The organism is Halocalculus aciditolerans, from assembly GCF_014647475.1.
Lineage (GTDB): Archaea > Halobacteriota > Halobacteria > Halobacteriales > Halobacteriaceae > Halocalculus > Halocalculus aciditolerans.
Genome location: NZ_BMPG01000003.1, coordinates 57,672 through 286,171 on the forward strand (window position 1 = coordinate 57,672; position 228,500 = coordinate 286,171).

A 228,500-nucleotide genomic window follows, 5' to 3' on the forward strand; every position below is an offset into this window, starting at 1 on the left:
ACTCCACAGGCCGCCCGAGCGCATCCCCGCACGCTAACCCAAGTAGCACTCCTCGTGCGCGTGCCAGTTCCATGCCAAACCATGGGCAAAGATCCGGAAAAGTATATCTCCGAAATCAAGACCGGGGATCCGATACTGTGCCGCCACCGAACCGGCACACACTACGGGTTTTATCCATAACCGTTCCGAACAAAGTCGCCAGCGCGAACCGAAGATGGGACACGGTATAACCCGCTGGTGACGAGCACCCAATCAGTACAACCCGCACAGGCGATTTTCCAAGCGGAGCCGCACGTATCTACCAAGAAACACAGTCACGCGCCATCGAACAGCCGTTCCCCTGTCTCAGCTGGAAGCTCCGCCACGACCACCTCGTGATAGACTCGGTCCACGTCGTAGTGCGCTCGCCGCAGCGAAATGTCTCCAGACGCCAGGTCAAGGATTGCGTACGCCGCACGCGGATCACCATCTCTAGGCTGCCCGACGCTCCCTGGATTCACTACCACGGTTCCATCAATCTCTGAGACGTCTTGGATGTGCGTGTGCCCAAGGAGGACGCCATCGTAGGTCTCGCTCGCCTCAGCTAGCTCGCTCACATCGTCGGGAAACACGTACGCGTCCGTTCGCGTCGGATGTGAGTGCACCGCCAGATAGTTATTGTCAACGGTCGCACGCTCCGGTAAGTCACGCAACCACGCGCGTTGTTCGCTCGACAGCGCGTCTTGAGCGTACTCCAATCCGGCGTGCGCCATCTGATTACCTGCCATCCGCAGTGGCGTCTCGACGAGCCGGTCATGGTTTCCCTGCACGACCACGTCAGCGTGCTTGCGGACCAACTCAACACACGCACTCGGCATCGGATTATACCCAACGATGTCCCCCAAGCACACCACCTGTTCGACCGGCGGGAGGTCCGCGAGCACCGCTTCAAGGGCTGGCTGGTTCGCGTGGATGTCTGCCAGCAGTGCGACCCGCATTAGGCTCACACGAGGAAGGTGCGATACTTAGCCACTATGGGTGGGATTCGCATCCGGCACGCCCAAAATGGTTAATTGGTTGACTGAATAGGGGTGGATGATGGCCGAAGAGATTCTTTATCCGGCGGGTGAGGAGCAGACGGAGTGTGCGATCTGCGGCGGCCCGCTGTACATCCCGCTGAGCTCGCCGTACGCGAACCTCGTGTGTGACGAGTGTGATCGTCGAGCCGTCACGGAAGATGGCGAGGAGCCGACGCACGGGAAGGCGTACAGAGAGAAGATGGCGGAGAAGTACGGCCCAGAGAGTGCGCAGGCGCGCTCGGGATCGGGCGACAACCCCGTGTTCATCGACGGGCAGAAATGCTGGCGGCGGTACCGGCACGGCGGCTACGTTACCCGCCTCGACCAGTTCGATTGCGACGACATCTGGGAATTCCGCGAGACACACAATCAGTAAGCGGGTCCTCGGGAGCACTTCCCCGTCCGGACCGGGTGAGTCGGCAATCGTGGTGGACTACTAATTCAATAAAGCGATCTAAATAAGCCAATAGATGAGTGGCAGCCTGAGCAGCTCAGGTCCAGCAGCGATAGGGCCGCCTCATACTGAAGGTAACTCGGTCAGCTTAGTAATTAGCTCATCCATCGACACTAACGTCTCCTCTCCCAAGTCTACTGTATAGAAATTGATGTCCGCATAGTCCTGCTCCCAGGGCTGGTGATTCCGCTTGAATTGCGCTATATCTTTCAAATGAAGGATGCAAGTCAGGTTATCGACCACAACGTTGACCGTCTTGATCTCATCCGCCCTCTCGTACTTCCGAACAGTATCTTGTAATTTCGAGACGACACCCTTCCCATCCCCCTCATCGAAGAACATCTCTATCTCAAATACCCTTGGTCCGTCTCGCACGTCAGGCCGGATCGAATTCTCGTCTGCCGATAACGAGGGTTCCGTCTCAATCGTTTTTTCTATTGTTCGGTAGTCTTCGATCTCAGAAATATCATCATATCTGGCGAACTCTTCGCCAGCGTCCAAAAGGTTCTCTGCGAGCCATTTCACAACGAGTACTTTCAACACGTAATGGTCGTCAGATGCCCCTTTATCACGATTAGTCGCGGAAGCAACCTTTCCATCTGCTGCCTGTAAGATCTGTTTTCGTCGCTCTTTTGCAATACCATCTGCGTCCCAATCGAAAACCTGACTGAACGTCCTCCATCTCGTCGGGTCGTCTCGGTCCAAACCCGTCCAGAATGCGCGCGCTATCTCGATCCAGTTCGCATCCTGTACGATCTCAACCTGCGTCGGGGGATGAAACGACAGCGAGACTTTCTCTAGCTCTGGAAGCTCGCGGCGGTTAAATATGATCGCACCGAACCGCTGACCGCTAAATAACTGGTCAAGCTTGTTGTTCCAGATACTTTGCCACTCTGCCTGGTACTCTTCCGCCAATGCATCCCACTCCCCATCTGACAACTGAACCGTGAAGATCTGGCTATCAGCCGATAGCCATCGTTCTTCATTTGCTAACTGATCAGCAGTATCAAACTTTTTAAGCTCCGGCTCCCCGCCTTCGATCTCTCGATACCGGCGCTTCACCAACGTTTCAACGACCCCGACCGAATCGTCTCCGCCCACGTTCACGACTAACGGATTTCTTGACTTGATATCGGTCCCCCCAGCGCCGAGTAGGAGTTCCAAGGGATCTGGCCAGTCGCCTTCACTCCATCCAGTTCTAGAGCCACCCTCCGTGGGACCAGTGCCCCTCTGAATAATCTGGTTCGTTTCACTCACTTCAGGTGCTTCTTCTACGGTTTCAGTTGAGCCTGCCGTTGACTCCGTATTCTCGGCTGTAATTCCAGGTACCGTTTCAACGAAGCTACTAAACGGTCGGATACTGTCCCGAGTCCCGAGTGTTACCTGTGGAATCTGCACCGTTTCCAAACGCTCGATTCCAGCTAACTGTTCATCAGCAAACTCAACTGATTTCAACCGATCCGTACTAGCAGTGGAAAACTGAGGCACACCTAATAGACCTGACTTTGAGTCTGTGAGAATAGTCGCTGTCACCTCATCAGGTGTTATTCTCTGCTTGTGGCGTGTCTCTACCTGCGGTATTTGAACCGAGTTTTCTCCAGACGGCAACTGCCCAAGAGGCTCCGTTGCATCCAGCCTTACTGGCAATTTTACTGTGATCTGCGGAATGTCAAGCCGCTCTTCACTCATCCCCTGACTGAGTTCCCTATCTTCGTCAGGACTGTCTGTTGAAGCGAAGGTATCGTCTGCCTCTGCTGTGTCCTCCGCTCCTGAATCACTCTGTTTGCTATGTCGCCGATGTTCTCTTTCTTCTCGCTCCTTTGAGCCCTCCCTTTCGTCCCCCGTCTGGTTCTGTTCGGTATCCTCGTCGCTCATAACTTCTCGACCTCTAAGGATCCCTGGTCGATGTGTAATTCATATTCAAGCCCATTCAGTAGAAAGAGGCCTGGAGAGAGTTCATCTAAAACTCGCAGCAGTGAGAGACTGCACTCCCGACTCATAGATGACCGGTTCCCACTAGTATTGTATCCACGATACTCGTACTGGTCGAGTGTAATACCAGAAACCCGGTATTCAGCCTTCGTCGTATCTCCTCTATTACTGGAGTACTTATCGTCGCTTCCGACAAGAGTGAGGCTATCCTCTTCACTAGACAATTGAAAAGTAAGCCTCTCTGGCGTGTCCCATCCGATATTACTCAACTTAGTATGGGCCTCTTCTAAGAACTCTTCCTTGAAGTTCGGGACATCAGGGAAAACTAATCGGAGCGACTCTCGCACATCGCCGTCAAAGGCCTCCCAGACCAGTTCATAGAAGTCTACCAACCGTTCTCCTAGTGACTGACCACGATAATCGTATACTGTGTACTGCTCCTGGCGCTCCTCAACGTGCTCACCGCTCTCATCGATAGCCGGAACGAAAATAGGCTCCAAGCCGAATGTCTCGTCCAGCCACTCCCATTGCTTTCGATCTTTCAACTTCGGATATGCAACCGAGAGATATCGGTTCGTGGTTTTTGGAAGCGTCCACACAAATAGCGCCCGTTCATTATAATTCGGTAACGGGTCTTGTAATCGGTACAGAAAATCGGATAGCATCTGAGTAAACTTACCCTGATCAGATAGCAGGTCGTAAAAATCATACTCCGCATCTACGTCCTGGCTATACACCAGGTCATTCTCTTCGGCCTGCTGAAGTATGGCCTCGGCCGTCCTCGCTGATTCAGCTACAAAGTTAGTGAAGGGAGTGTCTTCGACAACCACCTTCGTCGACGGAGAAATGCCCTGCCGCTGTTTCTCAATCATGTCCGTCATATCAGAGAATTGGAGACCGAGCACCTCTTTATACAGCTTCGCCAAGCTCCGTTCTCGGTACTCTCCGTTCTCATCAACCCCCCCAAGCAATACTTGACTGTAATCCCACTGTTCCTGTAGCTCATTGAAAGGTATCCCGTCACATTTTCTTATAAGCTCCTGTCGAAACTCGTGAAGCGCGATAGCCGTTTCAGCAACAGTCCGTATGCTATTGTCGAAGTAAGAGCGCCATCGGTTTTCGTCGGTGTAGTCAGAGGGAGCAGCGTTTAAGCTTTGGACCATGCCAGAGACATTAATTCCTATACATTTACCAGTTGGGGAGGGTTTGACTTCCAAAATACGAGCCCGCCGTTTAGATACAGTGGCCAGATATACTCCTTGATACGACCCCACAGGATCTTCAGGTAGAGCCGCACAGACAGGGTCGAGGCCGGACACGCTAGCGTAGAAGAAGTGGCTCGAACCGCCCTCTATCGGTTCTGTAGGTATCATCGCGGAGGCCGGCACGATCCAAAATGCAGATCCTAGGATCCGTGCTTCACCGGTGCTGAAGTCTGCGATGAAACCTCCATAATCGCGTGGCCGTGAGTGATATCCACCACTCAGAAACGCTTGTAAAACTCTCTATAGGGACTATAAACACTCCTGAACCACTAGTTTGGCAAGGGTTTATCCGTGACTATAGAACAAAACGTGTGCCGTTCGAACATGACGGGAACACAGAACACCACCGAAACAACGGACGAGTCGGACGACAGCGTCACCCTCGTTGTTAACCTAGAGACGCTCCTCTCCGCGATGCGACGAAACGCCCGCGACAAAGACACGCGCCAAAACTATCGGCTCCGCTTCTCCCGGCCACTGGAGGGGCGTGTCACGGCCAGTCTTCACGTCCACCAGCAAGACACATACTGGCCGAACCCTGCCACTGATCCATTCACCCTGGTACCCGAACAGCTCATCGAAGACGATCCATCCGTGCTGACCGAATATCCGGAACCTAGGCAAGTCAGGAAAGCCGCAAAGGAGGTCGATGGCGTGGAGGCACTCGACGACGTGAGCGACGAAACACTCAACGAGTGTTGGGACGTCCACATTGAAGTCTGGGAGGGCGCCGTCCGAAAGGCGCTCAAACCAGAAGTGGACATCCACGAGCGCAGCCACGGACCAAACGTCAAGCCGCGCATACTCCCTGTCGAATACACCTCCGAATAAGCTCACCAGGGAGCCCCTCGGAAGAGACCGGCAGCGAACCAGGCAACGCGCACTCCATACGGCGCTCAAGCACGACGCCCCGAGAACCAGGCGGGGCGGGCGTCACTCGTCGGGTTTCGTCCCGGTGCGGAGCTTCTCCCGATACTCCGCCCACGCGCGATACATCGCCACCGTTTCGGCCTCCGTCATCGTGCTGTGCTCATTCGGGTCATAGAAGGGGAGGTCCTCTTTTTCAGGCATCGCCATCACCTGCCCGAGCGGATATAGTTGCTTGTAGTAGTGTTCGAGCACCCAGTCTTCACCGTGCTCCGCGACGGCCTGCTCGATGTACGGGGCTGCCTCTGGGTACTTGTCAGCGAGTGTCTCGGTCATTGGGGATCGTGTACTGCAGGCTGTTTCTGACCTCGGATGCTAGACGTCTCAGACGTCCGTGTATTCGGCGAGCGAGTGGTTCGCGCTGGGACGGGTCCACTTCCCGATCTGGATGAGCTCGAACGTGTCGAGCGGAACGTCGAGCGCGGCGGCGATCTGCGCCCGGACGGGGGCTGGGAGGCTGTCGATCCGGATCGCGGTGAGCGCGTGCTGGGTGAGGCCGTAACTAGTTGCAAGGCTCGTCGGGGCGACGATGATGACGTTCGCCCCCTCGACGGCGTCGAGTGCGAGCTGGGCATCTCGGTACTGGAGCACCGTCGCATCCAGGTCCTCGACGGGGAAGAGACAGCCAGCAGCGCCGTACGCGATACTCGCCCCCGCCGACTCGAAATGCCCTTTGAGCATAACTAAGCAAAAATATATTCGCTACAGGCATTAGTTTTGTGGTGGGTGAGCGCCCCCAGCCACGCCCACCGCCCCCAATTTGACTATCCCGACTCCCCACCAGTGGATATGCCCCGCGACCTCTACGACTGCACCGCGGCCGAGCTCGCAACCCACTCAGTCGAACACCTCGACCACAACACGCCACCGCGCGACGCCGCCGCGTGGCTCCACGAGACTGGCTACGACGCCGCCCCCGTCTACGCCGACAACGAGCCAGTCGGATTCATCCACAAAGACGACGTCACGACCGACGACGACGGCGACACGCTCGACGACCACCTCACTCCACTAACCATCCACTACATGATCAGCGGCGACACCCAGTTCACGGACGTTCTCTCCGCACTCGTCGAGCAACCAGTCTACTTCCTCGGCGGCCACAACCACGTTACCGGCATCCTCACCCGCGCCGATCTCAACACCGCCCCCGCACGCATCTACCTCTTCGACCGCATCACCTACCTCGAAGAACATCTCCGCGAGCTCATCCTCGACACGAAACCAGCCTGGAAGGACACGCCCGTCACCGCAGCCGAACTCGACGACATCGAAACCCGGTACGAAGACGCCCAAGCCGCCAACGTCGCCTTAGACGAACTCCACTACGCCCAATTCTCCACCCTCGAAACCATCGTCACCAGCGTCGACGCCTGCTGGCAAACCTGCGGGTTCTCCACGAAAGGCAGTGCAGACTCTCGGCTCCACGCGGTCACTGACCTCCGCAACGACGTCGCCCACGCCAACCTCCTTGTTGAGAACACCACCAGCAACGACTTCCTCAGCAGCGGCCGCACCACAGAGAATCTGTACGATACGCTCGAAACCATTCACAACGTCCTCTCGAACCTCCAAGACGCAGGGTACGAGCCAGGGGCGACGACCGCACGAGACGCGGCCACTCTAGCAGACCCGAGCACGTCCCTGGACTGACTACCGATCACGCGATACTCTGTCCACCAGCAAGTCTCACCCGGAGGCCTACGTGATCCCGTGCTCGTCTCGATAGCGCTGATAGTACGCTTTCTCCACCGTTCGGAGATCGAACCCGCCTGGATTCCGATCACGTAACTCCGACAGTAGCTTTGGATAATCCGTCACCCGCAGCTGTCGATCTTCACCGAAGAACAAATCAACCATATATCGATCCCCGACAGCGTACCGCTCCGGATCGTAGAACGCCAATACCACTGTCGCGGTCGCACACCCAATCCCTGGTATCGAGGCCAGCGTCTTGAGTTGCACCGCTGGATCGTCAACCAGCAAGGCAGCCTCACTCACCCGTCGGACAAACGCATCAGGAACCCGATTCACTCGTTCAATATTCCCGCTTCGACGCCCCGCTTGATTATCCAATTTCCACGTGACCACATCACGGAGCTGTTCTTGCGTAATGTACCCCTGCGATTGCAGCGCTTCATGGAGCGCCTGCTCGATCTCGTGGAGTTCCTCGTCGTAGCTCTCCTCATACAACGTCGCCCATCGCGTAATACCACTCCTATCCATGGATATCTGATCTCAAGAACACGATTAAAACCCATCTGTGGATTAATAACCCCTATGAGGAAAAGGAGAGGCGAAGTAACGTCGGTGTTGGGAGCCACCGCGTATTTGTCTGAAAGTGGTCTGCCAATCTCCTAGGGGGAATCACTGTTAGTCGCTCTCGATCAACGCTCAACTGCGGTTCACCATTGTCACCCGGACTACTGAAAAGAAACACGTGCCCCTCATCGGCTAAGTCAAAGTAGTCTTCAGGATTTAGCGATGCATCACCGGATTTCACCTGAACGAACCCGGTTTCCCGAGTACCGTTCGTCACTCGCCGAAGTTCACACTCGTATTTCGCCTGTGAGTCACCCGTAGAGTATTTTGTAATCCGCCATCCGTTTGACTGCAGGTAGTCTAAAACGAGTTCCTCGGTGTCATCCGCGTCCAAAATACTGAACAGTTTACCAGGCCCCATCGAATCCAATTTCTTCTCAAGACGCTCAAAATCCAGCGTACGCTCGTTATCGAAGTCGTCAACTGAATGGAGTTCTCGAATAACCCGCTTCGCGTCGCTATCAACTCCTTTCTTCATCCTGTTCAAGGTTCCGAACCGACCGGTGAACTTTCGCTTAACATACCCTGGTACAAATTCTACCGGGATATCGGTCCAGTCCACATGCCGGATATTATGAATCTGCGTTCCGTTCTCGTTAGTCAGATCTTCCCGGAGAGATTCGGATACATCGTGGCTAGTTGTACACTCCGAGGTCACTTTACACAGTGCGAATTCACTCCCCTCGTTGACCCAGACGTAGTCCTGCGGTGCATCACCGGAACCGTCACTCATTTCTTTAACGATGTATCGGAGCTCGTGACGTAGATCACCACTATTGGTCGTCCGGTCATGGTTAGGGTCTTTCCCGAGCTCTTTGTGGGCCTGTTCTATCTCGGCAGGAGAGGCGCACGAACGCTGTGGATCCCATCCAGCCCCAATAACCCCAGCGTCACGACAAGCCTCAAAGAAGCCTGTTTCACCGGCAGGTTGGAGCTTGAGTGCGTAGACAGTAAAACCAAGATCAGGTGACATAACACAACAACAGACAGTCAGAGAATAAACCTTTCCCCGAAGATTCCCCTATTCGTTAGATTGGGCGCCTCTATCGACTGAGTGTGTCGTCCACCTCCTGTAGCGCATCAATTGCCTGCTGCAGATGCACGCGCAGTCCCTCATCGGCACGATCCCGGCTAACGGGCTGACCCGCATCTTCCACATCCTCATCCGCGGATTGAGGTTCAGGAGCCGGCTCTGGCGCACCCCACGTTTCTGTCCGACCCATTGGCTCAGAGTCCTGGTCTGTCACTGCATCAAGCCGCTGCTGTTCGTCGCTCTCTCCCGTTGCGGTGTCAGCCCCAGTCGCGCTGTGGTCCGAACGCTCACTGTCGGTCGGTCGCCCGCCACGACTGAACGCGGACAGCGGGAAGTCGTACGCGCAGGCGCGTTTCTGTTTGTTGAACGTGGTGCGCCGCGAGATGCCGAGCACGTCGATGATGTCGCTGCGGTCACACCCGCGGTCGAGCGCTTGTCGGACTTGCTCGTCCTCCATCCGTTGCAGCAGCAGTTGCGGGTCGTCCGGGATGTGGCCACGCGCCGAGTTCTCGACCTGCTCGACGAGCCCCCACTCGCCGGTTTCGACGTCCTTGTCCACGATCTGCCGGTCGCGGGCGTCGACGAGATTATCGAGCCCCATCAGTACCCACAACCGCTCGCGGACCGCTGACACCGAATGATCGCTCGGCAACCCGCCGGCGATGTCACCCGTCCGGGCCGGTCCTTCGTCCGCTAAGTACCGCAGGATCTCGATGTCCTGCGGGAGCAGCACGCTCTGATCCGCTTCCGTGATCTCGACAGGCGAGTCGTCCGGTGTGGACTGCTGGTGGAACCAGCTGTGACACGACCGGCACAACAGCGTCAGGTTCTCCAGGTCGTGCTCACCCATGCCGTCCGGGTCGCGCTCGATGTGGTGGACGTGCAGCGTCGCTAGCCCACCTTCGCCCAGGCCGCGCCGGCCGCACGCCTGACAGCGGTGCCGGTACTCCGTCAGTACCTCCTCTCGCGTCTCCGGATCAACCGTCTCATGACACTCGCGCGGACTGGTCACCCCGGACTCGTCGCTACCTGCAGTTTCACCGCTCGATTCCTCCGCATTCGGTCGTAATTCAGCGTCTGCCATATCGTATCTCAGTTCGCGCGTTCGTTCAGCAGCGATTGTACGTCACCCGCTCCCGCAACCGTTTGGGTTATCGCTTCAATCCGCACTGGGAGACTACCGACACCGACCGCGTTCAGCGCAAGCGAGCGCCCGTAACGTCACCGTCCAGCAACTCGCGTGCCGCTCACGCATGCCGTGTCGGGGTCAGTGATTTCAGTTTGAAATCGGATTTCGAGCAGTACCGTTCTGCGAGTAACCCTAACTCCCGCGTTCGCAGGACATCCGCGATATTGTGAATGACGAGGTCAGTGAACCGGCCGTCCTCGTACGCCGTCACGGCTTCCCCGCTCTCCGCGAACGGGTCAAGGTCACCGTACTGTCCGTCACACAACGTCTCGTACACGCCGGCCAGGTCTGACCGTGACTCCCCCTCCTCGTCGGTCGTGTTGAACCGGTTCGTCACGACCGGGAAGAGGTCGGCATACGGCATCTCCCGGAACGGCCACTCTACATCACGCTGCGAGAGGCGTGTCCGCAAGAACGGCAAGTCGAATCCAGACCGCCACAGCTCACCGTTGAACGCGACCAACAGGACGTCGCTGCCGACCAATCGCTCTGCAGCGAACGCGCCAACCGCCTCCAGCAACACGCGTTCCGATTCGTGTGTCGATACCTCGACGTGCGACTCGACGCGGTCACGAACCGAGGCCTCCACGTCAGGCGCGGCCCGTCCGTCAGTCTGTACGAACACGCGCACACCCAGCGGCACGGCAAACCCGACGACGGTCACCTCATCCCGAACTTCGAACCCCGTCGTCTCGATGTCGAACGCAACCAACTCTAACGGCATCACCGCTCACCCCCGCCAGCCTCACGGGTGGCCGCGATACGCGCACGTTCGGGCACGCGATCCTCACTGACCGGTCGCAGGCGGACCTCTCCAAACCCATATCGGGAGTGCGTTCCAACGCGTAACACGCCGCTCTTCGCCGTCTCGACTGGATTCGGTCCGCCGTACCCGACGACCTGCCCGTGATCAATCGTCTCCAGCTCGTACACGTCACCGTCCTCGACGAGCCGTTCGTCGCGGCGACGCAGCCCGCCTGGTCGGGGCGTCCACCACCACGGCACCGACTGGTCATCCGCACCTGGATACTCACTCGCCGTCACGTACGGCGACACCAACTCCAGCTCGAACGACCGCTCAGCGTCCTTCAACGTGGAGTAATCGAGCGTATCCAGATCAACCGTCTGCGTGTCCTTCAGGCTCGTCTCCCCGAGCCCGTAATTCCGTGCGCCACCGACCCGCAGCCCGTCCAATACGTCCTCGTCAAGCGGGACACTATCGGCACTACCGCCGGCGTCGTGCAGGTAGAACTGGACGAACCACGTCATCGTCCGCTTCGAATTCCGCGACGCCTGCGGCAACCCGAACCGGACAGTTGGTGAGAACGCAATGCGCCCACCGTGCACGCGCAGATCGTGCGTGTTCTGCGCGTCTCGCGGCCGCGACGCCGACAACCACCGCTGCGCCGCATCGCGGAACAGGAACAAGTCCTCGTAGGACTCGACCGGCCGCAACCCAGCGCCGAAATATGGCGCCCCACCAGACTGCGAGTGTTCATCAGGGTAGCCGCCGTGCTCACCCGGGACGAACACGCCGTGACTCACCGCCACCGACGACCGCGTCGCCGCATCCACACGCCGCGCCAACGCCCGGTACAGCGCGTGGCCCGACACGTGATAGGGTCGTCCGTGGTAGTCCGACTCCAACTCCAGCAGTACCTGCTGGATCATCGTCATCGCTCATCACCCCTGAGTCGAGAGCTGCGCTGCAACACACGCCACCACCCGATGCTCTCCTCGATGAACTGCAACGCCGTCGACCAGGACCGAATCCGCCGCAACTGCGCGTCGATCACGCGCCCCATGCGCTCCTCAACAGCTAGCGGCTGCTCTGGCAGCCGCGTCCACACGTCAGCCCACGACTGTGCCGGCGCAGCGCCAAGCCGCGCCCCCGGCCGCTCACCCGGCTCACCAGTAATGCGCAACGCGAACGACGGTAGCACCACCACCGTTCGATGCGGCACTACCTGAGGATCGCCCTCTCCCTCGGCCTGGTCCACAACGAGGTACAGCTCGTCGAACCCGTACCCCGACCGGTAATTATCCACCAGGGCAGCGGTCAACAGCGTGTGGAACTTCAGCGACGTGTACGGGTAGTACACGGACTCGTTGAAGATCGACACCACCGCGGAATCGAGCCACGCCGCGTGCATCTCGACCGGGTCCTCGACCTGAACGAGGTCCGCCAACGCACTTCCGATCCCGTCGTCAATCCGGCCAACCTTCGTCGCCGTCTCACCCGTCACGAGCGATAGACGGAACGGCGAACTGTGATTCTTCACCGACTGTTCTGGCTCACCACGCGGCCGACTCAACAACGCCGCATCACCATCAGCACCCAGTGGGACTGGCTCGTTCACCGGCACGCCAGCAAACTCGGCGACCGCGTTCTCGTGCGACCGCCCCCGCGACTTGTGCACGTCGTGACGGTACACCGACACTATCGACACATCCTCACCGCGCTTCGACCGACCCGACTCACCAGCAGGCGAGGATGACGCATCACCCCCGTCAGTCAACCGCTCGACCGTGGGACGGACCTCCGTCGACGGCGACTGCGGCTGATCGTACCACTTGTCTGACGACCCGGGCTCAGTCACGCAGACTCACCTCCCGAGTCACCGTCCGGCATCGGTACCTCTCCGTCACGCGCCGCCGTCCGTGCCTGCAACGCCCGCACGAACTCCGGCCGGCACTCCGACCGCCACACCTCGTCCTTCTCCGCCATCGCCGACGTCGCATCCTGCGCACGATTGAACACACGCCGCACCTCCCGTTCCGAGTAGAGCGGATTCAGCACCCACACATCCGCGATCCCAGCGCCAAAGTTGCGTGCCCCACCGAGCTGGAACTCGAACTCGTCACTGTGCGCGTCGAGGAACGACACCGCCTCCAACAGTAGCCCGACGAACTCCGGCTTCACCTCCCGGAGCGTCAGCTTCCACGTCCCCTCCACATTCCCGAGGACGTCGCGGTCTGCCTGCCGGAGCGGCTGGCCACCATCGGCTTCGTTGCGCGACCGGACCTGGTTCGAGATCTGACGGAAATGCGCTTCCGCCTCCCCATCCAGGACGTCCACCTGCCGTCGAATCGGCGAGAATGATACCGGGCGACGCAGCAACTTCCCGGGCTGCGAGCCGAACCCACCGAACAAATCGTAGATGACACACCCGTCATCGTGTTCGTTGAGGCACGCGCCCTTCTCGTGGTAGCCCGAGTCGAGATCGCGCTCGTACACGTTCGCGCGCATGTAATCCGCGTTCGGTTCTCCCGGGTGGCACGCAGTCGCCCCAGCGATTTGGACGACTTGTTCGCACCCGTGCCGCAACCACCCGCTCAGGGTGAATGGGCTAATCTGCCCCTCGATCTGGTTCATCGGGTCGTCTGCCTCGTACCGATCCGCCGAGGCATGATGCCGATCCGTGACGATCCCGTCCCCTGGAGACAGCAAGTCGATTTCCAAGCCGACGTACACGTCCGGCAGCAACATCTCCTCCACCGACCACGGCAGCTCCACCTCGACATCGAGCTGCGAATCCATGAGCACCGACTCGTCCGCCGTCATCGCTGCACATCACCCCAATACAATCCGCGAACCACATCGTCCGCTGACCGATCCGCACGACGCTGCGCCCCACCCAGAGACACCTTCATCGACGACTCAGTCGTCTTCGAATCCTCGTCGGCAGCCGCATCACTCACGTGTGTACTCCCGCCGTCGGGAACCAACCGGATCGATTTCGTTGCCTCCGCACTTACCGCCACCACCGCGGGGTCCAGCAACACCGGCCACGACGACTGCGTCGCCCCGTCAGAACACCACCCGACACGCCCCTCAACGACCAGCTCCCGTACACCCAACGTGTACTCCTCCGGAAGGTCGTGCCCTTCCTCGCCACACACTACGTTACCGACCTGAAACATCACCTCTCCAGCCGGTCGAAACACGTACACAACAACCGCATCACCCTCACGAAGAGGGGAGCCGCACACTTGACACGTCGCGGCCCCTACCCCGAGCGAAATATAATTTATTTGATGTATGTCTTCAATTAGTGGCCTGTCGCTACCTTCTTGCGGTTTCGGATTTGAGTTCTTCATGGGTTCTCGGACGGTATTCGGAACCCAGCCTGGGTGCTGCAACACCCGGGCACTTCCGTCGATCAGTGCCAATGACTGAGTTCGTATCCACTAGTCACGCGTCTATTGGCATAAACCTTTGGACGCTCGACTAATGGAGGGCCATCCAGCAGTCATATGTGAAATGGCACTCACGTCATTACTATGGGCGACCGGGATCGGGACGAAGAAAGTGGGAAATTTACTGAGGAATACCCTGCCCAAGAGTTTCTGGAAGCCTTAGTCAATCTCGGTCCCAGTGGAACGACGGACATTGCCGATTATGTCGGCTGTGACCGTCGAACCGCTTACTTGAAATTGAAAACACTCGAAGAAGAAGGAGAAGTTAGAAGCAGGAAAGTAGGGAATTCGCTCCTTTGGGAGCGCGATGAATAGTTACCTGCCCATTCTGCGGAATTACTCTATTTCGATTGCTTTACTGGCTGCATCGAGCGGATCGGTGTAGAATACGAGCTGGAGCTGATCCAGCAGCTCATCCGGAATCTTTGCCAGATCTTCTTTGTTCTTCGCCGGGAGTAACACTGTCTTTGCCCCCGAATCTGCAGCCAACTGCAGCTTATCGATCAAGGAACTCACCGCAACTAATTCACCCATGAGACTCATCGCGCCAAGGACAACGGCTTGTGATCGAACTGGTCTATCGAGTATCCCTGAGACTATGCCGACAAGAAGTCCAACGCTCGTTTCGCCGCCTTCGTTCGCGTCGGATGGATTGAGCACTTGGACGTTGATGTTGTACTCATCCAGCGTTTCATCACGGCGGAGCTCGCGCATATTCGCCTGGAGGTAGTCGCACGCAGTCTCGAACGACTCTTTCATCTTCTTCCCTGGCGTCCCCGAGATGTTCGTCTTCCCAGAACCGGGGAGTGTCTGAGTTTCGATGCGGAACGGTGCGTGACGTCCTTCACTTTCGCCGATAGTGTAGACAGTACCTGCTTGTTGCGTCCCGGGGGGAATGAGAGCCTCATCGGCCTCCTCGGGAACCGGAACGTAGAGTTCCTCTTTCGTATCCAAATCCAAATACGAGAACTCGACGGCCCGATACTCCATACCACCCATCCGTTTCAACTGTTCTTTGACGCGACGACGTCCCTCCATTGCGAATTCGAGGTATTCGCGGAGCTCTTCTTTCGTGTATTCACCGTGGGGATGGAGTAATTTGAGCAGACCAGATACTGTCTTCCGGACGGCCCTTTCGTCACGTTGGTTCAGGTGGTCTCCAAACGCGAACTCCTCGTTGATCGCATCGCCGTAGGATTCTTTCCGGAGATCGCGGACGAACTCGGCGAAGTAATCCACGATAAATCCGAACTGATCGCCGAAGAACTCGGAGCGCATCTTCGGGACTTCCCAGCCCGGAAGATAGTAGTGGAAGCGGTCGATGAGGGCGAGGTCCTGCATATCATCCGGGAACGGCTCGAAGAGGTGTGAGCTCTTGAGGACGCCTTCGACGTCCAAGTCAATGTTTCCAACGTAGACCATCGAGGCTTGGGCCGTGAGTTCCTCAGTTCCGCGTGAGAAGCTCCCAGACTCCATGTAGTCTTTCAGCATCTGGACTGCTTCCGAGTCGCTGAACTGGAGTCCACCAACCTCGTCGAACGCAACGACGTCCCAGCGGCCGACGAGTCCGATGCGTCCCGTGTTGAGGTTCAGAAAGAGCTTCGCAACGGTGGTTTTTCCACCCGATATAAGGATCGAGTGGGGGCTGATTTCACGGTAGAGATAGCTCTTCCCCGTTCCTCGGGGTCCTAACTCGACGTAGTTGTAGTTGGACTCAACGAGAGGGAGACACCGAGTCAGGAAGAGGAGTTTCTCCCGGTCGCTGAACGCGGATGGGTCGTACCCGACACTCTGGAGGAGAAGGTCCATCCACTCGTCGCGCGTGAATTCTCGACGACGATCCTTCAACTGGTCGAGGTCGAGGTTGGACACCTGGATCGGTTTGAACGACTCGATGCCGAACAGGCTCTTCGGGCTGTTCGCGTTGTCAGGAAGGTACTCCAGATCGATGATGGCCCAGACACCGCCGCCCAGAAGCTTCGGGTGTTTGCTAACGAGATGTTCGTGGATCTCGACATCGTTGAGTCCGAGGTTGACGAAGGATCCGATGTAGGCGTCCTGCTGCTCGTCGAGTCTGACGGTTACTTTGTCGATGACGCGGTATCGCCCCCGCTCGCGCACTTCGCTTTTGACGTACTCGGCTTCGTCGGGGCGAACGTAGTGCTTCGACAGAATCTGTTTGACTTTTTCGAGCCCCTCCTCCAGTGATTCCTCATCGTCGGTGGCGCAGTATTGTCCGATGAGATATTCCAGAACATAGGTGGGGACGTTTACTCCCGACTTGATATCTTGAACGAGATCCTTCCGGACGACGCGTCCGGGAAAGACGTCGAGAGCTTTCTGATCGACGTCCTCAGTAGTCATTATCTACGAGAAACAGAGCCGGGGGCATATTGGTGTCGGTCAATCGCTTTTTGGGGGTGTCTTTATCACCGACAATCGTAAATTTGGGTCCAATGACTGACTCCGATTTTACAGAAGAAGACGCGAAAGAGGCGTTCGGGGAAATCTCGGACAATTTTAATATATTGATGGGAGCGAAGACTGGGAAACTCGAACCACCAGTCAGCATTGAAACTTCGTTCAGCGGCTCTCTTGCAGAAGCGACAGGTTCAGCACGGCACGTTTGTGATTTTATTGAGGAGGCGGGGCACGGTTACGAAGCTGATGAGGAACACCTGGGTGAAGCTGAGCCTCTTCCCTCAAATGATGAACGGCATCGGTTCAAAATCACGGTCACATCGAAGCAAGAATCGTAGCTAACAGCCACTCACCTCATGTGGGATATTGACGCTGTTGGATTCGTCTGTGAGACTTAGACGTCGAATCCCATATCGTCGTCTCCGAAGAGCAAATCGAGTTCTACTGTTTTCCGCGTGATCGTTTCTCGGGTGTCGGTGTCGATGACTTCGAACTGAACGGAGTTCTCGCCGGAGATTGCTCCCTGTTTGAGCCGGACACGTTCACTATTGGTTCCCGGCGAGACCTCCATCGTCACGGAGTCTGCAACCGGTTCATCGTCGATGTTCGCGCGGATTTCCAGTATCGGCGCTGGGTCGAACGCCACCTGTCCGCTCTTGGCTTCGATCTCGACAGAGATTATCGAGTTCGTGATCGGGTCTGGGATCGAGACGTCGTAACTGATCGACGCGCTTTCTTCTATCTCGCCAGTGGTCACCGTGAGACACGGGACGAGGAGTTCTTGGAGTGAAATCCCGCCGTGGAAGTACTGCATATTCCCTCCCTGGGCCTTGAAGCAGGCGACACTGCGTGGGAAGAGCAACTTGAGTTCTGGGGCGTTGATACCGAGATCGGCCAGCGCATCGGAATCAAGTTCGATGAATTCGTCCGTATCGACGAGTGGAGCATCACTGGCGGCGGCTGCGAACCGACGTTTGACGACCGAAGCGAGGTCGGGAGATTCGACTTTGAGGTCGTCGGACAACCGATCCGTGTAGAGGAACCCGTGGTCGCTCGTGATGACGAACCGAGTGTACCCGGCCTGCTTCAGCCGCTGGACTGTCCGTTCGACGTCGTCGACGTGGGAAGCAACCTGGCTGAAGGCCGCGTCGTCGTCGAGGTTCTCGCCAAGTTTGTCTATCGTTCCGGAGTAGACGACTCGCGGGACGGGGTCGTTCTCAGTTAAGTCCTCTAACGAGATGCTGCTCACCTCGTCCATATCCACCACTTCGAAGCCAGCGGCGCTGAGTCGTTCGACGCGGTCTGCTTTCCCGGCCATCTCTTCACCGTCGCTGGTCACGACGAGGTCATCATCTTCGAGTGAGAGGCCGAGTTCCCCGGGGAGGTGTGCGGCCATCCCGACCTCGGTGATCGAGGGCAGTGCCGCGCTGACTGCGCTCAGATCTTGCTCGAAGTCAGTCCGTCGTCCGAGGTTCTGTTTGATCGTCTCGGCGAGTTCGTAGCGAAGCCCGTCACAGATGATGATCGCGGTTCCGTCCTCAAGATCCGCGAACTCATCGTAGAACGAGGTCTGGGGTGTCCCGAGCGTCGGATCATCACTCAGGATGTCCGCAAGCGGCCGGTTCACCCCCTGGAGGAAGGACATGTAGTGTTGGGTGACCCGCTGTTTCACCGTGGTTTCGTTCGGATAGGGGAACGTGGCTTTCTGCGTGGCGTTGATGTACTGCCGATACGCCGCATCGACTTGCCACCACCCGTTGTCACTCGTGTACTTCTGGGCGAGTTCCGAGGAGGAGAGCGTCTTGGCTTCGTCGGCGTCGATGGTTCCGATTCGCTGGAGGGTTTCGACCGCCAAGACTGGGACCGACCAATCGACGAGGTCCTCGTTGCTCCAGAAGCTGTCCTGACGCTCAGTGACTGTCTGCTGGAGGTCTGCCGCGATGTCGGGGAGATCGGCGTAGGTCTCGTCGGCGAGTCGTTGCATCACGAGCCGAATGAGGCCCATGTCGATGCCCTTGAACGCCGTCGCGTCCCAGTGAATCCGGTCGGAGTCGATGACCGCCTTCGCAAGGTCGTAGTCCTCCGCGATCCGCTGTGCGTAGCGCGTGAACTCGGCAGGAGCGTACTGCTGCCACTCGTCGCAGAACGCCGCAGCAGCACGAGTGTCGTCAGCCGCGAGTTCGTCGTACCGGGACGTCGGTGCTCGGCTGGCAACCTCGCCGAAGAGGAGCTGAGTTGCCAGCTCCTTCGGATCGAGTCCCGCGGTGACACCGTATTCCTCTCGGAGTTGGGCGTCCCAGGCGTCGGCCATCGCGTTGTCCTCGATTGTCTCACGGTACTCTTCCGGGTTCGAGAGGTAGGTTCGAACCCACTCGTCGGTCGCCGGGCCAGCGGTGTCGAAGAGAACGCAGAAGAATGCCAGGCGCTGCACCTCGCGGTTCTGTCCCCAGTCCTCGTACGCGTCGGGGATCTCCTCGTCGTGCTCGACGAGGAACTGCGTCACGGGCGTGTCGTCGATGTCCTGACCGACACGGTACTGTCGTCCCAGTGCGTGGATATCGCGGAACCACTCGGCGTCGTTACGGGACTCGGGGATGTAGAACAGCCAGTTCTTCTCGTAGTTCGGATCCTCCTCGTGGAGACGGCGCTTCAGTTCGAAGTAGCTGCCGTCGTAGCGTGCGAGCGTGACGTCGTCGAGCGCGGCTTCGACCTCGTCGAGGACGCCCTTGTACTTCTCCTGGGCGTCGTACCACACCCAGACCGGGTGTCGGTCGAACTTCTGCCGGAGTTCAGTGATAATGCTGTCCGCGAGATCTCCCATGTTGAATTACCTCGAATAGCTCGATTTTAGCTTTGGAAGTCCGGTTTCGAGAACTTCGTACTGGTCCCATTCTTTGACATTTTCCCAGATTCCCTTCTCAACATCGACAGTGACGCCATCGTCGATCATCTCGTCGATGGTCTCACGGAACTCCCTGACGTCTTCAAGGTCGTTCTGGACCTCCTCTTTCCTTTTGAGAAGCTCCTTCTTTGGGTTCTCACCTTTCGTCTGAGCATTCAAGGTTTCAAGTTCGTTTTCGAGTTCGTTAATACGTGGGTCTAGATACTGTCCGCGAAGTTTGGGGAGCGTGTTGGAGTCGATCTCGTGGTAATACACAAAACAACTGAAAGCTCCATCAGGGCTCGCTAATTGCCAATAGATCGGAATTCGTTGACCTCGACGTCGATACTCCTTACAGTGATGATATCGGAAGAATCGATTTCGGAGCCACTCTTCCACATCACGCCCTAAGAGTTGTTTAATCTCAGATTCTATTTCCTCTGCGTTTTCTTTTGTCGAGGTTTCTTTGATACACTCTCTCATCGCATCCATCACACTACCATCATATGAACTACCAAAGGGAATTATTCCGTCCGTAGCCGGATTGAGACCACCGAGGCTCCAACGTCCCATAGCACACCCAAGATAATAGGAAAGAAGGCGACTGGCGGAAGACTCTTTTTCATCATCAGTATAAAGGTCAAAATCTCTCCGGATCATCGCAACCGAATAGGGAGATATTTCGAGAGTCTCGGATATCTCGCGTAAGCTTTGTTCTTTGTGGTTGTCTATTTCATCTACAATTGATTTGTACTCTTCTTCGGACAGTTCTTCTGTTTGGATCTCTGCCCGAAACTCATTCTTTTCTAGATCAAGTTCTCCTGCATTTGCTATGTGGTTGTAATTTGCGATGTTTAGAGGCACATCATTATAGATCAGATCGATAGTAGAGTCTGAAATATCATATTCCTCAAAAACACGATAGTCGATCAATCCGTGTGTCACCTCTATATCGGCAGATAGCATTTCAGTATCAAATCTATAAGAACCTCGCATGAAAGTTCTCATAAATTGATCTGGGTCAAACTCTTCATTAATCTCATCTAACCTCTGGAGCTCTTCCTGCTTGTTCGCACCTTCCTGAGCAAGTTTTGAAATATCGTCCGTAGACGGAGCAAATTTGACTGGTATTTGTTCTGTGTCAGTGACCCCGAAATTCAGGCTTGGGTTTAATGCCTTCATTATATACCTTACTAGGGATGAATTGAGATACCCTAAAAGATAGTGAGTATCAACGGATTCGTCTGGATATATCCCCGGACTCTTGCTAGCTATACAATCTGCGGGGAGCAATTTTACATTATAATTATCTCCCCATCGGCGGAAGATCAGCCCTGGTTTAAAGAAGTAATCTTCACTTGGTACAATACTACTTTCTGCCTCCTTGATTTCGCTTCCGTCGTCCCCCCAAAGCACCTTCTTTCTTACTGGCTCATGGTACAGAAGATCCGTTGGACTCAGGAGATACGATTTCCAATTGTTATAATCAGATGGACTGATCTCCCAGTACTTTCGGACAAAGCGTTCATCATCACCGGTGTCTAGTCCCCTCAGAACTTCAGCCTTTGAAGAGATACTTGAATAATCTGAGTATATGGAAAGAACTTCGTTACCCAACCAGTAAGTGAATGGGTGTCCATTTAGTTCTTCAAATGAATCTTGTTCTATCAAAAACACATCTGATCGTGATGCACCCTTACGATTCGCTTCCGTAATTGCCTGTAAGCCTTCGATCTTGTCCTCCAGATTCACAAGTCGGTTGAACCTTGACGAAACGCGGTTCTTTCCGGAATATTTTCTCATCGAGAAACAGACATTCATATACCCTTGATCACGGTTTTCAAGATGAGCAACATCTACGAAGTTCATTTTCTTCAAGAGCTCGGGCCGCATCTTCCTATAGCTATATTGATACATAAATGTCTCCATCGTAATCATTGACACATATCCATTTTCAACAACAAATTCACTGTTTCTTTCAATAAATGCAGTGTATAAATCACGGCTCCCGATATAGTTATCTTTCACAAATTGCTTGAGAACCTCGCCCATTTTCCCACTACTCAGATAGGGGGGATTTGATACAACAACCTCATATTCATGAACCAATAAGTCAAGTATTTCTACACTTTTTCCGACTTCCTCTGCGAACATTTCCTCAATTGGATCATTTCTGTCAAGGGCTTCAGACGCGAGTTCACCAACCTCCTCCAATAATCGATCCTTGACTTGTTCCCACGATTCTTCTTCACCTTCCCCAGATACGAAGGAGCTCTGTGTTGCAAACGATCCCTCTTGGGTGAACTTCACTTGACCCGACGCCTGAATGGCATCCTTGTGTTTTTCAAGAATTTCGTCAATCCGTTCTTCTACCCTCACGAGACTACCGAATTCCCGAATATTGTCGAAGCTCCGCCAGATCTGCTCTAAGATTTCTTCCTCTAGCTCCGAACGTGCTCTTTCTAAGACCTCCTGCTTACGGTCGCCGTTGATTAGCACCGCATCTGCGGAGACAATGTTCAACCGAGGAATCGTCACATCAGGAGATTCCTCCTTGGCTTTTAGATATAAGGACAACGCCGCGATCTGTGCTGCACCAGAATCGATATCGATCCCGTAGAGGTTGTGTCGAAGAATCTCGCGTGGGATGTATTCCTCAGGAACTTCACCCTCTTCTAAATACATCTGATAGAGCACATCGAACGCATAGAAGAGCATGTGACCGCTGCCACAAGCAGGGTCAAGCACCGTTATGTCCTCAACTGCCTTTGTCTCTCGATCAATCAGGGAATCTTCCAACGGGGCGAGGTAGAAGCAATTCTCTTCATCGTCGATATTCGTTCGTTCACCCTGCATTTCGAGCCACGTTCGCCCGAGTGAGTTATCGACCATCCACTCGACGATGTACCGGGGAGTAAACAGCTGGGTCTTCGTAGCGATGTCTGTCCCAGCGATTTTGTAGTTCTCTTCATCGACGCGGTCGTCGATCTCTTCACGTTCTTCCTCACCGAAGTACTGGTACACCCAGCCCAGTGCTTCGTCTCTCTCCCAAACTTCGTCGTCAATTGCGTCCAGTTCGTCGAGAACCTCTTCTCGAACTTGGGCGTCAAGGTCGATGGCGCTGTGTTCGGATTCCTCGAAGATCATCCGGATCTCCGCACCGATCTCCTGGTACGCCAGGTCGAGTGCAGCACCGAAGCCGTCGTCAGGAGCGTTGGTTAGCTCGCCGGCGATTTCGGCCACGGTGTGGTGCATATACGACCGGTTGCCGTACTCCGGGCGCTCGGTGATGGTTTCCTCAACGAGTCCGCGAACCTCGATGGTCTTCAGCGCGACAAACCGGTTGAGGTATGTCTTCGTTGCTTCGCGGACGTAGTTGGTGATCGACCGCTCCAGATCACCTTCCGTGGATTCGAGTTCCCGTTCGATAGCGGCATCCAGCGTCCGTCGAGTGTGACGGTCTTCTGCGGAGAGGTGAGACAGGTCTTCGAGCGGGAGTCGCTTGTTCTCGTATATGCCGTACCTTTCGAGCTGGCGTCTAAGTTCGTCTTCGAGCGTATGACGAGTTCTAAGGATGGTGCTTCGGATGGTCGAGCGCTGATCCGACGAGAGACCGGGTTGACCGTGTGTCGTGGACATGGATATCAGAGGGTCGCGTACTGCCACGAAACGGGCGGGGCGGCAGTACGCTGTGTCGGGATTCCCGCCCTCGATGACATACAACCAGCAAGCATTCGGCGTGTCTTATAATTGTGGGAGAGTGTGCTGTCCCGGTGTCTGCCAATTCTCTTGGCGAGAAATCCTGAAAAACCGGAGTCAGAGTCGGTGGATTACCGGAACCGAATCTCTACGTCACCGTCTTGATCGAGGAGCGACTCAATCTCTCCCCGTAGTTCGCTGATTGGTGCGTCGATGTCTTCGGGGTCAGTCACGACGACGCTTCCGAAGATGTCGTCGATGTCGACGCTCTCGCGGACCGTTCCATCGTCGTCGTCATCGTCCAGGTCGTCGATTTTGGTTTTCGCCCCGCTCTCGTACGCGTCGACGGTCTGGATGTGTTCGATGAGGCGAGTGAGCGAGGGGTCCGGATTGATGTGGTCCTTGTTCGAGATGTCCAGATCGACCGAGCCGTCGCCTTGCCGTTCCGTCAGGTCCGACAGCGCCGAGTCGAGATCGCTCTCGTCGATGTCGGAGCCGGCGTATGCTTTCACCGAGTCGATGGAGTTTGTGTACGTGTCGTGCCGTTTCTCGTACAGCGCTTCGTAGGTCGCGGTGAAGGCTTCTGCTGCGGCTCGATAGTCCGTCTTGACGTTGTTCCACTGGCTGATGACCCCCTCGGTGTCCAGCGTGTTCTTGACGCGGTCGGCGGCGTCACGCGCGTCGTCGCTGACGTCCACGAGTGCAGCGTGATCATCCGCCTCGTCGACGAGCGATTCCCACTCGGTCGTGATGAATCGCTGTATCGTCTCGTACTCTTTCAGTCGGTTTTCGTCGCCGTTCTCACCGCAGAACTCGGCGACGTCTTTTGCGGTTTTGGTGAGGCTTTCAAGTTCGTTCTCGAACTCGACGAACTGCTTGATGCGCTTGGCCGACGTGGGCTGCTGGAGTAGGTTCTTCAGTCTGGTTTGGAACTGCTCGACGTCGTCCGTGAGCGGGAAGTCTACCCGCCGGAGCTGCGAGAGGAGTGTGCTGGTGGTCGAGACCCACTCGTTGGCCTCCTCTCGGATGCCTTCATCGACGGCTTGGTCCGTGGATTTGACCTTGCGGTCGAACAGGCGGTCGAGGAGCTGCTTGGCGTTCGTTCGCGTGTCGATGTCGACGGTCTCGCGCTCGTCGAAGGAAGTGGACTTGAACTTCGTGACCTGGGTGAACAGCTCCTGTGCGCCGTCTTCCGTGTACGTCCCGTAGGTTCGTTCCTTGTACGTCGGGATGATCGAGCCGTTGCGGAAGAGCACAGCCGCGGCGAGCCTGACGACTTCGCGGCTCCACCCGTACGGCGGTTCGGCGAAGTGGTCGATCAGGTCGCTTCCGGTACGGGATTCGCCTGCCTTCTCACGGCGTTGGATCTCGTCTTCGACTTCTGAGGAGATGCGGGCTTCGGCGATGAGTTCGCCGTCCTGCACAACACCCAGATCGGAGAAGACTGACGGGTTCGACGATCCGCTGAGGTCGCCGAATATCTGCTCGATGTGTCGGTCTTTGACCGTCGCGGAGCCGTGTTTGAAGCTGGTGAAGACCTTCGGGATAGCGTTGTCCGTCTTTCGGGCGACGAGTGAAGTGAGGGAGGTGCTCGTTGTGTCGAACTCCTCTGTGTCGCCGTTGTAAATGAGAACCCCACGCTGGAAGCTGCGTTTGAACTCGCGTTCGACCTCGTTGCGGAGGCGCTGGAGGTCTTCCTGCTTCTGGCCGAGGGCTTCTTGTTCCTCCTGGCTGAGTTCGTTGCCACGCTTTTCTTTAACGACGGTGTTGATCTGGAAGATCGACTTAAGCTTCTCGTAGATGTCGTGCTGTTTCTCGTTGTCGGCGATCCAATACAGCGTGCCGTCCTCGCTGAAGCTCTGCGTTTTCAGACCGTCCGGGTCGAGGTCCTCGTACCGCTGGTAGATCGGCGAGTACGTTTTGAGGTCGATGTAGCCCTTCGACGTGATTTCTTCGCCGTCGATGCTCAGGTTTACCTGGAACGTCTTCCCCTGGTAGTTGACGCGGGACGTTTCGTCGAGGATGTCGTTCAGGAAGCGTTTGGACGAGCGCCGGATGTCGCCCGGGCCGACTTCGATCCCTTTGATTTCGTTTTCGAGTTCCCGCTCAGTCTCACGGAGGAACCGGTAGCCTTCTTCGCTCCGACCGACGTACCCGGCGTCGACGAGTGCATCCAGCGTCTCTTCGACGTCACCTTCCAGTTGCTGCGTGGGGCCGAGCTCCGTCTGGAGTGACGTCGCAATGTTGTCGGCCGTGTTCGGAATCCACGGAAGCTGCTGAAGGAGATAGAGCGACTTGAGGACACGTCGTGCGATTTCCGGATCGGCATCTTTCGGTCGCGCCTCGCGGATCGATTTGACGTCACTGCTGGGGATGTCGTTGCTGATCTCGTCGAAGATCATGTCCAGCGTGACGAGTGCCCCGAGTTCGTCGTTGTAGAGGTGGTCCTCGTCCTTGAGGACGCTCTGGGTGACATCGATCAGTGTGCGTTCACTCCCTGCCAGCTGGTCGTCCGAGCCTTTCCCGAGAGCCTTGAACATCTCCGGAAGGATATCGAGTTGGTAGGGAAGGAACGGGTAGCAGTCGATGAAGTTCTCCTCGGTAATCGGCTTCAGGCTCTGACTGGAGTCGAGTTTGTATCTCGCGGACAGGATACCCTCGTGCTGGTCGTACAGATTGCCGAGAATGCCTCTGAATTCGCCTTTTTTGCTGAGGACGCGGTCGCGGACGACCTTGTCGAGGTTCTCGGAGGTGAGATCGAATCGGTGCGGGAACCGGTCGATGACTTTCGACTCCTCGGCTTCTTTCTCCAAGACACCGGGGATGAGTTGCTGGAGTTGTTCCTGTGAGGTGACTCCGAGGAAGACCTTGCCTTTGCCTTTCTGCCCGAATTCCTCGACGATGCTCTGGAGTTCCAAGAGCAGTTGCCCGTCGTCGCCGATGAACTGCGAGATCTCGTCGATGAACACGAAGTACCGACAGTTGTCGCCGGTCTCGGCTTCCCGCTGTTCGACGTAGTCCACGATGTCTTCGGCGAGCGTGGACGCGTTGATCAGAACGTTGTCCTGAACGTCGTCGATTGCGCGGGCCGCATCGTCTTCATCGTCGAACTCATCGGTGGCCTCGACTAATGCGGTCTCCATGTCCGACCGGACGAACATGGCGTCCTTGCGGGCTTCCGTCCAGTCTTTCCCGGTGTTCGCTTCGATAGCGTCGACGAATTCGTCGTACACGCCGCGTGATTCGAGTTCCTGCTCCATTTGCGCGACCCAGGGCATCGAGGCGTAGCCACGGGAGATGTTGAACTCGCGGTGGATGATCTCCGTGATGGATTCGCTCCCGGATGCGTCGGCTTTCGCGCCGATCTGGAACATCAGCACCTCGGAATCGAACTTCTGGGTGACAGACGAGACCGCTCCGTCGAGCATCTCGTTGCCCTCGATTCGATCCCGGAACATCTCGGCAGCGTGTGTATCCTCGAACTCACGGTTTTCGAGGATGTGCCCGAGGATTTTCATGTAGTGGCTCTTCCCCGAGCCGAAGAATCCGGAGACCCACATCCCGACGTCTTCGGTCTGTGCGTGTTCCGTATCGATGATGGCCTCTAACGCGTCCGAGAAGTGCCGTTCGAGCTGTGGCGTGAGGATGTACTCTTCGAGCTCCTTCTTGACGACGCTTGGATCGTCGTTATCGACTTTGACGACCCGGTCAATCTTCCGATTGATCGGCCGGTAGAAGATCTCGTGAATCTGGTGTGATGTGGTAGTGTCACTCATGTCCGATCACCCTTGCGCGGTAATATGTTCCTTCAGATTCATCGAGGAATCTTAAGCTCTTGTCATCGACTTTCGCCGGGTAGCAGAACACGATGGGCGTGTCGTCCGGTGTATTCGTCTCTAATTGACCCATGAGTGTGGAGGCACTGGCGAACGGGTACAGAATACCCATCCGGTAGATAATCACCGTGTCAGCGTCTTCTGCAGCCGTTGCGATGGCGGACGCTAACTGCCCCATCTCGCCATCATCAAGAAGCGACGATTTCAGTCCGTCGAGTAAACGGTCTCGATCCCGACGTTCGAGATGGATCACGTTCTCCAAGATACCGCGGTCTTCGAGGATGCTGAAGACCAGTTCGCGCATATCGATTCCTGCGACGGTTTGGTCGTGGTAATCCAGTTTCTCGATGAGGTTTCGAACCTCTTCGTCGACTTCGATTTCGTCACCGGGGTCGTAGGTGAAGACGATGAAGGGGACCCCAGCGCGCTTTCCGACTTCGTCTCGATCATCTCTGACGAGTCGTTCTACTTCTTCGAGCCGTGCCTGAAAGTCAGAAAGCATCTATTAGGTCCTCGATGCTGTCATGCTTTGTAATTAGTCGTTCTGTCGAGCCGCGCTTTTCGTAGCTCACATACTGCGGTGAGATGTCTCGAACCCGGCGCTGGACTTCCGATTCGTTCATCAGGAATAACTTCCAGTCGTCGTGTTCGATGACGTCTGATGCGGACTTCGCTCCCTTCTGAAAGAGCCGGTAGACGACGTACGCGACAGTCTCGTCGGGGACATAGGTGACGGCGAATTCCTTGCGTTGGGTGCCTTCTAGAAGCCCGTAGTTCCGGAGTGCGGTGAGGTACTTCGTGGCGGCTTCGTTGATCGTCGATTCGGACCGGTCACGCAGGTCGGCGTAGTCCTCTTGAATCGATTCGATGAACGTGACGATGTCCGTAGCTTGAACGGAGAGGGTTCCCCGTTCGAATTCAGGGTACAGGAAATCGAGGGTGACGAGGTGGATGAATGGATCTTGCGCGAATTCGTAGTAGAGACACCAGTCGGTTACGTCGCTCTGGACATCAGCCGACATGATCTTCATCAGCGGTGTCTCTGTGTACTCCTCTTTATCAGGGATGTGGCGACGTGTAACCTCGCGGAGAATGTTTGTTCGATACTCGTCCGTATTCTTGTTCAGGATGTTCTCTTCGACGACCCGTCGCTCCAGTTCTTCGTACGACTCGCAATCGACATACGTGCGAAGGATGCGTTTCGTCTCGTCAATGTACGTACTGTGATGGGCGATTTTCGGATCGAGACTCGCCGCCACGTCTGTTTCTTCGTCATCCTTGGGCTCGATATGCTCGTTACTCATATGGATGTCTCACGCGCTTTCCGATTTAAGTTCTGACTTCAGGGGGTAGTACGGTACGCAGAGGCGGTCGGTGTTCTGACCGTACCCCTGCAAGAGGGTGGCCAGCAGCCGCCATTTCTCGGGTTCAATCTTGGACTGGGTGTACCCATCTTCCCCGACACAGAATGAATCACCGCTTCCTGGGTCGTTAAGGGTAGTAGATGCTGCTGTGATGTTTGATCCAGTTTGCTCGATGATTCGGTCTGTCCACCCTTCACTCAGTGATTGAACTGAGATGCTCTCAAGGGCTTCCAGGGGCTGGTCATCCGAAGCATCGATTTCTTCAATGGCTGCAGAGATGCGTGATTCCACTCGCGGGCCGAACGAGAACAGAGAGATAGTATCTGCAGGGAGGTGGTCTGATTCTGCTTTGCGACCGACTTTCGATGCGAGGGTGATTCGAGATTGGAGTTGCGTTTTTGGTGTTACTTCGTCGAGTCGTGCCCGGCCCGTCTCAGACAGGACCCGTGAGTCCCACCAGCCCTGGTTGTTCGACTCACCCACACGCTCTATCAACAGACGTGAGGCGATCAAGTCAAGAAAGAACTCGTCATCAATACCCGCCTCGTGGAGGGCCTCTTTAGTCGAGACAAACGCATCGGCGAAATCAGTTGAAGTCATATTTACATCCACAAGAGGTGGTGGCTTAGAACCAACGCCTCCCGTTTTCTGTAGGGGAAACTGTGCATCCAGCACATCGCGGGTTTAATATCGCCCGACAGAGGTTGGATAGTGTATACGATGGGTTCCGGGAATGAGCTGACTGAACTCTACGATTCTCTCTCTGTTCTGTATGGATCGCTGCCTTCTGGAGTTGATTCGGAGTGGAGGGTTGCGTTGCGGTCTGTGTTGTACGGGGGCGACCTGCTTGCAAGTGAGGCGTCGTGTTACGGGGCGCAGCAGAAAGAGCGGAATTTGGGGAAACGGAAGGACTACGCGCGGCATCATGGGAATGGGGATCGGGTAACAGAGTTTTCGGCGATCACGGTGGCAGAGCCGCGAGAGGAGGATCACCGGTATGTCCCGGCGGGTGCGAAGTTACCAGTTGCGCCGGAGTCAAGAGAAGTACTTCCGGTAAACGTCTCGTCGGCAGAGGTTGATTGGGCGATTTCGCTGCTGTCGGAGTTCCCACCTGAGCCTGCGGCTGATCGGCCTGGTGACGGGGTTGACGTGTTGCTTGATCAAGGGCGTGTTCGCAGGGCGAGGGACCGGGCGGGACTGGGGAGAAGTGGTGAATCGACGACTGTGTTGTTCGTGAGTGATACGCATCTCGGGTACGAGAACCGTGCGGAGACTGGGAGTGGGAAGACCGTGTCGTGGATTGACGAGATTGATAGTCGGGATACGATTCGACGGATTCGGACGATTGCGATGGAGCGTGACGTTGATGCGGTGATTCACACCGGGGATGTGCTGGATCACGAGGTGGATGCGGTGACACTCGACGCTGCTGAGTCGAGTTTGCGTGACTTGGCTCTTAGTGATATCCCAGTGTACTGTATTCTCGGTACACACGATCACAACGCGGCGATTCCGTACTATTCGAACTCCATTGATGGGATTGCTTGGCTGAAAGACCAGGTTCGGAACGGGCATCTAATCGAGTTATCGGCCAGGCCGACGTCGGTTGCTGGCGGTCCGCTTGACGCATACGGGGTCTCAGCGGAGAATGTTGGAATCGACGATGTCGGGAAGTACGAGTCGCTTGGGTGGCGTCCGTCGGAGATCGCGTTCGGCGCGGCGTCGCCGGGGCCGAATGTGCTGTGTCTCCACGATGGGGTGACGCCGTACCGGGCTCGTTCGACTGCGGATGTCGATCTCGATGAGTTGCTCGCGCAGTCACGCGTCTCGTTCGACTGTGTGCTAGTGGGTGATGAGCATCGACCCAAGTACGATGACTTCGAGACCGGGTATACGTTCGAGACGGAGGATGGAACGCCAGTATTGTACACGGGACCGGCCGCACGCGTCGGGCCGGCGTACCGTGATCACGACGCGTTCGTGACGGAACTCTCGATTTCTGATGCAGGAGTAACGACGACGCGGCACTCGGTATGACTGGGCGGTCGTAGATACCCCAGTGCTGATAACCATCACTACCGTCTGATCCGATAATGCAGCGCTTCTCTGAGGGGGATCGCGTCCGGATCGATATTCCAGATGAGACGGATCCCGATCATCAGGAGTATCACGGCGAGCACGGGCAGGTTGTTGCAGTGCTGCGTGATGATGCGAATTCGGTCACCGATGATGAGCGAGACGCGAAGTTCTACCGGATCGCGTTTGATTCAGGTGAAACAGCTGATTTCCGGTGGCGTGATTTGCGTCCACCACTTGACGATCCACTCTAAAGGAGGTTTTCGGTGAAGAGGGGCGTCTTCAGGCTAGAGTAGCGCCTTTGCGGAGGGATTTTGTTTTGCTGGCTCTGTTGAAATCCTCAGAGAGTCACACGTTCGCCCGGTAGTTTGACCAGATGCAGGCCCTCCCGAAGTCGCGGTTACTCCGGTTCGTTGAGCAGGCGTTCCACTTGGCCCGGCGAGCTGTCGCCCGCTACTCCTCGAAGTTCTCAAAACGACGCTATACACTCCACCAGCACATCGTCCTGCTGTGTCTCAAGGTTCGGAAGAATACGACGTACCGAACGCTTCTCGACGAACTCATCGAAATGCCCCGGATTCGGAGCGCCATCGACCTTGAGGAACTCCCGTCGCCCTCCACGCTGTGTAAAGCGTTCAATCGACTCAATATGGCTGTCTGGCGGGTTCTTCTCAATCTCTCGGCCACACTTCTCCCAACCAACGGTGTCGTCGGTATCGACGCTTCCGGCTTCGACCGGAATCACGCCTCGAAGCACTACACGAAACGAACGAAGTTGACGATTCAGCAGTTGAAAGTCACACTCCTCGTAGACACGAGGTCAAACGCGATTCTCGACGTACACGTGACGACGACCAGAAAGCACGACTCAAAGATCGCGCCATCGCTCATCAAGCGGAATGCCCGAAAAGTCGTTATTCTCCTTGGGGACAAAGGATACGATGACCAGAAGGTTCGCGCGTTAGCTCGTGGTAATGGTGTTCGACCGCTCATCAAGCACCGCGAGTTTTCGTCGCTCCACAAGGCGTGGAACGCTCGGCTGGATGCTGATCTCTACGGTCAACGGAGTCAGAATGAGACGGTGAACTCTCGGATTAAACGGAAATATGGCGCATTTGTCCGCTCACGACACTGGTGGAAGCAGTTCCGTGAACTCGTTATCAGCTGCCTCGCTCACAACATCGACAAAGCACTCTGAAAGAGAGATGTGGGGGGCTGCGAGTGACCGGGGTTGATGCAGACTTCGCGGAGCCGTGCAAAATGCAGCGCGTATTAGGTCGTGCTTTTTACGTGAATAACGAATGTATCGGCATCCCCGTTCTCGTGGGTGTGATTGGTAGTGTTCCACGCATTCGCGCTGAATTGGTATTTCCCCACAGAGGTGTTTCCGGTCGTGTGTACCGGTAAGCGAATCGTCACCGTAGGCTGAACCGGGTTCCACACCCAATATGGCGGATACGTAGCAACAGCGGAGGTTGCGGCAGGTGTGAAAGTTGCATTCTCATACTCAAACACGATACCGTCGTGATTGCTTGAGTTGAGATGTAATTCTCCAATATTTCGAGCGTGAACGACGAGGACAGTAGACCCGCCGGATTCAACAGTTACATTTGAGATGTTGACTTCAGCCGGTGGGACAGACTCGTTGTTTTGGGTTATCGCTGAGGTGGAGGTAGTCGTCACAGGTGTATCCGTCGGCGTCTGTGTCGTCGTCATTTGAGTCGTTCCAGCCCCATTCTGTGTTCCCGTGCAGCCAGCCAAGGAAACACTACTCAAGATTAGCAACGACAGGAGGGCGATTCGGGGACGCATATGTTTGGTTTAGCACACTCACTGGTAAGTTCTTTCTGTGAGTCAAGCACCGATTGTACGTATTGAAATTGTCACCCCAACCCGTCTCGATGATATATCTACTCGACTGCTTCTCCAGCTCAAAACCATCAAAGGATTAGGATTTCAACAAAGCCCAAAGAACCTAAGCCCGCTCTCGGTGGCGGCATTTATGATCGGATATTCGTCGATGTGGAGGTGGCCGAAAAGCTCTCGAATCGTTGCCTTTGCTCCTAGTTGAGTCTCCCAGTTACTATCGTACTGGTCGGCATCGCGGACCGATTTAATTAGACTAGCGAGGTCCGCGATAGAGTCGTCCCATTTTGAGAGGATTTGTTCCGCACTCCCCCGCTGGCTGGCCGCATTCATCCGGTCCCACATCGATTTGAAGCCGTCTCTTGTGGGATTTTCGATGAACTCGTCTGCTCTTTCGACGATGTCCTGTGTTCGCTCGTACTGACTGAAGTCGAACTCGGCACCGGTCTGCTGGGTTTTTGCTACCTCCTGCCACTGTTCGAGAACAGTTCGTTGGTGAGTAGTGAGGTCCGGTGTTTGACTCGTCGAATCCATCAGATACCTTCACGTTGCGTGTATGGTTATTGAACATACCGCCTCAATCAAGATATTAGTAGTCGTACACAGCAACCGACCGTGCTCCTGGGCGTCGTTGATAAGCTCGCGTACGAGGTATCTGTGAGATTGACCTGCTGTCAAGCTCTCGGATCGGTGTTGTCCCCCTACTTCGAGGCGGACATCCGAATGTCGGAATTATAGACGTCTGCAATCGCCTCAATGTAGATGCCGTCGAGGATAGCGATCAGTTCCGGATTCTCGATGATCAGATCGCAGACGCCTCGTTCGAGTGCGGCGACGTACGCGGCGAAGAAATCGTCGTGTTCGTCGGGGACGATGTCGTACTCCGCTGAGAGCAGATTTCGTTTGTTGCCGGTGCGACTGGCTGTCCCCGGGAGCGCAGCGTCGATAGCCTCGGCGCGTTCATCGAAGCGCTCGCAGACGGCGTCGATGAACGACTGATCGTTCGCGCCCATGTTCCGGAAGTACAGTGTGAGTGTCCGGTCTCGGATGGCGTTCTCGCGGTCGTTTTCGAGGCGGTGGTGGAAGCCGATTCTGGCGTCGTTGTGGTCGTCGGGGCGGTCGTGGAGCACGTCGGTGAGGTCGTCGGTGTGCCGCCACCACCCGTGTTTGAAGAGCATCCCCCAATCTGAGCTTGTTGCCCGGAACCACCAGTCGCCGACAGCGTCGTCCCGACACCCGAAGCGGACGTGGTGCTCGCTCTCCGATTTAATCGATCCGTGGCCAGCGGCTGTGAGACGGTTCGCAAGCCGTGTTGGCCAGTTGTGCGTGAACGATTCCCACTGCTCTTCGAACGTGGCAGTGACGTCAGTGATGGCGTCGTAGTGGTCGAGATACAGTGCGACCTTCTCGTCAACGGTATCGGTGGGTTCTGACATGCCGGTAATCGAGCGGATATCGTCCGCGAATTCGTAGAGCTGTACCACTGTTCGCTGTGGATACCGGGGGGCGTTCTCGACGATGAAGTCAGTCAGGACAGCATCGAGAAATCCGGTCCACGTCCAGTTGCTGAACTCTGGATCATTCGCATCGGGTCGGTCTGCTTGATGGAGGTACAGGTAGTACGCACCGGATTCGTAGTCGGTCTTGGGAGCTCCGTCGATGTGGGTGACGTCTCGTCGATAGAACTTGGTCTGGGTATCCTCAGCAGAGAACTTGAGTTCGACGAGAAGGAACCACTCGTTCGGAACCTGAACGCTCAGATCGACGAACCCCGACGATTCGGTGTTGCCGTCGACCTGTTCAGTGAGTCGTACTTGGTCGTCAACGACGACGTCAGAGAGATCGTAGGTATCCTCCTCGAATCCACAGGTGTCGGGCAGCCCGTCGAGGAATGCGCGAAGGAATTCCGCATCCATCCCGTGTGGTTGGTCCGGGTCGAGGAAGTACGCGAACAGCCGATTGATGTAGACTTCGGCCTTTCGTTGTGATCCGAGCGAGTATTCGATCACGTCCATCAGTGATCGGGGCGTGTCGGGGACCGCTGTGAGTTGTTCCCACCGGCGTGTAAGCGTCTGCAACTCCTGCCGGAAGTCGTCTGTCGGAGTCATCCGATCATCTCTGGACAACTCAGCGCGAGGGTATAGACGCTTTGCCGACGAACGCATGCAAGAACGAATTCAGCCCTTTGAGGGCTGTCAAGCCACCGCTACTTGGGATGGACTGACGACAGAGACAGAAGAGGCTGTTTTAGCAGATCAGGAGGAATAACCAGAATGGTAGATAGCAAATACTGCACTCGTCGTTTTCAACGACTAGTTCTTCATTTTCTCGTACGTCCTTTGGCAGGCTGTCGCTGATGATGAACCTGTATGGTGCGTTGTAGTCGAAGTCTCGGAGGTCTTCGCTATCTGATTTGGTATGTTGGCCGGAGTCGGCGTCGAATTCTTCAGCGATTGGTTCGGCGTTACCCGTGTGTGGGTGGTAGGAGAGGATGAAGGGGAGGACGTGCCCGTCGCGCTGGAGGATGTAATCAACGAGGCCGGATTCGGTTTCCGTGTATTCGACATCGTATGCTCCAATAGTGAAGGCGAGGCGTTTGGCGTGGTCAAAGGCGACGGTGCGGGCGAGTTTGTATTCGAATTCGTGGTTGAGGGTGTCTTGTTGGTCGTGAACTTCGAAGCCGTGGTGTTCCTGCCGTTGGGAGAGAAGGACGAGATGGCGTGGATTGCGGAGATATAGGCGGGTGCGGCGGTGACGTCGCAGAGAGTAGTCCTGGGATTCGGTCACGGCGATGCCTTCGTCGAGAACATCGAGGTAGCTATCGACGGTTCGTCTATCGACACCAATCTGGTCACTGAGGGCTGTGTACTGGAGTTCTTCACCGGCGTTCGTGGCGGCAATGGAACTGAGTCGGTGGAGATTTTCGGGTTGTTGAATGGATCGGTACTTAGCGAGTTCCTTGTAGAGGAAGAGGAGGAAGTGTGATTTGGAGAGTTCGTTCCGGATCGCTGGGTCGTCCGTTTGATGGAGGGTCCCGCCAGTGCGCAGGTATGCGCGCGCGGCGTCGTGAAGGTTATCTCGGTCGTCTGCGTTGAAAATGTCGAAGCAGAGCTCAGAGAGCGTCTCAATTGCCGTGTCGAGCGTGGTCTCGGGGTCCTTTCCGGACAGCCCAGTTCGAATCGTCTTGATTGGTGATGGCCCGTCTAAGTCGGGTGATTGGTACTGTTCGAGTCGGGTTCGGAATTCCTCGTCGAGATCGCCGCCGAGACCGGCGCCGATTTGAACGGTGTCAATGAATTTCATTGGGAGGATCGGCCATAGCTCGAATTCCTCGACGCTGTCAGCGGATTCGGTCGTGGAGAGATCCACTTGAGAGCCGACGATCCCGGTTAGGAATACGTAGGTGTTCTCGTCAACGATGTCGAGTAACTCCCCTTTCTCCTCGTCGTCGAGGGCGAGGGCTTGGACATCGTCGAGGAGGATGAACGTTCGTTCTTGGCGGGGTGCGACGTGCGTCTGGAAGTAGTCGATGACCTGTTTGAGACGGTTGATGTCGTCGCCTGCGCGTTCAAGCTGGTAGAGAGAGTCTTCTAGAGGAATGTAGAGGATTTGCCGCGGCTCGATTGCGGAGACGAGTTCAAGTTCTGTGTTTTGATGCGGGAAGTCGGTCGTGTTGAGGAGGGCTGCGACAAGTTGGTGAAGTAGTGTGGTTTTCCCGATTCCGGTCTGGCCGTGAATTGCGTAGACGAGGCTCTTGGTGTCGTCCGTGTAGTGGGTGTTCGTCGTTTTGAGAACGCGGTGGAAATCAGATCGAGGGGTGAGGTCTGTGACTTGCGATAGTTCTGGAGATTCCCCGTTACTCCACCACTCGTTGTGGTATTCGGCGTCGTCGATGAACTCTTCTGCGCTCCCTGTCCCAAGCATAGCGCTGATTATCGTGGCCTAGCACATATATTCATGCATCTTGATGTCCCTATTTGTCTTCTGCTGTTGTTGAACTGTCTGTGAACCCTTGTGTGGCGGATTTCCGCTTGTTGAACCCGCTCGTGCCGGTCTCAAAGATAACTCTCTTACAGGACCAACGCGTGTTCTCTGAGTGTATTAGCGCTAAAATCTAGTTACCGTGTTTTGGATTCGCCTAGTGGAAACCTATTTATTCTAGGCGGGAGTTGGTTGGCGTAGATGGCAGTGAAGGCCGATATCCAGGATGGGGAAGAGATCGACATCGCGCTGCTCGTCACGGGGATTGACGAGTGGAACCACGATGCCATCGCTCGGAAAATCCAACTGGAAGACGTCAACGGTGCAGGGGTAGACCTGACCGTATTCCACAACAATGACGTGGCGGACTTCGAGTGGCGGACCGGGGAGTGGTATCTCCTGGAGGACGTCGTCGGGAACGAATACCGGGGTGAGATGCAACTTAACCCAGGGTACGACCTCACCGTCACGCGATTAAATGACCCGCCGGCCGCTGCTGAGAACAACACGTCCGCAAGTAATGAGGCCTCAGGAGCACCGGCAGAGCGGGCGGCAAGGCAGGAGGCGAATAGTGCGTCCACACCGGCTTCAACCGCGCCCGACGGTGAACGGTTCGTTCGCGGACGCGAGGTCGATAGTAGTCCGCGCCCAACAGCCGATGGCGGTGGGGAACTCCTGCATCAACAGCCGCTCTCGGACGGGAACTACTTGCTACAGTTCGAACTCGGGGAACTGCCGGAGCTAACGGTCCACGAGTACGAACTCCAAGCGACCGAGAGTAGCGGGATCGATCCCGATGACTTCACAAACGGGATTCAGGGATTCACGGCGAAAGCAGCGAACTACTACCAATCACGGATCAGGAGCCCCGTGACGACGGCCGATGCGTCCCGGCGGCGGATCTACGCGACTGAGAAACTCCACGATACACTCTCAATTCACGGGTACACTGTCCAGCCGGTATACCAGGGTGACACGACGCTGGAAGCGCGCTCGTACACGGACGACGGCCCGCTACAAGAGTTCGTCAAGCAGGACGTGAAACGCGCCGTCACTGGCCGTTTCGAGGTATCGGGTATCGATTCAATCATCGAGCCCACGCCGCAGCGCACTGCGAACAGCGGGTTGTTCGAGGCATATCGGAAGTACAAGTGCCGAATTCGCGTCGACGCTGACGGAACCGTAATTTGCGGCGTGAACGTCTCATACCACCTAGAATCGACGTTCTCCGCCGCGGACTGGGTGCGACGTGGTCACGACATCGCCGAGGTGTCTGTTGAGCACGACACCGATCTGTACGATAGCCCCCGGACAGCGACCGTCAAGGAAGTCGTCGACATGGACTACGACGATGTACTCGATGGCCCGGGCGTCCCGATGTCGGAGTACCACAAGAAGCACGTCGAGCAGGACGTCATCGACTCGATGCGGGCTGGCGACCCGATTATCGCCGATTTGCAGTACGGGAGCGGCGCGGATTCGATCTTCCCGCAGCTTCTGGAATACTGTAAGGTCATCCCAACGTTCGACCAACTGGGTCGCGTCGACGAGACGTTCCTGAACGTCATCCACAACGAGAGCCGGATGAAACCCGAAGAACGGTTCAACGTCGTCACGTCGTTCGTCGACCTGCTCGGCCCGACTCCCTACTTCGACTTCGATCCTGTCCCGCAGCCCACGAACGCCGGGTACCGAGAACACCAGATCCGGAACCGACCGAACCTGCGGTTCGGTGACGGACAGACAGGATTCTACGGGGCTGGTGGCCTGGAACGGAAGGGCTACGGCGTGTACAAGGCACCAGAGTCGTTCGACATCATCGCGTTGTCCCCTGAAGATGAAGCGGGTGACGCGCGGCCGTACGTCCTCTCACTGCTCAATAAGCTCGCGGAGTACGGTGCGAGTCCGACAGCGTTCGACCGCGACACCTACGAACTCGGCTCGGAGTTCCACTACTCCTCGCACGCGCAGAAAGCGAGTGACTACGATGCCGCGCTGATCGTTGTGCCGGATGCAGATGAGGCTGCGGCAGCGGACTACGACGACCCGTATCCTGAGTTCAAGCGGCGGCTCGGGCAACTCGGCGTGCCGAGTCAGATGATCTCTGTCGACAATCTCGGCAACGACAACTACCGTGGGAACATCTGCTCGTCCCTCATCGGGAAAGCAGGGGGTGTACCGTGGCGTATCGACGACGTTCCCGGGGGCGTTGACGCGTTCGTCGGTCTCGACGTAACGTACGACCACGCGACCAAGCAGCACCTTGGTGCGGCCGCGAACGTCATTATGGCTGACGGAACCATCCTCGCGTCCGAGGCCGTCACGAAGCAGTCTGGCGAGACGTTCGACGAGGACGACGTAGCGAACGTCATCAAGCACGTCCTGGAGATCTTCGCCGAAGAGGAAGGCCGACCGCCGCGACACGTGGTCATCCATCGGGACGGGAAGTTCTACCTCGACGTCGAGAGCCTCATCACCCGTCTCGACAAAGCCCGCGATCTCATCCAGCGGTTCGACCTCGTCGAGATCCGGAAATCCGGGAACCCCCGGATCGCCGAGTACGACGAATCGAACTCGCGGTTTGATATCGCGGACAAAGGCGTCGCCTTCCACGTCCACAATGGCGACCACTCTTACCTGACCACGACCGGCGGGAAGGAAGGCAGTCCAGGCACGCCGCGGCCACTGCAAATCGTGAAACGTCACGGATCGACCGACCTCGACACGCTCGCGGAGCAGGCCTACTGGCTGTCGGAAGCGCACGTCGGGTCGCTGAGCCGCTCCACCCGGCTACCCATCACCACGTACTACGCCGACAAGTGCGCTGACTTCGCCATGAAAGGCTACCTCACCAAGGGAAGCGTCATTCGCGGTGTTCCGTATATCTGACCATACGCCAGTACAGGCTGACATATCCACTTTCAACACACCGGTGACTTCCACATGACCAAAACAGAATTCGAAGCAACGGTCGAGTTCGACGACGGCAGCACCGCCGATCTGGAAATGGCTGCCGACAAATCGTGGAGTAGCTTCCTGAATTACTTCGGTGACGCCCAACACGTCTACTGCGTTACGTACAGTCAGTCCCCCGCGTTCATCTACAAGATGTTTCAGAACCGGGACCTCGCAGTTGACTCACTGGAGGTTATCGTTGGAGACAACCAGCACGACGACTACCGGCGGTCGCTGAAGAACACGAACAACGCGAAGAAAATCGCCGCACAGTTGGAGTCACTCCGTCGAGACGGTGATCTCCGCATCCAGACCATTGATTCTGCGCGTGTCCTTCTCCACACGAAGCTCTACATCGTCGAGAATCAGGACGGGTCTCGTACACTCATCTGTGGGTCGGCGAACCTCTCCAAGCAGGCCTGGCAAGGAAGCAAACAAACCAACGTCAACATGGCGTGGCGTACTGACGGGGATACGCCCGTCGACGAGTGGTTCGAGCAGCTCTACGCGTTCCACAAGGACTACGCGACGCCGTTCATGGAAGACCTCACGGAGGAGATCGAAGACGCCGAAACGGCAGACGAAGAGGCGAAGATTTACGACATCTGGCTGGGCGGGGACGAGTTCAGTGACGACCCAGTCGCCGAGCTGAACGCCCGTCTTGACGAAGCGGTTGACGACGACCAAGTCAACACGTACAACGTCGTCACAGACGCCGAAGAAGCAGAGAAGGCTGTGGTTGCCGCCGAAGATACGGATACTGACCCAACAGAGATCAGTCCGGACAAGCGTGTGCGCCTCTCTCCGCAGGGGCTTGAAGACGCTATCTCGAATCTGGACGACACGCTGTCCGCTAATAACATCCGTATCAACGACGGTGAAATCGTAGCGACGCCAGCCGGTATCGCACGGTACAAAGAAACCTTCACCGGATACCCGGACCTGAACGTCGACAGGGAGGAGAAGACGGTCGGGTTGCGGGTTGACGACTCGGTCCTCGAATTAACGGCTCCTCTTCCGGATGACCCGCAGGAAGTCGCTGACGCGCTCGACCTGATCGAAAACTACGTTGAAACAGTCGGTGAGTTCGGCGAAACACGGACCAAGAAGGAGACACGGGCACACTTCTACGAGGGGATTATCTACTTCTGCTGGGCTCCGTTCGCTAACTACTGCGCCCATCACTACGCCGAATACGAATCCGCGGAGCTCGACAAGGACCTACCGTTCCTATTCCTTCACGGCGACAACGACAGCGGGAAAGGCATGTTCCTGCGGTTCGGAGCGCGACTCATCTCGAACGGGTACGTGCAGGAGGTCACAACCGGGGACGACTTCGTCAAAAACAATATCGAGCGTGCTCGTGCGTCCGACACAGTTTTCCCGTACATCGTTGACGACGTGGCGAAGTCGAAAATCGACCGGGACATCATCAAGTCGTATTGGGAAGGGAAGTGGGACGGTTCCATCCAAATGCCGACGTTCATCTTTTCCTCGAACGACTCAACCAAGCCCAAATCCGAACTCCGGACTCGCATGAAGACGTTGGATTTCAACGTGAACTTCTCCGAACTGGAGAAGGACGAACGCGAAGCCGCCGCGCAGATCGCAGGGCAGGCGGACGGCTGTAATCTGTTCGCGTGGTTCGCTCACCTATTCTTGCAGCGGGATATCTCGCTCCCGGACCAGTCGGACCGGCTCGCGGATGCACGGGACGTGTTCGCAGAGTTGTACGCGTACGCCGAGAAGGAACCACCAGAGTACGTGCCGCTGGAGAAACCCGCCGAGCAGGAACACGACCCAGGGCGTCGGAAATGGATCAGCGCGCTATCCGACGGGTTGTGTGAACTCGATTTCAAAGACGATGGACGCATCATCGCTGATTTCTCAGCGAATCTGGATCAACAGCAGTGCTGGGAGTTCCAGAAAGCCACGCCACCCCACATCCGGGCGAGTATTTACGGGCCGGCAGTCCAGTTTGAAAGCGCAAACAGGTTCCAGAATTGGATTGATGAACCCAGTATCATCGAAAACGCACGACGCGACACCGAAACAAGAGCTGACAACGACGGTGTTCTGTCCCGGGTCACACGATTCGTCCGAGGGTAACAACCATGTCTAATCACATATCTCCCCGGCAGTTCGATGGAACGTTAGTAACGGTACCATTCGGAAGCGAAAACGTCGAACGAACAGCGCAGAACGAATACCGGACGCTCCTCGACGAGCACGATTCTGAGGAGATACTCGTGATCACGGGTGCGCCGACGAGTACTGAAGCGTTCCGGGAGTCCTTAGACGCAGAACTACCCGGCGCGGCGACGCCGTGGGTGACGTCGCTCGTCGTGCACGCGACGGACGTACTCGACCAGACGGACGACCGTACCGTTCTCTCCGACGCCCTACGACGCGAACTCCTCCATCGGTTCCTCGACGGGTACGACTGGAACTCGGAGTATCTGGAGCGCGCGTCCGCACAGCCATCGTTCGTCGAGGACGCGGCGACCGTGATCGATACGCTCTCGTGGCAATCTTCCCACCCCGACGAGACGCCGGAGCTCCGCGATCTCCGACGCGCGTGTGATGCGTTCCACGACTGGCTCGCCGACCACGACCACATGGAGCGCGGCCAACTCATCTCGGAGGCGCACGAGGTCCTCGCGTCGGACGCACGCGGCGACGTCGTGGACGCGGAGGCGGTGCTGGCGGTTGAGTTCGAGGAGTTCTTCCCGGGTGACCGCGCGTACCTCGACGCGCTGGCGGCGGACCGCGAGCTGGTCTGCATCGCGGAGGAGAACGCGAGCGTGCGGCGGACGTGGATGGACCCCGGCCCCGTCACGGAGTACGTCTCATTCACCGAGACGCGACGCGGACACGCGGCGCCACCACCAGCGCGACCGGCCGCGACGGCGACGTACTTTGCGGAGGGAACGGCACCGGACGAGCCGGACGCGGGCTCCGTCTCCGTGCTCGCTACGGACTCACGCGACGACCAGCTCGATGCGGTCGCTAACGAGATCGAGGCGCTCGTCTCGCGGCCGGACTGGACGTACGAGGACGTCGCGGTCGCCACCAAGCAGAGCGGGAGTGCGGTGACGGACGCTATCGACGCGCTCGAACGCGCCGGGCTCCCGACGGAGTCGGCGACTGTCACGGGGTTCGGCGACGATCCCGCGATCCGCGAGCTGCTCGCCGTCGTTCGACACCTCGCCGCCAACGAGGACGAGGAGCCGGTAGAGCACGGGCCGGAACTCGACGCGGATCGCGTGGAGCGCGTCGCGGCGTTCGACCGGCTCGACGACGGGGTTCGGTGGTGGGCGACCGACGCGGGGCTGAAGGAGCGGATCGCGGAGCGCGCGTCCCCGCTCGATGCGCGTGCGCAGCTCGGGAACGTCCGTCGCGCGTTCCGGATGGCGGCGTTCCTCGAAGACACGGGCTTCCTGGAGGCGACGTGGGCGTCGTACGAGGAGATGCTGGAACGCGCGCACGAGTACGCGCCGCAGCACAACCAGACGAGCGCGACGGACCTGAGTGGTGGCGTCCGCGTCGATCACGTGCAGGCGCTGAAGAACGAGTCATATCGTGCGGTGTTTCTCGTGAATCTCACGGACGCCGAGTATCCCGGTGACCCGTCGTTCACGCGGCTCTTCCCGACTGAGCGCGTCGCGGCGATGCCGGACTACCCGGGCGTGACGGACCTTGACGCGGACGCAGTCGAAGCGACGTTCCCGACGGAGTCAACGGCGTCGAGTCGGCCGTTCGCGCGCTATCATGCCGAGCACGCGCGCAGGCGGCTCGCTGTCGGTGCGGGCGTCGCAACGGAGCGGCTGTACTGTTGTCTCTACGAGTACGAGGACACGGCGCTCGAAGAGCGCGCGCAGGCCTCTCGCTTCCTGACGGCGGCGTACGACGCGCTCCCGTGGCTGCACGAGGCTGCCGACACTGGAATCACGAGCGAGCAGGCCGCCGAAGAGTATCTCCTCTCGCGGGTGGACGACGCGCTCGCGGAGGTCCGGCGCGCGAACAGTCAGGACGTGACGGTGTCGCTCGACGACATCGAGGCGGAACTTGGGGAGATTCAGGAGCTACTCGACGAGAGCGGGGCGCGCGGTGAGGAGGTACGGAAGGCGTTGCGTGCGCGCGTCGAGTTCGCCAACGGGGAGGTGCGGCGATGAGTGAACGCGCGCTTTCCCCATCGCGGTTGGCGACGTACGCGGCGTGCCCGCGGCAGTACGACTACGGCTACGTCCAAGATGTGACCACGCCCGACCGCACGGAACTCTACCTCAACCAGGGGACGATTTACCACGAGACCATCGAGGACGTCTGTGACGCGACCGAACGCGACGACGACCCGGAGACAATTCACAACCGAGCGATGCGGGTGTTCGACACGAAGTGGGACGAACACAGCAGTCCGGACGACTACGAGTCGAACGCGCACCGGGAGTACCAGCGTGCAGAGAACCGCGCCGCTATCGACGCGTTCTTCGACCCCGATGGCGGTGACGGCATCGAGCACGCGCGCCGGTCGGTCGCCACCGAGGTCTGGGTGGAATGCGAGATCGACGGGCGCGCCCTCCACGGCAAAGCAGACAACGTGATCCGGACGGACAAGGGACTCCACGTCTTCGACTACAAGCGGAACACGCGCGGGGTGATATCCGGCCGAACGGCCGAGCGACTCTCCGACCATCTCGACGGTGAGGCCCACGAGCCCAAGCGCGCACGGAACGCGTTCCAGACGGCGACGTACGTCGAGGGCGTGAAGAACGAACCGTTCTACGAGGACGGGATGACGGTCCAGTTCAGCTTCTACGGCCTCCTCAACAGCACGTCGTTCGAGAGCACGCCCGACGGCTACGAGGTGTCCGCTCGCGGCTATCCCCGTGAGACGACAGACATCTACGCGGAGCACTACGACACGATTCGGGCGCTCATCCGGGAGGCACACGACGGGATCACGAGCGAGGCGTTCGCACCGGAGCCGTTCGACGTCATCGGCGAAGAGGCGTGCCCGGACTGCGACTACCGAGAGATGTGTCCCGACCGCCTCTCCACGGAGGTCCAGCAATGAACGACGGTGACGTCGAGTACCCATCGTGGTACCCGACGCCGGAGGAGGACGTCTCGCCGGAGCCCCAACAGGAGACGATCATCGATTCGGACGCATATCCGATGCGCGTGCTCGCCGGCGCGGGCACCGGGAAGACGTTCACGATGGTTCGGAAGGTCGAGCACCTCATCGACGAGGAGGGCGTCTCGCCCGACCGCATCCTCGCGTTGACGTTCACGAACAACGCGGCGGACTCGATGCGCGAGAAGCTCAACGCGAAACTCGGCACCGCCGGCTACGACATCGACGCCTACACCTACCACTCGATCTGCAACGAGATCCTCACCGACTACGCCTACGAAGCCGGGCTCGACCCGGACTTCGAAGTCGCCACCGACGCAGAAAAGTACGCCATCGTGCTGGACGTCCTCGACGAGATCGAGTACCGCTCGGTCAAACCCAACGTGTACGGCTCTGACGGGTACGCGTCGGGCGCGGCGTCGAAGCTCCTCAACTTCATCGGATCGATGAAGCGGAGCGGCATCACGCCCGACAAGATTGACGCGTTCCTCGGTCCCGCCGAGCGCGTCTACGACCTCGCGGAGCTCCCGGAGCGCATCGGAGCCATCGCCAGCGACCACCTCGGCGGCCAGTCCGTCTCCACGGTCGGAGCTTCGCTCCCGGACGTACGCGCCGACCTCGTCGCGGAACGCGACGCGCTCGGCACAGAGGGGATCGAAGCGACCGCACGCGATTTCTTGGACCGGCTCGTGGAGCTCTGCGACGCGCTCGAAGCCGCGTTCGACGCGCACGAGGCCGGTGAGCGGGAACTCCCGGAGAACGCACACAAGCTCCCGAAGTACCTGTTCGGTGGATACGCGAGCGGCGCACCGACGGGTATCCCGGACGACCTCGACCTCGAACTCACGGACCATCTCGACTCGTTCCTCTCGGACTGCCTCACGGCCCGTGACTTGACGGCGGGGTACGCCGCGTACGAGCGTGAACTCGACGAGCGAAATCTCATCGACTTCGACGGCCTCGTCGTCGAGACGGCCGCGCTGATGGAGTCGCCGGTCGGCGACGAGATCGCCGAGCGCTGGGACTACGTCTTCTGCGACGAGTTCCAGGACACCGACCGCCTCCAGTTCGACCTCGTCACGTCGCTCGTCACCGACGACAACCTGTTCGTCGTCGGCGACGACGACCAGGCGATCTACGAGTGGCGCGGCGCGCACGTCGCCAACATCACCGACGAACTCGACCGCGCGTTCACCGCGCTCGACGACGAACCCTTAGAGGAGAACTTCCGCTCCCGACAGCCGATCCTCGACCTGGCGAACGAAGCGATCCAGAAGCTCGATCACCGGGAACGCCACAAGACACTGACACGAGTCGACGAACCCGACTACGACGGGGATACCGTCGCCACCGTCGAACTCCCTGCCGAGGACGACGATGCAGACGGGGCGGCCCAGTTCCGCACGGTCGTGCAGAACCTCCTGAGCGGCGAAGCGGAGAACCTCGATGCGGCGTACGATCCGGGCGACATCGCGCTCCTCGTCCGGAAGAACAAGCACGCCACGCCCATCATCGAGGAGTTCGAGGACGCGGGCATCCCGTACCAAGTAGCGGGTGATCTGGCCTCTGAATCGGTCGGCGTCGGCACCGTCACCGCCTACCTGAAAGCGCTCGCACGACCCGAGGACGAGGTGAGCTGGAACCGGGTCCTCCTGATGCGCTATCGGCTCTGTGACGCGGACCTCCGCACGCTCAATGCCGGTGACGAGCCGCTCGTCGACACACTGCGCGAAACACCGCTTAAGGACTTCGAGGAGCCTGACCGCGTCGCAGAGGCCCGCGAGCACGTCACGGAACTTCTCGATATCCGGGATTCGGCGTCTCTCAGTCACCTGTACCGCGAGCTCACGGACATCACGAACATCGAGTGGTATCTCAGTGAGCAGGAACGCCGCGACCTCGCCCAGTTAGAGAACGTCATTGAACAGTACGGGGACAGTGCGGTCCAACCGCCGCTCACCCCGGAGTTCATCGACTCGCTCGACCACTACGATTCCCTCTTCGACGAGAGCGGTTCGACACCGACGAGTCAGCCGGATGTCGCCGACGATGCGGTCAACGTGATGACTATCCACAAGAGCAAGGGCCTAGACTTCCCGGTCGTCCTCGTCCCGCAAGTCACGGCCGACGAGTGGGCGCCAAGCTCACGAGCGTACGACGCGCTCGAAACCGGGCTCTCGGACGGCCCGGAGACGGCGTTCGCTGAGGACTTCGTCGAGCGTGACGCCCGTGAGACGCGACGCGTATTCCACGTCGGAATCACGCGCGCCGAAGACGTCCTCGTCTTGCAGGGCGGCAGTGAGGACGACGACGATGCCGCGGACGTACACCCGGTTACGGAGGCCGTCGACGAGATCATCCCGTCCAGTATTCCGTGGCAGCCTGAGCGCGGGCAACTACCGCTCTGGACTGACGTCCAAGAGTGTCTCCCCGATGCTGCGGGAGACTGGACTGACACGCTGGCGAGCGAGACTGTCGGGCAGGTTGGTGGGACCGTCAATCACGACGGAGAGGAACTAACAGTCGAGACGGGGCGCGACCGCGTGCTAGCTCTCGCAACAGCCACCCTCAACGGGGATCTCTCCCCGAGAGCAGAGCGGGAGACACTCCACGTTGCGTCGCTGACCGGCCCATCGACGCCAGCACCATCGATCTCGCACAGCTACACGTCGCTGGCAGCCTACGAGGAGTGCCCGCGGAGTCACTACCTGGACTACGTGGTCAACGCGTTCCCCGACTATCAGGAGCCTGCGGCCAAGAGCGATGCCGGGAGCGGTGTCTCACAACGTGACATCGGGTTGCTGTTTCACGACACCGCAGAGCAAGCCGCGAACCAAGACGTGAAACAGCGTGAGGAGTGGTACGAGATCTGCGACCGTCTCGCCAGTCAGCGCCGCGTCGAGGACGCGCTCCCGGCCGCAAAACAGTGTATCGACCGGTACTTCGAGTTAGACCTTCCCAGTTACGAGATCGTTGACGCGGAGCGGGAGTTCGAACTCGATATCGACGGCCACGATCTCGTCGGGTACATCGACGCCGTCTACCGGACGCCGGACGATGAGCTCGTCGTCATCGACTACAAGGCCACCGAACGGCACCGCGATTTGGACGACGACAAGCAGCTCCCGATCTATCTGTTGGCGTGCCGTGACCTGTACGACGAGCCAGTGACGCGTGCTGGGTACGCGTACGTCGGCGAAATCGGGCCGAAGATCGAATCCCGAACGTTCAGCGATGATGACCTGGCGGCAGTCAGGGACGACGTGACGGCGTCGATGACCCGCATTGCCGAGTTCACGTTCGGTCGGTACACTGCTGGTGAGCACTGCCAGTGGTGCCAACACAACCAACTGACTTGTGCGCCGGGGTCGTTCACTGTCGGTCCTGGATTTGAGGAGTGACCAGTGCTGTTTCGTCTGAATCTGTCGCCGGGCGTGGTTCGGCAGGCTGTTCGCAGTCCGAGGAACGGGCGGTTGGGGCTGGGTGACCGAACGCTTAAGTCATTATCGTAGTAATCATTATCTAGAGTATGACCTTCTACGACCGGGAGGCGGAACTCGATACACTCACCGACGCGAGGGAGTCCCCTGGTTCGGACTTCATCGTCGTGTACGGGCGACGTCGCGTCGGGAAGACGGAGCTCCTCAAAGAGTTCTGTGCTGACCGTCCCCACATTTACTTCCTCGCCGCGCAGGAGGCCGAGCATAGACAGCGAGAGAAGTTCCTCGACCAGATCGCAGGCCACTTCGACGAGCGCGTCCCGCGAATCGACGGGTGGGACGAGGCGTTCGAGTATCTCGGGGAGCAACTCCAGCAGGAGGATCTCGTCATCGTCATCGATGAGTTCCCGTATCTCGTTGCAGAGAACGATTCACTCCCGTCGTACGTGCAAGGGTTCGTCGACCAGGAGCTCGACGGGACGGATTCGATGCTCGTCCTCTGTGGGTCGAGCGTGAGTACGATGGAGTCAGAGATCCTGGGCCACGAGAGTCCACTGTACGGGCGACGAACGGCGCAGCTCGACGTGACGCCGTTTTCGTTTCGACAAGCCCGAGAGGTCATCTCGTACGACATCCAGGATGCGATTCGCTCGTATGCCGTCACGGGTGGTACCCCGATGTACCTCACGCTGTTCGACTACACGCAGTCGCTCGCGGCGAACATTCGGTCGCACGTGCTGTCACCGTCTGCGGTGCTGTACAACGAGCCGGAGTTCCTTCTGCGGACCGAGCTTCGGAACCCGGCGCGGTACATGAGCATTCTCGAAGCGGTCGCGCTCGGTCATACGACACCGAACGAGATCTCCGGCGCAACGGGGATTGACGCGGGACCTCTCTCGAAGTATCTCCAGACACTGCGCCGACTCAGGCTCATCGAGCGAGACGTCCCAGTCACGGCTTCGGGGAAGAAATCGAAGCGGTCGCGGTACCGGGTGGCCGACGAATTCCTTCGGTTCTGGTTTCGGTATGTCGAGCCGAATCGATCCAGTATCGAGGAGGCACCGGAGATCGTATACGACGGGACAATCCAGCCGGACCTCCCAACGCACGTCGCAACCACGTTCGAAGACGTGTGTCAAGAAGCCGTCTGGGAAGGGATTCGACGCGGCACGTTCGACACGTACTCGGAGGTTGGTCGCTGGTGGTACGGGGAGGAAGAGATCGACATCGTCGGGCTGGCACCGAACGAGGACCGAGTGCTCCTCGCCGAATGTAAGTGGACGACAGATCCAGTTGGGGAAGACCTCGTCGAGAGCCTCCGAGCGAAGGCCGAGCACGTCCGGTGGGGACCGGCTGACCGAGACGAACGGTTCGCCCTGTTCTCCAAAAGCGGGTTCGTCGACGGGCTCGAAGAACACCTCGACGACTCCTGGTCACTGCTCAGCGTAACGGATATCGACGATCTCCTCACGCCAGCGTGAGTGCGCCTGTCTCTAGGTCCTGGAGATCGTGTCGTTGAGTGTGTTGTGTGAGTGTCGTCTTCCATAGTCCGTACATCCTCGGCGATGTAGTGGGATTACGAAGGTTTCATCGAGGATGGCGGGGATTCCGGGTGGTGCGCGCGGTGTGGTGAGTGATTCACCGTCTTTTCGCGGGTGAAGAGGTACGTATATTGTCATGATATGCGATATGGTCGTACTGTCAGTCGGCTGCCCGTGCTGTCAGTCCGGATTTTGGCTTCTAACGGCCTGCCTCGGTAGAAATCAGGGTTTCCGAGGGCGAGGTTTTAAATACAACTGGCGGTTGTGCCGGTGTGCAATGCAACGCGTCATCAACAGGAAACTGTACGATACCGACGAAGCCGAACAGATCGCACAACACGCTCCCAACACGGACCGAGGGGACTACCACTACCTCATCGAAACGCTGTACAAAACCTCGGATGAGGAGCCAGAGTACTTCCTCCACTGCGAGGGCGGTGCAGCAACCGAATACTCGGACCCGTACGAAGGCGGCCGGACCAGCGGAGAAGAACTCAACCTGGTCGATCCAGAGACCGCGCTAGACTGGTGCGAGGAACGCGCCATCGACGGCGAGATCATCGTCGAGGAATTCGGCGAGTTGATCGAAACGTAGTGCGAGCGGCTGCCTCGGAACCCACTCTCTGAGTGGTCGGCGTACTGCGGATCGTTCCCGCAGCGAGGTATATGGGAGACCCAGTAGAAAGCCCTCACCTTCACCGTCGAAGGCCGGGTTGCAATGTTCGTCGATATCCATCGACCTCTATCCCGTCCCTAGTAACGAGCGGCGGGATAGAACACTCTCCAGTCACTCCAGTGGGAGGAGACGCACGTCGGAACGAACAGATAGACGCCGTGATCCAGCAACTCACGAGAGACGGTCATAACATTCCGTCACCATTCTCGAAACGAGAACTGTACCGCACTGCCGCCGACGTCGGAATTGCAGTGTGGAAGCCAGACGTCAAGGCGCGATTCACTGACCGAGTGCTTGATCAACTCCACTACGAATGGGACCCAGTCTCCCAATCATTCATTCCTGCAGTCACGGAGGAGCTCGTCGACGACATTCAACTAGCAGCTAGTACCATCACCCCGTCATTCGATACGGAATTGTCGGAGTCACTTCGCACACGAGTTGAGGCGTGGTGCGATCTCCACGGTTTCGATACGTTCGAAACCGGGACGGTGCAGAGAACTGTCGCGCGGCACGCCGTCCTGAGTGTTCTACTGAAAGCGGCATTGTACGAATGGTATCAGCACCGGGGTGATGTTCCGCCTCTTTCAGAGACGATACAACAGGCGTTTCGAAACGCGAGTGAGCGAACAGATAACCCGGCGTTCGATACGTTCGTTCTCGACGACATCGCCGAGTTAGCTGATGAGACCGTACTTGCCTCCGTAGTTACTCACAGGGATCGCTTGCTCTACTCCAACCAACCAGCTGCAGACATCGGCCGGATCTACGCGGCAGTGACACCGAGCGAATACCGACAGTCGCTGGGGCAGTTCAGGACACCCCCCGAAATCGCGGAAGCCATGCAGTCTTGGGCCGCCCGCGGTGACTGTCACCTCCTCGATCCGGGGATGGGGGCAGGAATACTGTCGAGTTCGTACCATCCACGCTGGGTTCTGAACACTGAACCAGCGCACGTCAACGGAATCGACCGCAGCCCTCTCTCACTCGTTATGGGTGCGACTGCGTTAACCCTCTCCGGACAGGCGAATAAACCACAGACAAGCGATTTCCTCGATGTTCGGCCGGACGACCTACAACGAGACGTCGAGGGTGTCGTCTGCAATCCGCCGTACACAAGCGGTGACGCGCTACCAAAGCAGTACAAAGACCGGATTAACGCGAACATAGAGGAATCAACGGGGATCGAGATCAGTGCTCGGTCACCGCTCTACACGTACTTCCTGTACCACGCTCGCTCGTTCTTGTCCTCGGGTGACCGTGCGGCGTTCCTTACACCGGACAGCTTCCTCACGAGGGCGTATGGCACATCACTCAAACAGTTCTTGCTTGATGAGTTCTCGATCAAGGCACTCGTCCAATTCAACCCCGACGGTGACTCGGTTTTTGAGGACGCGCAGGTCACTGCCCTCCTTAGCTTCTTAGAAACGAGCGCCACCGGCGAGGAGTCCCTCACGCGGTTCATTCGTGTCGACGAGTCTGTTGATGCGAGTACCCTTCGTGACGCGGTCCGGAACGGTGACCAAGGTGAGACTGAGTGGGGAACGATCAATCACGTGCCGCAAGCGGATCTCGCGGACAGAGAAAACTGGGCGGCGTTATTCGCGCCGTGCGACGTCGATACAAGCGCACTCACGTCCTTGAACGAGCTCGCCACAATCCATCGCGGGAAATCCACCGGTGATGTGAATTTCTTCTGCCTCACCAGAAACGACGTTGATGAGTACGGAATTTCAGAAGAACACTTGTCACGACTCATTCGTCAACCAGCGGTCGTCACTGGCTACGACTTCACCGCCGAAGACTGGGAGAACTTACGAGGTGCTGGCGAGGAGGTGTGGCTGCTCGACCCAGACGAGCTGCCAAAAATCAAGAACTGTCAATACGACTTCGAGCATCAGGTACTGTTCGACCCGGACTCGCTCCCGAGGAACAGCGACGATGAAGTACTGAATATCGTGTCGTACCTACGGGAGAGTGTACACAAGTCCCTCAGGGCAAACGTAATCGACAAGCGTCAATACTGGTATCGGCCACGTAGACAACCCTCGCCACAAGTCTTAGTGCAAGACGCAGGGCGGGACGGATTCAGGTTCGTCCTCAACGAGACCTCGGCGCGGAACATCAATAACTTCCGTGGGTTCTTTGACGTACATCTCGACGAAACGGAACTGAAGGCATTACTCGCGTACCTGAATAGTCCCGTCGCAGCACGAGTGATTCAAACCCAAACGCAAACGCAGCAAGGCGGCTACGAAAAACTCAGCATTAGCGCCCTGCATGGCCTCCCGGTAATCGATCCGACCTCGCTGGCGAACCCAATCGTAACGACGCTGGCTGACTTATTCGATGAGCTGCGCGAGACTGCGAGAAATGACGGTGATTGTGAAGCGGTGTTGCATCGTCTCGATAGCGTGCTTCAACAGGTGATTTGAACTCACCCGGATATGGCTTGTCGACAAGAACTATGTTCGTTGTCGGGAAAGTAATTCTTAGAAATTAGTTTCATGCCAAACCACGTGGCGACCTACCCAACTGATGAGCAGTTGAAGCGCTGGCGGAGTGAGGCTGACGAGATGGACATGTCCTTCTCCGAATGGGTACAGGGGATGGTCGAGGCGGGGATGAAGAACTTCACCCCGACGGTTGAACGCGACGAAGACGCTCACGAACTCCGAGAACAACGAAACGACCTTCGCCAGGAACTGGAAGCCACGCGGACGCGCGTCCGGGAGCTGGAAACTGCGCTCTACCAAGGAGAACGCGAAGCGATAGCCGAGTACGTCGAAAACAACCCCGGTGTCGAGTATAGCGAGATCGTCCAGCACCTCATGAATTCGACGCCCGAACGGGTGAGTCGTCAGTTGGATGTTCTTGAGGGTGAACGGGTACAGCGCGATGGAGACACGTTCTATCCAACTGAGGGCGACGAATAGTGGTTTCGACGAAAATCGAGGAGCGGTTAGGGGTGTACAAGTCGCTGTCCGAGGTGCCGGCAGAGTATCGTCTGGAGTCGTTTGCCGCCGGTATCGATGGCCAGGACGTCTGGTCGGAGTGGAACGAGATTCACTCTGATTCGAAGTGGAAGCGTGCGGAGGCCCGTCGCGTCAAAGACCGTTGGGACGACCATCTCGATGGCACAGGCAGGCATTACGCAGCAGCGACACCGGAGGATGTCGAGTCGTTCATCGATGGGCTCCTCGACGAGGTTCAACTTGAGCGGGCGTACAAGCCGTACTGGCTGTTCCTCAAGCGGTTCTATCACTGGCTCGTGTGGCATACTGAATACCCACATCGATACAACCCGGTCCTCATGGCTTCAGCCAACTACCCGGCATGCAGGGAGGTCTGGGATCACGTCATGTCGTTCGACAGGAGGTCGTTCAAATGACAAACGAGAAACGCAGAGAGATCGCTGAGGCGTTCGAGAAAGACTTAGATCCGCTCTCGAAGTTCGAGCGGACCTTCGTCGAACACGAACTCGAACCGTTCGATGCGGCACTCGACGATCTCATCGATTACGAAACGACCCCCCAGGGTACCATCAACAACTACACGACGCCCATCAGACAGTGGAAGACCTTTATGGAACGCCAGGATCGCCACCCTGCGTGCCCATCAGAACGCCATGTCGTCGAGTTCATCACGTACCTTCGAAACGAACGCGAAAATTCGGACGCGACGATCAAACCGAAGATCCGGCATTTGAATAGCGTCTTCGAATACTGGCAGTCCGACGCGGCGTTCCCCCACGACGACGCATTCAATCCGTTTGCCAAGGAGTTACAGAAGGGATACCTGTCGCCGGAGGACGCGGACGAACCGCCGCGAGTCACGGTTCCGGAACTCCGCGACGTGCTGCAAGACGTGAATCACTGGCGAGATCGGAGCGTCATCGTGACGCAACTGAAGCTTGGTCTCCGAGCAAGCGAGCTATGTAACATCAAGCTGTCCGAGATCAATATCCGGCATCAAGAACTGCAGGATCACTACGACGAGATGGGGACGCACAGGCGAGTCCGCGACCGACCAAACTCGGTCTACATTCCACCAGATCGGGAGATGAACAAGTCGAGTGTCCCTCGGGTACTCCCGTTAGACGACGAGTTGCGACTTCTCCTCATCGAGTACCTTCTCGTGAGACCTGACAACGGGAAACCCTGGATGTTCCTTTCCCCGACTCGCCACAACCAGATGAACAACTCGATGGTGAACGAGATCTGGAAAGACCACTTCCATCCGGAATTCCAATTTGACGAGGACGATCCGTACCGAAGTATCACCTCGCACTTCGGCCGTCACCGGTTCTCAACGCTCTTTCGAAACGAACGGCACTGGCAGGAAGAAAAAGTCCAGTACATGACAGGACACAAAGGTAGCTACGACAGCGACGAGCATGACTCACTCGCCACATACGTCCACACGTACTACGAAGACATCAAAGACCGATACCTTGACGAGATCTACAAATTCGGGCTCGGTGTCTAACTATCAGCAGGTCCGAGGTAGCCCCACGCCTGCAGGCGGTCGCCGTCCCCGTTGATCCACCGTTCGCCGATGTCGTCCCGGTAGTACATGTTCGGCATCACGATCTGATCGATGCGGTCGTAGGCCTGTTCGCGCGCTGCCTGCATCGTGTCGCCTTTGCCGGTGACGACGATGGGCATCCCGTTGTCACCCGCGACACGCCACTGGTCGTCGATCTTCTTCGCGTCCTCCAGGTGGATGCCTTCACGGCTCTCGGTCTCGAAGACGACGGCCGCGTTCCGCGAGTTCTCATCGTACGTTTTGTCGTCATCGAACGGGAACGGCGGCAGGACGACCCGCACGCCGATCTGATACCCGTTGTGGACCTTGAGCTCCGGGTCGTTCCCGTGCGCGAGGTCGTAGAAGAACTCCCCCGTGCCGGACTCAAAGGACTCCTCTTGGAGCGCGATGGTGGGGTAGCCGAAGCGCGGCGTGAACTCCAACGGATAGATCCCGGATTCGTTGACGATGCAGTTGAGGTCGATACTCCCGACGTACCCCTCATTGGCGAGCCAGCCCTCTATCTTGCCGAACGTCTCCTCGAAGAGCTTGTTCTGAGCTGCCCAGAACATCGACGTCCCCATCTCACCAGTGGATGGCCCGATGTTCCCTGGGAATAATTTCTTATGCTCAAAATTGAAATTGACCTGATCAATAAACTCCTCACCGTTGAAGAACCCGCAGATGGCCACCTCGACGCCCTCGACCTTCCGCTGGAGCTGGAAGCCCTTCATCCGGTGGCCCCACGCCTTCTTGTACGCCTTCAGGACGTCGATGATGTCGCTGCCGTCGTCTTCGTTGCCGACGTAGAGCAGGCGTTTGACGTTCTGGACTTCCCCGAGGGGCTTGATGACGTAGGGCGCGGGGTTCTCCTGGACGTGCTTGATGCCCTCGTCGAAGTCGTGGAAGATGTGATGTTCAACCGTATTCACACCGTGCTCTTCGAGCACCTCCATCGCGTACCCGCGATCCTCTTCCAGGTGATCGGTATTCGGTGTTCCACCGACGACAGCGTGGCCTTGCTCACGAAGTTCCTGAGCGAGCTTGCCTGTCCCGATATCCGGACCCACCCAGATATCGTCGAAGATGATGACGTCAGCCCACTCCACCTCAGCGCGCCAGTCATCCGTTTTCGGCACGAAGCCGTCCCCAATCTCCTTGTCGTGTTCGGCTTCGATGTAGTATTTCACGCTGTGGCCTTCCTTGTGGACTTGCCACGCAGTGTCGGTAATCAGTGCAGCGTCGGCGGAGACGAACAGGAAATTCTTGGATTCCATTGTTAGGGTTTAAGCCGCGGTAATATCGGTTTGTGCGTCAACACTCGCGGTCGGATTATATAATAGATCCCCGAAATGGTGCTCGAAGTTGAAGTTGACCTGGTCGATGAACTCCTCGCCGTTGAAGAAGCCGCAGACGGCGACTTCGACGCCCTCGACCTTCCGCTGGAGCTGGAAGCCCTTCATCCGGTGACCCCACGCTTTCTTGTACGCCTTCAGGACGTCGACGACGTCGCTGCCGTCGTCCTCGTTTCCGACGTAGAGGAGGCGCTTGACGTTCTGCACCTCGCCGAGCGGCTTGATGACGTAGGGAGCGGGGTGTTCTTGAACGTGCTGGATGCCCGCGTCGAAGTCGTGGAAGATGTGGTGCTCGACGGTGTTCACGCCGTGCTCTTCGAGAATCTCCATGGCGTACCCGCGGTCCTCTTCGAGGTGGTCGGTGTTCGGCGTGCCGCCGACGACGGCCTTCCCCTGCTCGCGGAGTTCCCGCGCGAGCTTCCCGGTGCCGATGTCGGAGCCGACCCAGATGTCGTCGAAGATGATGACGTCAGCCCACTCGACTTCCGCCCGCCAGTCGTCGGTCTTCGGCACGAAGCCGTCACCGATCTCCTTGTCGCTCTCCCCCTCGATGTAGTATTTGACGTCGTGGCCTTCCCGGTGGACTTGCCACGCGAGGTCGGTGATGAGCGCCGCGTCGGCGGAGATGAACAGGAAATGCTCGGAGTCCATACCGGGACGTCACAGACAGGAGAGAAAAATCGTTCGGCGACCGGCCGAAACGTCAGCGCTCTCTGAGCGTCCACTCGCCGTCGCGGCGTTCGAGGACGGCGTCAAAAAGCTGGGTGAGGGTGCCGACGGTCTGTTTGTCGTGGGCGTCGGGGTCGAGGTGGTAGTGGGCGACCGCGCCCTCGCGGGAGAGTTTCACCGTCATGACGTGGAGGAACTGGAAGGCGCGCTCCAAGGGGACGTGGGCGAGGAGTTCGGTGAGGGAGTCGACGCAGACGAGGAGTTCGCGGTCCTCGCCGTCGAGGCGGTTGTCGAGGAAGGTGGTGAGCGCGATACCGACCTGCGTGAGGTCGGCGGGGTCCTCGACGGCGCGGACGTCGACGGTCGAGCCGGTGCGGACGCTCGGCCCGTCGTCGGTGCCCGCGCGCGCCGCGGCGGATCGGGAGATTTCGCCGACGGCGACGGCGAAGACGCTCTTCGGCTGGTGTTCGTGCTCCGCTCGCCACCGGACGAGGTGCTCGTCGACGCGGCCGTCCCAGGAGACGACGACGACGTCCTCGTCACCGGGTTCGGACGCGGTCAGGAGGGCGTTGCAGGCCGTCTCGTCGTCGTCGAGGAGGAGGACGTTGGAAGCGGTGCTCGGAACGGGGACATCGTCGCGCGAATCATCGTGGTGCTGTTCGACTCCCAGCGTGAAACCCTCAGTTGCGACGTTCTTCTCACCTATCGCATATGAACGTTGTGGAGAGTTCCAGCGGGCCCCGTAGCGGGCGCGCGACCGCCGCGCGCCGAACGGCGGTCCCGGGCTAGAACTCGTAGTCGTCGTCGAGCGGGCGGTCGGCGGTCTCCTGCATCTCCTCGCCGTAGAAGTCGCCTTCGGCCTCCGCGCCGGCGTCCGTCTCGTAGGCGTTCAGGCCGAGCGAGAGGATCTCCTCTGCGGCCTCGTTCCGGTTCACGAACTCGCCCTGGTCGACGATACGCTCCAGTTCGACTTCGAGGTCGTCGGGGATGGTGACTTCGACTTTCGGCATTCGCCCGCACGTTCGGGCGCGCCGCGTAAGAAGGGTTCGGCCTGCAGAGCAGGGGGTGGGGGCCGGGCGGCCGCGAAAGGGGGAGGACGCGGCCACCCGTACCCGACGGGAGGCGTGCCAGCGTCAAGAACCGCCGGGTCGAATCGGCCCTCGATACGTGCGTCAGTCGTCGAGCCGCCGGACCATGTGGACGTGCGGGATGCCGGCTTCGTCGAACGGCTCGCCCTCGACGGCGTAGCCGCGGCGCGCGTAGAACCCCCGGGCGTGCGTCTGCGCGTGCAGTTCGAGGACGTCGTAGCCGCCGTCGCGTGCGGCCGCTTCGACGGCGTCCATGAGCGCGTCACCCCACCCCTCGCCGCGGCGCGCCTCGCGGACGGCGACCCGCTCCACCTTCCCGACGCGCTCGCCGTCCGCGGACTCGGACTCCCGGAGGCGGGCGACGCCGATCGCCTCCGAGCGGCCGTTCCCGCCGTCATCGCTCTCGTCGATGCCGCGCTCGCCGCCGTCGCGCTCGCCGGTGCCGTTCTCGTCGTCGTAGGCGACGAAGTGGCGGGCGTCGGCGTCGTGTTCGTCGAACTCGAGCGCTTCGGGGACGTCCTGTTCCTCGACGAAGACGGCGACGCGGACGGCACGGGCGTCCGCGAACCGCTCGTCGTCCTCGTCGACGCGGACCACGGTCATACCTGGAACGGGGGCGCGGGCGTGGAAAAACCGTGCGATGCGGTCGGAGGGTTATTCGACGTCGATGCTGTGGCCGCTCCCGGTGCCGGCTTTGGGGAGGGTCACGGTGAGCACGCCGTTCTGGTAGGTGGCGTTCGCCTCGGTCTCGTCGACGGGGCCGGGGAGGCGGACGTCGCGGACGAGGGAGCGGCGGCTTCGCTCCTTCCGGTGGTAGGTGACGTCCTCGTCCTCGTCGCGTTCGGTCTCCTCGCTGTGCGTCGCGGAGAGGCGGAGAACGCCGTCGTCGACGCTGACGCCGATGTCGTCCTTGTCGAAGCCGGGGAGGTCGGCGGTGACCTCGTAGGCGTCGTCGGTCTCGGAGACGTCGACGCTGACGCCGCCGAGTTCGCCGAGCGAGGAGAGGTCGCGGTCGAACTGGCTGCCGAGTCGGTCGAGCGTGCGCTGCAGGTCGTCGAAGAACGGGTCTCGTGCCATCACTGGCTGAGTAGGGGCGGAACCCTCAAAGGCCTTATCGCCGAACGGAGAAAAACACCGGACTGCGGCGGGTTCAGGGCGTCGGAGAACCGGGAAGAGCGGTCGGCAGTGAAGGCCGGGGGTGGTCGGTGGGGGCCGAGTGAGAGTCGCCGGAGGTAGCCGGAGAGATGAATCTGCGAGGTGGGCGCGTCGCTCCGATGAGGAACGGTCGGCGCAACAGTATTTTGTATCAGCCACAATAATGTGCAGTATGGAACGCGAGTCGGCGGACGAAGGCGAGGCGGGGGACGCCCGCGTGGGTGTCGGCCTCCTCGACGAGGATATGGGGCCGAGTTCGGCGTTCGCCCACCTCTACCGCGGGGAGATACACCGGATGAAGCTCTGGCGAGAGCGCCTCGACCGCACGACGAACTGGGCGGTCGTCGTGATGGCCGCGCTCCTCACGTGGGCGTTCTCCAGCCGCACGAACCCGCACTACATCATCCTCGTCGGCGTCGCCGCCGTCACCGTCTTCCTCGTCATCGAGGCGCGGCGGTTCCGCGGCTACGACATCTGGCGGTCGCGCGTCCGCACGCTCCAGGCGAACGTCTGGGCGGTCGGTCTCGACCCGGAGCGGGACGTCGACGACCCGGACTGGCGCGAACGCCTCGGCCGCGACTACGCGCAGCCGACCGTGAAAATCACCGCCGAAGAAGCCATCGCACACCGGCTGCGCCGCGTCTACCTCCCGCTCTTCGCCGTGCTCGGCACTTCCTGGTTCATCCACGTCACCGCGTTCGAGATGTCGTCGTGGCCGGCGAGCGCGGCCATCGGCCCCGTCCCGGGGACGCTCGTGAGCGCGGTCGTCGTCGGGTACTACGCGCTCCTCAGCGCGGTCGCGCTCCGGCCGCGGACGTGGCACGCGCGCGACGAGCTCCGAGAAGAGGACCTGCGGAAAGACCGAGAGTGAAGGGGGTTAGGCGTGTGCTTCGATCTGCGAGACGTAGGCGGTGAGGTCCGTGGTGGTGATGATGCCGATGACGTGGTTCTCGTCGTCGACGACGGGGAGGTGGTGGATGCCGACGTCGAGCATCGTCTCGGCGGCCTCGGTGATGGAGTCCCCGGCTTTCGCGGTGCGGACGCCCGTAGTCATGTATTCGGAGACCGGCGTCTGGTCTTTCGGCTGGCGTTCGGCGACGATGCGCACGAAGTCGGTCGTAGTGAGAATCCCTTCGAGTCGGCCGTCGCCGTCGACGACGACGACAGACCCGATTCCGTTGTCGAGCATCGTACGCGCCGCGTCCTCGACGAGGGTGTCGGGCTCGACGGTCGTAACCTCCGAGGACATGAGCCGCGCGACGAAGATGTCTTCCATACGTCTCCTCCCTTGTTTCGGCCCGCTGTTAAGGGTTTGTACCGGGGCGGAACGTGCAGCGTCGGGATAGTCGGCTCCGAGTGGTTCTTCGGAGCCGATGGCTTCATCACCACGGAGCGAGTATTGTAGTCTGTGAGCTATACTACCCGCATCACGGTGGGCGGCGCGTTCGACGACGTCGTCGAGACGACCACCGACGCGCTCGCCGACGAGGGCTTCGGCGTCCTCTGTGACATCGACGTCACGGAGAAGTTCGCGGCGAAGCTAGACGTCGATTTCCGCGACTACCGCATCCTCGGCGCGTGCAACCCCCCGCTCGCGAAAGAGGGTATCGACGCCGAACCCGCGCTCGGCGCGCTCCTCCCGTGTAACGTCGCCGTCTACGCGGACGGCGACGACGTCGTCGTGGCCGCCGTCGACCCGGAGAAGCTCGTGAGCGTCACCGAGAACCCCGACCTCGACGGCGTCTCCGAGGACGTCGCCGAACGCTTCGACCGCGTCCTCGCGACGGTCGAGGAGGCCTACTGACCCCCGATGCCCTGGGGCGTCAACACGGAGTTCACGGAGAACGAGACCGAGGACGTCGAGGTCGACGAGGACGGCGAGCCCGTCAACCGGGGCGAGGACGGCGAAGAGACCACCGACGACTTCGACATCGACGACGCGATCTCGAACCTCGACTGAACGCCGGTGCCACGACCACACCGCGGCGACGTGACGTCTCGGACGCGTCCACTGCGGGGTCGTCGGGTTGAACGGGAGGTCCGAGTTATCGGACGGCGGTGAGCGCGAACGTCTCGACGCGTTCGTCCGCCCGCTCGACGGTGAATCCGGCGGCGGTGAGGAGGGAGTCGGCGTCGGTCGCGTCGTAGCGTTCGTCGACGGGCGGGCCGTCCACGCCGTCGCCGGCGGCGGACCAGTCGACGACGGCGAGGCGCGCGCCGTCGCGGAGGACGCGTGCGAGTTCGGCGAGGCTGTCCTCGCTCGCGAACTCGTGGAAGGTCATCGTGGAGACCGCGCCGTCGAGGCTGGCGTCGTCGAGCGGGAGGTCGGCGACGTCGGCGGTGACGAGGTCGACGTTGTCGGGGATGCCGTTCGGCTCACGCGTCGCGTCGCGCCGCGTTCGCTCGTTCCGCTCCGACCCTCCCGACGGAGCGTGCTTCTCCCGGTACGCGTCGTGCATCACGTCCTGGACGTCGACGGCGTGGACGTGCGCGACGTGCGGGGCGACGTCGTCAGTATAAAAACCGGTGCCGGAGCCCAGGTCGGCGACGTCCCAGTCGGCTTCGGGAGCGAGCGCGCCGAGGAGCTCTTCGCGGGAACAGTAGCGGTAGCGCTCGCCGGCGTCTTCGAGCTTCGCGGCCTTCTCGGGGTCGAACGTGTGGAAACCCATAGGTGGTCTTCGAGGGGGAGGGCTATAGTGTTAGACGAGGAGTTGGACGTCGGCTTCGGCGAGGTCGGTGATGGCGGACGCCGCGCCGACGCCGGTGGTGACGCCGTCGTAGAAGTCGGCCTTGTCGTAGTCGAGGAGGTCGACGGTCATCTGGCAGGCCTGGAGGTCGACGCCCATCTCCAGGGAGGTCTCGACGAGCTCCTCGACGGATGCGGTGTCGTTCTCCGCGATGCGGTTCTCCATCATGCGCGTGGTCACGCGGTCCATCCCGGGGAGCGCGCCGAGGAGGTTCGGCACGGGCAGGTTCGGGTTGCCGACCGAGGAGAGCTGCAGGTGTTTCGAGCGCTCCTCGTGGAGGAGTTCGAGCCCCCAGAAGGTGTGGAAGACCGTCACTTCCCAGCCGAACGCGGCCGCGGTGCTCGCGAGGATGAGCGGCGGGTACGCCATGTCGAGCGTGCCCTTCGTCGCGATGATGCTCATCTTCTTCGTCCCGTCCTCGACCTCGTCGAGGCGGGCTTCCAGCGCCTCGATACGCGCCGCGAGCGCCTCGCGGGACGGGCGGTCGTCGTCGGGTTCTGTGTCTGAGTCGGCGCTCATCACTCGGTCTTGCGGACGTAGTGGGTGTAGATGGTACGAGTCGGTTCGTCAGACGACGAGGTGTCGCCGCCCGTCTCGTCTTCGTCTTGCGCTTCGAGTTCGACGCCGGGGGTGTTGTCGGCCCAGCCGGCGACGTCGTTCACGCTGCCGGGGTCGGTGGCGACGACTTCGAGGACGTCGCCGTCGTCGAGGTCGTCGACGGCCCGCTTGGCTTCGACGACCGGCATCGGACAGTTGAGGCCCTTCGCGTCGAGCGTCTCGGTGGGAGTGTCTTCGAACGTCATATTGTATTGTATTGTATTGGACGCACTAAGCAATAATACGAAGCGGGTGAAAAGCGCATCGGTCGCCACCAGACGGTTAATCCGATGTAACGGATTCGTCAGCCTCCATCCGGTTTCAGAGAGGTCTCCCCTCGCGATTCGGTATTGTGTCACTCGTGTATTTCTACCCGAACTCTTTTGGTCGACGGTCGGCTACGTGGGAGTAATGACGCAGGATACGGACAGCGGCGTTCCGACCGTCACCGCGGACGCGCTCCGAGCGCGCATCGAGCGCGGCGAGGACGTCTTCGTCGTGGACGCGCGGAACGTCGACGACTACGAGGAGTGGCGCATCGACGGCCCGACCGTCGACTCGGTGAACATCCCCTACTTCACCTTCCTCGACGACGACCTCCCCCGGGGCGTCGACGCGCTCCCCGACGACCGGCGGCTCACCGTCGTCTGCGCGAAGGGCGGCGCGAGCGAACTGGTCGTCGAGAAGCTCGCGGCCGCCGGCTACGACGCCGAACACCTCGACGGCGGCATGACGGAGTGGGCGCGCGTCTACGAGGCCAACGACGTCGACACCGGCGGGGACGTCCTCGTCCGCCAGTACCACCGGCCCTCCTCGGGCTGTCTCGCCTACCTCGTCGCGAGCGACGGCGAGGCCGCCGTCGTCGACCCGCTCCGCGCGTTCACCGAGCGCTACGTCGCCGACGCCCGCGACCTCGGCGTCTCCATCGAATACGCCGTCGACACGCACATCCACGCCGACCACGTCTCCGGCGTCCGCGACCTCGCCGCCCGAACGGGAGCGACCGTCGTCCTCCCGGAGCGCGCCGACGCGCGTGGTGTCGACTACGACGACGCCTACGAGACCGTCGCCGACGGCGACTCCCTCGCCGTCGGGACCGCCGCGCTCGACGTGCTCGCCGCGCCCGGCCACACCTCCGGGATGACCGCCTACCGCGTCGACGGCGTGCTCTTCACCGGCGACAGCCTCTTCCTCGACTCCGTCGCCCGCCCGGACTTAGAGGACGACGACCCCGACGCCGTCGCGGCCGCCGCGCGGACGCTCCACGGAACGCTCCGGTCCTTCCTCGACCGCGCCGACGACACGCTCGTCGCGCCCGCGCACGTCGGCGGCGACACCGAACCCGCCGCTGACGGGACGTACACGCGGCGGCTCGGCGACCTCGCGGCGAGCCTCGACGCGCTCTCCATGAGCGAGGACGCGTTCGTCGACTTCGTCCTCGCGGACGTCACGCCGCGCCCGGCGAACTACGCCGCCATCATCGACATCAACCTCGGGGCGCGCGACGCGTCCGCCGAGGACGCGTTCGAACTGGAACTCGGGCCGAACAACTGCGCCGTCAGCACCGAATGACGACACTCCCACTCGTCCTCACGCTCGACCAGCCGTTCCCGCGCGGCGTCCTCCCCTACCTCCTCGGCGGCGTCCTCATCGGGCTCGGCGTCTCCGTCATCTATCTCGCCACCGGCATCATCGCGGGCGCGAGCACCTTCCTCGAAACGACGCTCTCCTACGCCTCCGGCGTCTCGCGGCTGAACCAGCCGAAGTACCTCGCCTCTCGCGACTGGCGCGTGCTCTTCACGCTCGGCATGGTCGGCGGCGCGGCCGCCTACACGCTCGCGTTCGCCGACCCCTGGACCACGCAGGTCCAGCCGTGGCGGCTCCTCGGCGGCGGCGTCCTCGTCGGCGTCGGGACCCGCCTCGGGAAGGGCTGTACGAGCGGCCACGGCGTCTGCGGCATCGGCTCGCTCTCCGAGACCAGCATCGTCAACGTGGCGACGTTCATGGCGTTCGCCGTCGGCACCGCGCTCCTCGTCGCCGCCGTCGGGGTGACTCCGTAATGACCCGAGAACCACCCGCGAGCGACCCCGGGAAAGACGGGCAGGGCGCGCTCTTCAACCTCGTCGTCCTCCTCGGCGGCGGCACCTTCGGCGTCGGCCTCGCCGTCTCCGGGATGGCGAAACCCGAAGTAGTATTGGACTTCCTCCAGCTCGACGACCTCGGCCTGCTCTTCGTGATGGGGGGCGCGGCGGGCGTGACGATGCTCGTCTTCGCCGTCGCCACTCGCTATCTCGGGAGCGCGCCGCTCACCGGGCGGCGATACACGAAGCGAGTGAAGTCGATGGACCGGAACGTCCTCGTCGGCGGCGCGATATTCGGCGTCGGCTGGGGCGTCTCGGGCATCTGCCCCGGCGCGGCGTACGCCAGCGTCGGCCTCGGGAACTGGCCCATCCTCTGGGCCATCCTGGGGATGTTCGTCGGCGCGTACGCCCAGGCCTACTGGCGCTCCCGCGGGTCAGCCTCGGCGAGCGCGAGCGACTGACGGACTGACGACTCGGCCCACGAGAGCCGAGCACCCGGTGAGCGCGCCGTCTCCGTCTCGCTCCCGTGCTCACTCCTGTTCCGCGTGGAACTGTTCGACGAGGAGTTCGGTCGCGCGGTCCTTCGACCCGTCGGGGACGAAGACGAAGGGAATGGGGGTGTCGAAGGCGCGTTCGCCGTAGAGCCCCCAGTCGCCGACGGAGCGCGTCGTGCCGCCGTAGGCGATGGGGATGTCTTTCAGTTCGGCGGGTTCGTACTCGGGGACGTAGGACCGTTCGATCCAGACGTCGTAGCGGGGGAGGTCGAGGCGGTCGGCGAGAGCGTCGCGGAGCCGAGAGCGATTATCGAGGAGCCAGTCGCCGAAGGCGTCGAGGTCGGCGTCGACGCGGTCGGCGTACGCGATGCGGTGTTTCCAGCAGGTCTTCGGGAAGCGCCGCGCGCGGAAGCGGTCGTAGAGCGCCGCGAGCGTCGAGTCGGAGTTGTCGCGCGCGGTCGTGCGGAACGCCTCCATGAGCGTGTTGTCGTCGATTTCGTCGTCGAGGACGGCGTCGACGGTGACGGGTGACGCGTCGGCGACGCCGTCGAGTTCGACCAGCATCTCCCGCAGGAGGACGTTCGCGTACACCGACTTGTGGTGTTGGGTCACCCACATGTAGAGCGCGATGCGGCCCTCCAGGTAGTTCCCGATGGTGCTGAGCGCTTTGTCCGAGAGCGCGAGGCCCTCTTCGGGGTGGGCGGTGTAGGCGTCGATCATCCGGTCGGTGTCGAAGCTGAGGACGTCCGCGCCCGTCATCCGGTTGTCCCGCGTGATGTAGTCGAGGCGGTCGACGTCGATGGGCGAGTGGAGGAGCTGTGCGCCGAGGCCGAACTGCCAGGGGCCGCCGCGCTCGTAGACGAGGCTGTACCCGAGGACGTACGCGCAGACCTCGAACGGGTCCGCGCCCAAGTCCGCGATGGTGTCCGCGTACTCCCGGAGGACGACGAGGCAGCCGAGGAGTTCGTGGGGGCTGGCGTCCCGAATCGGGCCGTCGCCGAGCCCCGCGTCCGCGAACGCCGCGAGCAGGCCGCGGTCGTCGAGGCGCGCGCGGAGGTCGTCGGTGTCGAGGAAGCGCTCGGCGAGGTGCGAGAACGGCGGGTGGCCGACGTCGTGCAGGAGGCACGCGCACTCCAGCGTCCGCTGTATCTCGTCGAGCGTCTCTGTATCCGTGTTCCGCGTGAAATAGGACTGCGTGCGGAGGTTCTCGAAGACGGTGCGGCCGAGGTGGTAGACGCCGAGCGAGTGCTCGAAGCGCGTGTGGTTCGCGCCCGGGTAGACGAGGTAGGTGGCGGAGAGCTGGCGGACGTACCGCAGGCGCTGGAACGGCCGCGTGTCGACGACGCGCTCCACGAGCGCCTCGTCGAGTTCGATGTAGCCGTGAACGGGGTCTTTGAGCTGCTTCGTCGCCACGCTACGTCGACGTCGCGTTCTCGATTGCGGCCCGCGTGTCCTCCTCCTGAAGCGGGTTGTAGAGGTCGCCGTCGACGACCAGCATCGGCGTGCCGGAGATGTCGTTGTTCTGCGCGAACGTCGTCGTCTCGCGGACGGCCTCGCTGTACTTCGTTCCCTCGAGGTCGGCGCGGACGGTGGAGCGAACGTCGGCGGAGACGCCCGCGGACTCCATCATGGAGACGAGGCGGTCGGTCGTCGCCCACGTCTCGTCCTCCGGCGGCTGGTTCGCGAAGACGTACGTGTGGAACCGCCAGTAGGACTCGGGGGCGGCGTCCCAGAGCGAGAGGCCGGCGCGCGCCGCCCGGGAGGCGTCCTCGCCGAGGAACGGCTCGCCGCTCGGCGTGTACGCGAGCGCCCGGTACGTCAACTGCACGGCGGCCGTTTCGACGTAGTCCGTGACGAACTCCGGGAACCAGCCGGTGTCGAACTGCGCGCAGTACGGGCACTTCCAGTTTCCGACGTAGGTGACGTGCGCGTCGGCGTCCGCCGACCCCATCGTCGCGTACGTCGTCGACGTGTCCGCGGGGAGCGGCGCGTTCGCCACGGCGTCGCTCTCCGACCCGCCACCGCCGCCACCGCCGCCGCCGCTACAGCCGGCGAGCGCACCCGCGAGTGCCGTTCCGGACGCCGCGAGGACCGCACGCCGAGAAGGGTTCGTCATATCCTCTCTGTAGTCGCCGGGGGGATATGCGGCTTTTGTTCACTCGCCGAACCGGCGTGAATCGGGGGCAGCGTTAAGCCCGTCCGTGTCCGAAGTCGAGTAGCATGCACTGGGAGCAGGCCCTCCTGTTCTACCCGCTGCTCTTCGCCGCTCTCGTGTCCGTCGCGACGGCCGTCGGGTTCGTCGTGCGGACGCCCAATCAGCGGCTCCGCACCGACGCCCGGTGGTTCGTCGTGCTCGCGGTCTCCGTCGGCCTCTGGGCGGCCGGGACGGCGTTCGCCGTCACGGCGACGACGGGCGAGGGGACGTTCGGCGGGGCGGCCATCGCCTGGCTCGGCGTGAGTGCGACCGCCATCGCGTGGCCGCTCTTCGTCGCCGCGTACACGAACCGCCGGCGGTGGCTGCGCGCGAGCCGCGTCCTCGGCGTCGCCGTCATTCCGGCCGTCTCCTACTTCGCGGCGCTCACGAACCCCGTGCACGGGCTGTTCGTCATCGGCCTCGACACGGCGACCGGGAGCGACCTCGGGACCGTCGTCGCCGAACCCGGCCCCGTGCTCGTGGTCTTCGTCGCGTACACGCTCGCGGTCGACATCGTGACTCTCGGCTGGCTCGCGTCCAGTGCCCGCGACGCCACGGGGACCGACCGCCGCCAGTACCGCCTCGTCTTCGTCGCCGGCGCGGTCCCGTTCGCCGCGAGCGTCACCCACCTCGTCCTCGCCCCGCAGTCCGTCGACTTCACGCCCGTCACGTTCGGCGTGACCGTCCCGCTCCTCGGCCTCACGCTCCTCGAACTCCACGACCGCGGCCTCGTCCGGCGGGCGCACGGCGAACTCCTCGAATCCCTCCCGGACGGCGTCGTCGTCGTGGACGACGCCGGCCGCGTCGCCGACGTGAACACCGCGGCCGAACGGCTCTTCGGCGACATCGTCGGCAGCCGGTTCGCGGACGCCGCCGCCGACTACCCGACGCTCCGCGGCCTCGAACCCGCGGACGGCGCGGTCGAGCTGACCGCGGCGCTCGACGGCGAGCACGTCGTCTTCGACGCCCGCGTCGCCGCCATCGAAGACGACGACATCAGGCCGACCGGCCACCTCTACCTCCTGCGCGACGTCACCGAGCGCCGCCGGACCGAAGTCCGCTATCAGACGCTCCTCGAGGACTCCGCCGCGCTCGTCTCCGTCGTGTCCGCGGACGGCGAAATAACGTACGCCAGCCCCGCCCACGAATCCGTCCTCGGACACGCCCCCGGGGACCTCGTCGGCGAGAGCGTCTTCGCCTTCGTCCACCCGGAGGACCGCGAGCACGCCGTCGAGCGCTTCGAACGCCTGCTCGACGACGACGAACCCGACCAGACCCGTATCGAATACCGATTCAGAACGGGCGACGGCGCGTGGCGACGCCTCGAATCCTCGGGCGAGGACTTCCGCTCCCAGCCGTTCCTCGGCGGCGTCGTCATCACGAGCCAGGACGTCACGGAGCGCGTGCGGGACGCCCACCGCCTCGACCTCTTGAACCGCGTGCTCCGCCACGACGTCCGGAACGCGATGAACGTCATCGAGGGGAACGCCACCCTCATCGCGGAGCGCGCGGAGAGCGAAACGGTCGCCGAGCGTGCGGACACCATCAAGCGGCGCGCGCGCTCGCTCGCGGAGATGAGCGACGAAGCGCGGACGCTGGACCACGCGATCACCGCCATCGACGAGACGACCTGCGTCGACGTGAGCGCGATACTCGCGTCCTGCGTCACCGCCGTCCGAGAGCGCTACCCGGACGCGACGTGGACGGTCGACATCGAGGGCGACCGCTGGGCGTACACCGACCCGCTCATCGGCGACGCCATCGAAATCGTCGTCGAGCGCGCCGCCGACGACGCGGACCCCGACCCCGCCGTCACCGTGAAGTGCGAGCGCGTCACCGTCGACGACGAGCCGTTCGTCGAGATCCGCGTCGTCGACGACGGCCGCCCCATCGGCGACCAGGACCGCCGCGTCCTCGAACACGGCGAGGAGACCACGCTCGAACACGGCACCGGCATCCGAACGTGGTTCGTGAACTGGGTCGTGACCGCGAGCGGCGGGAGCGTCACCGTCGACGAACGGGACGACGGTCGGAACGCCGTCACGCTCCGCCTCCCCGGAACCGACGACGGCGACGCGGTACCAGACGCCGACGCGCTGGACGCCGACGCTCGTGGCACGTAATCGAGCGCCGGACGCCCACGAGATGCGAACGGGGTTCGACCATCCCGGGGAACTGTGGAAAACATTTAATCGGGGGCCGGAGAAAGCGCGAGTATGACCGATTCGTTCGACGTCGACCTGGACGAGATGGATATCGCCATCCTCCGGCGCGTCGAGGCGGACTACGACGTGAACCTGAGCGACCTCGCCGACGACCTCGGCATGTCGAAATCCGCGATACACTACCGCCTCCAGAAGCTCAAGGACGCCGACGTCGTCGAATCCGTCTCCGCCGACGTGAACCCGCTCGCGCTCGGCCTCGACCACCTCCTCATCACCGAGATCTCCGTCGTCCACGAGACGGGCTACGCCGAGGATATCGGTGCCGACCTCGCCGACGTCCCCGGCGTCGAACAGGTCTACTACACCATGGGCGACGTCGACTTCGTCGTCCTCTCCCGCGTCCAGAACCGCGACCAGCTCAACGAGCTCGTCGACGCCTTCGTCGCCATCGACGGCGTCAACGAGACCTCCAGCCGCTTCGTGATGGGTGAACTCTCCACCGGCGGTCGCCCGACCAGCGGCCTCTCCACCGAAATGGAGGAGAACGTCCTCAACGGCTGACCACCACACGAATCAGCCGCACGACGACTGAGATCAGCCGCACGACGACTGAGCCGTCTATCGGACCGACTCGGGCCGAAGGCTGAGCCGTCCACACGCGTCTCTCCGTACACCACCGTGTCCGGAGTTCGACGCGCCACGCGACCCCACGCGGCGCTCCGCGCCGTCCGCTGTCCCCGCTGTCCCACCCGTGACCGCCCACAGGCGCGGCGAACGCCATCCGAGGACCAGTACCACAGCTATCTACCGACCAGCACGACGGCGCACACCGCCGCGTCCGGAGTAAAGTGCCGAAATCGGACTGCTTCCGGCTCGCCCCGAGCGTCTCGCTCCGTCACGTCGCTATAGTCTCGGCGGACGATCCACACCACCGCGTCCGGAGAAACGCCGGAGGCGAACTGAAGAAGCCGACGAGACGAGCAACCCCCGTCGACGGCTCCGCGGAGTCGACGGCCGCTCAGTCGAACGACGAAATCGTCGCGTCCTCGTGGTCGCCCTCTCCGCTCCCGTCCTCTTCGAGACGAGCGTCCGGGTCGTCGCCGCTGCGCTCGTCGGCGTCGCCGGCGTCCGCCGCATCCACCGCGTCTGCCGCGTCCACCACGTCCGGAACGTCCGCAGCGGCGTCGTCGGAGCCGGCCCCGTTCCCGGAGTCCGCCACCGCTTCGGACGGCGTTTCAGCGTCGTTCGCCCGCGTCGCCGTCGCGTCAGGCGACTCCCCGGCCGGTGCACGAGGCGACGTCTCCGTCCGTTCGTCAGCCGGAGTGGCTGCCGCATCGGACGGCGTCTCCGTCCGTTCGTCGGCCGCAGCGGTCGGCTCCGATTCGTCGGCCGCGGTGGCGACGTCCGCGTGCGTGGCGTTCTCCGAACCGTCGGGCGTGTCGCTGATGACGGCTTCTTCGAGGGCGCGCTCGACGACGGACTCGTGGACGCCGACGAGTTCGACGGTCTCGGAGAGCGCGCTCAACACCTGCTCCACGGGCATGTCGAGTTCGTACTCGCGGTAGGTGCCGCCGCGCCGCCCCTCGTTCCGCTCGGTGACGGAGATGATGCCGAGCATCGCGAGTTCGCTCAGGTGGTCGCGCATCCGCCGCGGGACGAGCGGGTCGCGGTTCGCGAGCTCCGCAAAGCGCGTGTAGCGCGGGCGGACGTCCCGCGACCGGATGGGCGTCTCCCCCTCCAGCGCGTTCGTGACGAGCGCGTAGAGCACGAGGTGGCCGTGCTCGGTGAGGCCCCGAATGCCCTCCTCGATGCGGCCGCGTTCGAGCGCGGTGCGCCCCCGGTCGACGTGTTCTTCGGTGACGGTGGCGGTTTCGTCGTCGCGCGCCACGTCGCCGGCCTTCATCAGGAGGTCGATGGACTGCCGGGCGTCGCCGGCGTCCTTCGCGCCGTACGCCGCGCAGAGCGGGATGACGCCGGGTTCGAGGACGTCGTCGTGGAACGCCACCGCCGCGCGCTGTTCGAGGATGGCCTTCAGGTCGGTCGCGTCGTACGCCGGGAAGTGAATCTCGTTCTCGCAGAGCGACGACTTCACTTTCGGCGAGAGGTCGTCGCGGAAGGAGAAGTCGTTCGAGATGCCGATGAGGCCGACCTGGGTCGACTCGAGCTTGCTGTTCGCGCGGGCGCGCGGGAGCTGGTAGAGGATGGAGTCGTCGCCGATGTTGTCGATCTCGTCGAGGACGATTAATACTGTGCCGCCGTGGGAGTCGAGGTCCTCCCAGAGCATCTCGTAGACCGTCGCGAGCGGGTAGCCCGTCGTCGAAATCTGGTTGTGTTCCGCGCGGAGTTCGTTCACGAGGTGGGTCGCGACCTGGTAGGAAGAGGAGAGCCCGTCGCAGTTGAGGAAGATGATGTCGAGGTCGACGTCGTCGTACTGCGCCGCGTCCTCCCGGAGGTGGTCGAGGAGGTACCGCGTCGCCGCCGTCTTCCCCACGCCGGTCTTCCCGTAGAGGAAGATGTTGTTCGGTTGCTCGGAGTTGATGACGGGCTGCAGCGCGCTCGTGTACGTCGAGAGTTCCTCGTCCCGGCCCACGAGCTCGCTCGGCTGGTAGTCCTCCCTGAGCGCGTCCCGGTCCCGATAGATATCGGTATCCCGCTCGAAGAGTCCCATGCCACCCTCACTCGCGGCGACCCTCATAAAACCACCGCGTCCGGAGCGTCCGCAGTGTCCGGAGCGTCCGCTGTTCCAAAGATATATACGGGAGGTGCCGATGACCCTCCCCCCACTTTGTCCGGAGTAACGAGGCTCCGAAGGAGGGGGTGGGAGGAAGAAGCTAACGAGCGGTTACTAGAAGCGACAGAGCTAAGTCAAAACCACCACAACCAAAACCGCACTAGAAGACTAAGGCTAAGAAGAGGAAACCTGTCTAGGCCTAGAGTAGCCGTATTTTCGTCTCTCAGTCAGCGAGTCAGTCAGAGTCAGTCAGTCGGTCATTCGCCAGTCGTTCCTCTTCGCTTCCTCCTCGGTCTCGTCACGTTGTCTCGGCACTCGTCTCACCGCTCAACCTTCCCTCGCTGTTTGTCGACCGCCTCGGCCCTCTGGTCTGACTGTGTCGGTCGTCTAGCCCGTCTGAGAGGCGCGCAGTAGCCGTTCGGTCGCGGACCCTTCTTCTCTTCCTCCTGTTCTCGTCGGTTCTCTCGCCGATCCGACGTCGACGTCCCCTCACCGCCCGCCGTTATCGGCAATAAATCCCGCATTTCTCTCCCCCCTCCCTCCTTCGCGCCCGTTTACTGCGGACACGGTGGTGTGAGTGTACACCTCCGTGTCCGCTGTTCCGGGAAATCCGAAGAACTGCGGACGCGGTGGTGTGTCCAAACGGTCCGCTCTCCATTTCTATCGACCGCGAAACGCGGCGATTTCGGACTAGAAGCCACCTAAACGCCTTCCTCGCGCCCACATCTCGGCCACGTCCCACCGGACACCACCGTGTCCGCAGTAACCGACACCGGTCTGTCCGCTGTTCCGCGGTTCCCGTCGCCTCCGTCGCCCCTCGGTTTCTCTTCGGACGCCTCTTCCTCCGCGGGGACCGCGATTGCTTTACGGCCGTATGCGCGTAACGAAGCGAAGGTTTTTGCGCCCCCCTCTCGAACGACGTGGTATGTCCGTGGAGACGACTCGGGACGTGGCGTGTGACTGTAAGGCCGGGCGGGTGGCGGCGGCGTACGGCCTCGACGACCTCGACGACGAACTCGAACGCCGGTGGCTCGGCGAGGGCCGGGAGCGCGAGAGCCTCCGGTCGCTCGCCGACTACGCGAACCGCCGCGTCCTGCGTTCCGCGATGCGGGACGCCGGGATGGAGGTCATCGACGGCGAAGTCGAGAACACCTACCGCCTCCTCACGGACAGCGACACGAGCGCCGGCGACCGCACGCAGGTCGAACGCCGCCTCGAACGCGCCGGCGTCGACGTCGACGCCGTCGAATCCGACTTCGTCTCCCACCAGACCGTCCACACCCACCTCCGCGAGTGCCGCGACGTTTCCCGCGAGGAAGCCGACCGCGACCGCGTCGAATCCGCTCGCCGCACTATCTTCTCCCTCCAGAGTCGCACGGAGGCCGTCGTCGAGGACTCCCTCTCCCGGCTCGCCGGCGACGAACTCGCGCTCGACGACGTCGACGCGTTCGTCGACATCCAAGTCGTCTGCGAGGCCTGCGGCCGCCAGCAGGAGGTCGGCGCGCTCATCGACCGCGGCGGCTGCACCTGCCAGCTCGACTGACGGAGTCGACTCCGCCCGCGAACCGGGCTTTCGCGTCACGTCGTTCCGGCTCAGGTTCGCGTCACGTCGTTCCGGCTCACACCGTTTCGATACCCACCGCGTGGAAACGGTTATGGGCTCGGGGTGTCTGAGTCACGAGTAGATGGCGACCTCTGAGCTCTCGTCCCCCTTGCGCGTCGCGGCCTCGAACGTCGGCGGTATCGACCAGACGGACGTCGAATTCCGTCCCGGAATCACCGTCCTCGTCGGCCGGAACGCCACGAACCGGACGTCGTTCCTGCAGGCGATTATGGCCGGACTCGGCAGCCGGAACGTCTCTCTCAAAGGCGACGCCGACGAAGGCCGCGTCGAGCTCACCGTCGACGGAGAGACCTACACGCGGACGCTCACGCGGACCGCGAACGGCGTCCAGTTCGGCGGCGACCCCTACCTCGACGACCCCGAAGTCGCAGACCTCTTCTCCTTCCTCTTAGAGGATAACGAGGCGCGGCAGGCTATCGCGCGCGGCGACGACCTCCGCGACCTCATCATGCGACCCGTCGACACCGCCGAAATCAAGGCGAACATCAACCTCCTCGAACGCGAGCGAGAATCCGTCGACGAGCAGTTAGCGGATATCGAGTCGGCGAAGAGCCGGCTCCCCGACCTGGAGCGCCGCCGCGCGGACCTCGAAGACGAAATCTCCGAAGTACGCGAGGACCTCGAAGCGGCACAGGAAGCGCTCGAAGCAGCCGACGCGTCCGTCGAGGAGACCCGAGAGGAAGAGGACGAACTCGACGAGGCGCTCGACGCGCTCAGCGAGACGCGCGCGGAACTCGACGAAGTCCGCGACCGCATCGAGACGCAGCGCGAGAGCCTCGCGTCCGTCCGGGAGGAACGCGCGGAACTCGACGCGCCCGAGGAGGGCGACGCGCTCGACGACATCGAGTCCGTCGAGGCCGAAATCGACGACCTCCGCGAGCGAAAGCGGACGCTCGACAGCGCCGTGAACCGCCTGCAGACGCTCGTGCAGGTCACCCAGCAGCTCGTCTCCGGCGAGGAGACCGCCCTCTTGGACATCCTCCAGTCGGCCGGCGACGCCGGCGGGCACGTCGCCGGAAGCGTCGACGCGGACGGCGACAGCGAGAACGGTGACGGCGGCGTCGAGGACGTCACGGCCGGTCTCCTCCCGGACGAGGAGGTAGAGGCGGTGACGTGCTGGACGTGCGGGAGCGAGGTCGAGCGCGGCGAGCTCGAGGAGTCGCTCGACCGACTCCGGACGGTGCTCCAGGAGACGCGAACGGAGCGCGCCGACCTCGACGAGGAGCTCTCCGAGCGTCAGGACGAACTCTCCGACCTCCGCGACGAGCGCCGGGAGCGCGAACGCCAGCGCGAACGCCGCCGCCGGCTCGCCGAGGAGGTCGAGGACCGCGAAGCCGCGATTGCCGACCTCCAGGAGCGCCGCGGAGAGCTCGAATCGGAGATCGAACGCCTCGAATCCGAGGTGGACGCGCTCGAATCCGACGTCTACAGCGACCTCCTCGACCGCCACCGCGAGGCGAACGAACTGGAGTTCGAACTCGGCCGCCTCCGCGACGACCTCGACGACGTCGAAGCGGAGATCTCGGAGGTCGAGGAACGCGCGGACCGCGAGGACGACCTCCGAGAGCGCCGCGAGGAGATCACCGACGAGCTGACCGAACTCCGCACGCGCATCGACCACCTCGAAGAGACCGCCGTGGACGCGTTCAACGAGCACATGGCGGAACTCCTCGGCGTGCTCGGCTACGACAACCTCGAGCGCGTCTGGATCGAACGCACCGGCGCGACGAACACGGAGTTCGCGCTCCACGTCGTCCGCAGCACGGACGACGGCGTCGCCTACGAGGACACCGTCGACCACCTCTCCGAATCCGAGCGGAACGTCGTCGGCCTCGTCTTCGCGCTCGCCGGCTACCTCGTCCACGACGTCCACGAGACCGTCCCCGTGATGCTCCTCGACAGCCTCGAAGCCATCGACTCCGACCGCATCGCCGCCGTCGTCGAATACTTCGAGGCCTACGCCCCCTCCCTCGTCGTCGCCCTCCTCCCCGAAGACGCCCGGGCGGTCGACGACGACTACGAACGCATCACCGACATCTAACCCGCCGCGGCCGCTCCGCCTCCGCTTCTCCCCGTCGCTTTCCCCGTCGCCTCACCCCCGCCTCTGTTCGCTCATTCCGAACGATTATGGTGGTGGATGTCGTGCGTCGACGTATGACCGGAGACGGCGACGTGAAGGCCACCGACACGCTCTTCAGAATCCTCGACCGCCTCCGCGAGGCGGACGGCGCGGGCGTGACGGCGCTCGCCGACGACCTCGGCCTCGCGAAGAGCACGGTGCACTCCCATCTCTCGACGCTCAAGGCCCACCGGTACGTCGTTCAGGAGGACGGCGTCTACTACGTCGGGAACCGCTTCCTCGAACTGAGCGAGTACGCGCGCACGCGCCGGAAGGAGTACCAGCTCGCCGCGGAGCAGGTCTCGCAGCTCTGCGCGGAGACCGGCGAGCGCGCGCAGTTCATCACCGAGGAACACGGGAAGGGCATCTACCTCTACTGCGAGGGCGGCGAGCGCGCGGTCCACACGGAGTCCGGGGTCGGCCGCGAGGTCTTTCTCCACTCGACGGCGGCGGGGAAGGCGATTCTCGCGGCGCTCCCCGAGGCGCGCGTCGACGAAATCATCGACCGCTGGGGGCTCCCCGCGAGAACGGACGAGACGGTCGGCGACGCGGACGCGCTCCGCGCCGAGCTCGACGAGATCGCGGAGCGCGGCTACGCCTTCAACCGCGGGGAGAACATCCAGTCGCTCAACGCCGTCGGCGTCGCTATCACGCGTCCCGACGGCTCGGTGAGCGGCTCGTTCAGCGTCTCCGCGCCCGCGCACCGCCTCGACGGCGACCGACTGGAGTCCGAGGTTCCGAAACTCCTCCTCGGCATCGCCAACGAACTCGAACTCAAAATCGCCTACAGCTAACCCCGAACACCACCCACTGCTCCCCGCCGTTCGTTCGCCAGCACCGAACACGTCCACCGGGAATTATCGCGGTCGAGACCGAAAACGCCATCGAGGGGGTTTCTACGGGGAATCCTCGACGCCGCCGCGGCGTCTGCGTTCGGCGTGAGGGAACGGCTCGTGGTCGCTCCGCGACCCGATACTTTATACTGGAGACTGTCGAGTGATGGCGTGTATGCCCACGCACTGGCGGGACACCGTCGCCCTCGACGAGCAACAGCGCCTGGTCCGCGAGAGCATCCGCGACATCACGGCGGACTTCGACGACGACTACTGGCGCGAACGCGACCGGAAGGCGGAGTATCCGACCGAACTCGTCGACACGCTCGGCGAGCACGGCTGGCTCGGCATCCTCATCCCCGAGGAGTACGGCGGCGTGGGCATGGGGACGAAGGAGGTCGCCGTGATGATGGAGGAACTCGGCGCGAGCGGCGGCGGATTTAGCGGCCCGCAGTCCATCCACGGCGGCATCTACAACTCCGTCCCGCTCATCCGCTACGCGAGCGAGGAGCTGAAAGCGGAAGTCCTCCCGGGGATGGCGAGCGGCGATATCGCCCTCCAGTCGCTCTGTCTCACCGAGCCGAACGCCGGGTCGGACTCGACGTCCATCGAGACGCGCGCCGAGAAGGAGGGCGACGAGTACGTCATCACCGGGCAGAAGATCTGGATCTCGCGCGTCGACCACTCCGACTACGCGCTCGTGATGGCGCGCACCACGCCGAAAGAGGACGTAGAGAAGCGCACGCAGGGCATCTCGATGTTCCTCGTCGACCTCGACGACGCCTACGACCAGGACGCCCTCGACATTGAGCGGATTCCGAAGACGGCGAGCCGGCCCGTCCACTCCTTCGAGATGTGGTTCTCCGGCCTCCGCGTCCCCGAGCGCAACCTCGTCGGCGTCGAGGGCGAGGGGTTCTACCAGCTCTTAGACGGCCTCAACGAGGAGCGCCTCGCCATCGCGGCGGAAGCGCTCGGCCTCGGGTTCGCCGCCCTCGAATCCGCGGTGGATTACGCGAACGAACGCGTCGTCTTCGACCGCCCCATCGGGAAGAACCAGAGCATCCAACACCCCATCGCGGAGGCGTACGCCCGCCTCCGCGCGGCGAAGCAGGTGACGTACAGCGCGGCGGACGTCCTCGAAGACGTCGACCGCACCGAGGCCGGCGCGCGCGCGAACACCGCGAAATACCTCGCCGCCGACGCCGCCTTCGACGCCGCCGACATCGCCGTGCAGGCCCACGGCGGATTCGGCGTCGCCCGCGAGTACGACGTCGAGCGCTACTTCCGCGAAGCCCGCCTCACCCGCCTCGTCCCCATCACCCAGGAACTCGTCCTCAACTACCTCGGCAACAACGTCCTCGGCCTCCCCAAATCGTACTGATGCTGACTCGCCTGACGGACCGAGTCAGAGTGATACCGACACCCACGAACGACCACGAACCCACTCGACGCACGCTCACACGACTCCATGACTGACACCAACGACGCAGATTCGAACCGACGACTCGCCGCCGGCTGGCAGGGCCGCTACTACGAGGACTTCCAGGTCGGCGACATCTACAAACACCCGTTCGGGCGGACCGTCACGGAGACGGACAACGTCTGGATGACGAACCTCACGATGAACCTCAACCCGATGCACTTCAACGAGGCCTACGCGGCCGAGACGGAGTTCGGCGAGCGCCTCGTCGACGGGACGTTCGTCATCGCGCTCGCCGTCGGGATGAGCGTCATCGACGTCTCCGTGAACGCGACGGCCAACCTCGGTTACGACGACATCCGCCACCACGCGCCCGTCTTCCACGGCGACACCATCTTCGCCGAATCCGAAGTCATCGAGAAACGCGAGAGCAGCAGCCGCGACCACGTCGGCATCGTCACCACGGAGCTCCGCGCGTACAACCAGGAGGGCGAACTCGTGCTCTCCCTCGAACGCACGCCGATGGTCCTGAAACGCGAGTACGCGCAGCCGACCGCCGCGCAGCCGCCGGGGTGGCCCGAAGGCATCGGCACCCAGCCCGACGACCTATGACGGGCGTCCCCGACTCGCGGCTCGTCGGCGACCTCCCCGTTACGTCCCCCGCGGACGCCGCGGCCGCGCACGTCGGCGACGACGACACCCTCGTCGTCAGCGGCTTCGGGAGCGTCGGCGACCCGAAGGCCGTCCCCGGCGCGCTCGCCGACGCCGCCGAAGCCGGCCGCGACCTCTCGCTCACCGTCGTCTCCGGCGGGAGCACCGGCGCGCCCATCGACACCCGGCTCTTCGAGGCCGACGCCGTCGCCCGCCGCTACCCCTTCCAGGGGCGACAGGAATCGCGGCGCGCCATCAACGACCGCGACGTCGCCTTCCACGACACACACATCGCCCGGCTCGGCGACCAGGTCGAACTCGGCGCGCTCGCCGACGCCGACACCGCCGTCGTCGAAGCCGTCGCCGTCGGCGAGGACTGGCTCGTCCCCTCGACGTCCATCGGGCAGACCCCGGCGTACGTCGCCGCCGCCGACCGGCTCGTCGTCGAAGTGAATCACGCCCAGCCACTCGACCTCGCCGACCTCCACGACGTCTACCGGCCCGGCCTCCCGCCGGACCGGGACCCGATTCCGCTCGACAGCGTGGACGGCCGCATCGGCGACGCCCGCCTCGACTTCGACCCCGAGAAGCTCGTCGCCGTCGTCGAAACCGACGACGCCGACACGCCCTACAGCTTCCGGGAACCCACCGACGTCGACGAACGCATCGCCGACCACTTCGCGGACTTCCTCGAAGCCGAACTCCGCCGGAACCCCGCCATGTGCGAGACGATCCGCCTCCAGTTCGGCGTCGGCAGCATGGGGAACGCGCTCATGGGCGCGCTCGCCGCGTTCGACGACGGCGGCCGCGACGTCGAATACTTCGGCGAAGTCGTTCAAGACGGGATGCTCGACCTCCTCGCCGACGGCACCTTCCAGAGCGCCTCCGCGACGTCGCTCGCGCTCTCCGAGGACGGCCAGGAACGCCTCTTCGACGACATCCAGGCGTACACGGAGAACCTCGTCCTCCGCCCCGCCGACGTCTCGAACCGCGCCGAGCTCGTCGACCGCTTCGGCGTCGTCGCCGTCAACAGCGCCGTCGAAGTCGACATCTATGGGAACGCGAACTCCACTCACGTCGACGGGCGACGCCTCCTCTCCGGCATCGGCGGGAGCGGCGACTTCAACCGGAACGGCCTGCTCTCCATCACCGCGCTCCCCTCGACCGCCGCCGGCGGCGACGTCTCCCGCATCGTCCCCGCCGTCACCCACGTCGACCACCCCGAACACGACGTCTCCGTCGTTATCACCGAACACGGCGTCGCCGACCTCCGCGGCCTGAGCCCGGTCGAACGCGCCGAAACCCTCGTCGCGGACTGCGCCCACCCCGACTACCGCGAGCGCCTCCACGCCTACCTCGACCACGCCACCGACGAGCGCGGCCACATCCCCCACGACCCCGACGCCGCCTACGACTGGCTCGACTAGTCGGCCGCGACGCGAACGTTTTTCATCGCGGCCGCCCACGCGTGTGGTATGCCTTCGCAGTCACCAGCCCGTGCGGAGACGCCGGCGGCGACGCTCGCGGCGTTCGTCGCTGACACCGACTTCGACGACATCCCGCCCGACGCGCGCGAGACGGCCGCTCGCGCCATTACGGACACCGTCGGCGTGACGCTCGCCGGCCTCGGACACGAGAGCGCCAGCATCGCCGGCGGCGTCACCGGCTTCGACACCGACGGCTTCCCGGCCGGCGGCGAGACGGGCGGGTCGCGCGCCGAACTCGCCCTCCTCTACGGCACCGCCGCGCACGCCCTCGACTACGACGACCTCTCCTGGGCGATGGACGGCCACCCGAGCGTCGTCCTGCTCCCACCCATCCTCGCTCTTGCGGATTCTACGGACCCGTCGGGCGCGGACGTCGTGACGGCGTACGCGGTCGGGTTCGAGGTGGCGTGCGCGCTCGCGGAGCCAATCAGCCCGGAGCATTACGAGGCGGGGTGGCACGCGACGTCGACGTTCGGCGCGCTCGGCGCGACCGCCGCCGCCGCGTCCCTCCTCGACCTCGACGAGGGAACTGTCGAGACGGCGTTGAACGTCGCCGCGTCGACGGCGTCGGGCGTGAAGGAGAACTTCGGGAGCATGACGAAGCCGCTGCACGCCGGCCTCGCCGCGCGCTCCGGCGTCACCGCGGTCCTCCTCGCCCGCGAAGGCTTCACCGCGGGCGCGAACGCCATCGACGGCGAGAAGGGCTTCTGGTCGCTCTACGGCGCGGGCACCGGCGACGACGCCGCACTCGCCGCCCCGCCGACCACCGAGGGCTGGACGCTCTCCGAGCGCGGCATCCACATCAAGAAGTATCCCGCCTGCTACTTCACGCACTCCGCCATCGCCGCCGCCCGCGACCTCGCCGCGGATCACGGTGTCGACCCAGACGAGGTCGAGTCCGTCCGCGTCACCGCGGCGGGCGGGGCGGGCGACGCGCTCGCCTATCCCGACCCCGACACCGCGCTCGAGTCGAAGTTCTCCATGCAGCACGCCGTCGCCGTCGCGCTCACCGCCGACCGCGTCTCCCTCGACTGGTTCGCCCCCGACGCCGTCGACGACCCGTCGCTCGTCGCGCTCCGCGACCGCGTCACTTTCGCCGTCGACGACTCCCTCCACTACGACTCGCACGCGTCGACCGTCCGCATCGAAGCCGACGGAGACACCTACGAGACAGTCCGAGAACACCCGCCGTGGACGCACGACCACCCGCCGTCCGCCGACGAACTCGAGGCGAAATTCCTCGAAGCCGCGTCGCGCACCGTCCCCGAGGACACCGCCCGCGAGACGTTCGCCGCGCTCCGGACGCTCGCCGACCCCGACACCGACGTCGCCGCGCTCCTCGCCCCGCTCCGTCCCTGACGCTGTCCCCCGCGGTTTCCCTCCGCCTCACTGGTCGCTGACGTACGTCTCGCCGCGGCGCTCGTACTCCATGCGCGACGCCACGGCGTCCGCGACGCTCGCGCCGAACTCGCGTTCCACGAGGTAGAGCGCGAGGTCGATGCCCGACGTCACGCCGCCCGCGGTCACCACGTCGCCGTCGTCGACGACGCGCGCGTCGACCACGGTCGCCCCTGACGCGCGGAGGTCGTCGAGCGCGCCGCGATGCGTCGTCGCGGGCCGCCCGTCCGTCACGCCCGCCCGCGCGAGCAACATCCCGCCGGTGCAGACGCCCGCGACGGTCACGCCCGCGTCGTGGAGGTCACGGACGCGCGCCGGGAGGACGCCGCGTTCGGCCTCCGCCCACGCGCCAGTCTCCCCGCGTGCGTTCCACTGCCCGCCCGGCACGACCAGGAGGTCCGGGTCGCGGTCGTCGAGGCGGCCCTGCGCCTCGAACGTGAGGCCGTGACTCGCCGTCACCGTCGGCGCGTCGTCGAGCGTGCAGAGCGTCACCGCGAGGTCGACGCCTTCGTCGGCGGCGTTCGCGAACACCTCGTACGGCCCGACCGCGTCCAGTTCGTCGACGCCGTTGAACGCCACGATAGCGATATCCATACGACTACTGGGTCGGGCGGCGAAAAAACGGTTACGCGCGAATCGGAGCCGCTACTTCTTGTCCGGCGTGCCGGCGGCCGGCGGGGAGTCGCCGCCGACGCCGAGCGCGCCCATCGCGACCGCGACCGGGTTCGGGCGGCCGACGACGGACTGCAGGACGTACATCGCGACCGCGATAGCGACCGCGATTGCCTGCACGGTCCGCGACGGGTGCACCATCGCGAGGATTCCCGTCACGAAGAACGCGACGCGGGACGCCGCCGTGATGGCGCGCCCGAAGACGAACCGGTAGTTGATGCCGTGGATAATCGCGATTGCGCCGAACATCGCGAGCACCCCGGACGTCAGCGAGGGCGCGTCGAACGCCGCCGAGACGAGCTCGGGGTGGTAGACGAACGCGAACGGCAGGACGAAGAGCGGCGCGGAGATCTTAATCGCCTCCCAGCAGCTCTTCCAGAAGTTCGCGCCCGCGATACCGCACGCCACTGCGACACACGTCGCGATTGGCGGCGTGAGACCGGCGAGAATCGCGGCGTAGAACACGAAGAAGTGCCCGGCGAACTCGGGGAGGAAGAACTGGCTGATGAGCGTCGGCGCGACGAGGAGCGCGACGATGGTGTAGGAGGCCGTCGTCGGCATCCCCAGCCCGAGGATGATGCAGATAATCATCGAGAGGATGGCGGCGACGAGCAGGACGCCGCCGGAGAGGTCGAGGAGCGTGAGGGAGATCGCCGTCGGCACGCCGGTCGCCGTGAGGATGTCGACGACGCCGTTGATGGCGGCGAGAATAATCGTCACCGGCGCGAGGACGACGACGCCCTCGCGCGCGCCGTCCAGCGTCTCCCAGAGCGTACGCTTGAGCGCGTCGAACGGCTCCTCGTCGACGTCCGTCAACGCGGCCTTCACGACCGGGAAGGAGACGCCCGTGAGGAACATCGCGACTACCGTCCAGAGCGCCGCCGTCCCGACCGTCACCTGCTCGACGCCGAGCTTGTAGATGAGGACGGCGAGCGGGATGCCGTACTTCAGGCTCTCCATGGCGAACTCGCTGCGCGGCATCTTCTCCTGGAGGAGGCCGTCCGCGTTCGAGTTGTCGAGCTGCGGCGCGGCGACGTAGTGGACGGCGACGAAGATGGTGAGCGAGAGGATGGCGGCCGGCATGAGACCGGCGATGATGACGTCGACGTACGTCACGCCCGTGATGAGCGACGCCATGATGAACGCGCCCGCGCCCATGACGGGCGGGAGCACCTGCCCGGCGGTGGACGCGACCGCCTCGATCGCGCCCGCGGTCTCCGGCTTCACGCCGTTCCGCTTCATCAGCGGAATCGTGAACGACCCCGTCATCCCGGCGTTCGCCGTCTGACTCCCGTTCACGGAGCCGATGACCGCAGAGGAGAGCACGGCCGTCTGCGCGATACCGGAGTCGATGTACTTCGCGGAGCGGAACGCGACCCGCATGATGAGGTCGAACGCCCCGTATCCCTTCAGGAAGCCCGCGTAGAGCAAGAAGAGCGCGATCCACGCGGCGACGAGCTGCGTCAGGAACCCGAAGAAGCCGTCGACGCTGATGACGACCGTGCGGAGGATGCGCTCGATGCCGAGTCCGCCGTGCTGGAGCGGCCCGGGCGCGTACATCCCGAAGTAGCCGTAGAGGAAACCGGCGGCGACGACGGCGAGGAACGTCCCGCCGAACGACCGCCACGTCAAGTAGATGATGACGAAGGTGAACACCGCCGCGCCGACGTACTCGTGCGGGAGCGCGCGGCCGGAGCGCTCCACGTAGAGCGCCTGGAAGTTGACGAGCATGTAGATGGCCGTGACCGCGACGTCAATCGCCGAGAACGACAGCAACGCCGCGTCGATGCGGTTCCCCGGCCCGTACGCGCGCCGCACGTCCTCGACGAGGTTCTCCCGCCCGCCGCCCGCGAGGTCCATGATCTCCGTCAGAATGTACAGTTCGAGGATGCTGCCGAGGAAGAGCACGCCGTACTTCGCGCGCGGCCACGGGAGGGCGTACGCGTACCAGATCGCGGTCCCCCAGAACACGACCGAGAGCCCGATGAGGACGTTCCGGAGGGAGACCAGCTCCGCGTCCCACGGGTCTTCCCGCTCGATCTCGGTTCCGGTGGTCGCGCTCTCCGCGGCATCCGCCGCGTCCGCGTTCGATTCACTCACCCGACACCACATCCGTTACGCCGCGCACCGGCGGCGCGCTCAATGTATTGTATCTGTTCATAGTCGTGCTGCGTTCGAAAGAGTAGTTACGAGAAGCCGGTTCATGGAGGCGGGGTCGGCGACGCTACTCGTTCGTCGACCCGGCCGTCCACTCGTCGTTCCAGACGTCGTTCTCCTTGAAGAAGTTCGCCACGCCCGGGTGGATTTCGAGGTCGGGGATGACGGCGGTCGTCATCGACTCCGGGTCCGAGTGGTCGAGCGTCGTCGGGTCGGCCTGCTGAATCGTCTCCCAGTGCTCGCTCGCGAGCCGCGCGACCTCGTGCGTCGCTTCCGCGGGAACGTCCGGACCGAACGCCCACTGCCCGGAGAGCACCCAGGACGTCGTCGTGTCCGTGATGCTCGTCACGTTCTGCTCCCAGCCGTAGGGTTCGAGCGTCTTCTTAATCGCGCCGGGGACGTTGTCGATTGCCTGCTCGAAGTTGTCGTCGACCTCGATGATGTTCAGCCCGCCGCCGCTACGGACGTCGACCTCCTGCACCCAGCTGGAGAGCGCGACGCCGTTCGCCCCGTAGACACAGAGCGCGTCGACGCGGCCTTCCTCGACCGCGCCAGAGATGTCGCTCGTTCCGACGTTGAGGATGTCGTTCTGCTCCCAGAGGCCGGCCTCCTTGATGACCTCCTCGGTGAGGAGGCGCGTCCCGAACCCGGGCTGAATCGGATAGATGGTGTAGCCGCCCTCTTGGAGGTCGGCGGTCGACTCGATTCCGGATTCCTCCGTCGCCACCCAGTAAATCTCGAGGTTCGTGAAGACGTACCCCTGCATCGGGAGGCTGTCCACGGGCTCTTCGGCGAACGGCCCCTCGTCGTTCATCGCCTTCGAGAGGGAGTTGTTGTCGACGCCGATCGAGGAGACGTTCCCGCTGTCGAACTCGTAGAGGTTCGCCGTCCACCCGTCCGTCACCTGCACGCTGATGTCGAGGATGTCGCTGTGCTGCTGTGCCGCGCGGGCGAGCGCCTGCCCGGCCTGCTGCGTCGAACTCCCCGACGACGTCCCGGCGATGACGATCTGGTAGTTACCGCCACCGCCACCGCCGCCGCCACCGTCACCGCCGCCGTCTCCGCCGCCATCGCCACCGCCTCCCCCGCTGCCGCCACCGGAACAGCCGGCCATCCCGATGACGCCCATCGTCGCGGCTCCTTTCAGCACATCGCGCCTGTCTATGTCATCACTAACCATGCAACTACACGATTGATAATGGCCCATATTAAGTTTAGCGCTGCACGCAACTGGCTTTCGTGCCGGCCCCCTGAATCTACTAGTCCGACCCCGGTCGGCGGTCAGCGGTCGCTACTTCGCGACGATGACCGGGACGTCGCTGTCGAGAACGACGCCCTGCGTGACGCTCCCGAACACCGCCTTCCCGACCGGGCTGCGCTTCCGGCCGGCGACCAGCACCGCGTCCGCCTCGGCGTCCGCCGCCGCACTGAGTATCTCCTCGACCGGCTCGCCCGTCAGCTCCGCGACGTCGGTCGGCACGTCGAGCGCGCGGAGCTCGTCCGCGACGTCGTACACCGCGTCCGGGACGCCTTGGAGTTCGCCGATCTCCTCGTTCACGGCTTCGATGATGGACCGGCCGGCTTCGTCCGCCGGGACGTCGATCTCCTCGTGCACGTAGAGCACCGTGACTTCGAGCTCGTCCCGTCCCGGCAGCCCGCGGAGGGCGTCGATTTGGTTCGCGGCGCGCTCCTCGTTCCCGTCGACCGCTGCGAGTACGTGATACACACCCACGGGTTCCGAACCGTCCATCATTAATGTTCGCTCACTCGTCCGGCGGCGACCACGCCCCGCCGACGCGGTCTGCGCCCATGAGCTCGTCACCGTCGTGCTCGGTGAAGACGACTTTCAGGTTCGGGCGCGGGAGCTCCCACTCCCCGTGCAGCCAGTCGATGACGGCGAGCGCGAACGCTCGCCGCCGCTCTGCGGACCGCCCGCGTCGCACGTCCGCGTTCAACACCGCAATTGGACCGTCGACGGCGCGGCCGAGCGCCATCGCCGCCGGCGGGTGTTCGCGCACGGCGACCGCGACGTGGCCGGCCGTCGTCGCCATCTCTTCTGTGTACTGGGCGGTGACCGCGTCGGTAAAGGCCCGGCGCGCCGCGTCGTCCGGCGTCGCCGTCGTGTCGAGTGCGAGGTACGGCATCGACTCCTCGTAGGAACTCCCCCGAGTAAAGCGGCGTCGGCTCCCCGGTCACTCCGCCGACGCGGCGGACTCCGGGGTCGACTCCGCGAGGATGACGCGGACGACGAACCCAGCGCCGACGAGAGCGAGACCGGCGAGCAACAGCCAGCTCCACCGGTAGCCGACGGTGTCCGCGAGGTGGCCGAAGACCGGCGGCGCGACCAGCGCCCCGGACGTGAGCGCGAGCTGGCCGCCGCCGGTCGCGCCACCCATCTCCTCCGCGGAGACGACCGTCGCCATACAGGAGTAGTAGACGCCGGTGAACCCGAGGACGAAGAAGCCGAGCACGACGAAGGTCGCCGCCGCCGCGAGCCGCCCCTCGACGAACGCGGCGACGACGAACAGCGCCGCGCTCGCGACGGCCTGCACGAGCAGTATCGCGCCGATGCGCCGCCGCGGGTCGCCCGGGAGCGCGTCGCTCAGCCAGCCGGTGACGACGCGGCCGACGCTCCCCGACACCTGGAGGGCGGCGAGGACGACGCCGCCGAACGCCACCGACGCGCCGACCGACTCCTCGACGTAGAGAATCGTGTAGCCGGTCGTGGTGAACAGCCCCGCGCCGAGACACACGCCGGCCGCGGCGAGCGAGCGGTACGGTCGGTTCGCGAGCAGCCGTCGGAAGTCCGGATACGACGCCTCCCCCGTCTGCTCGCCGCGGGGGTACGCCACCCAGAACGCCAGCGCGACGGCGACGCCGACGGCGGTGGCGACGTAGAACCCGGCCTGCCAGTAGAGCACGCTCGCCAACCCCGTCACGAGCAGCGCGCTCGCGCCGCTCCCCGCCGTCACCCCGACCTGCTTCACGCCGATTGCGAGGTTCTGCCGGCCCGGCGGCGTCCGGTCGAAAATCGCCTTGTTCGTCCCCGGCATCGCCGTCCCGTACACGGACCCGAGGAGGAAGACGCTCACGAGCAACACGAGGTAGGAGTCCGCGCGCGCGACGAGCGCCGTCCCCACCGTCAGCCCGAGCAGCCCGGCCGTGAGCGTCCGATGCTCGCCGAACCGGTCCGTCAGCGCCCCGAGCGGCAACAAGAACACCGCGTACCCGAGCGTCAGCGCCGTCACCACCAGCCCGACCGCCGCACCACCCAACCCGAACTCGTCCCGGAAGAAGGGCGTCGCCGCGAACACCGCGTAGTAACACACGCTCGCCGCCACCTGCCACCCGAGTATCAGCGTGACGACGCGGTAAACACTCATCCTCGACCCAACCCTCCACCTCCCCGGTCTAAAACCGTCGGGTACCGGACAAACCTCCACCCGAAATCCACTCAGTCGCCGACGACTCACCGACCACCCACCGACGACTTACTGACCCACTCGAACCCGCAGCGACGAGCACCAACCTCTCTGAGCGAGACATACTACTCAAGCCCGACCAGTCAGACCCCCATCTATTCGACGCCAGCCCGACGATCGATTCTCCTCGGGTCCGCTACCTCGCGTAAATCCCTTTTCTGCTACGTGAGAATTCGCTTCCAGCTAAAAGCCGGACTCGCTTCCCGATACGTCTTTTAGCTCGGTGAGACGGATTCTGAGGGGGAGTTAGGCTTCTGGGCCGTACTTTTAACTCTTAGCTAACACTAACGCCTACCTTCTTCTCTCAGTATGTCTTCGAGCGCGTCAGTGGTGTTGACGTTGGTGAGGGCGGCGTGGAGGTCGACGGTGGGCGGTGTGTCGTCGGGGCCGAGCGTGTGCGTGCGGAGGTGGTCGAGGAGGGCGCGGGGGCCGGCGGTTTCGGAGAGGTCGTCGAGGGCGTCGCGGAGGGCGGTGCGGCGGTAGGCGGCGCAGAGGGGCTGGGGAACGCCGTCGGCGATGGGGACGACGGCGTCGGTGCCGGTCGGGGCGCGGCGGCGTTCAGTGTCGAGCCAGCGGAGCGCGGCGGCGTCGAGGCGGGGCATATCGCAGGCGACGACGAGGAGCCAGCCGCCGTCGAGGGCGCGGGCGGCGCTGGCGAGGCCGGCGAGCGGCCCGCGGAAGTCGGGGGCGTCGGGGAGGAAGTCGGGGTCGTCGAGGGCGTCGCGGTAGGCGTCGGGCGGGTGGTCGCCGGCGGCGACGACGGGCGGACGGCCGGTGGCGTCGGCGAGCGCGTCGGCGGCACGGCGGATGAGGGGGGTGCCGTCGAGGCGGGCGAGGGCCTTGTCGCCGTCGGCGAACCGGGTGCTGTTCCCGCCGGCGAGGAGGACGCCCCGCGTGGTCGAATCGGTCACAGCGGGGAGTAGTCGCTCCGCGGAGATAAGCCTCCGTCGTCGTATTGGCGAGCTGACGGCAATTCGGATGTGGCGGCGAGTTCGACCGGGTTCGGCCGTTCGAGACGAGTTACTTATTTTGGGATGGGGTCCGAAGGAGGAACACAAATGATTCGTGATGTCTGAAAGTATACTAACTGCATCGACGGTGGTACGGGTCGCCGGGCGGGGCGCGGAGGAGGTCGCCGCGGCCGCGCGCGAGCGGACTGACGTCCCCGTCGTCGACGTCGGGTCGACGGGCGTGCCGGGCGTGGAGCCGCTCGTCGTCGCGACGGACGACGGGCGGAGCGCGTTCTACGCGAACGCGACGCCGGACGACGCGGAGTCCGTCGCGTCCGTCATCGGCGAACCGACGCGTGCGCTCCCGGACGCCGACGCGACGGTGACGCACGACGAGACGGGCGCGCTCCCGGTTCCCGACCTCGACGGCTTCTCGGGGTCGCGCTCGGTGCTCGCGCGCTGCGGGTGGCTGCGCCCGGCGAGCGCCGACGACTACGCCGAGTCCGTCGGATTCACGGACGCGGCGGCGGACGAAGTGGTGGACGCGGCGGGCGGCGTGCTCGGCCGCGGCTGGGGCGACTGGAACGCCGACGAGCCGGCGGGCGCGCTCTGGGAGGGCGTCCGCGACCGCGACGGGAGCCCGGCGGTCGTCGTGAACGCGCACGGGAACCCCGGGGACGCACTGCTCGCGGAGAGCGACCCCTTCGCCGTGCTCGAAGGCGCGGCGCACGTCGCGCGCGTCGTCGACGCCGTCCAGGTCTTCGTCTACGTCAGCGAGACGGACGAGCGCGCACGCGACACCCTCGAAGCCGCGGCGGCCGCGTATCCGGACTTCCCGACGGACGTCGCCGTCGTCGAAGGCCCGAGCGCGTACCGCGCGGCCGAACCGACGATGGCCATCGAGGCCGTGGAAGGCAATCACCGGCTCGAAGCGCGCCTGCGGCCGCCGGGCCCCGAAGTCGAGGGCGTCTTCGGCGAACCCACCGTGGTCCACACGGCGCGGACGTTCGCGCACGTCGCGGGCGCGGTGCGCGGCGACGACACGAGCACGCGCGTGCTCTCCGTCACCGGTGACACGCAGGACGTGACGGTGGAACTCGGCGAGACGGACACGGTCCGCTCGGCGGTCGAGGCGTCCGGGGCCACCGACTACACGGGCGTGCTCGTCGGCGGGCGGTTCGGCGGGCTGACGCGGAAACTCGACGTCGCGCCGACGCCGATCGCGCTCGACGAACGCGACCTCGGCACGGACGGCGTGCTCGAGGTCCTCGGCTCCGACGCGTGTCCGGTCGCGTTCGTCGGTCGCCGCAGCCAGTTCGCGGCCGATTCGAACTGCGGGCGGTGTGTCCCCTGCCGCGAGGGCTCCACGCAGCTGAGCGAGCTCCTCCGCGACATCTACGACGGGGAGTTCAACGAGGCGAAGATCACGGAGCTCCTGCGCGTGATGGAGTCGACGAGCATCTGCGCGTTCGGCCGGAACGCCCCGCGTCCGGTCCGAACGGGCCTGCGGGAGTTCCGCGACCACTTCGAAGCGCACGCGAACGGCGAGTGTCCGTCCGGGCAGTGTCTCGTGGACGCTGACGCCGAGGCGGAGACGGAAGCGGAGGCGGCTACGCTATGAGTTCACAGGAACACCCACACGCGGAGTTCGACGTACCACCACTGACGGAGACCATCGCGCCGGGAACGGCGACGGACCCGGACGTGAAGAGCGCGGAGACCACGACCCTCACGGTCGACGGCCACGAGGTGACGGTCCCCGAGGGATCGACCGTCCTCGACGCCGTCGAGGAAGTCGAGACCGACGAGTACGTCCCGGCGCTCTGTAACTACGACCGCGAGGACATCGGCCCGCGGAGCGAGTGCCGGACGTGTATGGTCGAGACGAACGAGGGCATCGTTCCCTCCTGTAGCACGCCGGCCGAGGAGGGCCTCGAGGTCTCCACGGACGCCGAGGCCGCCTCCGAGGCGCGCGACGTCAACCTCGACCTCGTCCTCTCCGACCACAACCTCCGCTGTACGACCTGCGGGAAGAACGGTCGCTGCGACCTTCAGGACGCCTCCATCGAGAACGACGTGGAGGAGCCGCGATACGGCGTCTTCGACGACCGCGACGCCTACGAGCCCATCGACGACTCCAGCGACTTCATCCAGATCGACCGGAACAAATGCATCCTCTGTAACCGCTGCGTGGAAGCCTGTAACGACGTGCAGGTCGAAGGCGTCCTCCGGATGGAGGGCCACGGGCAGGACACGCGCATCGGCTTCCAGAACGGGGCCGAGACGATGGAGGGCTCGACCTGCGTCTCCTGCGGGCACTGCGTCACCGTCTGCCCGACCGGGAGTCTCGTCGAGAAGGGACTGGAGGACGCGGCGACGCTCCCCATCCCCGGATTCAATCAGAAGAACAGCGTCGGGAAAGTCATCGAGTCCAGCGACGTCGAGAAGGGTCCGATGACGCCGATGAAGGCGGACCAGGTGACCGAGACGTCGCGGGAGACCGGCGGCGACGCGGAAGAACGCCAGTGGCCATGACGAACTTAGACGAACGCACAACCGACGACGACGAGAAGAACGGTGTCGCGAGCTTCATGCAGGGCGCGAAGGAGCAAGCCCTGAAGAACGTCGAGCACGTCGCCGAGGGGACGGCGGCGGGCACGATGCCGGAGGGGAAGCTCTTCGACATCGCGACGCAGATCAGTGATAAGCGCCTCGCCGACCTGACGGTCGAAGACACGACCTGCGGGTACTGCGCGGTCGGCTGTCGCTTCGACGTCTACACGGACGGCGACGAAGTGCTGGCGACGCGCCCGACGGAGCCGGAGAAATCCCCGGTGAACGGCATCTCGACCTGCGTGAAAGGGAAGTTCTCCTACGACTTCGTGGACTCCGAGGGCCGCCTCACCTCCCCGCTCGTCCGCGACGAGAACGGCGAGTTCCGCGAGGCCTCCTGGGAGGAAGCCTACGGCCGCGTGGTCGAGGGCTTCCAGGAGATTCAGGAGAAGTACGGCGGGTCGGCGATGAGCATGATCGCGTCCTCGAAGGCGACGAACGAGGAGAACTACCTGATGGGGAAGTTCGCCCGGCAGGTGCTGGGCACGAACAGCGTCGACAACTGCAACCGGCTCTGTCACTCGTCGACGGTCGCCGGCCTCGCGCGCACGTACGGGTACGGCGCGGCGTCGGTGTCGACGGAGGACTTCGAGCAGGCGGACGCCATCTTCCTCACCGGATCGAACACCACCGAGGCGCACCCCGTGCTCGGGACGCGCATCAAACAGCACGCGAAGGAGGGGAACGAGCTCGTCGTCTTCGACCCGCGGAAGGTCCAGATCGCGGAGTACGCGACGCAGTACACGAAGGTCCGGCCGGGCTTCGACCAGGTCTGGATCAACGGGCTGACGCGGTACATCATCGAGAACGACCTCTACGACGAGGAGTTCGTGGAGGAGCGGACGACGGGCTTCGAGCAGGTGAAGGAGTCCGTCGAGGAGTTCACGCCGGAGTACGTCGAGGAAGTGACGGACGTCTCCGAGGAGGACATCGCCTCTGCGGCGGAGACCATCGCGAACAACGACCGCGTGCTCTTCGGGTGGACGCTCGGCCTGACCGAGCACTCCCACGGCACGGAGAACATCATGGCGATGGCGAACCTCGCCGCCATCACCGGGAACCTCGGGAAGCCCGGGACAGGAGTATCCCCATTCAGGGGGCAGAACAACGTGCAGGGCGGCGGCGGCGACATGGGGCCGCTCCCCGACAACTTCCCCGGCTACCAGTCCATCACGGACGACGACAATCGAGAAAAATTCGAGGAGGCCTGGGACTGCGAGATCGACCCCGAGCCCGGCTTCTACACGACGGAGATGTTCCTCGCCGCCGACGACGGCGACCTCCGCGGGATGTACTGCATCGGCGAGAACCCGTCGCTCTCAGAGCCGGGCTCGAACCACGCGTCGGAGATGCTGGAGGAGATGGAGTTCCTCGTCGTGCAGGACCTCTTCCTGAACGACACGGCGCAGTTCGCCGACGTCGTCCTCCCCGCCGTCTCCTTCCTGGAGAAGACGGGGACGTTCACGAACACGGACCGCCGCGTCCAGATGGTGAAGCAGGTCATCGAGCCGAAGGGCGACGCGAAGGCCGACTGGGAGATCCTGCAGGACCTCGCGAACCGCATGGGCCGCGAGTGGGACTACTCGGAGACCTCGGAGATCATGGAGGAGATGCGGCAGCTCACGCCGATCTACGGCGGCATCACGCAGGAGCGCGTGGAGGAGGAAGGCGGCCTGCAGTGGCCGTGCTACGACCTCGACCACCCCGGCACCGAACGCCTCTACGAAGAGGAGTTCAACACCGACGACGGCAAGGCCCACCTCCAGCCGGTCGGCTACGGCGAACCCGGCGAACTCCCCGACGAGGAGTACCCGTTCTCTCTCACTACTGGCCGCGTCCTCTACCAGTACCACACGGGGACGATGACGCACCCCGAGGAGGGAATCATGGACTACAACGACCGCGACTTCGTGGAGATTAACCCGGAGGACGCGGCGAACTACGGCATCGAGGACGGCGACCTCGTGACGCTGGAGTCGCGGCGCGGCGAGATTACGGTGCCCGCACAGGTCACCGCGCGCATCGGGAAGGGCGTGGTGTTCGCGCCGATTCACTTCGCGGAGACGTGCGTGAATCAGCTCACGGACTCGACGCGCCTCGACCCGGACGCGCGGACGCCGGAGTTCAAGTTCTCCGCCGTGCGCGTGTCGCCCTACGAGGGCGACGCGGAACAGGTCTCGTACGACAACGTCGAGCCGATCTCGGGGGACGACTGAGATGGCGAAACCGACCACGAAGATTCCGGACAGCGCCCGGAACGTCGACACGGAGCGCCCGCAGGAAGGCGAGGAAGCCCTGCGCGCGGTCCTCGAAACGTACGGCGGCGACTACGCGGACGCCGCCGAATACACCGACGAGCTGGAGGACATCCTCGAAACCGCGGTTCTCGTGCTCGCGAGCGCGGACGACGACGAGGTCGACTACGTCACGGACTCCGTCGTGACACTCGTTCAGTCGGCGGACGCCATCTCCAACGAGGGCACGGTCGCGCTCGCGGAGGGCGTCGGCGAGAACAGCGACGAGCTCGCGGACGCGCTCGACTCCGTCATCGGACTCCAGAAGAGCGGCGACCTCGACGCGCTCATCGAGAAAGCCCCGCTCCTCGCGGAACTCGACATCGACGAGACCACCATCGACACGCTCAATCGCGTGCTCGACGCCGTCGACGAGGCCGAGAAGGAGTCCGAGCCGACGGGGCTCTTCGGCGCGATGCGCGCGCTCTCCTCCGCGGAGGGCCGCGCCGGCCTCGGCTACGCCATCTCCGTGCTGAAAGGCATCGGCTCGCGCCTCCCGAGGTAACGCTCTCCGATCACTCTCGGCCTCTACTCCGCGACAGTGACACAGCACCAGCAGTTCTCGCCGACGACGGTCCCGCGTTCGATTCGAACAGCCACGCCGCCGCGCGCACCCGAGGTGGCCGCGTGACGGACGAACAGTCCACGGTCTGCCCGATGTGCGCCGTCGGGTGTCAGCTGACCGTCTCCGGCGGTTCGCCAGACGCCGGGCGGGCGTCGGGGCGGGCGGGGCCGGCGAACCCGCAAGGAACGCTGTGTCGGCGGGGGATTCGCGCGCCGCGCGTGCTCGGCGACGACGACCGGCTGGACGCGCCGCTCGTCCGGGAGGACGGCGAGCTCGTGGAGGCGGACTGGGAGACGGCGCTCGACCGCGCCACGGACGGGCTGGGCGGCGTCGTCGCGGAGGCGGGGGCGGACGCGCTCGCCTTCCTGGGTGCGCCGCACTGCACGAACGAGGAGAACTATCGGCTGCAGAAGCTCGCGCGCGTGCTCGGGACGAACAACGTGGACAATCGGGCGCGGGCGTGCCACGACGCGGCGGCGGGCGCGCTCGAAGCCCGGTTCGGGTATCCGGCGACGTCGTTCGCGGCGGAGGACGTCCTCGAGACGGACCTCTTGCTCGCGGTCGGCGCGAACCCGGCGGTCCAACAGCCGGTGTTCTTCGACTCGTTCGTCCGGCCGGCGGTGAACGAACGGGACGCGACGCTCGTGCAGGTGGACCCGCAGGCGAACGAGACGACGCGGCTCGCCGACCACCACGTCGCGCCGCGGCCGGGCGCGGACGCGCTCCTCCTGCAGGCGGTCTGCGCGCGCCTCGCGGAGCGCGGCGACGTCGACGAGTCGTTCGTGGCGGCGCGGACGACGGGCGACGAGGTATACAGAGAGGCGCTCGCGGACGTCGACGCGGCGGAGGCGGCGGCGGAGACGGGCGTGCCGCCGGAGGCGGTGGACGCGCTCGCGGACGCCGTCGCGGACGCGGAGCGCGTCGCGGTGCTCGCGGCGACCGGCGTAGAGAACGACGACGGGGCGACGCCGAACGCCCTCCTCGACCTCTTGACGCTCACGGGGAACGTCGGCGAGCCCGGGACGGGCTTTGCGATTCTCCGCGGGCTCGCGAACGAGCAGGGCGCGAGCGACGTCGGCTGCCGGCCGACCGGCCTCCCCGGGCACGCCGCTCTCGACGACGCGGCCGCTCGCGAGCGTCTCGCGGACGCGTGGGGCGTCGCGCCGCCGGAGACGCCGGGGTTGACCGAGCGGGAGGCGCTCGAAGGGTTCGGCGAGCGCGTCCGGGGCGCGCTCGTGGTCGGGGAGAACCCGGCGGTGTCGAAGTACGACGAGGAGTGGGTGGCGGACCGGCTGGACGCGCTCGACTCGCTCGTGGTGCTCGACGTCTTCGAGAGCGAGACGACCGCGCACGCGGACGTCGTCCTCCCGGCGGCCGTCGGCCTGGAGAAGGGCGGAACCGTCACGTCGCTCGACCGGCGCGTACAGACGCTCACGCCGGTCGCGGAGCCGCCGGGTGACGCCCGCTCGGACCACGCGATTCTCGGCGCGCTCGCCCGCCGGCTCGCGCCCGACCCCGATTGCTTCGCGGGCGACGTGGCGGAGACGGCGACGGAGCTCGCGGCCGTCAGCCCGCTTCACGGCGACCTCGACGACGGCGAGCGCTGGCCGCCGACCGGGAGCGGCTCGGGGACGGACACCCTCTACGCGGAGTCGTTCGCGACGCCGGACGGAAAGGCGGCGTTCTCGACGCCGGACGTCTCCGTGTCGGCGCTCCCCGAGGGCGCGTTCGCGCTCGTCGTGGGGAGCCGCGCGGGCGGGTTCGGCGCGGCCGGCGAGGGCGACGACCGCCTCCGCCTCAACCCCACGGACGCCGCGGAACTCGGCGTCGCGGACGGGGAGGCGGTCACGGTGACGCCCGCAGACGGCGGGGACGCGGCCGTCGAGGTCGTCGCGGACGTCACCGACGCGATGCGCGCCGGGACGGTCGCGTTACACGCGGACGTCGCGGACCCGCTCGTTCGCGCCGGCGCGACCGCCGTCCGCATCACGCCGTAGCCGCCGCTGCGAGGAGTAGAGGGAAGCAATGGGGGGAGTGGGAGGCTAACCAGGCCCGTTCCGGAACCACGAGCGGCTCCGACCCGACTCACCGAGTGAGTCTTCGGACACCGAGTTATATCTGGTGGCCGACCGGGCGGGGCGAGCCGGTGAGTTATGGGGTTCGGCGGCGAACGCGTTCGGTGTGACTCGAAGCGTCCTGATTCCGTTCGAGGCGGGCGTCGACGCCGTCGCGTTCGCGCGGCGGGCGAGCGACCGCGGATACGACGGCGTCTGGGCGGGCGAACTCTGGGGGCGCGACGCCTTCGTGACGCTCGCCGACATCGCGCGCGAGGTCGACATCGGCGTGGGGACCGCCATCGCGAACGTCTACTCGCGGACGCCGGCGGCGCTCGCGCAGGCCGCCGCGTCCGTCGCCGAACGCACCGACGAGCGCGTCGTCCTCGGTCTCGGTACGTCGACCCGGAAGGCCATCGAGGACCTCCACGGGGTGGCGTTCGCGAACCCGCCGCGACGCCTCCACGAGACCGCGGCGCTCGCCGGGCGCTTCCTCCGCTCGGACGACCGCGTCTCCTACGACGGCGAGGTCTTCTCAGTCTCCGACTTCCCCGGGCTCAGCACGACAGTACCGGTGTACACGGCGGCGCTGGGGCCGGCGACGCGGCGCGCGACCGGCCGGGTCGCCGACGGCTGGCTCCCGCACAACATTCCGTTCGCCGCGCTCGGGGAGGCGTTCGAGACGATTGCGAAAACCGCTCGGGAGCGCGGCCGCGACCCCGACGACATCGCGGTCGCGCCGTACGTGCCGGCCGCGGTGAGCGACGACCCCACGGAGGCGCGGGACGCGGTCCGCGGCCACCTCGCCTACTACGTCGGGAGCGGCGAGGGCTACGAGCGCGCGGTCGCGAGCGAGTTCCCGGACGCCGCGGCGGCGGTCGCGGCCGCGTGGCGCGATGGGGAGCGCGAAGCGGCGAAAGCCGCGGTGACGGACGACATGGTGGACGCGCTCGGCGTCGCCGGCACGCCCGCGGACGCCCGCGAGCGCTTCCGCGAGGTCGCCGCGACCCCGGTCGTCGACGAACCCATCGTCGTCGTGCCGTCGAACGCGCCCGACCTCGCCGAGGCGACGGTCGACGCGCTCGCACCGAAGCGGTGAGCGCCCGAACGTGAGCGCGCCCGAACGAGCGTGGGTGCGGACGAGTGTGGGTTTGGCCGGGCCCGAGTCAGTCGGCGTTTCCGTGCTCGGCGGTCGGTGCGTTCGCGCCGAACGCGTACTGGAGGGCGAAGCCGCCGAGGAGCGCGGCGACGGTGAGGGCGGCGGCGACGGGGTGGTCGACGGAGAGGCCGACGGCGAGGAGGACGAGGAAGCAGAAGGCGAGCGCGGCGGTGAGCAGGCCGCCGGGCGCGCGGAAGGAGGGCGTGACGTCCGTGCGATAGCGGCGCAGGCCGACGAAGGAGGCGACGTTGATGGTGTAGGGGAGGACGGTGCCGACGAGCGCGGCGAGGACGAGACCGCCGACGACGGCTTTGCCGACGACCACCGCGCCGGCGGCGACGGCGACGACGGTGAGCGCGACGTAGGGAGCGTTCGTGCGGTCGCTGGTCGCGGCGAACGCGCGCGGGAAGGTGTCGCGGTCGGCGAGCGCGGCGAGGACGCGCGCCGAGGACGTCATGCCGACGAGCATCGTGGTGAAGATGGCGACGAGCGCGGCGACGGGGAGCGCGTAGTTCGCGAGGGCGGGGAGGCCGGCGTCGACGACGACGGCGGAGAGCGGCGCGACCATCACGAGGTTCCCCGATTCGAACGCGCTCGGCGGGACGGTGACGTGGAGGGCGACGACGACGAGCGTGTAGAGCGCGGTGGTGAGGAGGAGGCTGCCGACGATGGCGCGCGGAATCGTCCACTCGGGGTTCTTCACTTCGCCGGCGGCGGCGGGGACGACGGTCCACGCGCCGTAGCCCGTGATGGCGACGCCGACGGCGGCGAGGAACTGCGTGCTCGTTCCGGTGACGAAGGGCTGTGCGTTCGCGGGGTCGCCGTTCGCGAGGCCGACCGCGGCGACGACGGCGAGGACGGCGAGGACGAACGCCGTGAGCACGAGGTTCGCGCGCTTCGTCACGTCGATACCTGAGAGGGTGACGGCGAGGCTGGCGACGACGGCGAGCAGGCCGAACGCGACGGTGTGGCTGCGGACGCCGGCGAGCGGCGGAATCGCGCCGAGGTAGTTCGCGACGTACCACGCGGAGACGGCGACACCGAAGACCCAGCCGAGCGCGTAGGAGGTGCCTTCGAGGTAGGCGAAGAAGCGTCGGACGACGGGGTTCGGCCCGAGCGTCTCCGCGGGGAAGACCGCGGGGCCGCCGGATTCGGGGAAGGCCGTCGCGAGCTCCGTGTAGCAGAGCGCGACCGCGACCATGCCGACGCCGGCGGCGAGCCACGCGAGTATCGCCGTCGGACCGACCCACTGGCCGGTGAACGCCGGGAAGAAGAACACCGCAGACCCGATCATCCCGCCGACGCTGAGCACGAGGAGGTCCCGCAGGCCGACCGTTCGCGGGAGCCCGTCAGAGTCCTGCATCACGTCTCCCTCCGCCGGTGACGCCGTTAAGACTTACTACCGAGGAGATGCGTTCCACGATTGGAACGCGATTCCGGAGAACCCTGCTCCCACACGGAACGTTACCCCGCCCCCCGGCGACGTCCCGGTATGGTGAACGAAGCCCGCCTGATCCGCGACCTGAAACACGAATACTGCTACGCCATCGACGGCGGCCGCTACGCCGTCTGGTCCGAACTCTTCACGGAGGACGGCCGGTTCGTCCGCGCGAACGGCGACGTCTACGAAGGCCACGACGAACTCTACGGGTTCGCCGCCGACGGCTTCGACGACCTCTTCGCGCGCTCCGCCCACGTCGTCACCAACCCCGTCATCGACGTCGCCAACGGCGAAGCCACCGGCCAGTGGTACCTCCTCCTCTGGGGCGAGACCCCGGACGGCGACGTCACCGTCACGCAGGCGAAGTACGAAGACCGCTTCGAGCGCGTCGACGGCGAGTGGCGCATCGCCGAAGTGAACGTCCGGGGCGGCATCGAACTCAGCGTCTGAGCCGCCGCTACACCTTAATCCGTCCGCGTCCTCTCTCCCGGCGTGCCGTCCCTCGTCGTCCACCTCGCCGCCGGCTGCCTCCTCGCCGTCCTCCTCCTCGACGACGACTTCACGCCGCGCGCCGCCGCCGTCGTCCTCGCCGCCACCGCGCTCCCCGACCTCGACAGCGTCGTCGGCCTCGCCCTCCCGAACGCTCACCGCGCCGCCCTCCACACCGCCCTCCTTCCAGTTCTCCTCGGGTTCCTCCTCGCCTACGACCTCCGCATCCGCGACCGCTCCGTCCTCCGCGCGCGCTTCGGCCCGACCGCCGGCCGCGTCGCCGCCGTCGCCCTCCTCGCGCTCGCCGCCGCCGGCATCGGCCTCGACCTCGTCACGAACGGCGTCAACCTCCTCTACCCGCTCTACGACCGCTTCTACACGCTCGACGGCCACCTCCTCCTCTCGAACACCCGCGGCGTCGTCCAGACGTTCGTCCAGCCGCCGCCCGCCGACGCTGCCGTCAGCACGACGGCGAACACGCACTACAGCACCGCCGTCGACCCCACGTATCCCGGCGTCGAACCCGACGAGCCCGTCGAGCGCGTCGCGCCCGTCGTCGCGAGCGGCTGGCAGCTCTGGCTCGTCGTCCTCGGATACGCCGCGTTCGCCCGCGCGCTCCTCGCCGCCCGCGCGTCCCGAAGCGCCTAAGCCCGCGGCCGCGCACCTCCCGCGTATGCCCGATCGCTTCGGCGCGCTCGCGCTCGCCCTCGGCGTCGTCGGCGTCGCGCTCTACGCCGCCGCCGGCTCCGCCGGCTGCCCGGACTGCGGGTCGGCCGCGACCTTCCTCGGCGGGAGCGGCGCGGTCGTCGGCCCCGTTCTCCTCCTCGTCGGCGCGGCCGCACTCCGCGACGCGACGTGACACCGACGGGCTCCGTATCGACGGCGATAATCGGCGCTTACCTTTTAATGTTCCAGACGGAAACGTGCCGGTGTAATCGAGGCCACCGATGTTTCCCGATCCGTCGCCAACGCCGTCCGTGCTCGTCGTCGAGGACAACGCGCTCCTCGCCGAGAACTACGAGCGCTGGCTCGCCCCGACCTGCGCCGTGACGACCGTCTCCACCGGCGAGCGAGCGCTCGACGTCGTGAGCGACCGCACCGACGTCGTCTTCCTCGACCGACGCCTCCCCGGCCAGTCCGGCGACGCCGTCCTCGAACGCATCCGCGAGCGCGACATCGACGTCCGCGTCGTCATGGTCACCGGCGTCGAACCGGACTTCGACATCCTCGACATGGGGTTCGACGACTACCTCGTCAAGCCCGTCGACCGCGACGACTTCGTCGGGACCGTCGAACGCATGACCGCCCGCGCCGAGTTCGACGACGCCACCCGCGAATACTACGCGCTCTCCGCGCGGAAAGCCGCGCTCGAAGCCGTCAAACCCGACCACGAACTCGCCGCGAACAGCGAGTACACCCGAATCCGGGAACAGCTCACCGAGCTCCGAACGGACATCGACGCCGCCGTCGACGCCTTCGAACCCCACGACTTCGACGCGGCCTTCCACGCCATCCGAACCCCCGGCGACGACTAACCAGTCGCCCTCCCCGCTTTTCCTCCCGCAACCGTCTCCGGTAGAACCCGGCGTTGGCTCCGCTCTACCCCGCCGAAACGCTACTCGCGGCTGTCGTCGCTCGTCTCTCGACGACGTCTGCCGCTGCCGCTCGAAAGCCGTGTTGAGCGAACGGCTCAGTCGCCTTCGACGTCGATAATCGACTCTGCGACCGACTCGACGCGCTCGCGATGCGCCGCCGACGGCCCCGATTCTCGCGCGGCGTCCACCTGACCGTTCACGACCGCGTTCTGCTCCGGCCCCCACTGCTCGGGCGGCGTCGACCGGCTACGGGCCACCCACCGCTTCGCGCCTTCGATACGCTGCTCGCGGTTCAGCGCCGCTGTATCGCCCGGTCCTCACGCGTCTCGGAGTCGCTCATACTGTCCTCTCACCCCACGCGTCTCGCTCCATCGGCGCTGGGGAACCTCCCACCACACCCACAGTCAGTCTAAGACATCCAAACCAAGTAAACTCTCACAGACGGATTCGACGTCGACGAGACCGTCCACGGCATCGTCCGCCGCGACGACGACCTCTCCAGCCGGGTGCGCCCCGACGCTCGCTTTCGCCCTACTCTTGCTTCTCGACGCCGTCCTCGCCGTCGTTGCTCTCGCTGTCGCTACTCTCGTCGTCGTCGCCGTTCTCAGCGTTCTCACCCTCACCGTCGCTCTCACCGTTGCCGTCGACATCGCCGACGTCGGGAGCGGGCGGGCCGGCGAGGGCGACGTCGCCGTCGCGCGCGGAGACGGTGCGCTGAGGGAACGGGATGGTGATGCCGGCGTCGTCGAACTCGGCCTTTATCGATTCGATGACGGCGGTCTTCGCGTTCCAGAGCCGGCGCGCCGAGGGGTTCTCGATGTAGAAGCGACAGCGGAGGACGACGCTCGACCCGCCGAACTCGGAGAGGACGACGTGCGGCGTCGGGCGCTCCATCACGGGGTCGAGGCCCTGCATCGCCTCCTCGGCGAGGTCGGCGGCCTCCCGGACGTCCGCGTCGTAGTCCACGCCGACGTCGAGGTTCACGCGCAGCCGGCCGTTCCGCGAGCGATTGATGACCTTCGTGCTCGTCACGATGTCGTTCGGGATGAGCACGACCTCGTCGTCGAACGTTTTTAGCTCTGTTTGGACGACGGAGACGTCCTGGACGATGCCCTCGTCTTCTTCGACGACGATCCAGTCGCCGGGTTCGAACGGTCGGGAGAAGAGGAGGACGAACCCGGCGAGCACGGACCCGAGCGTCTGCCGCGCGGCGAACCCGAGGACGACGGAGACGACGGACGCGCCGAGGACGAAGCTATCCGGCGGCACTTTCCACGCGGCGAGCACGAGGAAGAACACGAGGATGACGACCGCGAACTGGACGACGTGCTGTGCGACCTCCTCGTGGTGTTTCGACACCGCGCCCGGCCGCTCGGCGAGCAGGTGGACGAAGCGATTCAAGAGGCGGATGGCGACGACGCCGGCGACGGCGAACGCGACGGAGAGGACGATGGCGATGACGTCCGCTTGACTGATTCTGACGGTCTCTCGGATGAAGGCGAGCGTTCCGGCCGCGCCCCAGAGGTTCGCGACGGCGACGGCGGCGGCGACGACGGCGGCCGCGGCCACCACCGCCTGCAGGCTCTCGACCGCGAGCGCGCTGAACCGCCGTTTCAGCCGCGAGCCGCCCCAGCGGACCAGGAACGAGAACACGGCGAACGCGACGACGATCGCCGCGGTCCCGACGACGTGCTCGCCGCTGACGCTCCCGTCGCCCGGCACCGATATCGCTACGACCGTTCCGGAAAGCACTACGCGTGGCGTGGAGCGCACGCAGGATAAGTGTAGGTGGGCCGGCCGCGCCCCCGAGTACTACCCGTGCGGGAGCCGCGGAGCCGGGAGGTCTGCCGCGCGTGACCGAGGAGTAACCCGTATCCTCTCACGCGTCGTAGTCGGTGTATGGAGCCCGCGCGGAAGCGAGTCTACGTGCTCGCCGTTGCCATCGTCTGCTTCCTCCTCGCGTTCGGCGCGCTCGCGTACGTCGTGCTGTCCTCGCTCTAGTCGTCGAAGACGTGGATGGCGTCGGCGCGCGCCTCGATTTCGTCTCGTGTCAGGTGGGCGTCGTTGACTGCGGCGAGCTCACGCTCGCGGACACGGTCGAGGCGGCCGGGGTCGAGGGCCGTACCGAACCGTGAGGATTCCGGCCGTCGCGCCCGCGGGACCGCCACCGATCACGACGACGTCTCGGTCAGCGTCGGCTGCGCCGGTCGCCATCAGAACTCGCCGTTCACGATGTCGGCCATACGCTGTCGGTCGAAGAGCCGCTGTCCCTCGGGGACGTCGCCGACGGAGCCCGGCCACTCACCGAACTCGTCGGGATAGAGCTGTTTCGCGGTCGCCTCCGCGGAGAACAGGTCGATGACGGGGCCCATCCGCTTCCCGCCCGTCCGCACGAAGTTCCCCTCTTGGACGGCGGTGAGCGCGCCGAGCGTCTCGTGGTTCTGCGCGGTTTCGATGACGTCCCGGAACTCCCCGTGGGTGAGGTAGGAGAGGTCGCCGATGCAGCCGATGTAGTCCGGGTCGATATCGAGGAGTTCCTCGTAGCCGATGGGTTCGTTCGGGACGTACTCGCCGGCGGGGAAGGCGTCCTCGACGCCGAGCAGGCGGAGGCTCCGCGTGTCGTTCCGGGACGCGTAGATGTTCGCGCCGTAGAACTTCCCGGACTCGGGGGAGAACCGGAAGTTGAACGCCGCAACGGTCGGCGCGTCGTCGGGGACGCGCGACTCGATGTCCGCGTAGACCTCGTCCTTGAAGGACACCCAGGCCTCGTACTGACGCTGCCGCTGGAAGATCTGTGCGGCCTTCTCGAACGCCTCGTAGAGCGTGTAGTAGGGGTCGTGGCCGCCGTAGGGGAAGCGGATGAACGACCCGAGGATGGGGCCGATATTCGACTCGATCTCTTCGAGGTCGGCTTCCTCCCAGCCGGAGTAGCGTTTGAGCAGCCGGGGGTCCATCAGGTGGACGTCGGCGTCGACCTCGTAGAGGATTTCCTTGTCGTAGCTCCCGCTCTCGCCGTCGGTGCCGAAGGTGAGGACGCTGTCGGCGTCGAACTCGACGCCGGGGAGGGCGTCGTAGTAGTCGAGGGAGATGCGGTTGAACGACGCGACGGCCTTCGGGGGGATGCCGAGGGCCATCGCGATGTCCATCCACACGCCGGGGATGGTGGCGTAGGTCTCGGGGACCACGTCGAACGTCCCGGTGCCGGCGGGTTCGACCGTCACCTCGTAGGTCGTGTCTTCCGCCGTGGTCGCGGCGGTCGTCGTGGTGGTCTCCGCCGCGGTGGTGGTCGTCGCCTCGCTCGCGCCGCCGCTGCAGCCAGCGAGGAGGCCGCCGCCCAGGAGCGCGCCGCCGCCCTTGATGGCGTCTCTCCGCGTTGGTGCGTCGTGGCAGTCGACATCTCGTGCCATACGTTTTAGGTCGGCCTAAAACACATAGTTCTTTCTCTCCGGACAGCCGCCGTCACCGCCTGAGTCAGACGAGGTCGCGCTCGCGGACGTACTCGCACAGCCGCTCGTCGTCGACCGCATCGAGAAGCGCGTCGTCGTCGAGGTGCGCCGCCAGCCGGCGCTGTCCGGCCGCCGCCCGTCGCGTAATCTCCGCGTCGTCGAGGCGGGCCGCCGCGACGAACGCCAACTCCCGCTCCTTCACGCGTTCGAGACGCGCCGCGTCGATATCGTGGTCGTCCGGCAGGCGGTGGTACTCGAACCACTCCTCCCACGACCGCTCCTCCTCCCAGTCGGCGGCGTCCCCCGGGACGCGGCGCAGCCAGTCCATGTGCGGGAGCGCCGCCTCCCAGTAGCCGAACTCGCGGCGCGCCTCGTGGACGATTTCGCGGCCGACGCGCATCCCGTCCGCCGCCGCGAGCAACACCTGGTCGCCGCGGTCTGCGAGGCCCCCCGCGAAGAACAACCCGTCTATCGGCGTGCGGCCGTCGGCGTCCGCGTACGACCCGTCGACCCGCTCGTGCGTCCCCGTCTCTCGAACGTGCGTCGTGAACAACTCGTCTTCGTCGGCGATACCGCGGAGGTAGTCGCCGTCGAGCGTCGTCGCCGCGACGACGCGGTCCGCGACGACCACCCGCCCGCTCTCCGCCTCGACCCGGAAGCCATCGGCGTGCTCGCGGACCTCGCTGACGGTCTCCGCGACGACGTCGCCGCCCGCAGCGCGGACGTGGTCTACGAAGAGCGCGCGCAGCGTCTCCACGTCGACACCGCCCGGGAACCCCGGGTAGGTCTCGACGAACGCACAGCGGTCGAGGGAGGCGTCGCCGCGGTCGAAAACGACGGTGTCGAGGCCGTCTCGCGCGGTACAGATACTCGCTGCCGTTCCCGCGGGGCCGCCGCCGACGACGACCACGTCGTATCGTCGTGTCGCTGAACCACCCACGTCTTTAGGCTCGCCTAAAAGAACATAAACGTTGTCGTCAGCCCGCGAGAACTCGCCGCCGACCGTGCGCGCTCTCCACGTCCGGTGTCTCTACGCGTCCTGTGCGTTGACCGTGAGGACGGGCATCGGGGCGTCGCGGACGACGCGCTCGGCGACGCTCCCGACGAGTCGGCGGCGCACGCCCTCGCGGCCGTGCGTCCCCATCACGGCGAGGTCGGCGTCGATTTCCGCCGCGTACGCGAGAATCTCCTCGTCCGCCGACCCCTCGCCTAGCTCGGTGACGAGGTCGACGTCGCGGTCGGCGGCGAGGGATTCGACGTCGGCGAGGGCGGTCTTCCCGGCGTCGATGCCGACGTCGCGGAGGGCGTCCGTGACTTCGTTCTTCGAGACGGCGAGCCAGCTCGTCGACGTCTCCACGACGTAGAGGGCGTAGACGATGGCGTCGTGGGTCTCGGCGAGTCCGAGGGCTTCTCGCGCCGCGGCGAGCGCGTGTTCGCTGCCGTCGGTCGCGACGAGGATGCGGTCGTACATTCAGAGCACCCCGAAACCGAACTGGCTGTACGGCCAGACGAAGTGGAGCGCCACGCCGACGACGAGCGCGGGAATCGTCGTGTAGATGGTGGCGACGATGGCGGCCTTCAGGTCGATGGCCAGCAGGGGGAAGAGGGCGTCGCCGTCCTGACTGATGGCGTTCGCGGTGAGCGCGGAGAACGGCAGGCCGCCCTCGGCGTAGAGCTGTGCGAACACGATCTGTGGCGCGCAGCCGGGGATGAGGCCGAGGAGCGCGCCGCCGACGGGGGCGAGGACGCCCGCGGCCGCGGCGAGCGCGGCGATGTCGATGCCGAAGAGGACGACGCTGTACTCGTAGACGAGGTAGGCGACGATGACCCACACCGTCACCATGCTCGTCTCCATCGCGGCGTGCTGGAAGGTCTCGTAGGCGCTCGCGAAGTCGTCGCGAACGCGGCCCGCCGCGCCCTCGCCGATGAACTTCCGGCCGACGAAGTGGAGGTAGAAGGACGCGGTCGTGCCGACGAGGCCGGCGACGGTGAACAGCCCGAAGAAGGTCGCGTCGAACGCGAGCGGGACGTCGGGCGCGCCGCGCGCGAGGTAGAGCACGCCGGCGACGAGGCCGGCGACGGCGACGGCCCACCAGAGCACGTGGACGCCGTGACTGAACACCGTCGCGACGCGCGCCAGCGCGGTTTCCTCGCTCTGGCTCTCCGCGTGGCTGTGGGCGTCGTCCATCTCGTAGTGCGGGACGCTCGGCCCGCCGCTGGCGACGTTCGCCGTCGCGAACCCGCCGTCGGTGACGGGGCGGCCGAGTCGGCTCACGGCGCGGTCGACGCGCCCGACGCCGAGCCCCCACGCGTCGATGGCGTAGCCGAAGCCGACGGCGGCGACGAACGCGAGCCCGTAGGCGTAGACGGCGGCTTCGGGGGCGAGCGCGAGAATGACGAACGCGGAGTCGCCGGCGGTCGCGGCGAGCGCGGCGATGACCGTTCCGAAACTCACCGACCCCCGGATGTAGAGCGGCATCGCGATAATCGCGCCGCCGCATCCGGGCGTCAGGCCGAGGAGCGCGCCGGCGAGCGGCTGCATGCGCTCGTTCCGTTCGAGGTAGGAGACGATACGGCCGCCCGTCCGATACTGGATGTAGCTGAAGACGAGGACGGTGACGGCGACGAACGCGCTCACCTGCACGAAGCCGTCGCGAACGGAGAACACGAAAATATCGAGCGCGTCGGCGAGCGACAGCCCGCCGAACTGGAGCGGGGCGGTCACGTCGACCACCTCGCCAACTGCGGACGGCGGCCCGAGCCACCGTCGAAGCGTGCGTAGTAACTCATCACGACACACGCTTACGACCCTAACTACAAAATACTACCTACCGAACTCCAAAATTAGCCCCTTCTAATCCTTCTCGGGTGCGGGTGTTTCACCGCGAACGCCGTCGCTCTCCGATGCGAGCGACAGAGCGAAAGACGACTCAGGCTTCTGTTCGAACAGTCGGGTCAGTCGCCGGTGACGATGCGTGCGACCTCGTCACGGTCGAAGAGCCGCTCGCTCTCGGGAATCTCCGGGTAGGGGCCGCCGTCGTAGCCCGGCCACGCGCCGAAGACGTCGGGATAGAGCTGTTTCGCCGTCATCTCCAGCTGGAAGAGATTCATCAACGGCCCCTGCAGGGGGTTACCGCCCGCGTAGAATCGGTCATTCTCGACGGCCGCGAGCTTCGCGCCGACGGAGTGGCTCGCGACCTGCTCGCGGATCGCGGACACGTCGTAGTAGGAGTAGCCGTAGCGGTGGAGGATGACGTCGGGGTCGACGTCGAGCAGCGTCTCGAAGTCGTAGGACGTCTGGTAGGAGACGTCGCTCTCGGCGAACGCGTCGGACGCGCCGAGCGGCCGCGTGTGCGCGGTCGCGAACCCCGACTCGTTGACTTTCGCCGGATAGAACGTCTCCCCCATGTAGAGCACGGACGCGACGGTGGGGCGCTCCGACTCCGGAGGGAGGTTCGCCTGTATCGTCGAGACGACGTCGTCGTGAATCGCCGCGAGCGCCTCGTACCGCTCCGCTTCCCGGAACACCTCTGCGAGCTTCTCCGAGAGTTCCCAGAGCGTGTAATACTCGTACCCCTCGTCGTAGGGCTCCGGCGGTTCGGTGTTCCGTCGGCTGTAGTTGTTCGCGAAGAACGGTGCGACGTTCTCCGACACCTCCTCGATGTCCGCGACCTCCCAGCCGTCGAAGGACACGAGGAGCGCCGGGTCGACGACGTGGAGGTCCGAGTTCAACTCGTAGAACAACTCCTTGTCGACGGTGATACCGCCGCCCGATCCCGAGTTGAGCTGTTCGATGTCGCTGTAGTCGAAGTCGACGCCGTCGAGGCGCGCGTAGAACGCGTCGAGCGCGCCCGCGACCTCAGTGCTGAACCCGAGGGAGTTCACCGCGTCGCCGTAGCCGTACGCGACCGCCATATCCGCGTAGAGGAGGTTGTACACCATCACGCGCTCCGGCGGCTCCTCGAACTCGACCGTCCCAACTGGCGACAGCGATACTGCGTACGACGCCGCCGCCTCGCCCTCCGTCGTCGTCTCGTCCGCCGCCGTCGATTCGGTCGTTCCGCTCGCCTCGTCCGGATCGGACGTGCTCGAACAGCCGGCGATGAGCCCACCCCCCACGAGCGCGCCCGCGTACGTCAGGTACTCTCTACGCGTCGGTGCGTCGCGTCCCGTCGTCTCGTCGTTCGTCATCGTCAGAGATCTCCGTTGATGATGTCCGCCACCCGCTGGTGGTCGAAGAGCTGTTCGGACTCCGCGAAGTCGGGGTACGGACCGCCGTCGTAGTCCGGCCACGCACCGAACTGCTCGGGATAGAGCTCCTTCGCGACCATCTCGAGCTGGAAGAAGTTCATAATCGGGCCGCCGTACCGGGCACTGAGCGGATACACCCGGTTGTTCTTCACCGCGGAAATCCCGCTGGCGACCGGGTCGTCGCGGAGGTTCTGCTTCTGCGCTCGCCAATCGTCCGCCCGAGCGAACGCGTTCTCGACGAGGACGACCTCCGGGTCGGCTTCGGCGAGCGCCTCCAAGCCGATTGTCTCCGCCTCCGGGATGTCCGCGAACACGTCGTCGACGCCGAACGGACGCGTGTGCGAACGGATGAACCCGGGACCGTCCATGTGGAAGACCCAGATCGAGTCCAGGTCCGGAGACATCATCACACGGGCTGTTCGCGGACGCTCGTCTTCGGCCGGGAGACCGGACGCGACCGTCGAATCGAGCGCGGCCTTGGCGTTCGAGAGCGCGTCGTACCGCGCCCGCTCCTGAAACACCTCCGCGACCTTCTCGAATATCTCCCAGAGCGTGTAGTACTGGTACTGGTCCGCCCAGTCCGCCGGCGGTTCGCTGTGGTTCCGACTCAGCGCGTTTCCGAACCACGGCGCGACCGCCGTTCGGACTTCCTCGACGTCCGCGGTATCCCACGTGTCCATCGTCGAGACGTACGCCGGGTCGGTCAGATGGAGGTCGCTATCGAGTTCGTAGAGGACTTCCTTATCGGGGTTCCAGGAGTCGTAGAGGTCCGACCAGTCGACCGAGACGCCGTCGAGTCGTTCGAGGAGTTTGTCGTAGTTACCCTCGAAGTTGGCGGGACTGTACATCGCGTTGAGTGCGTCGCCGTGACCGAGCGCGACGACCATATCGGTGTGATGGACGAGGATCGTGAACACGCTCTCCGGCGGCTGGTCGAACTCGACGGTGCCTGCCGGCGACATCGTCACCGAGTAGGACCCCCTCGAACCGCTCGTCCCAGCTCTGGTCGTAGACTTCGTCGCCGCTCGCGTCGTGTTCGATCCCTCGCCGGAACAGCCCGCGAGCAAGCCGCCACCCGCGACCGCGCCGCCGTACTTCAGGTAGTCGCGCCGCGTCGGTGCGTCTGTCGTCCGCTCGTCGTTGTCACTCACGTTCAGATGTCTCCGTTGATGATGTCCGCGACGCGCTGTCGGTCGAAGAGCCGCTCGCTCTCGGGGAACTCCGGATAGGTGTCGCCGTCGTAGCCCGGCCACGCGCCGAAGACGTCGGGGTAGAGCTGTTTCGCCGTCATCTCCAGCTGGAAGAGGTGCATAATCGGGCCCTGGCGGGGGTTCCCGGACGCGTAGAGGCGGTCGTTCTGCACGGCGCTCAGCTGCGACCCCACGCTGTCGTCTCGGATAGCGTGCTTCGTCTCGGGAACGTCGTAGTACGACGAGATGCCGTGGTTCATGAGGATGACGTCCGGGTCGCGGTCGAGCATCGCCTCGTAATCGACGAGCTTCCCGCCGTACTCGCCCCGCTGGACGTCCGCGAAGACGTCCGCCGCGCCCATCGGGCGCGTGTGCGCGTAGAAGTACCCCTTGTGATTGAACGTCTGCACGTAGAACGAATCCTTCTTGAGTCGCGGGTACACCATCGCGGCGGTCGGCCGCTCCGCTTTCGACGGGAGGTTCGATTCGATGTGGTCCAGCAGGTCCGTTCGAAGCGCGTTCAGCTCGTCGAACCGCGCCTGCTCCTGGAAGACCTCGGCGTACTTCTCCGTCATCTCCCAGAGCGTGTAGTACTGGTAGGAGTCGCTGTAGGCCTCCGGCGGGTCGCGGTGCTTCCGGCTGTACATGTTCCCGAAGAAGGGACCGACGTTCTCCGCGACCTCGTCGATGTCGGGCTGGCTCCACCCGTCGAGCGTGTCGAGGTACGCGGGGTCGACGAAGTGGACGTCGCTGTCGAGCTCGTAGAGCGTCTCCTTCTTGTAGCTCCCCGCCCGCTTCAGGTCGTCCAGCCAGTCCGTCGAGACGCCCAGCGCTTGGTAGTAGTACTTCAGCGAGGGCGTGGACGTCGAGGGACGCGACGTCGATTTCGCCGCGTCGCCGTGTCCGAGCGCGGCCGTGATGTCGAGGTAGTTCGTCGAGCCGGCCAGCACGTTCTGGGGCACCGCCTCGAACTCGACCGCTCCCGCCGGAGACATCGCCACCGAGTACGAGTCGCCCGCCGTCGTGCTCGTTTCGCTCGACTGCGTCGCCGTCGACGTCGCCGTCGTCTCGTCCGTCCCGCCGCCGCCCGAACAGCCGGAGAGCAGGCCGCCGGCGGCGAGCGCGCCCGCGTACGTCAGGTAGTCACGTCGGCTCGGTGCGTCACGTCTCGTCGTCTCGTCGTTCGTCATCGTCAGAAGTCTCCGTTGATGATGTCCGCGACTCGCTGGTGGTCGAACAGCTGTTCGTCTTCGGCGAACTCCGGATAGGAGTCGCCGTTCTCGTAGGTGGGCCACGCGCCGAACTGCTCGGGATAGAGCTGCTTGGCCGTCATCTCGAGCTGGAAGAGGTTCATTAACGGTCCCTGCCAGCGCGTCCCCTGCACGTACACCCGGTCGTTCTGCACGGCGGCCAACTCGCTTCCCACGGGGTCGTCTCGCAGATTCTGCTCCATCTGTTCGAAATCGACCTCTTCCGTGACCGTCCAGAGTGCGAGAATCGCGTCCGGGTCGGCGTCCAGCAGCGCCTCCATGTCGATTCGCTTGAACGGACCCTCTAACCCCGCATCGCCGAATACGTCGATCGCGCCGAGCGGCCGGGTGTGGGAGTTCCAGTAGCCGGGAGCGTTCAGTCGGAGTCGGTAGATGTCGGCCAGGTCCTCCCTGAGGGAGAGGTACGCGACGGTCGGCCGTTCCGACTCCGGTGGCAGCCCCTCTTCGACGGTCCCGAGCAGGTCGTCGTGGACGGACGCGAGCGCTTCGTACCGTTCTCGCTCCCCGTACAGCGTCGCGACGCGTTCGAACAACTCCCACAGCGAGTAGTACTCGTACCCGTCGGCCCACTCCTCCGGCGGCGTGGCGTGGTAGTTGCTGTAGTAGTTGCCGAGCCACGGCCCGACGTTGTTCGACACTTCGTCGATGTCGCTTCGGTTCCAATTGTCCTCCGTGGTTACCCACGCGGGGTCGACGAGGTGGAGATCGCTGTCGAGTTCGTACAGCTGCTCCTTCGCGAAGCCGTACTCCCCCGCCTTGTCCGCCCACTCGATCTCGAAGTCGTCGAACCCGGCGGTGAAGTACTCGAGACCCGCGACGGTCCCGTCCCACCAGAGGTAGTTGATGGTCTCACCCTGACCGAGCGCACTGGCCATGTCCGGGAACCACGGGAAGTGGGTGAACACGTTCGTCGGGGGCTCTTCCAGCGAGACCGTGCCGACGGGCGATAGCTCGACCGTGTAATTCGATGCCGTCGTCGAGGTCGTCTCGCTCTCTTGCCCGGTCGCCTGGGCCGTCTCCGCCGTCTGCGTCGAGTCACCGGTCGATCGGCTGGAACATCCTGCGAACAGTCCCCCACCGATGACCGCGCCGCCGTACTTCACGTACTCTCGCCGAGTGGTGTCGTCGCTCATCGTTCGAAGTCTCCGGTGACGATGTCCGCCACCCGCTGTCGGTCGAAGAGCTGTTCGCCGTCGATCACGCTCCCGAACTCGCCGGGGTAGAGCTGCTGGGCGGCGCGTTCAGTGAGGAAGAGGTTCTGGAGCGGGCCCTGGAAGAGGTAGCCGCCGCGGTAGACGCGGCCGTTCTGGACGGCGGTGAGCTCGCCGCCGACGGGGTGGTCGCGCATGTACGCGAGGACGGTGTCGCGGAACTCGGTGACGCTGTCGCGTTCGTGCCCGCGAATCAGGATGACTTCGGGGTCGATCTCGAGGAGGGTCTCGTAGTCGAGTTCGCCGCGGTTCGTCGTGCTGAGGTTCTCGATGTCGGTGTCGGCGAGCGCGTCGCGCGCCCCGAGGTCACGCCACTGCTTCTTGCTCGTCCCGGCGTCGTCGAGCCGGTACGGCGAGAAGGTCTCGGGTTCGTCCGTCCCCTCGAAGGTGAGGAAGACGCGTGGCCGCTCGCTCTCGGGCGGGAGGCGCTCTCGAAGCCCGGACACGAACTCGTCGTGGTAGGCTTTGAAGGCCTCGTAGCGCTCGCGCTCCTGGAAGACGTCGGCGACTCTCTCGAAGGCCTCGTAGAGCGTGTAGTAGCGGTAGTCGTGCCACTCGTCGGAGCGCCGGAAGATGAGGTTGCCGACGAAGGGTGCGACGTTCTCCCGGATCTCCGTGACGTCCGCGTCGTCCCAGTCGAACCAGTTCACGAGCATGTTCGGGTCGTAGAGGTGGACGTCGTTGTCGAGTTCGTAGAACTCCTCTTTCGTTCGGACTTCCGGGTGGGATTCGATCCGTTCGCGGTCGACGCTCACGCCGGGGAGTTCGTCGTAGACGCCCGTGTAGTAGCGGCTCGCGCCGCCGACGCCCGTGAGGCCGTCGGCCTGTCCGAGCGCGACCGCCATGTCGGCGTAGCCGCCGTCGTAGGCGACCCAGCGCTCGGGGACGGCGTCGAACGTCACCTCGCCTACCGGGGCCATCTCGACCGTGTACGAGGGGTTCGCCGCCCGCGTCGTCTCATCCGCCGATCGCTCTGTCGTCGTCGGCGTCTCTGACGACGAAGCGCCCGAACAGCCGGCGAGCAGGCCGCCGGCGGCGAGCGCGCCACCGTATCTCACGTACTCTCTGCGCGTCGGTACGCTATCTCTTCCGCGCTGTTTCGTGTCGTCCTCCGACATACGTTTTAGGCTCGCCTAAAATACTATCAGTGCTTCGGTTTTTAGGCGGGCCAAAAAGACGCGAGTGGGGCGGTCGACCGGTCACCCCGTCAGCCGGTTAGAGCGCGCCCATGTTCTGCTTCCGCCGCATGAGGTAGAGGAAGTAGGGGCCGCCGACGAGCCCGGTGACGATGCCCACCGGGAGCTGGACGGGGCTGAGCGCGAGGCGCGCGCCGACGTCGGCGGCGACCATGAGCGCCGGGCCGGCGAACACGCAGCCGACGACGAGCTTCTTGTAGTCGCTCCCGACGATGTTTCGGACCAGGTGGGGGACGATGAGGCCGACGAAGCCGACGATGCCGGCCGCCGCGATGCTCGCCGCCGCCGCGAGCACGGCGACGCCGGAGAGCGCGAACCGAATCTTCTCCACGTCCATCCCGAGCGATTTCGCCGTTTCCTCGCCGAGCAGGAGGACGTTCAACTGGCGGGCGCTCACGAGCGCGAGCCCGATGGCCAGCACGCTCCACGGGAGGATCATCCGCACCTGCTCCCAGTCAGTGCCCGTCAGCGACCCCGTCGTCCACGAAATCGCGGACTGGACCACGCCGATATCGTCCGCGAAGAAGAACAACCCCGTCTGGAGCGAACTGAAGACCGTCCCGACGATGACGCCGGCGAGCACGAGCCGCACGGGGCTCGTGCCGTTCTTCCACGCGATGGCGTAGACGATGAGGAACGCGACGATTCCACCGACCGCCGCGATGACGGGCAGCAGGGACGAGATGCCGAGCACGAGCGTCCCGAAGACGAACGGCACGACGATGGTGATCCCGGAGAGGACGACGAGGGTCAGGAGAATCATCAGGCCCGCGCCCGAGGAGACGCCGAGGATGAACGGGCTCGCGAGCTCGTTCCGCGTGACGCCCTGGAAGATCGCGCCCGAGACGGCGAGGTTCATCCCGACGAAGACCGCGACGAACACCCGCGGCAGCCGGATGTTCCAGACGATGAGGCTCTCCTGTGCCATCTCCGGCGTCGGCGCGCCGAGCAAGAACGCCTCCCACGCCTTCGCGCTCAATACGACGTTCGGGTCGAAGACCGCGCCCCACGCCCGGAAGAACGTCATCGTGTACGCGCCGAAACTCACCTGCACGAGGCCGCCGGCGACGACGACGAGCACGCTCGCGAGACAGAGCGCGAAGAGCGACCCGTCGAACCAGCCGAGCCAGCGCTCCCGCAGGGACCCCGAACCGGCGTCCGAACTCTGCGTCTCCGCCGGCGGTGTCTCACTCATCAGTCGGCCCCCTCGGCGCGCGCCGCCTCGCTCTCACACTTGATGGAGACAAATTCGTCGCCGGAAGCTGTAGCGCTCATGCCTCGAACTCCCCGTTGATGATGTCCGCGACGCGCTGGCGGTCGAAGAACTGCTCGCTCTCGGGAAGCTCCGGATACGGTCCCTCGGCGTACTCCGGCCACTCGCCGAACGTGTCGGGGTAGAGCTGCTTCGCCGTCATCTCCAGCTGGAAGAGGTTGAGAACGGGGCCCTGGTAGCGGCCGCCCTGCGGGTAGATGCGGCCGTTCTCGACGGCGGGAATCGTCGAGCCGACGGGGTCGTCTTCGAGCGACGACCGAATCTCCGATATGTCGGTGCTCGGGTGGAGACCGCCGAAGACGAGGATGACGTCCGGGTTCGCCTCCGCGAGCGCCTCCATGTCGACTCGCGCGCCGGACTCCACGTCGTCGCCGAACGCGTCCACCGGCTGGAACGGCCGCACGTGCGCGGTCAGGTAGCCGGGCGTGTCCACGTTGTAGACGTAGGGCGCGCTCGGGTCGCTGAACCCGCCCATGACGATGCCCGGGCGAGCGTCCGACGCGGGGAGGTCGGCCTCGACGGTCGCCATGACGTCGTCGTGAATCTCGGCCAGCGCCTCGTACTTCGCCTCCTCTCTGAACACCTGGGAGACCTTCTCGAACTGCTCCCAGAGCGTGTAGTACTCGTAGCGGTCCGCGTACGCCTCGGGCGGCGATTTGTGCGCGTTACTGAACGTGTTCCCGAACCACGGCGCGACGTTCTCCCGTATCTCCTCGATGTCGCCCATCCCCCACTCGTCGAGCGCGAGGACGCTCGCCGGGTCCGCGAGGTGGACGTCGCTGTCGAGTTCGTAGAGCTTCTCCTTCGAGACGTTCCACGAGGAGTACCGCCCGGTCCAGTCGAGCTCGACGCCGGGGAGCCGCGGCGTGAACTGGTTCCAGAGCGCGTCGTAGTAGTCCGGGGCGTGCAGCGCGTTCACGTCGCTCCCGCGGCCGAGCGCGAACGCCATCCCCGCGAGGTGCGTGAGCCGCGTGAAAATCGTCTCCGGAACGCCCTCGAACTCGACCTCGCCCATCGGTGCCATCGTCACCGTGTACGAACTCTCGGCGGGCGTCGGCGTCGACTCACTCGCGGTCGTCGTGGTCGTCGTCGATTCAGCCGTCGGGTCCGCGCTCTGACCGCCCGAACAGCCCGCGAGGAGCGCGCCGCCGAGGATGCTTCCGCCGTACTTGACGTAGTCTCTACGCGTCGTCATGTCGCGACCGGCGTCGTCTACCATGGGTTTAGGCTCGCCTAATCGAACAAAACCCTTCCGGATTTTAGGCCACCCTAAACGGGGCCGTTCGGCGCGCCGCAGCGCGGACACACCGGCGGCCCGCGCTCCGGGAGCGCCAGCCCGCAGTGCTGACACGCGTGCTCGTCGTCCGGCGCGGTCATCGCTTCCACGGCCGCCGCCGTCGTCTCCCGAACCCCCGCCACCGTCCCGACGCCCCCCGCTTCGCCTGCGCCGCCAGCGTCCGCATTCAGCGCGAACGCCGCGCGCTCGGCGAGGAATTCTCCGTCGGCGTCTCCGAGCGCCTTCAACCGCTCGCGCGGCACGGACTCGCCCGCGTCACGCGCGAGCACCCCGAGCGCCTCGGCCGCCCGCCCCCGGACGTGCGCGCGCTCGTCGTCCAACCGCTCGACGAGGGCTCCCCGCGCGTCCGCGAGCGCGTCGGGCGACGCGCAGCCGACGACGACGAACGCCGAACAGAGGTGGTAGCGGACGCGGTCCGCGCCGTCGTCGAGGTGCGCCGCGAGCGACGACACCCGGTGGCGGAGTCGCTCCGGGTCTCCGAGCGCCACGTGCTCCAGCGCCTTCGCCAACTGCTCGCGGACCTCGCGCTCGTCGAACTCGAGGCCGACGCGGAAATCCGCCAGCACGCCCGGCGATACCGCCTCCGGCGCGGCGAGCGCGACGTACCCCAGCGCCTCCGCCGCGCGAGCGCGCACGTAGTAGAACTCGCCCTCGTCCGCGAGTCGCGCCGCCAGCGCCGGCACCGCGTCCTCGACCGCCTCCGGGTCGGCCTCGGCGACGGCGACGAGCGTCTTCGCCGTCGTCAACCGCACGGACCGCTCGTCGTCCGTCAGGAACGCCGTCAGCGCGTCGACGAGCGGCGCGACCGCGCCCGCGTCGTCCTCGGCGGCCCGCGAGAGCGCCTGCACGGCGTCCCGCCGCGCCTCGACGTCCGCAGACTCGTACGCCGACAGCCCCGCGACCGCCTCGGCCGTCGCCCCCTCCGCCACCCGGTCGAGCACGCGCGAGATCGACGGCGCATCGGACATCGTTTCGACCCGAGGTTTCCCCTCCGACGCCAATACCTTCACGGTCCCGGCACCCCGGCCACCACGCCCCCGTCCCCTCGGCGCGTCTCGTCTCGCTCCGTTCCGCTTCGCCTCGCCTCGTTCTCGCCTTGTCGCCCCGCGTCGCCCTGCTGCGCATCGTTCGCCCTCTCCGCCTCGATACGCTCTGGGTATTCGTTCGATACTCCTATGTGGCGGCTCGAGGAACCCCCGTCATGGGTTCTCTCCCGCGACGCGCACGTCTCGTGGACCGCCCGGCGCATCGACTTCGACGCCGACTCGAACTCGGAATCCGAACCGCGCCGACGCGATCTGATTCCCGATGACTTCGACCGACGCGCTCGACGCGACCGAACGCTCCGCTGCATCGACCGCTGACTCGTCCGACGGCCCCGCGAAGCGCGCCGTCGTCCTCGCCTCCGGCGGGATGGACTCCGCGACGGCCGCCGCCGTCGCCCGAGAACGAGGGTACGAGCTCTACCTGCTCCACACGAGCTACGGCCAGCGCACCGAGGACAAGGAGTACGAGTGTGCGAAGGCACAGGCCGACTACTTCGACGCCGCGGACTTCCTCCACCTCACCACCGACCACCTCTCGAAGATCGGTGGCTCCTCGCTCACCGACGACGAGATGGCCGTCGAGGACGCCGACCTCGACGCCGACGACGTTCCGACCTCGTACGTGCCGTTCCGGAACGCGAACCTCCTCGCGATGGCGACCTCCTACGCCGAAGCCAACGACTGCGACGCCGTCTTCACGGGCGCGCACTCCGAGGACTTCTCCGGCTATCCCGACTGCCGCCCCGAATTCTTCGACGCCTTCCAGACCGTCGTCGACGTCGGCACCAAGGACGACACCGACATCAGCATCGAAGCCCCCTTCGTCGACTGGTCCAAGACCGACATCGCCCAGAAAGGCACCGAACTCAACGTTCCCTACGAGCACACCTGGTCGTGCTACCGCGATGAAGAGCCTGCGTGTGGGACGTGTGACGCCTGTGCCTTCCGCCTCCAAGCCTTCCAGAACATCGGCGTCCGCGACCCAATCGACTACGCCGAGCGCCCCAACTACACCGAAGAGTAAGCGGGGTTACAAGGAGACTAACGGGAAGGACGACGGTTCGACCCGTCGAGTTTCGGTTTTTAAGTGATGGTCTGTCTGTGAGCGAGTGAGGAAACTATCTGCGAGTAATGGCAAGCCAATATTTGGTATCGATACCCGTCTCACCCAATGGTGACATAATCCCCGTAGAATACTCTCTCACGATGAAATCTAATGCTGATATACTGCTCACGGACGCCAGAGGGGAGATACCGAAACAGGCGTTCACCGGTGAGCAGAGTGGGTTATTCGGGAAGAAGTATCTCGCTGGGCCGCCGGTGTCCGATCGGCTCAAAGAAGGCGAACAGATCCACTCCCTCCCTCGTCAACCGTTCCAGCGGAGTGATGATCGAATCCCGTGACGCAGGCGAATCTCGGTCAGTAACATCGGGGAGCGAGTATCGGTCAATCGCCGTCGTTACCGACCAGCGCGTGTCCTTCGTTATCGGTGAAGCGCCGGAGGATACGTTCATCGAAGTCCCCGCAACCGAAGTGACGGGCGCGGAGCATCGTGGCAGCCTCTTCTCGACGACGATACTCACCGAGACGGATCGGAACAATACACCTTCAGTGTCAAGGAGCGCGGGTCATCCGACCCCCAAGACGCGGTGTCCTATATACGGCACGAGCACGTTCCGGTGACCCCGACCGAAGAACCAGAGACTGAAGCCGAACAGCTCGAACCCGGTGATGGACAGTTACCGGAAGCGGAGATGTGCAAGCACTACGAGCCACGGGAACTCGAAGTCACGGCCGATAGTGGTGGGACGACGACCGTCCAGATCGTTGGGATGGTCGGCGGGAAGGAGGCACGCGACGAGCTACCGACGTACGGCCGGCACTCCGCTCAGTTCGGGATCTGGCTCGCGAAAGACCACATCGAGGTCGAACGATCGAACGAAGCAATCCTCGTGGCAACGAATTCATCCACCTCCTCTTCGTTGCGAACCCCCAGGACATCGTGCTCTCGGCGAACCGCGAGAAGATCCGGAACAAGTCGAGTCCGATCTACCAAGCGATCGAAAAGCAACTGAGCTACTCCCTCTCGAAGATCACGAGCGACCCGTGGTTCAAAGAGTACTCGATCAACGCCGCGTCGCCGAGTTGAACCCGAAGGCGAAATCGCAACAGAACTTCATCGAGGACCGCGTCGAGCAGATTACCGCTCGCGACCACCTCGAACCGTCTAATAAGGCCGAAGTCGTACTGGCCCTCGATCAGTCGAATCGTCTCGGCGCGAAGCCCACGATTACCGTTAAGGATTTCGACCCAGGAGGAGACGCGAATCCCGTCATCGAGCGGAGCGGGAACCGCTACGGCGGCTCCGTACATCGGCAGCTGACAGACCACTTCACGGAGGACAGGCCACTCGAGAGCATCTCGAAGATCATCTGCTGGTCGATCGGCGACCGAGACAAATTACGGCAGCTCGAACGCCGAGGCTACCACAACGAACGGGTCTCATTCGACCTAGAAAACAACCGGATCGAGTGCGGAGCCGGTAGTACACGAGTGATACACGTCATTCAGGTCGCGCCGCCAGTCCAACAACTCGGCCAGGAAGCAGGTCAAGTGACGCTCGACTAGGGGGTCAGACGGGGAAAGCTGACAAACCAGCAGTTCGCCGATCGTAACGAAGAGGCGGTCGATCTCTTTTCGAGAGGATGACCTCGTCGTTTGCGGTGGAGGGGAATCTCACTCGACGGTCTACTTGTGCTGGAGGAGGACGGTGATCTTGTGTGGGTTGGGATTCTCTTCGCGGCGAATTCGTCTTGGGGACTCCGAAAGAGTACCATGAACAGAACAGTCCCGGAGTCGTGTCGTTCAAACTCCGAACACCCGTCTCATCGGTCCATTCGACGAATTCTGTATGTGTCTCGTTGTAGAGTTGTTCTATTTGCTCAAGAGCGTGTGCGGTGTCATGGCTAACGGTCGCGTTCGCTTGCAATCCACTGAGTGCGGTCCGTTCAATCCGGCAGAATAACCCTGAGAACGGGCTCATCAAGCAGACCGTTCGGTTCTCGGTCGTCGACGACGTTCCGAAAGACGGCCTCCATCGCGTCACTGATAGAGGATTACGAGTCGAGTGGCGCGTCATATAGACCCTACAAAGGACGGCTCGTTAGAGGTGTGATAGTCTTCGATGGTCGTGTTTAGTTTAGCGAGTTCCACCAGACGGCGAAGGCCTGCAACCACGTTTCTGCGGTCTCTGGATCGACGTGGCCGAAACTATCGATGAACGAGGAAGTACGCCGTTTTATTTCTCTAAGGACACGTTTGACGGCGTTCCGATTTCCATGGCGAATAGTTTGACATCGGAGGCCTGCTCGATGCAGTGCAGCCGCTCGATGCTTGGCGTGATCGACGAGGAACGCGGCGTCTGTGACGTCACGTTTCTCACGAAGCTCTCGCAGAAACTGCTGTGTCAGTACCGTTGAAGTCGTCGTAAACACCCTCATGTGGCGGATTTTTCTCGTCCCGGGAGCGGCGGCGGTGTACAACCAGATTCTCTGACCAATAATTCGGCTCACCGTCTCGTTAAGCGCGATGTGATCCGGACTCACGTCGCTAGCTGGCTGTGATTGGATTTCTGTACCTAGTCGTGAATCGCTTTTCGCGACCGTTCGATGTCGAACTTTTCGAGTTTTGATTATATGCTTGAAGGTGATGGTTTCGACAGGTGAAGTCGAATATCGAGCTCCATCAGCTCGCTCGGTGTCCGCTCTCGCTCCAGGCGGTGTTCAGATAAGGATGAAGAGTGAGACGGAGCGATCTTCTAGTGGTTCATGCCAGAAATCGCCCGCCTCATCGGTGGTAGCGACTGCTTCGAGTTAGATTTTCTGGAGCGAGCGGCGGCACCCGAGTCCGCGATGAAGCTCGGTATCCGACTGCATCTGGCCGGACTGTCACTTTCGGATACTGTTTCAATTCTCGATAGATCGGGTATCGAACGCCGTCGAACCACCGTTCACAACTGGGTGCAGAAGGCAGGTCTACAGCCGCTCAATGGTGCGAGTCCGGATCACGTCGCGGTTGACGAGACCGTGATCCAACTCGATGACGAACGATTCTGGCTGTACACCGCTGTCGATCCCGCCACGAATCGCTTGCTGCACGTCAAGCTCGCTCCGACGAGAAATCAAGCAATTACCGAGATGTTCCTCGCGGAACTCCGCGACAAACATCTCGTCGATGACGCAGTCTCCCTCGTCGATTCTCCACTGTGGATGCAAGCAGCACTCCATCGCCGCGGTTTCGATTACCGATACGAAACACACGGTAATCGAAACGGCATCGAACGTATCTTCCGAGAACTAAAACGTCGAACTAACTAGTTCTCAAACTATTTCAGCCACGCCGAAGCAGAGACCGTCGAAAATTGGCTTCAAGCGTTCGCCTTCGCATGGAACCAGTTTATCTGAACACTAGGAGACGAGCGGAGACAATCTTCAGGGCGTTCGCCATCCGCCTCCACGCGGCCAGTCGTCTCATCTAACAGAGAATAAATACTTTCGGATATTTCGTGAAACGCTCGCATCAAGCGATCTTTCAGAGGATAACTCGGGTATCTGATAGTATTGGCGACCCATCGGCGACGAAGCCCTCAAGGGTCGCGTTTGACGAGAACGCTATCGGGTTCAACGGCGGTTAGTCTTGATAATACGGCGCAATAGCCATCGACACAAAACTAATTCTCGAAGTTGAGTTGCTCGGGCGCTATACACAGATCCAGCGGCTGTGCTCCCGCGTGGACTCCGCGAGAAACACGAGCTCTCCGACACGATGTTTCTCGTCGATCAGTTCGTCTACCCGGCTGGAATCACTCGACCAGGGTTGAACACCTGTGTGGGATATACCGACTGGGACCTCATCGAAAAGCGGTCTCTCTTCAAAATACTCATCGACTGTTCCCATAATTCGTGGGTGGGATGTCGGTCGAGTGCACGCGAATTTCTTGAACGGTGCGTGCATTACTACAACCGACAGGGACTGCATCAATTGCTCGATGAGAACACGCCGATCGAGGAGGTACTAAACCAGACAATGCCGGTACGGTCGCAGAATTAGAGGCGTACATGTTGATAAGGTAACCACATACAACACGACCTCACACAGACATTTACAAGGGTACGCTTGTAAAATAAATCCTCTTTATCTAGACCATGATGAGATGGTACTTTACAATTATATTCCTGTAATCCCACTGTAGCTGGGTAGACCGACGCCGCTCCTACAGTGCATTGCAAACTTGCTGTCATCTATCACTCACTACGAGTGTCCGAGCTCTTCTGCCCGCGGTCACGGCCGATAAACGCGGCCGCGGAAGATGGCGAGTACGTCGTCACCACCTTTGACCTGTACTTCGTATGTCCCGGTTCTTGTGGTGTCATGCTCCTCCGTTGCGGTTGCGGTGATAGTCGTACCGACGTCAACGGTATCTAGGTAGGAGATGTTCGTCTCTAGCGCGACCGCAGTCTCCCCGCTGGCGTTCGACGCCGCGGCGAACGCAGCATCCGCAAGCGAGTAAATCACTCCGCCGTGGGGCGTTCCGTGGAAGTTACAGTGAGACTGCTCGAGGGTGAGTTCCACACGCGCAGCCCTTGGTTTCAACTCAACGACCTCGATACCGATACGATCGCAGTATGGATCGCTCTCGATTCGCTCCTTGGTGTCCGCGTCAACGTTGTTTGCAGTCATCAGTGGAACCGCTCGAACGGCTGCTGGCAGTCGGTGCAGAAATGCATCGATCGGCAGAGAGACGGTCCCTTTGGGTGTTCGCGCTTTGTGTCCGTCGACCCACAGTACGGACACTGTACGGCCGCATCGTCAGCAGTCGTGGTGGTGCTGGGATCCGTAGTCATACGCTCAACCCAAATTCACGGAGGTCGTCTCGGCCGGCCTCTGTCACCATATCGACCGTCCACTTCGGACTGAACTGGAGGCGTACGTCCGCCTCTTGCACCGCGTGTGCTGTCTCAGCTGCGCACTTCACGTCGTTCAGGATCATATCGCGCGCCGGACATCCCGTGTACGTTAACGTCATCTCAACAGTGCAGTGGTCATCATCGACGGACACGTCGTAGATGAGGCCGAGGTCAACGATGCTGACTGGCATCTCGGGATCTTGGACCTCTCGGAGCGCCTCCCACACTTCGGCTTCGGTGCCCGTTGCGTCCACGCCCGTCTTCGGATACTCGTCTGGTACGGTCCCTTCCTCGTAATTCGTGTACCCACAGGCCTTCCCGCCGTCCAGAGGCGCGTTCGTCGTCACTTTGACACCTCCGACCGCAGTCTGGCTGGCGTGTCCGGGTCAAGTTCGCGGTACGTCGCGGTGAAATCCTCGTAAAGGTCGAACCATGCGTCCGTGTGGCTTCCGTCGCGGCCGTGTGCGTCGAGGTCAGCAAGCGTGTCGGCGTTCGGCACATGCATGGCGGGCGACGGAGTGTTTGGAACGATGAGATCAAGCGACGTGAGGAACGTGCTCACGGTGTCGATCCACTCAGTCCGCATCTCCTCGACTGTGGCTGTTCGGAACCCAGCTTCAACGATCGCGTCTTCGTATTCGCCAGGCGCGAATAGCGTGATTGCGGGACCGAATAGGTCGTCCAGCGCCCCCTGTACCCGCTCCTTCGAGTCGGGGTTGGCAGTGAGTCGCTTAAGCCAGTTCTGCGCGTGTTCGCGGTGATACGATTCCTCATCAAGTGCTTTCCCAACGCGGTCGGCAAGCGGCGCGTAACTGGTGTCGACTAACGCTTCGAGCCGGACGCGCTCGGCGACATCGTAGAGATAGCTGCGGACGACCGTGTCAGCCCAGTCGCCTTCGTCAAACGGCCGTTCAACGAGCACGCTGTGCGTCCACTCTTCAGGTGGGCGTTCCCACACACACTCAGCCTCCGTGTACCCGAGCTCCTGTAGGAGGTCATACCAGAGGCGTGCGTGGCCGAACTCGTCCTGTGCAATGTTCGCGAGCGAAAGGTCGGATTCGAGCGTCGGCGCGAATATCTGCCACTCCGTTAGGCGTTCTGCGTGCACGAACTCGTCGTCTGCGAGACGGAATAAAAGGTGTTCAAGCGCGACCTGACCTTCCGGTGTAAGGTCGTCCCTGTCGAGACTCCCAGCGGTGGAACTCATGCTTCACCCTCCTCGCTGAGCGCTTTGCGACGCTTCCGTGCGGCCTCACGCTGCTCTGCCTCGCTGTCCTCAACTTCCTCCGCAAACGACGCGTCAATGTCGTTGTACGTCATCGCCCACCGGTAGGACTTGTCAGTTCGACCACCAAACGCTGCATCCTGAGCTCCAACCTCACTAATTTCGTCCAGAGGGACGACCCAGAGGCTGTTTGTCTGCATGCGACGGGCATGTTGGACTTCGGCGAACTGTTTCGCCATCTCGCTGTCCGGCGCATGGACGTTTCCGACGTGCTCGTACGTGTCCCCGGCGGACTCTTGCCGGAACACTTCCCAGATCATGATCGCGCAACCCCCTGCTGTGCGCCGCCACGTGATTCCCAAGTGTCGAGCGTGTCCCGCACCCACCTGACTGCGTTTTGACGGTGGCGGCGGGATCCGATCTGCTCTTTGGAACCCTCGTACTCGTTCTTTGAAATCTCCCAGAACTCGTCCCAGTCCAGGTCGTCCTCGCGGACGGCCATCGTGCCGTCGTCGCGCTCGTAGATTCGCGGCGTCTCTGGGATTTTGAGACCGTATTTCTCAGCCTTTGGGATGTACATGTTGAGGAACGAGTTCCGGAGCTCGTCGTTCGTCGCAGTCTTCAGGCCAACGCTCTGTGCGAAGTCATCGTGAACGGATTCATCGTTTGTTGGGCCGAAGAACTGGAGGATGCGCGGCCACCACGTCTCGAACGTCTCTTGGACGCGTTCTTGCGTGGCTTTCGAGCCTTGCATGAGCTCGCGCAGGATCGATTCACCGTGTTTCACGTGGAAACCTTCCTCGAAGCAGACTTTATCCATAGCGTGGGCGTACGGCGTCCAGCTTGTGGATTTGAGGGTCGCCTGCCGCCGCATTGCGCCGCCGTCGACAAAGAAGTCGATCATGGGCGCCTCATACCAGGAGTCCACTGGGTAGTGGAAGCAGTTGAGGAACTTCCCTTCGCCCTCCTTGAGTTCGTTGAGCATCTGCTCGCGAGTCTTGACGCCCAGCGTCTCTGCGGCGCGGTAGAGAAGTTGAGCATGCCCGATTTCGTCTTGAACTTTAGCGGTATTCGCGAGTTTTCGGTCAATGGAGGGAGCGTGCCGCGTGAACTCCTTGTCGAGGTAGCCACCCATGACTTCGCTGTTCGCGTGAAACTGGATCATTCGGGTGGCGGCTTTTCGGTACTCTTCAGGAAGGTCGTCAGCGGGACCGAACTCCCGCGGACCGGCGTTCGATTTCACCTCAGTGATGTTCATCGTTAACTCAGTGTATCGACCCTACCCAAATACCGATTGGCCGCCATATATCTTGGTTTTAAATACTCTTAGAGCGTACCACTTCCAATGATCGACGAATGCCTCGTCGTCGAATTCGACGTGGAGGGCGACGACTGCCCACTCGCCAACGCGACTGCCGCTGCCACCGCAACAGCTATCGCCCAACCCCCACAGCTCCGCGAAGACGGCAACGTCCTACTCCAGTTCAGCACGACTGCAGGTGACAGTCTTGCCGACGTGCTTGACGCCGATGACCGTATTCGCTACCTCCACCGATCCACTGCGGACGCCCGCGACAATTTCCGCTGCCTCTCCAAACACCCCTGTATCGTCCACGAACTCATCAGCGCTGGCCTCCTAGTCGATACGATTCGCTACCAGAACGGAGCCGCTCGTCTCACTGGGGCCGTCGTCGGTCACTCAGTCCTCCAGGGCGTTATGGAAACTGCGAGCGAGACCGTTGGCGTCCAACTCCAGCGGGTTTACCCACTCCACGAGGAAGACGACGAACCCGTCGCTCGCCGCTGGGATCTCACGCCCGCGCAGATCGAGAGTATCGAGTGCGCACTTGAACTCGGCTACTTCACTATCCCTCGCGAGGCAGATGCAAGCGATGTGGCCAAAGCGCTCAACATCAGCAAGTCTGCGTTTCTCGAACGTCTCCGCCGCGCCCAAGCTTCCCTTTTCCGAGACCTGTTCGAATAGCTTCACTACCGGAATATTTTAATAATATAATTGCTATCGTGGTGTTGCATGGTCTGGAACAGTGTCGAGACCGCAGACAGAGAATCGATTCGCGACCTACAGGATAAACGCCTCCGCGAAACCGTCGCACACGCCTACGAGAATGTCGACTTCTACCGGCGCATACTCGATGACGCCAACATCACCCCCGACGACATTGACGGCGTCGATGACATTACCACCCTCCCAATGACCACGAAGGAGGACTTCCGCGACGAGTACCCGGACGGCCTCTTTGCCGTCAATAACGCTGACGTCAGACGAATCCACGCGTCATCCGGAACGACCGGGAAACCCAAAATAGTCGGCTACACCCAGAGCGATCTCGACGTCTGGAGTGAAGTCGTCGCACGGTCGCTCAATGCGGCAGGTGTCGCCCCCGGCGATACGGTTCAGAACGCGTACGGCTACGGTCTGTTCACGGGCGGCCTTGGCGTCCACAATGGCGTCGAGGAACTCGGTGCGTCCGTCATCCCTATCGGCGGCGGACAGACCCAGCGACAAATAGAACTCCTTCAAGATCTAGAGAGTGATGCCCTAACGTGCACGCCGTCCTACGCACTCTACCTTGCCGAGACGGCCGAGGAACGCGGCATCGACATCCGTGACCTTCCCCTGTCGACCGTCATTTTCGGTGCTGAACCCTGTACTGATCCGATGCGCGAGGAGATCGAGGAACGACTTGACATCACGGGTGTCGATATCTATGGTCTGTCCGAGGTCATCGGCCCCGGCGTCTCAAACGAGTGCCACGAAGCCCAGGACGGCCTTCATATCTGGGAGGATCACTTCTATCCTGAAGTCGTCGACCCCAAGACTGGCGATCCGCTTCCTGAAGGAGAGGAAGGCGAGCTCGTCTTGACTTCCCTCACAAAAGAAGCGCTCCCAGTTCTCCGCTACCGAACCGGCGATTTGACGACGCTCACCTACGAGGAGTGCGAGTGCGGACGGACGATGGTGCGGATGGACAACGTTACTGGCCGCGCGGATGATCTGCTAATCGTTCGTGGTGTCAACCTCTATCCGAGCGAGATTGAAGATGTCGTCCTGGAGTTCGACGAGGTTGCACCGTTCTATCGAATCGACCTCTACCGGGAGAATAACCTTGACCGGCTTGAACTTCAGGTTGAACGCGAGCGCGACGTATCGGTTGACGACGACGACCTGCGCGCCCGTATCGAACGCCGTCTCTCGAACGTTTTATCGTTCACGCCGGATCATATTGAAATAACGGCCCCTGGCGGCATTGAGCGCACAGAGACGGGGAAGGTAAAGCGCGTCTACGATCACCGCGACTAGCCGTCAGGTCGGGAGGCCGTTTTCTTCGAAGAATGACTCGATAAACGACCGGCAGGTGTCCGGTGCGTCGCGGAACACTGTGTGGCCGGCACCGTCAACGGCGTGGCGAACTGCTCCGCCTCCCGACCAGTCTCGTGCAGCGTCTGTGTACGGTGCGACATCGGGGTCGGGACGAAGTAGGAGGGTCGGACACGGCGGGGAGGACGCGGTGTCCGCAATCGGTCGGAACCCGCGGCGAGTTACGCCAATGACTGACGGTCGCACCTGTTTGCGTGCGGTAGCGAGCGCGTCCGCAAACACCTCTCCTCGCTTCTCGAATGCGAGCCGGAGTTCCTCGTGAGTCGCGGTTCCCCACGCTTTGAGTTCCTGCCGTTTCTCTTGGAGATGGTCGTCACCGAGAACCGTGAACAACTGCGCAGGGTGTTCTTCAAGAACGAGTGCGCGTGGGCTGACGTTCGAACGGCACGCTACTCGGAGCGCGGAATCCGCACCGAGCGAGTGGCCGTAGAAGACGGGATGTTCGACGCCCAGGTACCCACAGAGTGCGGCGAGATCGTCCGCCATCGTCTCCGCGTCGTAGCCGCCCCCTGTGGCTTCGCTGAGGCCGTGACCGCGCGCATCGTAAAGGACGACGTTGTAAGCGTCGTCAAACGGGGCCGCGAGCGGTGCAAGACACTGCCAGTTGTCCGTGAACCCGTGCGCGACGATGAGCGTCGGCCGGTCGGTTTGCTTCCCGATCACGTAGTGATGTCGACAGTTGTTGAGAGTCACGTGCCTAGAGGCCCAGCCGTCGGGGATCTGCATGTATCCACCTTTCAAACCTATGAATATAGTCGCTTCGCCGGTCACGACGGTAACTTATTTACCGCGGGTGGGAAATATACGGGTATGGCATACAGCTACGAGCCACACCACTTCGAGGACTTCGAGGTCGGAAAGGAGTTCATTAGTGTCGGTCGGACCGTCACCGAGTCGGACTTCGTGATGCATTCGGCGCTGAGTGGGGATTGGACAGAACTCCACACAAATAAGGAGTACGCGGAGGATCAACAGTTCGGGGAACGAATCGCACACGGCCCAATGACGTTCGTGCAGGCGACTGGATTCGTCTATCGAACGGGTATCGTCGAGCGAACTGCGGTCGCGTTCCTCGGCATGAACTACATGGATCTCCCGAACCCCGTCACCATTGGCGACACTCTCCAACTGGAAATCGAGGTCGTGGATCGCAAGGATCTGGAGAGTCGAGAGGACGCGGGTATTGTCGTCCTTGACACAGTCATGGAGAACCAGGAGGGGACGGTCGTCTTCGAAGGCGACATGAAGTTCCTCATAAAGAAGCAAAACTGACACCACCACTCTCGTTCTGTCAATCATGGAAACGGATCTAGTGGTAGTGTTTAGTTAGGTAGATTTAGTGGAGAAGACGGCGAGGGAGGGGGCCCAGAGCCCCTCTCGGTCTCTCACCCAATTGGACTGGCCAGTCGGCTTTTGCCTAACTAAACACTATCAGTTTAGTAAGGAAAACGGTTAAGGTATTCTCTGCTCAGCACTCAAACGCAATGGAGTATTCGGGCCCAACAGACCTGTATATCGACGGAGAATGGACCCCAGCAAAGAGCGGAGACACAATCGAGACTGAGGATCCCGCAACGGAAATAGCGTACGCGACCGTTCAGAAGGCCGGTGTGGACGACGTTGACAACGCAGTCGCGGCGGCTAATGACGCTGCCGTGCGCGACAGCGAATGGCGAACTATGGACCCCGAGGAGCGGCGCGCGAAGCTCCACGCGATGGCAGACGCGATTGAGGAGTGGAAGGATGAAATCGTGCTGGTGGAGTCTCACGATAACGGAAAGACACCGTTCGAGGCGAAGCTCGAAATCGGAATGGTAGTTGATACCTTCCGGTATTACGCAGGGTGGACGGAGAAGAGCGGTGGGAGTGAAATACCTGTCTCTGATTCCCGGCTCAACTACACGAAACGCGAACCCGTCGGCGTCACCGCGCACATCGCACCCTGGAATTTCCCATTCCAGCTCGCCGGTCGTAGCGTTGCGCCCGCACTTGCGACTGGGAATTCCGTTGTTCTTAAGCCGTCCAGTATGACGCCGCTCTCAGCGCTCTACTACGCGAAGGCTGCGGAAGAAGCGGGTCTCCCGGACGGCGTGCTCAACGTTGTTCCAGGGTCGGGATCCACGGCCGGGAGTACGCTTGCGAGCCACGGGGACGTTGACCACGTCACGTTCACGGGGAGCACTGGCGTTGGAAAGACGGTTCAGCGGGACGCGGCGGACGCCGTCGCGGATGTTTCCCTTGAACTCGGTGGGAAGGGTCCTGCGGTCGTCTTTCCTGACGCGGATCTGGATGCGGCGGCCCGTGGCGTCCAGTATGGTATCTTCATGAACGCCGGGCAGATGTGTTGGGCGAACTCGCGGTTGGTCGTCCACGAGGACGTTCACGACGAACTTGTGGAGTCGCTCGTGTCCATTGCGGAGAACATCCCGCTAGGCAGCGGTATCGACGACGACGGTCAGATGGGGCCGGTGGTCAGCGAATCGCACCAGCAGGACATCCTTGCGTACATCGAGACAGGGAAAGAGGAGGGAGCGACAGTCGCTGCCGGCGGCGGCGTCCCCGACGACACTGAAACCGGACACTTCGTTGAGCCGACCGTATTCACGGACGTGACTAACGACATGACCATTGCCCGCGAGGAGATATTCGGTCCAGTCTTGTCCATCATTGAGGTAAGCAGCGAGGAGGAAGCGCTCAAGGTCGCGAACGATTCGCCGTTCGGTCTGACTGCGTGCGTGTGGACGAACGACCTCTCTCGTGCGCACACGTTCAGCGACAGGCTTGACTACGGGATGGTGCTAGTTAACGAGACACCGAACACGTGGCCCCAAACTCCATTCGGAGGAACCGGCGCGAGCGGGCACGGCCGTGCACAGGGCGAGCAGGCCATCGAGTCGTATACTGAAGTGAAGAACGTCCACATCAACCTCGAATGACGACCCAACAAACGTTCGACCGTCACTGCGATGCGCTCGCTGACTATGACGTCGACGCCACGCTCGCGGACTACGCCGAGGACTCGGTCGTTGTCACCAACATGGGGGTGTTTCGCGGCCTCGACGAGATACGAGGATTGTTCGAAAGTATGCTCTTCGAGTTCGATGCGTCGGACGCCGCGCTTGAGATCGATGAGGCGCATGTTGAGGACGACTTTGCGTATCTTGTCTGGCATGCAGAGACTAACGAGACTGTCTACGAGTTCTGCACGGACACGTTCTACGTCCCCAACGACACGATCCGCTTCCAGACGTTCGCGGGGAAACTCGCGTCAACGGCGTAACGTCGGCGGCGCAGCGGGTCTCACCTCTGTTTTCGACAACTGATCCTGTCCGTGGTCGCGTTACTCCCGTCTAACTCAGCGATCTGTGTGCCACTTTCCTCGAATATACGAACCGATGAGATATTAGGGGTCGTGTTTAGTTAAGGCTGAAAAGTGAGGCGGGACTGATTTCTGCTGTCCATGGTTGAAATCGCCCGCTTCATCGGTCGTAGCGACTGGATCGACTTGGAGTTCGTGGCGCGAGAGCGGACACCGAGCGAGCTGATGGAACTCGGTAATCGACTTCATTTGTCGGAAATTTCACTTTCGAATACCATCTCAGAATTTGAGAAGTTCGGTGTCGAATGGTCACGGAAAGCGGTTCACGACTGGGTGCAGAAAGCCGATCTACAGCCAGCCAGCGATGCGAGTCCGAATCACATCGCGTTCGACGAAACGGTGATCCGAATCAACGGACAGCAGTTCTGGCTGTAGCCGCCGTCGATCCCGAAGCGAACAAATTCCTCCATGTTCGGCTGTTTACGGCGACTACGACAGTATTGGCGCAGCAGTTTCTGCGGGAGCTTCGTGAGAAACACGACGTCTCCGACGCCGTGTTCCTCGTCGATCACGCCAAGCATCTAGCGGCTGCACTGCATCGAGCAGGACTCCGATGTCAAACTATTCGTCATGGAAATCGGAACGCTGTAGAACGTATCTATATAAAGATAAGAAGTTGGACTTCCTCGCTTGCAATAGTTCCAGTCACGTCGATCCGGCGACCGCCGAAACGTGGTTGCAAGACCTCCCGCTCGCCCAGTGCGTCAACCTCGTCCCCTGGTCACGCATCGTGTCCTCGTCGAGTTCCAGCCGTTTCGCACGGCAACCGCTGACCTGGGTGTTCGACCCGTCGACGGCGTTCGGATCGGGACGACAGCCGTCGCGACGCTCCGCGAACTGCAGTCGGAGACGTAAGCTGGGCGGTTCGTGTCGCACGGGCGGTGATGTGCAAGCTCTGTGTATCCGCCGAAATCGTTATGCGGCTATGTGCAGAACGTGCACATAGAATGAGCGCGAGCGACGACCCCCGGCGGGTACACTTCCAGTCGCCAGAGTACCTCGTCGACCGGCTGGACGCCATCGCCGACCTCTTCGACACGGACCGGACGGACCTCCTCGTCGAGGCGATTCGCGAGTACATCGAAGACACCGCCGGCAGCGAGACGTTCCAGGAGTTAGTCGCGACGAAGTACTACGACGACCAACTCGAGTTCGAGACGGTCAAGCAACTGGTCGGCGCCGAAGCCGCCCAGCGGCTCCGCCTCCTCAAAGCGGACCTCGAGGACGAGCCCCTCGATATCGCTGCCCCTGACGACGTCGATGTCTACGATGGCGACGCGACGGCGGTCGAGACCGCGGCCGACGACGAGCGATGAGCGACCGGCGACTGCGGACGGTCGTCGCCGACACGAGCGCGCTCGTCAGTCTCGCCGTGCCCCGAGCCGACGCAGGCGTCGACACCGACACTCCGGACCCGTTCCAGTATCTCCTCACCTCGTGTGAGGTGTTCGTGCCGCCGGAAGTGGTCACGGAGCTCCGTGATCTCACGCAGTATCAGGACATGCACGCCGCGGCTGCGAACAACGTCCTGGCGGCTCAGGGCCACTACAGAGTCGAAGATCCGTACGAGCGCCGTGATACGCCGGACTCGCGACCGACGTTCGGCCTCGACGACGGCGAAACCGACGGCATCGTCCTCGCCAACGCGCTCGACGTCGACGGGTTTCTCACCGACGAGTTCGGTGGGACGAACTTCCCACTGATTCACGCCGTGCTACAGGGGCCGCGGATCGTCCCGACGCCGCGTCTCATCGCGGAGTACGCCCGGAACGGGCATCTGACCCACGAGGAGGCTCGTACACTGCTCACGATGATCAGTCCGCACCGCAGCTGGGAGAACAGTCCCTACGTTACGCAATTGCTCCAGCGTCTCGGCGCGTAACCGGTCTTCGAGTGGCGACGCCGAACAACCAGTGCCGGCGACGGCTTCGGAAAGCCCTCGGCCGCTCGGCATTCCGCGACCGCGCGAGACTCTGTCTCGCTGGCCCTCGTTCGCTTCTGAAGACTCGCTTCGCTCGTCTTCCGTGTTCCCGCTCGTTTCACTCGCGGGAACGTCGCTCACGAGGACGCCGCTGTGCTCCTCGTTTCTGCGGTGCTTGCGGGGTCGGGGGACGACCGAAGCGGCCTCACCTTTCTGAGTCCGCCGGGACGGTAGCTGGATCGCCGAGTGCCCCGGCCAGCTGGACAGGTGTGTACGTACCGGCCCGCCCCGCTCGCCGCTGCCGCCCTCCGCTCGCTCACGGCTCACTTCGCTCGCCGTTCGGATCGAGCCGCTCCCTCCGGTCGCGGCTCGCTTCGCTCGCGAAGGCGCGATCGAGAGCGCGCAGAGTCCTGTCGGTCGTCGGTAGTGGGGAAACCGCGATGGTGAGCCATCGCGGCGTCGGCGCGTGAGGCGGAGTTGGAGCGGATCAGCGCACAGGCGGAACTCGGCGAGCAAGAGGGGCGTGCCGAGCGGGCGCGTGACGTCGCGGCGGCGCGGAGCGCCGAGTGGAACAGGGAGTTCGAGCGGCGGGCGGCGAGCGTAGACCAGGCGTTGAGTCCCGACCACGACCCACGCGAGGTGCTCCCCCGAGCGGAACTCGGGGCGGTGAACACGCAAGCTGGCCGGTTAGCGGACGGCCTCGATGGGTGGTCGCGGGCGGCGATCAGTCGGCGGCTCGCACAGGCGGTGCTCGACGGTGCGGACATCACGCGTGCCGTTCTCGACGTGAAAGACGAACTCGAGGTCGCGCCCGGACAGGTCATTCCCATCAGTCGGGTCGAAGACGTCGATCGTGGCGAGGTGAGCGTCGACGCCGAGGGTGTACTCCTGCGCTGATCGTCCACTCCGCGTCACGTTCGTGCATCCGGCGAGAACCCCGAGCGTCGCAGTCCTGACGAACTAGAGGGTCGTGCGTCAGTCGAGGACTATACTTAACAGTTCATACGTCAGTCGGTTAATCAGTTATCGTCCCCTGTCTCGAGTGCCGTATTCAGCCGTCGGAACGATCGGGAACGAGTCGCTATCTCGATTCGAGTTCTACGAACAGCCCATCGATTCGACGGTGACCGCTCACTCCCGTGCTTCGTTGGTGTTGAGTCGGTAGTACACCGTCGTTCCATCCTCAGTTTCGACTTCTTTTTCGGCCACAGTATCTTCGGCGACGAGTTCGTCAAGCGCTTCATCGATGTCGTCGACGACCATTCCGCTCGCGACGACGTCGCCCGCGAGGTCCACCAGTTCGTCCTGAATCTCGGTCAACGTCTCGCGAATCGTCTCGGGACGCGCGTCGTTGCCGAAGTCGACTCCGCGGATGATCTCTCCTCTCGTGTACGCGTTGTCGACGTTCTCCGAGAGGAACGCCACGATCAGTTCCTTCTCGTCCTCGTACTTCCCGACGGGCGTCGTCGCCGCCGTTTCACCAACGCTGCCAGTGCTCCCGTCGTCCCATTCGTCATCGGAGATTGGCATATCCTCCTCTACCTAGTGTCGCCGTATCAACCTTCCCTTGTCGCTACTCGGTCTCGACTGCGGAGAGGCGTCTCGAGTGAACGTCTCGAATCAATCAGCGAAATAACTATTATCGAGTGGGACACTGGTTCGGATATGTCCGGAAAATTCAGTCGCGGACTCGACGTCGTTGACGGTAGTCTCGACGTGTTCCGGGCGAATCCCCGCCTCGCAGTCCTCCCGCTGTGCAGTCTCCTGCTCGTCGGGAGCGGCTTCGCAGTCGCGGCCGGCATCGCCCTCCACTACGGCCTCGTCGCATCGTTATTCACGAACGACCTCATCAAGTACGCCGCGATCTTCATCGGGCTCGCACTCACGTCGAGTCTCGGTGCGTTCTTCAACGTCGCGGTCGCGCACTGCGCGTTCCAGTACTTCGACGGCGAGGATCCGACCGTTCGCGATGGTCTGCAGTCCGCGTGGCGCTCGCGCCGTGCCATCGCCATCTGGGCGCTCACCTCCGCCACCCTCGGGACCGTCCTCTACGTCCTCGACGAGAAGTTCGGATTCCTCGGGAGCGCCGCTCGCCTCGTCTTCGACCTCGCGTGGGGGCTCCTCACCTTCTTCGTCGTCCCCGTCATCGCCGTCGAGGACACCGCCGACCTCCGCACGATCCTCCGCGAGAGCGGGGACGCGTTCAAGCAGACATGGGGTGAGAGCGTGAGCGCCTCGCTCGGCGTTTCACTCGTCGTCCTACCGATCGCCGTCGTCGGCATCGTCCTGCTCGGGGCGGCCTACCTCGGTCTCCACGGCCCAGCCGCGTGGCTCCTCGGCGGCCTCGGTCTTCTCATCGTCGTCGCCGCGATCATCGCGGGGCAGGTCCTCGGGATGGTCGCGCGCACCGCCCTCTACGAGTACGCGACTGACGACCGCCGCGTCGGTCCGTTCGCTACTCGCGACCCCGACAGCGTCTTCCCCGACTCGTGACGTAGATGAAGGACACGGAGACAGCCTCACGGCGGCGTGTCCTCCGAACGGGCGCGCTCACCGGCGCGCTCGCGCTCTCCGGGTGTCTCGGATCGATCACCGGCACCCGAGGCACGGCAGCGCGCCAGATCCCGCTGGCGACTACGGCACCAGACGCGTGGCCACGGAACGGATACGATGTCCAGAACACCGGCCAAAACCGGACCGCTACTCCACCACGGTCCTCGCCGACGACGGCGTGGTCCGTCCCCGTCTCGGGAACGGTGTCGTCGGTCGCTGTCGGCCCGACACTGGTGTATGCGAGCTCTGACGAAGAGACGCGGGCGATCACACGCGCTGGGACCGGGGAGTGGCGCGCTGACGTCGGTGGCGCGCTCACCTACGTCGAGGGACGCCTCTACGTGAGTACCGACCGGGGAGTGATCGCACTCGACGCGACGACGGGCGAAGAGATCTGGCGCGCGACCGACGCGGAACGATCGGCGGCGCAAGTCATCGAAGCTGCGGGCACGGTCTACGTCGCCGGCCACGAGCACGTCGTCGGCCTGCATGCCGACACGGGTGCCCGCCGCTGGCAGCTCGAAACAGCCCGGCATCCGGCGCTGGTCGCTGACGATGAACGGGTCGTCATCGTCACCCGCGACCGCATTCAGAGCCTCGTCCCCGGTGCGCAGACGGACGCCCTCCTCGAGGAGCCAGCGCCGCAGACACGGCAGACGATGTCGCCGGGGTGGCATCCCGAAGTCGTCTCAGCGACTCTCGTCGGGAATACGGTGTTCGCTGCGAAGTACGGTAGCAGGACGGGTAACACGCCGGGGATGGTCCGCTGTTACGATCTCACGTTCGCTGATGAGGAGTGGCTCACGCAGTTCTCGTGGGACGGGCTCGGTGTGATCTCGGTCACTGATGACCGTGTCTATGCGACGCCCTATCGGGCGACGACTGATCCACCGGACGGGTCGCTCGTCGTGCTCGATCGGGCGAGCGGCGAGGTGCAGTGGCGCTACGACGGTGCGATGCTCGGACGCCCGGTCATCGGTGGGGACGTCGTCGTCACCGGCGGTGCCGATCCGGGCTCTCCGACCGTCTGTCTCTCCTCCGATTCGCAGGCGACGGCAGACTGTTCCGATGGACGGAACCCAGCGACCTCCGGCGTGCTTCACGCCTTCGATACGACCACCGGTGAACGGCTCTGGACGCGCTCTCCGGGTGGCTCATTCGGTGGGTATCCGGTTGCCCTCGTTGGCGACACGGTGTACTACGGAGATAGTACTGGTATACACTCGCTACAGTAGTCTCGTTCCCTACCCAAGCGACCGTTCGGCCAGCACGCCCGATACGCGTCGTCAGTGGTGCTAAAAAGCAGTCCACCCGTTCTGAATACGCCTCATTGGCGTCTACTCAAGTGCCGTAGTTGCTGGACTGTGCCACCGGCGGCCGTCTATGGGATTTGATGAGGGATCCCGCATCCGAGGTTGACGAACCCAGCTATTAGCTGAGCACTGAAAGTGAATATGATTTATCACCAAATAGATGGGGCACGGTACAAGGGGAAGGGCAGTAGTGAATTCGGGGCTGAAAGGCGGTATATATTGGAGCCACAGTACTATGCAATAGGATTGCTTGAAGTACGGTAGATGTCGGGTGAAGAATCGGAGTTGCGGTCCGACTCCGCGTTAGAAAAGCCGGAATATGACCGGCTCGGATACGGCGACTTCGCAGAGGATCTTGCTGAGACAGTGCATACGCGAATCCCCTCGAACGAGTTCATCATCGGAATATATGGCCAGTGGGGGTCTGGTAAGAGCACGATTCTCAACTTCGTGGAGTATGAGCTACGGCAAAAAGAGAATCCACCGGTCATCACAAAGTTCAATCCGTGGTGGTTCTCTGGTCAATCGGATCTCATCGAGAAGTTCTTCTCCCAGCTTAGCGCGGGCTTAGACACGGGTGGAGAATACGACGAGATCCGCGATAAGCTTTCGAAGCTCGCTGATGGACTCTCCCGAGTCCCACTTTCTACGATAACAGGGATACCGTCCGGGAAGTTCCTTGCCTGGCTTTCAGATACGCTCCAATCAGAAAATCCAGACCTAGAGGGGCTCAAAGAAGAGATATCGGAGGGCCTTAGAGAATTAGATCAACAGATCGTCGTGTTTATCGACGACATCGACCGCCTGACCGAATCTGAGATCCGGCAGATGTTTCGCCTCGTAAAGGCGGTGGCAGATTTCCCAAACATCACCTACGTACTAGCGTTTGACCAAGAAGTGGTCGTCGAGGCATTAGACGGAGAACAGGGTGTTGGAAACGGACGGGCGTATCTAAACAAGATTATCCAGTTGCAACGGCGCGTTCCCCTTCCTGCGGAAGGCTCGCTTAACCACTTCTTCACCGAGCGACTAGAGGAGATCGTTCAGGACGACGCTGTTATTTTCGACGAAACCACGTGGCAGTCAGTCTATCCGAGAGGAGTTCAGCCATTGATTCAGACGCCGAGAGACGTCATCAGGCTAATCAACGCCATAGATACCTCGTATCAAGCATTGGGGCGCGATGCGAACTTCATTGATATCGTCGGATTAGAAGCACTCCAGGTCTTCCACAATCCGACTTATGAGAAGATTCGTGACAACCCGTCTCGGTATACAGTCAGTACGCGGTCGAGCAGGTCGTCAGAGGACGAGGATTACTCCGAGCTGTGGGAGCACCTCGATGAAGAGGAACGAACGATAGAGCCGCTGCAAATCCTTCTCAGATACCTGTTCCCGGAGGTCAAGACCGGGAGGCTGGCGATAGGACTCAGCTTTTCCAGAGACACTGCCACATATCGAAAGCAAAGGCGAGTTTGCCATCCCGATGTCTTCCCCTACTATTTCAGACAAACAGTTCCCAGAGGAGAGCTACCAATCGGGGAAATCGAAGCCATACTCAAACTCACCGACGACGCAAACAAGTTTGCTACCCGACTCCGGGACCTTGCCTCCCAAGAGACGCAATCCGATCGGTCACTAGCTCATACGTTCTTGAGTCAACTTCCCAACTATATTGGGGATATCGAAGATGGCGACGAGGTAGTCAAGGGGTTGTTCTTGGCGGGAGACGAGCTTATTGAAACGGACCCCGCTCGAAATACGTTTGACGACGGTAATCGTGGGCATCTTCTTCAGGCGATATTCCAGATTCTGGATGGACGATCTAAAGACGAGAGCTTCGAGTTATTGCATAGATCGATTCAGCAGGGAGAGGCCCCCTACTTTGCCACGTATTTGATCGGAGTGCTGCTTCAGGAGCACGGAGAGTACAATAGTGACGAGATCAAGCAGGAAGACAGGACGCTAACTAGAGACCACGTAGAGGAGTTAAAAGAGGATGTGGTCGGCTTGATTGAAGAGCGGGTGTCAAACGACGCTCTTCTGGAAACGCCCAATGTGTACATGGTTCTCACTCGATGGGCGGAGTGGGCAGATTCGGACAAACCGACCCAGTGGGCCCAGGAGCTCGGTGAAAATAGAGAGGGGCTATTCACTCTGGTTCGGGCCTTTGTCAAAGAAGGACAACATAGGACACTCGGAGCACCTAAACAAACCGTAGAATACCTCGATCCGAGGGATCTTGACGTTTTTATCGACAGCGCGGAAATACAGAGACGTCTCGAAGCTTTCGACCAGGATGAGTTAGAGGAGGACGAACGAAAGCTGCGACAGCTCTTCCACGAGGGGCAAGAGCTTCTTGAGGACGGGAGAGATCCTGGTTCACTTGAAGCGTGGCTTTTCGAGAGCCGAGGAGCAGATTAGCCGGCTACCAGAAGTCGAATCCCCCCGGCCACGGGATCCGAAATTCTGCCGTGCCCTGCACCCACGATGGTCTTACTGGAGAGCTGATTCCGCCGACCTGATCGTAATACGAATTATGGTCTCCTTTCGTGATGAAGCCGCGATGTGGAGCGGGACAATATTCGAGTTGACGACAGCTCCGCGCTCTGTGTAGTCGTGATCTGCTTTACTGTACCAGTTCTCGCTCTTATTGACCCAGAACCGGGCGCGGTGAATAACGGGGGTCCGGTTCGGATTTCCAAACCGATTATAGATGAGCACGTCTCCTGGTCCGTGGAATTTGCTGTATCCAGACTGCTTGCCGATCTGGTATGTGACTATTCGGTATCATTGATCGCCTGCGACGATGAGAACCGGTGTTCTTCCATAACGAAGACGAGATCACCGCGCTCCATGTGTGGCTGCATGCTTCCAGATTCAACAGCAACTAGAGGAGGCCAGAGGCCACTAACTGCAAAAAGAACTAGGCCGACTATTGCGACGATAAGAGCGGTACTGAGTAGTTCTCTGATGAGTATGAGAGGTTCCGAATTACTTGCCCAGAGCGACGTAGCGGATTGAATGAGCCTTTCGTTGAGATTCGGGCCACGACGATCAGCCATTAGGCTATGGCATTAGCCTACTTATCGATAAACCTCTCCACTTGATTTAAATATTGTAATATTCGATTTAAAATCAACATTTGAGTGACCTATCACGGGGCCAGAATTGGGAGAGATTTGAACACGCCAGTGATGATTAGCGTAACTATGAACTGGTCAATTTGTTCCCTGTGCTCGTCACTCGTGGTTACGCCCGCGGCCGCATTGGCTTCGCCGGCAGCCCGAGTTCCTCGTTCGGCACCGAGTAGGCGTTCATCACACGACTCCTCTCGGCGCGCGCGGCATCGACGACGGCCCCCTGTGGGAATGGATGGCCGGTACAGCGACAGGCCGCGTAGACGCCCGCTGCCGCCATCGCTTCGATCGACCGCCCCACGAGGAGGTCTTCGTTTTGCGCGCTCCGGAAGAGCCGGGGCGCTTGCTCCCGATGCGTCTTCGCGAGCTCGAGCACACTTACCACTCGCTGAACCTCGCTGAGCCCATGTCCGAGGTTGCGCTCCGCTTTCGACCGGAATCTCCCACGCCGTTGTTCACGCCGAAGCCGACCGAGCTGCCGACGCTTCGACGTCGAGAGTGCGTTCCCCTTTGCGTCTGTCCGATTGTCGTCGAGAGCCCCGGTCGTGCCGCGACGCCGTCAGCGGCGCGTCCGTCCGTTCGTCTTCGTCGTCGTAGACCGGCTCGTCGCCGTGGTCGATCACGAGGCCGCACTCCTCGCAGACCGTTTCCACCGCGTGTTCGTCTCGACTCGACCACCGCACTCCGGGCATCCGGACATGGTCTCGTCGGTTTGTACGTCTTCGTCGAAACCGCTCTCGTAGATGTCTCTGGTTGCCATCGATCTCACCGAGTCATGCGACGACGGCGTCGACGGCGTCGACGGGCGTTCTCGACCTTTCCCGCACCCGACGCGCGGTCCATCTCCGGCACCGACAGTTGGAGCGTCGTCTCCGAACCGAGGTCGGTCGCGGGTGCGCCCGACCGATCGTGGCCGTGACCGTGGTCGTCGCCGTGGGCGTGACCGTGGTCGCCGTCCGGGGGGCGCGACCGATTCGTCGTTATCTCATCGAAGGACCCGCAGAGTCATTAATTCGACTGCCACGACACACCGTAGAAGCGCCGTTCATTGGCGAATATGCGCCTATATTTATAAAACGAGCGTCTGGCGCGGGCGAGCCGGTCCGTGACTCGCGTCGTGGCCGGTATCCCCGTCGGCGTGCGTCAGAGCGGGAGTCTTCGCCCCGCCGCTCGCCGGGTGTGCGGTGGGGCGGGGGCCGACGGGCTCTTTATCGAGCCACCGAAACGATCGCGTATGGAGACCGTGACCGTCGCCCGTGACGTCTCGGCGTCGCCCGAGCGAGTCCGCGACGCCATCTCCGACGTCGAGTCGTTCATGTTGGCCGCCGGGTTCGACGAGGTGGACGTCGAGGGGGACGCCCTCCGGATCGTCAACCACGTCGGCCTGTTCGAAATCGAGCTCGACCTCGTCGTCGAGGATCGCGCGGACGCCGCGCTCGCGTATCACCAGCGCGACGGCATCTTCCGCGAGATGGAGACCGTCTACACGGTCGAGGAAACGGCGGACGGCACCCACGTCGAGGCGACGACCGAGTACGCGCTCGCCGCGAAGATCGTCGGTCCGGTCTTCGACGGCACCGTGGTGAAACGCCAGCGCCGCAAGGAGCTGAACGCCCAGTTCGACTTCCTCGATGCGCTCTGACGGAGAGCCGTCCCGTCTCGGGGCGACGCGTCCCGCTCTCGACGGCGCGCTCAGTCCGCGAGCAGGTCGGCGCGCTCCGCGAACTCGGTGATCACCGCCGCTTCCGCGCGGTGGAGCGTCTCGCTGCACGTCGATTTCGCGATCCCCAGCTCGTCGGCGACGTCGGTGAGCGTCGCGTCGCGCGGCGTCTCGTAGTAGCCGACGGCGACCGCGGTCGCGAGGACGTCGCGCTGGCGCTCGGTGAGCGGGGCGTCGCGCTCGTATCGCTCGTCGCCGATGCGTTCGAGCGTGAAGTCGATGCCGAACGCGCTGAACTGATCGCGGAGCGCGCCGAGGCGCTCGCTCGGTGCACGGAGCGTCCACGTCGCCGCGCCGTCCCGTATCTCGAAGGGGAATTCGAGGGGGACGCCGGACTCCCGGAGCGGGAGCAAGAGCACCGGATCCGCGGTCTCGAACTGCAACAACACGTCCTCGTCGCCGTCGTAGAGCGTCGTCACGCCTCGGATCGTCTCGTGGGCGGTCATCGCGTCGCGGATCGCGTCCGGGTCGCCGCCTTCGTCGAGTTCGAGGAGGCCGACGCCCGTCTCCTCGTCCGCGAACGCGGTGAGCACGCGGAACGTGTCCGCGGCGAATCGACGCGAGACGTCGCCGATCCAGACGCCTTCGGGAACGGTGACGGTGAGTTCGGCGCGCGGCATACGGCCCGGTTCGTGAGCGGGCCGTAAGTGGCTAGCGCTCGCTCCCGCGCGCTGGGACGGCGCTCACGGCCCGCGAGCCGTGGTGTGGTTCTCGGCGGTCTTCGCGGCGCAGAACGCGACGGTACCCGCGACGGCACCGGCGTCGAGGTCCGCGAGCGCGCAGGCGACCGCGAACGCGACGACGCCGACGGCGACCGGGAGGCGGTTGCGAGCGACCTCGCGGACCCGAGCGGCAGTGGCGGTCATCGGTTCCCGTTCGACGCGCCGCGCCGAGAGCCGTTTTCCCGAACGGGTTCGGGACGGCGCGTAGGTGCCGGGCGCTCGAAGACGCGCGTATGCTCCCCGGGAACCCCGACGTCGACACCGACGTCCAACCGCCGATGCGGCTGCCGCTCGGCCACTTCGTCGTCGCGCTCGGCGCGCTCTGCGTCGCGGTGCTCGTCGGCCTGCTGCGCGGTGACGCGCTGTTCGCGCTCGCCGCCGGCCTCGCGCACGTCCACCTCGTGCTCGTCGGCTGGGTCTGTCTCACCATCGCCGGCGCGATGACGCAGTTCGTCCCGGTCTGGTCGGGCGTCCGCCTCCACTCGACGCGGCTCGCCGGCGTCCAGCTCGCCCTGCTCGCGGTCGGTCTCGCGGGCTTCGCGGTCGCGCTCCTCGTCGGCGCGTTCGCGCCCCTCCCGGCGTTCGCGGCGGCGATGCTCCTCGGGTTCTGGGTCTTCGTCTACAACATCGCTCGGACGCTCGCCCGCGCCCGCCCGTTCGACGTCACCGAACGCCACTTCGCGTACGCGCTCGCGTCCTTCCTCGCCGTCTCCGCGCTCGGCGTGTCGCTCGCCGTCGGCTTCACTCGTCCCGATTTCCTCCCCGTGAGCCGCGTGGCGCTCCGGGGTTCGCACGTCGCGCTCGCGCTCTTCGGCGCCGTCCTCTGCACCGTGTTCGGCGCGCTCTACCAGCTCGTCCCGATGTTCGCCCAGTCGGACCTCGACGCGCTCGACCGCCGCCTCCAGCGCCTCGAAGAGACCGTCTACCCGCTCGGCGTCGCCGTGCTCGCGACGGGGCGTCTCGTCGAGATCGCACCACTCGCCCGCCTCGGCGGCCTGCTCGTCGTCGGTGGCGTGCTCGCCGTCGCCGTCGTGCTCGCGCGTCGCCTCGCGGACGCCACCGTCTCGTGGGGGCCGATGCTCCGCCGATACGCCGTCCTCCCGGTCGCGATGGGCGCGTGGGCGGCGTGGACGCTCCCCGTCTGGCTCGCCCGCCCGCTCGCCTACGACGCCGCCGTCGGCGCGCCGGGGTCGTTCTCCCTGCTCGTCCTCGGCGTCGTCGGCTTCGTCGTCCTCGGCACGCTCTACCACGTCGTCCCGTTCATCGTCTGGGTGCACCGCTACAGCGACCGCCTCGGCTTCGAGGCCGTGCCGACCATCGACGACCTCTACGTCGCGCGCGTCGCCCACGTCGACTTCGCGCTCCTCCTCGCCGGCACGGCGCTCCTCGTCCTCGTCACGGGCGGCGTCGCGCTCCCCGCACCCCTCGCCCGAGCGGGCGACGCGCTCGTCGCGGGCGGCGTCGCACTCGCCGCCGCGAACCTCCTGCTCGTCGTCTGCCGACACGCCGTCGCGCCCGCCGTGAGCGCTCGATTCGGGTCGTTCGCGAGCGAGTGATGGCCGCACTCCATCGAAACGACCGCTCGATCTCGTCTCGTTCAGTGCTCTCGTACCTATCGTACCAGCGGCCGTCGTCGCGCGTACACGCTGTCCGCTCGCGGTGCCGACGTCGTGCTCACCGTCCGTCCGCCGCTCCCGACGCCGGCAGTGCGACTCTGTCACTGACTGGAAGGGGAGGGGAACGGGTTCTCAGCAGGTTGGAACCGGGGGAAATAATTTGTTAACTGAACAAAAACAACTCCCTATGACGGACGACTCACCGATCGATCGCGTCGCACTCGGCGGCGCAATCGCGCTCGTCTGGGCCGGCTACGTCGGCCTCGTGGGGTTGTTGGCTCGGGTCGGGTGGGGGGAACGATGGCGCTCGCTCCTCTCGGATGTCTACGTCGGATTCGACGAGACGACCAGCGGTATCGCGGTCGGGATCGGGTGGGCCGCGATCGACGGGTTCCTCGCGGGCTGGACGGTCGCGACCGCCTACGACGCCCTCACCCCTGACGGGGCGGGGAGTTGACGGCCGGAACACCACCGAGTGCCCCCGACTCGCCGGTGGGACGGCGTGGGAGACGCGGCGGGCACTTGACCCCGGGTTCGCCACCGCGGGTGCCGTCGAAACCCCGACGGATCCCCCCGCCAGTGGCCATCACGCGCATGACGAGTGAATCGTCGACGGCCCACGGGACCACACTGACGAGCGGTGCCGGAACGCGTTCGACAGCGACAGCATGACCGAATCCAAACTCGGCGTTCGGGAGGCGGTCTCGTTCGCGCTCGGGGGCATCATCGGCGGGGGTATCTTCGCCGTTCTCGGCGTCGTTGCCGCCGTCGCCGGGACGACAGCGTGGATCGCCTATCTGCTCGCCGGAATCGTCGTGATGGCGACCGGCTACTCCTACGTCGAGCTCAACGCTCTCAGCTCGCGAACCGACGGGTCGGGCGGAGCGGTCACCTTCATCGACGAATTTCTCGACCGGCCGAAGATCGCGGGAATGGTCGGCTGGACGTTGCTCGTCGGATACGTCGGCACGCTCGCGATGTACGCCTACGCGTTCGGGACCTACTTCGGCGCCGTCTTCGGGGTCTCCGAACTGCCCGTCGTCGGGCTGCCGGCGCGCCCCGTGATTTCGACGCTCGTCGTCGTCGGTTTCATCGCGCTCAACCTCGTCGGCGTCCGCGAATCCGGCCTCGTCGAAGACGCGCTGGTCGGCCTCAAGCTCCTCGTCATCGTCCTGTTCAGCGCGATCGGCATCTGGTATGGACACTCACACGACGCGCTCTCCTTCGGCATCGCACAGTCGCTCGCACACCCCGTCGGGCCGTTCCTCGCCGCGGGGGTCGCGTTCGTCTCCTTCGAGGGCTGGCAGCTCCTCTTCTACGACCAAGAGAGCATCACGAACCCTACCCGAACGCTTCGAAAGGCGGTCTCCGTGTCGATTCCGGTGTCGACGCTCGCCTACGTGTTGGTCGCGTTCGTCACGCTCAGCCTGGTCAGCCAGCGGGAAGTCGCCGCTCACCCCGACCTCGCGCTCGCCATCGCGGCCGATCAGTTCGCCGGTACGGTCGGGTACGTCGCTATCGGCGTGGCGGCCGTCGCGTCGACCGCGAGCGCGATCAACGCGACGCTGTTCAGCGCGGCCCTGTTCGCGAAGGGGTTGCGCTCCGATGCGTTGATCCCCGACCAGATCGCCTCAGCACGCGAACGGGGCGTTCCCACGAACGCCCTGCTCCTGATCGGTGGCTTCACCGTCGTGTTCACCGTCTACGGCGATCTGGAAGCGATCACGGAGTTCGCCTCGATGTCGTTCATCGTCGTGTTCGGAACGGTCAACGCAGTCGCGCTCGTGCAAGACTCCGTCCCGAACCGGTGGATCTCGCTCGTCGGATTCGTCGGAACGCTCCTGTTTCTCCCGCTCTTCGCGTGGCACCTCTACACGGTGGAGTTCCACGTGTTCGCGCTCGTCGTCGTGATCGCCGCCGCGCTGCTCCTCGTCGAGGGAGTGTACTTCGAGCGGACGGAGATCGAATCGGGGTTCAAATCGGTGGAGAAACGCCTCTGACGGCGGGCTGTGCGTCTCCGAGTAGCGTCGAAGAGAACGCGTTAACTCCGCGTCTCGGCGTGACGAATCGTCCCACCCCCCTCTCGCGAGCGGGCGCGTCGCTGCTCCAAGACACCCGAATCCCGCGTCGTCGCCTACTCTTCGGCGTCGAACAGCGCTCGCACCCGCTCGGCGTCGGCGGCGTCGTCGGCCTCCTCGACGGCGCGCTCGGGCGCTTCGAGCAAGCCCTCGACGAGGCGGTCGGCGAGGTCGTCGAGGACGCGCGCCCGCTCGGGCGTGAGGGCGTCCCGGGCCTCCAGTCGCGAGTAGGCGCGCTCGAGTTGTTCGCTCCGCACCGCCTCGGCGCGCGCTTCGAGGGCGCGGCGCGTCGCCTCGCGGGCGTCGGTCGTCCCCGCGTCACCGGCGTCGCTCGACGCCGCCTCGCTCATAGCTCCACCTCCGCCGGCGACTGATCCGGCATCGGGCCGTCGTACCCCTCGGGCTCGTACGCGCAGAGCGGATCGCTCGCGAGCGGGTCGCCCGCCGTCGCGTAAGCGCGAGAGCGACTGCCGCCGCAGACGTGGCGGAACTCGCAGGCCCCGCACTTCCCCGTGAGCGCGTCGGGGTCGCGCAGCGACTCGAAGAGATCCGAGTCCCGGTAGACGTCGACGAGCGACTCCTCGCGGACGTTCCCCGCCGATTCGGGGAGGAAGCCCGAGGGGTAGACGTCGCCGACGTGGCTGACGAACGCGAAGCCGTCGCCCGCCGTGACGCCGGTCCGCCGGCCGATACCGTCGCGGGCGGGCGACGCGATGCCGCCCTCGGCGCGTTTCTGCTGGAGGGCGACGCGCCGATAGTGCGGCGCTTCGGTCGTCTTCACGCCGAACGGCGCGTCGTCGGCTACCTCGACGAGCCACTCCATGACGCCCTCGGCGCGCTCGGGGTCGATGGGGTCGAGGACGCGCCCCCGGCCCACGGGAACGAGGAAGAAGACCGACCAGAGCACGGCGTCGAGGTCGGCGACGAGGTCGCGGATCGCCGGGAGGTCCCCGATCGTCTGCGCGCAGACGGTCGTGTTGATCTGGAGCGGGAGGCCGGCGTCGCGCGCGGCGCGCGCGGCATCCACGGTGGAGTCGAAGCTCCCCGCTTCGCCGCGAAACGCGTCGTGAGTCGCCGCGCTCGCGCCGTCGAGGCTGAGCGCCATCCGCCGGAGGCCGGCGTCCGCGAGGTCGTCGATCCGCTCGCGGGTGAGCGACCCGGTACCGCTCGGCGTCATCGTCATCTGCAGGCCGTTCTCGACGCCGTACTCGACGAGGTCGACGGTGTCGTCGCGCGCGAGCGGGTCGCCCCCGGAGAGCACGACGAGTTGGCCGTCGCCGAACGCGCGGGCGTCGTCGAGGAGCGCCTTCCCCTCGGTGGTGGTGAGCTCGTCCGGGTGACGCGCCGGTTGGGCGTCCGCCCGACAGTGCTCGCAGGCGAGCTCGCACGCCTGCGTGACTTCCCAGATGCAGACGAACGGCCGCTGGCTCGTGTCGACGTCGCTCGGTCGCATACTCGTGGGATGGGCGTCCGTCCCCGAGTAGCCCGTCCCGAACGCGTTCGGGGATACGGTTTGCCCTCCGGAGTCGGTTATCGTAGATATGGTCGACGCGACCGCAGTCGACGACGCCGTCAGCGAGACCGACGCGCCCGCGGACCGGCCGCGTGAACGCCTCGACGCCCGCGAGCTCCCGCCGCCCGAGCCGCTCACGGAGACGCTCGAACGACTCGCCGACTTCGACGACGAGCGCGTCCTCGTGCAGGTGAACGACCGCGCGCCCCAACACCTCTACCCGAAACTCGACGACCGCGGGTGGGCGTACGAGACCGTCGAGACCGACGACGCCGTCGTGACGGTCGTCTGGCGGTCCTGACGCCGATCGGTGGAGCGTCCCCACCCCGCGCCACTCGGGACCGTCCCCCGTACGCGAACACGTTCGGGGAGACGGTGAACGGGTTGGGGCGCGTTCGCCGACGTATGTCCGACGTCCAAACCGAAACGCTCGCAGATCTGAGCGGGGAACCGCACGCCACCGTCTTCGCGGACGGTCCCCGGACCGTTCGGCTCTCGCTCGCCGCCGGCGAGTCGCTCCCCGAGCACGACCACCCGGGCGTGGACGTCCTGCTCGTCGGCCTCGGCGGCCACCTCACCGTCGAACTCGACGGGGAGCCCCACGACCTCCGGGACGGCGACGTCCTCCGCGTCGCGGGCGAGCACCGGATCGAACCGCGCGCCCGCGAAGACAGCACCGCGCTCGTGGTCCTCGCGCCGCGGGAGGGCGACGATGCGTAGTTTCTTCGGTAGCGGGGGCGCGGACGAGGCCTTCGACGACCAGGGGTCGTTCGTCCCCGCGCACCTCCCCGAGCCCGGACCGTTCCTCGCCGACGCCGAGGTGCTGACGGGCGACGATCACGCCGCCGTCCACGAGACCGCGCGCGAGTGCTTCGAGGAGCGCGGCGTCTACGACGTGACGTTCGGCTACAACCTCGCGCGCCTCAACCTCGATCAGCGCCACCCGAACGCGGGGTTCCGGTACGGCGTGGACGGCGACGACCTGCGCGCGGAGTTCACGCCGACGACCGAGTTCTGCCCGCAGAGCGACACCCTCACCGTCGGCGCGTTCCGCGCGTGGAACGGCCTCGAGGAGCGCCACGACTACGAGCTCGTTCGCGTCCGCGTCGCGCCCAGCCACCAGCGCGCCGACGCCGTCAACGACCGCCTCGCCGCCCTCGAAGAGGCGTACGTCGAGACGGGCGAACTCCCCGACGCCGAGACCCCGGACCCGAACGGCGGCGCGGGCGACGACGCGCTCCCGTTCTGAGCCGCGCTGCTGAGAGCGTTATCGAGAGAGAGCCCCTTCCCGGTCGATACGGCACTGGTAGATTCAGAGACCACAGCGACCGGCGGTGCAGGAGGGTGCCGTGGTTACGTCGTCACGACTGCGACGGCGTTGAAGAGGGTGAACAGGACGACCAAGGCAAGTACGGCGCTGACGACGGTGCGTCGGGGGTGCTCTCGTCGGTACTTCCCGGCGAGGCCGTAGGGGATACCCAGTCCGAGCGTCGCCGCGAGGAACATCGCGATGTTTCGGACGAGCTCGACGGCGACACCCGGATAGCCGCCGGGCGTACCCATCGTCGCCAGAAACCCGACGAAGGCTGTAACAGCGACACTCAGCCCACCCCAGACGGCTAATAGGGCGACTTCCCACCACGCGACTGATTCCGCGAACCGGACGTACGCGACGAGTGAGATCACGAGCGGGAACACGAAGATCGTGAATAACTCGAGGTTCCAACTCCGAAGCGGGGAACCGGGAACGTTCGCGACTGAGAGAGCGAGTCCCAGGACGGCTAGTCCGACCAGTACTCCCGAAAGCGTCCGGGTATCGGCCGTTCGTGTGGAGGGTGCCATATCGGAACGTGTGCCGAGATATGATAAATGTCTTATGTCACTCGGGGTGCTGGAACGATACGTTCGCCCGTCCGAGTACGTATGCTTACTCGACGCGCACGCGGACGACGTGCCCGCCGCAGCCGCACTGCTCGACGTACTCGTAGTCGACGGCGTCGCCGAACGCCTCGTCGAGCGCGTCGTAGAGGTACGTCTCCGGGTGGCCGTGTGCGGCGTGCGTCACGAGGTTCACGTGGTAGCCCGGAGCGGTCTGCCGGACGGCGTCGCGGGCGTCGGCGAGGAGGCGCTCGCGGTCCGACTCGTACTCGGGGCGTTCGAGGTTCGCCGACCACGAGTTCCGATGCGTCTCGTCGGTGACGGCCTCGGCGTCGTGCGAGTGGCTCATGCGTGTCATGGGAGGCACGCAGGAGAGAAGAGCGGCGTCCCGAACGGGTTCGGGACGGTTAGTCGTCGTCGGATTCGGCGCTGGCGCTCTCGCCGAAGATGCGCCGCGAGATGACCGTGCCGTCGGACGAGGCGGCCGTCGGGTCGCGGCGGACGAAGCGCTTCTTCAGGACGTCGTAGGAGAAGAGCGCGGTCCCGAGGATGAGGAGGACGTCACCGGGGAGGCGCGCCCAGAAGAGCGTCTGGACGAGGTCGCGGCTGTAGAAGGCGAGCGAGCGCGCGGCGTCGTAGTTCCCCGTGAAGACGGTCTCGAGCTGGAGGAAGCCGACGGGGACGTCGCCGACGAACACCATCCACGCGAGGCCGATGTTCCACAGCCAGAACGCGCGCCGGAGGTTCGTGCCGTCCCACTTGCCGCGCTTCGTGGTGAACTGCAGGACGTAGACGGCGAGGCCGAGCGCGAGGAAGCCGAACGCGCCGAACATCGACGCGTGGGCGTGCCCGACCGTGAGGAAGGTGCCGTGCTCGTAGTAGTTGACGAGCGGGAGGTTGATGAAGAAGCCGAGGACGCCCGCGCCGACGAAGTTCCAGACGCCCGAGGCGACGATGAACATGAACGGGAGCGTGTAGGGGAAGGACTCGCCGGCGTCGCGCATCGCGCGGTACTCGCCGATGGCCTCGAAGAGGATGAACACCAGAGGAATGAACTCGAGCGTGGAGAAGACGCTCCCGATGGGCACCCAGTAGTCGGGGAGGCCGATCCACCAGTAGTGGTGGGAGACGCCGATGACGCCCGCGCCCATCACGAGGAGGGCTTCGAGCATGACGGCCTTCTCGGCGCTCCGGCGCGAGAGGAGGTTCATCGCGACGAGCGCGACGGCGACGACGGCGACGACGAAGAACTCGAAGGCGCCCTCGACCCACATGTGGACGACCCACCAGCGCCAGAACTCCGTCACGACCATCGTCGTCTGCGGCGTGTAGAACATGCTCGCCGCGAACAGCAGGCCGATGGAGCCGCCGGCGTAGATGATCATGTGCGCGAGGCCGAAGCGCGACTCCCGCTTCAGGAGGGGCTTGAAGCCGCGCGCGACGAGCGCCGTCCAGAGCGCGAACCCGACGAGGAGGCCGACCTGCCAGAGACGCCCGACCTCCAGGTACTCGAGGCCCTCGTTCCCGAGGATCCACCAGAGCGCGCCCTCGATGTAGCCCTGCGAGCCGAGCCAGATACCGAGGAGGCCGCCGACCACGACGACGAACAGCGCGCCCAGCAGGACGTGGACGTAGCGCTTCTGGTTCGCGGGTTCGCGGCCGGTGAGCAGCGGCGGGAGGAAGAGCCCGATGCCGAGCCAGAGCGTCGCGATCCAGAGGATCGCGAGGTCGATGTGCCACGCCTTCGTGATGGCGAACGGGAGCGCCGAGAGCGCGTCGACGCCGAGCGCGCTCGCGAGCCCGTAGAAGCCGCCGCGCTCGATGTAGTAGTGCGCCATCAACCCCCCGAGCAGCGTCTGCGCGAGGAAGAGGACGGCGGCGACCGGGACGAAGCGCGCGGCCGCGAACTGACTCGGCGTGAGCGTGACGTCGGCGGGGTCGGGGACGTCGACGCCCGCCGCGTCCGGTTCGGGGAGTTCGACGGAGCTGTAGAGCCAGATGCCGAGGCCGCCCCCGCCGACGAGGAGCACCATCGCGACGACGCTCCACGTCAGCGCGCTCACGGGCGCGTCGTTACCCGCGCCGGGCGCGTACGGCCAGTCGTTCGTGTAGGAGTGCGCGGTCCCGGGGCGGTCGATGGCGGAGAACATCGCCGTCCAGACCGCGAAGTCCGCGAAGCGCCGGGCGTCCTCGGGCGTCGAGACGAAGCCGGCGGGGATGCCGGCCTCGCGGTCGCCGCCGTTGTAGCGCTCGACGTACGACTCGCGGACCTCACCGTAGGCGTACGCCTCGGCGGGAGTGAGTTCGAGCGTCTCGCCGAACTCGCCCGCCGAGAGCTGGCGCTCGACGACGTCGTTCACGGCGGCCTGCTCGGCGTCGTCGAGGGCGGCGTACGACGACGCGCCGTAGCGTTCGCGCGCGACGTACTCACGCATGTTCGTCGTGAGCCTGTCGAGCGCGTCCGCCGTGTAGTCCGCGCCGAAGTACGCGCCGTTCCCGAGGACCGACCCGTGATTCATGAGGCTGTTCTGCTGGAAGACCGCCTTCCCGGCGACGATGTCTTCGTTCGTCGCGATGACGTCACCGTCCGGACCGACGACCTCCGCGGGCCGCTGTGGCGACTGTTCGTACGCGAGGTACGCCCCCGCGCCCATCACGACCAAGTTGAAGACGAACGCCACCACGAGGGCCTTCGCCAACGTCTCTCTGCGTATGCGCATCTCGTTCGGCGGTTCGTCGCCCCCGCACTACTTGGTGGCGTCGAACACGTTCGGGGGAAGCGACACCCTCGGCGGCCGCGTAGCAGGCGTCGATGCCTCCCACGGAACGCGTCCTCGACGTCCGCGAGCACGACGGCGACCCGTTCGAAACGATCACCGACGCGCTCGACGACCTCTCCGACGGCGACTCGCTCCGCCTCGTCAACACCTTCGAACCGGTGCCGCTCTACGGCGTCCTCGAGTCGCGCGGGTTCACGCACGAGACGGAGCAGGTGGACGAGGACGAGTGGCACGTGCGTATCGAGCCCGCGGAGTGAGCCGAACCCGTTCGGGAGAAGGGCTACTTCGGTGCCGGGCCGAGTACGACGCGCATGAGTGAGACGACACTCGACGTCCGGGACGTCCCGCCGTCCGATCGCCACCCGAAGATCCACGACGCCTTCGAGGAGCTGGACGCCGGCGACGTCCTGACGATCGTCAACGACCACGAGCCGAAACCGCTCTTCTACGAGTTTCAGGCCGAAGTCGAGGCCTTCGACGCCGACGGCTACGCCGTCGAGGAGCGCGGCCCGGGCGAGTTCGTCGCGCACTTCCCGAAGCAGTAGCCGCCCCGAACCCGCCCGTTCTTCTCGTCCGCGACAGCGACGCGGAGCGTCGCGTCAGCGCTCCAGGACCGCGTCGAGGACCTCGCGCTGTGCCGCCGCGAGGTGCTCGCGTTCGAACTGTTCGGCGTCCTCTCCCGCGTCGTTCTGCGAGTTAGGCCGTGTCGTGGTCGGTCGACGGCCCGTGGTTCACGCGCCGCACGCTTCCCTGGCGTCGAAAAACTCCCGAGAGCCATCTAGCCTCCTTGACCAACAATGACGGTCAACGCCGTCGAGTGTCGGTTAAGTGCGGGCTAGGGGTTGGTGAGGCGTCCGACGCGCTTGACGCGGAATCGGTCGCGCTCCACCGCGTGCTTCGACGTCGAACGCCGTCGAGAGCGACCGCGTGTTCGTGAAGCGGTGGATTAGCTCCTCACGGACGGCGTCGCGGCTGACTGTCGTCTCGTCCCAGCCGACCCGAGTATCGAAGGAGCGCTTCCGAAACCGTCCAGGGCGTCCGTCGACAGAGAAGAGCTGCGTGCGCTTTTCCCCAACTGTGGCCGGCACCGACCGGTTCGTTCCGAAGTTTGCTGAGCACGCATTCGACGAACCGATTGGTCGTGGGCATGTCCTGCTCGTTCGCGATCGAGAGTCCGAGCGTCGTCCACGGTGTCGATTCTTCGTCGCCGGATGGGGCTTCTCAGAGGCCTGGCTGCTGCTCGTAGTCGGAAGCCATGCCTTCTCACAGGGCGGTATTTGTGCGCCCCGCTACATCTGCCCGGGGCTATACGCTGTCGTAACGCAATAGACAGCTCTTGAGCTTCCGTGACATCGTCATGGGGAGCTCCGTTAGCGTCTGGGATTCTCTACTGATTAAGTAGGCGTGCTCTCGTCACGGATCCTGCCGTGGAACGGCCGGTGAATGAGTGTGCGAGCTAGTCAGTCAGTTGTCTGATCGATGACCCGCCTGATGTACACCTCACCCATCGTTCGCCGCCAACAGTAGTGCAACGCCAGTAACTGATACTGACACCCCGAGAAGAATGAGACCGAGGTATCCCACCGCTATCGACCCGATATCCTGAATAGCCGCATGGTACTGGTTGGTCGTGTGCGAGAACAGCAACAGGGTACCTACGATACTAATGAGGAGACCTATTGCGTTCGTCCACAGTCCTAACTTTGACATGTGATTATCACGCTTACTCGAAACCAGAATACTGTAGAACGACGTAATTATCTTCTGTCTCTCCAGTCTGTTGCCTGGGAGAGACACCGGCATCTTCTGAGGGTCATTATTCGGCTCTGCTGCATCACCCTCTGCTCTTCACACGTCGTTTCGGAAACGCTCAAGGATTCTGACACCGACGAGACCGTAGACGAGTCCAAAGAGACCGAGGTAAAGCCCTGCGTAGAGGGCCCAGGATTCACCCATTATATCCGATTCTATTATTCTACATCCTCCATAAAGCACGAGGAGGATCGCGAACGGCTCCACGAGGAGGGCTTTCTGCAGGGACGTAATATCTGTACGTGTGTCTGTATGAGAATAAATATTCGATGCAGGCACGGTCTAGTTAAGCCGAAACTATCTGCTTCGACCGATTGCGGTGCTCGGTGAGCATCAACGATCACTGCGGGCAGTGATTCGATAGTTCGCCGGCGGGAGAGGCCGTCGCTTGAGCGGCTCACGAACGCTTTCGGTGGAAGCACGATACCTCTAATGGGAGCGGCTCACTCGGTCGCACCCGCTTCACTAGACAGCGTCGGTAGTCTAATAACGTCCGTATCCTATCACGGTCCGTTCATTTGGAAGTCCTGTCTCACGCTTTATCCTGCCTAGGGTCGTGCGATCAACGAACTGCCTCCCCAAGTTTAACAGCAGTAACTGACACAATTGGGTCATAGGTCCTCGCCCAATGCCCACGAAACTCCGGAACGAGAACGGCCGATTGTGGCCGCCACTCCGAGTGGTGTGGAACGACGACGAACGCCGGCCTCGAGCACCCATACGCCTTATCACGGGAATCATAGTGGTGCTCACCTTCGCCAACACTGGTCGGACCATCCGCCCCTCAGTTCTCGCCGGAAACGGCCCGGTTACCGAGGTCGTGAACACCTCGATTCGTGGGGTTCCTCAAGTAGCGGGAATCGTCCTCGGTGTATCGCTTGTTGCGATGGTACTTGACCGGCGGGTACTCTCCGATTTGGGTCCCTCTTCCGACCGTGGTGTGTGGCGTCCGTTCGTAGGGGGGTTCGCACTCGGAGTGGGGATCACGGTTCTTAGCATTGCTGTCGGAGTACTTGTGGGATTTTACGAGATAGACGGCATCAAGATGGCTAGTGGGCCTGCTGTTTGGCTCCTTCTCGTATTTGGTACTGCTGTTTCGCAACTTCTCATCGTCGCCGCAGAAGAATTCTTCGTCCGAGGATACGTCATTACGAACGTCCTCGAAGGACTGGAGGGGGTTTCAGCTATCCCACGGAGTGTGGCCGCTAGCGTCGCTGTGCTGATTGCGTCGGTATTCTTTTACCTCACTCACTCCGCCCGTGGGGAAGTATTTGGCCTCATGGCCGGTGGGCTGGCTGTGCTCCTCGGCGTTGCATACGTCTTTAGTGGCGATCTCGCGATTCCGATCGGTATTCACTTCGGCGTGAACTTTGCCGGAATGATTGGCGGGTCAGCCCCGCAGCGGGCGACGCTCGTTCAACTGATGTCACGCACAACGGTCGCGGAGTCGCTCGTCCTCCCGAGTGAGGCAGTTCTCATTCGGGTTGCCGGGGCAGCTATCGGTATCGGTCTGTTCTTCTGGTGGTCCTACTCAGTGAACGGCCAGCTCCGCGTTGTTTCGGACATCGCTCGCCCGACGCTTCGCTGGAATCGTAATACTGGCCCTAAGGCTGAGTAGTCTCGTGAGGACCTTGTCTGACAGTCGGTGTCGAGACAGTTTCATTCAGAGGTAGTGCTGAAATTCCTGTTTAGTACGTAGCCCATACCTGACGCGTTGACCACCGACTGCGACGGCGTGGGATTGTTTCTCTGACGCCTCTAGGAGTTACTTACCGCCGACCTTCGTCGGCACTCGAAACGTCTCCGGCGGGTTGCGTCACCGTGACCGTTCCCATCGAGTGGATAACGGCGATAACCGGCGACAGCGGGACGACGACCGGGGTGACGATGGCGAGAGCGCCCACGCGTAGTTTCGCACCCGAGTCAGCGGTTCGTACCGCCGGGAGAGCATCTTCGACGCCTGGACGTCCCCCGCCGCCCAGCGACGGCGCTGCTGGAGGATCTCGTCCAGCGGCGGCGGAGCTTCGTCCCCGCAGACCGCGTCCGAGAGCGCGAACGTCACGTCGGTCTCCTGGAAGGCCGCCCAGACGAACGCGGTGTCCTCGACGGGCGTCTCCCGATCCCACGTCGTCTGCTCCTCGACCTCCGTTCGAACCGCGATGCCGCCACCCCACGCGAAGAGGGGGATCGAGAGTCGCGCGAACGCGCGCTGCTCGAACTGGACGCCCATTCGGTAGGTGTCCGCCAGACAGCTCAGACTCGACGACGCTGTCCTCGTCGAGGCAGCGCACGAACTCCTCCTCACAGGTCAGCGCCTGCCGCGCCCACTCCTGAGCGCGGCCCCTCCGGACGGCACGACGGGAGAACCCCTCCGGGACGACGTGAACGCTGGCCCCAGAGACGGCGATGGGCGACTCCGCGATCACGTGCACGTCGTCGAGCCCCTCCGGGAGGGAGTCGACAGTGTCCCGGACGACGTCGTCGGCGTCGACGGTCATGATACCGACCCGGATCTCGTCGAGGCCGTACTCGGTGGACGGCGTCTCGTAGCCCGCCCCCGTGACGGTCGTGGGGACGAGCCAACTGAGCGCGGTCGCCCCGAAGAGGAGCGTTACGCCTCAGAGCGCGAACCCGAGTAGCGACGCGAGCCCACCGGCGTCGACGATGGACGGTGCGAACACCGCCGCAACGCCACCGATGAGGAGTGCGACCGTGACTGCGAGTAAGGCGATTCGTTCGGTGTTCATCGCACATTTGAATCATAGGAGTTCTCCGGGCTCGCCTGTTTATTTGAAATGTGGGACGGGGAGGGAGGCCGGTGGAATGAAGACTCTTGGTATGGATCTCTTCCCAAGATGGTCACAGGGCTCTATGGCGCACTGGCAGCCTCAGCTAGTGTGTTCATCGGTATTCTCACTGCTCTTCTCACCAGCAAACTCACGAGCCTCAGCTCGGAGCGGAATCGAATTGACCGGCGTGTGCGAGCAATCGATGCCAGACTTCGAGGCCTGCGAGATAGGAAGGAGCGACTCAACGAAAAGCTCGAGAACATCGAGGAGATGTGGGAAGATCAGGAACAGCGAGAGAAAGCGGAGGAGCAGGTCGAGGATTTCATCGAGAACTATGTTGGCGACGAGTTTCAAGAAGACCCTGATGAAGTGGAACCGATGGAAGTCCACGGTGCGTTTGCAGATTTTCTGGGGGTAGATATCGCCGATCTAAATGACTTCCACACGGAACAACTACAAGAGCGATATGAAGACGTACTCAACAAACTCCAGCCTACTGGCGGGCTGTTTCAGCCGGCGCAATTACCAGACGTTCCAGTAGATGCCGAAGTGCAAGCAGCATACGATCAAATAGACCACCAGTGGCAAATTCATAATCGAGAGCAATATAATCAGAACGAGCGGCAGTGGATTCAGACGAACACGGAGATCCGAGGACTCCGGAGGGAACGTCAGAAACTCGTAGACCGATTCAATGCCATTGATACAGCTCAACTATGGGGGACGCTCAGAGCAAGCGCCGTCGCGATTATTCTCACCGTCTTTGTCCCATTACTGATGTACCTCCTTCGAGAAACGGAACTAACGTTCATCCCAGCCCCGGTGGCGGTAGAAGCAGTCCTCGTATTCGTTATCTGGGCACTGGGACTGGGATACGTCCTATACCACATCCGCGCCCAGATCTCGGATGAGGACTCAACTGAGGGACTCCCCGACGAACCTGACATTGGATAAGGACTAATATCGGAGTAGAATGGACCAATAGACTCCTCCTGAAGTAACTGGTCGGTTGAACCCGATCAGTCCTCTGTATATTCCCATTCACTGTCTCGTAATGACTTCTCGATGCCAGTACGGAGACCGTGGACAGTTGGGAACGCGCCGACGAAGAACAGCACGAGACTAACAACGGCACCGACATCGCCGAGAAGGGATCCGAACTCGACGTCCCCTGCGCGCTCACGTGGAGTTGCTACCGCGACGACGAACCCGCGTGCGGCACCTGCGACGCCTGCGCCTTCCGCCTCTAGGCCCTCCGGACCGTCGGCGTCCGCGACCCTATCGAGTACGCAGAGCGGCCCGACTACACCTAGCTCTCCTCGCGTCGCGGACTCTCGCCCCCTCGATGCCCGACACCGTCGCCGTCGGGAACGTCCGCGGGACACGCGCCCGTCGGGTCGCCGTCCGTCTCCCCGTCGACATCGTTCCCGCAGACGTAGCGTTGGTCGGCCTGCGTCTGTCGCTCGACTGGATACGCGACCGCCGCGTCGTCGAACCCCGACAGTCGGTTCCCGTAGACCGCGTTGTCCGTCCCGCCGCGCCGCTCGATAGCCGACGGCTCCGCCGACTCGTCCTGCGCGTCCCGAGACTTGTAACTCCCGACTTCGACGCCGCGCCCCTTCCCGTTCCGCAGGTCGCACCACCGGACGGTCGCGTCGAAACTCTGGAACCGGACCGACGCGGCCGGCGTATCCTCCGTGTTCTGCGACCCGCCGCCGTCCGTACAGTATTCGACGAGGACGTCGCGCGTGCCGAGTTTCGTGTTCGCTAACTCTGAATGCCCGTACCCCTCGCTGTTGTCGATGTGGTGGACGTGGACGTCACTCGTCTCGTCGTACGCGGTCCACGGGTGCCAGTCGGTCCCGAGGTTGCTCGGTGACGTTCCGATGTAGACGAACTCGCCGTTGTGGCCGTGCTCGTCGGTGAGGAGATACTTCGTTCCCGCCGGACCGATGACGCGGAACGGCCCGACTTCGACGTGTTTGCTCCGCTCCACGCTCACGAGCGACTTCTGTGTGTTCCCGATTCGGTGCGGCGACACGACGACGTCTTCCAGATACGCGTCCGTGCTGACCGGCGGCCGTAGCTGCACGAGCTGGGCGCGGCTGTACGACTCGACGTCGTCGGGCGCGTCGGGGTTCTCCAGTCCGTCGATGGTGAGTCCCGTGACGTGGACGTGGCTGTGCCTGATGATGACGACGTTGTACGCTTCGGGGTCGCTCTTCAAGACGGCGTCCGGCGGCCCCGTAATCGTTATCGGCGCGTCCGGTTCGCCGCCGCGCGGCGGCTCGATTCGCTCGGCGTACTCTCCCGGTTTCACGTACACCGTGTCACCCGGTTCGGCTTCCGTGAGCGCGCGCTGAATCGACCGATACGGGGCCGCTTCCGTCCCGTCGTTCGCCACGGACCCGTCCGGCGAGACGAACACCGTGTTCGGGTTCGCCCGCGTCGTTTCCGCCGTCCCGCCCGTCGACGCCGGCGTCGACGTCGTTCCGTCGTCCGCCGTCTGTGACGCGCCGCTACAGCCTGCGACGAACCCCACTCCCGCCGCCGCGAGCGCCAGCGCTCTCCGTCGCCGCATGCACGGCATCACTCTCCGACACACGCAAAAACGTTTGGCATGCTCTTACTAACCGCTGCGTAGGACGTCGGCGTCTTGCCTCGACCTCACTCTCACAACGTCTGGTTATCCGCGTCTAACTACGACTCAGCCGTCTGGTTCGAGCGATGTGGACGTTGAGCTATAGACGACCACCGTCTAGCAGGCAGACCGTCTACCCGTCGGCAACTCCGGCGTCGAACCTCGCTCTCCTCATACCGGTCGGCGTCGACGTCGGGGAAGCCGAATTCGCGTCCAGTCGGAGTCGTCTCGGGAGAACTCGCGAAAGGACCTCTAAGCGCACGTGTCTGCCTCAGACATCACATGTTTGGCTGACGGAACAATTAAATCGGAGGGCGATGAACTAGCGTGTAGACGCGGCGGATCGGCTGAACGGGGTGCTCCAAAGATGGAACTCAAGATTCGGATCAAGCAAGCAGTCCCTCTCGCCATCCTCTATGAGGCCGACAACCACAAGATTAAGGGGAAGACCCGACTGCAGAAGCTCTCCTTCCTCGCGCAAAAAAGAATTGAGGAAGAAGAGGGAGACATCAGCCTCTACGAGTTTATCGGGCATAATCACGGCCCCTTCTCGAAAGAAGTTCTCGAAGACCTCGAAATGTACGAACGAAGAGGACTCGTCAAAATCGAGCGGGTTCCCACGTTTAGCGGAAACCATCGAGTTGACTATTCGCTTACTTCCGATGGTGTCGATGTCTTCGAAGACCTGCTCGAAGCAAACGATACTGCCGAGAGAATCGCGGAGGTCGCTAGCGGCGTTATCCGCGAGTACAACGGGCTCTCAATCCGCGGGCTGATGGACCACGTCTACGACGCCTATCCACAATTCAAGCAGAATAGCGTTCACTACTGACTTCCTTCGTCTCTTTCCCCCCTTTCTCTCTCGCTTTCTCCCTCCAGTGAGAGAGAAGTCACTTTCCCGGTCTCCTCGCCTTCTTCACCGCCGGCGTTCACACGGGCGACTATCCAGTCCCAGACGCGTTTCAACCCAGTCTTCTCTCCGGACCATCTCGCCTCCTGCTCGAGTCGACTCCAAATCCGCTCAAGCAGTGCTTCATCGTCCTGGGGATAATCGAACCCGCTTTCGAACTCGACCCGGGAAATATCGCGATAATGATGATAGGAGTGCAAGCCGATTCCATCACGCCGCAGAATGCGACCAGATGGTGCTCGAACAACCTTCTCCGGGTCCGCTAGGAGAATGTCATAGTCTTCGGACGGCGATCCGAGCTGCTCTATCTTTCCGTGAATCTCGTCGCCATTCGTCGTAATCACCGTCGCCTCGGTATCGAGCGTCGCGTACTCGAATGCCTCCTCCCACGGTTGACGTAGTTCCCGACGCGACATCGCTAGGTTCTCTCGGTCGTCTGGCGGGAGCTTCAACCGCCCGTATATAAACCCAAGACCTCCTCCGATAACTGACTCTACGATCAGCACGCCCGCGGTGTTCAGCACCGAACGACCGTTCTCAGGGTTGACCGTCACCGGTCCGTTAGACGGAACCGGAGGCGGGTCGAAGGCTGCTGGTGCCGTCGTCAGCCACGCGAGGACGAACTCGCTCCACCCGACGATGTTCACTCGATGCAGAATTACCGTGATGCAGAGCGATGCGAACCCACCGATAATAATCACGATGAGCTTATCGGTCCGTCCCTGGTCGTCGAGGATTAGGTTTCCCTCTAGATACCCCCGCAGACAGACGTATCCCGGAACGAGGATGAAGATGAGGAGGTAGAGGTGGGAGAGACGAATCATCGAAGACATCCACTCTATCCCTATCTGTCACGGCCAATAAGGCTTCACCTACAGCGACCACGTGTGACCCCCCATACTCGACTTTCCTTCCGGGTCTCGCGATGGATTCTCACGTCGGGTGAACCTCGGTTGACCGCCCTCTCACTCCCCACTCCTGATTTCCCCGTCCGCTCTGCCGTGCGTTTATCCCGGTCCGCTTCCATCTAGCTGTATGGACTCATCGACGTCAGAGACGGGTTCGGAGAAGGTCGGGAGTCGGACGGTTTCGGTCGGCGGCGGGCAGACGGCGGAGGTCGTCGGCGACAAATCGGTCGACCCGCCCGAACTCCGCGTCTCCTCGCGCGGCGAAACCTGGGTCTACCGCATCGACGGCGGGACGGCCGTCCTCGTCGAGTCGACGTACGACGAACCCGACTGGATGCCCCAGGTCTTCAGCCGACTCGGCCTCGACGCCGAGTAGCCGCGACCCCGCGGCGTCCGCCGTTCTCATCGCGTGAAACCGCGACTGTCGTTTCAAGTTCGCGCCCCGTGTAGGGGGAGGTGGCTCGGTCGTCCATCCCGAGTCACGCTGTGACGCAGCTCCCCCCCTGCGCTTCGCACCAGCCGCCGGACGTCCGCACTCCCCCTCGGGCGTCCGGGTTCCTTTTGCGGGCCGGTCGTGTTCCCCGCCAGCAGTCGAGCGCTCGGGTTAGTCGTCTGCGCCGAGGAGTCGGCGGTCCGGCGTCGACGCGTCGAGCGCGTCCGCGATAGCGTCGAGTGCGCTGTCGGGCGTGACGACGCGGCCGCGCGAGCGGAGGCGGTCGTAGCGTTCGCGGGCGGCGTCGCCGTCGTGGTTGCGTTCGTCGAACGGGCGGTCTTCGACGACGACGAGGGCGTCGGCGCGCGCGGCGGCGTCGAGGTTCCGGCGGTTCCCGCGGCTCACTTCCACGTCGGTGACGACCGTGACGTCGGCGTCGGCGACGCACGCTCCGACGCGGTCGGCGGCCGCGGCGTCGACGGGCGCGTGCGGCGGGACGGTGACGGCGGGGACGTCGAGCGCCTTCGCCGTTCGGTGGTCGGCGTCGCCGACGGCGAGCGCGCCGATGGTGACGTCGTAGCCGGCCGTGGTGAGCGCGTAGAGCAAGCGTGCGGCGCTGCCGCCGCCGCCGACGACGTGGACGCGGCCCTCGGCGTCGCCCGCGTCGGGGAGCGCGGTGACGGCGGGCGTGCCGGTGACGGTGTCGTCGGTGACGACGGCGTTCGCGTCGAAGGATTCGGCGAGCCGCGGCGCGGTGAGCACGTCCTCGGGCGGGCCGGCGGCGAGCGCGCGGCCGTCCGAGAGGAGGAGGAGGTCGTCGCAGTAGCGCGCCGCGAGGTCGAGGTCGTGGATGGCCGCGACGGCGGTTTTCCCGTCTTCGACGAGGTCGCGGACGAGTTCGAGCGTGCGGACCTGGTGGTCGATGTCGAGGCTCCCCGTCGGTTCGTCGAGGAGGAGGACGGGGGTCTCCTGTGCGAGCGCGCGCGCGAGGAGGACGCGCTGGCGCTCCCCGCCGCTCACGGCGTCGATGGAGCGGTCGGCGAACTGCGTCACGCTCGTGCGCTCCATCGCGGCGTCGACGGCTTCGCGGTCGGCGTCGTCCGTCTCTTTGAACATCGAGTGGTAGGGCATCCGCCCCATCGCGACGACGTCGCGCACGGAGAAGTCGAAGGCGACGGTCGTGTCTTGGGGGACGACGGCGACGCGGCGGCCGACGGCGCGCGCGGACGCCGCCTGGACGTCGAGGTCGGCGACGCGGACGCGGCCGGCGGCCGGCGTGAGCGTCCCGGCGAGCGTCCGGAGGAGCGTGGTCTTCCCCGCGCCGTTCGGGCCGATGAGGCCGACGAACCGCCCGGCGTCGATGTCGACGTCGAGGCCGTCGAGGACGGTGAGGTCGCCGCGGTCGACGCGGAGGTCGTCGGCGGTGATTCGCGCGCCCGTCATAGCTGGGACACCTCGCGTCTGCGGAGGAGGTAGAGGAAGAAGGGCGCGCCGACGAAGGCGGTGACGATGCCGACGGGGAGCTGGGCGGGGCCGGAGCGCGCGACGGTGTCGGCGGCGACGAGGAAGGACGCGCCGGCGAGCGCGCTCGTGGGGAGGAGGATGCGGTGGTCGGGGCCGACGAGCAGGCGCATGACGTGCGGGACGACGAGGCCGACGAAGCCGATGACGCCGGAGACGGAGACGGCGATGGCGGTGACGAGCGCGGAGACGGCGAGGAGGATGCGTTTCGTGCGTTCGACCTCGATGCCGAGCGTCTGGGCGTCCTGCTCGCCGAGGAGGAGGACGTTGAGGTGGCGGCGGTAGCCGAGGAGGACGCCGAAGAGGAGGGGGAGGGTGAGGGCGGTGGCGGCGACGTCGCCCCAGCCGGCGTTCTGGAGGTGGCCCATGAGCCAGTACATCGCGGTTCGGAGTTCGTTCCCGCTCTCGACGAGCATGAAGGAGATGACGGCACCGAGGAAGGTCTCGACGGCGACGCCGGCGAGTAAGAGGGTGGTGACGGGGGTGTGGCCGGCGCGGCTGCCGAGCGCGTAGATGCCGAAGGCGGCGAGGAGGCCGCCGAGGAACGCCGCGCCGTGGAGGCCGAGGCCGAACGGGAGGCTGACGCCGACGGTGATGACGGTGACCGCGCCGACGGCCGCGCCGGAGGAGACGCCGATGATGGACGGGTCGGCCATCGGGTTGCGGAAGAACCCCTGCATGACGGTGCCGGCGAGCGCGAGCGCGAACCCGACGAGCGCGGCGAGGACGATTCGCGGGAGGCGGATCGTCGTGACGATGATGCGGCTCGTTTCGGGCGTCTGGAAGTGGAAGACGTGCGTCGTGCTGACGGAGAGAGCGGGGAGAGCGACGCCGGCGACGGTGTGGCCGCCGCCGTGGAGCGAGAGGGAGGTGGGGAGGACGAGGGCGTTCAAGCAGACCTGGGCGACGGTGAGCGCGGGGATGGAGACGGAGCCGATGCCGGCGCTCACGAGGACGCTCGCGACGAGGAGCGCGGCGAGGCCGGCCGACCAGCCGCCGACTTTGAGTCCCGCTCGCATCTGAAGTAAAGTCTACTTTCGATAGCTAAATATTTATTGTAATGCCGCCTTGAGTGGGGTGATGCATCAGCGACTCTCGGTCGTCGTCGTGGTTTCTCTCCTCCTTCTCGCGGGGGCCGCGCCGGCGGCAGCCGCGACCGGAACGACACACGACCAGACCACCGTCACCTGCGGCTACCCGGTCTCCGTCACGGACGCGACCGGGCAGAACGTGACGCTCGACGAGCCGCCCGAGCGCGTCGTCACGCTCAGCCCGAGCGCCGCTCAGACGATGTGGGAGATCGGCGCGGAAGGCAAAGTCGTCGGCGTCACTCAGTACGCGAGCTACCTCGACGGCGCGAGCAGTCGGGTGAACGTCTCCGGCGCGGGGGACTCCTACATCGACCAGGAGCGCGTCATCTCGCTCGAACCCGACCTCGTCCTCGCTCCCGACACCATCTCGAACGAGACGGTCGACACGCTCCGCGCGGCGAACCTCACCGTCTACCACTACCCGCCCGCGGACTCCGTCTCGACCATCGAGGAGCAGACGCTCGTCACCGGGCAGCTCGTCGGCGAATGCGACGGCGCGAACGAGACGGTCGCCGAGATGGAGTCGGAACTGGACACCGTCCGTACCGCCGTCGACGGCCAGGAACGCCCCGGCGTCCTCTACACGTTCTTCGGCTACACCGCCGGCGACGACACCTTCATCAACAAGATTATCGAGACGGCCGGCGGGACGAACGTCGCCGCCGAAGCCGGCATCAGCGGCTACGCGCAGATCAACCAGGAGACCGTCGTCGAGCAGAACCCGCAGTGGATCATGCGGAACAGCCAGGACCCGACCGTCCCGAAGAACGCCGCCTACAACAGCACCGACGCCGTGAAGAACGGGAACGTCATCGTCCTCGACTACAACTACCTGAACCAGCCCGCGCCGCGCGTCGTCCAGCCGATTACGAAACTCGCGAAGGCGATGCACCCCGACGCGTGGGAAGCCGCGAACGCGACAACGACCACGCAGGCGAGTGAATCGACGACCACGCAGGCGAACGCGACCACGACGCCCGCCACCGAAACGACCTCGGCGACGTCGCCCGGCTTCGGCGTCGCCGGCGCGCTCGTCGGTCTCCTCGCCGCGCTCGCCGTCGCGACCCGCCGCTTCCACTGACAACGAATGCTCGCCTCGTTCGACCTCTTCGGCACGCTCGTCGACGCCGCCCGCCCCGCCAACCCGGCCGCCGCCGTCGCCGACGAACTCGCCGCGCGCGGCGTCCGCGTGCCCGACGCGTGGAACGAGGCCTACCGCGAACCCCACGTCCCGCTCGAACCGGGACGGGAAATCTCACTCTTCGACCACGTCCTCGCCGCGCTCGACAGTCGCGGCGTCGCCGCGTCGCGCGACCGCGTCGCTGCGGCCGTCACCGCCGCGTTCGACGGCGACATCGACACTCGGGCGGGCGCGCTCGACGCCGTCGAAGCCGCCGCCGCCCGCGGCCCGGTCGGCGTGCTCTCGAACTGTAGCGTCCCCGGCCTCGCGACGCGCGCCCTCGACGCGTCCGCGCTCGACAGCGACCGCTTCGACGCCGTCGTCGTCAGCGTCGACTGCGGATGGCGGAAACCCGACCCGCGGGCGTTCGCGGCCGTCGCGGACGCCCTCGGCGGCTCCGTCGCCGACCTCGTGCACGTCGGCGACGACCCCGCCACCGACGGCGGCGTCACCGCCGCCGGCGGCACTTTCCTCTCCCTCGACGACACCCCGCTCCGACGCGTCCCCGAGCGAGTGGAGGCGCTGTCGTGTTGAGCTCGCTCGCCGCCGTCGCGCTCGCTTTCCTGCTCGACGCGGCGTTCTCCGAGCCGCCGGCGCGCGCCCACCCGGTCGCGTACTACGGGCGAGTCGTCACCGCGCTCGACCGCCAGTGGCGCGCCCCCCGGCTCGTCGGCGGGAGTATCGCGCTCACCCTCCCGCTCGTCGCCGCCGCGCTCGCCGCGCTCACCGTCTTCGGCGCGGCGCGCGTCCACTCCCTCCTGCCGGCGCTCCTCGCCGGCCTCTGGCTGTTCGCGACGACGAGCCGCCGGATGCTCGTCGACCTCGCCGGCGACGTCGTCACCGGCGTCGACGCCGGCGACGAGTCGGCTCGCACGACGATCCGCGGGCTCGTCGGCCGCGACACGACCGAACTCTCCGAGAGCGAACTCCGCAGCGCCGCCGTGGAGAGCGCCGCCGAGAACCTCGCCGACGGCCTCGTCGCCCCGCTCCTCGCCTTCGCTCTCGCCGCACCGCTCTCGCTCGCCGTCGGCGTCGCCGCCGCCGTCTGGGTGAAGGCCGTGAACACGCACGACTCCGTCCTCGGCTACCCGTCGAAACCCCACGGCACCGCGAGCGCGCGCCTCGACGACCTCGTCATGTGGCTGCCCGCGCGCGTCAGCGCCGGCCTCATCGCCGCCGCGGCGCTCGACCCCGGCGCGCTCACACGCGCTCTCGAGTGGGCGCGCGAGCCGCCCTCGCCGAACTCCGGCTGGCCGATGGCGACGCTCGCCGCCGCCCTCGACGTCGAACTCGCGAAACCCGGCGTCTACGCGCTCAACCCGGCCGCCGCCCTCCCGACGACGGACGACGCCGAACGGGGCGTCCGCCTCGTCGACCGGGCGTGCATCGTCGCGTTCGTCCTCGCGGGGGTGGGCGCGTGGTTCTGACCGCGCTCCGCGGCGCGCTCGGCTTCCTCACCCGCCTCCCAGTCGGTCGCACGCCGCGCGCGTGGGAGGCGTTCTGCGCCACGCCCGCCGCCTTCCCGCTCGCCGGCTACCCCGTCGGCGTCGCGCTCGCCCTGCCCGTCCTCATTGGCTCCTTCCTCGGTCTGGAGGCGGACCTCACCGCGTTCGCCTTCCTCCTCGCGGTCTACGCCGTGACGGGCGTCGCGCACGCCGACGCCGTCGCAGACCTCGGGGACGCCGCGGCCGTCCACGGCGACGTCGACCGCCGCCGCGAAGTCCTCAAAGACTCCGCCGTCGGCGTCGGTGCCGTGCTCGCCCTCGGTCTCGTCCTCCTCGGCACGTGGACGGCCGTCGCCCGCCTCGCCGCCCTCCCCGTCCGCGCCGTCGGCCTCGTCGTCGCCGCCGAAGTCGGCGCGAAACTCGCCATGGCGACCGTCGCCTGCCTCGGCGACGCCACCCACGACGGCCTCGGGGCCGCCGTCAGCGACGCCCACGACGCCCGCTCGCTCCTGCTTCCGGTTCTCGTCGCCCTCCCCGCCGCGCTCGCGACGTACCCGAACCCGGCCGCCGCCGTCGCGCTCGCCGCCGCCGGTCTCGCGGCGCTCTGCGTACTCGCGTGGGCGTCCCGGCGGCTCGGCGGCAGCAACGGCGACGTCGTCGGCGCGTCGAACGAGCTCGCGCGCCTCGCCGCGCTCCTCACGGGGGTGATTGCGTGGACGCTCTGGTGATGTGCGGCGGCCGCGGCACCCGCCTCGACACAGAGAAGGAAAAACCGCTCTACCCCGTGGCGGGCCGGCCGATGGTGGACTTCGTGCTCGACGCGCTCGACGCGAGCCGCGTCGACTCCGTCACGGCGGCCGTCACGCCCGCCACGCCCGACACGGCCGCGCACCTCGACGCACACCCCGCCGACGTCGACCTCTTGGAGACTCCCGGAGCGGGGTACGTCGCGGACCTCGGCGTCGCCCTCGACGCCGTCGACTCCCCCGTTCTCACCGTCGCTGCCGACCTCCCGCTCCTCGACGCCATCGCCGTCGACCGCGTCCTCGCCCTCTCCGTGACTGACTCCGTCCAGGTCTGCGTGCCCGCCGCGCTGAAACGCCGGCTCGGCGCGAGCGCCGACACGACTTACGAACGCGACGGCCGCGAACTCGCCCCCACGGGCGTCAACGTCGTCGCCGACGCCGACACCGAAACCATGCACCTCAGCTACGACGCACGCTACGCAGTCAACGTGAACCGCCGAACCGACGCCGCGCTCGCGGAGGCCCTGCTGTGACCGTCCTCCTCGTCGCCGGAAACACCGAGACGGCGACCATCGACGGCATCAGCGCCGCCGGCGCGACCCCCGAACTGATGGCGCAGACGCCCGCCGCCGACGCCGAACTCCTCGCCTACGGCCGCCCCGTCTTCGCCCCGCACGTCCCGGTCAGCCCCGACGGCTGCCCGACGCCCGGCCTCGTGACGCGCGCCGTCCGCGAACTCGTCGGATTCGACGCCGTCACGCTCGACGCCGGCCTCGCCGCCCGGACCGCCGCGCCCGCCGTCCGCCTCGGCGACCGACCCGGCGGCGACATTCGAACCCCCGAGCCCGTGCCGAACGCTCCCCAAATATTCGACGCCGCCGCCGAGTACGCCTGCGGCCACCCGGACACCCGCCTCGTCGTCGGCGAAACCATCCCCGGCGGCACGACGACCGCGCTCGGCGTCCTCCGCGCGCTCGGCGAGGAGTACGGCGTTTCTTCTTCGCTTCCCACCAACCCGCTCGCGCTCAAACGCGAGGTCGTCGCCGCAGGCCTCGACGCCAGCGACCTCGCCCCCGGAGACCTCGCCGGCGACCCCATCGAGGCCGTCCGCCGCATGGGCGACCCCACGCTCGCCGCCACCGCCGGCCTCGTCGACGGCGCGCTCGACGCCGGGAAGAACGTCACCGTCGCCGGCGGCACCCAGATGCTCGCCGCCGCCACCCTCGTCCGCCACCGCGGCGTCCGCGAGGAGTTCACGCTCGCCACGACCTCGTTCGTCGCCGACGACGACACCGTCGACCTCGACGCCGCCGCCGCCGACCTCGGCCTCGACCTCCGCGTCTCCGACCCCGGCTTCGAGCGGACCGACCACGTCGCCACGGAACACTACCTCGCCGGCGTCGCCAAGGAAGGCGTCGGCATGGGCGGCGCGCTCCACCTCGCCCGAGAGGCCAATATCCCGATGGCCGACGTCCGCGCCCGCCTCGTCGAACGCTACGACGACCTCGTGGGCGAGGAGCGAGGTGGTCTCGATGGAGCCTGACGCCGTCCGCCGCGTCGGCCGCGAACCCCACGGGAGCAGCGACGACCCCGACCTCGTGGACTTCAGCGCGAACACCAACCCGCGGGTTCCCGACGGCGTCCGCGAGGTCTACGCGGCCGCGCTCGACGCCGCCCGCACGTATCCGGAGGAGCCGCCGCGCGCGTACCGCGACGCCGCCGCCGACTACGTCGGGTGTGCACGGGAGAATGTCGTCTCGACGCCCGGCGGCCTCGCCGCCATCCGCCTCGCTATCGAGGTGTCCGTCACTGCGGGCGACGACGCGCTCGTGCCCGCGCCGAGCTTCGCCGAGTACGCCCGCGAAGTCCGCCTCCAAGGCGCGACGCCCGATTTCGTCCCGCACGACGAGATTCTGGGCACTGACCCGAGCGAGTACGCGCTCGCCGTCGTCTGCAACCCGAACAACCCGACCGGAGAGTGTTACGACCCCGACGCCCTCCGCGCGTTCGCCGACCGCTGTGCGCGCGCGGGAACGCCGCTCCTCGTCGACGAGGCCTTCCTCGGCTTCACTGGTTCGCCCTCGCTCGCCGGCCGGGACGGCGTCGTCGTCGCGCGCTCGCTCACCAAGCTCCTCGGGCTGCCGGGAATCCGCGCGGGGTTCGCCGTCGCCACCGGCGACGAGTACGAAAGACTCGCCGCCGCGCGCCGCACGTGGAACCTCGGCGCGCCGGCGCTCGCCGTCGGCGAACACTGCATGCGGGACGAGGGATTCGTCGCCGACACCCGCCGGCGCGTCCGCCGGGAGCGCGAGCGCCTCCGCCGCGCGCTCGACGAGCATTACGACGTATTCCCCTCGGACTCCCCGTTCCTCCTGCTCGACGTAGGAAGCCGAGACGTCGGCGAGGTCGTCGGGACGGCGCGCGAGCGTGGCGTCGCCGTACGAGACGCGACGACCTTCCGCGGCCTCGACTCCCACGTTCGCGTCGCCGTGCGCACGCGAGAGGAGAACGACCGACTCCTGGAGGCGCTCGATGTTTGACGGCGCGATCCGTGAGAGCGTCCTCCGCGTCGGCGCTCCGGGCGCGCGCTGGCTCTCCACCGGCTGGGACGGCGGCTACGCCGACGCCGACGCCGCCTACAATATCTCTGTCCCCGAGGGGTGGACGCGAACGGACCTGACGGCGTACGCCGCCGAGCGCCGCGCGGAAGCCGGGTTCGACACCACGGGGCCGACGCTCCTCACCGGCGTCGACGCGACGCACGCCCGCGGCGCGCGCGACGAGAGCGTCACTGCCTACGCCACCGCCGGCGTCTCCAACCCCGCCGCCCTCCCGATGGCGGCGGACGAGACCGAGCGAGCAGCCGGTCGAGAGCCGGAGACGGACGAACCGCGCGCGGGAACCGTGAACGTCGTCGTGGGGACGACGCGCGCGCTCGACGACGCCGGCCTCGCGACGCTCCTCTCGGTCGCCGTCGAGGCGAAGACCGCCACGCTGCTCGCCGAGACCGGTTTCCCCGGAACGACGACCGACGCGGTCATCGCCGGCACGGACCCGACCGGGGAGGCGGCGACGTTCGCGGGGAGCAGTACCGCGGTGGGGGCGGCGGCCCGCGCGTGCGTCCGCGACGCCGTCCGCGCCAGTCTCCGGTCGCGCTACGCCGACCGCGAGATTCCGAACTCCGTCGGCGACGCCGAGTACGGCGTCGTCACCGCGCGAACCACGGAGGTCTTCAGCGTATGAGGGGGGTCGTGCTCGGCGGGACGGCGTCCGGCGTCGGGAAGACCGTCGCGACGCTCGCCGTCTGCCGCGCCCTCGAACGCGCCGGCCGCACCGTCCAGCCCGCCAAAGCCGGCCCGGACTTCATCGACCCCAGCCACCACGACGCCATCACCGGTCGCTCCTCTCGAACCCTCGACCCCTGGCTCGAAGGCCACGAGGGCATGCGGCGGAACTACTTCCGCGGAAGCGGCGATCTGTGTATCGTCGAGGGAATGATGGGCCTCTACGACGGGTCGGTGGCGAGCACGGCCGACGTGGCGGCGGCGCTCGACCTGCCCGTCGTGCTCGTCGTGGACGCGAGCGCGGGGATGCAGAGCGTCGCCGCGACCGCGCTCGGCTTCCGCGAGTACGCCGCGCACGCGGGTGTCGAGGTCGACGTCGCGGGCGTGCTCGCCCAGCGCGCGCACGGCGGCCGCCACGCGGACGGCATCCGCGACGCGCTCCCCGACGGCCTCACCTACTTCGGGCGGGTTCCGCCGCGGGACGACCTCACGATCCCCGACCGCCACCTCGGCCTCGAACGCGGGAGCGAATCCCCGCTCGAGGCGGACGTCCTCGACGCCGCCGCCGAGTCGATCCGCGTCCGGCGTCTCCTCGACGTCGCGCGCGAGCCGCCCCGCCCGGACCCCGAACCCGTCGGCGAACGCCGGGAGCGCACGGTCGCCGTGGCGCGCGACGACGCGTTCTGCTTCACGTACCCCGCCGTGCTCGAACGGCTCCGCGAGCGCGCGCGCGTCGAGCCGTTCTCGCCGGTCGCCGGCGACGACCTCCCGGCCTGCGACGGCGTCTACCTCCCCGGCGGCTACCCCGAACTCCACGCTCCCGCGCTCGCGGAGTCGCCCGCGCTCGACACGCTCACCGACCGCGCCAGCGAGGGACTTCCCATCCTCGGGGAGTGCGGCGGCCTGATGGCGCTCTGCGAGTCGCTCACCACCGCGGGTGGCGACACCTACGAGATGGCGGGCGTCCTCCCCGCGAGCGTGGAGATGCGCGACACCTACCGCGCGCTCGACCACGTCGAACTCCGCGCGACGACGGACGGGACGACCGCGACTGCGGGCGACAGTCAGCGCGGCCACGAGTTCCACTACTCCTCGCTCACCCCCGCCGGCGACGCCCGATACGCCTTCGACGTCGAACGCGGCACCGGCATCGACGGCGACCACGACGGACTCACCGAGTACGAAACACTGGGGACGTACTGCCACCGCCACGCCGCCAGCGGCGCGTTCGACCGCTTCGTCGACCACCTCTAACGACACCCACCGACTATGACCGACACAACTGACACGACCGAACCGACCGACGCAGACGAACAGGCAACGAACGGACAGACGACGGACCAGCAAACGACGGATAAGCAGACGGCGGACGGGCAGACGGCGGGCGACGACCAGCGAGCGCGGACGCCGGGACGGGGTCGGAATCCGACGCCGGTGGGCGTCGAGCCGGCCGAACCCGAGGCGTTCGGGCTCGTGCAGGCGTGGTGGGGGGACGGGAAGGGGAAGACCACCGCGGCGATGGGGATGGGGTTCCGGGCGGCCGGCCACGGCTACCGCGTCCACATGCTCCAGTTCATGAAGGGCGGGGCGTCCAGCGTCGAGGACGTCCGCGGCGAGTACAACGCCATCGACGCCTTCCCCGGTTTCTCCTACGAGAACACCGGCCACTACGGCTGGCACGGCCTCCTCGACGGCTCCAGCGACGACGAGCACGCCGCGAAGGCCGAAGGCGGCCTGCGCCGGGCGCGCGAACTCCTCGACGCCGCCGGGGGCGTCGACGGCCCGCTCCCGCTCGACGGCCCCGCCGACGACGGCATGCACATGCTCATCCTCGACGAGGCGCTCTACGCCGTCGACCAGGGCCTCCTCGACGAAGCCGACGTCGTCGACCTCGTGGAGTCGAAGCCGGACGACCTCGAACTCGTCCTCACCGGGAGCCACACGAAACCCGACTACCTCTACGAGCACGCCGACCTCGTGACGAAGGTACAGAAGGAGAAACACCCCATCGACGCCGGGCAGCGCGCGCGGAAGGGAACCGAGTACTGATGGCGGAGACGCTGCTGGTCGCGGGGACGGCGAGCCACGTCGGGAAGAGCACCGTCGCCGCCGGCCTCTGCCGCCTCCTCGCACGCCGCGGCGTCGCCGTCGCGCCCTACAAAGCGCAGAACATGAGCAACAACGCGCGCGTCGTCGCGACGCCCGACGGCGACCCCGGCGAAATCGGTGTCTCCCAGCACACGCAGGCGCGCGCCGCCGACGTCACGCCGACGACCGACGTCAACCCCGTGCTCTTGAAACCCCGCGGGGCGGGCGAGAGCCAACTCATTCTTCAGGGCGACGCCGTCGGCCACTACGAGGCTGGCACCTACTACGAGGAGCACTGGGCGACCGCGCGCGACGCCGCCGTCGACTCCTACGAACGCCTCGCCCGCGAGCACGACGTCATCGTCGCCGAGGGCGCGGGCAGCATCGCCGAAATCAACCTCCACGACCGCGACCTCGCCAACCTCGAAACCGCGCGGTTCGCCGACGCCGACATTCTCCTCCTCGTCGACATCGAGCGCGGCGGCGCGTTCGCCAGCCTCTACGGCACCCTCGAACTCCTCCCCGACGACATCCGCGAGCGCGTCGTCGGTGCGGCGATCACGAAGTTCCGCGGCGACCCCGCCCTCCTCGACGCCGGCGTCAACGAGGTCGAATCCCGCACCGGCGTCCCCGTCCTCGGCGTCCTCCCCTACGAGGACCCCGGCCTCCCCGCCGAAGACTCCCTCTCCCTCCCCGACGCCGGCGAGCACGCCACCCTCGGCGACGACGACGTTCCCGCCGAACGGTCCATCACTGTCGCCGTCCCCCGCCTCCCCCACATCTCCAACTTCACCGACCTCGAACCGCTCGCTGCAGAACCCGGCGTCCGCGTCCGATACCTCCCGCTCGACGCCTCGCTCGCCGACGCCGACGCCGTCGTCCTCCCCGGAACCAAGAACACCGTCGACGACCGCATCGCCCTCCGCGACGCCGGCTTCGACGACGCCCTCCGCGGCTTCGACGGCCCCGTCGTCGGCCTCTGCGGCGGCTACCAGCTCCTCGGACAGCGCCTCACGAACGCCGACATCGAGGGCACCGGCGACTCCGACACCCTCCCCGGCCTCGGCCTCCTCCCCGTCGAAACCCGATTCCGCCCCGACAAACACCTCGAACGAACCACCGTCACCGTCGACGGCACCGGCCCCATCGCCGGCGCGACCGGCACCGCCACCGGCTACGAAATCCACATGGGCCACACCACCCCGACCGGCACCGACTCGTCTGCCGAACCGAGTCGTACCGGTACCCTCTCGGCTGGCGAGTCGAGCGACGCCGGCGACCTCGCTCACCCGCTCGGCGAGCAGAGCGCCGCCACCGACCGCGTCCTCGGAACCTACCTCCACGGCCTCTTCGAGAACGAGAACGTCCGCACCGCCTTCCGCGACGCCGTCTACGACCACGCCGACACGCGCCCGCCCGAGACGGAGGCGTCCCCCGGCGACGCCTTCGAGCGCGCCGCCGACCTCGTCGAGACGAACCTCGACCTCGACCGACTCGGCCTCCGCCACCTCCTCTGACCCCGCGCGAACGCGCCCGACGCGCTGCGCGGCATCGCTCCCGTGACCCCGACGACCTTCGACGCTCGCGCAGGTTTTTTGGAGCTACACTCGTCAACATTCAGCCATGAGCGGGTACACGCAGTGTCCGACCTGCGGGTGGACAGGGAGTGAGACCGATCTCGACGGGAGCGGGAGTTCTCGCGCGTGTCCGGCGTGCGACGGCGCGATCCGCGTGGACTAATTAGGGGAGTCGCGGCCGCACTCTCCTCGGCCCAACGACTCTTGGGGCGACCGTGAGTAGCACCGTGTATGCGCGCAGCCGTCTACCACGGACCCGGTGACGTCCGAGTCGAAGAAGTCCCCGACCCCGAGCTCGAAGCGCCCACGGACGCGATCGTCCGCATCACGCACACCGCGGTCTGCGGGAGCGACCTCTGGTTCTACCGCGGCGAGAGCGACTACCCGGCGGGCGGTCGCGTCGGCCACGAACCCATGGGAGTCGTCGAGGCGGTCGGCGACGACGTCACCTCGCTCGAACCCGGCGACCGCGTGCTCTCGCCGTTCTCCATCTCCTGTGGGGAGTGCGAGTTCTGCCGGAAGGGCCTCTACACGTCCTGCACCGCCGACGAGAGCTGGGGCGGCGAGAACACGGGCGCACAAGGGGAAAAAGTCCGCGCGCCCCACGCGGACGGCACGCTGGTCCGCGTCCCGGACCGGTACGCCGACGACGAGGACGTCCTCGAATCCCTCCTCCCGCTCACGGACGTGATGTGCACGGGCCACCACGCCGCCGTCAGCGCGGGCGTCGACGCCGGCGACACCGCCATCGTCGTCGGGGACGGCGCGGTCGGCCTCTGCGGCGTGCTCGCCGCGTCCCGCCTCGGCGCGGAGCGCGTCGTCGCCATGGGCCACCACGAGGACCGACTGGAGATCGCTCGCGAGTTCGGCGCGACCGACGTGATCGCCGCCCGCGGCGAGGACGCCGTCGAAGAAGCGATTGAACTCACGGACGGCGGCGCGAACCACGTCCTCGAATGCGTCGGCGCGGAGTCCTCCATGGAGACCGCGGCCGAGGTCGCGCGCCCCGGCGGCACCGTCGGCTACGTCGGCGTCCCGCAGGGCGTCGAGACCACGGGCTTCCTCGACACGATGTTCCGGAAGAACGTCGGCCTCGAAGGCGGCGTCGCACCAGTACGCAAGTACGTCGACGACCTGATGGCAGACGTCCTCCAGGGCACCCTCGACCCCTCCCCGGTCTTCACGAAGACCGTCGACCTCGACGGCGTCCCCGACGGCTACGCGGCCATGGACGAACGCGACGCGGTGAAAGTGATGGTGAAACTCGACGACTGAGTCACCCGTCTCGCGCCGCCACAGGCAACGAACGCCCACCCGCGGCGGCTTCGAGTGCTCGGTGGCACAACAGCCAGACGGCGGTTTCTACTCGGCGGTCCGGCGGCTGACGCGGTCGCCTGCGACGAGATACGTTCCCGCTGCCGGCTCACTCGGCCGGCTGTCGGCGTCGCTGCGCTCCTCCTCGGACTCGCTATCGCGTTCGACGTCGACGCCGGTGAAGCGCGGCGGGAGGCCGGCGGCCGTCCAGAAGCTCGCGGCGTCCTGGAGCTGGTAGTGGAGGTGTGGTTCGGTGGAGTGTCCGGAGTTCCCACAGCGCCCGACGACGTCACCCGCCTCGACGCTGTCGCCGGGTTCGACGGTCGTGCTCCCGGCTTTCAGGTGCGCGAGGAAGGAGTACTCGCCGTCCGCGTGTTCGATGGTGACGTGGTTGCCCGCGACGTTTCCCGTCCGCCACTCCAGCCAGAGACTCCCCGGCTTCGGGTAGTCCCGGAGGCGGTCGCGCACCGCGACGACCGTCCCCGCCGCGGGCGCGCGAATCTCCCGGCCGAACGCGTAGTAGTCGGCGAGGCTCGCGCCGTCGCCCGCGTGGCTCTCTCCGTCGGCGTCCGTGACGGCGAAATCGTACGCGTACCGCTGGGAGAGAATCTCCCACGAGTGCGACGTCGCCTTCGCGACGCCGCCGTTCATCACCGTCCACTCGCCGTCGAACGGGAGGGACAGCGTCGTCTTCGGCGCGCCCCGCACCGTGTTCGGCATCGCGCCGCGATACCGGGCGTACGCGACGACCTGCCCCCAGAGCTGGCGGAGTTGCGCGAGGACGCCCCAGGGCGTGACCGCCCATCGGAGCACCGCGAGCGTGTAGACCGCGCGCTCCCGATTCGAGATGTCGGCCGCGGTGTCGTCTGTCGAGACGGCCTGGAGGAGAACCGGGAGGAGGCCGGCCATGAGGTAGCAGAGGAAGGCGAGCCACCACGGCCCGCCGACGGATTGCACGAGCAGGCCGAGCGCGAAGCCGACACCCAGAATCACCCAGACGCTGACGCCGGCCAGTCGGGCGACGACGCGTCGATGCAGCGGGCGCGGCGCGTCGCTCCCCGAAGGGGTCACCATACCGTCTCCTCGCTACCGGGGATGCTAACTCTTACGCGGACCGCACGAAGCGAAAACCCGTCGGCGCGGTCAGTAGACGGCGTCGAGGATCTCCTCGTCGAGCATTTCGAACTGTTCGAGGTAGTCCACGCGCTCCTCGCGGAGGGCGTCGCGGGCGGCGGCGTAGTCCGTCGAGCGCCCGGCGAGGTCGAAGCGGGAGACGTCGAGGCCGGGGACGCGCTCGGGGATGCGGAGCCCGCTCGCCTCGTCAGTCGTCCACTCGACGGTGCCGCGCGCGATGGCTTCGAGGAGCGTCACGGTGTCGGCGACGCCGACGTTCGCGGGGTCGGCCGTGCCGACGGAGCCCGTGTTGATGACGTAGCAGTCGATGCCGAGGCCCGCGATGAGCTCGCGGAACCGGTTCCCTTCCTCGCCCTTGCTCCCGACGATGAAGGGGTTCGTGCCGACGACGCGGATGGACTCGCCCGCCCGACTGGGGTCGCCCGCGCTCGTCTCGATAGACTCACCGAGCATGAACGCCGCGGCGGCCTGCCGGTTCGAGAGCTTCGCCGCCGCCGGCATCAGCGGGTTCCGCGTGATGAAGAACAGCTGGTCGACGGTGTCGAGGTCGATGTCGTCGCCCGCGGAGTCGAGTTCGTCGCGGCTGACGATGGCGCGCGCGTTCTTCCCGTGGCGCGGCTCGTCGAAGTGCACGGTGCCGTCCGCGTCCACGGCGACGTTCTCCAGCACCGCCGAGGACGCCGTCGCCGCCCCGTAGAGCTCCGGCTGCTCGGACTCCTCGAGCCCGATGGTCTTGATGTAGAGGCCGCCGCCCTCGCTCCCCGTCACCGTCCCGTCCGGGAGGAGCGCGCAGACGTCGTCCTGCAGCATCTCCGTGGACTCGCCCTCGTCCAGCCAGAGGCCGTGACTCGTCAGCGTCGACTTCCCCGTGCCGCTCAGCCCGAGGAAGACCTGGCCCACGGCGCGCTCGCCCTCCTCGTCGTCGAGGTGCACGCGCTTCGAACCCGCGTGCAGGCCGAGGCCGCCCTGCTGTTTCGCGCGGAACATGAAGAGCCGGAGGAAGGATTTCTTCGCCTCACCCGTGTAGTCGCTGCCGAGAACCGACGTGACGCCCTCCTCGGGGAGCACGCGGATGCGCGGGCCGTCGGCGTCCGGCACCTGGACCGTCACGAAGTCCGGCTCCTCGCCCGCGTCGAGTTCCGCGGGTTCGAGGAGCTTCGCCCACGCCAGCGCGATACGGCCGTACTCGCGGGGAACGAAGAGCCGGCAGACGAACGACGTCGCCTCGTTCCGGCCGACGCGCCGGTCGAGACACACCACGTCGTTCTCCGCGTTCTCCACCCACTCCAGCCCCTCGGTGAGGACGGCGTAGTCGGTGTCGTCGAAGTCGTCCGTGACCGCGTCCCTCGTCGCAGCGGAACTGCGCGAGCGGAAGTCGCTGACGTACGAGGGCGACCCGTACTCCGTCGTCGTCTCCAGGTGCTCGGAGTACGCGCGGAGTTCGTCCAGCGTCGGATTGTACGTCACGTGTGCCGCGTCCCGCGGGTCCGGGAACGCGGCGACCGAGAGCTGCCGCCGGGCGTCTGTCGCCATTAAGTAATAGAATCCGACGAACGGCCATAAAGTCACGGTTCCCGCCCGCTGCCCCGCGAAAACTTTTTTCAGGTTCGAGTTAGTTCACCGAACGTCTCGGGCCTCCGGACTTTTACCCGTGCAGTCATAAGGAGAACGTAATGTTCTCCGCGATGCGCCGCCGCGCCGCCGCGCTCATCGTCGCGGCCACCGGCGGTCTCCTTCTCCTCTTCCCCCTCTTCGACATCTGGGACGACGTCGCGAACCCGCCGATAAAGCCGCTGTGGACGACGCTCGCCGAGAACGCCATCGGCGTGCTCCTCGCCGGCCTCCTCTTCGCCGGCGGCCTCTGGCTCTACCGCCGCGACTGGGAGGACGCCTACGTCACCGACGCCGCCCTCTGGGTCGTCGCCATCGTCGCCGCCCACGGCCTCGTCATGGTCTGGATCGTCGGCATCCAACGCTACCTCCAACACGACCTCAAACCCTACATCATCGCGCTCGACGCCGTCGTCCTCAGCGCCGACACCGCGCTCGCCATCGGCGTCTACGACGCCCGGAACCGACGGAAACGGGACGAGCTCTCCCGCGAACGCGACCGCCTCGACGCCCTCTACGAGAACTCCGTCGACCCGCTCGCCACCGTCAGATTCGCCGACGCCCCCGTCGTCGTCGCCGCGAACGACGCCTTCACCGACCGCTTCGGCGACCGCGTCGACCGCGTCCTCGACGCCGTCCCCGACAGCCAGCGCGGCGACACCCTCCGCGAGACCTTCGAAACCGCCAGCACCGTCGAGTACGAGTGGGCGGGCGTCGACGGCGACCGCGACTACCTCGTCACCGTCACCCCCATGCCCGAAGGGGACGACCCGCGAGCGCACGTCCGCGTCGCCGACATCACCGAACAACAACGCCTCGCCCGCGAAGAAGAAGCCCGGGAACGCGTCGAACACCTCCACCGCGTCGCCGTCGACCTCGCCGCCGTCGCCGACGAAGCCAGCGCGTTCGAACGCACCCTCAACGCCCTCCGCTCCACCGTCGCCTTCGACGCCGCCTGCGTCGTCGTCGACGGCGACCTCGTCGCCGGCCGCTCCACCACCGACGTCCTCGACCGCGACGCCATCGAATCCGTCCAACCCGACGCCGTCCCCGGCGACGGCGGCGCACTCACACACACCACCGCCGACGGCCGCACCGTCCTCACCGTCCCCATCGGCGACGACGCCGTCATCCAAGCCGGCGTCGACGGCGACATCACGGACTCACAGGTCACCGCCGCCGAACTCCTCGGCACCCACCTCCGCGAAGCCAGACGCCGCCTCGCCCGCGAAGACCGCCTCCGCGAACAGCGCGAACGCCTCGAACTCCTCAACCGCACCTTCCGCCACGACCTCCTCAACGACGTCAACGTCGTCGACGCCCGCGTCACTATCCTCGACGACCACGTCGACGCCGACGGCCAACCCCACCTCCACACCGTCGCCCAACGAACCGACGAGATGCACGACCGCATCCAGACCATGCGCTCGCTCATGCAGGCCGTCGAAGACGACGACCACGAACTCACCGCCGTCCCCCTCGCCCCCACGGTCAAAACCCAAGTCAGCGCCGCCCGCGACGAACACCCCGACGCCGCCTTCGAAATCGACACCCCCCTCCCCGACGTCGACGTCCGCGCCGACGACCTCCTCGGCGACGTCATCGAGAACCTCCTCTCGAACGCCGTCGAGCACAACGACACCGACCCCGCACACGTCGACGTCTCCGCCACCCACCACACCGACACCGTCGCCCTCACCGTCGCCGACAACGGTCCCGGCGTCCACCCCGACCGCCGCGACGCCGTCTTCGACCTCGGCGAACGCGGCGACCGCAGCCACGGCACCGGCGTCGGCCTCCACATCTGCCAGCGCATCGTCGACTCCTACGGCGGCCACATCGACGTCACCGACGCCGACGACCTCGGCGGCGCTGCCTTCACCATCCACCTCCCCACCGCCAGCTAAGCACTCCTCACGGCTTGCTTCGCTCTCCGCTCGCACTTCCCGCGGTTCTCACTCGCACCGTCGGCGCTCGCTCCGAACCGCGCGGGTCGCGCGAACGCCAGGGAGTGCGAGCAGCACGTCGCGGAACGCGACGGAACGAGCGAGCGCCGCAGGCGCGAGCCGGAGGAATTCGTTCCGGCCGTGCTCACGGCTCCCTGCGGTCGCCGTTCGCTCGTTCCGTGGGTCTCGCCCCTCGCTCACTCCGTTCGCTCGTCGCTCCGACCCACGTGCACGACACTCTCCAGGTACTCTTCGAGCGTCTGTCGGCCGTCGTCGATGGCGTCGGGTTCGTCGAGGGTGACGTAGCGGGCGCGCGCGCCGTCGACGATGGTGAGGCAGGCGGTGGCGACGTGTTCGGGGTCGACGTCGCGGAAGACGCCCTGTTCGATGCCGTCCTCGACGACGGTGCGGAGGAGCGCGCGGATGTACTCGTTGTTCTGTTTGAACTGCTCGCGGAGGTCGGCGTCGTAGGGGGCTTGCGCGCGGAGTTCGATGACGGCGACGACGAGGTCCCGGTACTCGGGGTCGTCGCGGAGGAACTGCCCGGCGAGGTCGTGGAGGCGCGCGGCCGGCTCGACGGTCTCTACCTCCTCGACGTGCTCGACGAAGCGGTCGAGGAGGTATTCGAGGAACGCGACCATGAGTCCCTCCTTCGTGTCGTAGTGGTAGTGAATCGCGGCCGTCGTCTTTCCGTACTCGTCGGCGATGGCCTGCATCGTCAGCGAGGCGTAGCCGTGTTCGCAGAGCGCGCGGTACGTCGCCGCCATAATCTCGCTCTCCGTCTCCGTGCGCTCTGCGGTCTCCGGGGGCTCCGGCGACTCCACCATACGCGCCACTCGGCCGGTTCGCCGGATAGGTGTTCCGACTACCCGCGTGGCAAACGTTCAAACGGCTTCTCCCCGTCCCTTCGAGTATGTCCGAGACACCGCGGCGCGACCGGCCGTACGGCGACATCGTCGTCCCCACCGACGGGAGCGACGTCTCGACGAACGCCATCAGTGAAGCCCTCACGCTCGCCGAACTCGCCGGCGGGACGATTCACGCCGTCTTCGTCCTCGACCCGAGCGTCGTCGCCGGCGGGCCGCTCGAAGACCTCACGCTCGATACGAGCCTCGACGCCGTGCTCGACGAACTCGAACACGAAGGCGAACACGCGCTCGCGGAACTCGAGCGCGCCGCCGAGACCGAGGGCGTCGACGTCACCACGACCGTCCGCGAAGGCACGCCATCCGTCCAGATCGTCGAGCACGCCGACGACGTTGACGCCGACGTGGTCGTCATGGGGACGCACGGCCGCAAAGGCGTGAGCCGCGCACTCCTCGGCAGCACCGCCGAGAAAGTCATTCGGAACGCCGACACGCCCGTGATGACGATTCGGAAACCCTGACTACTCGCTCGGGCCGTCGAGGTCCTCGGGCGCTAGCTCCCGGAACGTCTCGTTCCCGCAGTCGCACGCGCCGTCCGCCGTGAGCCGCTGGAACGCCCCGTCGCCGCGCACGCGGAGCGTGTAGACGGCTCCGCACGCCTCGCACTGCCCGAGCGTCGTCTCCGGTCCCGGCCCGCCCATGCCACCGGTACGCAACCGGGTCGATATACCGATATCGATGTGCTCGAACCCCGACAGTCGTACACAGGGATACTTTCTCCGGACACGGTGGTGTCCTGGGCCGCCGTCGCCGCGACCGACTCTTCCCGCTATCATCACCACTCGCCTTTCCGCCTTCGGCACGTTCAACCGCCTGCGCGAACCACCGAGAAGTATGCCTCGGCTGCTCTCCGGCGTCCGCGGCGACGGCCGCGGCCGCGTCCTCGCCTTCGTCGCCGCCGGCTGGTTCCTCACGCTCGGCCTCCGCTACGTCGTTCCCGCACTTCTCCCCGCCGTCAAAGACGCCTTCTCCCTCGGCAACGCCGGTGCCGGCCTCGCCGTCACCATCGTCTGGGCGTTCTACGCCGTCATGCAGTTCCCCGCCGGCGGCCTCGTCGACCGCGTCGGCGAACGCCGCCTCCTCGCCGTCAGCCTCGTCGCCGCCGCCGGCAGCCTCGCCGTCCTCGCCGCCGCCCCCTCCTTCTTCACTTTCCTCGTCGGCTGCGCCGTCTTCGGCCTCGCCACCGGCATCTACGGGCCGCCCCGCGGCACCGTCCTCTCCCGCACCTTCCCCGGCAACGACGGCACCGCCTTCGGCATCACGCTCGCCACCGGCAGCGTCGGCTCCGCCATCCTCCCCCTCCTCACCGGCGTCTTCGTCGGCTCCCTCGGCTGGCGAACCACCCTCCTCACCGCCATCCCGCTCTTCTGCCTCGTCGCCGTCGGCACCTGGCGCGTCGTCCCCGCCCGCGCGTCCACTCCCGACGCCGACACCGACCGCTCCTACGCCGCCGTCGCCCGCGACGCCGCCGCCGCCGTCCGCACCCGCCGCGTCGCCGCCCCCGTCGCCGCCGTCACCTTCCTCCTCTTCGGCCTCCAGGGCTTCACCGCCTTCGTCCCCACCTACCTCGTCGACGTCCGCGGCTACCCTTCCAGCACCGCCGCCGCCGTCTTCGCGCTCTTCTTCGTCGTCGGCGCAATCAGCCAGTTCGCCGCCGGCGCGCTCGCCGACCGCTTCGGGAAACGCGCCGTCCTCATCGCCGTCACCACCGCCGCCGTCGTCCCCCTCGCCGCCCTCCCCTACACGCACGGCCTCCTCCCCGTCGCCGCCGCCGTCGGCCTCGCCGGCGTCCGCCTCGCCATGGCCCCGCTCTCCAACGCCTACATCATCGACAGCCTCCCCGAGAACGTCCAAGGCCTGACCTGGGGCGGCCTCCGCACCGGCTTCTTCGTCCTCTCCGCCACCGGCTCCCTCTTCGTCGGCGCGCTCGGCGACCGCGGCCTCTTCGACGCCTCCTTCCTCGTCCTCGCCGCCCTCACCGCCGTCGGCGCGCTCTGCTACCTCGCGCTCCCCGACCGCTGACACCCACCGCCCTCGAAAACGCCGCCGCTCTCCACCTGGTCGCTCTCGCAGAACGACCCGCATCCGTGACTGCCCGGTCTGTCGAACTAGGCCACGTCGGTACCTCGCTAGCCGGTGTCGCGATCGGGGCAGACCGCAGTTCGGGCGTGTCGGGAGAGGGACCCCAGTCCGCTCAGTTCGACTCCCCGAACGCCGCGTCCAGCGCCTCGTCCCAGCTCCCGAAGAACTCGACGACCTGACTGATGCCGTGCTCGCCGTAGCGCGCGAACTGCTGGCGCGACGGCAGCGTCCCGAGCTCCTCGCCGACCGACGCGATGTCGTCCGCGAAGAGCTCTCCTCGGTCGATGCCGGCCTCGTCGAGCGCGTCTTCGAGCGACCCGAAGACGACCTCGTAGCTGAGCAGGGATTCGCTCCCGCCGACGACGACGTCGTCGCGCGACGGCACGGCCGCCTTCTCCTCTTTCAACGCGCGAAGCTCGTCAATCATCCGCTCGCGCTTCGCCGCGTCCTCCCCGTCGTCGGCCTCCGCGTCCGCGGTCTCGGATTCAGACGCCGCGTCCGTCTCCTCGGCCGTCGCCGCGGTCGTCCCGCCGTCCGACACGGGGTCGGGCTCGTCGGCGACGTCGATGGGCACCGAGTCTTCCGCGGGCGCGTCCGTCGACGGTCGCGCACCCGACGGCTCCGGATGCACCGGCTCCTCCTCGACCGAAATCTCCGCTGACTCGGGCTCCGCGGTTTCGATTTCGACCTCGGTCGTCGGCTCTGCTGCGGACGCCGACGTCGGCTCTGCGTCCGTCGCCGGCTCCGCGGTCGGTTCGGGCTCGGCCGTCGACTCCTCTTCCGCGGACGGTTCGTCGGCGCTGGTGCGCGCGGTGTGCCACTCGTTGAGGCGGTCCCGTGCGGCGTCCCACTCGCCGAAGAACCGCTCGTACATGTTCGCGCTGTACTGGCCGTGCCGGCTCATCTCCAGCTTCGACGGGAGGTGGCCGAGCGCGTCCGTCACGCGCTGGAGCTCGCCGAGCAGGCGAGCCTCCTTGTCGACGTCCGCGGCGGCGAGCGCGTCGTCCCACGACCCGAACGTCGCGATGTAGTCCTGTGCGCTGTACGCGCCCTGATCGCGGAGGTCGTGCGCGCGGAGGAGTTCCCCGCGCCCGTCCTGGAGGTCGCGGAGCTCGTCCAGCATCGCCGCTTCCTCCTCGCTCCACGGGCTCTCCTCCACCGCGTCCGGCTCGGAACTGGACTCTGCCTCGCCTCCGCGCTCGGCGTCGACGGCCGGTTCGGATTCGACTGTCGACGCGGATTCGGCGTCGACTGCCGGCTCCTCGGCCTCGGTTGGCCGCTCGGCGTCCGCGGGTTCGTCGGGCATCGCCTCGGGGAGCGCGTCGACGTCGGGGAGGGCGGCGAGGCGCTGGGTGATTTCCTCGCCGCGCGGGAGCGCGCCGTCGTCGCCGAACGCCGTACAGGGGAGGCAGACGGACTCGTGGCCGTCGGGCGTCTCGATGTCGAAGGCGGCCGGGCGGTCGTCGCAGCGCACGCAGCCCTCGTCGGTCGGCTCGGCGGCCTGCGGGAGCATGTTCACGTACTCCGCGTAGTGGTCGCGCGCTCCCTGGAGGGCGTCGAGGGCGGCGTCGAGGTCGCCGTCGTCCATCGCGACCTCGTAGCGGTCGTGGGCTTCGCGGGCGTCTTCGAGCGTGCCGAGCAGGCCTTCGAAGTCGTCGACGCCGACGAGCTGCGCCTGCTGCTCGCGGAGGGTTTCGCGCTCGCTGGCGACCGTCTTCGTGAACGCGTCCGCGGGGTCGAGTTTGTCCATCGCGTCTTCGAGCGCCGCTTCGGCTTCGTCGTGGAACGCGGGGATGGACTCGTACTCGCCGGCGCGGACCGCCTCGTGCACCTTATCGAGGGCCGCGTCAGTCTCTTCGAGGTGTTCGGCGGCGGCCTTCGCGCGGGAGAGACGGTGTGCGTCCGCTTCGAGGTCGGCGGAGAGCTCCTCGGCGCGTTCGCGGACGGCGGAGCCGTTCGGTGCGAGTTCGAGGACCTGCGTGACGGCGTAGGAGGCGTCGGTCAGGTCGACCTCCGCGCGCTCGAGGTCGCGTTCCTCGCGGCGTTCGCGGCTGGCTTCGCGCTGCTCGAACGCCTCGTCGAGGTAGTGTTCCGCGATCTGCTCGCCGACGTACGCGCGGACCGCGGGGACGGTGTTCCGCTGGTCGGTCTCGAACGTGATGGAGGCGTGTTCGCCGCGCACGGTGACCTCGGCGGTCTTCGACACCATCTTCCGCCGCGTCTCGGCGTCGACGGCGGTGAGTTCGCTGTACGGAATGGTGATGACGGCGTCGCCGTCGGGGCCGCCGGCGACGCAGAGAACGCGGTCGTCGGTCGCGACGACGAACGTCGCGTAGTTGCCGGTGGTGTGTTCGACGCGTTCGCCGGCGCGCTCGATGGCGGGCGCGCTGGACGCTTCGAGGACGTAGTGCGGGAGCTCGTCCTCGTCGAGGTACTCGTGGAGCGGCCGGTCGCAGAGGCCGGCGTCGGCTCGCACGCCGCCCGGGCCGGTGCGATTCAGCAGGGACGGGCTGTAGTCCCCGCGAGACCGCATGTAGGTTGATAGTAAGTTCATGGGTGGGGTCCCTCGTCTCACTTCCCTGTTTGGCTTCTCCCATTAAATATTTTACCGCCAAGAAATTTGAAAATAAATGCGCTTCGCGGGGGCGGCCATGCGGTCTTCGATTCGACCTCCGACTGCGAGAACCCGCGCAGAGGACGCGAACGCCGTCAGTTGGCGACGTGCGAGCCGCCGTCGACTCTCGTCACTTCGATATCGTGCTCCGTCACGAGCGGGTCGTCCGCGTCCGCTGTCTCCCTCGACTCGAACGTCGACGCCTCGGTGCGCTCCGTCGAGTCGACGCATTCGAAGACCGCGCCGTTCTCACCGACGACGACGTCGGGGTAGCCGAGTTCGACGTCGCCGAGCGCGTCCGGGCTCCCGAGCTCCGTGCGCGCCCACCGGTCGTCGCTGCCGGCGCGCCGCGAGTAGAGCGCGCCCGACTCGTCGAGCGCGACGACGCGCCCCTGGAAGACTTCGACCGAGACGAGCGGGGACCGCGAGACGTCGAGGTGCTCCCACTCCTCGCCTCGCAGCCGATAGAGCCGGCGGTCGGTCGCCGCCGCGTACACGACGCCCGACGGGTCCGCGTGCACGTCGTGATAGGTCACGTTCGGATTCACGGGGCCGAGGAGGTCCCAGCCGTGCTCCGTCCGCCGAGCGGTGTACCCGCTCGCGTCGATGGCGTAGCCGTGCCCGTCAGAGGTCATGGCGAGCGTCGTCACCGGGTCGCCGTCCGTCGGCCGCTCCGGCACGCCCCAGCTGACGGCGTAGCCGTCCACGTCGAACGGACGGACGTAGCCGGAGTCGTCGGCGATGAGCACCGATTCGTTCCCCGCGGGGCCGGCGACGTCGAGGGCGTCCCAGCGCGACGGCGCGCGCCCGGGAGTCGTGTACCCGTGTAGCTGGCCGTCGGCCGTGTCGTAGCACGCGAGCGCGCCGGAATCGCCGGCGAGCCAGAGTCGATTGCCGTCGGCGGTGACGGCGAGGAGGTCGAGGTCGTGGACGTACTCGCTCGGTCCGCCCTCGATGACGACCTCCCAGCCGCGGCCGCGGTCGGCGAGGAGCGTTCCGCGCTCGCCGAGCGCGTACGTGCCGTTCGCAGCCTGGGCAACGACGTGCAAGTCCGCGTCGACCGGGGTCTCGACGGGCGTCCACTCGTCCGTCCGCTCGTCCGCGTCGTATCGAGCCACCATTTGATACGTGATTCAACCCCACGTAATTAAAAGGTTCAGGCTCATCGCACACCGAACGACGAGCGCGCTCACCGCTCCTGCTCTCGTCCGCACCGACCCACGTGTCTCAATATTCGAGACTGTCTCTGCAGTTAAGAGGTCAGTGATAGTTCACACGGTAATGGGGTTGTTTTTATCACTATCCGGGTCGAACTCGTGCGATACTGATTTGACCGTGAATTACTAAGAGGTGGACAGATGCACGACCTGACCGGATTCCAACGCGACCTGCTCTACGTCATCGGCGGCCTCGACGACCCCCACGGCCTCGCTCTCAAGGACGAACTGGAAGACTACTACGAGTCCGAAGTCCACCACGGCCGCCTCTACCCCAACCTCGACACCCTCGTCGACAAAGGGCTGGTAGAAAAAGGCAAAGTCGACGACCGAACGAACTCCTACTCGCTCACGCGCCGCGGCCGCCGCGAAATCGAAGCCCGCCGCGAGTGGGAGGACGAATACGTCGACGCGTAACTCGCGACGCCGCTCAGCGCACCCACAACCTCCGCCCGCGTTTCTCGCTCACGCCCGACCCGCCGAGCGTGACGAACACGCCGCACGTCTCCTAGCTGATGACCACCCATATCTCATAACTCGCTAAACCGTCTAACTCCACTTAGGCGGCTTAGACATATCGGCCGTCGTTTCGTGCTGAATCCGTGTCCTGATACGCGTCGAACGCGGAACTCACCGTATGTCTCAGCGGTTCCGGTTCCCGCACGCGGTCGCCGCGGACCGGACGGCGACGGTGACGCGCGTCGCCGGGAGCCACGAGTTCGAGGGGCGCGACCAGCACCGCCGCTACCAGGTCGCCCTCGACGCCCCCGGCGTCTTGACCGTCGCGCACACCACTCCCGGCGTCCGCGTCGACCGGCTCGACGACGCACGCCTCGCGCTCATCGTCCCCGACGGCGTCGGCTTCGCGACCGTCCGCTTCTGCGTCGACGACACCTACTCCCGCCTCGTCCTCCCCGACCCGACGGTCGGCGCGGCGTGCACCGACGCTGCCGGCGGCGACGAAACCGCCGCGAACGTCGTCATCGACGCCGTCCACGCCGCCAGCGCGCTCCCGTCGGTCGTCGGCCCCTTCCTCGGCGTCGACGACACCCTCTCACTCCTCGACACGCTCACGAGCGCGAACGAGACCGCCTCCGACGACGTCCACGCCCACCGCTTCGACCTCGTCCGCGCCGCCATCCTCGCCCCGAACGGGCTCGCCCTCCCCGACGCCGCCGCCGTCGAACGCCTCGTCGCCGGCCTCGACGACATCGACGCCATCGGCGACCTCACCCTCCTCGACGCGCTCGGCGACTTCGTCGCCGGCCACCCCACCCCCGAACGCGCGCTCGACACCGTCACCGACCTCGGCTTCGACCGCGACGCGCTCGAAACCCGCGACGACGCCTGGTTCCACGCCGTCATCCTCGCCAACGCCGTCCGCGTCGGCGGTGAGGCGTCACACGCCGAACAACGTCAGGTCGCGGGACCTGACGGCGGCCTCGACGCCGCCCGCGACCGCGCCGTCGACCGCGCCAGCGACGCCCCCGACTACGAACGCGTGAAAGACGCCGCCGCGAACGCCGACTACTGGGACCGCGGCGCGGCCTGGCGGCGCGTCCTCCCCGCCGCCGTCGCCCGCTCCCGCCACGAGTTCGGCTACGTCCTCGCCAACGCCCTCTACTGGACGGGCGAAGTCGCCCGCACCGACGCCCGCGTCGAAGAACTCCTCCACGAAGCCGCCGCCGTCGTCGCCGCCGACATCGGCCTCGACTGGATCGAGGGCCACGCCCGCTACGAACGCGAACGCGTCGCCGGCCACCGCCACCGCAGCGCCCGCAACCACGACCGCGCCATCGCCCACTTCCGCGCCGCCGAAGCCCTCACGGAGCGATACGACTTCCTCGACGCCTGGGACCCCATCTACAGCCGCGTCGTCGTCCGATCCAACGCGCACTCCCGCGCCGGCGACCACGCCGCCGCCGTCGACACCCTCGACGCCGGCCTCGACGACATCGACGCCCTCGACCCGCCCGCACACCGCCGCGAGACCATCACGAACCACCTCCGGGGCCAACGCCGCGAACGCCTCGCCATCCTCGCCCGCGACGACGACCCCGACGAGCGCCGCGCCCACCTCGACGCCGCCCGCGACCACTACGCCGCCATCGAGTTCGACCGCTCCGTCGACCGCATCGACCGCAAACTCGCCGCCCTCGACGACGAAGCCGACGACGCAGACGCCGCCGACGAACGCCGCGACTCCCGCGCCCGCCCCCAGCCCGTCGCCCCGCCCCGCGAGGACTACGGTCCCGCCCTCTCCGACATCCCCGACCTCCACGACTCCCTCACCGCCACCGACCCCACCGCCGTCGGCAGCGCCGACCCCGGCGTCATCGACGACCCTTCCCCCCACGGCTCCCCGCGCTCACCCACCGACGACGACTGGTACTGACCGTCTGTCGAACCGGGCGATACGTAACGACTCGTCCGCGCTCCGCTGCACGCCCTGCGTCGACCTGCACGCCGTGAAACCACTGCTCGCCGTGCAAGCGACGAAACGTCGTGCAGCGTTTTCTGGCCACTCCTATGGGTCTGAACGCCTAACGAGTAGATATGGCCGTGAACTCGACTCCGCCGTCCGACACGGGACGCCCCGCCGACACCGGCATCGACACCGTCGTCGTCGCCGTCGCGGAGGACACGCCCGAGCGCGTCGTCGAGAGCGCGCTCACCGTCGCCGCCGACCACGACGCCGACCTCCACGCGCTCTCCGTCGTCCGCATGACCGCCGGCGTCGACCACTGGGACATGGTCGTCGAACGCCGCGAGGACGACGCCGAAACCGCCCTCGACACCGCCGCCGACGCCGCCGCCACTTCCGCTCACGTCGACCTCACCAAGCACCTCCGCTACGGCGACCCGGCCGACGAAATCGCTGCGTACGCCGACGCCGTCGACGCCGACCTCGTCGTCCTCGGCGACCCCGACCGCTCCGGCCTCCGCCGCCTCCTCACTCCCGCCACCGTCACCGCCCGCGTCCGCCGCCGCACCACCACCCCCGTCCTCGCCGTCGCCGACGACACCGCGACCCCCATCGACGGCTCCCTCCACCTCGGCGGCGACACCCCGGCCTAATCGCAGCGACCCGTTCGTACGGCGCACTATTTCTACTGTCCAGCGCCGCCCATCCTCGCGACCGCGCCGACGGCCTCCCCCAGCTCACGACATCTCGCCGCGAATTGGCGAGAATACACCATGAATATAGACATTAAAACTACCAGGAAGAGAATATTTTATCGAGTTCGCTGCGTGATTCGATAGTGAGTACTCGTAGAACGCCGTAAAGCGACTGAAAGAGTACTAGCAAGGCGTTCTATGGGTTGTGGTCTGCTCTTTACTCTACTTCGAGCTAGCGGTGACTTCCACTGGTGAGAATCCGGGCTTAAACCCCAGATAATCCGTCTCAAGCCCTATTCACTCGAGTACGCGAATACTCATTGGCAAAACTACTGGTAACGGTTCTTTCTGTCAAACTACCTCTAATCCATCACAATCTGGCTGTCTATGGATACAGTATCTGTGTACGGGGGATACAGTACCTTTATGCGGTGTCGTGCGGGACGTGTACACGGTTCACGATGCGTACGGTCAATCCGACGACGAACGAGGAGTTACGGACGTACGACCTCGATAGCGCCGCCGCCGTCGAGGGGACGTTGGACAGGGCGGCCGATGGGTTCGTGGCGTGGCGTGAGACGCCGATTACCGACCGGCAGGAGCGCGTGGCCGCAATCGCCGACGTGCTCCGGGAGAACCTCGAGGAGTACGCCGCGTTGATGACGCGGGAGATGGGGAAACCGCTCGACCAGAGCCGCGGCGAGCTCGAGAAATGCGCGTGGGTCTGTGAGTTCTACGCCGAGCACGCCGCCGAGTTCCTCCAGGACGACCACGTCGGCGTCCACCCCGAGGCGACGACGAAAGTCGCCTACGAACCGCTCGGCCCGCTGGTCGCCGTGATGCCGTGGAACTACCCGTTCTGGCAGGTGCTCCGCGTCGCCGCGCCGACGCTCGCCGCGGGCAACGTCATGCTCCTCAAGCACGCGCCGAACGTCACCGGCTGCGCGAAGACCATCGAGGCAGTTCTCGACGACGCCGGCTTCCCCGACGGCGTCTTCCAGACGCTCGTCGTCGAACCCGAGACGATTCACGACGTCATCGCGGACGACCGCGTCGCCGCCGTCACGCTCACCGGGAGCACGCGCGCCGGGAGCGCCGTCGCCGAGACCGCCGGGAAACACCTCAAACCGTCCGTCCTCGAACTCGGTGGGAGCGACCCCTTCGTCGTGCTCGACGACGCCCCCATCGACCGCGCCGTCGACGTCGGCGTGGACGCCCGCACCAAGAACAACGGGCAGGCCTGCATCGCCGCGAAACGCTTCATCGTCGTCGACGACGTCTACGACGAGTTCCGCGACGCGTTCGTCGACGCGATGGCCGACCTCACCGTCGGCGACCCGACCGACCCTGCGACCGACGTCGGGCCGATGGCTCGCGACGACCTCCTCGACGAACTCGACCAGCAAGTCAAGGAAACCGTCGACGCCGGCGCTGACGTTGTCCTCGGCGGCGAGCCGCTCGACCGCGACGGGAACTTCTACCCGCCGACCGTCCTCGAAAACGTCCCCGGCGACGCACCCGCGGCCTGCGACGAACTCTTCGGTCCCGTCGCGAGCCTGTTCCGCGTCCCGGACGAAGCCGCCGCCGTCGCCCTCGCGAACGACACCGAGTACGGCCTCGGCGCGAGCGTCTGGACGAGCGACGACGCCCGCGCCGAACGCGTCGCCGGCGAACTCGAAGCCGGTGCCGTGTTCGCGAACGACCTCGTGCAGTCCCACCCCCGCCTCCCGTTCGGCGGCGTCAAGCGCTCCGGCTACGGCCGCGAACTCGGCGAACAGGGTATCAAGGCCTTCACGAACGAGAAAACCGTCTGGCTCTCCCCGCCCGACGGCCTCGACTAACCGTCTACAGTTTCTGTCTCACGCACTCCTTCTCCCGACCGCTCACGGTCGTTTGGAGCGGTGGGCCGTCGAATTCGTGGGTTCGTCCGAACGTTTAACCCGTTTCGTACACAGTTCCTGTGTATGGACGACGACGGCTACCCTGGCCCGACCGACGACCCCGACCGCGCCCGCGGCATCCTCACGCCGAGCGACCGCGAGTTCCTCCTCGGCACCAAGACCGACTACACCGACCACTCGAAAAAGCAGAAACGCAACCGCATCCGCCGCCGCGTCCGCAACGCCATCCTCGACTTCACGATTCTCTTCGACCACCTCGAAGCCCGCGACCGCGAAACCGTCTTCGACCCCGACGACGACGCCCGCGACGCCTACACGCAGGGCATCACCGACATGCTCGGCTTCCTCCACCTCGGCACGATGGGGTATTACACCCCGTTCAAGGACATGCTCTCCGAGGGCGTCAACAAGGCCGAACAGCGCCTCGCCGGCTCCGACTACCGCATGGTGAACGTCGAGTTCAACGTCGACCCCGTCGGCCGCATCGACGTCGACGAAGTCATCGACACCCTCGAAAACGGCGAGTTCGAGCAGCTCACCGACGAGGAACTCCGCGCGTTCGTCCGCCTCTTCGCGGACTCCGACGAGTTCTCGCTCGACGCGGCCCGCGAGGAGATGCACGCCCAGATGGAAGCGTTCGCCGAACGCGTCGAAGCAGCCGACCGCGCCCGCGACGACGCCGTCGACGCCCTCGAAAAATAACGGCAATAGCGACACTAGCGATTTTTACATGAAGTCACTGATGCCGAAGAAGTACTCCATGACGAGGATGACGGAGAGCACGCCCGCCATCAGGAGCGTCGCAATCGCCGCGAGCGTCGCCGGTGCGGTGTTGTAGAAGAGGCTGAAGAGGACGAGCGGCATCGTCTTCGTCTGGGCACCGGAGAGGAAGAGGGAGACGATGTACTGGTTGAAGGAGAGGATGAACGCGAAGACGAACCCGCTCATGATGCCGGGCTGGATGAGCGGGAGCGTGATGCGGAGGTAGGATTCGAGCTCCGTCGCGCCGAGGTTCTGCGCGGCCTCTTCGAGGGAGAGGTCGTAGTTCTGGAGGCTCGCCCCGATCGTCCGGATGGGGTACGGGAGCGTGAACATGATGTGGCCGACGAGGAGCGTCCAGAACGAGAGCTGGATCGGCACGCCGAGCGCGACGCTGACGCGGTTGAAGAAGAGGAGGAGCGCGAGACCGATGACGATCCACGGGTAGATGAGCGGGGAGATGAGAATCGTCTCCAGCGTCGTCTGGAAGCGGAAGTCGTAGCGCGTGATAGCGAACGCCGCGAGCCCGCCGATGACGGTCGAGCAGATACCGGTCGCGACGGCGAGCTTCACGCTCGTCGCGAGCGCGCTCCCGATGTTGAGGTAGCCGAGCTGCTGCGGGAGGTCCGTGTACCAGTGCGTCGTGAACGCCTGCGGCGGCCAGGTCGCGTACGCGGACTGCTGGAAGCTGATGACGACGACGATGGCGAGCGGCGCGAGCAAGAACACCACCGTCGCGTAGACGAGCAGATTGTAGCCGACCGAGGACGCCCGCGACAGCCACTGGTCCAGCGCGAACCCGTGGTCGTCCGCATCACTCACCCCCATCTCAGACACCCCCGACGCCGGACATGCGTTTCAGCGCGCGCTGGTAGCCGACGATGACCAGGAGCGCGATGGCGACGAGAACGATGGAGAGCGCGCTCGCGAACGGCCAGTTACTCGTGCTCGTGAACGTGTTCGTGATGACGACGGGGAGCACTTTCACGCCGCCGCCGAGCATCGCGGGCGTCACGTAGGACGCCAGCGAGACGACGAACGTGATGAGGACGCCCGCGCTGATGCCGGGGAGCGCGAGCGGGAAGAGCACGCGCGTGAAGACCGTGAGGCGGTTCGCGCCGAGGTTCTGCGCGGCTTCTTCGAGGCTGTAGGGGATGGTGTGCATGACGTTGATGATGGGGAACACCATGAACGGGAGCATGACGTGGACGAGGCCGACGATGATGCCGATCTCGTTGAAGAGGAGTTTCGGCGGGCTCTGCTGGGAGACGAGGCCGAGCCACTGGAGCGTCGTGACGACGACGCCGGAGCCGTTGAGCAGGACGAACCAGCCAAAGGACCGGACGACGAGGTCGATGGTGAGCGGCGCGAGCGTCGCGATGACGATGAGCTTCCCCGTCAATCCGCCCTTCCGCACGGCGGCGTACGCGAGCGGGAAGCCGAGCACGAAGTCGATGACGGTCACGATGGCCGCGATCTTCAGCGTGCGGAAGAGAATCGTCTGGTAGAGCGGCGTCAAGAACGCCTTCGTGTAGTGGACGAGCGTCACGCCGGGCTGGACGCTCCCCTGCACGAACGGGTTGAGGCTGTAACTCAACAGGATGAACGTGGGGAAGACGATGAGCCCGAGGACGACGAGGAACGCCGGGCCGATGAGCAGGAGCTTCCCGACCCAACTGTCCCCGTACTTCCGGACGACCGACGAGACGCGTTCGTTCACGGCGTCGAACGACCGACTGGAGTAGGATGACGATGCCATGGGTCAGGCCTGTGCGAGGTGGGTGTCTTCGACGCTCCACGCGAGCGTAATCTCGTCGTCCGTATCGTAGAGCGTGGCGCTGTGGCGGTTCGCGTCGTCGACGGTGAGTTCGTGGTCCCCGACCGTGACGAAGTACCGTACTTTCGACCCGAGGAAGAGCCGCCGGTCCACGGTTCCCGCGACCGTGTTCACCGACCCGTCCTGGTAGCCGGGTTCCCGCACGGAAATCTTCTCCGGGCGGACGAACACCGCGCTGCCGTCCGTCGACGTCGCGTTCACCGCGACCGGCTCCCCGGCGACGTCGAGCGTCACCGAATCCTCGTCCGCGGAGAGCTCGCCGTCGAGGAAGTTCGTGTCGCCGATGAAGTCCGCGACGAACTCCGTCGCCGGCTCCTCGTAGATCTCCATCGGCGTCCCGATCTGCTCGATGTGCCCGTCGTTCATCACGGCGATTCGGTCCGCCATCGTGAGCGCTTCCTCCTGGTTGTGCGTGACGTAGAGCGTCGTGATTCCGAGGTCGGACTGGAGCTCCGTGAGCTCGACTTCGAGCTGGTCGCGGAGTTTCTTGTCGAGCGCGCCGAGCGGCTCGTCCATCAGGAGGACTTCCGGCTCGATGGCGATTGCGCGCGCCGTCGCCACCCGCTGTTGCTGGCCGCCGGAGAGGTTCGACGGCTTCCGGTCCTCGTACCCCTCTAAATCCACCATCCGCAGGACCTCCGCGATGCGCTCTTCGTTCTCCACGCCCTCGATGCCTTTGCGCTTCAGGCCGAACTCGATGTTCTTCCCGACGGTCATGTGCGGGAAGAGCGCGTAATCCTGGAAGACCATGCCCGTGTCGCGTTTGTGCGTCGGGACGCGCGTCACGTTCTCCCCGGCGAGCGTGATGTTGCCCTCCGTCGGCTGCTCGAATCCCGCGAGCATCCGGAGCGTCGTCGTCTTCCCGGAGCCCGACGGGCCGAGGAGCGCGAGCAACTCGCCTTGCTTGACGTCGAAGGAGACGTCGTCCACAGCCGTGATGTCGCCGAACCGCTTGCTGACGTTCTCGTAGCTGATCGCGACACCTCCTGTGTTTGCCGTAGTCATGGCCATGTATGGCACGGGATGGGTCAAGAAGCTTTCCTCGTCACATTCGCCGCTCGCGGCCGAGCGGGACGCTACGCGGCCGCCGTGAACGGGTGGTGGGCGGTGGAACGCGCTACGAGAAGGTGTTGTTCCACTGCTCCGCCCAGTCGCTCCGGTTCTCCCAGATGTAGCCGAAGTCCGGGAACGCCAGCTGGTCGAACTCGTCGGAGGTCACCGCGCCGAACTCCTTCGCCTTCGCGTTCACTGTCGCGTTCTTGTTCGTCACGCCACACCCCATCGCCGCCGACGCCTTCTCCTGGAACCACGGGGAGAGACACTCGTTCGCGTACGCGAACGCCGCTTCCTGGTTGGGCGCGTTCTTCGTCACGCCGACGGCTTCCGCGAACGCGACGCCCGCCGGTTCGAGCCGGAACAGCGGGTCGATCGACGCCCCGCGCTTCCACATGTCGAAGAGCATGTAGTCCCAGAAGAGGTTGAGCGCGTCGACGTTCCCGCTCGCGAGCTGCTGTTTCGCCGACGCCACCCCCTGGTAGGTCGTCGTCACGTTCGGCTTCAGGTTCGTCTCCAGCCAGTCGAACCCGGCCTGCACGTCGAGCTCGGAGTTGAAGCTGTTCCCGGTCGCGATCGCGGACGCCATCAACAGGAGGTACGGGCCGCCGGACCACGAGAACGGAACGAGCGCCGTCGAGTTCGAGTTCTTCATCACGTCCGCGTGTGACTGCGGCGTGTTGTCCCAGAGGCTCGTGTTGATGACGGGGAGCACTTCCCCGACCTCCCAGGAGACGCCCGCGCCGTCGTAGTGAACGAACTTATCGTAGATGTTGTCCACTTCGGGGACGGCGTCCGGGTGGTCGGTCAGCGGCTCGAGCCACCCCTTCCGCGACGCCTTCTCGATCCCGATGACGTCCGGGACGACGACGTCCGGTGGACTGTCTTGGTTCGCCTGAAGCTTCGTGAGCTGCGTCGTCGTGACCGCGGTCTGCGTGTTGATATTGAGGTTGTACTTCTCCTCGACGCGGGGGATCAGGTACTTCTTGTGAATCGTCGAAATCGCCCCGACGTTCAACATGACGCTGATCTCCTTCCCGCCGAAGTCCTTCGCGCCACTACTCGTCGTCCCGCTCCCCGAACTCGTCTCGTCGGAGCTCGTGTCGCCGGAGCTCGTCGACGTCGCCGAGCTGCCGCCACCACCGGTGAGGCAGCCGGCGAGGCCGGTTATTCCGAGCGTTCCCGCACCACTGAGCTTGAGGAAGCGACGGCGGTCTTGATTGCCGCGGTCATTGCTTGGCATTCTCTCTCACCTCGGGGTAAAGTCAACCATTCATATATATCTTTGTGTCCTACAGATTCTTCGTACGGACGAATATCGTTAAATCATCCACTATTTTGTCGAATCACTCGTGGTCGGGTCGACGGATGGTCGATTCTCCGCCAATTCGTTCGTCAGTTGGGAGTCGCCGCTCCCGGGCGACTCGTCACTGTGACGCTCGGCGAGCGCCGAGGAACTGGGTGACGACGGCCGCCCCGGCTTTCGCGGTCACGCCGTCGGCGTCGAGCGGCGGGGCGACCTCGTGGAGGTCGAACCCCCGAATCAGGTCGTGCCGGCCGAGCTGGTAGACGAGTTCGAGGAGCTGGTGGGTGTGGAGTCCGCCGGGGCTCGGCGCGCACGTCCCCGGCGCGCTTCCCGCGTCCAGCACGTCGATGTCGACGGAGACGAAGACGGCCGCCGTTCCGTCCGTCGCGGCGTCCAGCGCGCGCTCCACCGCGTGCTCCGTCCCGTCTTGGTGGACGTCCCGCGCGGTCACGATCTCCGCGCCGATGTCCCGCACCCAGTCGACGTAGTACTTCGAGTTGTGCCAGCCGGAGAGGCCGAGCTCGACGAAGTTCTCCCCCGCGAGCTGGTCGGCGTCGTCCTCCAGCAGCCGGCGGAACGGCGTCCCCGAGGAGAGCTCGCCGCCGTGCGAGTGGCGGACGTCGTGGTGCGCGTCGATATTGATGACGCCGACGTCGCCGTCGACCGCGTTCATCATCGCCTTCGCCGTCGGATAGGTGAGCGAGTGGTCGCCCCCGATACTCACCGGCACCACGCCGTCCGCCGTAATCGCGGTCAGCGCCTGCTCGACGCGGCCGTGCGCGGCGAGCACGTCCGTCTGGTCGACGTCGACGTCGCCGTAATCCACGACGTCGATGCCGCGACTGATGTCGACGTCGAGGCCGGGATTGTAGCAGGTCCCGTGCGTCAGTTCGTCGCGGACCGCTTTCGGGCCGAGCCGCGAGCCCCGCGGCCCCGCGACGCACGCCGTGTCGAACGGGATGCCCACGATTCCGACGTCCGCCTCGGCGGCGTCACGCGCGTCCGTGATAATCTCTCCGACGTTCGTGTCGTACTCGTCCGCGACGCCGACGTCGTAGCCGGCGTACGGCGTGAGCAACGGCTCGATACCACTACACAACCCTGGCTGTGGCTCGCTCACCATACACATCCGCGTTTCACGTCATCCGTGAAAGAAGTATCCCCGAAAACCGTGTCGAATGCTGTCACGGCACGGAACACTTATCAGAACCGTGGGAGAGAGTTAGCGTACCGGCATGAGCGAGCGAACCCCCTTCCAGACGAGTGAGTACCGACGCCGACTCGACCGGACGCGCGAGCGGATGCGGGACGCGGGCCTCGACGCGCTCGTCGTCACCGACCCCGCGAACATGAACTACCTCACGGGCTACGAGTCCTGGTCGTTCTACGTCCACCAGTGCGTCGTCGTGACGCTCGACCACGACCCGGTCTGGGTCGGCCGAGAGATGGACGCGAAATCCGCGGAGGTGACGACGTGGCTTCCGCGCGACCACGTCAAGTCGTACACGGACGACTACGTGCAGTCCCCGCACGACAAACACCCGATGGATTACGTCGCGCGGGTCGTCGCGGACCTCGGGTACGCCGACCGCACGCTCGGCGTCGAGATGGACGCCTACTACTACACGGCGCGCTCGCACGCCCGGCTCACCGGGAACCTCGACGACGCGACTATCGAGGACGCGACGCTCCTCGTGAACTGGGTGCGACTGAAGAAGTCCGACGCCGAACTCGAACGGATGGAGCAGGCCGCCGAACTCGCCGAATCGGGGATGCGCGCCGCCGTCGACACCATCCGGGAAGGCGTTCGCGAGTCCGACGCCGCCGCCGCCATCTACGACGGCCTCATCAGTGGAACAGATGCGTTCGGCGGCGATTACCCCGCCATCGTCCCGCTGATGCCGTCCGGCGACCACACGGGCACACCGCATCTCTCCTGGAGCGACCGCGAGTTCGACGACGGCGACCCCGTCATCATCGAGCTCGCCGGCTGCAAACACCGGTACCACTGCCCGATGGCGCGGACGCTGAACGTCGGCGAGCCCACGGACGCGATGCAGGAGACCGCGGACGTCGTGATGGAGGGCTTGCAGGCCGCGCTCGACGCCGTCGAACCGGGCGTCACCGCGGAGTCCGTCGAACGCGTCTGGCGCGAGACGATTGCGAAACACGGCATCGAGAAGGAGTCGCGACTGGGCTACGCCACCGGCCTCGGCTACCCGCCGGACTGGGGCGAGCACACGGTGAGTCTCCGTCCGGGCGACGAGACCGTTCTCGAACCCGGGATGGCCTTCCACATGATTCCCGGCATCTGGTTCGACGACTTCGGCGTCGAGATCAGCGAGACGTTCCGGGTCACGAACTCCGGCGCGGAGACGCTCGCGGACTTCGACCGCGACGTCTTCCGCGTCTAACCACCGAGTTTGGTAATACCAACCACTATTACGCTGTAGGTACAGAGGTGGTGTATGCGAACAGGCAACGAGGACGGCCGGAAGATCGGGGCGGTGGCGCGGTCACTAGAGATTCTCGAGATACTGCGGCGGCGCGGCGGCGCGACGCTCGCCGAACTGGAAGCGGAGAGCGACCTGTCGAAGGGCTCGGTCTTCGTTCACCTGGAGACGCTCGCCGACGGCGGCTTCGTCACGCGGCGCGGCGACCAGTACGTCCTCGGCCGCCGATTCATCTCGTTCGGCGAGCGCGTCCGGAACAGCGCGCCGCTGTTCAGAGCGGGGAAAGACCAGGTCGACGCGCTCGCCCGCGAATCCGAGGAGTGCGTCCACCTCATCGTCGAGGACAACGGTCTGGAGACCATCCTCTACGAGGCGTTCGGCTCGCGCGCCGTCGGCCAGGAGTTCTTCGTGAAGAACCGCGAGGAGACGAGCCGCCACCTCCACTACTCCGCCGCCGGGAAGAGCATTCTCGCGGGGCTCGACCGCGAGGACGTCGAGGATATCATCGACTGCCGCGGGCTCCCCGAGCGGACGACGGAGACCATCACTGACGCCGACGAGCTGTTCGCGGAACTCGACGACGTCCGCGAGTCGGGGTACGCGACGAACGAACAGGAGGACATCCTCGGCATTCAGGCGGTCGGCGTGCCGATTCGGGACGCCGAAGGAACGACGCTCGGCGGGCTCAGTATCTCCGCGCCGACGAGCCGCCTCCAGGGCGACCAGCTCACGGAGGAGATGCCGACGCTCCTCCGCGAGCACGCGAACATCATCGAAGTCAACCTCCAGACCATCGACATCTAGTGACCCCATCCGCTTTGTCGATACCAAACGACACCTCCCCACACCCCACACTCCACCGACCAAATTACACCAGTAGAACTGTAAAATTCGGCGTCTGTTCTAAAAGAACGACCAGTTCGACTTTGCTCATACCAACCGACGACTAATCGCCACGAAACCGACTCTCGCACCGAATCTCTACATGGCCGGCCGGTCGTGCCGCCGAGACGCACCGCTCGAACGCCGTGACGAACGCGGCGAAACGGCGGGACGGGAGAACGAGTCGAACGGAGAAGCGATGGAACGGAAGGGCTGACGAGACGGGAGAAGCGGTAGGACGAGAGAAGCGACGCGGGGGTCGCGCCGGACGCGTCAGCGTGACGCGCTTGATGCGGCGTGCTCGACGTCGACGCGCTCGATGGCGTCGCAGAGGACGTCGAGCCCGGCTTCCGCCTGGGCGTCGGTGAGGACGAGCGGCGGGAGGAGTCGGAGGACGTTCCCGTGCTGGCCGGCCTTCCAGACGAGCACGCCGTTCTCGTAGCAGTGCTCTTGGACGCGTTTCACCGCGTCCGGCGCGGGGTCGCCGTCGCCGTCGACGAACTCCACGCCGACGAAGAGGCCTTTCCCCCTGACGTCGCCGACTGCGGGCGCGTCGACGTCGCGGAGACGGCTACGCATATCGTCGCCGAGCCGGCGGGCGTGCGCGAGGAGGTCGTGCTCTTCGACGTACTCGAGGGCCCGGAGGCCGGCGCGCATCGCCACCACGTGCCCCCGGTACGTCCCGGCGTGGTCCCCGGGCCCCCAGGTGTCGAGGTCCTCGTGGTAGATCGTCGCGGAGAGCGGGAAGCCGACGCCGCCGAGCGCCTTCGCCGTCGTCACGATGTCCGGCGTGACGTCGTAGTGGTCGCTCGCCCACCACTCTCCCGTCCGCCCGAGCCCCGCTTGAATCTCGTCGACGACGAGCGGGAGGTCGTTGTCGTCCGCGATTTCGCGCAGCCCCGAGAGGAACCCCTCCGGCGGCGTCACCACGCCGCCTTCGCCCTGGATGGGTTCGACGAAGATGCCCGCGGGGTTCGTCATCCCGCCGTACGGCTCCTCGATGATCGCTCGGACCTCGCGGAGGCTGTCCGCGACCGCGCGCTCCGGGGTCTTCCCCTGCTCGAACGGGTGCGGGTACGGCGCGAACTGCACGTTCGGCAGGAGTGGCGCGTACGGTTCCTTGAAGTCCTTCTTCCCCGTGATGCTCATCGCGCCGCTCGTCGCCCCGTGGTAGGAGCCTCTGAACGCGACCAGGCCGCTCCCGCCCGTGTTGTACTTCGCGAGCTTGATCGCGGCCTCGATGGCGTCGCTCCCGGTCGGCCCGCCGAAGACGACCTTGCTGTTCCCCGCGAGCCCGCCGGGCGCGATGGCTTCGAGCTTCTCGATGAGGTCGAGGCGCGGCTCGCTCGGGAAGTCGACCGTGTGAACGAGCTTGTCCGCTTGCTCGTGCACGGCGTCCATCACGTAGGGGTTCGCGTGCCCGACGTTCAGCACGCCGATGCCCGCGAAGAAGTCGAGGAAGACGTTCCCGTCCACGTCCCGAATCGTCGCGCCCTTCGCCTCGTCGGGGACGAGCGGGATGTGGTCCGGGTACGCGACCGCGTTCGAGTCGATTTCTTTCTGTCTGTCGAGGAGCTCTCGCGCCTTCGGTCCGGGGAACTCGTCGACGGCCGGTGCCTCGTCGAAGTGAATCTCGTCGATCGGTGGCCCACGCATACCCCCACCCACGTGACACCACACCAAATATCTTATCCACGGATTCCATAGATACGATACACAGAAACCGACTACGCCGGTCAGGCGACGCGGTTGGCGAACTCGTCGTCACCGTCGTCGAGCCGGCGGACGTTCCCGGCGACGATGTCGGCGAGGCGCTCCCAGTGCTTCGGCGTGTGCCCACCAGTATGCGGCGTGATGAGCGCGTTCTCCAGCGTCCAGAGCGGGTGGTCCTCCGGCAGCGGCTCCGGGTCGGTCACGTCGAGCGCCGCCCCCCGAATGGACTCCGTCCGGAGCGCGCTCACGAGCGCGTCGGTGTCGACGAGCCCGCCGCGCGCGGCGTTCACCACGACGCTCTCCGGTTCGAGCGTCGCGAGCGCCTCCGCGTCGACGAGGTGGCGTGTCGCGTCAGTGAGCGGGCACGCGAGGACGAGGTAGTCCGTCCGCGAGAGCGCGTCGTGGACGTCCTCCTCGTCGAACCCGAGCACCTCGTCCGTCGGTCCGCCCTTCTCCGGCGTGTATCGGATTCCGACTGTCTCGACGCCGAACCCGCCCAGTCGGTCCGCGAGCGCCGTGCCGATTGAGCCGAGACCGACGATGGTGATTGTCTTCTCCGCGAGCTCGTCCGACTGGAAGTGCCGCCACTCCCGGTTCCCCTGCCGCCGCCATCCCTCGTGGAGCCGCCGGTTGAAGACGAGGATGTTCCCGAGGGCTTGCTCGGCGATGCCCGGCGCGTGGATTCCGCCGGCGTTCGTCACCGCGACGCCGCGCTCCGCGAGCTCGCCCGTCGGCACGTGGTCCGTCCCGGCGAACGTGCACGCGAACAGCTCCAGCTCCGCCGCGGCGTTCAGGAGCGTGTCGTCGATGCCGTTCCCGGTAATCACGCGCGCGTCCGCCGCCAGTTTTCGTTCCGCCTGTGGCGTGTCGGCGCGTCGGACGACGTGGTTCGGGAGCCGGTCGGCGAGTTCGTCGGCGTACGCGGCTGTCGAGAGCCCTTCGGTCCCCTCCCTGCGCACGAGGACGTCGATAGTCGTCGTCATCGGCTGGTCTCACTCGCCCCCGGTGGTTAACCTTTTCTCGTGTCCGTCTGGCTGCCGCCGCGTGGATTTATAACCTCCCTCCTCGTCACACGACACCACATGGCTTACAGCTCCAGCGACCTCCGCGCGCTCCGGCGAGCGTTCCACCGCCATCCCGAACCGGCGTGGCGGGAGTTCCGGACGACCTGCCGACTCGTCGACGAACTCGATCGGTTCGACCTCGACGCGCTCCACGTCGGCCGCGACGCGCACGCGACCGACGCGCGCATGGCGCTCCCCGACCCCGACGACCTCGACCCCTGGCTCGAACGCGTCCGCGAAACCGCCGCCACCCCCGGTCTCGTCGACGAACTCGCCGGCGGCTACACCGGCGCAGTCGCCGTCCTCGATCGCGGCGACGGCCCCGTCGTCGCGCTCCGCGTGGACATCGACGCCCTCCCCATCACGGAAACCGACGCCGACGACCACGAGCCCGCGACCGAAGACTTTCGTTCCGAGCACGAGGGCTACATGCACGCCTGCGGGCACGACGCCCACGTGACCATCGGCCTCGGCGTCCTCGACGCCATCGCGGAGAGCGACTTCGAGGGGACGTTCAAGGTCTTCTTCCAGCCCGCCGAGGAGGAGTCCGGCGGCGGGAAGTCGATGGCGGAGAGCGGCCACCTCGACGACGTCGACTACCTCTTCTCCGTCCACGTCGGCCTCGACCACCCGACCGGCGACGTCGTCGCCGGCATGGTCAAACCCCTCGCGATGGCGCACCTCACCGCGACCTTCCACGGGGAGTCCGCACACGCCGGCAACGCGCCGAACGACGGGCGGAACACCATTCAGGCCGCGGCGGACGCAATCAGTTCTCTCTACGGGATTCCCCGGCACGCCGACGGCATGACGCGCGTGAACGTCGGCCGCATCGAAGGCGGCACGGCGAGCAACGTCGTCGCCGAAGAGACGCGACTCTGGGGCGAAGCGCGCGGGGAGACGACCGAACTCATGCGGTACGTCCAGTCGGCGTTCGAACAGCGCGTTCACGCCGCCGCGGACGCCCACGGCTGTACGGCCGACGTCGAACTCGTCAGTGAATCACCGCGCGCGGACAGCGACCCGGAACTCGCCGCGTTCGTCGCCGACGCCGCCCGCGACCGCGTCGACGTCGACCGCGTCCTCGACGCCGCGGAGTTCGGCGCGAGCGAAGACGCCACGTTCCTCATGCGCCGCGTCCAGAACGACGGCGGACTCGCCTGCTACAGCATCGTCGGCACCGACCACCCCGGCGACCACCACACGCCCGCGTTCGACGTCGACGAGACGACGCTCGACACCGCCGTCGGCACGCTCACCGATGCAATCCTCGACACGGCGCGAGAACAGCCCTGACCAGTATCTACGCCGTGATTACGCCGCGTCCACGGCCTCGCTGAGGATGCTCGCGCCGAGTTCGATCTCTCGCTCCGTCGCGTCCAGCGGCGGGAGGAGGCGGAGCGTCGAATGCCCACACCCGATCGTCAACATCCCGCGCTCCAGACACGCCTTGACGACGGCGTCCCGCCGCTCCGGCGTGTCGAACTCGACGGCGAGCATCAGGCCGCGCCCACGGACGTCGGCGACCGCGTCGCGCTCGGCGTCGAACGTCTCGATGAACTGCCGACCGCGCTCGGTCGCGTTGTCGAGCAACCCGTGTTCCTCGATGGCGTCGAGCGTGAACGCCCCCTGCATCGACGCGAGGATGTCACCCGCACCCCACGTCGACCCGATGCGGTTCGGCTCGCTCGGGAAGACGTCCGAACGCGAAATCGTCGCGCCGACGCGCAGGGCCTTCGCCGACGCGATGACGTCCGGCGCGAGCGACGTGTGGTCGACCGCCCACATCTCCCCCGTCCGCCCGACGCCGCTCTGAATCTCGTCCACGACCACGTGGAGGCCGTACTCCTCCGCGACGGCGTCCACCTCCCTGAGGAAGCGGTCGCTCGCGAAGTGATAGCCGCCGACGCCCTGCACGGGTTCCAACACCACGAACGCCACCTCCGACGGGTCGAGATGCTTCGCCGGCCCCTCGAAGAGGTCACGCAGCGCCGACGATCCATCCCGGAAGAACCCGCAGTGACAGTCACCCTCGCACGCGCAGTACGGGAGCGTCCGCGTCCCCGCCACCTCCGGATACTTCCGCGTGTACGTATCGCCGCTCCGCGTGAACGACAGCGTCCCCAGCGTCCGCCCGTGGAACGCCCCCGTGAACGTCACCGCGTACTTCGGATTCGCCGTGTTCGCGTACGAGATCTTCATCGCGTTCTCGATCGCTTCCGCCCCCGAATTCGACAGGAAGACCGTATCCATCCCGTACTGCGCCGAGACGTCCCGCAACCGATGCATCAGCTGACTCGACCCCGGCAGCTCCGTCGCCTCCGGGTCGTCCCCCGTCCCGAAGTAGAGGTCTTGCCCCGCGATCTTCATCGGATCGACGAGGTCGAACGCGTCGAGTTTGTCGAGTATTTTCGGGTTGTTGTAGCCGAGCGGTGCCGCCCCGATATGACACGTGAAATCGAGGAAGACGTTGCCGTCGACGTCCGTCACGAACGGCCCAGCCGCCTCGGCCGTCACGTCCCAGACGAACTCGTGTGAGTACTCACTCGGAGCCGCGACCTCGTGGTGGTAGTCGACCCAGCGTCTCGCGTTCGAATCAGAGAGCGCAGCCACGGATGGCTCTATGCTACCGCGATCCATACATGGTATCTGTGTAGGATGGTAATTAATTTTGTTGTCGAGTCGCCCGCCGCCGACGCCCAGACGTCGACGCAGCACACGCTGCCCGACACTCTCCACCGTCGACGCCGGGACGCCGCGACCTCGCCACCCCCCGAGACCGACTTTTGATCGCAGACAGAACAATCGGAACACATGTGAAATAGAGATCATTAGATATTGGCACTGTCTAGTTAAGTCAGTTTTGAGCTGTTCGTTGTTTCGGTGTCTATGATAACCGAAGAATCACCGGAGAGACGTTAGAAACGGTGAATATTGGTTGTTTGGTGCGTGATCGGGGTAGTGTTCAGATTATCTACTTCCACGCGAAGGCGAACGGTCATAGCCACTCGTTGTTAAGTTCTGTGTCGGCGTGGCTGAAAATATTTGAGAGAAAATAGGTATGGGCTTTTATTCCTTTGAAGACACGTTTGGCACCATTTCGACTTCCATGACGTTTGAAGTGGAGATCGAGGCCGTGGCGACGGCACGCTTCATCCAACGGAGTTGCGCCATCGACGAGAAACACAGCATCATCGACGTCGCGTTTCTCACGGGAGCCACTGAAGAACGTGTAAGCGATAACGTTCTCTCTGGTCGGCTCAAGCTTTGTGTGGAGAAATTCGTCGAGGGTCTGTATCTACGGCGGCGTACAGCCAGTACTTTTCGTCGTCGAGTTAGATCACAGTCTCGTCTACTGCAACGTGATCGGGACTTCGTCGGTCCTCGGGCTGTAGACCATCTTTGTGAACCCAGTTGTGGACGGTTGATCTTGCCTATTCAACACTAAATATGTGGCCAGTAAATATATTATATAAAAATGATAGCTTAGAAAGATGGAGCTGAATATTGAACTTCATCAGCAGCCGTAGTGTTGTTTCTCGCTGGATAAACCAAAGCCGATCTCGTTCAAACAACTGCTGAAGCGAGTGGTTTCTGGCATAGACACTCAGTAAATCACTTCGTGTCACCTTTCAAGCCCATTTGAACACCGCCCTGAGCGGATGGCAACGTTGACGAGACGTGAAATGTCTCGTTATCACGCCAGAAGTCGGACATTTCTAGGGACGCCTGTCAGGGTGCTCGTTGTCCGCTTCCACGCGACCGGTTGTCCACCTAGGAAACAAAAGCGCTTGGACTATTAGAAGCATATCTCTACCACCATGTCATATGCATTGGGTATGTGGTTGTATTGGCGACCGCCTGAGGCGCAGCCGTTGAGAGTCGCGATTGACAAAACCGCTATCTCGGTTAACGGCGAGTGCCCTTGATTGTCTGGTGCAATTGACCTCGACAGAAAACTGATTCTCGACGTCGATTTGTTCGGACGGAATGGTACCGGTCCGGCGGCTGCGCTTCCGTATGGGATGTGTGAAAAACACGATCTCTCCGACACAGTGTTTCTCGTCGATCAGATTGGCTAACGGATTGCCACTACTCAATTAGAATGAACAGTCAGGTAAACTATACCAACCCAATCTTCATCAAAAGTGGTTCCACACTTTTAAGATATTCCTCAGGTGCTTTACGATTTGTGGGTGGGAGTTGGTCGAGCGTACGCGGATGGCTTGAACAGTTTGTTCAACAACCATCGGAGACCACACCAATCCCTCAATGGAAAAACGTCGATCATGGTGGTGCTAAACTAGACCGTGCTCCATTTCAAAGAACAGAATGAGATCAATAGGTGGTCGCTGACAGGAACTGTTCCAGTAACTTTCAACCAATTATATCATTCACCCAGCGGCCAATATTACAGTGTTATTGGTGTAAAGAGCTGCTGGTTCGGGACTTGGTACTACTCCAGTGCCAGAATTAAGGCCTGGAGAAGAATCATGTCATTCGACATCACGGAATATGACTATGCGTAGGCCGTGTTGAGCTCAAGTTCGTTTGCGGTTCCGAGGAGTAGCGAGGGGAGGCCGTCCTCGAAGAACTCCCCGGTAAGACGATGACTCGGCCCGGAAACGCTCAGTGCACCGAGGACGTCCCCGTCGGGCCCGGTAACCGCGACTCCAACTGCGTGAAGACCTTGTAAGTTCTCCTGGCGGTTGAACGCGTAGCCACGCTCTCTGATCTGCTCCAGTTCCGAATGGAGATCATCTGCATCGGTTATCGTCTCGTCAGTAATGTCATCGAACGACGTCCGTTCGACGACGCGGGACACTTCATCCGGAGACATTGCAGCGAGTATTGCTTTCCCAGCTGAGGTCGCGTGTAGCGGGATTCTGTTCCCGATTCCCGGGTCGGTTCGGACTGCGTGCTCTCCGTGTGCACGGTGAATGTAGACCGCTTCTGCGTGTTCTTCGACGATAAATTGAGCTCGCTCGTCTGTTTCGGCGGCAAGCTCGTCGACTTTCTCTTTGGCTAGCTGGTAGGCTCGATGGCGGTTGCGTGCTTGTTCTCCGAGTTCGAGAAACCGTAGTCCCACGTAGTAACCGCCTTCCTGAACGATGTATCCGTGGGTTTCGAGTGTCTGTAGGTGCCGGTGAATGGTGCTTTTTGCGTACGGGAGGTCGGTGGCGGCCGTTGAGAGGGTTGCGCCGTCTTCTTCGCGGAGGTATTCGACGATGTCGAACATCGTGTCAATGGCTTTCACTGTGTCCGTGTTGTCTGTTCTCATGGGTTCCGTCATGGTTGATGGTCATCGTTGGTCGTATTGAATGTTCTGCATCGTCGAATCGCATCGTGAGACGAACCCCCGCACAGACTGCGCTTACACTCGTAGAAGCCCACGATATTGGTCCGACCGACACCGAGGAAACCGTGGCTCAGGCATCACGGGGCGCAGCAGCTGCGCTCCACCACGAGACCCCATCGACGGGACTGGAAGCGGAACTCTCTACGGAATATCCGGTCACGAGCGAGGGGTCGTGACCGCGTTGATCTGGCTGCATTCGCCGTTGCAGCGGTCAAAGCTCCGCTCGTGGAATCCCTCCGAGAGACCGTCTCGTTCTCGGTCGATAGAGGTCTGGAGTACGACTCTCACGAAGCCATAGCTCGCATAAAACGGGTGCAAGGACGGTTGAACGGCGGCAGGAGAACTCTCCTGGAACGCACGAGAATCCGGTAACGGAGGCGGAACGAAGATCGAAGCGGAGAGAGCGTGTGAGCCGTGTGCTGTCTGATTCGACTGGCGACGAATATACCCGGGGTTCGATTCTCTGGACGCGGTGAGTCGTGTCCCGAAAGCGGTTCGAGGTGCGACTGACCCATAGTTTTAACAGGCTGGTTCACCCAGCAGCGGGTGCCAATGGTAGACAGAGACACCGTCGAGTTGACGGACCAGCAGCGGCTGGTACGAGATTCGATACGCGACATCTGCTCAGATTTCGAAGCAGACTACTGGCGTAAGAGAGACAGAAACGGCGAATACCCGCACGAGTTCGTCGACGAACTCGCAGCACACGGCTGGTTCGGTGCCTTGCTTCCCGAAGAATACGGGGGCGCAGGTATGGACACTGAGGAGGTTGCAGTGATGATGGAAGAAATCGCAGCCTCCGGTGGAGGGTTCAGCGCTGCACAGGCAGTTCACGGGGCGATCTATAACTCAGTTCCGCTCGTCAAATATGGGAGCGAGGAGATGAAAGAAGCGCTCCTCCCGAAAGTCGCTCGTGGTGAAGCCTCGATCCAAGCCTTCGGCCTGACGGAGCCTAACGCTGGATCCGACTCCACATCGATAGAGACGCGCGCAGTCCGTGACGACGACCACTACGTCATCAACGGACAGAAGATCTGGATCTCTCGCGTGGACGCAAGCGACTATCTCGTCCTAATGGCACGCACGACCCCGAGAGAAGACGTCGAGAAACGAACCCGCGGGCTGTCGATGTTCCTCATCGACCTCCGGGATGCCTACGATCAGGGTGGCTTGGAGATCGAGCAGATCGACAAGACGGCGAGTAATATCGTGCACTCGTACGAGCTCTTCTTCGAAGACCTCCGCGTTCCTGCGGAGAACGTTATCGGCGAAGAAGGGCAGGGGTTCTACCAGATGCTCGACGGGCTCAATGAAGAGCGCCTAGCGATCGCTGCGGAATGCATCGGTCTTGCAGAAGCCGCGATTGAAGCCGGCGTCGAGTATGCAAACGAGCGGACCGTGTTCGACGAGCAGATCGGGTCGAACCAGGCAATTCAGCATCCACTGGCAGAAGCGCACGCGCAGACACAAGCGGCGAAGGGCATGGTTTACAGCGCGGCGAGTGCCGCTAACGACTCGGCGAACGCAAAAGACGTAGGAGCACGTGCGAACATGTCGAAGTTCCTCGCAGCTAAAGCCGCCTTCGAAGCCGCCGACGCAGCCGTGCAAACCCACGGTGGGTTCGGGATCGCACGTGAGTACGACGTCGAACGGTACTTCCGCGAAGCACGTCTCACGCGTCTCGTCCCCATCACGCAGCAGCTCGCACTGAACTATATCGGCGAGAACGTGCTGGGTCTCCCGAGGTCGTATTGATGCCGGACGACGTCAAAGCGGGATGGCATGGCCGATACTACGAGGACTTCGCTGTCGGTGATGTCTACAAACACCCGTTCGGACGGACGGTGACTGAGACTGATGACGTCTGGTTCACGAACGTCACGATGAACGCAAACCCGATGCATTTCAACGAGGCGTACGCAGCCGAGACGGAGTTCGGCGAGCGCCTCGTCAATGGGACGTTTGTTATCGCACTCGCCGTCGGAATGAGCGTCGTCGACGTCTCGATGAACGCAACGGCGAACCTCGGCTACGACGACATCCGGCACCACGGACCCGTCTTCCACGGAGATACGATCTTCTCAGAGTCAGAAGTCCTCGAGAAGCGGGAATCAGACAGCCGGGAGCACGTTGGCCTCGTCACCACAGAGCTGCGCGCGTACAACCAAGACGGTGATCTCGTACTGTCCCTCGAGCGCACGCCGATGGTCCTGAAGAAGAGTCACGCCGACCCGACCGCGGAACAACCGCCCGGTTGGCCAGCCGGTATCGGGGCGCAGCCGGAGAATGAACAATGACTGCGGAGCGGATCCAAGACGGAATTCCGATTCACGCTGCAACCGACGTCGTTCGTGAGATCAGCGCGGACGACACGCTGCTTATCAGTGGCTTTGGGAGCGTCGGGTATCCCAAAGCAGTCCCTCTCGCACTTGCCGACGACGAGGCGGACTACTCGCTGACGGTCGTCAGCGGAGGGAGCGTCGGAGCGGAAATAGACGTCAGCCTGGTCGAAGCTGATGCCGTTGACCGCCGATTCCCGTACCAAGCGCGACCGCCGATCCGAGAATCGATCAACGATGGGGCGGTCGCGTTCCACGACCGGAACATTAGCACACTTGGCGACGAGGTCCGGTACGGTGGTCTCCCAGACGGCGGTGTAGCAGTCGTCGAAGCACTGGCTGCGGGTTCAGATTGGTTCATCCCCACGACCAGCATCGGACAAACACCGGCATTCGTCAGATCTGCCGATAAGCTGATCATCGAGGTTAATCAGTCCGTACCGGAGGAAGTCCGCCGGTTCCACGACATCTATCGGTTAGGGACGCCGCCGAACCGTGGTCCAGTGCCACTCACAGACCCCGGTGGTCGGATCGGGAAGAACTCGGTTTCCTTCGACCCGGAGAAGCTGATCGGGGTCGTTCAGACTGACCGACGTGACCAACCCTATGCGTTCCGAGACCCCACGGAGGCCGACCGATCGATCGCCGCACATCTTCGATCATTTCTGGAGCGTGAAGTCGAGCGATCACCGCTTTTCGAGGAGTCCGTCCGAATTCAATTCGGCGTGGGAAGCCTCGGAAATGCCCTTATGGGTGCTCTCGGCGACGCCGATTTCGATGACCGAGAGCTCATCTACTTCGGCGAAGTCATTCAGGATGGCCTCCTCGACCTCCTGGACGACGGAAAGCTCGCGAGCGCAAGCGCGACCTCGCTCGCATTATCGAGCGAGGGTCACGAACGGCTGTTCGAAGACGTCGACCGGTATGCCGAGGACATCGTTCTTCGACCTGCTGATCTTTCGAATAGTCCGGCGCTCATCGATCGGTTCGGGGTCATTGCTGTTAACAGCGCCTTGGAGGTCGACCTCTTCGGCCACGTCAACTCGACCCATCTGAACGGTACGCGTGTGATGAATGGAGTCGGTGGCAGTGGTGACTTCAACCGCCACTCGCCACTGGCCGTCCTTGCCTTGCCTTCCGTTGCCGCAGACGGCGACATATCGCGGATCACTCCGATGGTCCCCCATGTCGATCACACAGAACACGATATCGATGTGGTGGTGACTGAGCAGGGCGTCGCCGATCTCCGCGGCAATGAGCCGAGAGAGACGGCGAGAGACCTCATCGAAAGTTGCGCTCACCCGGACTACCGAGAACCCCTCGAAGACTACCTCGCCAGAGGCATCGAATCGAACGGACACATCCCCCACGACCTGGACACAGCCCTTAGCTGGCACGCAAACCGATAATGACCGACTTACTCACCTCGAAGACTTGCATCGTTACCGGCGCTGGCCACGGTATCGGCCGCGCTACAGCAATCGAACTCGGTTCGCTCGGCGCGAACGTCGTCGTCAATGACCTCGGCTCTGACGTGCACGGCGAAGGCACGAGCCAAGAGCCGGCGGAAGAAACAGTCGCTGCAGTCGAAGATGCCGGTGGAACAGCGATCGCGCACTTCGGAGACGTAACCGACCTGGACTACACAGAGCGACTCATCGCAGACACTGTCGATGAGTTCGGCCGAGTCGACGGCGTCGCGAACTTCGCGGGAATACTCCGTGACGCGTTGGCTGAGAATATGACCGGTGACGAGTGGGACGCAGTGATCAATGTGCACCTCCGTGGGCACTTCTCGCTACTACGGAACGCAGCTGCTCATTGGGCCGATTCCGCTCCGGACGGTGGCTTTGAGACGTCACGGTCGTTCGTCGCGCTAACGAGCCGGTCCGCGCTTGGGAACGTCGGCCAGGTGAATTACTCGACCGCAAAGGCGGGCATCCTCGGGATGATTAGAACGACGTCGACGGAGCTCGATCGATATAACGTTCGGGTGAATGCGGTTATGCCGACCGCGTACACCCGAATGATCGAGGATATCCCAGAGGAGAAACAGCCCTTCACTCGGGAAGACATGCCGCCTGAACGCGTTGCGTCGATGATCGGGTATCTGTTGAGTGACGCGGCCGATGGAATCACCGGCAGCACGCTTCGAGTTGCTGGTGAGCAGGTCGGTGTCGTGTCTCACCCGGAACTCGTTCGGTCTGGATACCGGGATGGCGGCTGGTCCGCTGAAGACCTGGCCGACGGGTTCACCGACGACGTCGCAGAAGGCGTCGACCTCGATAATTCAGGGGGTGCGTTCTGATGAGTGAACCGGTCTATATCGCGGGTGCGTTTGAACACCCCACGAGGGAAGCTCCCGAGAAGTCGACGATGCAGATCCATGCAGAGGTGGCTGCCGGTGCCCTCGACGATGCGGGCGTTTCGAAAGACGCAGTCGACGCGTACTTCACCGCTGGTGTTCCCGAGATGGAGCACGCGCTCACTCCACTCATGGCCACAGATTATCTCGGCTTAGATGTTGACTACGCCGATACAACGGACTACGGCGGCTCTTCGTACGTGTCTCACGTCGGCCATGCCGCAAGCGCGATCCGGGACGGCAAGTGCGATGTCGCCCTGATCACGCTTGCCGGTCGCCCTCGGTCACGCGGGCAGGCGACTGGATCTGGCACGCGCGAGCTTCGAACTGTGCAGGACAGTTTCGAGCGGATCTATGGCGCGACCAACGTGACGATGTACGGGATGGCTGCACGTCGGCACATGCATGAACACGGGACGACGTCGGAGCAGCTGGCGGAGATTCGCGCTGCGGCATCACATCACGCCCAATACAACGAGAATGCGATGTACCAAGACCCGGTGTCGGTAGAAGAGGTTGTGGACTCACCGGTGGTCGCGGACCCGCTCCACCTCTTGGATTGCTGCGTCATCTCTGACGGCGGTGGTGCACTTCTCGTAGTCAGTGAGGACGTCCGCGCCGAGCTGAGTCGTGACTGTGTGGAAGTGCTCGGGCACGGAGAATCGCCGAAACATCACGATGCGGGCCGAATAGACATCACGGCCACGGGAGCCGTTGAGTCGGGGAAGCAGGCTTTTGCGGAAGCCGGTCTCGGTCCGGAGCACGTCGAGTATGCGTCGATCTATGACTCATTCACGATCACCGTTCTTGAAGCGATTGAGGATCTCGGGTTCTGTGCGAAAGGAGAGGGCGGAAAGTTCGTAGAGGGCGGAACACTCCGCGCGGACGGTGATCTCCCCTTTAACACGGATGGTGGTGGCCTGTGTTCAAACCATCCCGGGAACCGCGGCGGGATGACGAAGGTAATCGAAGCGGTACGTCAACTCCGGGGGGAGGCGAATCCGGAAGTCCAAACTGACGCTGACGTCGCGCTCGCTCACGGAACGGGAGGGAGCATCGCGACTCGACATGGCGCTGCAACGCTTCTCCTGGGAACGGAGGGGTCAGCATGACGGACGAAGAGACGTGGGGGCCTCGCCCACTGCCAGATGTGTCACCAGAGACGGAACGATACTGGGCGGCTGCCAGTGAGGGGACGTTACTCCTGTCGTACTGCTCTGCGTGCGACCTCTACATCTATCACCCACGTGCACGGTGTCCAGACTGTTTCGAGGAGACGGAATGGGCGGAGTCGAGCGGCGATGGAACGGTCTACTCGTTCTCCGTTGCAGAGCGTATGGAGGGGTGGCCTGAGGAGGACCTGCCGCTCGTGGTCGCGTACGTGGAGTTAGACGAGGGGCCGCGAGTGATGACGAATATTGTCGGCTGCGATCCTGACGAGATTGCCATCGATGATTCCGTCTCCGCTGTATTTCGCCAAACCGAGGAGGACGACGTCGCCGTGCCGGTTTTCCAGCCGAGCTAAGCCGGAACCCGAACTCTTTTGCCGCATGACAGTGTGTCTCACGATGCATGCTCCGCTGGCCAGACGCAACTATCTACGACGGGATTGCAGACGTCGCAAGCACCAAACCAGACGCCGATGCCCTCCGGTTTAAGGGGGAATCAACGTCATACTCCGAACTCGTCGAGGAAAGCAAAGCACTCGCCCATGGCCTCGCTGACTTAGGCGTCGGCGGCGACGATAAGATCGCAGTCTGGTTGAGCAACCGTCCGGAATGGATCAAAGCACAGCTGGCCGCCTCCTACCTCGGCGCAGCAGTCGTCGCAGTGAACACGCGATACCGAACCCACGAGCTGGAGTATATGATGTCGGACTCCTCGTGCACTGTGTTGCTCACAGAGGAGTCCTTCCTCGGAAATCAATATCTCGAGATGGTCGCGGAAGTCGTACCAGAGATCGAATCTCAGTCACCCTCGGACTTTGCCCCGAAGTCGATGCCGGCTCTGGAACACGTGATCGCTCTCGAAAAACACGAGGACTATCCCGCCGTTCGTGGGTATGATGCCGTCGAAGCTTCGGGGAGGGGAAGAGGCGATGTCGACCCTGCCACCGACGCTGACGCGACTGCCTGCGTCTTCTATACAAGCGGGACGACAAGTGACCCGAAAGGGGTTCTCCAGTCGAATCAATCGATGCTGAATCACTCCTACCAGGTGGGAGTGCATTTCTCCGTCGGTGAGGGAGACGTCGCACTCGGTATCCTTCCGTTCTGTGGCGTCTGGGGGTATAATATGTTCTTGAGCGCGCTCACGCATGGGATTCCTCAAGTGGTGCAGACTCATTTCGATGCTGAGCGGACGATAGCGAACGTCGAGGGTCACGATGTGACCTACATGTCTGGCTTAGCAACGATGTATCAGCGTCTTCTCGAAGCAGACGGATTCAGTGAAGAGCGGGTTGAATCGCTCGAGAAAGGGTCGATCGGCTTCGTCAGTATCGGTTATGATGAGGACCTCTTCGAAGAAATCGAGTCAAAAACGGGCGTCCCCGTCTGTCAACCCTACGGGCTCTCAGAAGCGAATAGCCAGGTTTTCGTCGGTGATCCTGAGGACCCTCCTTCAGTCAGGAAGCGTGTCGGTGGCCCGATGATCTTTCCTGAAGAGGAGGAAGCGCGTATTGTGGACCCAGAAACCGGTGAAGAACTGGAAGAAGGGAACGCCGGAGAGCTCTGTCTCCGTGGATGCAACGTCATGAACGGATATCTGGGGAAGCCCGAGAAAACGGAAGAGGTCATCGACGAAGAAGGGTGGTTCCATACGGGCGACCTTGCACTCCGTGACCCGGAGACGGGTTCTCTGTTCTACCAGTCTCGGATGGACGATGCACTCCGTATCCGGGGGTTCCTAGTCGCACCGCGGGACATTGAAACCGTCCTTAACGACCACCCAGGAGTTGAGCTGTCACAGGTAGTGGGGGTTTCGCATCCACGGCACGGGCAGGTCGCCATAGCGTTCGTTAAGAGGTCGAATGGGTCACTGACCGCGTCTGCTCTCTACGAGTACCTTGACGACCACGTTGCGGATTACAAGGAACCGGAGGATATCGAGTTTATCGACGAATTCCCGCGTTCTTCGGGTCCACATGGGGAGAAGATCCAGAAAACCGATCTCCGGGACCGCGTTTCGGGTCGGTATTCTGATTGACGTGTGAGAACACACCCCACCGATAGATTTAACAAATAATGATGTGTGTTTCAGTCCGGAGCCTCGAATATGGACAGCACACGACGCAGCCTCCTGAAACGGAGTGGTATTGCAGCGGCAGCGATAAGTACAACTGGCCTGGCAGGGTGCAGTAGCTTCGGTGGCGGCGGTGGGGGGACAATCAAACTCGGAGCGATCAATCCACTCTCGGGATCAGCAGCATTCTACGGAGAACTCGCAACAAAAGCACAAACTGCCTGGAAAGAGCAAGTCAACGAGAACGGAGGTATCGAAGTCGACGGTTCAACACGACAAGTCGAACTCGTCGAATACGACGACGAATCGAAGAACAGTGCTGCGCGATCAGCCGCGAAACGCCTCGCGACAGTCGACGATGTGTCGATGATCCTCTCGTCCTGGCGTAGTACGGGAGCAATCGCTGTCGCTCCAATTGCAAATCAGAACGAGGTCCCGACGTTCACTCACGGGTTCACTCCACAAGTCAACGACCCGGGAACCTACATGATGCGATTGACCGTGAGCACGGTTATGGATGCATATCCTGCGCTCCAGCAGGTAGAGAAGAGCGACGAAATCCAGAACATCGGCGTTATCGCAGAAACGGGAGACTGGGGTGATGACACGCTCGCGTTAATGGACTGGTGGTTCAACGAATCAGGTCACGAGGGGGACTACAAGAACCTCGGTCGATTCTCCTTCAGCCAACAAGATTTCTCGTCATACCTCACCAAGGCGAAACAGGCCTACAACAATGGGGAAATCGATGCTCTCTACGTCCAGACGTGGGCATCTGCGATGCAGCGGTTCCTCGCACAGCAGCACCGTGAAGGCCTCCACGAGATGATGCCGATCCTGACCGGACTCGGTGGTGCAGACTTCAACAGCGTCGACGACGTCGGAGAAGCAATGGAGAACGTGTACGCACTCGGGGTGTATACCCGACTCTCGTACGCGGACAACGACGCAATCGCAGAAACGATCTCTGACGAAGCGCTCACACAGTTCGACCAATACAAGCAACTCGACGCCCCAATGCATCCCGTCGCGTTCAACGTATATGCGGACGCTCAAATCTCGCAACGGGGTATTGAGGAGGCCGGCAGTACCGAGGGAGCAGAAATCCGGAACGCGCTCGTCGGCACCGAATTCACGACCCTTATCGGTGATGCGACAATCAACGATCGGGGACAGCCCGCGATTCCGGGTGCACTAATCAAGTTCGGCACAGATGGTGATACACCGGTCGTCGATGAAGTCCCGTGGAGCGGACAGCTGCCGCCGATAACCAGTATCCCGCCCGAAACCGATCTATGATCACGCGACCACCTTCACACACTCTACACAGAGACCAATGGTACTGTTAGAGACACTCGTCAACGGCCTGATTCAAGGCAGTATCTACGCGTTGTTCGCCGCCAGTTTCACCATCATCTTCGGTGTGATGGACATCCCAAACATGGCTCACGCTGCCCTGTTCGCCGGTGGAGCATACGTGTTCTACCAGGCAACGATTCTGACCGGCCTCCCCTGGCCGGTCGGAATCGTGGTCGCGGTCATCGCGATCGGGCTACTCGGCGCGATCCTCGAACGCGGGATATTCGCTCGGTTATACGACCGTACAGAATCGGAATACGTGTTCGCGATTATCCTTGCCACGCTCGGCCTTGCACGTATCTTCGAACGTGCATTCGCGCAAGTATGGGGCCACGAGCCCAAAGAAGTCCCACTCGCCGGCCTTCAATCGGGAAGCCTACACGCCGCAGGCGTGACCGTGACGTCGCTTGAGCTACTGGTGTTCATCTTCTCGATCGCCAGCTTCGCGTTCCTCTACTGGGTCATCAACCACACCGAGACCGGCCTCGGGCTTCAGGCAATCGTTCAAGACCGCGATCTCGCCCGCCTAAAAGGCGTGAACGTCGGCCGTACCTTCTTAATCGCGTTCGTGCTCGGAAGTTCCATGGCGGGAGTTGCAGGCGTCCTCAACGCCGCGATGTTCTCCCTCACGCCCGACATGGGCTCATCACTGCTCATCAAGGCGTTCATCGTGGTCATCCTCGGAGGAATCGGACGCGTCGTCGGTGCAGCAGTCGCCGGCTACGCACTCGGCATCTACGAGGCCTTCGCGATCCTCTACCTCTCATCGTACTACATCTACGCGACAGAGTTCGCAGTCCTCATCCTCTTCTTCCTGCTCAAGGCAGTCGTCTTGAGTGAAGGTGAGGACGACCTCGGAGCTGCTATCGCTGACCGCGTTCGCGGCCTTACGGAGGTTACCCGATGAGCGCCGATACAGAATCAGGATTCGCGAACCGTAATCTAGCCGTCGACATGCCAGGTGTGGAGTGGCGTGCAGTCGCGAAGTCTGTGGGCATTACGCTCCTCCTCGGACTGCTCGCAGCCCCACTCGTCGCGGGATCGAGCTATATCGGGTACGTGGCGCTAACCGTGGTGATATTCGCCGTGATGGCCTCCGGGTATAACCTCATGCTCGGTTGGCCGAACTTGCTCGTGTTCTGTCCTGCAGCACTGGCGATCATTGGCGGAGTGACTTCCGCGCTCCTCGTCAACGTCTTCGGGGTTCCATACCTCGTCGCAATGGTCTCCGGCGGAGTCGTTGCGGCGGTTATCGGAGGGTTCATCGCCTTTTCCGCGATCGCGATTGGCTCATCATTCGAGATAATCATCGCAACGCTCGCCTTCGAGGAGATCGTCTACTACGTCTTCACAAACTGGCATGCCGTCGGGCCGACTGGGATTAGTAACGTCCCTGCGCCAACAGCGGGGCCACTCACATTCCAAACTCAACTGGAACAGTACCTGTTCCTCTTAGTGATGTTAACGATCTCGATCGGTATCGTAGCGGTATTCGACCGGTCGCTGACGGGAACGCTAACTGTTGCAACCAGTGAGAACGAAGACCTACTACGGTCGATCGGATACAACCCGAAAAAGTACAAATTCATCGCCGTCGTCGTCGGTGCCCTTCTCTTGGGTATCGGTGGATCGCTGTACGCGCACGTGAACGGGCTCATCACGCCTGGTGGGTTCACGCTCGACCAGACCGTCTTCCTACTCGTTATCGCCGTCGTTGGTGGCATTCGAACGGTTCACGGCCCAATCGTCGGTGCAATCGTCCTCGTCGGCCTCCCAGAGGTCGTCCGAATGTTCGGCTTATCGAACATGAAGCCCTACATTATCGGTGGAATGCTCGTCGTCGTCGTGCTCTTCTTCCCACGCGGTATCCTGGGAGGTCTCTACGACGCAATCGATAACAGAGGTGATCTCTCGTGGCAATTCTGGAAGTAACCGAACTCAACCGTAGTTTCGGTGGCATCGTCGCGCTTGACGGCGTTACGTTCACGCTCGAGCGTGGGACTACGAACGCGATAATCGGTCCGAACGGTGCTGGGAAGACAACACTGTTCAACTGCATCACCGGGTATCATATCCCGGATGGTGGAACGGTCGAGTTTGACGGAGAAGACATCACGACCGTCCCGGACTATAAGACGGCGCGGCAGGGGGTCCGTCGTACGTTCCAGGAGGTTGATGTCTTCGACGAGCTTACTGTTGCAGAGAACATCAGTCTTGCATCGTTCGAGTCGGACCCAGAAGAGCTAATGGAGCTACTGGACCTCATCGAAATCCACGATAAAGAGGGGAGTGAACTCACCCTCTTCGAACGAAAGCGCGTGTCGCTCGCACTCGCAAGTGAGGGAGACCTCCTCTTACTTGACGAGGTGTTCTCCGGACTAAACCCGACGGAGAAGCCCGAGATGATCGACTATATCGATGCGCTCGCAGAGCGAAAGACCATCATGCTCATCGAACACGACATCGAGACAGCGTTCAACCTCGCGGATACAGTTACCGTCCTCGCGCAAGGTCAGGTGATGCATACCGGAACGCCCGAAGAGATGCTCGAGGACGAGCAAGTCCGCGAAGAATACATCGGAGAGATGGCGATATGACGGACTTACTCACCGTCGACGACGTTCATGTCTCGTACGGCGATATGGAAGTCATTCGCGACGCCAACCTCAGCGTCCCGGAGGGAGAAGTCGTCTCCATCGTCGGTGCGAACGGAGCCGGAAAAACGACGCTCCTCGATACGGTTTCCGGCGTCAAAGACATCGATAGTGGAGACATCGAGTTCGAAGGCGAATCTGTCGTGGGTTACGAGCCGTACGAGCGGATTGACAAAGGGCTCGCGTACGTCCCAGAACGACACCGTGTATTTCCGGAGATGACCGTTGCGGAGAACCTCCGGACAGCGATGATACCCGCGTCGGACGTCGACGAGAGCGCGCAGTTAGACCGCGTCTTTGACCTCTTCCCGATACTCAGCGAGCGTCAATCGCAAGTCGCGAGCACGATGAGCGGGGGTCAACAACAGATGCTCGCGATCGCCCAGGGGCTGGTCATCGACCCGGACCTCATAATGTTCGACGAGCCAACGCTCGGACTGGCACCGAAGATCGTCGAGGACATTCGAGACACCATCAGCGAGATCAGTGAATCCGGCGTCACTGTGCTCGTCGCCGACGAGCAAATCGAATTTGCAAAACACGTCTCTGACCGGATGTACCTCATGCGGAAGAACACGCTCAACTACCTCGGTGAGCGCGGAGAGTTCGAGGATGCGTATCAAGAGACCGTGGATAACGTCTTTGCATGACCTCCGAACACTATACGGTAACGCGGGCGAACGACCGGCTATCGATCACGCTGGATAGACCATCGGTTTCCAACGCGTTTCCGGAAGCATCTGTCGTCTCACTCACCGAAACGATACGCGACATCGAACAGGGGGACGCGACTACCGTCGTAATCGATGCGCGCGGGGATCAGTTCTCCGTCGGGGCCGACATCCACGACCTGAATCCCGACACACCAGACGACGCTCGGTCCCTCTCAGACACGTACGCTGACCTCGTTGCGTCGATCCGTGAGTGCCCGTTACCGGTCATCGTCTCGGTTCAGGGTCGTGCGTTCGGGTTCGGATTCCTCCTCGCACTCGGCGGGGACTTCGTGGTCGCCGACTCACGAGCGACGTTCGCCGTGCCCGAAGCGCGACTTGGAATCCCGATCTCCGGATACGCGATCGAGCTACTCCCCCAGCTGATCGGAGAACGACGAGCGCGCGATTGGCTCTTCACCGGGCGAGATATTCCCGCAACAGAAGCACATAACGCAGGTTTCGTTACTCGGCTCGCGGACAAGGCGGACCTCACCGAGGTAACAGCGAAACTCGTGACGGCAGTAGAACGATCAAGCAGCGATACGCTCGCGATTCTCAAAGACCGTCTCAGTGACCCCGCGATTGGAGCGGAAACACAGTCACTCCGCACAGCCGCCGCTGACGCCATGGAGTATGCCTTCACCGACGGCGACGCTCGTGAAAGGCTCGAAGAACTCAGACAATGACCTCAATACTCGACACCCAAGACTGGCCGCAAGAACTCGCTAACGCAGCATCATCAGACGAATTCCGACGGTCCGCGACTGAGTTCGACGGCTCTCTTGCCCTCGAAGTCGGCAGCGACACCGCTTGGTTCAAGATTTACCGAGGTCACGTCATCGACACCGAGCCGTACGTCCCGTCGTTTGGCGCGACGTTCCGCGTGATTGGGGACGACAAAGCCTGGAGGCGCGTCGCTAGCGGCGATCAATCGCTATCGGGAGCGATCCACACAGGCTCCCTCAAAACTGCCGGGAACAAGCTCGAAGCAAACCGAATGCGGGAAATGCTCGAACTGCTCATCCGGACGCTACAAGACCTCGACGAGGCCATTGATGACTGAGCTAACTGGCCATTACACGACCGTCAGCGGAACCCGGACGTACTATGAATCAGTCGGTGATGCAAGTGACCCCACCCTCATTGCGATCCATACCGCGGGAGCAGATGGGAGACAATGGCGGCACGTCGCTCCCCTCCTGAAAGAGGAGGGATACCGGGTCATCGTTCCGGACCTTCCGGGTCATGGAAAATCGTACCCTGTAGATTGGGAGCCTCATGATTCGATCCATCGACACGCTGAATTCGTATTCGATTTTATGTCGAAGCTCGCCCTCGATAACCCTGCAGTCACTGGGTGTTCTATCGGAGGCGATATCGTTCTGGACCTTGCCGTAAACCACCCCGAAAGCTTCCGTGCCGCCCTCGCGTTCGAGGGAGCAGGGCGAACACGTGGCGCGCAGCTCGGTCGCCTCTCACACCCCCACGCACTACCGGGCTGGCAAAGCGTTCTCGAGTACTCCGTTACTGATTCGACTGCGGACTCCGTTCCCGAGGAGGCACGCCGCGAGCTCGTGTGGCAACACCGCAGCGCACACGAAGTCGGCACAAATGACCTGCAGGGTTGGGCAGATCACGACGTAACCGACCGACTGAGCGAGGCGACTCTGCCAGTGTTGCTCGTGAGGGGAAGCGAGGACTTCTATATCCAAGACGACGTCTTCCAGGAGACGATAGACGGCCTTCCGGATTGTACGCCTGTGACGATGGACGAGACGGGACATTACCCGATGATGGAACACCCGTCTCGGACTACGACGCTCATCCGCGATTTCCTCACTGATTAACGCCCCGGAACCGTCCCCGTTCACCTCTCTAGCCGGTGCCCTCCGTCGAGAACGCGGTAGTTCTGTCCTCCGATACCGTCGTCCTCCCGTCGAGTTGTCGTAGTCCCTCTCTCGGCCGTCGGAGTCACTAAGCCGTCCGCGCCACTCGTAGCGCTTGACCGACTGCCTCCCTGTGAGCTATTCGACCGGTCGATCGGTACCTTGAGAAGATCGAACACCGTGGTGTTCCCGTGTAGTCGACTCGCCGATTCAATCGGCTCTGTTCAACCGCTTTACGGGACGTATATAGTCAGCAGATCGTGGGGTAGGGCTCGAATGACGTCTCGGTTGCTCCGATCTGTCGAGGGAGTATCGCAGATCGCACGACGCACGAGGTCCGCTACTGCTCGAAGCCCTCGAGACACCACTACACGCTCCGTCAGTACGTTGTCCTCCGGTGCCTCAAAGTTCGGAACAGGCCCAACCTACCGAACGCTTCTCGACGAACTCATCGATATGTCTCGTGTTCGAGACACGATCAGTCTCACCGAACTTCTCCTCCGTCCATCCTGTATAATCTGTTCGACACACATTATATGTCCGTACGGTGAGTGGTCTTCCGCTCGCTCTGTTTCACTGCTAGCCGATGCGGAGTGGAGCGTGATCTCTCGGTCTACACGTGACAACGACGCGAAAACGCGGCCGTCAGACCGCCTCGTCCTCGGTAAAGCGCTATGTTCATCTTCATACACTTGTCTCGGTGACAAAGGGTACGACGACCGTTCCGGTCAGTTCGCGAGCCTCCTCACCGTCCTCTGACCGCGTAGCTGGCTATCCGACTGGGACAGTCGCAGAGCCCGTTCGGTCTGTGCTAGGGGGGTTTCACTCGAACGCTGGGCTTAACTGGTGGAGAGTCGAACCGAGAGGTAATCAATGTCGAACGGTCCACTCGACGCCGGTCAACGCCCCTCCAACGGACCGTCGGTGGAGACGAACGCGGCGTCCCCGTCGTTCACGCGGGAGGACGCCGCGATATACGTCGACGGGCTCGCGAAGACGTTCGGCGGCGGCGAGGACGCCGTGACCGCCGTCGACGACGTCTCCTTCACCGTCGCGCCCGGCGAGGTCGTGGGGTTGCTCGGCCCGAACGGCGCGGGGAAGACCACGACGATCAAGTCGATTCTCGGCCTCGTGCTCCCCGACGCGGGCGAGGTCCGCGTCCACGGCATCGACGTGCACGCGAATCCGCGAGCGGCCTACGAGCACGTCGACGCCATGCTGGAGGGTGCACGAAACGACTACTGGCGGCTGACGGTCCGGGAGAACCTCCGGTACTTCGCCGCGATTCGCGGCCAGAACCCCGACGCCGTCGCCGACCGCCACGAGGAGGTACTCGACCACCTCGACCTCACGGATAAAGCGGACACGGCGGTCCGCGACCTCTCGCGCGGGATGAAGCAGAAGGTGTCGCTCGCGAGCGTGCTCGCCGGCGACGTCTCCGTCGCCTTCCTCGACGAACCCACGCTCGGCCTCGACGTCGAGAGCTCGCTGAAACTCCGGAGCGAACTCCGCCGCCTCGCCGAGGAACGCGGCCTGACGCTCGTCCTCTCGAGTCACGACATGGACGTCATCGAGGACGTCTGCGACCGCGTCGTCATCATGAACGACGGCCGAGTGATCGTCGACGACACCGTCGAAGACCTGCTCGCGGGCTTCGAGACGAGAGGCTACCGCATCACCGCTCGCGGCGTCGACGACCCGACGCTCGCCGACCTGCAAGACCACTTCGAGCTGTCCGACGTCCAGCGTAGCGGTGATCGAGTGCGTTTCGAGGTCGCTGCGAACACGGAGACGTTCTACCGGCTGACCGACGCGATGGAAACCCACGGTCTCGACATCGCGAGCGTCGAGACGGTCCAGCCGGACCTCGCGGAGGTGTTCGTCGAGATGACGAGCGGGGATTCGGCAGGCGGTAACGGCGGTGGCGGACGATGACGGACGCCGAGGAGCGAGCGTCCGAAGTGCGGGAGGAGCGCAGTGAGACCGACGGGTCGGCGCACGCCCGGACGCCCGAGCGAACCGGCGGCTACTCCCACCTCCTGAAGGCCGTCATCTACCGCGACCTCCTCATCTGGGTTCGGTATCCGCTGAACGCGGCGCTCGGGCTCTTCATGGGCGTCTTCTTCTTCGCGCTGATGTTCTACGGCGGGACGCTCGTCGCCGGGCAGGCCTTCTCGGACTCCATCGAGGGGTTGATCGTCGGCTACTTCCTGTGGACGCTCTCGCTGGGCGCGTATTCGGGAATCATGAACGACATCCAGTCGGAGGCGAGCTGGGGGACGCTGGAGCGGCACTTCATGACGCCGTTCGGCTTCGGGCCGGTGGTGCTCGCGAAATCCATCGCCATCGTCTTCCGGACGTTCGTGACCTCCGCGGTGGTCCTCGCCGTCATGTTGCTCGTCACCGGGACGGCCCTCGACCTCAACCTCGTGACGGTGCTCCCGGTCGCGACCCTCACCCTCGCCGGCGCGCTCGGCCTCGGCCTCGTGATGGGCGGATTGAGCGTCCTCTACAAGCGCATCTCGAACGTCGCCAACCTCCTCCAGTTCGCGTTCATCGGCCTCATCTCCGCGCCCGTCTTCGACCTCCCGTGGACGCGGATTCTCCCGCTGGTCCAGGGGAGCGCGATGCTCCAGCGCGCGATGGTCGACGGCACCCGCCTCTGGGAGTTCGACCCACTCGCCCTCGCGGTTCTCGTCGGTACGTCCGGCGGCTACCTCGCGCTCGGGTACGTCGCGTTCAGTCTCACAGCGCGGCGCGCGCGCCGACTCGGCGTCCTCGGCGACTACTGAGCCGAGCACCCGAGAGGAACGCTTTCAACGACTGGAGCACCTACAAAGACGGCGAGGACCTGATGCGCGGCCACCTGTACGACCGACTCACCGAGACGAAGGAGTACCGCGCGGGCGACCACGTCCACGGCCGGTCCTCGCTTCGGGGAGAACTCCGAACCGAGTCAACGAGCGGGTGCCCCCCGTGATTTTACAGCCCTACCGTTCTGCAACACAGGCCGCGATATCGGGCAGTGATCTCATTTCGAGGACGTTGTAGAGCGCCCCACATCAGCGGCGACTCGCTCAAACTCGGGAAGCGGGTCGTGGTCGTCGGCCGTCCCGTCGTTGTCGTGGAGATGCACGACGCGGATTCGGTCACCGAACCTGTCGACAAAGCGTTCGTACGGGATGCCACTCGCCTTCGCGTGGCCGATGTCGAGTGAGGCGTCGAAGCGCGGGGACTCTCTCGCTGACCTGAGATAGCCATCACACGGTAGTGGCCCATCGAGCGGGGATTTTTCGAGACCTGAACCGGCTGGCCAGCGCGTTTTCTTTTTCCCGTCGCCGGGCGGTCACCTGCCCGTGAGGAGGCAACTGATCTCGGGAGGGCGACGAATCGGCACTCGGCGGCGGGGCTCGCACGTGATGCTTACCCGTCGACGGGCGTGAATCGTGAGCCGCCTGTGTCGACGGGCGTGAATCGTGAGCCGCCTGTGTCGACGGGGGAGAAAATCGCTCCGTTCGCGTGCGTCTCCGTCGCGACCGGTTCGTTCGTCGTCGAGTTCACGACGTCTGCGCCGTCCGCTCCGCTGCCGGTCCGCCACTCCCCGCCCGCGAAGTGTTCGACGTAGCTTTGGAGTTCCCGCCTCAGTAGTCACCGTAGTTCAGCATGACGGCCTTCGTCTGCGTCATCGCCTCAAGGTGCCACTTGCTGCCGTAGCGGCCGCCGGCACCGGAGTCCTTGTAGCCGCCGAAGGGGAGGAGGCGCTCCCAGTAGTTGTCCGTCTCGTTCACGAACACGCCGCCCGCTTCGATTCGGTTCGCGGCGTCGTGGGCGTGCTCGAGGTCCTGCGTGAAGACCGCGGCCTGCAGCCCGTAGCGCGAGTCGTTCGCGATACGGACCGCGTCGTCGTAGTCGTCGGCGGCGATAACGGGGGTTACCGGCGCGAACGTCTCTTCGCGCGCGATCGCCGTGTCGGGGTCGACGTCTGCGAGGACTGCGGGTTCGTAGAAGAGGCCGTCGGTGTCGCCGCCGACGAGGAGGTCCGCGCCGTCCGCGATGGCTTCGCTCACTTGTTCGACGGCTTTCGCCTGAATGCGCTCGGAGATCATCGGGCCGACGTCGGTGTCGTCGTCGAACGGGTCGCCGAGTGTGATCGCCTTCGTGCGCTCCACGACGGCGTCGACGAGGGCGTCGTGAACACCAGGGGTCGTGATGACGCGCTCGGTCCCACAGCACACCTGACCGGCGTTGAACGTCGAACCACCGACGATTGCCTCGGCCGCGGCGTCCACGTCGGCGTCGTCGAGGACGAGAATCGGGTCCTTCCCGCCCATCTCGAGGAGGCACTGGGCGTTCCGCTCGGCGGCGACCTTCCCGATCTCCCGGCCGACCTCAGTGCTCCCCGTGAACGCGATGAGGCGGACGTCCTCGTTTTCGACGAGGCTCGCACCGGTCTCTCCCTGGCCGGTGACGAGATTGAACGCGCCGTCGGGGAGAGAGGACTGCGCGAACGCCTTCGTGATGTGGTAGGCGGTGAGCGGCGTTTCCTCCGCGGGCTTGAAGACCACGGGATTACCAGCCGCGATGGCGGCGTAGATGGATCCACCGGGGACTTCGAGCGGGAAGTTCCACGGGCTGATGACGGCGGCGACCCCGTAGGGCTCGCGCGTCGTGTACGCGAAGCGGTCCCGGTGCTCGGACGGGACGACGTCGCCGAACAGCCGGATCCCGTCATGCGCGTAGTCCTCACTGGACGCGATGACGTACTCGGTCTCGTCGTAGG

General features: G+C 64.0%; 207 protein-coding genes and 13 pseudogenes (2 of these 220 cut by a window edge). 118 read left to right on the plus strand and 102 right to left on the minus strand.

The features are described from left to right. Together IEY26_RS11380 and IEY26_RS11385 are read right to left on the minus strand one after the other, a co-directional pair. Positions 1-73 carry the 5' portion of an ADP-ribosylglycohydrolase family protein gene (locus tag IEY26_RS11380; RefSeq protein ID WP_188979040.1) on the minus strand. Its footprint begins 836 nt before the window's first position, so only the first 73 of its 909 coding nucleotides appear in the window; its start codon is at positions 71-73; its stop codon lies beyond the left edge, outside the window. 241 nt (positions 74-314) lie between these two features. Further along, positions 315-977, minus strand: coding sequence for a metallophosphoesterase family protein (locus tag IEY26_RS11385; RefSeq protein ID WP_188979042.1), 663 nt, complete (start codon positions 975-977; stop codon positions 315-317). A 100-nt stretch (positions 978-1,077) separates the two neighbouring features. Between IEY26_RS11385 and IEY26_RS11390 the strand changes: the two genes are divergently transcribed. Next, on the plus strand, positions 1,078-1,434 hold the full coding sequence (locus tag IEY26_RS11390; protein ID WP_188979043.1) for a hypothetical protein: 357 nt from the start codon (positions 1,078-1,080) through the stop codon (positions 1,432-1,434). Positions 1,435-1,575: 141 nt separating this feature from the next. Here IEY26_RS11390 and IEY26_RS11395 read toward each other — a convergent pair whose 3' ends face one another. After that, positions 1,576-3,387: a hypothetical protein gene (locus tag IEY26_RS11395; protein ID WP_188979045.1), complete on the minus strand. Its 1,812-nt coding sequence runs from the start codon at positions 3,385-3,387 to the stop codon at positions 1,576-1,578. Then, positions 3,384-4,832, minus strand: coding sequence for a hypothetical protein (locus tag IEY26_RS11400; protein ID WP_229774053.1), 1,449 nt, complete (start codon positions 4,830-4,832; stop codon positions 3,384-3,386). The genes IEY26_RS11395 and IEY26_RS11400 overlap by 4 nt, the downstream gene beginning before the upstream one ends. Before the next feature lie 201 nt (positions 4,833-5,033). On the opposite strand from IEY26_RS11400, the gene IEY26_RS11405 reads away from it, so the two are divergent. Further along, the gene (locus IEY26_RS11405; protein ID WP_188979049.1) at positions 5,034-5,540 is read left to right on the plus strand and encodes a hypothetical protein; all 507 of its coding nucleotides are present in this window, start codon (positions 5,034-5,036) and stop codon (positions 5,538-5,540) included. Positions 5,541-5,642: 102 nt separating this feature from the next. Here IEY26_RS11405 and IEY26_RS11410 read toward each other — a convergent pair whose 3' ends face one another. Next, positions 5,643-5,912 carry a hypothetical protein gene (locus IEY26_RS11410; RefSeq protein WP_188979051.1) on the minus strand — a complete coding sequence of 90 codons (270 nt, stop codon included), beginning with the start codon at positions 5,910-5,912 and terminating at the stop codon, positions 5,643-5,645. A 48-nt stretch (positions 5,913-5,960) separates the two neighbouring features. After that, positions 5,961-6,317, minus strand: coding sequence for a hypothetical protein (locus IEY26_RS11415; RefSeq protein WP_188979052.1), 357 nt, complete (start codon positions 6,315-6,317; stop codon positions 5,961-5,963). Between the two features lie 108 nt (positions 6,318-6,425). Between IEY26_RS11415 and IEY26_RS11420 the strand changes: the two genes are divergently transcribed. Beyond that, positions 6,426-7,289 (plus strand): CBS domain-containing protein, encoded by an 864-nt coding sequence (locus IEY26_RS11420; protein WP_188979054.1) that lies wholly within the window; start codon positions 6,426-6,428, stop codon positions 7,287-7,289. A gap of 48 nt (positions 7,290-7,337) precedes the next feature. Here IEY26_RS11420 and IEY26_RS11425 read toward each other — a convergent pair whose 3' ends face one another. The 7 genes from IEY26_RS11425 to IEY26_RS11455 form a co-directional block, all read right to left on the minus strand. Beyond that, a complete protein-coding gene (locus tag IEY26_RS11425; RefSeq protein ID WP_188979056.1) occupies positions 7,338-7,862 on the minus strand; it encodes a hypothetical protein in 525 nt (174 codons plus the stop codon). A 52-nt stretch (positions 7,863-7,914) separates the two neighbouring features. After that, positions 7,915-8,931 (minus strand): hypothetical protein, encoded by a 1,017-nt coding sequence (locus IEY26_RS11430; RefSeq protein ID WP_188979058.1) that lies wholly within the window; start codon positions 8,929-8,931, stop codon positions 7,915-7,917. 70 nt (positions 8,932-9,001) lie between these two features. Beyond that, positions 9,002-10,075 carry an HNH endonuclease gene (locus IEY26_RS11435; RefSeq protein WP_188979060.1) on the minus strand — a complete coding sequence of 358 codons (1,074 nt, stop codon included), beginning with the start codon at positions 10,073-10,075 and terminating at the stop codon, positions 9,002-9,004. 163 nt (positions 10,076-10,238) lie between these two features. Then, positions 10,239-10,904, minus strand: coding sequence for a 3'-5' exonuclease family protein (locus IEY26_RS11440; protein ID WP_188979062.1), 666 nt, complete (start codon positions 10,902-10,904; stop codon positions 10,239-10,241). After that, the gene (locus tag IEY26_RS11445) at positions 10,904-11,857 is read right to left on the minus strand and encodes a hypothetical protein (RefSeq protein WP_188979064.1); all 954 of its coding nucleotides are present in this window, start codon (positions 11,855-11,857) and stop codon (positions 10,904-10,906) included. Before IEY26_RS11445 ends, IEY26_RS11440 begins: the two co-directional genes overlap by 1 nt. Beyond that, on the minus strand, positions 11,854-12,780 hold the full coding sequence (locus IEY26_RS11450; RefSeq protein ID WP_188979066.1) for a hypothetical protein: 927 nt from the start codon (positions 12,778-12,780) through the stop codon (positions 11,854-11,856). The genes IEY26_RS11445 and IEY26_RS11450 overlap by 4 nt, the downstream gene beginning before the upstream one ends. Continuing rightward, positions 12,777-13,745 carry a hypothetical protein gene (locus IEY26_RS11455; protein WP_188979068.1) on the minus strand — a complete coding sequence of 323 codons (969 nt, stop codon included), beginning with the start codon at positions 13,743-13,745 and terminating at the stop codon, positions 12,777-12,779. Before IEY26_RS11455 ends, IEY26_RS11450 begins: the two co-directional genes overlap by 4 nt. 719 nt (positions 13,746-14,464) lie before the next feature. On the opposite strand from IEY26_RS11455, the gene IEY26_RS11460 reads away from it, so the two are divergent. After that, the gene (locus IEY26_RS11460) at positions 14,465-14,695 is read left to right on the plus strand and encodes a helix-turn-helix domain-containing protein (protein ID WP_188979070.1); all 231 of its coding nucleotides are present in this window, start codon (positions 14,465-14,467) and stop codon (positions 14,693-14,695) included. 21 nt (positions 14,696-14,716) lie between these two features. Here IEY26_RS11460 and brxL read toward each other — a convergent pair whose 3' ends face one another. Further along, positions 14,717-16,744, minus strand: coding sequence for a protease Lon-related BREX system protein BrxL (gene brxL, locus IEY26_RS11465; protein ID WP_188979072.1), 2,028 nt, complete (start codon positions 16,742-16,744; stop codon positions 14,717-14,719). 92 nt (positions 16,745-16,836) lie between these two features. On the opposite strand from brxL, the gene IEY26_RS11470 reads away from it, so the two are divergent. Further along, complete coding sequence (locus tag IEY26_RS11470; protein ID WP_188979074.1) at positions 16,837-17,139, plus strand: hypothetical protein; 303 nt, start codon at positions 16,837-16,839, stop codon at positions 17,137-17,139. Between the two features lie 56 nt (positions 17,140-17,195). Here the strand turns inward: IEY26_RS11470 and IEY26_RS11475 are convergent, their stop codons facing one another. The 6 genes from IEY26_RS11475 to IEY26_RS11500 all read right to left on the minus strand — a co-directional run bounded on the left by IEY26_RS11475 (position 17,196) and on the right by IEY26_RS11500 (position 29,181). Beyond that, on the minus strand, positions 17,196-19,622 hold the full coding sequence (locus tag IEY26_RS11475) for a PglZ domain-containing protein (protein WP_188979076.1): 2,427 nt from the start codon (positions 19,620-19,622) through the stop codon (positions 17,196-17,198). A 6-nt stretch (positions 19,623-19,628) separates the two neighbouring features. Then, positions 19,629-23,348, minus strand: a complete 3,720-nt coding sequence (pglX, locus tag IEY26_RS11480; protein WP_229774057.1) for a BREX-1 system adenine-specific DNA-methyltransferase PglX — start codon at positions 23,346-23,348, stop codon at positions 19,629-19,631. A gap of 164 nt (positions 23,349-23,512) precedes the next feature. Continuing rightward, entirely contained in the window at positions 23,513-27,157 is a 3,645-nt protein-coding gene (gene brxC, locus IEY26_RS11485; protein ID WP_188979080.1) for a BREX system P-loop protein BrxC, read from the minus strand. Beyond that, the gene (locus tag IEY26_RS11490; RefSeq protein WP_188979082.1) at positions 27,150-27,719 is read right to left on the minus strand and encodes a BREX protein BrxB domain-containing protein; all 570 of its coding nucleotides are present in this window, start codon (positions 27,717-27,719) and stop codon (positions 27,150-27,152) included. The genes brxC and IEY26_RS11490 overlap by 8 nt, the downstream gene beginning before the upstream one ends. Beyond that, positions 27,709-28,521, minus strand: coding sequence for a BrxA family protein (locus tag IEY26_RS11495; protein ID WP_188979084.1), 813 nt, complete (start codon positions 28,519-28,521; stop codon positions 27,709-27,711). Before IEY26_RS11495 ends, IEY26_RS11490 begins: the two co-directional genes overlap by 11 nt. A 9-nt stretch (positions 28,522-28,530) precedes the next feature. Then, positions 28,531-29,181: a BrxE family protein gene (locus tag IEY26_RS11500; protein ID WP_188979086.1), complete on the minus strand. Its 651-nt coding sequence runs from the start codon at positions 29,179-29,181 to the stop codon at positions 28,531-28,533. A 120-nt stretch (positions 29,182-29,301) separates the two neighbouring features. On the opposite strand from IEY26_RS11500, the gene IEY26_RS17450 reads away from it, so the two are divergent. The 3 genes from IEY26_RS17450 (at position 29,302) to IEY26_RS11515 (ending at position 31,855) form a co-directional block, all read left to right on the plus strand. Next, a complete protein-coding gene (locus IEY26_RS17450) occupies positions 29,302-30,618 on the plus strand; it encodes a metallophosphoesterase (RefSeq protein ID WP_229774137.1) in 1,317 nt (438 codons plus the stop codon). A 56-nt stretch (positions 30,619-30,674) separates the two neighbouring features. Then, a complete protein-coding gene (locus IEY26_RS11510) occupies positions 30,675-30,911 on the plus strand; it encodes a hypothetical protein (RefSeq protein WP_188979088.1) in 237 nt (78 codons plus the stop codon). A 122-nt stretch (positions 30,912-31,033) separates the two neighbouring features. Then, positions 31,034-31,855: an IS5 family transposase gene (locus IEY26_RS11515; RefSeq protein WP_188979090.1), complete on the plus strand. Its 822-nt coding sequence runs from the start codon at positions 31,034-31,036 to the stop codon at positions 31,853-31,855. A 758-nt stretch (positions 31,856-32,613) separates the two neighbouring features. Here the strand turns inward: IEY26_RS11515 and IEY26_RS11520 are convergent. The 3 genes from IEY26_RS11520 to IEY26_RS11530 form a co-directional block, all read right to left on the minus strand. Next, complete coding sequence (locus tag IEY26_RS11520; RefSeq protein WP_188979092.1) at positions 32,614-33,057, minus strand: hypothetical protein; 444 nt, start codon at positions 33,055-33,057, stop codon at positions 32,614-32,616. Positions 33,058-33,224: 167 nt separating this feature from the next. After that, positions 33,225-34,688 carry a PD-(D/E)XK nuclease family protein gene (locus IEY26_RS11525; RefSeq protein WP_229774059.1) on the minus strand — a complete coding sequence of 488 codons (1,464 nt, stop codon included), beginning with the start codon at positions 34,686-34,688 and terminating at the stop codon, positions 33,225-33,227. 82 nt (positions 34,689-34,770) lie between these two features. Continuing rightward, positions 34,771-36,447 carry an AAA family ATPase gene (locus tag IEY26_RS11530; protein WP_188979094.1) on the minus strand — a complete coding sequence of 559 codons (1,677 nt, stop codon included), beginning with the start codon at positions 36,445-36,447 and terminating at the stop codon, positions 34,771-34,773. Between the two features lie 258 nt (positions 36,448-36,705). Between IEY26_RS11530 and IEY26_RS11535 the strand changes: the two genes are divergently transcribed. The 11 genes from IEY26_RS11535 (at position 36,706) to IEY26_RS11585 (ending at position 54,741) form a co-directional block, all read left to right on the plus strand. After that, complete coding sequence (locus tag IEY26_RS11535) at positions 36,706-39,393, plus strand: Piwi domain-containing protein (protein WP_188979095.1); 2,688 nt, start codon at positions 36,706-36,708, stop codon at positions 39,391-39,393. Positions 39,394-39,447: 54 nt separating this feature from the next. Further along, the gene (locus tag IEY26_RS11540; protein ID WP_188979096.1) at positions 39,448-41,568 is read left to right on the plus strand and encodes a phospholipase D family protein; all 2,121 of its coding nucleotides are present in this window, start codon (positions 39,448-39,450) and stop codon (positions 41,566-41,568) included. A gap of 5 nt (positions 41,569-41,573) precedes the next feature. Continuing rightward, on the plus strand, positions 41,574-43,634 hold the full coding sequence (locus IEY26_RS11545) for a PD-(D/E)XK nuclease family protein (protein ID WP_188979097.1): 2,061 nt from the start codon (positions 41,574-41,576) through the stop codon (positions 43,632-43,634). After that, a complete protein-coding gene (locus IEY26_RS11550) occupies positions 43,631-44,536 on the plus strand; it encodes a RecB family exonuclease (protein ID WP_188979098.1) in 906 nt (301 codons plus the stop codon). Before IEY26_RS11545 ends, IEY26_RS11550 begins: the two co-directional genes overlap by 4 nt. Beyond that, the gene (locus IEY26_RS11555; RefSeq protein ID WP_188979099.1) at positions 44,533-47,997 is read left to right on the plus strand and encodes an ATP-dependent helicase; all 3,465 of its coding nucleotides are present in this window, start codon (positions 44,533-44,535) and stop codon (positions 47,995-47,997) included. The genes IEY26_RS11550 and IEY26_RS11555 overlap by 4 nt, the downstream gene beginning before the upstream one ends. 128 nt (positions 47,998-48,125) lie before the next feature. Further along, on the plus strand, positions 48,126-49,517 hold the full coding sequence (locus IEY26_RS11560) for an ATP-binding protein (protein ID WP_188979100.1): 1,392 nt from the start codon (positions 48,126-48,128) through the stop codon (positions 49,515-49,517). Positions 49,518-49,854: 337 nt separating this feature from the next. Further along, on the plus strand, positions 49,855-50,172 hold the full coding sequence (locus tag IEY26_RS11565; protein WP_188979102.1) for a hypothetical protein: 318 nt from the start codon (positions 49,855-49,857) through the stop codon (positions 50,170-50,172). A gap of 200 nt (positions 50,173-50,372) precedes the next feature. Continuing rightward, positions 50,373-52,688 carry an Eco57I restriction-modification methylase domain-containing protein gene (locus tag IEY26_RS11570; protein ID WP_229774062.1) on the plus strand — a complete coding sequence of 772 codons (2,316 nt, stop codon included), beginning with the start codon at positions 50,373-50,375 and terminating at the stop codon, positions 52,686-52,688. A 141-nt stretch (positions 52,689-52,829) separates the two neighbouring features. Continuing rightward, entirely contained in the window at positions 52,830-53,189 is a 360-nt protein-coding gene (locus tag IEY26_RS11575; RefSeq protein ID WP_229774063.1) for a hypothetical protein, read from the plus strand. Continuing rightward, positions 53,189-53,644 (plus strand): hypothetical protein, encoded by a 456-nt coding sequence (locus tag IEY26_RS11580; RefSeq protein WP_229774070.1) that lies wholly within the window; start codon positions 53,189-53,191, stop codon positions 53,642-53,644. The genes IEY26_RS11575 and IEY26_RS11580 overlap by 1 nt, the downstream gene beginning before the upstream one ends. Next, positions 53,641-54,741, plus strand: coding sequence for a tyrosine-type recombinase/integrase (locus IEY26_RS11585; RefSeq protein ID WP_188979108.1), 1,101 nt, complete (start codon positions 53,641-53,643; stop codon positions 54,739-54,741). Before IEY26_RS11580 ends, IEY26_RS11585 begins: the two co-directional genes overlap by 4 nt. On the opposite strand, the gene IEY26_RS11590 is transcribed toward IEY26_RS11585, so the two are convergent. From IEY26_RS11590 to IEY26_RS11615, 6 genes and pseudogenes are all read right to left on the minus strand, one after another. After that, positions 54,738-56,057: a phosphoribosylglycinamide synthetase C domain-containing protein gene (locus IEY26_RS11590; protein WP_188979110.1), complete on the minus strand. Its 1,320-nt coding sequence runs from the start codon at positions 56,055-56,057 to the stop codon at positions 54,738-54,740. The genes IEY26_RS11585 and IEY26_RS11590 overlap by 4 nt on opposite strands. A 78-nt stretch (positions 56,058-56,135) precedes the next feature. Beyond that, positions 56,136-56,786 (minus strand): annotated as a pseudogene (locus IEY26_RS11595) (phosphoribosylamine--glycine ligase); the annotation flags it as partial. 52 nt (positions 56,787-56,838) lie between these two features. After that, complete coding sequence (locus IEY26_RS17835) at positions 56,839-57,510, minus strand: DUF7504 family protein (RefSeq protein WP_449405268.1); 672 nt, start codon at positions 57,508-57,510, stop codon at positions 56,839-56,841. A gap of 79 nt (positions 57,511-57,589) precedes the next feature. After that, on the minus strand, positions 57,590-57,814 hold the full coding sequence (locus IEY26_RS11605; RefSeq protein WP_188979115.1) for a ribbon-helix-helix domain-containing protein: 225 nt from the start codon (positions 57,812-57,814) through the stop codon (positions 57,590-57,592). Positions 57,815-57,976: 162 nt separating this feature from the next. After that, positions 57,977-58,495: a GNAT family N-acetyltransferase gene (locus IEY26_RS11610; RefSeq protein ID WP_188979123.1), complete on the minus strand. Its 519-nt coding sequence runs from the start codon at positions 58,493-58,495 to the stop codon at positions 57,977-57,979. Positions 58,496-58,546: 51 nt separating this feature from the next. Beyond that, positions 58,547-58,969 (minus strand): Hsp20/alpha crystallin family protein, encoded by a 423-nt coding sequence (locus IEY26_RS11615; RefSeq protein ID WP_188979125.1) that lies wholly within the window; start codon positions 58,967-58,969, stop codon positions 58,547-58,549. Between the two features lie 250 nt (positions 58,970-59,219). Here IEY26_RS11615 and IEY26_RS11620 point away from each other — a divergent pair, with 250 nt between their 5' ends. Beyond that, a complete protein-coding gene (locus tag IEY26_RS11620; RefSeq protein ID WP_188979127.1) occupies positions 59,220-59,918 on the plus strand; it encodes a DUF2270 domain-containing protein in 699 nt (232 codons plus the stop codon). A gap of 6 nt (positions 59,919-59,924) precedes the next feature. Here IEY26_RS11620 and IEY26_RS11625 read toward each other — a convergent pair whose 3' ends face one another. Further along, the gene (locus tag IEY26_RS11625) at positions 59,925-60,323 is read right to left on the minus strand and encodes a CBS domain-containing protein (protein WP_188979129.1); all 399 of its coding nucleotides are present in this window, start codon (positions 60,321-60,323) and stop codon (positions 59,925-59,927) included. 132 nt (positions 60,324-60,455) lie between these two features. Between IEY26_RS11625 and IEY26_RS11630 the strand changes: the two genes are divergently transcribed. Continuing rightward, positions 60,456-60,851: a DUF302 domain-containing protein gene (locus IEY26_RS11630; RefSeq protein ID WP_188979131.1), complete on the plus strand. Its 396-nt coding sequence runs from the start codon at positions 60,456-60,458 to the stop codon at positions 60,849-60,851. Between the two features lie 6 nt (positions 60,852-60,857). Then, a complete protein-coding gene (locus IEY26_RS11635; protein ID WP_188979132.1) occupies positions 60,858-61,007 on the plus strand; it encodes a hypothetical protein in 150 nt (49 codons plus the stop codon). Between the two features lie 85 nt (positions 61,008-61,092). Here the strand turns inward: IEY26_RS11635 and IEY26_RS11640 are convergent, their stop codons facing one another. From IEY26_RS11640 to IEY26_RS11650, 3 genes are read right to left on the minus strand one after another with little or no spacing between them, the layout of a single operon-like run. Continuing rightward, on the minus strand, positions 61,093-61,716 hold the full coding sequence (locus tag IEY26_RS11640; protein ID WP_188979134.1) for a class I SAM-dependent methyltransferase: 624 nt from the start codon (positions 61,714-61,716) through the stop codon (positions 61,093-61,095). Between the two features lie 30 nt (positions 61,717-61,746). Then, the gene (locus tag IEY26_RS11645; RefSeq protein WP_188979136.1) at positions 61,747-62,313 is read right to left on the minus strand and encodes a DsrE/DsrF/DrsH-like family protein; all 567 of its coding nucleotides are present in this window, start codon (positions 62,311-62,313) and stop codon (positions 61,747-61,749) included. Further along, a complete protein-coding gene (locus tag IEY26_RS11650; RefSeq protein ID WP_188979138.1) occupies positions 62,313-62,597 on the minus strand; it encodes a sulfurtransferase TusA family protein in 285 nt (94 codons plus the stop codon). Before IEY26_RS11650 ends, IEY26_RS11645 begins: the two co-directional genes overlap by 1 nt. A gap of 205 nt (positions 62,598-62,802) precedes the next feature. Here IEY26_RS11650 and IEY26_RS11655 point away from each other — a divergent pair, with 205 nt between their 5' ends. From IEY26_RS11655 to IEY26_RS11665, 3 genes are read left to right on the plus strand one after another with little or no spacing between them, the layout of a single operon-like run. After that, a complete protein-coding gene (locus tag IEY26_RS11655; protein WP_188979140.1) occupies positions 62,803-63,963 on the plus strand; it encodes an MBL fold metallo-hydrolase in 1,161 nt (386 codons plus the stop codon). Then, complete coding sequence (locus IEY26_RS11660; RefSeq protein WP_188979142.1) at positions 63,960-64,451, plus strand: YeeE/YedE family protein; 492 nt, start codon at positions 63,960-63,962, stop codon at positions 64,449-64,451. Before IEY26_RS11655 ends, IEY26_RS11660 begins: the two co-directional genes overlap by 4 nt. Beyond that, positions 64,451-64,933: a YeeE/YedE family protein gene (locus IEY26_RS11665; RefSeq protein WP_188979144.1), complete on the plus strand. Its 483-nt coding sequence runs from the start codon at positions 64,451-64,453 to the stop codon at positions 64,931-64,933. The genes IEY26_RS11660 and IEY26_RS11665 overlap by 1 nt, the downstream gene beginning before the upstream one ends. Before the next feature lie 69 nt (positions 64,934-65,002). Here the strand turns inward: IEY26_RS11665 and IEY26_RS11670 are convergent, their stop codons facing one another. Both IEY26_RS11670 and IEY26_RS11675 read right to left on the minus strand, forming a co-directional pair. Then, positions 65,003-66,379, minus strand: a complete 1,377-nt coding sequence (locus IEY26_RS11670) for an HD domain-containing protein (protein WP_188979146.1) — start codon at positions 66,377-66,379, stop codon at positions 65,003-65,005. A gap of 1 nt (position 66,380) precedes the next feature. After that, on the minus strand, positions 66,381-67,082 hold the full coding sequence (locus IEY26_RS11675; RefSeq protein ID WP_188979148.1) for a DsbA family protein: 702 nt from the start codon (positions 67,080-67,082) through the stop codon (positions 66,381-66,383). Between the two features lie 104 nt (positions 67,083-67,186). On the opposite strand from IEY26_RS11675, the gene IEY26_RS11680 reads away from it, so the two are divergent. Beyond that, positions 67,187-69,283, plus strand: a complete 2,097-nt coding sequence (locus IEY26_RS11680; RefSeq protein ID WP_188979150.1) for a histidine kinase N-terminal 7TM domain-containing protein — start codon at positions 67,187-67,189, stop codon at positions 69,281-69,283. A gap of 93 nt (positions 69,284-69,376) precedes the next feature. Further along, entirely contained in the window at positions 69,377-69,886 is a 510-nt protein-coding gene (locus tag IEY26_RS11685; RefSeq protein WP_188979152.1) for an Lrp/AsnC family transcriptional regulator, read from the plus strand. Between the two features lie 913 nt (positions 69,887-70,799). Here IEY26_RS11685 and IEY26_RS11690 read toward each other — a convergent pair. After that, positions 70,800-71,993, minus strand: a pseudogene (locus IEY26_RS11690) (orc1/cdc6 family replication initiation protein); the annotation flags it as partial. Positions 71,994-72,981: 988 nt separating this feature from the next. Here IEY26_RS11690 and rdfA point away from each other — a divergent pair. The 7 genes from rdfA to IEY26_RS11725 all read left to right on the plus strand — a co-directional run bounded on the left by rdfA (position 72,982) and on the right by IEY26_RS11725 (position 81,549). Next, a complete protein-coding gene (rdfA, locus tag IEY26_RS11695; protein WP_188979154.1) occupies positions 72,982-73,599 on the plus strand; it encodes a rod-determining factor RdfA in 618 nt (205 codons plus the stop codon). A gap of 142 nt (positions 73,600-73,741) precedes the next feature. Continuing rightward, positions 73,742-75,721 carry an archaea-specific SMC-related protein gene (locus IEY26_RS11700; protein WP_188979156.1) on the plus strand — a complete coding sequence of 660 codons (1,980 nt, stop codon included), beginning with the start codon at positions 73,742-73,744 and terminating at the stop codon, positions 75,719-75,721. Between the two features lie 113 nt (positions 75,722-75,834). Then, positions 75,835-76,593: an IclR family transcriptional regulator gene (locus tag IEY26_RS11705; protein WP_188979158.1), complete on the plus strand. Its 759-nt coding sequence runs from the start codon at positions 75,835-75,837 to the stop codon at positions 76,591-76,593. Positions 76,594-76,807: 214 nt separating this feature from the next. Beyond that, positions 76,808-78,013 carry an acyl-CoA dehydrogenase family protein gene (locus IEY26_RS11710; RefSeq protein WP_188979160.1) on the plus strand — a complete coding sequence of 402 codons (1,206 nt, stop codon included), beginning with the start codon at positions 76,808-76,810 and terminating at the stop codon, positions 78,011-78,013. 87 nt (positions 78,014-78,100) lie between these two features. Continuing rightward, on the plus strand, positions 78,101-78,664 hold the full coding sequence (locus IEY26_RS11715) for a MaoC family dehydratase (RefSeq protein WP_188979162.1): 564 nt from the start codon (positions 78,101-78,103) through the stop codon (positions 78,662-78,664). After that, entirely contained in the window at positions 78,661-80,130 is a 1,470-nt protein-coding gene (locus IEY26_RS11720) for an acetyl-CoA hydrolase/transferase C-terminal domain-containing protein (protein WP_188979164.1), read from the plus strand. The genes IEY26_RS11715 and IEY26_RS11720 overlap by 4 nt, the downstream gene beginning before the upstream one ends. A 48-nt stretch (positions 80,131-80,178) precedes the next feature. Further along, positions 80,179-81,549: an MmgE/PrpD family protein gene (locus tag IEY26_RS11725; RefSeq protein WP_188979166.1), complete on the plus strand. Its 1,371-nt coding sequence runs from the start codon at positions 80,179-80,181 to the stop codon at positions 81,547-81,549. Between the two features lie 27 nt (positions 81,550-81,576). Here the strand turns inward: IEY26_RS11725 and IEY26_RS11730 are convergent, their stop codons facing one another. The 7 genes from IEY26_RS11730 to mobA all read right to left on the minus strand — a co-directional run bounded on the left by IEY26_RS11730 (position 81,577) and on the right by mobA (position 88,810). Continuing rightward, positions 81,577-82,182: a DJ-1/PfpI family protein gene (locus IEY26_RS11730; RefSeq protein ID WP_188979168.1), complete on the minus strand. Its 606-nt coding sequence runs from the start codon at positions 82,180-82,182 to the stop codon at positions 81,577-81,579. Positions 82,183-82,233: 51 nt separating this feature from the next. Further along, positions 82,234-84,270: a TRAP transporter permease gene (locus tag IEY26_RS11735; RefSeq protein ID WP_394354830.1), complete on the minus strand. Its 2,037-nt coding sequence runs from the start codon at positions 84,268-84,270 to the stop codon at positions 82,234-82,236. Between the two features lie 214 nt (positions 84,271-84,484). After that, on the minus strand, positions 84,485-85,564 hold the full coding sequence (locus tag IEY26_RS11740; protein ID WP_188979824.1) for a TAXI family TRAP transporter solute-binding subunit: 1,080 nt from the start codon (positions 85,562-85,564) through the stop codon (positions 84,485-84,487). A gap of 144 nt (positions 85,565-85,708) precedes the next feature. After that, on the minus strand, positions 85,709-86,143 hold the full coding sequence (locus tag IEY26_RS11745; protein ID WP_188979173.1) for a universal stress protein: 435 nt from the start codon (positions 86,141-86,143) through the stop codon (positions 85,709-85,711). A gap of 37 nt (positions 86,144-86,180) precedes the next feature. Continuing rightward, positions 86,181-86,561 carry a tautomerase gene (locus IEY26_RS11750; protein ID WP_188979175.1) on the minus strand — a complete coding sequence of 127 codons (381 nt, stop codon included), beginning with the start codon at positions 86,559-86,561 and terminating at the stop codon, positions 86,181-86,183. A gap of 48 nt (positions 86,562-86,609) precedes the next feature. Continuing rightward, positions 86,610-87,800, minus strand: coding sequence for an MFS transporter (locus IEY26_RS11755; RefSeq protein WP_188979177.1), 1,191 nt, complete (start codon positions 87,798-87,800; stop codon positions 86,610-86,612). Between the two features lie 383 nt (positions 87,801-88,183). Beyond that, on the minus strand, positions 88,184-88,810 hold the full coding sequence (gene mobA / locus IEY26_RS11760; RefSeq protein ID WP_188979179.1) for a molybdenum cofactor guanylyltransferase: 627 nt from the start codon (positions 88,808-88,810) through the stop codon (positions 88,184-88,186). A 187-nt stretch (positions 88,811-88,997) separates the two neighbouring features. Between mobA and IEY26_RS11765 the strand changes: the two genes are divergently transcribed. From IEY26_RS11765 to IEY26_RS11790, 6 genes are all read left to right on the plus strand, one after another. After that, a complete protein-coding gene (locus IEY26_RS11765) occupies positions 88,998-90,470 on the plus strand; it encodes an NADH-ubiquinone oxidoreductase-F iron-sulfur binding region domain-containing protein (protein ID WP_229774073.1) in 1,473 nt (490 codons plus the stop codon). After that, positions 90,467-91,384 (plus strand): 2Fe-2S iron-sulfur cluster-binding protein, encoded by a 918-nt coding sequence (locus tag IEY26_RS11770; RefSeq protein WP_188979181.1) that lies wholly within the window; start codon positions 90,467-90,469, stop codon positions 91,382-91,384. The genes IEY26_RS11765 and IEY26_RS11770 overlap by 4 nt, the downstream gene beginning before the upstream one ends. Then, positions 91,381-93,678 (plus strand): formate dehydrogenase subunit alpha, encoded by a 2,298-nt coding sequence (fdhF, locus tag IEY26_RS11775; RefSeq protein ID WP_229774074.1) that lies wholly within the window; start codon positions 91,381-91,383, stop codon positions 93,676-93,678. Before IEY26_RS11770 ends, fdhF begins: the two co-directional genes overlap by 4 nt. A 1-nt stretch (position 93,679) precedes the next feature. Next, positions 93,680-94,261, plus strand: a complete 582-nt coding sequence (locus IEY26_RS11780) for a DUF1641 domain-containing protein (RefSeq protein ID WP_188979183.1) — start codon at positions 93,680-93,682, stop codon at positions 94,259-94,261. A 122-nt stretch (positions 94,262-94,383) separates the two neighbouring features. Next, on the plus strand, positions 94,384-96,318 hold the full coding sequence (locus tag IEY26_RS11785; RefSeq protein ID WP_188979186.1) for a molybdopterin oxidoreductase family protein: 1,935 nt from the start codon (positions 94,384-94,386) through the stop codon (positions 96,316-96,318). A 184-nt stretch (positions 96,319-96,502) separates the two neighbouring features. Next, positions 96,503-97,474 carry an LLM class flavin-dependent oxidoreductase gene (locus tag IEY26_RS11790; protein ID WP_188979188.1) on the plus strand — a complete coding sequence of 324 codons (972 nt, stop codon included), beginning with the start codon at positions 96,503-96,505 and terminating at the stop codon, positions 97,472-97,474. A 67-nt stretch (positions 97,475-97,541) separates the two neighbouring features. Here the strand turns inward: IEY26_RS11790 and IEY26_RS11795 are convergent, their stop codons facing one another. Next, on the minus strand, positions 97,542-98,897 hold the full coding sequence (locus IEY26_RS11795) for an APC family permease (RefSeq protein WP_188979190.1): 1,356 nt from the start codon (positions 98,895-98,897) through the stop codon (positions 97,542-97,544). A 129-nt stretch (positions 98,898-99,026) separates the two neighbouring features. On the opposite strand from IEY26_RS11795, the gene IEY26_RS11800 reads away from it, so the two are divergent. From IEY26_RS11800 to IEY26_RS11815, 4 genes are all read left to right on the plus strand, one after another. Beyond that, positions 99,027-99,425, plus strand: coding sequence for a nuclear transport factor 2 family protein (locus tag IEY26_RS11800; protein WP_188979191.1), 399 nt, complete (start codon positions 99,027-99,029; stop codon positions 99,423-99,425). A gap of 42 nt (positions 99,426-99,467) precedes the next feature. After that, complete coding sequence (locus tag IEY26_RS11805) at positions 99,468-100,112, plus strand: metal-dependent hydrolase (protein ID WP_188979193.1); 645 nt, start codon at positions 99,468-99,470, stop codon at positions 100,110-100,112. 25 nt (positions 100,113-100,137) lie between these two features. Then, positions 100,138-100,323 (plus strand): hypothetical protein, encoded by a 186-nt coding sequence (locus IEY26_RS11810; RefSeq protein WP_188979195.1) that lies wholly within the window; start codon positions 100,138-100,140, stop codon positions 100,321-100,323. Positions 100,324-100,411: 88 nt separating this feature from the next. Beyond that, positions 100,412-100,999 carry a HalX domain-containing protein gene (locus IEY26_RS11815; RefSeq protein WP_188979197.1) on the plus strand — a complete coding sequence of 196 codons (588 nt, stop codon included), beginning with the start codon at positions 100,412-100,414 and terminating at the stop codon, positions 100,997-100,999. Positions 101,000-101,154: 155 nt separating this feature from the next. Here the strand turns inward: IEY26_RS11815 and IEY26_RS11820 are convergent, their stop codons facing one another. The 15 genes from IEY26_RS11820 to IEY26_RS11890 form a co-directional block, all read right to left on the minus strand. Beyond that, entirely contained in the window at positions 101,155-101,316 is a 162-nt protein-coding gene (locus tag IEY26_RS11820) for a hypothetical protein (protein WP_229774076.1), read from the minus strand. A gap of 274 nt (positions 101,317-101,590) precedes the next feature. After that, entirely contained in the window at positions 101,591-102,811 is a 1,221-nt protein-coding gene (locus IEY26_RS11825) for a mechanosensitive ion channel family protein (protein ID WP_188979199.1), read from the minus strand. Positions 102,812-103,056: 245 nt separating this feature from the next. Further along, a complete protein-coding gene (locus IEY26_RS11830) occupies positions 103,057-103,227 on the minus strand; it encodes a hypothetical protein (RefSeq protein ID WP_188979200.1) in 171 nt (56 codons plus the stop codon). A 45-nt stretch (positions 103,228-103,272) separates the two neighbouring features. Next, complete coding sequence (locus IEY26_RS11835; RefSeq protein ID WP_188979201.1) at positions 103,273-104,466, minus strand: ABC transporter substrate-binding protein; 1,194 nt, start codon at positions 104,464-104,466, stop codon at positions 103,273-103,275. Positions 104,467-104,530: 64 nt separating this feature from the next. Next, entirely contained in the window at positions 104,531-105,445 is a 915-nt protein-coding gene (locus IEY26_RS11840; RefSeq protein WP_188979202.1) for an FAD-dependent oxidoreductase, read from the minus strand. Between the two features lie 90 nt (positions 105,446-105,535). Then, a complete protein-coding gene (locus IEY26_RS11845) occupies positions 105,536-105,976 on the minus strand; it encodes a universal stress protein (RefSeq protein ID WP_188979203.1) in 441 nt (146 codons plus the stop codon). Beyond that, positions 105,977-107,230 (minus strand): putative manganese transporter, encoded by a 1,254-nt coding sequence (locus IEY26_RS11850; RefSeq protein WP_229774078.1) that lies wholly within the window; start codon positions 107,228-107,230, stop codon positions 105,977-105,979. Between the two features lie 230 nt (positions 107,231-107,460). Further along, on the minus strand, positions 107,461-108,696 hold the full coding sequence (locus IEY26_RS11855; RefSeq protein ID WP_188979204.1) for an ABC transporter substrate-binding protein: 1,236 nt from the start codon (positions 108,694-108,696) through the stop codon (positions 107,461-107,463). Positions 108,697-108,698: 2 nt separating this feature from the next. Next, complete coding sequence (locus tag IEY26_RS11860; protein ID WP_394354831.1) at positions 108,699-109,718, minus strand: ABC transporter substrate-binding protein; 1,020 nt, start codon at positions 109,716-109,718, stop codon at positions 108,699-108,701. A gap of 191 nt (positions 109,719-109,909) precedes the next feature. Further along, on the minus strand, positions 109,910-111,136 hold the full coding sequence (locus IEY26_RS11865; protein ID WP_188979206.1) for an ABC transporter substrate-binding protein: 1,227 nt from the start codon (positions 111,134-111,136) through the stop codon (positions 109,910-109,912). 2 nt (positions 111,137-111,138) lie between these two features. Then, positions 111,139-112,350, minus strand: a complete 1,212-nt coding sequence (locus IEY26_RS11870; RefSeq protein ID WP_188979213.1) for an ABC transporter substrate-binding protein — start codon at positions 112,348-112,350, stop codon at positions 111,139-111,141. After that, positions 112,347-113,546, minus strand: coding sequence for an ABC transporter substrate-binding protein (locus IEY26_RS11875; protein ID WP_188979215.1), 1,200 nt, complete (start codon positions 113,544-113,546; stop codon positions 112,347-112,349). Before IEY26_RS11875 ends, IEY26_RS11870 begins: the two co-directional genes overlap by 4 nt. A 97-nt stretch (positions 113,547-113,643) precedes the next feature. Beyond that, positions 113,644-114,819: a FecCD family ABC transporter permease gene (locus IEY26_RS11880; protein ID WP_188979217.1), complete on the minus strand. Its 1,176-nt coding sequence runs from the start codon at positions 114,817-114,819 to the stop codon at positions 113,644-113,646. A 76-nt stretch (positions 114,820-114,895) separates the two neighbouring features. Then, on the minus strand, positions 114,896-116,116 hold the full coding sequence (locus IEY26_RS11885) for an ABC transporter substrate-binding protein (protein ID WP_188979219.1): 1,221 nt from the start codon (positions 116,114-116,116) through the stop codon (positions 114,896-114,898). 50 nt (positions 116,117-116,166) lie between these two features. Next, entirely contained in the window at positions 116,167-117,162 is a 996-nt protein-coding gene (locus tag IEY26_RS11890) for a HEAT repeat domain-containing protein (protein WP_188979222.1), read from the minus strand. A gap of 340 nt (positions 117,163-117,502) precedes the next feature. Here IEY26_RS11890 and queC point away from each other — a divergent pair, with 340 nt between their 5' ends. From queC to IEY26_RS11905, 3 genes are all read left to right on the plus strand, one after another. After that, positions 117,503-118,264, plus strand: coding sequence for a 7-cyano-7-deazaguanine synthase QueC (gene queC / locus IEY26_RS11895; protein ID WP_188979230.1), 762 nt, complete (start codon positions 117,503-117,505; stop codon positions 118,262-118,264). Positions 118,265-119,243: 979 nt separating this feature from the next. Continuing rightward, positions 119,244-119,390: a hypothetical protein gene (locus IEY26_RS11900; protein WP_188979232.1), complete on the plus strand. Its 147-nt coding sequence runs from the start codon at positions 119,244-119,246 to the stop codon at positions 119,388-119,390. Then, positions 119,387-119,869, plus strand: a complete 483-nt coding sequence (locus tag IEY26_RS11905; RefSeq protein ID WP_188979234.1) for a hypothetical protein — start codon at positions 119,387-119,389, stop codon at positions 119,867-119,869. Before IEY26_RS11900 ends, IEY26_RS11905 begins: the two co-directional genes overlap by 4 nt. A gap of 566 nt (positions 119,870-120,435) precedes the next feature. On the opposite strand, the pseudogene IEY26_RS11910 reads toward IEY26_RS11905, so the two are convergent. Then, positions 120,436-121,055: pseudogene (locus IEY26_RS11910) on the minus strand (IS6 family transposase). Positions 121,056-121,068: 13 nt separating this feature from the next. Between IEY26_RS11910 and IEY26_RS11915 the strand changes: the two are divergent. Both IEY26_RS11915 and IEY26_RS17455 read left to right on the plus strand, forming a co-directional pair. Next, positions 121,069-121,704, plus strand: a pseudogene (locus IEY26_RS11915) (IS6 family transposase). Then, positions 121,686-122,350: pseudogene (locus tag IEY26_RS17455) on the plus strand (IS6 family transposase). Before IEY26_RS11915 ends, IEY26_RS17455 begins: the two co-directional pseudogenes overlap by 19 nt. A gap of 231 nt (positions 122,351-122,581) precedes the next feature. Here IEY26_RS17455 and paaI read toward each other — a convergent pair. From paaI to IEY26_RS11940, 6 genes are read right to left on the minus strand one after another with little or no spacing between them, the layout of a single operon-like run. Further along, positions 122,582-122,980, minus strand: a complete 399-nt coding sequence (gene paaI / locus IEY26_RS11920) for a hydroxyphenylacetyl-CoA thioesterase PaaI (protein ID WP_188979236.1) — start codon at positions 122,978-122,980, stop codon at positions 122,582-122,584. Continuing rightward, complete coding sequence (paaE, locus tag IEY26_RS17735) at positions 122,980-123,144, minus strand: 1,2-phenylacetyl-CoA epoxidase subunit PaaE (protein WP_326838281.1); 165 nt, start codon at positions 123,142-123,144, stop codon at positions 122,980-122,982. The genes paaI and paaE overlap by 1 nt, the downstream gene beginning before the upstream one ends. Continuing rightward, positions 123,141-123,554 carry a 1,2-phenylacetyl-CoA epoxidase subunit PaaD gene (paaD, locus tag IEY26_RS11925; RefSeq protein WP_188979237.1) on the minus strand — a complete coding sequence of 138 codons (414 nt, stop codon included), beginning with the start codon at positions 123,552-123,554 and terminating at the stop codon, positions 123,141-123,143. The genes paaE and paaD overlap by 4 nt, the downstream gene beginning before the upstream one ends. Then, a complete protein-coding gene (gene paaC, locus IEY26_RS11930) occupies positions 123,551-124,414 on the minus strand; it encodes a 1,2-phenylacetyl-CoA epoxidase subunit PaaC (protein ID WP_188979239.1) in 864 nt (287 codons plus the stop codon). Before paaC ends, paaD begins: the two co-directional genes overlap by 4 nt. Then, positions 124,411-124,752, minus strand: a complete 342-nt coding sequence (paaB, locus tag IEY26_RS11935) for a 1,2-phenylacetyl-CoA epoxidase subunit PaaB (RefSeq protein WP_188979241.1) — start codon at positions 124,750-124,752, stop codon at positions 124,411-124,413. Before paaB ends, paaC begins: the two co-directional genes overlap by 4 nt. Beyond that, positions 124,749-125,690, minus strand: a complete 942-nt coding sequence (locus IEY26_RS11940) for a Phenylacetic acid catabolic protein (protein ID WP_188979242.1) — start codon at positions 125,688-125,690, stop codon at positions 124,749-124,751. The genes paaB and IEY26_RS11940 overlap by 4 nt, the downstream gene beginning before the upstream one ends. An 87-nt stretch (positions 125,691-125,777) precedes the next feature. Here IEY26_RS11940 and IEY26_RS11945 point away from each other — a divergent pair, with 87 nt between their 5' ends. Continuing rightward, a complete protein-coding gene (locus IEY26_RS11945) occupies positions 125,778-126,416 on the plus strand; it encodes a helix-turn-helix domain-containing protein (protein ID WP_188979243.1) in 639 nt (212 codons plus the stop codon). Between the two features lie 48 nt (positions 126,417-126,464). Then, positions 126,465-127,754: a phenylacetate--CoA ligase PaaK gene (gene paaK / locus IEY26_RS11950; protein WP_188979244.1), complete on the plus strand. Its 1,290-nt coding sequence runs from the start codon at positions 126,465-126,467 to the stop codon at positions 127,752-127,754. Between the two features lie 3 nt (positions 127,755-127,757). Here the strand turns inward: paaK and IEY26_RS11955 are convergent, their stop codons facing one another. Then, positions 127,758-128,558 carry an alpha/beta fold hydrolase gene (locus tag IEY26_RS11955; protein WP_188979245.1) on the minus strand — a complete coding sequence of 267 codons (801 nt, stop codon included), beginning with the start codon at positions 128,556-128,558 and terminating at the stop codon, positions 127,758-127,760. A gap of 84 nt (positions 128,559-128,642) precedes the next feature. On the opposite strand from IEY26_RS11955, the gene IEY26_RS11960 reads away from it, so the two are divergent. The 8 genes and pseudogenes from IEY26_RS11960 to IEY26_RS11990 form a co-directional block, all read left to right on the plus strand. After that, positions 128,643-129,104, plus strand: a complete 462-nt coding sequence (locus IEY26_RS11960) for a MaoC family dehydratase (RefSeq protein WP_188979246.1) — start codon at positions 128,643-128,645, stop codon at positions 129,102-129,104. Between the two features lie 212 nt (positions 129,105-129,316). Next, positions 129,317-130,768, plus strand: a complete 1,452-nt coding sequence (locus IEY26_RS11965; RefSeq protein WP_188979248.1) for an aldehyde dehydrogenase family protein — start codon at positions 129,317-129,319, stop codon at positions 130,766-130,768. Next, positions 130,765-131,112, plus strand: a complete 348-nt coding sequence (locus tag IEY26_RS11970; protein ID WP_188979250.1) for a nuclear transport factor 2 family protein — start codon at positions 130,765-130,767, stop codon at positions 131,110-131,112. The genes IEY26_RS11965 and IEY26_RS11970 overlap by 4 nt, the downstream gene beginning before the upstream one ends. Before the next feature lie 180 nt (positions 131,113-131,292). Further along, positions 131,293-131,893, plus strand: a pseudogene (locus IEY26_RS11975) (IS6 family transposase); the annotation flags it as partial. Beyond that, a pseudogene (locus IEY26_RS17780) lies at positions 131,884-132,066 on the plus strand (hypothetical protein); the annotation flags it as partial. The pseudogenes IEY26_RS11975 and IEY26_RS17780, both read left to right, overlap by 10 nt. Before the next feature lie 92 nt (positions 132,067-132,158). Next, positions 132,159-132,527, plus strand: coding sequence for a hypothetical protein (locus IEY26_RS11980; RefSeq protein WP_188979252.1), 369 nt, complete (start codon positions 132,159-132,161; stop codon positions 132,525-132,527). Continuing rightward, positions 132,524-133,093, plus strand: coding sequence for a hypothetical protein (locus tag IEY26_RS11985; protein ID WP_188979253.1), 570 nt, complete (start codon positions 132,524-132,526; stop codon positions 133,091-133,093). The genes IEY26_RS11980 and IEY26_RS11985 overlap by 4 nt, the downstream gene beginning before the upstream one ends. A gap of 501 nt (positions 133,094-133,594) precedes the next feature. Further along, positions 133,595-134,005: pseudogene (locus tag IEY26_RS11990) on the plus strand (DNA-binding protein); the annotation flags it as partial. Positions 134,006-134,263: 258 nt separating this feature from the next. Here IEY26_RS11990 and IEY26_RS11995 read toward each other — a convergent pair. Further along, complete coding sequence (locus IEY26_RS11995) at positions 134,264-134,662, minus strand: hypothetical protein (RefSeq protein ID WP_188979255.1); 399 nt, start codon at positions 134,660-134,662, stop codon at positions 134,264-134,266. A gap of 135 nt (positions 134,663-134,797) precedes the next feature. Between IEY26_RS11995 and IEY26_RS12000 the strand changes: the two genes are divergently transcribed. The 3 genes from IEY26_RS12000 to IEY26_RS12010 all read left to right on the plus strand — a co-directional run bounded on the left by IEY26_RS12000 (position 134,798) and on the right by IEY26_RS12010 (position 139,422). Beyond that, positions 134,798-135,625, plus strand: coding sequence for a DUF6159 family protein (locus IEY26_RS12000; RefSeq protein ID WP_188979257.1), 828 nt, complete (start codon positions 134,798-134,800; stop codon positions 135,623-135,625). 5 nt (positions 135,626-135,630) lie between these two features. Beyond that, positions 135,631-136,920 carry an outer membrane protein assembly factor BamB family protein gene (locus IEY26_RS12005; protein WP_188979259.1) on the plus strand — a complete coding sequence of 430 codons (1,290 nt, stop codon included), beginning with the start codon at positions 135,631-135,633 and terminating at the stop codon, positions 136,918-136,920. Positions 136,921-137,262: 342 nt separating this feature from the next. Then, the gene (locus IEY26_RS12010) at positions 137,263-139,422 is read left to right on the plus strand and encodes a KAP family P-loop NTPase fold protein (RefSeq protein WP_188979260.1); all 2,160 of its coding nucleotides are present in this window, start codon (positions 137,263-137,265) and stop codon (positions 139,420-139,422) included. A gap of 356 nt (positions 139,423-139,778) precedes the next feature. Here IEY26_RS12010 and IEY26_RS17460 read toward each other — a convergent pair whose 3' ends face one another. Together IEY26_RS17460 and IEY26_RS17785 are read right to left on the minus strand one after the other, a co-directional pair. Then, positions 139,779-140,063, minus strand: a complete 285-nt coding sequence (locus IEY26_RS17460) for a S26 family signal peptidase (RefSeq protein WP_229774080.1) — start codon at positions 140,061-140,063, stop codon at positions 139,779-139,781. Between the two features lie 196 nt (positions 140,064-140,259). Beyond that, a pseudogene (locus IEY26_RS17785) lies at positions 140,260-140,898 on the minus strand (transcription initiation factor IIB family protein); the annotation flags it as partial. A gap of 474 nt (positions 140,899-141,372) precedes the next feature. Between IEY26_RS17785 and IEY26_RS12025 the strand changes: the two are divergent. Next, entirely contained in the window at positions 141,373-141,780 is a 408-nt protein-coding gene (locus IEY26_RS12025; protein ID WP_188979261.1) for an SRPBCC family protein, read from the plus strand. 50 nt (positions 141,781-141,830) lie between these two features. On the opposite strand, the gene IEY26_RS12030 is transcribed toward IEY26_RS12025, so the two are convergent. Together IEY26_RS12030 and IEY26_RS12035 are read right to left on the minus strand one after the other, a co-directional pair. Further along, positions 141,831-142,478 (minus strand): helix-turn-helix domain-containing protein, encoded by a 648-nt coding sequence (locus IEY26_RS12030; RefSeq protein WP_188979262.1) that lies wholly within the window; start codon positions 142,476-142,478, stop codon positions 141,831-141,833. A 63-nt stretch (positions 142,479-142,541) separates the two neighbouring features. Beyond that, positions 142,542-142,724, minus strand: coding sequence for a hypothetical protein (locus IEY26_RS12035; protein ID WP_188979263.1), 183 nt, complete (start codon positions 142,722-142,724; stop codon positions 142,542-142,544). Positions 142,725-142,813: 89 nt separating this feature from the next. Between IEY26_RS12035 and IEY26_RS12040 the strand changes: the two genes are divergently transcribed. The 3 genes from IEY26_RS12040 (at position 142,814) to IEY26_RS12050 (ending at position 146,196) form a co-directional block, all read left to right on the plus strand. Beyond that, entirely contained in the window at positions 142,814-144,136 is a 1,323-nt protein-coding gene (locus IEY26_RS12040) for a hypothetical protein (protein WP_188979266.1), read from the plus strand. A 247-nt stretch (positions 144,137-144,383) separates the two neighbouring features. Further along, entirely contained in the window at positions 144,384-144,653 is a 270-nt protein-coding gene (locus IEY26_RS12045) for a bacteriophage holin (protein WP_188979267.1), read from the plus strand. Between the two features lie 211 nt (positions 144,654-144,864). After that, positions 144,865-146,196 (plus strand): APC family permease, encoded by a 1,332-nt coding sequence (locus tag IEY26_RS12050; RefSeq protein WP_188979269.1) that lies wholly within the window; start codon positions 144,865-144,867, stop codon positions 146,194-146,196. A gap of 134 nt (positions 146,197-146,330) precedes the next feature. Here IEY26_RS12050 and IEY26_RS12055 read toward each other — a convergent pair whose 3' ends face one another. Both IEY26_RS12055 and IEY26_RS12060 read right to left on the minus strand, forming a co-directional pair. Further along, positions 146,331-146,624, minus strand: coding sequence for a hypothetical protein (locus tag IEY26_RS12055; protein ID WP_188979271.1), 294 nt, complete (start codon positions 146,622-146,624; stop codon positions 146,331-146,333). After that, positions 146,621-147,727: a TIGR04053 family radical SAM/SPASM domain-containing protein gene (locus tag IEY26_RS12060; RefSeq protein ID WP_188979273.1), complete on the minus strand. Its 1,107-nt coding sequence runs from the start codon at positions 147,725-147,727 to the stop codon at positions 146,621-146,623. The genes IEY26_RS12055 and IEY26_RS12060 overlap by 4 nt, the downstream gene beginning before the upstream one ends. An 88-nt stretch (positions 147,728-147,815) precedes the next feature. Between IEY26_RS12060 and IEY26_RS12065 the strand changes: the two genes are divergently transcribed. The 3 genes from IEY26_RS12065 to IEY26_RS12075 all read left to right on the plus strand — a co-directional run bounded on the left by IEY26_RS12065 (position 147,816) and on the right by IEY26_RS12075 (position 149,036). Then, positions 147,816-148,088, plus strand: coding sequence for a DUF2249 domain-containing protein (locus IEY26_RS12065; RefSeq protein WP_188879218.1), 273 nt, complete (start codon positions 147,816-147,818; stop codon positions 148,086-148,088). 104 nt (positions 148,089-148,192) lie between these two features. Beyond that, on the plus strand, positions 148,193-148,507 hold the full coding sequence (locus tag IEY26_RS12070; RefSeq protein ID WP_188879219.1) for a cupin domain-containing protein: 315 nt from the start codon (positions 148,193-148,195) through the stop codon (positions 148,505-148,507). Then, complete coding sequence (locus tag IEY26_RS12075) at positions 148,500-149,036, plus strand: hypothetical protein (protein ID WP_188979275.1); 537 nt, start codon at positions 148,500-148,502, stop codon at positions 149,034-149,036. Before IEY26_RS12070 ends, IEY26_RS12075 begins: the two co-directional genes overlap by 8 nt. A gap of 104 nt (positions 149,037-149,140) precedes the next feature. Here the strand turns inward: IEY26_RS12075 and IEY26_RS12080 are convergent, their stop codons facing one another. From IEY26_RS12080 to IEY26_RS12090, 3 genes are all read right to left on the minus strand, one after another. Then, entirely contained in the window at positions 149,141-149,629 is a 489-nt protein-coding gene (locus tag IEY26_RS12080; protein ID WP_229774082.1) for a hypothetical protein, read from the minus strand. A gap of 85 nt (positions 149,630-149,714) precedes the next feature. Further along, the gene (locus tag IEY26_RS12085; protein WP_188979277.1) at positions 149,715-150,014 is read right to left on the minus strand and encodes a CGCGG family putative rSAM-modified RiPP protein; all 300 of its coding nucleotides are present in this window, start codon (positions 150,012-150,014) and stop codon (positions 149,715-149,717) included. A 58-nt stretch (positions 150,015-150,072) separates the two neighbouring features. After that, entirely contained in the window at positions 150,073-152,385 is a 2,313-nt protein-coding gene (locus IEY26_RS12090; protein ID WP_188979279.1) for a nitric-oxide reductase large subunit, read from the minus strand. 92 nt (positions 152,386-152,477) lie between these two features. Here IEY26_RS12090 and IEY26_RS12095 point away from each other — a divergent pair, with 92 nt between their 5' ends. Together IEY26_RS12095 and IEY26_RS12100 are read left to right on the plus strand one after the other, a co-directional pair. Continuing rightward, entirely contained in the window at positions 152,478-152,702 is a 225-nt protein-coding gene (locus tag IEY26_RS12095) for a DUF2249 domain-containing protein (protein WP_188979281.1), read from the plus strand. Positions 152,703-152,756: 54 nt separating this feature from the next. Next, positions 152,757-152,990, plus strand: a complete 234-nt coding sequence (locus IEY26_RS12100; RefSeq protein WP_188979283.1) for a DUF2249 domain-containing protein — start codon at positions 152,757-152,759, stop codon at positions 152,988-152,990. 1,303 nt (positions 152,991-154,293) lie between these two features. On the opposite strand, the gene IEY26_RS12105 is transcribed toward IEY26_RS12100, so the two are convergent. Next, positions 154,294-154,536 carry a hypothetical protein gene (locus tag IEY26_RS12105; RefSeq protein ID WP_229774083.1) on the minus strand — a complete coding sequence of 81 codons (243 nt, stop codon included), beginning with the start codon at positions 154,534-154,536 and terminating at the stop codon, positions 154,294-154,296. A gap of 466 nt (positions 154,537-155,002) precedes the next feature. Here IEY26_RS12105 and IEY26_RS12110 point away from each other — a divergent pair, with 466 nt between their 5' ends. Further along, on the plus strand, positions 155,003-155,875 hold the full coding sequence (locus tag IEY26_RS12110) for a CPBP family intramembrane glutamic endopeptidase (protein ID WP_188979287.1): 873 nt from the start codon (positions 155,003-155,005) through the stop codon (positions 155,873-155,875). A gap of 198 nt (positions 155,876-156,073) precedes the next feature. Here the strand turns inward: IEY26_RS12110 and IEY26_RS17465 are convergent, their stop codons facing one another. Continuing rightward, on the minus strand, positions 156,074-156,487 hold the full coding sequence (locus tag IEY26_RS17465) for a glycosyltransferase family 2 protein (protein ID WP_229774085.1): 414 nt from the start codon (positions 156,485-156,487) through the stop codon (positions 156,074-156,076). Positions 156,488-156,494: 7 nt separating this feature from the next. On the opposite strand from IEY26_RS17465, the gene IEY26_RS17470 reads away from it, so the two are divergent. After that, positions 156,495-156,896: a hypothetical protein gene (locus IEY26_RS17470; RefSeq protein ID WP_229774086.1), complete on the plus strand. Its 402-nt coding sequence runs from the start codon at positions 156,495-156,497 to the stop codon at positions 156,894-156,896. On the opposite strand, the gene IEY26_RS17680 is transcribed toward IEY26_RS17470, so the two are convergent. After that, on the minus strand, positions 156,876-157,004 hold the full coding sequence (locus IEY26_RS17680) for a hypothetical protein (protein WP_268239811.1): 129 nt from the start codon (positions 157,002-157,004) through the stop codon (positions 156,876-156,878). The genes IEY26_RS17470 and IEY26_RS17680 overlap by 21 nt on opposite strands. 108 nt (positions 157,005-157,112) lie before the next feature. On the opposite strand from IEY26_RS17680, the gene IEY26_RS12120 reads away from it, so the two are divergent. Both IEY26_RS12120 and IEY26_RS12125 read left to right on the plus strand, forming a co-directional pair. Next, positions 157,113-158,000: a hypothetical protein gene (locus IEY26_RS12120; RefSeq protein WP_188979289.1), complete on the plus strand. Its 888-nt coding sequence runs from the start codon at positions 157,113-157,115 to the stop codon at positions 157,998-158,000. 179 nt (positions 158,001-158,179) lie between these two features. Next, positions 158,180-158,359: pseudogene (locus IEY26_RS12125) on the plus strand (7-cyano-7-deazaguanine synthase); the annotation flags it as partial. Here the strand turns inward: IEY26_RS12125 and IEY26_RS12130 are convergent. Beyond that, positions 158,356-159,627 carry a DUF1565 domain-containing protein gene (locus tag IEY26_RS12130; RefSeq protein WP_188979291.1) on the minus strand — a complete coding sequence of 424 codons (1,272 nt, stop codon included), beginning with the start codon at positions 159,625-159,627 and terminating at the stop codon, positions 158,356-158,358. The pseudogene IEY26_RS12125 and the gene IEY26_RS12130 sit on opposite strands and share 4 nt — an antisense overlap. Positions 159,628-160,054: 427 nt before the next feature. Here IEY26_RS12130 and IEY26_RS12135 point away from each other — a divergent pair, with 427 nt between their 5' ends. After that, a complete protein-coding gene (locus IEY26_RS12135; RefSeq protein ID WP_188979293.1) occupies positions 160,055-160,519 on the plus strand; it encodes a hypothetical protein in 465 nt (154 codons plus the stop codon). Here IEY26_RS12135 and IEY26_RS12140 read toward each other — a convergent pair. Then, a complete protein-coding gene (locus tag IEY26_RS12140) occupies positions 160,513-161,430 on the minus strand; it encodes a hypothetical protein (protein ID WP_188979295.1) in 918 nt (305 codons plus the stop codon). The two genes, IEY26_RS12135 and IEY26_RS12140, sit on opposite strands and share 7 nt — an antisense overlap. Positions 161,431-161,632: 202 nt before the next feature. Here IEY26_RS12140 and IEY26_RS12145 point away from each other — a divergent pair, with 202 nt between their 5' ends. Beyond that, positions 161,633-161,881 (plus strand): hypothetical protein, encoded by a 249-nt coding sequence (locus IEY26_RS12145; protein ID WP_188979297.1) that lies wholly within the window; start codon positions 161,633-161,635, stop codon positions 161,879-161,881. Positions 161,882-162,109: 228 nt separating this feature from the next. Here the strand turns inward: IEY26_RS12145 and IEY26_RS12150 are convergent, their stop codons facing one another. Next, positions 162,110-163,381 (minus strand): heme ABC transporter ATP-binding protein, encoded by a 1,272-nt coding sequence (locus IEY26_RS12150; RefSeq protein WP_188979298.1) that lies wholly within the window; start codon positions 163,379-163,381, stop codon positions 162,110-162,112. Further along, positions 163,378-164,478, minus strand: coding sequence for a vitamin B12 ABC transporter permease BtuC (gene btuC, locus IEY26_RS12155; protein ID WP_188979299.1), 1,101 nt, complete (start codon positions 164,476-164,478; stop codon positions 163,378-163,380). Before btuC ends, IEY26_RS12150 begins: the two co-directional genes overlap by 4 nt. A 61-nt stretch (positions 164,479-164,539) precedes the next feature. On the opposite strand from btuC, the gene IEY26_RS12160 reads away from it, so the two are divergent. The 12 genes from IEY26_RS12160 (at position 164,540) to IEY26_RS12210 (ending at position 176,145) form a co-directional block, all read left to right on the plus strand. Then, the gene (locus IEY26_RS12160; protein WP_188979300.1) at positions 164,540-165,631 is read left to right on the plus strand and encodes a PGF-CTERM-anchored ABC transporter substrate-binding protein; all 1,092 of its coding nucleotides are present in this window, start codon (positions 164,540-164,542) and stop codon (positions 165,629-165,631) included. A gap of 6 nt (positions 165,632-165,637) precedes the next feature. Continuing rightward, positions 165,638-166,264, plus strand: a complete 627-nt coding sequence (locus IEY26_RS17475) for an HAD family hydrolase (protein WP_229774088.1) — start codon at positions 165,638-165,640, stop codon at positions 166,262-166,264. Beyond that, positions 166,258-167,157, plus strand: a complete 900-nt coding sequence (cbiB, locus tag IEY26_RS12165) for an adenosylcobinamide-phosphate synthase CbiB (RefSeq protein ID WP_394354829.1) — start codon at positions 166,258-166,260, stop codon at positions 167,155-167,157. Before IEY26_RS17475 ends, cbiB begins: the two co-directional genes overlap by 7 nt. Further along, on the plus strand, positions 167,148-167,903 hold the full coding sequence (cobS, locus tag IEY26_RS12170; RefSeq protein ID WP_188979302.1) for an adenosylcobinamide-GDP ribazoletransferase: 756 nt from the start codon (positions 167,148-167,150) through the stop codon (positions 167,901-167,903). Before cbiB ends, cobS begins: the two co-directional genes overlap by 10 nt. Next, positions 167,903-168,454, plus strand: coding sequence for an NTP transferase domain-containing protein (locus tag IEY26_RS12175; protein WP_188979832.1), 552 nt, complete (start codon positions 167,903-167,905; stop codon positions 168,452-168,454). The genes cobS and IEY26_RS12175 overlap by 1 nt, the downstream gene beginning before the upstream one ends. Further along, positions 168,451-169,464, plus strand: coding sequence for a nicotinate-nucleotide--dimethylbenzimidazole phosphoribosyltransferase (locus IEY26_RS12180; RefSeq protein ID WP_188979303.1), 1,014 nt, complete (start codon positions 168,451-168,453; stop codon positions 169,462-169,464). Before IEY26_RS12175 ends, IEY26_RS12180 begins: the two co-directional genes overlap by 4 nt. After that, positions 169,454-170,461 carry a threonine-phosphate decarboxylase gene (locus IEY26_RS12185; protein ID WP_188979304.1) on the plus strand — a complete coding sequence of 336 codons (1,008 nt, stop codon included), beginning with the start codon at positions 169,454-169,456 and terminating at the stop codon, positions 170,459-170,461. Before IEY26_RS12180 ends, IEY26_RS12185 begins: the two co-directional genes overlap by 11 nt. Beyond that, complete coding sequence (locus IEY26_RS12190) at positions 170,454-171,164, plus strand: adenosylcobinamide amidohydrolase (RefSeq protein WP_188979305.1); 711 nt, start codon at positions 170,454-170,456, stop codon at positions 171,162-171,164. Before IEY26_RS12185 ends, IEY26_RS12190 begins: the two co-directional genes overlap by 8 nt. Further along, positions 171,161-172,459, plus strand: coding sequence for a cobyrinic acid a,c-diamide synthase (locus IEY26_RS12195; protein WP_188979306.1), 1,299 nt, complete (start codon positions 171,161-171,163; stop codon positions 172,457-172,459). The genes IEY26_RS12190 and IEY26_RS12195 overlap by 4 nt, the downstream gene beginning before the upstream one ends. Positions 172,460-172,474: 15 nt before the next feature. Then, entirely contained in the window at positions 172,475-173,254 is a 780-nt protein-coding gene (locus IEY26_RS12200) for a cob(I)yrinic acid a,c-diamide adenosyltransferase (protein ID WP_188979308.1), read from the plus strand. Then, positions 173,254-174,810, plus strand: coding sequence for a cobyric acid synthase (locus tag IEY26_RS12205; RefSeq protein ID WP_188979310.1), 1,557 nt, complete (start codon positions 173,254-173,256; stop codon positions 174,808-174,810). Before IEY26_RS12200 ends, IEY26_RS12205 begins: the two co-directional genes overlap by 1 nt. 291 nt (positions 174,811-175,101) lie before the next feature. Continuing rightward, positions 175,102-176,145, plus strand: a complete 1,044-nt coding sequence (locus tag IEY26_RS12210; RefSeq protein WP_188979312.1) for a zinc-dependent alcohol dehydrogenase family protein — start codon at positions 175,102-175,104, stop codon at positions 176,143-176,145. Positions 176,146-176,232: 87 nt separating this feature from the next. Here the strand turns inward: IEY26_RS12210 and IEY26_RS12215 are convergent, their stop codons facing one another. After that, the gene (locus IEY26_RS12215; RefSeq protein ID WP_188979314.1) at positions 176,233-177,258 is read right to left on the minus strand and encodes a M23 family metallopeptidase; all 1,026 of its coding nucleotides are present in this window, start codon (positions 177,256-177,258) and stop codon (positions 176,233-176,235) included. Between the two features lie 69 nt (positions 177,259-177,327). Further along, on the minus strand, positions 177,328-178,851 hold the full coding sequence (locus tag IEY26_RS12220; protein ID WP_188979316.1) for a phosphoenolpyruvate carboxykinase (ATP): 1,524 nt from the start codon (positions 178,849-178,851) through the stop codon (positions 177,328-177,330). A 140-nt stretch (positions 178,852-178,991) separates the two neighbouring features. Here IEY26_RS12220 and IEY26_RS12225 point away from each other — a divergent pair, with 140 nt between their 5' ends. Next, complete coding sequence (locus tag IEY26_RS12225; RefSeq protein WP_188979318.1) at positions 178,992-180,836, plus strand: sensor histidine kinase; 1,845 nt, start codon at positions 178,992-178,994, stop codon at positions 180,834-180,836. A gap of 236 nt (positions 180,837-181,072) precedes the next feature. Here the strand turns inward: IEY26_RS12225 and IEY26_RS12230 are convergent, their stop codons facing one another. Continuing rightward, a complete protein-coding gene (locus IEY26_RS12230) occupies positions 181,073-181,702 on the minus strand; it encodes a TetR/AcrR family transcriptional regulator (protein WP_188979320.1) in 630 nt (209 codons plus the stop codon). Positions 181,703-181,788: 86 nt separating this feature from the next. On the opposite strand from IEY26_RS12230, the gene IEY26_RS12235 reads away from it, so the two are divergent. Continuing rightward, positions 181,789-182,262 carry a universal stress protein gene (locus tag IEY26_RS12235; protein WP_188979322.1) on the plus strand — a complete coding sequence of 158 codons (474 nt, stop codon included), beginning with the start codon at positions 181,789-181,791 and terminating at the stop codon, positions 182,260-182,262. Here the strand turns inward: IEY26_RS12235 and IEY26_RS12240 are convergent, their stop codons facing one another. Beyond that, positions 182,263-182,442 carry a hypothetical protein gene (locus IEY26_RS12240; RefSeq protein ID WP_188979324.1) on the minus strand — a complete coding sequence of 60 codons (180 nt, stop codon included), beginning with the start codon at positions 182,440-182,442 and terminating at the stop codon, positions 182,263-182,265. A 193-nt stretch (positions 182,443-182,635) separates the two neighbouring features. On the opposite strand from IEY26_RS12240, the gene IEY26_RS12245 reads away from it, so the two are divergent. Continuing rightward, positions 182,636-183,823, plus strand: coding sequence for an MFS transporter (locus tag IEY26_RS12245; RefSeq protein WP_188979326.1), 1,188 nt, complete (start codon positions 182,636-182,638; stop codon positions 183,821-183,823). Between the two features lie 172 nt (positions 183,824-183,995). On the opposite strand, the gene IEY26_RS12250 is transcribed toward IEY26_RS12245, so the two are convergent. Beyond that, positions 183,996-186,437 (minus strand): homing endonuclease associated repeat-containing protein, encoded by a 2,442-nt coding sequence (locus IEY26_RS12250; protein WP_188979328.1) that lies wholly within the window; start codon positions 186,435-186,437, stop codon positions 183,996-183,998. Positions 186,438-186,592: 155 nt separating this feature from the next. Further along, positions 186,593-187,618, minus strand: a complete 1,026-nt coding sequence (locus IEY26_RS12255; RefSeq protein ID WP_188979330.1) for a ligand-binding sensor domain-containing protein — start codon at positions 187,616-187,618, stop codon at positions 186,593-186,595. Between the two features lie 237 nt (positions 187,619-187,855). On the opposite strand from IEY26_RS12255, the gene IEY26_RS12260 reads away from it, so the two are divergent. The 5 genes from IEY26_RS12260 (at position 187,856) to IEY26_RS12280 (ending at position 193,437) form a co-directional block, all read left to right on the plus strand. Further along, positions 187,856-188,131 carry a PadR family transcriptional regulator gene (locus IEY26_RS12260; protein ID WP_188979332.1) on the plus strand — a complete coding sequence of 92 codons (276 nt, stop codon included), beginning with the start codon at positions 187,856-187,858 and terminating at the stop codon, positions 188,129-188,131. 220 nt (positions 188,132-188,351) lie between these two features. Further along, positions 188,352-190,109 carry a hypothetical protein gene (locus IEY26_RS12265; protein ID WP_188979334.1) on the plus strand — a complete coding sequence of 586 codons (1,758 nt, stop codon included), beginning with the start codon at positions 188,352-188,354 and terminating at the stop codon, positions 190,107-190,109. A gap of 161 nt (positions 190,110-190,270) precedes the next feature. Continuing rightward, positions 190,271-190,792: a universal stress protein gene (locus IEY26_RS12270; RefSeq protein ID WP_188979336.1), complete on the plus strand. Its 522-nt coding sequence runs from the start codon at positions 190,271-190,273 to the stop codon at positions 190,790-190,792. A 503-nt stretch (positions 190,793-191,295) separates the two neighbouring features. After that, on the plus strand, positions 191,296-192,675 hold the full coding sequence (locus IEY26_RS12275) for an NAD-dependent succinate-semialdehyde dehydrogenase (RefSeq protein ID WP_188979337.1): 1,380 nt from the start codon (positions 191,296-191,298) through the stop codon (positions 192,673-192,675). A gap of 123 nt (positions 192,676-192,798) precedes the next feature. Further along, positions 192,799-193,437 carry a hypothetical protein gene (locus IEY26_RS12280; RefSeq protein WP_188979338.1) on the plus strand — a complete coding sequence of 213 codons (639 nt, stop codon included), beginning with the start codon at positions 192,799-192,801 and terminating at the stop codon, positions 193,435-193,437. 24 nt (positions 193,438-193,461) lie between these two features. On the opposite strand, the gene IEY26_RS12285 is transcribed toward IEY26_RS12280, so the two are convergent. The 5 genes from IEY26_RS12285 to IEY26_RS12305 all read right to left on the minus strand — a co-directional run bounded on the left by IEY26_RS12285 (position 193,462) and on the right by IEY26_RS12305 (position 198,813). Next, positions 193,462-194,322 (minus strand): ABC transporter permease, encoded by an 861-nt coding sequence (locus IEY26_RS12285; protein WP_188979339.1) that lies wholly within the window; start codon positions 194,320-194,322, stop codon positions 193,462-193,464. A 1-nt stretch (position 194,323) separates the two neighbouring features. Then, the gene (locus IEY26_RS12290) at positions 194,324-195,253 is read right to left on the minus strand and encodes an ABC transporter permease (protein ID WP_188979340.1); all 930 of its coding nucleotides are present in this window, start codon (positions 195,251-195,253) and stop codon (positions 194,324-194,326) included. A 3-nt stretch (positions 195,254-195,256) separates the two neighbouring features. Then, positions 195,257-196,336, minus strand: a complete 1,080-nt coding sequence (locus IEY26_RS12295; protein WP_188979341.1) for an ABC transporter ATP-binding protein — start codon at positions 196,334-196,336, stop codon at positions 195,257-195,259. A gap of 112 nt (positions 196,337-196,448) precedes the next feature. Then, the gene (locus IEY26_RS12300; protein ID WP_188979348.1) at positions 196,449-197,627 is read right to left on the minus strand and encodes an ABC transporter substrate-binding protein; all 1,179 of its coding nucleotides are present in this window, start codon (positions 197,625-197,627) and stop codon (positions 196,449-196,451) included. Between the two features lie 184 nt (positions 197,628-197,811). Next, entirely contained in the window at positions 197,812-198,813 is a 1,002-nt protein-coding gene (locus tag IEY26_RS12305) for an agmatinase family protein (protein WP_188979350.1), read from the minus strand. 112 nt (positions 198,814-198,925) lie between these two features. Between IEY26_RS12305 and IEY26_RS12310 the strand changes: the two genes are divergently transcribed. Both IEY26_RS12310 and IEY26_RS12315 read left to right on the plus strand, forming a co-directional pair. Beyond that, positions 198,926-200,104, plus strand: a complete 1,179-nt coding sequence (locus IEY26_RS12310; protein ID WP_188979352.1) for a M24 family metallopeptidase — start codon at positions 198,926-198,928, stop codon at positions 200,102-200,104. A gap of 54 nt (positions 200,105-200,158) precedes the next feature. After that, on the plus strand, positions 200,159-200,947 hold the full coding sequence (locus IEY26_RS12315; protein ID WP_188979354.1) for an IclR family transcriptional regulator: 789 nt from the start codon (positions 200,159-200,161) through the stop codon (positions 200,945-200,947). 351 nt (positions 200,948-201,298) lie between these two features. Here IEY26_RS12315 and IEY26_RS12320 read toward each other — a convergent pair whose 3' ends face one another. Both IEY26_RS12320 and IEY26_RS12325 read right to left on the minus strand, forming a co-directional pair. Beyond that, positions 201,299-202,681: an aspartate aminotransferase family protein gene (locus IEY26_RS12320; protein WP_188979356.1), complete on the minus strand. Its 1,383-nt coding sequence runs from the start codon at positions 202,679-202,681 to the stop codon at positions 201,299-201,301. A gap of 80 nt (positions 202,682-202,761) precedes the next feature. After that, complete coding sequence (locus IEY26_RS12325) at positions 202,762-203,721, minus strand: D-2-hydroxyacid dehydrogenase (RefSeq protein WP_188979358.1); 960 nt, start codon at positions 203,719-203,721, stop codon at positions 202,762-202,764. 99 nt (positions 203,722-203,820) lie between these two features. On the opposite strand from IEY26_RS12325, the gene IEY26_RS12330 reads away from it, so the two are divergent. Continuing rightward, entirely contained in the window at positions 203,821-205,098 is a 1,278-nt protein-coding gene (locus IEY26_RS12330; RefSeq protein WP_188979361.1) for an amidohydrolase, read from the plus strand. 18 nt (positions 205,099-205,116) lie between these two features. On the opposite strand, the gene IEY26_RS12335 is transcribed toward IEY26_RS12330, so the two are convergent. Continuing rightward, positions 205,117-206,442, minus strand: a complete 1,326-nt coding sequence (locus IEY26_RS12335; protein ID WP_188979363.1) for a class-III pyridoxal-phosphate-dependent aminotransferase — start codon at positions 206,440-206,442, stop codon at positions 205,117-205,119. 358 nt (positions 206,443-206,800) lie between these two features. Next, a pseudogene (locus IEY26_RS12340) lies at positions 206,801-207,403 on the minus strand (IS6 family transposase). A gap of 61 nt (positions 207,404-207,464) precedes the next feature. On the opposite strand from IEY26_RS12340, the pseudogene IEY26_RS17790 reads away from it, so the two are divergent. Beyond that, a pseudogene (locus IEY26_RS17790) lies at positions 207,465-208,109 on the plus strand (IS6 family transposase). Positions 208,110-208,321: 212 nt separating this feature from the next. Here the strand turns inward: IEY26_RS17790 and IEY26_RS12345 are convergent. Continuing rightward, the gene (locus IEY26_RS12345; protein WP_188979365.1) at positions 208,322-209,095 is read right to left on the minus strand and encodes an IclR family transcriptional regulator; all 774 of its coding nucleotides are present in this window, start codon (positions 209,093-209,095) and stop codon (positions 208,322-208,324) included. A gap of 618 nt (positions 209,096-209,713) precedes the next feature. Between IEY26_RS12345 and IEY26_RS12350 the strand changes: the two genes are divergently transcribed. From IEY26_RS12350 to IEY26_RS12430, 17 genes are all read left to right on the plus strand, one after another. Continuing rightward, the gene (locus IEY26_RS12350) at positions 209,714-210,916 is read left to right on the plus strand and encodes an acyl-CoA dehydrogenase family protein (protein ID WP_188979367.1); all 1,203 of its coding nucleotides are present in this window, start codon (positions 209,714-209,716) and stop codon (positions 210,914-210,916) included. Next, complete coding sequence (locus tag IEY26_RS12355) at positions 210,916-211,458, plus strand: MaoC family dehydratase (protein WP_188979370.1); 543 nt, start codon at positions 210,916-210,918, stop codon at positions 211,456-211,458. Before IEY26_RS12350 ends, IEY26_RS12355 begins: the two co-directional genes overlap by 1 nt. Beyond that, a complete protein-coding gene (locus IEY26_RS12360; protein ID WP_188979372.1) occupies positions 211,455-212,909 on the plus strand; it encodes an acetyl-CoA hydrolase/transferase C-terminal domain-containing protein in 1,455 nt (484 codons plus the stop codon). The genes IEY26_RS12355 and IEY26_RS12360 overlap by 4 nt, the downstream gene beginning before the upstream one ends. Next, positions 212,909-213,808 (plus strand): SDR family oxidoreductase, encoded by a 900-nt coding sequence (locus IEY26_RS12365; protein WP_188979374.1) that lies wholly within the window; start codon positions 212,909-212,911, stop codon positions 213,806-213,808. The genes IEY26_RS12360 and IEY26_RS12365 overlap by 1 nt, the downstream gene beginning before the upstream one ends. Then, positions 213,808-214,977: a thiolase domain-containing protein gene (locus tag IEY26_RS12370; protein WP_188979376.1), complete on the plus strand. Its 1,170-nt coding sequence runs from the start codon at positions 213,808-213,810 to the stop codon at positions 214,975-214,977. The genes IEY26_RS12365 and IEY26_RS12370 overlap by 1 nt, the downstream gene beginning before the upstream one ends. After that, positions 214,974-215,390 (plus strand): Zn-ribbon domain-containing OB-fold protein, encoded by a 417-nt coding sequence (locus IEY26_RS12375; RefSeq protein ID WP_188979378.1) that lies wholly within the window; start codon positions 214,974-214,976, stop codon positions 215,388-215,390. Before IEY26_RS12370 ends, IEY26_RS12375 begins: the two co-directional genes overlap by 4 nt. A gap of 47 nt (positions 215,391-215,437) precedes the next feature. Then, entirely contained in the window at positions 215,438-217,072 is a 1,635-nt protein-coding gene (locus IEY26_RS12380; protein ID WP_188979380.1) for a class I adenylate-forming enzyme family protein, read from the plus strand. Positions 217,073-217,141: 69 nt separating this feature from the next. Beyond that, positions 217,142-218,407: an ABC transporter substrate-binding protein gene (locus IEY26_RS12385; RefSeq protein WP_188979382.1), complete on the plus strand. Its 1,266-nt coding sequence runs from the start codon at positions 217,142-217,144 to the stop codon at positions 218,405-218,407. Positions 218,408-218,444: 37 nt separating this feature from the next. Continuing rightward, positions 218,445-219,374 (plus strand): branched-chain amino acid ABC transporter permease, encoded by a 930-nt coding sequence (locus IEY26_RS12390; RefSeq protein ID WP_188979384.1) that lies wholly within the window; start codon positions 218,445-218,447, stop codon positions 219,372-219,374. Continuing rightward, positions 219,371-220,399, plus strand: a complete 1,029-nt coding sequence (locus tag IEY26_RS12395; protein WP_188979386.1) for a branched-chain amino acid ABC transporter permease — start codon at positions 219,371-219,373, stop codon at positions 220,397-220,399. Before IEY26_RS12390 ends, IEY26_RS12395 begins: the two co-directional genes overlap by 4 nt. Then, complete coding sequence (locus IEY26_RS12400) at positions 220,381-221,064, plus strand: ABC transporter ATP-binding protein (protein ID WP_188979392.1); 684 nt, start codon at positions 220,381-220,383, stop codon at positions 221,062-221,064. Before IEY26_RS12395 ends, IEY26_RS12400 begins: the two co-directional genes overlap by 19 nt. After that, a complete protein-coding gene (locus IEY26_RS12405) occupies positions 221,061-221,771 on the plus strand; it encodes an ABC transporter ATP-binding protein (RefSeq protein WP_188979394.1) in 711 nt (236 codons plus the stop codon). Before IEY26_RS12400 ends, IEY26_RS12405 begins: the two co-directional genes overlap by 4 nt. Next, on the plus strand, positions 221,768-222,520 hold the full coding sequence (locus tag IEY26_RS12410) for an enoyl-CoA hydratase/isomerase family protein (RefSeq protein WP_188979396.1): 753 nt from the start codon (positions 221,768-221,770) through the stop codon (positions 222,518-222,520). The genes IEY26_RS12405 and IEY26_RS12410 overlap by 4 nt, the downstream gene beginning before the upstream one ends. After that, positions 222,517-222,897 (plus strand): hypothetical protein, encoded by a 381-nt coding sequence (locus tag IEY26_RS12415; protein WP_188979398.1) that lies wholly within the window; start codon positions 222,517-222,519, stop codon positions 222,895-222,897. The genes IEY26_RS12410 and IEY26_RS12415 overlap by 4 nt, the downstream gene beginning before the upstream one ends. Next, complete coding sequence (locus tag IEY26_RS12420; RefSeq protein WP_188979400.1) at positions 222,890-223,681, plus strand: alpha/beta fold hydrolase; 792 nt, start codon at positions 222,890-222,892, stop codon at positions 223,679-223,681. Before IEY26_RS12415 ends, IEY26_RS12420 begins: the two co-directional genes overlap by 8 nt. A 912-nt stretch (positions 223,682-224,593) precedes the next feature. Continuing rightward, a complete protein-coding gene (locus IEY26_RS12425) occupies positions 224,594-225,655 on the plus strand; it encodes an ABC transporter ATP-binding protein (protein ID WP_188979402.1) in 1,062 nt (353 codons plus the stop codon). After that, the gene (locus IEY26_RS12430; RefSeq protein WP_229774096.1) at positions 225,652-226,512 is read left to right on the plus strand and encodes an ABC transporter permease; all 861 of its coding nucleotides are present in this window, start codon (positions 225,652-225,654) and stop codon (positions 226,510-226,512) included. Before IEY26_RS12425 ends, IEY26_RS12430 begins: the two co-directional genes overlap by 4 nt. A gap of 198 nt (positions 226,513-226,710) precedes the next feature. On the opposite strand, the pseudogene IEY26_RS17795 reads toward IEY26_RS12430, so the two are convergent. After that, a pseudogene (locus IEY26_RS17795) lies at positions 226,711-226,937 on the minus strand (sugar phosphate isomerase/epimerase family protein); the annotation flags it as partial. Positions 226,938-227,361: 424 nt separating this feature from the next. Next, positions 227,362-228,500, minus strand: partial view of an aldehyde dehydrogenase family protein gene (locus tag IEY26_RS12440; RefSeq protein WP_188979404.1) — the 3' portion only. 286 nt of this gene lie beyond the right edge of the window; only the last 1,139 of its 1,425 coding nucleotides appear in the window; its start codon lies off the right edge, out of view; it ends in the stop codon at positions 227,362-227,364.

Excerpts from the sequence above, each read along its gene's own strand:
- IEY26_RS11520 (WP_188979092.1), bottom strand. The coding sequence starts at position 33,057 with ATGGATTCGACGAGTCAAACACCGGACCTCACTACTCACCAACGAACT.
- IEY26_RS12130 (WP_188979291.1), bottom strand. The coding sequence starts at position 159,627 with ATGCGGCGACGGAGAGCGCTGGCGCTCGCGGCGGCGGGAGTGGGGTTC.
- IEY26_RS12350 (WP_188979367.1), top strand. The coding sequence starts at position 209,714 with ATGGTAGACAGAGACACCGTCGAGTTGACGGACCAGCAGCGGCTGGTA.
- IEY26_RS12380 (WP_188979380.1), top strand. The coding sequence starts at position 215,438 with ATGCTCCGCTGGCCAGACGCAACTATCTACGACGGGATTGCAGACGTC.
- IEY26_RS12260 (WP_188979332.1), top strand. The coding sequence starts at position 187,856 with ATGCACGACCTGACCGGATTCCAACGCGACCTGCTCTACGTCATCGGC.
- IEY26_RS11875 (WP_188979215.1), bottom strand. The coding sequence starts at position 113,546 with ATGTCGGAGGACGACACGAAACAGCGCGGAAGAGATAGCGTACCGACG.
- btuC (WP_188979299.1), bottom strand. The coding sequence starts at position 164,478 with ATGCGAGCGGGACTCAAAGTCGGCGGCTGGTCGGCCGGCCTCGCCGCG.
- IEY26_RS11550 (WP_188979098.1), top strand. The coding sequence starts at position 43,631 with ATGAGTGAACGCGCGCTTTCCCCATCGCGGTTGGCGACGTACGCGGCG.
- IEY26_RS11385 (WP_188979042.1), bottom strand. The coding sequence starts at position 977 with ATGCGGGTCGCACTGCTGGCAGACATCCACGCGAACCAGCCAGCCCTT.
- fdhF (WP_229774074.1), top strand. The coding sequence starts at position 91,381 with ATGACGAACTTAGACGAACGCACAACCGACGACGACGAGAAGAACGGT.
- paaC (WP_188979239.1), bottom strand. The coding sequence starts at position 124,414 with ATGAGTTCCACCGCTGGGAGTCTCGACAGGGACGACCTTACACCGGAA.
- IEY26_RS11880 (WP_188979217.1), bottom strand. The coding sequence starts at position 114,819 with ATGAGTGAGACACCGCCGGCGGAGACGCAGAGTTCGGACGCCGGTTCG.
- IEY26_RS12195 (WP_188979306.1), top strand. The coding sequence starts at position 171,161 with ATGAGGGGGGTCGTGCTCGGCGGGACGGCGTCCGGCGTCGGGAAGACC.
- IEY26_RS11390 (WP_188979043.1), top strand. The coding sequence starts at position 1,078 with ATGGCCGAAGAGATTCTTTATCCGGCGGGTGAGGAGCAGACGGAGTGT.
- IEY26_RS11490 (WP_188979082.1), bottom strand. The coding sequence starts at position 27,719 with ATGCTTTCTGACTTTCAGGCACGGCTCGAAGAAGTAGAACGACTCGTC.
- IEY26_RS11440 (WP_188979062.1), bottom strand. The coding sequence starts at position 10,904 with ATGCCGTTAGAGTTGGTTGCGTTCGACATCGAGACGACGGGGTTCGAA.
- IEY26_RS12420 (WP_188979400.1), top strand. The coding sequence starts at position 222,890 with ATGACTGAGCTAACTGGCCATTACACGACCGTCAGCGGAACCCGGACG.
- IEY26_RS12175 (WP_188979832.1), top strand. The coding sequence starts at position 167,903 with ATGTGCGGCGGCCGCGGCACCCGCCTCGACACAGAGAAGGAAAAACCG.
- IEY26_RS12245 (WP_188979326.1), top strand. The coding sequence starts at position 182,636 with ATGCCTCGGCTGCTCTCCGGCGTCCGCGGCGACGGCCGCGGCCGCGTC.
- IEY26_RS11855 (WP_188979204.1), bottom strand. The coding sequence starts at position 108,696 with ATGACGAACGACGAGACGACGGGACGCGACGCACCGACGCGTAGAGAG.
- IEY26_RS11530 (WP_188979094.1), bottom strand. The coding sequence starts at position 36,447 with ATGCTTGGGACAGGGAGCGCAGAAGAGTTCATCGACGACGCCGAATAC.
- IEY26_RS17460 (WP_229774080.1), bottom strand. The coding sequence starts at position 140,063 with ATGGCTGATCGTCGTGGCCCGAATCTCAACGAAAGGCTCATTCAATCC.
- IEY26_RS12120 (WP_188979289.1), top strand. The coding sequence starts at position 157,113 with ATGGTCACAGGGCTCTATGGCGCACTGGCAGCCTCAGCTAGTGTGTTC.
- IEY26_RS11700 (WP_188979156.1), top strand. The coding sequence starts at position 73,742 with ATGGCGACCTCTGAGCTCTCGTCCCCCTTGCGCGTCGCGGCCTCGAAC.
- IEY26_RS11585 (WP_188979108.1), top strand. The coding sequence starts at position 53,641 with ATGACAAACGAGAAACGCAGAGAGATCGCTGAGGCGTTCGAGAAAGAC.
- IEY26_RS11575 (WP_229774063.1), top strand. The coding sequence starts at position 52,830 with ATGGACATGTCCTTCTCCGAATGGGTACAGGGGATGGTCGAGGCGGGG.
- paaB (WP_188979241.1), bottom strand. The coding sequence starts at position 124,752 with ATGATCTGGGAAGTGTTCCGGCAAGAGTCCGCCGGGGACACGTACGAG.
- IEY26_RS11445 (WP_188979064.1), bottom strand. The coding sequence starts at position 11,857 with ATGACGATGATCCAGCAGGTACTGCTGGAGTTGGAGTCGGACTACCAC.
- IEY26_RS11500 (WP_188979086.1), bottom strand. The coding sequence starts at position 29,181 with ATGACTTCAACTGATTTCGCCGATGCGTTTGTCTCGACTAAAGAGGCC.
- IEY26_RS12295 (WP_188979341.1), bottom strand. The coding sequence starts at position 196,336 with ATGACTACGGCAAACACAGGAGGTGTCGCGATCAGCTACGAGAACGTC.
- IEY26_RS12235 (WP_188979322.1), top strand. The coding sequence starts at position 181,789 with ATGTCCGAGACACCGCGGCGCGACCGGCCGTACGGCGACATCGTCGTC.
- IEY26_RS11545 (WP_188979097.1), top strand. The coding sequence starts at position 41,574 with ATGTCTAATCACATATCTCCCCGGCAGTTCGATGGAACGTTAGTAACG.
- IEY26_RS12385 (WP_188979382.1), top strand. The coding sequence starts at position 217,142 with ATGGACAGCACACGACGCAGCCTCCTGAAACGGAGTGGTATTGCAGCG.
- IEY26_RS12090 (WP_188979279.1), bottom strand. The coding sequence starts at position 152,385 with ATGCGCATACGCAGAGAGACGTTGGCGAAGGCCCTCGTGGTGGCGTTC.
- IEY26_RS11860 (WP_394354831.1), bottom strand. The coding sequence starts at position 109,718 with ATGTCGCCGGCAGGCACCGTCGAGTTCGACCAGCCGCCGGAGAGCGTG.
- IEY26_RS12135 (WP_188979293.1), top strand. The coding sequence starts at position 160,055 with ATGGAACTCAAGATTCGGATCAAGCAAGCAGTCCCTCTCGCCATCCTC.
- IEY26_RS11995 (WP_188979255.1), bottom strand. The coding sequence starts at position 134,662 with ATGCCAATCTCCGATGACGAATGGGACGACGGGAGCACTGGCAGCGTT.
- IEY26_RS11720 (WP_188979164.1), top strand. The coding sequence starts at position 78,661 with ATGACGGGCGTCCCCGACTCGCGGCTCGTCGGCGACCTCCCCGTTACG.
- IEY26_RS12375 (WP_188979378.1), top strand. The coding sequence starts at position 214,974 with ATGACGGACGAAGAGACGTGGGGGCCTCGCCCACTGCCAGATGTGTCA.
- IEY26_RS12065 (WP_188879218.1), top strand. The coding sequence starts at position 147,816 with ATGGTCGACGCGACCGCAGTCGACGACGCCGTCAGCGAGACCGACGCG.
- IEY26_RS11645 (WP_188979136.1), bottom strand. The coding sequence starts at position 62,313 with ATGAGCGCCGACTCAGACACAGAACCCGACGACGACCGCCCGTCCCGC.
- IEY26_RS11590 (WP_188979110.1), bottom strand. The coding sequence starts at position 56,057 with ATGGAATCCAAGAATTTCCTGTTCGTCTCCGCCGACGCTGCACTGATT.
- IEY26_RS17450 (WP_229774137.1), top strand. The coding sequence starts at position 29,302 with ATGGGTTCCGGGAATGAGCTGACTGAACTCTACGATTCTCTCTCTGTT.
- IEY26_RS11945 (WP_188979243.1), top strand. The coding sequence starts at position 125,778 with ATGATCGACGAATGCCTCGTCGTCGAATTCGACGTGGAGGGCGACGAC.
- IEY26_RS11415 (WP_188979052.1), bottom strand. The coding sequence starts at position 6,317 with ATGCTCAAAGGGCATTTCGAGTCGGCGGGGGCGAGTATCGCGTACGGC.
- IEY26_RS11455 (WP_188979068.1), bottom strand. The coding sequence starts at position 13,745 with ATGACGGCGGACGAGTCGGTGCTCATGGATTCGCAGCTCGATGTCGAG.
- IEY26_RS11425 (WP_188979056.1), bottom strand. The coding sequence starts at position 7,862 with ATGGATAGGAGTGGTATTACGCGATGGGCGACGTTGTATGAGGAGAGC.
- IEY26_RS11475 (WP_188979076.1), bottom strand. The coding sequence starts at position 19,622 with ATGGGAGATCTCGCGGACAGCATTATCACTGAACTCCGGCAGAAGTTC.
- IEY26_RS11605 (WP_188979115.1), bottom strand. The coding sequence starts at position 57,814 with ATGCCGAAAGTCGAAGTCACCATCCCCGACGACCTCGAAGTCGAACTG.
- IEY26_RS11795 (WP_188979190.1), bottom strand. The coding sequence starts at position 98,897 with ATGCAGGACTCTGACGGGCTCCCGCGAACGGTCGGCCTGCGGGACCTC.
- IEY26_RS12230 (WP_188979320.1), bottom strand. The coding sequence starts at position 181,702 with ATGGTGGAGTCGCCGGAGCCCCCGGAGACCGCAGAGCGCACGGAGACG.
- IEY26_RS12360 (WP_188979372.1), top strand. The coding sequence starts at position 211,455 with ATGACTGCGGAGCGGATCCAAGACGGAATTCCGATTCACGCTGCAACC.
- IEY26_RS11800 (WP_188979191.1), top strand. The coding sequence starts at position 99,027 with ATGGTGAACGAAGCCCGCCTGATCCGCGACCTGAAACACGAATACTGC.
- IEY26_RS12095 (WP_188979281.1), top strand. The coding sequence starts at position 152,478 with ATGCCTCCCACGGAACGCGTCCTCGACGTCCGCGAGCACGACGGCGAC.
- IEY26_RS12365 (WP_188979374.1), top strand. The coding sequence starts at position 212,909 with ATGACCGACTTACTCACCTCGAAGACTTGCATCGTTACCGGCGCTGGC.
- IEY26_RS12150 (WP_188979298.1), bottom strand. The coding sequence starts at position 163,381 with ATGACGGGCGCGCGAATCACCGCCGACGACCTCCGCGTCGACCGCGGC.
- IEY26_RS12275 (WP_188979337.1), top strand. The coding sequence starts at position 191,296 with ATGCGTACGGTCAATCCGACGACGAACGAGGAGTTACGGACGTACGAC.
- IEY26_RS11655 (WP_188979140.1), top strand. The coding sequence starts at position 62,803 with ATGACGCAGGATACGGACAGCGGCGTTCCGACCGTCACCGCGGACGCG.
- IEY26_RS12315 (WP_188979354.1), top strand. The coding sequence starts at position 200,159 with ATGCGAACAGGCAACGAGGACGGCCGGAAGATCGGGGCGGTGGCGCGG.
- IEY26_RS12415 (WP_188979398.1), top strand. The coding sequence starts at position 222,517 with ATGACCTCAATACTCGACACCCAAGACTGGCCGCAAGAACTCGCTAAC.
- IEY26_RS12290 (WP_188979340.1), bottom strand. The coding sequence starts at position 195,253 with ATGGCATCGTCATCCTACTCCAGTCGGTCGTTCGACGCCGTGAACGAA.
- IEY26_RS12045 (WP_188979267.1), top strand. The coding sequence starts at position 144,384 with ATGACGGACGACTCACCGATCGATCGCGTCGCACTCGGCGGCGCAATC.
- IEY26_RS12160 (WP_188979300.1), top strand. The coding sequence starts at position 164,540 with ATGCATCAGCGACTCTCGGTCGTCGTCGTGGTTTCTCTCCTCCTTCTC.
- IEY26_RS12250 (WP_188979328.1), bottom strand. The coding sequence starts at position 186,437 with ATGAACTTACTATCAACCTACATGCGGTCTCGCGGGGACTACAGCCCG.
- IEY26_RS11535 (WP_188979095.1), top strand. The coding sequence starts at position 36,706 with ATGGCAGTGAAGGCCGATATCCAGGATGGGGAAGAGATCGACATCGCG.
- IEY26_RS12200 (WP_188979308.1), top strand. The coding sequence starts at position 172,475 with ATGACCGACACAACTGACACGACCGAACCGACCGACGCAGACGAACAG.
- IEY26_RS11770 (WP_188979181.1), top strand. The coding sequence starts at position 90,467 with ATGAGTTCACAGGAACACCCACACGCGGAGTTCGACGTACCACCACTG.
- IEY26_RS12005 (WP_188979259.1), top strand. The coding sequence starts at position 135,631 with ATGAAGGACACGGAGACAGCCTCACGGCGGCGTGTCCTCCGAACGGGC.
- IEY26_RS11625 (WP_188979129.1), bottom strand. The coding sequence starts at position 60,323 with ATGGAAGACATCTTCGTCGCGCGGCTCATGTCCTCGGAGGTTACGACC.
- IEY26_RS12100 (WP_188979283.1), top strand. The coding sequence starts at position 152,757 with ATGAGTGAGACGACACTCGACGTCCGGGACGTCCCGCCGTCCGATCGC.
- IEY26_RS11640 (WP_188979134.1), bottom strand. The coding sequence starts at position 61,716 with ATGGGTTTCCACACGTTCGACCCCGAGAAGGCCGCGAAGCTCGAAGAC.
- IEY26_RS12040 (WP_188979266.1), top strand. The coding sequence starts at position 142,814 with ATGCTCCCCGGGAACCCCGACGTCGACACCGACGTCCAACCGCCGATG.
- IEY26_RS11515 (WP_188979090.1), top strand. The coding sequence starts at position 31,034 with ATGCAGGCCCTCCCGAAGTCGCGGTTACTCCGGTTCGTTGAGCAGGCG.
- IEY26_RS12000 (WP_188979257.1), top strand. The coding sequence starts at position 134,798 with ATGTCCGGAAAATTCAGTCGCGGACTCGACGTCGTTGACGGTAGTCTC.
- IEY26_RS11555 (WP_188979099.1), top strand. The coding sequence starts at position 44,533 with ATGAACGACGGTGACGTCGAGTACCCATCGTGGTACCCGACGCCGGAG.
- IEY26_RS12395 (WP_188979386.1), top strand. The coding sequence starts at position 219,371 with ATGAGCGCCGATACAGAATCAGGATTCGCGAACCGTAATCTAGCCGTC.
- IEY26_RS11725 (WP_188979166.1), top strand. The coding sequence starts at position 80,179 with ATGCCTTCGCAGTCACCAGCCCGTGCGGAGACGCCGGCGGCGACGCTC.
- IEY26_RS11395 (WP_188979045.1), bottom strand. The coding sequence starts at position 3,387 with ATGAGCGACGAGGATACCGAACAGAACCAGACGGGGGACGAAAGGGAG.
- brxC (WP_188979080.1), bottom strand. The coding sequence starts at position 27,157 with ATGAGTGACACTACCACATCACACCAGATTCACGAGATCTTCTACCGG.
- IEY26_RS12285 (WP_188979339.1), bottom strand. The coding sequence starts at position 194,322 with ATGGGGGTGAGTGATGCGGACGACCACGGGTTCGCGCTGGACCAGTGG.
- IEY26_RS11780 (WP_188979183.1), top strand. The coding sequence starts at position 93,680 with ATGGCGAAACCGACCACGAAGATTCCGGACAGCGCCCGGAACGTCGAC.
- IEY26_RS11460 (WP_188979070.1), top strand. The coding sequence starts at position 14,465 with ATGGGCGACCGGGATCGGGACGAAGAAAGTGGGAAATTTACTGAGGAA.
- IEY26_RS12225 (WP_188979318.1), top strand. The coding sequence starts at position 178,992 with ATGTTCTCCGCGATGCGCCGCCGCGCCGCCGCGCTCATCGTCGCGGCC.
- IEY26_RS12030 (WP_188979262.1), bottom strand. The coding sequence starts at position 142,478 with ATGCCGCGCGCCGAACTCACCGTCACCGTTCCCGAAGGCGTCTGGATC.
- IEY26_RS11970 (WP_188979250.1), top strand. The coding sequence starts at position 130,765 with ATGACGACCCAACAAACGTTCGACCGTCACTGCGATGCGCTCGCTGAC.
- IEY26_RS12220 (WP_188979316.1), bottom strand. The coding sequence starts at position 178,851 with ATGGCGACAGACGCCCGGCGGCAGCTCTCGGTCGCCGCGTTCCCGGAC.
- IEY26_RS11620 (WP_188979127.1), top strand. The coding sequence starts at position 59,220 with ATGGAACGCGAGTCGGCGGACGAAGGCGAGGCGGGGGACGCCCGCGTG.
- IEY26_RS12205 (WP_188979310.1), top strand. The coding sequence starts at position 173,254 with ATGGCGGAGACGCTGCTGGTCGCGGGGACGGCGAGCCACGTCGGGAAG.
- IEY26_RS11435 (WP_188979060.1), bottom strand. The coding sequence starts at position 10,075 with ATGGCAGACGCTGAATTACGACCGAATGCGGAGGAATCGAGCGGTGAA.
- IEY26_RS11965 (WP_188979248.1), top strand. The coding sequence starts at position 129,317 with ATGGAGTATTCGGGCCCAACAGACCTGTATATCGACGGAGAATGGACC.
- IEY26_RS11610 (WP_188979123.1), bottom strand. The coding sequence starts at position 58,495 with ATGACCGTGGTCCGCGTCGACGAGGACGACGAGCGGTTCGCGGACGCC.
- IEY26_RS12305 (WP_188979350.1), bottom strand. The coding sequence starts at position 198,813 with ATGGTGAGCGAGCCACAGCCAGGGTTGTGTAGTGGTATCGAGCCGTTG.
- IEY26_RS12075 (WP_188979275.1), top strand. The coding sequence starts at position 148,500 with ATGCGTAGTTTCTTCGGTAGCGGGGGCGCGGACGAGGCCTTCGACGAC.
- IEY26_RS17465 (WP_229774085.1), bottom strand. The coding sequence starts at position 156,487 with ATGGGCGTCCAGTTCGAGCAGCGCGCGTTCGCGCGACTCTCGATCCCC.
- IEY26_RS12410 (WP_188979396.1), top strand. The coding sequence starts at position 221,768 with ATGACCTCCGAACACTATACGGTAACGCGGGCGAACGACCGGCTATCG.
- IEY26_RS11715 (WP_188979162.1), top strand. The coding sequence starts at position 78,101 with ATGACTGACACCAACGACGCAGATTCGAACCGACGACTCGCCGCCGGC.
- IEY26_RS12425 (WP_188979402.1), top strand. The coding sequence starts at position 224,594 with ATGTCGAACGGTCCACTCGACGCCGGTCAACGCCCCTCCAACGGACCG.
- IEY26_RS12330 (WP_188979361.1), top strand. The coding sequence starts at position 203,821 with ATGGCTTACAGCTCCAGCGACCTCCGCGCGCTCCGGCGAGCGTTCCAC.
- IEY26_RS17680 (WP_268239811.1), bottom strand. The coding sequence starts at position 157,004 with ATGAACACCGAACGAATCGCCTTACTCGCAGTCACGGTCGCACTCCTC.
- IEY26_RS11410 (WP_188979051.1), bottom strand. The coding sequence starts at position 5,912 with ATGACCGAGACACTCGCTGACAAGTACCCAGAGGCAGCCCCGTACATC.
- IEY26_RS12310 (WP_188979352.1), top strand. The coding sequence starts at position 198,926 with ATGAGCGAGCGAACCCCCTTCCAGACGAGTGAGTACCGACGCCGACTC.
- IEY26_RS11940 (WP_188979242.1), bottom strand. The coding sequence starts at position 125,690 with ATGAACATCACTGAGGTGAAATCGAACGCCGGTCCGCGGGAGTTCGGT.
- IEY26_RS12085 (WP_188979277.1), bottom strand. The coding sequence starts at position 150,014 with ATGAGCCACTCGCACGACGCCGAGGCCGTCACCGACGAGACGCATCGG.
- IEY26_RS11810 (WP_188979195.1), top strand. The coding sequence starts at position 100,138 with ATGCCCGATCGCTTCGGCGCGCTCGCGCTCGCCCTCGGCGTCGTCGGC.
- IEY26_RS12010 (WP_188979260.1), top strand. The coding sequence starts at position 137,263 with ATGTCGGGTGAAGAATCGGAGTTGCGGTCCGACTCCGCGTTAGAAAAG.
- IEY26_RS12345 (WP_188979365.1), bottom strand. The coding sequence starts at position 209,095 with ATGACGGAACCCATGAGAACAGACAACACGGACACAGTGAAAGCCATT.
- IEY26_RS11685 (WP_188979152.1), top strand. The coding sequence starts at position 69,377 with ATGACCGATTCGTTCGACGTCGACCTGGACGAGATGGATATCGCCATC.
- IEY26_RS11710 (WP_188979160.1), top strand. The coding sequence starts at position 76,808 with ATGCCCACGCACTGGCGGGACACCGTCGCCCTCGACGAGCAACAGCGC.
- IEY26_RS12335 (WP_188979363.1), bottom strand. The coding sequence starts at position 206,442 with ATGGATCGCGGTAGCATAGAGCCATCCGTGGCTGCGCTCTCTGATTCG.
- IEY26_RS12060 (WP_188979273.1), bottom strand. The coding sequence starts at position 147,727 with ATGCGACCGAGCGACGTCGACACGAGCCAGCGGCCGTTCGTCTGCATC.
- IEY26_RS11470 (WP_188979074.1), top strand. The coding sequence starts at position 16,837 with ATGACTGACTCCGATTTTACAGAAGAAGACGCGAAAGAGGCGTTCGGG.
- IEY26_RS11890 (WP_188979222.1), bottom strand. The coding sequence starts at position 117,162 with ATGTCCGATGCGCCGTCGATCTCGCGCGTGCTCGACCGGGTGGCGGAG.
- IEY26_RS11835 (WP_188979201.1), bottom strand. The coding sequence starts at position 104,466 with ATGGCACGAGATGTCGACTGCCACGACGCACCAACGCGGAGAGACGCC.
- IEY26_RS12070 (WP_188879219.1), top strand. The coding sequence starts at position 148,193 with ATGTCCGACGTCCAAACCGAAACGCTCGCAGATCTGAGCGGGGAACCG.
- paaE (WP_326838281.1), bottom strand. The coding sequence starts at position 123,144 with ATGACTACGGATCCCAGCACCACCACGACTGCTGACGATGCGGCCGTA.
- IEY26_RS11705 (WP_188979158.1), top strand. The coding sequence starts at position 75,835 with ATGACCGGAGACGGCGACGTGAAGGCCACCGACACGCTCTTCAGAATC.
- IEY26_RS11615 (WP_188979125.1), bottom strand. The coding sequence starts at position 58,969 with ATGGCACGAGACCCGTTCTTCGACGACCTGCAGCGCACGCTCGACCGA.
- IEY26_RS11650 (WP_188979138.1), bottom strand. The coding sequence starts at position 62,597 with ATGACGTTCGAAGACACTCCCACCGAGACGCTCGACGCGAAGGGCCTC.
- IEY26_RS12325 (WP_188979358.1), bottom strand. The coding sequence starts at position 203,721 with ATGACGACGACTATCGACGTCCTCGTGCGCAGGGAGGGGACCGAAGGG.
- IEY26_RS11635 (WP_188979132.1), top strand. The coding sequence starts at position 60,858 with ATGCCCTGGGGCGTCAACACGGAGTTCACGGAGAACGAGACCGAGGAC.
- IEY26_RS17475 (WP_229774088.1), top strand. The coding sequence starts at position 165,638 with ATGCTCGCCTCGTTCGACCTCTTCGGCACGCTCGTCGACGCCGCCCGC.
- IEY26_RS11960 (WP_188979246.1), top strand. The coding sequence starts at position 128,643 with ATGGCATACAGCTACGAGCCACACCACTTCGAGGACTTCGAGGTCGGA.
- brxL (WP_188979072.1), bottom strand. The coding sequence starts at position 16,744 with ATGACTACTGAGGACGTCGATCAGAAAGCTCTCGACGTCTTTCCCGGA.
- IEY26_RS12215 (WP_188979314.1), bottom strand. The coding sequence starts at position 177,258 with ATGGTGACCCCTTCGGGGAGCGACGCGCCGCGCCCGCTGCATCGACGC.
- IEY26_RS12185 (WP_188979304.1), top strand. The coding sequence starts at position 169,454 with ATGGAGCCTGACGCCGTCCGCCGCGTCGGCCGCGAACCCCACGGGAGC.
- IEY26_RS11510 (WP_188979088.1), top strand. The coding sequence starts at position 30,675 with ATGCAGCGCTTCTCTGAGGGGGATCGCGTCCGGATCGATATTCCAGAT.
- IEY26_RS11985 (WP_188979253.1), top strand. The coding sequence starts at position 132,524 with ATGAGCGACCGGCGACTGCGGACGGTCGTCGCCGACACGAGCGCGCTC.
- IEY26_RS11560 (WP_188979100.1), top strand. The coding sequence starts at position 48,126 with ATGACCTTCTACGACCGGGAGGCGGAACTCGATACACTCACCGACGCG.
- IEY26_RS11680 (WP_188979150.1), top strand. The coding sequence starts at position 67,187 with ATGCACTGGGAGCAGGCCCTCCTGTTCTACCCGCTGCTCTTCGCCGCT.
- queC (WP_188979230.1), top strand. The coding sequence starts at position 117,503 with ATGACTTCGACCGACGCGCTCGACGCGACCGAACGCTCCGCTGCATCG.
- IEY26_RS11540 (WP_188979096.1), top strand. The coding sequence starts at position 39,448 with ATGACCAAAACAGAATTCGAAGCAACGGTCGAGTTCGACGACGGCAGC.
- IEY26_RS12140 (WP_188979295.1), bottom strand. The coding sequence starts at position 161,430 with ATGTCTTCGATGATTCGTCTCTCCCACCTCTACCTCCTCATCTTCATC.
- IEY26_RS11730 (WP_188979168.1), bottom strand. The coding sequence starts at position 82,182 with ATGGATATCGCTATCGTGGCGTTCAACGGCGTCGACGAACTGGACGCG.
- IEY26_RS12190 (WP_188979305.1), top strand. The coding sequence starts at position 170,454 with ATGTTTGACGGCGCGATCCGTGAGAGCGTCCTCCGCGTCGGCGCTCCG.
- IEY26_RS12390 (WP_188979384.1), top strand. The coding sequence starts at position 218,445 with ATGGTACTGTTAGAGACACTCGTCAACGGCCTGATTCAAGGCAGTATC.
- paaK (WP_188979244.1), top strand. The coding sequence starts at position 126,465 with ATGGTCTGGAACAGTGTCGAGACCGCAGACAGAGAATCGATTCGCGAC.
- IEY26_RS11750 (WP_188979175.1), bottom strand. The coding sequence starts at position 86,561 with ATGCCGTACCTCGCACTCGACACGACGGCGACGCCGGACGACGCGGCG.
- IEY26_RS12025 (WP_188979261.1), top strand. The coding sequence starts at position 141,373 with ATGGAGACCGTGACCGTCGCCCGTGACGTCTCGGCGTCGCCCGAGCGA.
- IEY26_RS11815 (WP_188979197.1), top strand. The coding sequence starts at position 100,412 with ATGTTTCCCGATCCGTCGCCAACGCCGTCCGTGCTCGTCGTCGAGGAC.
- IEY26_RS12265 (WP_188979334.1), top strand. The coding sequence starts at position 188,352 with ATGTCTCAGCGGTTCCGGTTCCCGCACGCGGTCGCCGCGGACCGGACG.
- IEY26_RS11755 (WP_188979177.1), bottom strand. The coding sequence starts at position 87,800 with ATGAGTGTTTACCGCGTCGTCACGCTGATACTCGGGTGGCAGGTGGCG.
- IEY26_RS11955 (WP_188979245.1), bottom strand. The coding sequence starts at position 128,558 with ATGCAGATCCCCGACGGCTGGGCCTCTAGGCACGTGACTCTCAACAAC.
- IEY26_RS11675 (WP_188979148.1), bottom strand. The coding sequence starts at position 67,082 with ATGACGAACCCTTCTCGGCGTGCGGTCCTCGCGGCGTCCGGAACGGCA.
- IEY26_RS12145 (WP_188979297.1), top strand. The coding sequence starts at position 161,633 with ATGGACTCATCGACGTCAGAGACGGGTTCGGAGAAGGTCGGGAGTCGG.
- IEY26_RS11865 (WP_188979206.1), bottom strand. The coding sequence starts at position 111,136 with ATGACGAACGACGAGACGACGAGACGTGACGCACCGAGCCGACGTGAC.
- IEY26_RS11430 (WP_188979058.1), bottom strand. The coding sequence starts at position 8,931 with ATGTCACCTGATCTTGGTTTTACTGTCTACGCACTCAAGCTCCAACCT.
- rdfA (WP_188979154.1), top strand. The coding sequence starts at position 72,982 with ATGTCCGTGGAGACGACTCGGGACGTGGCGTGTGACTGTAAGGCCGGG.
- IEY26_RS11660 (WP_188979142.1), top strand. The coding sequence starts at position 63,960 with ATGACGACACTCCCACTCGTCCTCACGCTCGACCAGCCGTTCCCGCGC.
- IEY26_RS11980 (WP_188979252.1), top strand. The coding sequence starts at position 132,159 with ATGAGCGCGAGCGACGACCCCCGGCGGGTACACTTCCAGTCGCCAGAG.
- IEY26_RS12270 (WP_188979336.1), top strand. The coding sequence starts at position 190,271 with ATGGCCGTGAACTCGACTCCGCCGTCCGACACGGGACGCCCCGCCGAC.
- IEY26_RS11665 (WP_188979144.1), top strand. The coding sequence starts at position 64,451 with ATGACCCGAGAACCACCCGCGAGCGACCCCGGGAAAGACGGGCAGGGC.
- IEY26_RS12370 (WP_188979376.1), top strand. The coding sequence starts at position 213,808 with ATGAGTGAACCGGTCTATATCGCGGGTGCGTTTGAACACCCCACGAGG.
- IEY26_RS11525 (WP_229774059.1), bottom strand. The coding sequence starts at position 34,688 with ATGCGTTCGTCGGCAAAGCGTCTATACCCTCGCGCTGAGTTGTCCAGA.
- IEY26_RS11420 (WP_188979054.1), top strand. The coding sequence starts at position 6,426 with ATGCCCCGCGACCTCTACGACTGCACCGCGGCCGAGCTCGCAACCCAC.
- paaI (WP_188979236.1), bottom strand. The coding sequence starts at position 122,980 with ATGACTGCAAACAACGTTGACGCGGACACCAAGGAGCGAATCGAGAGC.
- IEY26_RS11845 (WP_188979203.1), bottom strand. The coding sequence starts at position 105,976 with ATGTACGACCGCATCCTCGTCGCGACCGACGGCAGCGAACACGCGCTC.
- IEY26_RS12035 (WP_188979263.1), bottom strand. The coding sequence starts at position 142,724 with ATGACCGCCACTGCCGCTCGGGTCCGCGAGGTCGCTCGCAACCGCCTC.
- IEY26_RS12080 (WP_229774082.1), bottom strand. The coding sequence starts at position 149,629 with ATGGCACCCTCCACACGAACGGCCGATACCCGGACGCTTTCGGGAGTA.
- IEY26_RS12355 (WP_188979370.1), top strand. The coding sequence starts at position 210,916 with ATGCCGGACGACGTCAAAGCGGGATGGCATGGCCGATACTACGAGGAC.
- IEY26_RS12255 (WP_188979330.1), bottom strand. The coding sequence starts at position 187,618 with ATGGTGGCTCGATACGACGCGGACGAGCGGACGGACGAGTGGACGCCC.
- IEY26_RS12300 (WP_188979348.1), bottom strand. The coding sequence starts at position 197,627 with ATGCCAAGCAATGACCGCGGCAATCAAGACCGCCGTCGCTTCCTCAAG.
- IEY26_RS12405 (WP_188979394.1), top strand. The coding sequence starts at position 221,061 with ATGACGGACTTACTCACCGTCGACGACGTTCATGTCTCGTACGGCGAT.
- IEY26_RS11885 (WP_188979219.1), bottom strand. The coding sequence starts at position 116,116 with ATGGTAGACGACGCCGGTCGCGACATGACGACGCGTAGAGACTACGTC.
- IEY26_RS12320 (WP_188979356.1), bottom strand. The coding sequence starts at position 202,681 with ATGCGTGGGCCACCGATCGACGAGATTCACTTCGACGAGGCACCGGCC.
- IEY26_RS11870 (WP_188979213.1), bottom strand. The coding sequence starts at position 112,350 with ATGAGCGACGACACCACTCGGCGAGAGTACGTGAAGTACGGCGGCGCG.
- IEY26_RS11495 (WP_188979084.1), bottom strand. The coding sequence starts at position 28,521 with ATGAGTAACGAGCATATCGAGCCCAAGGATGACGAAGAAACAGACGTG.
- IEY26_RS12055 (WP_188979271.1), bottom strand. The coding sequence starts at position 146,624 with ATGAGCGAGGCGGCGTCGAGCGACGCCGGTGACGCGGGGACGACCGAC.
- IEY26_RS12280 (WP_188979338.1), top strand. The coding sequence starts at position 192,799 with ATGGACGACGACGGCTACCCTGGCCCGACCGACGACCCCGACCGCGCC.
- IEY26_RS12210 (WP_188979312.1), top strand. The coding sequence starts at position 175,102 with ATGCGCGCAGCCGTCTACCACGGACCCGGTGACGTCCGAGTCGAAGAA.
- IEY26_RS11565 (WP_188979102.1), top strand. The coding sequence starts at position 49,855 with ATGCAACGCGTCATCAACAGGAAACTGTACGATACCGACGAAGCCGAA.
- IEY26_RS11405 (WP_188979049.1), top strand. The coding sequence starts at position 5,034 with ATGACGGGAACACAGAACACCACCGAAACAACGGACGAGTCGGACGAC.
- IEY26_RS12430 (WP_229774096.1), top strand. The coding sequence starts at position 225,652 with ATGACGGACGCCGAGGAGCGAGCGTCCGAAGTGCGGGAGGAGCGCAGT.
- IEY26_RS12240 (WP_188979324.1), bottom strand. The coding sequence starts at position 182,442 with ATGGGCGGGCCGGGACCGGAGACGACGCTCGGGCAGTGCGAGGCGTGC.
- IEY26_RS12050 (WP_188979269.1), top strand. The coding sequence starts at position 144,865 with ATGACCGAATCCAAACTCGGCGTTCGGGAGGCGGTCTCGTTCGCGCTC.